Source organism: Rhizobium sp. BR 314, from assembly GCF_047445805.1.
GTDB classification, from domain to species: Bacteria; Pseudomonadota; Alphaproteobacteria; order Rhizobiales; family Rhizobiaceae; genus Rhizobium; species Rhizobium lusitanum_B.
Genome location: NZ_JARWLA010000003.1, coordinates 173,015 through 397,843, shown reverse-complemented (window position 1 = coordinate 397,843; position 224,829 = coordinate 173,015). Strand labels below are relative to the sequence as shown.

Below are 224,829 nucleotides of genomic sequence, written 5' to 3'. Positions count from 1 at the left end.
ATCCACTTCATGAACCCGGTCCCGGTGATGAAGCTGGTGGAACTGGTGCGGGGCATTGCGACCGATGAAACCACCTTCTCGGCTGCCAAGGAATATGTCAGCTCGCTGGAAAAGACGATCACCGTCGCGGAAGACTTCCCCGCCTTCATCGTCAACCGCATCCTGCTGCCTATGATCAACGAAGCGATCTACACGCTTTATGAAGGTGTCGGCACGGTCGACGCCATCGATACCGCCATGCGGCTCGGCGCCAACCATCCGATGGGACCGCTGCAGCTCGCAGACTTCATTGGCCTTGATACCTGCCTGTCGATCATGCAGGTGCTGCACGACGGCCTGGCCGATTCGAAGTATCGCCCCTGCCCGCTCCTGGTGAAATATGTCGAAGCCGGCTGGCTCGGCCGCAAATCTGGCCGCGGTTTCTACGACTATCGCGGCGAAGTGCCGGTTCCGACGCGGTAGGTTTTCGGCGCGAGAGGAGCCGACCCTCGTCCTTCGAGGCTCCGGACTTCCGCCCGCGCACGTCAGGATGAGGCCGGAGCAGGCCGTCCTCCAACCGAACCGAGCATGCCAAAAATCTCAACGAACACAAGAGATTAGCCCTCACCCTGAGGCGGGAGCGCAAGCGACCCTCAAAGGGCGAGGGCGGGTGGTCGGGCAAGAAACGTCAGATCCCCGCAGCCGCCTTCACCAGCTTCTTGGCGTCGTCGCTATCCCAGGCGGCCGGACCGTTCATTGCCGAAATCAAGCAGCCCTTGTCGTCGACGAGTAGCGTCACCGGAAGACCGAAAGCCAGCCCCTGCTTCTTCAGCACGTTGAACACGCCCATGGTGTTGTCACGGTAATGGCCGAGCTTGTCGATGGCATATTCCGTGCGGAACGCCTTGGTTTTTTCCTCGTCGCCGGTATCGATATTGACGGCGACCACTTCGAACTTGTCGCCTCCGACGCTCTTCTCCAGCGCGTTCAATGCCGGCATTTCTTCACGGCACGGCACACACCATGTCGCCCAGACATTCAAGAGTAGCGTCTTGCCGGCAAAGCTCGCGACCGTCAGCGGCTGCCCCTCCGGCCCCTTGAAGGCGATGTCGCGGAGCGAGACCGGCGCGGGCGGGGCGCTCATCGCGGCGACTTGCCCCTTGGTGAAAGGCGTCAGCGCCGCGCCGCGATCCTTGGCCGCCGCGCATTGATCGGCGGAGGCCGTTTCACCAATGCCATTGCCATACCCCGCCTCCTTCACGTATACCGCTGCCGCACCGGCAATGACCCCAGCGACGGCGGCAAACAGAACGAGTTTCATGGACGGCAGACCGAACGGCTTCTTTGCTGTCATTACATTCTCCAGGTGGGCATCTCATGACTGACGGCACGGACACCAAATCCTCCAACCAGATGTGGGGCGGGCGTTTCGCTTCCGGCCCCGCGGCGATCATGGAGGAGATAAATGCCTCGATCGGTTTCGACAAGAAGCTGTTTGCACAGGATATCCGCGGCTCAATCGCGCATGCAGGCATGCTCGCCCATCAAGGCATCATTTCGACCGAGGATAAAGACAAGATCGTTCACGGCCTGAACACGATCCTGTCAGAGATCGAAAGCGGCAATTTCGAGTTCTCGCGCCGCCTCGAAGACATCCACATGAACATCGAGGCACGGCTTGCGACCCTGATCGGCCCCGCCGCCGGCCGCCTACACACCGCCCGCTCGCGCAACGACCAAGTGGCGCTCGATTTTCGCCTCTGGGTGAAGGAAGAGCTGCAGAAGTGCGAGCAGGCATTAACCGAGCTGATCGCAGCCTTCCTCGACCGCGCCGAAGAACATGCTGAAACCGTCATGCCGGGCTTCACCCATCTGCAGACGGCACAGCCCGTCACCTTCGGCCATCATTGCATGGCCTATGTCGAGATGTTCGGCCGCGACCGTTCGCGCGTGCGCCACGCCATCGAGCACATGGATGAATCGCCGATCGGCGCTGCCGCCCTTGCCGGCACCGGCTTCCCGATCGACCGTCACATGACGGCCAAGGCTCTCGGCTTCCGTGAGCCGACCCGCAACTCGATCGACACCGTCTCCGACCGCGATTTTGCCATCGAATTCCTGTCGATCGCTGCGATTGCCGGCATGCATCTGTCGCGCCTCGCCGAAGAGATCGTCATCTGGTCGACGCCGCAATTCGGCTTCGTGCGCCTGTCTGACGCCTTCTCCACCGGCTCCTCCATCATGCCGCAGAAAAAGAACCCGGATGCCGCCGAGCTCGTGCGCGCCAAGACCGGCCGCATCAATGGCTCGCTGGTGGCGCTGCTGACCATCATGAAGGGCCTGCCGCTCGCCTATTCCAAGGACATGCAGGAAGACAAGGAACAGGTCTTCGACGCCGCAGAAAGCCTCGAACTGGCGATTGCCGCCATGACCGGTATGGTACGGGACCTGACGATCAATACCGCCCGGATGAAGGCTGCCGCCGGCTCCGGCTATTCGACCGCGACGGATCTTGCCGATTGGCTGGTACGCGAAGCGGGCCTGCCCTTCCGCGACGCCCACCATGTCACGGGACGCGCCGTGGCGCTCGCGGAAAGCAAATCCTGCGAGCTGGCGGAGCTTTCGCTTGCGGATCTGCAGGCGATCCATCCCGATATCACCGACAAGATCTTCGACGTGCTGACGGTCGAGGCGTCGGTCGCCAGCCGCAAGAGCTTCGGCGGCACTGCACCTTCCGAAGTGCGCAAGCAGATCGCTTTCTGGCGCGCTCGCAACTGAAAAGACTAGAGCGCCGTGCTTCTTTTCGGAAGCGCAAAGGACGCTCTATCTCTTTGAATCCACGCATCAGGCTTTCCGAGAATCGATGCCGATTTTCGGGCCGATGCTGTACCGAAACCGCACTCCAACAATCAGGGTGCACAAGACGCGGAAACTTCGCTAAGAAGAGTGACTTTCGCGTTTTGTCGCCCAAGAGGATTTCGATGCAGATCAACATGCCGCATATCATCCGCATGACCGTGGTGCTTTCGGTCATCGGCCTTGCCGTAGCCGGATGTGGCCGCAAAGGCGATCTCGACCCGCCGAGTGTTCATGCGACGAAGGGCGGCGATAGCAGCAAGGCGACCAAACAGCCAGGCACCGAAGACAAGAAGTTTTTCCTCGATCCGCTTCTCTAAATAGGCATCGGCCGTGAACCATTTTCAGTATCGCGACGGCATCCTCTACGCTGAGGATGTCCCGGTTCCAGAGATCGCCAAGGCGGTCGGCACCCCGTTCTATGTCTACTCGACCGCGACGCTGGAGCGGCACTATCGGGTCTTCTCGGAAGCCTTCGACGATGTCAACGCCATGGTGTGCTACGCCATGAAGGCCAATTCTAACCAGGCGGTGCTGAAGACGCTCGGCCGCCTCGGCGCCGGAGTCGACGTGGTGTCCGTGGGTGAGCTGCGCCGTGCATTGGCCGCCGGAATCCCGGCAAGCCGCATCATGTTTTCCGGCGTCGGCAAGACCGCACAGGAAATGGACGTGGCGCTCGAAGCCGGCATCTACTGCTTCAACGTCGAATCCGAGCCCGAGCTGGAAGTGCTGAACCAGCGCGCCGTCCGCGCCGGCAAGATCGCCTCCGTTTCCTTCCGCATCAACCCCGATGTCGATGCCCGCACCCATGCGAAGATTTCGACCGGCAAGAAGGAAAACAAGTTCGGCATTTCCTGGGAACGGGCGCGTGACGTGTATAATCGCGCCGCCAGCCTGCCGGGGATCAAGGTCACCGGCATCGATATGCATATCGGCAGCCAGATTACCGAACTTCAGCCTTTCGACGACGCCTTCAAGCTGCTGCGCGATCTCGTGGAAACGCTGCGCGGCGATGGCCATGACATTCATCACGTCGATATCGGCGGCGGCCTCGGTATTCCCTATCGCGACGACAACAATCCGCCGCCCCTGCCGGAAGCCTATGCGCATATCGTCAAGAATCAGCTGCGCGGCCTCAACTGCCGGATCGTCACAGAACCCGGCCGCCTGATCGTCGGCAATGCCGGAATTCTCGTGACCGAGGTCATCTACGTGAAGGATGCAGGCGACAAGAGCTTCGTCATCGTCGACGGCGCAATGAACGACCTGATCCGCCCGACACTCTACGAGGCCTATCACGAGATCCGCCCGGTTGCGCTCGGCGATGCCAATGCCCCGCGCATCAAGGCAGACGTCGTTGGCCCCGTGTGCGAAACCGGCGACTATCTGGCGCTCGACCGCGACATGGCCGCGCCGAAGCCCGGCGATCTCCTCGCCGTCAGCTCGGGCGGCGCTTACGGGGCCGTGCAGGCCGGCACCTACAACAGCCGGCTTCTCGTTCCGGAAGTGTTGGTCAGGGGCAATGAATTCCACGTTATCCGCCCGCGCGGCACCTACGAGGAGTTGATCGCGCTGGATTCCATTCCCGCCTGGCTCGAGGGGTAGTCGGTTTGTTCCACGGATTCGGGCGGGAACGAACTATCCCGTCCGGCCCTGCCGAAACGATCACGTTTCGGCGAAGTGCGATGAAAAAACAGCCTTTCATGGCGCTTGCCCTCGTCTTCGCCACAAAGAATGTTATCTTTGTTCAATTGGTCTCTAGCCGAGCGCTGCGAGCATGGACGTGTGGGACGCCCGGCCATAGTCAACAGGCAATTTGAGCATTTCGAGGAAGAGTGCGTAGCGGTTTTCCGTCCGGAATGCATAAACAAGCAGGACGCCAATATATCTTCGCAATTCGAGGAATTGTGAAAATATATTGGCCATCAACGTCAGATCGGGAGTAGACCGGACCGATGACCAGCCCTAGCAACCCTAAGAAGGGTGCTTTCGCTACCCGTCCGGCGCTGGCGCGCATGGTTGCGGTCAAGCGTCTGTTTGCTCAGATCGTGCTGGTCTCGGAGCAGCTTCTGCCGCGGCTATTGTTGCCGGCATCCATTCTTGCGCTGTTCCTCTCTGCCGCATGGTTCGGCATTTTCCGCATCGCACCGGATGTCCTGCGTTTCTCGCTGCTTGCCGTCTTCGTTGTCGGTTTCGTTTTCTCCCTCAACCCGCTGCGCCGCCTGCGGCGGCCGACGATCGCCGAAGCCGACCGACTTCTGGAGGAACGCAACGGCCTTGCGCATCAGCCCGTCACCGTGCAGGAGGACGAGCCGGCGCTCGACACCCCCTTCGCCCGGGCACTTTGGCGCGAACACCAGACCCGCATGGCGGAGCGCATTGCCGCACTGGATGCCGGCCTGCCCCGACCGGATATTGCGCGCTACGACCGTTTCGCCCTGCGCGCCATTCCGGCTTTGCTGCTGGTGACGGCCTTCAGCTTTTCGACGTCCAACAGCGGCGGCTCGCTGAGCGACGTCTTCACGCCGCCAGCATCCATGTCGAGCAATCCGGATGTCCGTGTCGATGCCTGGGTCACGCCGCCCTACTATACCGGCGAGGCACCGGTCTATCTCACCGGCAATGTCGCCAATGCCAGCGATAACCTCAACGTGCCGCAATTCTCCGAGCTGACGGTGCGTGTAACCGGCACCTCTGCGGATGAAAAGGTCCTGTTCCAGGCGGCAGGCACCGACAAGGGAGTCGAAGTTCCGGAACAGGCGGCCGATACGGACAAGCAGGCGTCGGCGACCGGCGGAGGCCCCGCCGCTGCCCAACCGGCAGCTCCTGGCAACGCCATTTCCCCCGCCGCCGACGGGATGATTTCCCATACCCATGTCCTGAAACTGGAAAAGGCCGGCTCGCTGACCGTCAACGGCCGATCATGGACCTTCAATGTGGTCGTCGACAAGCCGCCCGAGATCGCCTTTGACGGCGTTCCGCACGCATCCCCCAACGGCGCTCTGGAACTCGGCTTCCGGGTGAAGGACGATTACGGCGTCGAAGAAGCCCATGCCGAGATCGTGCCCGTGGAGTCCGATGCGGCAGCCACCCCGCTCTACGGCCTTCCCGAATACAAGCTTGACGTTCCACGTCGCGACCGCCGCAACGGCAAGGGCCTGGCAAGCCACGACCTGACGCAGGATCCCCTTGCCGGCAAGCGCGTTCGCCTCACGCTTGTCGCCAAGGACGGCGCAGGACAGACCGGCCGCAGCGCTCCCTATGAAATGGTACTTCCCTCGCGCAATTTCAGCCAGCCGCTGGCGGCCGCCGTTGCCGAAGAGCGCCAGGTCTTCGCCCTCGATACCCGCAAGATGCCGGAGGCGATCGAGCTCAACAAGTCGCTGACCATCCGCCCGGAGGAAGCCATTCCCGGCCTCGGCAATTTCCTTGCAATCAAATCCGCGCTGACGCGCATGAAGCTCGCAAGCGGTGAGGCTTCGCTGAAGGATACGGCTGACTATCTCTGGCAGATCGCACTCGGCATGGAAGACGCACAGCTGACCGATGCGGAAAAAGCGCTGCGCGACGCGCAGCAGAAGCTCTCCGATGCCCTGCAGCGCAATGCATCCGACGCAGAAATCAAGAAGCTCACCGACGAACTCCGCAAGGCGATGAACGCCTATATGAAAGAACTGGCCGAGCGCATGCGCAACATGCCGGCTCAACCTAACCAGCGCTCCGCCAACATCCTGCGCCAGCAGGACCTGCAGCGCATGATGGACCAGATCGAAAATCTTGCCCGCTCCGGGAATCGCCAGGCGGCGCAACAGATGCTCTCTGAGCTGCAGCAATTGATGAACAGCCTGCAGGCCGGCAAGCCGCAACCCGGACAGCAGCAGCAGGGCCAGGCGAATGACAAGATGCGTGAGCAGATGGACAAGCTCGGCCGCATCATGCGCGACCAACAAAAGCTGATGGACCAGACCTTCAAGCTCGATCAGGCCATGCGCGACCGCATGCAGCGCGGCGATTCCAATGAGGACGGCGACGGCTTGATGGACCAGCCGCTACCCAACCTCGGTGACCAGGCGCGGCCGGACATGGGGCAACGCAACCAGGCTCAGCAGGATCCGCAGCAAGACCAGAATCAGAACGGTCAGAAGGGCAACGACCCGACCGATGGTATGACAGCCGATCAGCTGCGCGACGCACTGAAACAATTGCGCCAGCAGCAGGACGATCTCGGAAAGCAGCTCGGCGAACTCCAGAAAAATCTCGGCTCGCTCGGCATGAAGCCGAACCAGAATTACGGCAAGGCTCAGCAGGAAATGAAGGGCGCTTCGGGCCAGCTGACCGAGGGCAACGGCGAAGGCGCCGTGCAGGGCCAGGGGCGTGCGCTGGACGCCCTGCGCAAGGGCACCCGCGACATGATGAACCAGCTGATGGCGCAGATGCAGCAACAGGGCCAAGGTCAGGGCCAGGGGCAGATGCCGGGGCAAAGCGGCCAGAACGGCCAGAGCGGCCGCGATCCACTCGGCCGGTTGCGGGATGGCCCGCTGGACAGTCCCGATAAGGACATGGTGCCGAAGATCATCGATGCCCAACGCGCCCGCGAGATTCTCGACGCCATTCGCGAACGGTTAAGCAACAATCCTACCTTGAGCGACGAACGGCGCTATCTGGAACGACTGCTGAATCTGGGTCAGTAGGACAAGCGGGAACGGCTTGGATCAATCTCAAGACAGACGCACGGAGCCATCCATCCGGACAAGCGTCAACGCGAAGCGCTGGAACAGTTCAGCGCTTCGAAGCTTGTCATCGAGAATATTTGCGGGAAAAGCGCGCCACCGTGTTTCGTCCGGCATGCGCAGAAATAATGGCTAGGGCGTTTTCGCGATGCGAAGAAACGTCGAAATGCCTTAGGCCGCCAATGCGCGTGCAACGGCCTTACGGATATCTGGCAGTGCAAACGGCTTGGCGACGACATCGACGATTTTTTCCATCAAGTCGTCGGCACGCTCGCGCTGCTCAGCATAGCCGGTCATCAGCAGGATCTTCATCCCTGGGCATGTCGAATGCGCCTGGTGCGCAAGCTCGATGCCGTCCATGACCGGCATGCGGATATCCGAAAGAAGCAAGTCGTAACCGCCCTCCCGCAGCTTTTCCAAACCTTCGGCGCCATCGGCGGCCTCTTCGGTCTCGTGGCCGTCCAGGCGCAGCGCGCGTGCGACGAAGGTGCGAAGCGAATCTTCGTCTTCCGTGATCAGAATTTTTGCCATGGCCCAATGCTCCTGGTCCGTCATGTTCCGCGACCGAAATCACCAGAATTCCGTTTGCGATAGGTAAACGACAGGGGGCGATTGGGCTCCGTGGTTAATGAGTCGTCATCACTGGAGCAGAATGGGACAGCCGTGACAGCTGTCTCCGTTAACGTCGATTCAGGAGATGGCGTCGCCCGTGACGACACCGACGAAGGGCAATTCGCGGAAGGCGTAAGCCACGTCCATGCCGTATCCGACAACGAAATAATCCGGGCATTCGAAGCCGACATAGTCCGCTTCCAATTCCTCTTGGCGCTTCACGCTCTTGTCGAGCAGCACGGCCAGGCTGACGTGACGGGCGCCGCGCTCATAGAGCAGTTCCTTGGCGAAACGCAGCGTGCGGCCCGATTCCAGAATATCGTCGATCAGCAGAACGTCGCGATCCTTAACGTCGCTGTCGATGTCCTTGACGATGCGCACGCCCTGCGAGGTCGTGCCGGCGCCATAGCTGGAAAGAGTGATGAATTCAACTTCCGGAGCAAGGCCAGTTTCATGCAGCGCGCGCAACAGATCGGCTGCGAAAATGAAGGAGCCCTTGAGGACTGCGATGACGAGGAGATCCTTCGTCGGCCCGCTGGCGATTTGCTTCGCCATGGTCTGATTGCGCTCGGCAATCTGCTCGGCAGTGAAAAGCGGCTCGATATTTTTCCCGCGTACGACAGGCATTGATTGGCATGCTCCATGGCTTTGCGGCCCTTGGCCGCCGATCAAGCTCTAGCCCGTAGCACAATCAGCAAGCCCGACACACCCCCAGAGTCGAATGATTCTAGGCCGATTCGACCTAAAATCCGATTCCACCCGGAATTCGAACGGCTAGCGAACAGTGTCGCTCGAAAACCGGCGACACTTTTCGGCATCATGCCTTAAGGCATAAAGGAGAGCCGAACATCCGGCGTTTTTCCGCCGGGATGCTGCAATCGCGTCGAAAATCCTCGGCTTTCATGTGGCCCGAGCCGGTCGATCGAGACGTTCACGACAACGCTTCTGACCAGATGATCACCGGCAAAAAGATTGGCGCGGACCTGCGGAACGGAAAGCGTCGCGCCGCTGGCATTCTCGATAATGCCGTTCAATGTCAGCACCCGCAGGCCGTTTTCATCACGCGGCATCAGCGTCACATGCGAAAACTGCAGCGGCTCCCCGTTCGGGTCGATCGGGGCGCTGGAGAGACCTGAAAATCCACCGGAGAGACCGAAGATCAACACGGCGAGCGAGACGATAAGCGCCACGAAACTCCGGCGCGAAGCCTGCTGCAGAATATTCTCGATAGATCGGAATGCAGCCAGGATGCGTGAAAGCCAGTTCGAGCGTGTCGGTCGCAGCCGCTGCCTTGTTCCGGCCGGCCGCTCATAGCGCATGTTGACGCCAGAGGTGCCTCGGTTACGGCCACCGGATACCGTGACGAACTCGGCATCGACGATGTCCGGTTTCGGCGCAAAGCGATGTACCTGGCCGGCCCCTTGTCCGCGTTCTGGCGGAATAAGGTCATAAACCAGCTCCGCCCGCTGCTGGCGGTGGCGAAAAGCGCCCATGATGACCTCCCATTTCGGTGATCCACATGGTTTCAACGCCCGTTCCTAATCTGGGCATTGAAACGAATCCTGCCCAGTCGTAAATTTTATTGGTTAATGCTTCGCAAAGATCGCCATGAATCGGGCGCCTTTCCAGAAAAATTTACCGGCTGTTAACGCCAGTGGTTAACAAGTCGCCTGATTGAACACCGCGGAAGACTGGACTGCCCGTTGATTCACTTTGAGAACGTCGGTTTGCGCTACGGCATGGGTCCGGAAATCCTCCGTGACCTGAGTTTCGACATTCCGAGAAAATCGTTCCAGTTCCTGACCGGCCCCTCCGGCGCCGGCAAGACCACGCTGTTGCGGCTGCTGTTCATGTCGCTGCAGCCGACTCGTGGGCTGATCCGCATGTTCGATCGTGAGATTTCGTCGATCCCGCGCAACGAACTGCCGCTGCTGCGCCGCCGCGTCGGCATTGTCTTTCAGGATTTCCGGCTGCTCGAGCATCTGACCACCTACGAAAACGTCGCCCTGCCCCTGCGCGTACGCGGCAAGGACGAAAGCTCTTATCGCACCGACGTGCTGGAGCTGCTCAAGTGGGTCGGCCTTGGCGAGCGCATCAATGTGCTGCCGCCGGTGCTGTCAGGCGGCGAGAAGCAGCGCGCCGCAATCGCCCGCGCCCTCATAGACCGTCCTGAAATCCTGCTTGCCGACGAGCCCACGGGCAACGTCGATCCGCCGATGGCACGCCGGCTGCTCAATCTGTTTCTGGAGCTCAATCGTCTCGGCACCGCTGTCGTCATCGCGACGCATGACCTCGCGCTGATGGACCAGATCGAAGCCAGGCGCATGATCTTGTCGGGAGGGCATCTCGATATCTATGACTGAGCAAGCGCCCCGCAGGAACAGCCCGAACGCAAGAGCTCCGCAGCCGCAGCAGGCGTCGACCGGCCAGCCGCCGGAGCGCAGGCGTCCGGAGATGCGCGTGCGCCCGACCGGACCTATCGTGCCCTCCTCGAATATCCAGGGCAACGCGCTGATCGTCGTCATCGCCATCATGGCCTTTCTCGCCTGCCTGACGCTCGGCGCGGTCAGCATGGTGCGGGCAACGGCCGCCAGCTGGGAAAGCCAGATTTCCCGCGAGATCACGATCCAGATCAAGCCGGACGACAATCTCGAAATGGACAAGGCGCTGGCGAGCGCCCGCGACATCGCGCTCAGCTTCGTCGGCACGAAGTCGGGCCAGATCGTCGATGAGGCGGCCACCGCCCGCCTTCTGGAGCCTTGGCTCGGCGCCGGCCTCGACATAAAGGAACTGCCGGTTCCACGCCTCGTCATCGTCACCATCGACGAGACGCATCCGCCGGATTTCGAGGCCATGCGCAGCCTGCTGAAGGCCCAGATCCCGCAGGCGACGCTGGATGACCATCGCACCTGGGTCGACCGGCTCGTCTCGATGGCTCATACGACGGTTCTCATCGGCACCGGCGTTCTGCTGCTGGTCTTCACGGCCATGGTGCTGACCGTGGTTTTCGCGACACGCGGAGCACTGTCGGGCAACAGGCATATCGTCGAAGTACTGCACTTCGTCGGCGCCGAAAGCACCTTCGTCGCAACGGAATTCCAGAAGCATTTCCTGAAAATCAGCCTCAAGGGATCGGCGGCGGGCAGCGCGCTCGCCGCCTTCTTCTTCGCCAGTGCCGGCTTCCTGCAGAGCCGCACGATCGCCACACCTCAAACCGACCAGGCGACCGCCCTTTTCGGCACGTTTTCGGTCGGTGCGCTCGGCTATCTCGGCATTCTCGCGACGATGATCGTCATTGCGCTGCTCACGACACTGACGGCGCGTTTCACCGTGATGCGCACGATTTACGAGATCGATTTGATCCGTTCCGACCCCGGAAGATCGGACAGTGTGCAGAATTGATAACGCAGTGATGATTTTTTGCCGATCGGCAGCCCGTTCCTTGCCGCAATTGTCGTATAATGACGAATCATGAGCATGGATCTGACGACTCGCAAGACCGTGAGTTCGCAGCCGTTGCGGGAGCGCTCCCGCAGCGACAGGCCCGTGCGGCGTAGTCTGATCCGCCGTCTTTTGCGCTGGGGGGGCTTCGCCTTCATTTTCTTCGTCGCCATTGTTTTCGGCGGCTTCCTACATTTTGTCGATTCGATCACCACGATGAAGCCGCCGCTCGATCCGAAGGCGGATGGCATCGTCGTGTTGACAGGCGGTTACCAGCGCATCGATCAGGCCGTGGAGCTGCTGCGCTCCGGCGCCGGCAATCGTTTGCTAATCTCAGGCGCGCATCCGACCACGACACCGTCCCAGATCCGCAAGTTGACCCAAAGCTCGGTCGATCTGTTCAGCTGCTGCGTCGACATCGGCTACGACGCGCTCGACACCATCGGCAATGCCCGCGAAGCGGCAAAGTGGATTCACGCCAAGGGCTATAAGAGCGTCCTCGTAGTCACAAACAACTACCATATGCCCCGAAGCCTGGCGGAACTGAAATATGTCGACCCGTCGACCGATTTCATTCCCTACCCGGTCGTCAACTCCGACTTGAAAGCCAAGAACTGGTTTACGGATCCGAATGCGCTGCGCACCATGATCTCGGAGTATGCCAAGGTCCTTCTCGCTGGGGCTCGCAACCTGACGGGCCTTGGACGTCCTACCGGCTTGCGATCACGCCAGCCGCTCGACGACGACGATTAGAGCTTGGACCCGCGAAAGCGAGCATGCGCCGACTTTTTATTGACGACGTAATCGTGTAGGCAAACCATCGGATACCGGCGTAGGCTGGTGTATTGGGAAAGCCTCGATGATTACATTGCGTTCGATCCTGTTCAACGTAGCCTTCTATGCCAATCTGATCATTCGCATGATCGTTTTGACGCCAATCTATTTCCTGATGCCGCGCAAGGCGGCCTACGCAATCCCCAAGGCATGGGCGAAGTCCAGCACCTGGCTGATGGAAAAGATCGTCGGCACGACTTTCGAGATCGAGGGCCTCGAGAACATCCCGAAAGGCAGCTACATCTTTGCACCGAAGCACCAGTCCTTCTGGGATACCTTCGCGTTACTCCCCTATCTCGACGACCCCGTCTATATCCTCAAGCGCGAGCTGATGTGGATCCCGCTGTTCGGCTGGTATGCCGGCAAGCAGCGAATGATCCCGGTGGATCGCAGCGCGCGCGGCAAGGTGATGTTCGACGTCCTGAAGCGCACGCGCGAAGAACTCGCCACCGGGCGCCAGCTGATCATCTATCCGGAAGGCACGCGCCGCCCGCCGGGTGCCGAGCCTGTCTACAAATACGGCATCGCCCGCATGTATCGCGACCTCGGAATTCCCGTCGTCATGGTTGCCATGCATCCCGGCCTGTTCTGGCCTCGCCGCACCTTCCGCAAATATCCCGGCCACCTCAAGGTGCGCATCCTGCCGCCGATCGAGCCCGGCCTGGACCCGGATGTCTTCTTCGCGCGGCTGATCGAGGAGACGGAAAGGGCGAGCGACGAATTGCTGGTCGAAACCATCGCCGATAACCCGCATCTTCCCATCCCGCCGACAGCCGCCCGGCGTCTGGCGGAAATCGGCAAGGCAAAGGTAGCAGCGGCGGCTGTTTAACACCCGCCGCGCAGAAGGGCGTAGCGGCGTTGCGCCGGATAGGCGTCAATCACGATGCTTCCCGCATCCGCTCCACTTCATCGACAACATGCTCGAGCCATTGATCGCGAATGCCCATCTGGCGCAGATGCGTCAGCGTATTGAACACATAAGCATCGTTCGGACCGGATTGGCCGCTGGCTGATTCGACGATATGCGCGGCCTCGATTGCATCGAGAGCTCCAGCATATTGCCTGTGGTTGCGGTCGACGACATAGGCGACAGCGGTGACCCGCCGCCCGTCGGCAAGCCTGATCGGCAGCGTCTTTTCCAGATAGACATTGGTGACAAGTTCGCGCTCTCGCAGATACGCTATCACCTCGTCCCAAGCGGAGGCTGGAATGCGAAAAGCCATGCCACGGCAGGACCCGCCGCGATCGAGCCCAAGCACCAGGCCGGGGCTCTCTTCGCTGCCGCGATGGACCCAGGAACGGACGCAGAGCGAACGACGATAACCGAAAATCAGAGCCTCGGCCCGCTCGTCATAATCAAAGCCCGGATTCCACATGAGGGATCCGTAGCCAAATACCCAAAATTCGTCCATATCCAACGCCAAATCACTATGAAGCTTCAGTACAACCATTGGAGAACAACATGGCAGCGTCAAGCCAGAGCGTAGCAACCGGCCGAGGCAAACGTCTTTGGCTCGTTCTGCTCGGTCTGTTGGTCGTCCTCGCCGCGCTCTATACCGGGGGATGGTATTACGCGACCGGCTTCGTAAGATCCAACGTTCTGAAGGCACTCGGCCAACAGAACAGCGCCGGCATTGCAGGCAAGTGCGAGAACATGGCTTTCAACGGCTTCCCCTTCTCCATCGGGCTGACCTGCGACACGGTGACGGTAGACAACCAGACCAGAGGCGTCTCGGCCAACTTCGACATGCTGAGCGCATCCGCACCGGTGTTCCAGCCCAACCACGTCAACTGGACCCTCAAGTCGCCGGCAGAATTGCGCACGAGCGAGGGCCTGACGGTATCGGCGGAATGGACGGATCTACAATCAAGCCTTGTTGCCAAAGGTCGCGGCGTCGCGCAGAGCCAGGCCGTCATAAACGGGCTGAAGGCAGCCATCGTCTCGTCCTTCACAGGCCAGAGCGCCAACCTGACCGCCGCCCGCACTGAAATGCATGCGAGCCAGAACGGCGACGATCTGGACTTCGCAATCGGCATCGAAAACGCCAATGCGGTGATCAAAGACTTCCCGCAGACACTACCCACCGCTTCGACCAGCGCCAACCTGACGCTATCGGGCAAGGCGGGATTGCTCGACGGCAGCGATCGCGAAGGCCTTCACGGTGCCGCGGGTGTCCTGCACCAAGCCGTCATCGACATCGGCGACGGCCGCGTCATGACGCTCTCCGGCCCCTTCAATTTCGACGAGGACGGCTTGTTGTCCGGCCAGTTCAAGCTTGAGATCAATCAAATCGGCCCTTGGGGCGATAGTCTGAGCACAACGCTTCCCACCGCCAAGAACATCATCAAGACGGCAACGAAGATGCTGAAGGCTCTGGCAAGCGGCGCCGACAAGGTCTCCGTCGATCTGACGGCGGATCGCGGCCGCCTTTCGCTCAGCGGCTTCATCCCGCTCGGGAAAATTCCGCCGATCTGAGGTTGGAAACACTTCCAGAAGAGCGCGCAGAGGTTCTCCCTCCGGAATGCTCAAGGAGGAAGAGGAAGGGCGCTGCTGCGATTCTAGGGAAAAGCGCGAACACCTTATGCCTCAGGCGTGCCCGAGATGTCCTTCAGGAAGAATATCTCCGGGCTCGACTGGAGAATGCGAAGATCGATGCTGCCTGCGGCCTTGAACCCATTGCGGCGATGCCAGGCCTGAGGCTCGGCTTCCGCCCATTCGCTTGAGGTCATCAGATGCTGCGCGCCTTCTTCCGCCATAGCCCTTTCCCAGGCCCGAAAGAGAGCCGTGCCCGCGCCGGAACGCTGTAGCGAAGGCGGCACGCGGATCATGTCCATATAGGGTATCTTGCCCCAGAAGCGGCTGAATCGCAGGAAGCCGGCGAGTTGACCATCATGCTCGACAACGAAATATTCTTCGAACTGGATGCAGCGCTTGATCCAATCCTCGCTCGCATCGTCGTGCTCGATGAGCCAAGGCAGGTCTTCGGAGCGCCCGCGTCTGACGATCATGAGCGCCCTTCCGTCGCGTAAGGCTGCCTATTCCTTCGTATCCAGGGCGTGGCGACCGAAATCCGGCGCGTCGACGTCCTGGCCGGCCTCGACGATCGAACGACGGATGGCGCGGGTACGGGTGAAGAGTTCGAAAATCTTGTCGCCCTCGCCCCAGCGGATCGCCCGCTGCAGCGATGCGAGATCTTCCGAAAAGCGCGACAGCATTTCGAGGATTGCATCGCGATTGTGCAGGCAGACGTCACGCCACATGGTCGGATCGGACGCGGCAAGGCGGGTAAAATCGCGGAAGCCGGAGGCCGAATATTTGATGACTTCCGACTCGGTCACTGTCTCCAGATCATCGGCGGTGCCGACGATGTTGTAGGCGATAAGATGCGGCAGATGCGAAACGATCGCCAGTACCTTGTCGTGATGTTCCGGATCCATTTCATCGACGCGGGAGCCTAGAGTTTCCCAGAAATCGCGAAGCCTCTTGATCGCGGCTTCGTCAGTGCCCGGAACCGGAGTGAAGATGCACCAGCGTCCCTTGAACAATCCGGGAAAACCGGCATCAGGACCTGATTTCTCCGTGCCAGCCAGCGGGTGGCCAGGAATGAAGTGCACGTTGGATGGCATATGCGGCTGCATCTGCGCAATGACCGACGCCTTGGTCGAACCGACGTCGGTAACGATGGCGCCCGGCTTCAAATGAGCCGCGATTTCCTTGGCGACGCTCTCCGAGGCACCGACCGGCACCGAAACGATGACGAGGTCGGCGTCCTTGACCGCTTCGGCCGAGGACGGCGTATAGCGATCGCCAAGCTTCAATTCTTCGGCGCGCTTCAGCGTCTCGGCGCTGCGGGTCGAGATCACCACTTCCTTGGCAAGGCCAAGCCGCTTGAGGTCATGAGCGATGGAAGAGCCGATCAGGCCGATGCCGATCAGCGTGATGCGATCGAACTTGATGCTGCTCATGCCTTGCGTCCCATAAACTCCGTCAGCGCATCGATGAAGCCGAGATTGGCTTCTTCGGTGCCGATGCTCATACGCAGCGAATTCGGGAAGCCATAGGCGCGCACTGCGCGCACGATGTAGCCGCGGCTGGTGAGGAAATCGTCAGCCTCGACGGCGCGCTTGCCATCGACATCGGGGAAATGGATGAGAACGAAGTTAGTAACCGACGGCGTGACCTTGAGACCAATGGCCTCAAGCGCAGCCGTGACCTTCTCGAGCCACTGCAAATTGAATGCGACTGTGTCAGCCGTGAAGGCCTGGTCGCGAACGGCAGCAGCACCGGCGGCAATCGCCGCACTGTTCATGTTGAACGGACCGCGCACGCGGTTGACGGCGTCGATGATATCGACCGGCGCATACATCCAGCCGACGCGCAATGCCGCAAGCCCATAGACCTTCGAGAAGGTACGGGTCATCACGACGTTCTGGTTGGCAGAAACGAGTTCGAGGCCGGCTTCGTAATCGTTGCGGCGGACATATTCCGCATAGGCGGCGTCGAGCACGAGGATGACATGCTTCGGCAGGCCTGCCTGCAACCGGCGAATTTCGCTGACCGGGACATAGGTGCCGGTCGGGTTGCCCGGATTGGCGATGAAGACCATCTTGGTCTTCTTGGTAACGGCGGCAAGGATCGCATCGACGTCGACGGTGCAATCCCTTTCCTTGACCGTGACCGGCGTCGCGCCGGCGGCCATGATCTGGATCTTGTAGACCAGGAATCCATGCTCGGTGATGATGCCTTCATCGCCCGTGCCGAGATAGGTGTGGCAAAGCAGACCCAGCAGCTCGTCGGAACCATTGCCGCAGATGATATTGGCGATGTTCAGCCCGTGTACGTCGGCGATCGCCTGACGCAGTTCCTTGGCCTGACCGTCAGGATAACGCTCCAGCTGGCCGGCAGCCGCACGGAAGGCTTCGATGGCCTTGGGGCTGGCGCCAAGCGGCGTCTCGTTGGAAGAGAGCTTGAAGACGCGCTCGACGCCCGGTGCATGCTCCTTGCCCGGCACATAGGCAGCGATATCGAGAATACCGGAACGCGGGACGGGCTTGCTCATTTCCATGCTCATGGGATCGACCTTGTAAAGGGGCGGAAAATTCCGTCTTGAAACACCCCGTCGCATTAAAGCGGAAACGCGGTTTTGTCGAGGGTCAGCGCCGCATCGATCGTATCAGGCGCCGTCGCGCGTCGTCGGTATGCCGCGTGGCGCAAGCACGGGCACGAAGACGCGGCGCGATGCGCGCACGGCGACAGGCAGGCCCTGATAGAGCCGCTTCTGAGCCTCGACGATGATGACCCCGGAAAAAGCCGGCCAGAGCGTACGGCCGACCCTTTCGAAGGCGCGGCGTAGGCTCAGAACAGTACGCAGCTTAGAAGGCGGGAAGAACAGCGCTTCGGCCGTCGCACCGGGCGTGAAATTGGTTTCCCTGAGCAGCGAGGTCAACTGGCCGCGCGAATATGGCCGGCCGGAACCGAAGGGCGTATGCTCCATCCGCGCCCAGACACCACGACGGTTCGGCACCGCGATGACAAGCCGCCCACCGGGCGCCAGCACGCGCCAAAGCTCCTTCAGCGTCTCGCGCGGGCTTTCGGCAAACTCCAGCGAATGCACCATCAGCACACGGTCGATCGAGCTGTCGGGCAGCGGCAGCTCTTCGTCGAATATCAGCGCCGTGGACGATGCCGATCCCAGCGGCCAGTTCACCGCACCCTGCCCTGCTGGCATGAAGGCGAAGGTGCGCTCGGTATCGGCGCGGAAGCGGTCGAGATAGGGAACGGCGTAGCCGAGACCGACAAGCCGTTCTTCCGGCATGCGCGCCCAGATGGAGGAAAGCGCCATGGCGATCGACTGCTCCGCCAAGCGGCCGAGCTCGGAATGATAAAACTGGCGGAGATCGACAATATCGGCGTGCATCGAACAAATGTTATCAGCCAAGCGTTGGACTTCAAGGCCGAACGACTTACATTCTCTACCAACGTAAAAGACGAGGACGATTTCAATCATGAAACCATTGGAATTAGAGATATTTATCTGCCGTTCCGACAATTACGGCGTCTTGGTCCATGATCCGGAAACCGGGCAGACGGCATCGATCGACGCTCCGGACGCAAATGCGATCCAGAAGGCGGCCGAGCGTCGCGGTTGGACGCTTAGCCACATCCTGACGACCCATCATCACACAGACCACGTCGAAGGCAATCTGGCATTGAAGGAGCAGTTCGGCTGCGAGATCATCGGCCCGATCAATGAAGCCGTCGCTATTCCGGGCCTCGATCGCGCCGTCGGTGACGCCGACACCTTCGAGTTCGCCGGTCATACGGTCAATGTCATCGAAACGCCCGGCCATACCGCCGGTCACATCTGCTATCACTTCGCCGACGACAAGCTGCTCTTTGCCGCCGACACGCTGTTTGCGCTCGGCTGCGGCCGCCTGTTCGAACGCACGCCAGCCGACATGTGGGCTTCGCTGCAAAAGCTGGCCATGCTGCCTGATGAGACGGCCGTCTATTTCGGCCATGAATATACGCTCTCCAATGCCCGCTTCGCACTGAGTATCGACCCCGACAACGAACGGCTGCTGGCGCGCGCGGCCGATATCGAGGCGCTGAGGGCCGCCGGCAAGTTCACCATTCCGACGACGCTGGCGCTGGAGAAGGAAACCAACCCGTTCCTGCGGGCCGCCGATCCCTCGATCCGTCGCAACCTGCTGATGGAAACTCGCGGCAACGACGAAGTCTTCGCCGAGATCCGTAAGCGCAAGGACAATTTCTGATGCAGGTGAAAGAGATCATCGAAACGCTTTCGATGCAGCGGCATCCGGAAGGCGGCTGGTACGTGGAAACGTTTCGCGACGAAAATGGCGGCGCACGCGGCCATTCCACCGCGATCTACTATCTGCTCGAAGCCGGCGAGCGCTCGCATTGGCACCGGGTGCGCGATGCAGCCGAGATCTGGCATTACTACGCCGGTGCACCGCTTGCACTGCATCGCTCCGCCGACGGCAAAGCCAGCGAGACGCTGGTGCTCGGCCTCGATCTCGCAAAGGGCGAACGGCCGCAGGCCATCATTCCGACCAACTGGTGGCAATCGGCAGAAAGCCTTGGCGAATTCACGCTTGTCGGCTGCACCGTCGCGCCCGGTTTCGAATTCTCAAGCTTCGAGATGGCACCGCCGGACTGGAACCCAGCCTCAAGCTGAACCCCTTACCTTTCGTTGATATCACGCGACAGGACGGCGCGGAGCGACAGCCTTGAAAAAGCGCGGCGCTGTCTCAGCTTTACACGGGGGGAGAGAGAGAAGAGTGGTTCATCCGGAGGAGGTTTTTTCGTGCGGTTGTTGTTATCCTTGCTCGTCGCTGCGGGCTGCGTCATGAGCGCCCCTGCATTTGCCCTTGATGCGCCGGCGTCGCCGCCGGGCGAAAAGCCTCTAAAGAACTTCGTGACCTCGGTTGAGACGGACGGTTCGATCACGTTCCGCCTTTTCGCCCCTTTAGCGAAGGCCGTCTCCGTCGGCCTCGGTGCGCGCGATCCCATCGCCATGCAAAAGAGCGACGACGGCACCTGGAGCGCGAAGACCGAGGTCCTGAAGCCCGATCTCTACGAGTATTACTTCAACATCGACGGCTTCCGCAGCATCGACACCGGCACCAACGCGCCGAAGCCGCAGCGGCACGTCAATACCAGCCTCATCCTCGTACCCGGCAGCATTCTCGATATCCGGAAGGTGCCGCATGGCGACCTGCGGCTGGTGACCCTGCATTCCAAGGCGCTGAACTCGGAACGGCAGATGTATGTCTACACGCCGCCCGACTATAGCGACGCCTCTAAGCCGCTGCCTGTACTCTATCTCTATCACGGCTTCGGCGACACGGTCGGCTCATGGGTTGCGCAAGGGCGCGCGCCGCAGATCCTCGATAATCTCCTCGCCGAGAAAAAGATCGAACCGATGATTGTCGTGATCCCCGACACGGAAACCGACGTGCCGGATGCGATCGCCGAGAACATGCCCGCTTCGGACATCCGCAAGGTGTTCTTTCCAGCCAATGCGGAAGCGGCCGATCGTGAGCTTGTCGAAGACCTGATTCCCTATATGAAGGAGCACTATCGGGTGCGGAACGATGCGGACGGCCGCGCCGTCGCCGGTCTTTCGCAGGGCGGCTACCAGGCCCTTGTCTCCGGCCTCTCGCATCTCGGCACCTTCGCCTGGGTCGCGACCTTCAGCGGCGTTAGCACCGTGAGCTCACCGAACAAGGCGGTCGATGCGGCGCTGAACGAGCAGGAGAAGATCAACAAGGCGCTGCGCAATTTCACGGTGACGGTCGGCAGCAGGGACGACGTCGTCGGCAAGGACGTGGCCGGCCTGAAGGCGGCGCTCGAAGAGAAGAAGATCAAGCACGAGTATCACGAATATCCAGACCTCCAGCATGAGATGGCTGTCTGGCGGCCGTCGCTCGTGGCCTTCCTGGAAAAGGTCTTCAGGAAATAGCGGGCAGCGATTGCGACGGAACTATTCCGCCGCTTCCGCCTGTGCCGATTGTGCGCTCTCCCGGCGCAGTATCATGCGATGAGCGGCAAGCACGGCGCCGCCGGTCACGAGCAGGCAGGCAAGCGCAATGCCCCAGCTCGGCTCCGCGAAACCAAACAGCGTCAGGATCAGCGTCGACAGCAGCGGTGCGGCATAGCTCGCCGCTCCGAGAATCTGGATATCGCCGTTCTTGACGCCATAGTCCCAGGCATAGAAGGCCGCTCCGACTGGAAAAAGGCCAAGCCCGAGCACGGCCACCCATTGCCCTGCGCTCTCCGGCCAGATCGTCTCCTCAAGGCCGAGATGGCAGAAGAAGGAGAGGATTGCCGTGACGAGGCAGAAGATGGTGACGACATCGGTTGAAACCGCCTCGAAGCGACGCGTGATCAGCGAATAGCCGGACCAGGTGAAGGCACACAGGAACGCCGCCCCGTAGCCGACCGCATAGGCGCCTTCGAAATGAAAACCGTTGCGCCCGACAATGAGGACCGTGCCCGCCAATCCCATGAGCGCGCCGACGATATGATACCAGCGCAGCCGCTCGCCGGGGAGCAATGCGGAGCCGACGACGATCAACAGCGGCCAGAGATAGGCGATGAGCCCTGCTTCCACCGCCGGCGCATGACGCAGCGCGGTAAAATACAGGAAATGATAGCCGAACAGGCCGGCGATGCCCGTGATCCAGACCTTCGCCGGCTGCCGGAGCAATTGCAAACGCTCCGGTTTCAGCAGCAGGACGACGATGCCTGGAACGCTGCCGATGGCAAAGCAGATGGCGAGCAGCTGAAATGGCTGCATCTTACCGGACGCCACCGTCAAAAGCGCCAGGAACGACCACATCAGGATGGCCGAAAAGCCCGTCAATGTCGCACGAAACTTCACCCCTGCCCCCAGCTCGTTACCGCGGACATCCTCCGGCCCGCTAGCTGCCGTATTTCACGGCCGTAATCGTCACCGTCCCGTATTGCGTCGGTATGCGGACGTAGACTGGAGCATATACATTCATGGCATCCGCCTTGGCAAACCAGATCTCCATATTGTCGCTCTTGGCGAGATAGAGATAATCCTTACGTGTGCTCTTGTAGCCGCTCTTCGGCATGAATCGCACGCCGCAAGCAACCGTCTTGCCCTTGAAGCCATCGGTCGAAAAAGGATGCGAGCCCTTCGGCGACAGTTTCAGATCCATCCGCATCTCGCCGTCGAAAACAGCCAGCGTCTGGTTGCAGAGATTGAGGCTTGGCGTGATCGGAAAGATCATGCCGGAAATCGGATCGAGCACGGATTTCAGGTCCGCGTCGGTGATGGGAACCCAGTTGTCCGGCCGCTTCGGCTCGGGCGTAATCGTGTTCGAGGTCACGCTGCCATTGGTATAGGCGACGTCGTAGGTGCGTTCCTTCTTCCCGCTCTTGTAGAAGAGCGTGTAGTGTGAAGCCTGCAGCTTGTTGTCGTCGACGACCCCGGTCACATCGGTCCTGGCATCGATCGATGTCACGAGATCTGCAAGCCCCGCAGAGGTGATATTGCCGCGGATGGTGAATTGCTTTCCGGTGACCTCGGTCTTGAAATCCGCCCGGGCGATCGGCAGGCCGGCCAGTGAAACGCGATAGCGCGTTTCATGCCGCAGCACGTCGGCCAATGCCATCGACGGCATCGACGCAACGATTGCTGAAATAAGAAGCCACTTCCGAATTTGAACCATGATCAGGGCCTTCAACGAGGATCAGGCAGGATATATAGATACGATGTCCGCCCGCTGCGAGCGCCAGACAACAGCAGCTTTTTGACGGAATTGCGGGAAAACACAAGGTTTGGCTTGACGCGGCCAGCCTCTCTGACTATAGAACCGCAACTTTCCAATTATGGCCCGTTGGATTGCGTGCCGGGTGTTGCCCGGGATGTTTATCCGATGGCCGAGAAAAACAAAAGTAGGTGTACCATGTCCCGCATGTGCGAATTGACCGGCAAGGCCGTCCTCGTGGGCAACAACGTTAGCCACGCCAACAACAAGACCAAGCGTCGGTTCCTGCCGAACCTTTGCCAGGTCACGCTGATCTCCGACGTTCTCGGCCAGCGCTATCGCCTGCGCGTTTCCGCTGCTGCGCTTCGCTCGGTTGAACATCGCGGTGGTCTCGACGCTTTCCTCATCAAGGCAAGCGAAAACGAACTCAGCATGCGCGCTCGGCTGCTGCGTCGTCAGATCGTCAAGAAGTCTGCTGAAGCTGCTGTTGCTGCCTAAGCACTAGCGTTTCGCGACATCATACCGGCTAAGAGGCTTGTACGGATAGGATCCGCTCAGGCCTTTTTCCATGTCCGGTTTACTTCAACTGGTGGCATCTCCCAGGATAAAAAAATGCTGACAGCACGTCATACCCTTGTCTACGTTATGCTGATGACGCTGGTCGTCGTCGCCTCGAATATCCTCGTGCAGTATCCGCTGCAGGCCACGCTAGCCGGCATCAATCTTGCGGATATCCTGACCTGGGGCGCCTTCACCTATCCTGTCGCCTTCCTCATCACTGACTTGACCAATCGCCAGTTCGGCCCGAAGGCTGCGCGCAAGGTGGTGTTTGCCGGCTTCGTCGTCGGCGTCGCCCTGTCGTTCTATACGGCACAGCCTCGCATCGCGATTGCCTCCGGCTCGGCCTATCTCGCCGGCCAACTGCTCGATATCTCGGTCTTCAACCGCCTCCGCCGCATGGCCTGGTGGCGCGCTCCCCTGTTCGGCTCGCTGATCGGCTCGATGCTGGATACGATGATCTTCTTCTCCTTTGCTTTTGCGCCCTTCTTCGTCTTCTTTGGTCCGAACGATCCTTTCGCGACCGATTGGGCGCCGATCCTTGGCGCGTTCGCCACCTCGGCACCGCGTTGGATTTCCTGGGCGATCGGCGATTTCTCGGTGAAGGTGACCGTCGGCCTCGTCATGCTGCTGCCCTATGGCGCACTGATGAACACCCTGAAGCCGATATCGCAGGCGCCAACTGCCTGAGCGGTTAATTGTTCGGCGCGGATCGCTCTCGGTTCGCGCCGAAACGTTCTCTGAGGGAGTTTACGCATTCCGGACGGAAAACCGTTGCGCACTTTTCCTGGAGTTGCTCTAGCGATAAGACAGGCAGGTCAGAACGGCGGCTGCGAATGCGGCCGGATTTTCCGCCATCATCAAATGGCCGGTGTCGGCGATATTGAGCCGCGCCGTGCAGAGATCATTCGCCCAATCGGAAACATCCCAACCTTCCGCGGAACGACGCCCGGCGATGAGATAGACGGGAATGTCGGACTGCAGGACACTGCGGACAGCATCGAGATAAGCGGCCTCTCCCGTCGTCGCCACAACCGCCTTGGCTTGTGCCTTGATCGTCGAGGCTGGCTGATTCGCAAGCCAAGCTCTCGCAAGTGACGACGTCCATTCGTTGATTTGCACGCCGGCACCGGCAATCCACGCGTCCGGATCGGCCTCATAACCGGCGACGATGCGAGCCACTTCGTCGTCCGGCTTCACGGCAATCTGCCCCGACCAGAACGCATCCTTCAAAGTGAAATTACCCTCAACACTCGTCAGCGATTCGACGAGCTCGGGAAAATGCCGGGCGACGAGCACCGAAACTGCACCACCGACCGAATGTCCAACTAGATGCACCTTGCACGCACCAATACCGGATATGAAATCTGCGATGTGGCGCGCTTGATCGAGAAGGGTCAGGCTACCGGTATTTGCCCTACGATTGCGGCCATAGCCAATAAGATCCGGAGCATGAATCTCGGCATTGCCGAAAGCAGCCAAGATCTTGGGATCATTCAGGCTGCCAAAAAGCCCATGCACCAGGACGATAGGTTTGTCGGGAATAGACATGTCGAAGAATCCCATTGTTGGAGCTAAGCGTCGCTTAGCTCGTCACAGAAATTTCCTAGATGCGGCAGTTCGATCCTAAGAATAAATCGGTCTTCGTCGCCTCTAGTTTTGGCTGACGAGATTTTCGTCACGCAAGCGAAATTCCAGCATCAGACTGCGCTGCAGGATCGAATGGTTATCATCCGAGATCAGAATGAGGTGAAGGGAGCCATCGGCGGCGCGAAAAACGTCTATGCCTTCCATATTATCGATCTGGTCTCGGGCGTTGGCCTCGAATATTACGTTGCCGTCCACCACGGCGTCCGGCTTGATATCCGCGGCGGCAATGCGGCGGATGCGCACGCCAAGACCATGTGCCAGCCCGAAGCGCCGCTCTAGCAACAAGAGGTCGCCATCGGGCAGGAAGACGCCGTCGCTGACGTCGAAACCATCATAGTGGCGGACGGCGAAGCGACCGTGCAGCGGGCCGTCGAGAATGGCTGCCACCATGTTGCCCTGCTCATCGAGGCTATCTTCCGTGATGATGACGGCCGCTCCCGCAAGCGGGCTCGATTGCGGCGCGATCATCAGCGCTTCGAGGCTGCGGTTGGAACGCAGCTGCAGCCTCGGAATGGGGATCGGCAAGCTATTGTCCGGCGGCGAAATCTCGAAACCCGGATCGGGATAGATATCGACGCGATGATATTGCTCATAACTCACGAGGACATGATCGTCGCGCAACGCCAGGCCCTCGGCGTCCATCGCCCCCGTTCCCGCGTCGATGCTGCCGCGGCGATCCATCATCGGCATGATGCGTGCGTCGGCAATGCCTTTCAGCCGCCCCTTCTCATCGCGCTTAATAACACCCGTCAGCCAGTGCCCGGTATCCAGCACCGAAACGAAATGCCGCTGATCGGGACGAACGCGGATAGCTGAGATGGCGCCTAAAAGCGCATTGTCCGAGCTAAGCTCAAGACCGCCGATAAACTCCAGAGCTCCGAACTGCGTTTGCTGCGAACCAGGCCTGAAGGTTGAGATGACGTTCGCACGGATATTGGCTGGACCGCCATCGTCGACCTTATCTGCGGCATCGCATCCAGCAAGCGGCAATGCTAGCATCGCTGTCACGATGATGATGGACACCTTGGCACGCCAGCCCTTGCGGCAGGTGTCGGCAAAGAATGGCATCGGCCCGGAGGCCGATGCGAAAGGAAGCCGGAGCGGGCTCAGCTTGCGCGGCGCATGCGCGAACGCGGCATGCTTGCCTGGTCCTCGAACAGCGAGGCAAGTTGCTCGGTCATGGCACCGGCAAGCTCGTCGGCGTCGACGATCGTGACGGCACGGCGATAGTAACGCGTCACGTCGTGACCGATACCGATCGCCAGCAACTCGACAGGCGATCGCGTCTCGATCTGGTCGATGACAGCGCGCAGATGCCGCTCCAGATAATTGCCCGGATTGACCGACAGCGTGGAATCATCGACCGGCGCGCCGTCCGAAATCATCATCAGGATACGACGCTGTTCGCGGCGACCGAGCAGGCGGTTATGCGCCCAGATCAGTGCTTCGCCGTCGATATTCTCCTTGAGCAGGCCCTCGCGCATCATCAGACCAAGATTGCTGCGCGACCGGCGATAGGGCTCGTCCGCAGACTTGTAGATGATGTGACGCAGGTCGTTCAGGCGGCCCGGTGTCTGCGGCTTGCCGCTGGCGAGCCACTTTTCACGCGCTTGTCCGCCCTTCCAGGCCTTGGTGGTGAAGCCGAGAATCTCGACCTTCACGCCACAGCGCTCGAGTGTCCGGGCAAGAATGTCCGCGCAGGAGGCCGCAACGGTGATCGGCCGCCCACGCATCGAGCCGGAATTGTCGATCAGCAGCGTCACGACCGTATCGCGGAACTGCGTATCGCGCTCCATCTTGAAGGACAGCGCCTGCATCGGGTCGATGATCAGGCGCGTCAGGCGCGCCGGATCGAGATAACCCTCTTCCAGATCGAAGTCCCACGAGCGGTTCTGCTGCGCCATGAGGCGACGCTGCAACCGGTTGGCAAGCCGGCCCACGGCGCCCTGCAGATGCGCAAGCTGCTTGTCGAGGAAGGCGCGCAGGCGCTCGAGTTCGGCCACGTCGCATAGTTCCTGTGCGGTCGTGGTCTCGTCGAACTCCTCGGTGTAGACGTGATAGTCGACCTTTTCGTTGAAGTCGGCGAAAGGCGTGTTCGGACGGCGGGTCTCGCCCGGCGTTTCCGAATCTTCCTCGCCCTCTTCGCTCATGTCGTCGTCGGAGATCTCGCCGCCGTCTTCAGTCGCGCCATCCTCCATCTGCTCGTCGGAGGCTTCGCTGTCTTCGGCCGGCGCGGCATCGGAGCCTTCGTCTTCCTTGACGTCGTCGTTATCCTGATCTTCGCCGTTCGGCTTGTCTTCTTCGCTCTGCTGGTCTTCGCTGTCAGGCTCGGACTGCTCGTCGCCATATTCCTCGGCCATTTCCATGGCCGACAGCATGTTGCGGACGACGCGGGCAAAGCTCTGCTGGTCGTTGATGGCAGACAGCAGATTGTCGAGTTCGCCGCCAGTCTTTTCCTCGATGAATGGGCGCCAAAGGTCGAGAACCTTGCCGGCGCTCTCCGGCGGCTTCTGACCGGTCAGCTTCTCGCGAACGATCATCGCCATGGCTTCGCCGATCGGCGCATCTTCCTGCCGCTCGATACCGGAGAAATTCGCCTTGGCGTATTTTTCCGCATTCATCGAACTGATGTTCGCGGCAACGCCGCTCATCCGCAGCGAGCCGATCGATTCCACGCGGGCCTGCTCGACGGCATCGAAGATGCTGCGGGCATCGGACCCCTGCGGCGCCATGACGGCATGGACGCGGGCGTCATGACAGGCAAGACGCAGCGCCATCGAATCGCCAAGCCCGCGGGTTACCGCGAGCTCATGTGCTGTCGGCCGCTTCGAAAGTTCCGGCAAGCGAATACGCTCACCGGTCATCCCCGGACGTTCATTGGCGAATGCAACTTCGACCTCGGCATCGCCGGCGATCGAGCGCACGCAGCCTGTGATCGCCCGGCGCAACGGCTCCATGTCCACCGGGGCACCCGGCTTCGCTTTGGAATTATCTCCGCGACCTGACATGATGTGTCGGCTTTTCCTTAGGCTTCGAGCACGATGTTGGCAGCACTTTCCTTCAGCTCGACGCCGAAGGCGCGCTGATAGTGCTCGGCGACCAGCGGCCGTTCCAGCTCATCGCACTTGTTGAGGAAGGTCACACGGAAGGCAAAGGCGACGTCGCCGAAGATCTCTGCATTCTCAGCCCAGGTGATGACGGTACGCGGGCTCATGACGGTCGACAGGTCGCCGTTCATGAAGGCCGCACGCGTCAGGTCGGCAACGCGGACCATCTTGGAAACGGTGTCGCGGCCCTTCTCTGTGCGGAAGGACTTCACCTTCGCCAGCACGATGTCAACTTCGTTGTTGTGCGGCAGGTAGTTCAACGTCGTCACGATAGACCAGCGGTCCATCTGCGCCTGGTTGATCTGCTGCGTGCCGTGATAGAGGCCCGTGGTGTCACCGAGGCCGATCGTGTTGGCGGTCGCAAACAGGCGGAAGGCCGGGTGAGGACGAATGACACGGCTCTGGTCTAGCAGGGTCAGGCGGCCTGAGGATTCCAGAACGCGCTGGATGACGAACATCACGTCCGGACGGCCGGCATCGTATTCGTCGAAGACGAGTGCGACATTGTGCTGGTAGGCCCAGGGCAGAATACCGTCCTTGAATTCGGTGACCTGCAGCCCGTCCTTGACGACGATCGCATCCTTGCCGACGAGATCGATACGGCTGACATGGCTATCGAGGTTGATACGCACGCACGGCCAGTTGAGGCGCGCGGCAACCTGCTCGATGTGGGAGGACTTGCCGGTGCCGTGATAGCCTGAGATCATCACGCGGCGGTTGTGGGCGAAGCCCGCGAGGATGGCGAGCGTGGTCTCGCGGTCGAAGAGATAGTCCGCGTCGAGATCGGGTACGTAGGCACCGCCCTTGCTATAGGCGGGAACGCGAATGTCGGAATCAATGCCGAAGACTTCACGGACCGAAACGGTGGTGTCGGGAATCTCGGAAATATCAAGGTCAATCTTGCTCATCATGTCTCCAGGGCGGGTGGCGTTCACCCTGCCATACCAATCTCAGCCATTTTTCCGAAACGCCGCAGCTTGTTGCCCGCATCCGTTCGGTCGGAACAGCGGCGATACTTCTCCGGGACTAAAGCAAAATCTCGGCGCGATGAAATGATCGCTTGCGAGCATCCTTGAACAGAGTCCCGGACAAGAAACGCCGCGTCCGGAAAGTCGGCCGAGGTGACGCCAGCCAAAAGCACACCCTGCCGCGGTCGCCCGCGGCTTCAGCCGATTTGGACCATACCTGATTGAAGGCGGAGAGCAAGGACAGGAATTAACAAAAACCGTTCTGTTTCAATAATTGATAGGCCTGTATGACCGCGCGGAAGCGCTCCTCCGAGCCGCGGTCGCCGCCATTAGCATCCGGATGGTGCATTTTCACCAATTCCTTGTAGCGGCGCTTGATTTCGGGCGCGGTGGCGGTGGCGCCAAGGCCCATCGTGTCGAATGCCTTCGCCTCGAGCGATTTCAGCTTGCGCTGCTCCGGGAAACGCGGGCCGCGCCCCTGCCCTTCTCCTTCCTTCACGAAGCCGAAAGGATCACGCACGCGGGAATAGGAGCCGGAGCGAATATCCGACTGCAGCGGGCTGTTCTTGGCGGCCTTGTTGACACCGACAGTCCAGGTCGGACGATGTCCGGTAATCGCTTCCTTCTGGTAGCGCGCAATCTCCCCGTCGGAGAGGCCGGAGAAATAATTATACCCCTTGTTATATTCTTTGACGTGCTCGAAGCAGAACAAAAAGAACTGCCCTTCTGCATTGCGCCCGACAGGGGCGCGATGCGTACCGTGCTTGTCGCAGCCGTCCCACTGGCACGTCGGCGGCCCCTGCTCAGGCTCCTGCGCGCGTTTGCGGCGGGTGCGGATACGATCGAAATATTTTGAATCAAGTCTCATGGCGTCCTAATTATGAGGCCTTGGATACCCCACAACAAGAATTGACAAACAGGAATGTTATAGGCTTTGTGGGAGCCTTTTTCGTGAGCGAGGTCGACGCGGGAATATGGAAACGACACTACAATCCCGCATTGAGGCGAAGCTCAAGGATGCGTTCGCGCCAGAGCGCCTTGCCGTCATCAATGAGAGCCACCTGCATGCCGGCCATCAGCCGGACATGACCGGAACCGGCGAGACCCATATAAGAGTTCGCATCGTTTCTGCCAAGTTCGCCGGCATGCCGCGGCTTGCCCGTCACAGGGCGATCAATGACTTGCTGAAGCCCGAGCTGGATGCCGGGCTGCACGCGCTAGCCGTGGAGCCGGCAGCACCCGGAGAAGCCGTTCGCTGGTAGCAGCAGACAATATTCCTACTGCGGCTTCACCTCTTCCGTCTCGGCGGGACGGATGCGCAGCTTGGTGATGCGGTTCTTTTCGCGTTTCATGACGATGAAGCGCTTGCCGTAGAAGGTGAAGGCCTGCCGCTCCTCGGGAATGGTCATTGATTCGTGGATGACGAGACCGGCAATCGTCGTTGCCTCCTCGTCGGGCAGGTTCCAGTCGAGCGCACGGTTGAGGTCGCGAATCGGCACGACGCCATCGACGACGATCGAACCGTCGGCCTCCTGCCGCACACCCTGAATGTCGAGATCGTGCTCGTCGGCGATGTCGCCAACGATTTCCTCGAGGATATCCTCCAACGTCACGATGCCCTGTACCTCGCCATATTCGTCGACGACGACGGCGAAATGCTGCTTGCGGCGCAGGAAGGCGTTGAGCTGGTCTTCGAGATTGGTGCTGTCGGGTACGAACCACGGCTTTTGCGCGATCTTGACGATGTCGAGATTTTCCGGCTCGACATTCGGCTCCGCCAGAGCCCGCAGCAGATCCTTGGCGTGAACGACTCCGATGATGTTGTCGATCGTGCCGCGCCAGAGCGGCATGCGCGTATAGGGACTGTCCAGAATGGCGCGCACGACCAATTCCGGCTGCTCGTCGGCATTGATGGCGCGCATCGCCGTGCGATGCACCATGATGTCGGAAAGTTCCAGCTCACCGAGGTCGAGCACGCCGCCGAGACGGTCGCGGTCCGCCTTGACCACCGAGCCTTCCTTGTGCAGCAGATCGACCGCGCCACGCAGTTCCTCATGCGCCGACAGCATCGACACCTCTTTCGAGAGGTTGATGCCGAAAATGCCGAGGATCCAGCGGACGATGGCGTTGACGAAGCTTGACACCGGACCGACGACGGCAACGAAGAGCCGTACCGTTCCGGCCACGTTCAAGGCAAAGCGATCGGGTGTGGAAATGGCCCAGCTCTTCGGCAGCACTTCGGCGAAGATGACGAGGATGACGGTCATGGCGATGGTCGCAAGCGCGACGCCCGAAGCGCCGAAAAGACCGAGAAACACGCTGGTCGCAAGCGAAGACGAGAGGATGTTGGCGAGGTTGTTGCCGATCAGCAGTGCGCCGATAAGACGGTCGCGGCGCTCGATGAGACGCCGTACAATACCCGCCTGCGCGTCACCATTGGCTTCCAGCGTATAAATGCGGCTGCGCGAAACGGCTGTCAGCGCCGTCTCCGAACCGGAAAAGAAGGCCGATAGCAGCACGAGCGCGACGATCGAAAGGATCTCGGGCCAATATTCCAACAAGACAGCCAGCGTGCCCTCTATCGTCATCAGGGATGCTTTTCCTTTAGGAAGCTCAGGACTTCGGACGACGGCACATTATCGGCAATGAAGGACTGACCGATGCCATGTGTAAGGATGAAGGTGAGCTGGCCGCTCTTGACCTTCTTGTCCTGCGCGATCGCGTCCATCAAAACTTCCGCGGGCGGTAATTCGCCGGGGATATCGCTCATCCGGGTCGGCAGGCCGACGGCCTTCAGATGCGCCTCGACACGCTTGGCGTCATCGGGGCTTGCCAGATTGAGGCGGGCGGAAAACTCATGCGCCAGCACCATGCCGATGGAGACGCCCTCGCCGTGCACCAGCCGGCTGCTGTCATAGGCGGTCGCCGCTTCCAGCGCATGGCCGAAAGTATGGCCTAGATTGAGCAGGGCACGTGGGCCGTTTTCCCGCTCGTCGGCAACGACGACATCGGATTTCGCCTGGCAGCTCGCGGCGATCGCCTCGATGCGGGCGGCACCGCCGGCAAAGACCTGCTTCCAGTTCGCCTCAAGCCAAGCGAAGAATTCCGGCTTGTCGATCAGGCCGTATTTGGCAACTTCGGCATAGCCGGCGCGAAACTCGCGATCGCTCAGCGTGTTCAGCACATCGATATCTGCCAGCACCAGATCGGGCTGGTGGAAGACGCCGACAAGGTTCTTGCCGTGATGGGTATTGATGCCGGTCTTGCCGCCCACGGAGGAATCCACCTGCGACAGGAGCGAGGTCGGGATCTGCACGAAGCGAACGCCGCGGCGCACAATGCCGGCAGCAAAGCCCGAGAGATCGCCGATGACACCGCCGCCAAGCGCGATCACGGCATCGTTGCGCTCAACGCGTGCGGTCAGCACGGCGTTGCAGACGGTAATCAGATGTTCGAAGCTCTTGGTTTTCTCGCCCGCCGGCAGCACCAGGCTGGATGCCAGGATACCCTCGGCCTCAAGGCTGGCAAGCAGTGCATTCAGATAATGTGGCGCAACGTTTTCGTCGGTAATGACGGCTGCCCTGCGACCTTTCAGCCGTGCAGCTATTTCGCGACCGGCTCTGGCGATCAGGCCCGGGCCGATCAGAATATCATAGGCGCGTTCGCCGAGAGGCACGCGCACGAGGCGCTCCGCGGGGGCCGGGCTAATCGCATTCATGGCATTTGGCTTTCTGCTTGCTTACCCTCGACGATGGCGGCAAGGACTTCTTTGGCCATGACTTCCTTGCTCACATCTCGTGACAGAACCGTAAGATCGGCTTCCGCATAGATCGGATAGCGCGCATTCATCAGGTTCTCGAGGGTCTGTTTCGGATTTTCAGTCTTCAGCAGCGGGCGCGTATCACGCTTGTTGACCCGCTCCCAGAGCACGTCGAGATCGGCGTTGAGCCAGACGGAAAGGCCGCCGCGCTTGATGTGCTGCCGCGTGTTGTCGTTGATGAAGGCGCCGCCGCCGGTCGAAACCACGCGCGGGCCACCCCGCAACAGCCGCTTGATGACGCGGGTCTCCAGTGCCCGGAACTCCTGCTCGCCATAAGTGGCGAAAAGCTCCGTGATCGTCATGCGCGACACGCGCTCGATCTCCGCATCCGTATCGACGAAGGGAATGCCAAGCTGCTGTGCGACGAGCCGTCCGACCGAGGACTTTCCCGCCCCCATCAATCCCACGAGAACAAGATTACGCCGGCCGAGCGCTACGCGCGCCTTGTCTCTGAGGCTCTCTGCAAGGGTCAGGACTTGTTCACTCATTGGCCCATTCACTATTTCTTTGGAAACGGTATCGTCAAATGCGCCGGTAGCGTCAAGACGCTGCCGCGTAAACATGTCTGCAATATCCTTTCGCTAACGCTTGATGGATATGATTTTTGCGTCGCCAGACCTTCGACTGGGACGAGGAGTGTGTACGAATGCCGACCCTGTTTCGCTTCCTTGTCATCTGCGCGGTGATCGGCGGGTCGATATATGGGGCGATGTGGGCGCTCGCTCTCTTCGTCAGCCCGCAGCCGCGCGAGATCACCATTCGCATTCCGTCGGAGCGCATCAATCCGCCAGCCACCGCCAATCCGGCCACTGGCAATCCACCCGTCACTGGCGCGTTGAAGCAATGAATGCGAGGGCTGGCGTGAGAGATCTTGGCCGGGCACATCTGGAAGCCTTTCTGGAAATGATGAGCGCCGAGCGCGGGGCTGCGGTCAACACCCTGCAATCCTACGAGCGCGATCTCGACGATCTCCACTCCTTCCTGTCCGAACGAAGCGTACGCCTGATCGATGCGGGCTCGAGCGAACTCGGTGCCTATCTCTCCTCGCTCTCGGCGCAGGGCTTCAAGCCCTCCTCCCAGGCGCGACGGCTCTCGGCCATGCGCCAGTTCTACAAGTTTCTCTATGCGGAAGGCTTGCGCACGGACGACCCCACCGGGATCCTCGATGCGCCGAAGAAGGGCCGCCCCCTTCCGAAAACCATGGGCGTCGACGAGGTCACGCGCCTTCTGAGCCGAGCCGAAACCGAGGCGGCAGCCGCTGGACCGGATCAACTGCAGCGCCAAAGGATGCTCGTGCTGCTCGAACTGCTCTATGCGACCGGCATGCGCGTCAGCGAGCTCGTTACCCTGCCGGCCAAGGTACTCGATCACGAAGGGCGCTTCCTGATCATCCGCGGCAAGGGAAACAAGGAACGGCTGGTGCCGCTGTCGCAATCGGCGATCGCCGCCCTGAAGGTCTACGGACAGTTGCAGGCGGAGCTTGCGGCAAACGCGAAACAACAGGCGCCCGAAAGTCCCTGGCTCTTTCCCGCCGCCTCGCGGGAGGGTCATCTGCCACGCCAGGTCTTCGCCCGCGACCTGAAGGATCTCGCCATCCGTGCCGGGTTGACGCCCTCCGTGATCTCGCCGCACGTCATGCGCCACGCCTTTGCCAGCCATCTTCTGGCGAACGGCGCTGATCTGCGTGTGGTGCAGGAATTGCTTGGCCATTCGGACATTTCGACGACGCAAATCTATACACATGTGCTGGAAGAACGCCTACATCAGCTCGTGCAAACGCATCACCCCCTTGCCAAACAGGCAAAAAAACAGGATTAGGACCGGCATACTGGCTAAAGCCGCCTTCTCTCGTCCCGCGCAAAAGGATCGGAAACGCACCTCATGCACAATTATCTCGACTTCGAAAAACCCATCTCGGATCTCGAAGGCAAGATTCACGAGCTCAAGAAACTGGCGAGCGAAGACGAAAGCATCGACACTTCCGACGAAGTGACGCGGCTGGAAGTTCGCGTTCGCGAGGCGACTGCCGACATTTATTCCAAGCTCAACGCCTGGCAGAAGACGCAGGTCGCCCGTCATCCGCAGCGGCCGCATTTCGTCGATTACGCCAATGCGCTGCTGACGGAATACACGCCGCTCGCCGGCGACCGTAAATTCTCCGAGGACGCCGCCATCCAGGCCGGCTTTGCTCGTTTCCGCGGCCAGCCCGTTGCGATCATCGGCCAGGAAAAGGGCCACGATACCAAGAGCCGCCTGAAGCATAATTTCGGCAGCGCACGCCCCGAAGGCTATCGCAAGGCCATCCGCATCATGGAAATGGCCGATCGTTTCCAGATTCCGGTGATCACGCTCGTCGATACCGCGGGCGCCTATCCGGGTGTTGGCGCTGAAGAACGGGGCCAGGCCGAAGCAATCGCCCGCTCGACCGAGATCAGCCTTGCCCTCAAGGTGCCGATCGTCTCGATCGTTATCGGCGAAGGCGGCTCCGGCGGTGCTATCGCCATCGCCGTCGGCAACCGCGTCTACATGCTCGAGCACTCGATCTACAGCGTGATTTCGCCCGAAGGCGCAGCGTCCATCCTGTGGCGCGATTCCACCCGCGCCAAGGAAGCTGCAACCGCCATGAAAATCACCGCCGACGACCTGAAGGGCCTCGGCGTGATCGATGGCATTATCCCGGAACCGCTTGGCGGCGCACATCGCGATCCGCAGAGCGTGATTGCCGCAACCGGCGACATCATCGCCAATGCGCTCAGCGAACTTTCCAGCCGGTCGGGCGAGCAACTGCGCAACGACCGCCGCCAGAAGTTCCTCAACATCGGCCGCAATCTCTAGAGCGCCTGCTTCCTTCGGAAGCACAAAGGTCACTCTACCTCTTTGAATCTACGCATCGACCCGAAAGTCGATTCCGATTTTCAGGTCGATGCGTTGGCTGCAGCCTGAAAATTTGATCGCAAAAGGGGAATGGGGCCAAATCTTGGCCACATTCCTGTAATCGAAGCGTTATGGCAAAGAAAAACTTGCCAGCGAGGCTCAGCCACGTCATAGGCTGGTAAGGATTTCTCAAGTATAAGCCTTTTATGATTCCGTTTCATGCTTCGAGGGGAGTGGCGAAACAGATCGAGCTGCCGCTCTTCGCATTTATGGGCCAAGTCAGAATGCGCATCCGTCACCTTGCTTATGTTTCCATGATGGCGCTGGCTCTCGCTGGCTGTAACGACGCACTCGATACAGCGTCGATCGACCTGTCGAAGGTAAAGAACAAGGTCGAACAGCCGCTGCCGAGCCACATCATTGCCGATATGGCAAAGAAGGGCATGGATCGCAATTCGCCGATCATGATCCGTATCTTCAAGGAAGAAGGTACGATGGAGATCCTGAAGGCGAACCAGAGCAACCGTTTCGAAGTCATTGCGAGCTACAGCATCTGCGCCTGGTCTGGCCGCCTCGGCCCCAAGGTCAAGGAAGGCGACCGGCAAGCGCCGGAAGGCTTCTATATGCTGACGCCGGCCAACCTGAACCCGAATTCGAAGTACTATCTTGCCATCAACACCGGCTTTCCGAACCGGTATGACGCAGCCAACGGCCGCAGCGGCAACAATCTGATGATCCACGGCGCCTGCTCGTCGTCAGGCTGCTATTCGATGACCGACCAGCAGGTGCTGGAAATCTATGCTTTCGCGCGCGATGCTTTCAAGGGCGGCCAAAAGGCGGTGCAGCTGGAAGCATTTCCCTTCCGTATGACAGCGGAAAACATGTGGAAGCACCGCCTGAGCCCAAATATCGAATTCTGGAAAATGCTGAAGGTCGGCTACGACAATTTCGAAGTGACCAAGCGGCCGCCCGAGGTCGAGGTCTGCGAGAAGAAGTATGTCTTCAACCAGCAGGCCAGCGGCCCGTTCAATGCCGGCGGCAAATGCCCTGTCATGACGACCCCACCGGCCCTGCAGGTGGCGCTTGCGACTTACGACAAGCAGTATCAGGCAGACTATGCGACGGCGACGAAGAAGTTTGACGGCATGGCCTGGTACGACCCAAGCGAAGCCGAGCGCAAGGCTGTCGTCGCCAAGCAGCGCAAGGGCCACGATATTGCCTATGCTCCCACAGGCACCGCACTTGCCGCAGGTAAGATGATGAAGGTCGCCGACCTCGAGTCGGCGATGTCCAATCAGTCGGCGCAACAGGTCGCGCGCGGCGGCACCGTCGCGAGCCCGACGACGACGGCAAGCATTCGCCTCGCGACGACAGCTCCGGGTACTGCTGCACCGCAAGCCGGCGGCCCGCTGCTCGCATCCAGCGTTCCGGCGAATGTCCCGATCCCGATGGCGAACCCGATGAACTCCGGTCCCGCCGTCAGCGCGCTCGCCTATGCGCAGAATCCAGCCGTCGAGACGGCGCAGACCGAGCCGCCGAAAAAACCGCCATTCTGGAAGTTCTGGGCCAAGAGTGAGTAATCCCGCCGCCGAGATCTACGATCTGCGCGGACTGAAGTGCCCCTATCCGGCAATCAAGACGGAAAAGCGTCTGCGCGGCATGCCGAGCGGCGCGACGTTGGCCGTCGAAACGACCGATCCTCTTGCCGTCATCGACATTCCGCATCTCTGCAACGAAAAAGGCCATACGCTTCTCGCCAGCGAGAAGACCGAAAGCGGCCACCGCTTCACTATCCGCAAGGGTTGATCAGAGCGGCTAAGGCGCGCCGTGGCCGCAAGACCGGGCACACTTTTGCGCGAGATGCATTAGAAGCGCATCCCTGGAACAGCGAGCGGATTGTCCTGCAGCGCCGCCCTGTCCGGCGTATCGACGCGCGGCTTGCTGAGGAAGGCGTCGAACAGCCCCTTCACGAAATCTTCGGGCAGGTCCTTGGTGATAACAACCATGCGCGTGCGCCGGTCTTCCGGATCAGGCCATGCCGGCAGCCGCACCGGCGGATGGAAGATATTCTGCACGCCATGCAGCACGACAGGCCGCTCCGGCCGATCCGAGACGGCAACGATCGCCTTCATGCGCAGCAGCTTTTCGCCATGCGCCGACCGCAGCAGATCGATGAACATCTCCAGCGCCATGGGGTCGATGGGCTGCGTCTCGACGATCGAGAACGACCGGATCGATTCGTCATGGCGCGTAACGTCATGGCCATGCTGGTGCCGATGACCATGGTGGTGTCCATGGTGGCGGTGATGATGAACATGGTCATCATGATGATGGCCGTGATCGTGGTCGTGATGATGATCGTGGTCACCATCATGGTGGTGATGCTCGTCCGCCTCCAGCTCGTTCTGCAGCCAACGGCCGACATCGGCGATCTTGGAGGCAGGATCGTAAAGGCCATTGACGAGAATGGCGGCGCGGCCGGCTTCATCGCTGTCGGCATTCATGATCTGCGCCCGCGGATTGAGCGCCCGCAGCCGGCTTTCGAGCTGAACCTCCGGCACGGCACCTGCAATCGCAGTCTTGGAGACGATCAGGCGATCGGCAACCGCAACCTGCTTGCGCGCCTCTTCGTGATTGTCGAGCGTCTGCAGCCCGTTGACCGCATCGACAACGGTGATGACGCCGTCCAGATCGAAATTGGTGGCGATGATCGGGTTGCCCATGATCGACTGCATGACGGGCGCCGGATCGGCAAGGCCGGTGGTTTCGATGACGACGCGCTTCAGCGGACGGATGCGGCCGGTCTGCATGGCATCCATAAGGTTCGCCAGCGTATCCACCAGCTCGCCGCGCACTGTGCAGCACAGGCAGCCGTCGGACAGCTCGATGATGGAATCGCCGGAGCTTTCCACCAGCAGATGGTCGATGCCGACATCGCCGAACTCGTTGATGATGACGGCCGCGTCGCGCATATCCTCGTCCTTGAGGATGCGATTGAGCAGCGTCGATTTGCCCGCACCGAGGAAACCCGTCAGGATGGCAACCGGCACTCTTTGCTGCAAAACGCTCATGATGACTATCCGATATTAAAGCAATTCCAGCAAAAGTGCGCAGCGGTTTTGCGTCTGGAATTGCGCAAGACAAAGAGATAGGGCATTTCCGCTGCTCCGCTTGAAGCGGAAATGCTCTAGAAAGTGGGGCGCGGCACGGGGATCGGCACATTGGCCGCCCGTCCGGAGATGGCAATCTTGTTGTCCTTGGTTGCCTTGTCGCCTTTGGCGGTGGCGTCGTCCGTGTCGCCCTTGACGGCAGTCGCGACGTCCTGCCCACCGATCAGGCCAGCATAGATGAAATTGGGCTCATGATCCATTTCATGGATATAGGGCGACTGGACCTTGGTGCGGCCGAACGGATCCTTGGTTTCGCTGCGGGCATGCGCGCCCTTGGCGCTGCAGATATCGGCGGTGACATCGGCGACCTCACTCGACAATGGCGCAGTCGGCCGCAGGGTCGCCAGCGTGTCGCTGCCGTTAAGCTGATTCTGGAAGCCCTTTTCCAGGAAATTGGCCGAATCGTCGGCGCGCGCCGCCAGACTGTCCGTGCCGAGAACGACGGAGATCAGCGTGCGGCCGTTGCGTGTCGCGGACGCGATCTGATTGAAGCCGGACGCGCAGATGAAGCCGGTCTTCATGCCGTCGGCGCCATTGAACCGGCCGATGAGCATGTTGATATTCGGCACCTGCTTGACGCCGTTGGTGAAGCCTTCCAGCGAGAAATAGCCGGCATATTGCGGGAACTCGCGGCGCAGCGCCACGCTCAGAATGGCAAGGTCACGCGCCGTCGTATACTGGCCCTTGCCGGGCAAGCCGTTCGGGTTGATGAAATGCGAGTCGCGCATGCCGAGGCGCGCAGCCTCCGCATTCATCCGCGCCACGAAGTTCGGCTGCGAGCCGCCAACGGTCTCGGCAACGGCCACCGCAAGGTCGTTTGCCGATTTGACCAGCATCATCTTCAAGGCATTGTCGAGCGTCATCTTCTGGCCCGGCTTGAAGTACATCTTGGCCGGCGGCTGCGAGGCCGAGAGCTTCGACATGACGACTGGCGTGTCGAGCTTGATCTGGCCGGACTGGAGGGCCCGGAAAGTGACGTAGCTCGTCATCAATTTCGTAAGCGAAGCAGGATACCAGCGGCGAAACGCCTCCTGCTGATCGAGAACGCGGCCAGTGCTGACATCAACGAGAATATGCGGATTGGCTCCGGCCGTCTGTGCGGTCGACACGAAAAGCATGGATGCTGCTGCGGCCACAGGGACAAGCCGCAGGGCGGCATACAAACGATTCTGCTTCGTCGGCACGATCTATCCTTCAGAAGTCCGGAATTTTCTCGAAAGCTTCGTCTATTTAACCTATATGGCTAGGAGAAGGCAAAGGCGATTGACGACTTATTTGCCGGTGGCATGCGGCACAGGCCGCGACAAACTGGCAGAGGCTGTCCGACGGGCCTGCAAGTTGAACCAGAATTGATATTGAGCAGCAGGAAAATCAGCATGCCGATCTTGAACAGAGCCGCAGAACTCCAGGGCGAAGTAACCGAGTGGCGCCGCTACATCCACACGCGGCCGGAGCTTCTTTATGCGGTTGAAAACACCGCCGCCTTCGTCGCTGAAAAGCTCCGCTCCTTCGGAGTCGACGAGGTGGTGACCGGCATTGGCCGCACCGGCGTCGTCGGCCTGATCCGCGGCAAGGGCGAAGGGCGCACGGTTGGCCTGCGCGCCGATATGGATGCTCTCCCGCTCACCGAGATATCAGGCAAGCCCTGGGCCTCCGAAACACCGGGCAAGATGCATGCCTGCGGCCATGACGGCCATACCGCCATGCTGCTAGGCGCTGCGAAATATCTCGCCGAGAACCGCAACTTCAACGGCAATATCGCCGTCATCTTCCAGCCTGCCGAAGAAGGCGGCGCCGGTGGCGACGCCATGGTCAAGGACGGCATGATGGAGCGCTTCGCAATCTCCGAAGTCTACGGCATGCACAACATGCCGGGCCTGCCGGTCGGCCATTTCGCCATCCGCAAGGGCGCGATCATGGCGGCGACGGACGAATTCACCGTTTCCATCAAGGGCGTGGGCGGTCACGCAGCCATGCCGCACCGGACGATCGATCCGATCGCCATCGGCACGCAGATCATCTCCAACCTGCAGCTCATCGCCTCACGCAGCGCCAATCCGCTGAAATCAGTGGTCGTCTCCGTGACGATGTTCAACGCCGGCCATGCGCAGAACGTCATTCCGAGCGAGGCGAGCTTTGCCGGGACCGTTCGCACGCTCGATCCGGAAATGCGCGATCTCGCCGAACAGCGCTTCAAGCAGATTGTTTCCGGCATCGCCGCAAGCCATGGCGCCGAAGTCGAGATCGAGTTCCAACGCAACTACCCGGTCACCTTCAACCATGCCGACGAGACCGATCATGCGATCACCGTCGCCGAGGAAATTGCCGGCACCGGGAATGTCATCGCCGATATCGACCCGATGATGGGCGGCGAGGATTTTTCCTACATGCTGCTCGCCCGCCCCGGCGCCTTCATCTTCGTCGGCAACGGCGACACGGCAGGCCTGCACAACCCGGCCTACGACTTCAACGACGAAGCCATCGCCCACGGCATTTCCTACTGGGTACGCCTCGCCGAACAGCGCCTCAACGCCTGAGGCGGCTTTGCCATTCGCCGCGCGCCCCATAAGGGTGCACGGCACCGCAAAAGCGAATTGTCCCGAGGACGTAAAAGGGCTTGGCTTCGGGCCTTTGCTTTTGTATGGATCATCCCGAGTGGTCTCGTAGCTCAGCAGGATAGAGCATCAGATTCCTAATCTGAGGGTCACGCGTTCGAATCGCGTCGAGATCACCATTTTTCAGCCTGAATGATGGTCGCGTGGTCGAGATTGAAAGAATATCGGACTTCAACGCACATACACGATTTGGCTCTTGTTGAACCAAGCCTGCTCAATTTGCAGGGTTTCGAACAGGCGCTCATGCGCGGATGGTCGCCCGATCCCCGGCGCCAGCATGACAGATCATTTATCGAAGCTGAACTGGTAACGCTTAGGAGAGACAGATCAGCTTTCCTCGCACGGACGACATCGGGTGAAGTCGTCGCCACAACGGTATTGAATCGAGAACCGCAATACTTTGTCACCCGCCCATTCTGGATCTGGGACAGGAGTTTCTGCGGCTACATCACATTGCGTTATTTGGCTGGAACGACCCAACTGCCCCTGCACGTGCCGGGCCATGTGGGCTATTCGGTCGTTCCTTGGAAGCAAGGCCGAGGCTATGCGACGCAAGCACTTCGGCTTCTGTTGCCGATCGCAATGGAGGTCGGCTTTACGAATATCAGCATCGTCTGCAATGAAGATAACCTCGCCTCGAAACGCGTTATCGAGAAAGCGGGAGGCGTGCTTTGCCGGATAGGCACCCACGCATCGGATTCTCCAGCCGTGTCGAAGCTATTTTTCGACCTGCCAACTCACTTGTAATCAAACGCATCCGGATGGTTCTCCAGGCTGCCGGTCAGCGCCGCATAGAGAATGGTCCTGCCGTCGATCGCTTCACTGCCCAGTCCGATGTTCAGCCATGTCAGCTTTTCGGACACGGTTTGCTGGTCGACGGAGGACAGGAGCCCATACATGATCTCCTTGCCGGGATCGTACATGACGGCGATGCGCTCCGAGCCGCAATCGTGCTGCTTGCAGGCACTCATCACGTAAAACTTCGCTCCGTCGAACATGATCTCGTGACCGGGAGATTCCACGGTCTTCCCGTGGATCCAGTCCGGCAACCGATGACCTTCCGCCATGGCCTTGAAGGCTGCGGCTGCCGCAGGGTTGCCGGTGATTTCGCGGAATGTAGTGGGATTATCCTGAGCAAATGCGCCCGTTGCAGCGGAAAGAATACTCGTCAATGCGACGGCAATCGTCAACATTCTCATGCGTTTGCCCCCAAACTACCTAGGTCAAGACTTGGTAGCGGCCTCAGGATGAATATGGCCTGAAAAGCCAACAGATCACCCGACGGCAATCCTGTTTCTCACCAGCCTGACCCCTGGGATCGACTCGGCCACTGCGGTTGCCCTCTTCACCTCCTGCGGGGTGGCGACCATGCCGTCGAGACGGATTTCCTGGCCTGTGGCCGTCACCCTGACATCGGAGGCATCGATACCGCCGGCAACCGCCAGCGCGTTGGCAACCGTGGATTCCAGTTCCGAACGCCTCGAATGCTCGCTTTCCAGATAAAGCTCCACGCCATGGAATGTCGCCGCCTTGAAAACCATACATTACCCTCCGCAGACAAGTAGACGGGAAACGCGACACCGGGCATTTGGTTCGGCAACAGGCGAAAAATATCATCAAATCAGTAGTTTCGCCTTAAGCGGGCATTGCCGGCGGCGCGAAGTTGCATTGCGGCATACTTGCCGCTACCCGCGTTCCCCTGTAGAGCCTTGGAAGATGACAGCAACACGCGGATACCCGAATGACCACCGATAGTAAGTCGAAGCGTCGCCTGACGATATTGGGTTCGACCGGCTCCATCGGCCAGAATACGCTTGATGTCGTTGCCCAACTGGGCGGCCGCGATGCCTTCGACATCGCCGCAATCACCGGGCATGACAATATCGAACTTCTGGCGCAACAGGCAAAGGCCTGTGGCGCCGCTTTCGCCGTCACCGCCAATGAGGACCGCTATCAGCAGCTGAAGGATGCGCTTGCCGGCAGCGGCATCGCCGTCGGCGCCGGCAAGAATGCGCTGATCGAAGCGGCGTCCATGCAGTCGGACTGGGTGATGGCAGCCATCATCGGCACGGCCGGCCTGGCACCGACACTGGCGGCTGCCCACCGCGGCGCCGATATTGCGCTCGCCAACAAGGAATGCCTCGTCTCCGCCGGCGATCTTTTCGTCCGCGCCGTGTCGGAAGGCGGCGGACGGCTTATCCCGGTCGACAGCGAACACAGCGCCATCTTCCAGGCACTGGAAGACGATCAACAGCACGCGGTCGAGCGCATCATCATCACCGCGTCGGGCGGTCCCTTCCGCACCTGGACGCGCGAGCAGATGGCCAATGTCACGCCAGCGGTCGCCCGCGCCCATCCCAATTGGTCGATGGGCTTCAAGATCTCAATCGGCAGCGCCTCGATGTTCAACAAGGCGCTGGAGATGATCGAGGCCAAGCACCTGTTCAACGTGCGGCCCGACCAGATCGAAGTCGTGGTGCATCCGCAATCGGTCATCCATTCCATGGTCGGCTATACGGATGGCTCGGTACTGGCACAGCTCGGCTGTCCCGACATGCGCACGGCCATCGGTTATGCGCTCACCTATCCTGCCCGCGCGAAGCTCAGCGTCGAGCGGCTGGATTTTGCGAAACTCGCGCGGCTGGATTTCGAAGCACCGGACGAAGTTCGCTTCCCCGCACTGCGCCTCGCCCGCACCGCGCTGGAGCGCGGCGGCCTGCAGGGCGCGATCATGAATGCGGCCGAGGAAATCGCCTTTCACGCCTTCGTCGACGGTCGCATCGGCTTCCTTGAGATGGCTGACATCGCCGAGGCCGTCATGGACGAGATGATCGCTACCGGCGGCGCCGAGACGATGGATGCGGTCTTTGCCGCAGACGAGGAAGCGCGCGGCCGCGCAGCCGCACTTGTCGCCCGGAGGGAAAAGGTGGCCTGAAGCACACCACGATCTTTCCGATTGCTCCGTCGGCTTCGGACCCTCGACCTTGCACGTCTCTCTATTGCCAACAGCGCCCACGGGGGCAGATCAGTCCATGGCACTTCACCTCGAAACTCCGCTCATCGAATCCTGCCCGCTCAGCCAGGCATCGGGCCGCTCCGTCTGGTTGAAGATGGACGCGCTCCAACCGCCCGGCTCCTTCAAGATCCGCGGCATAGGTGCCGCCTGCGAGCATCATGCCAGAAACGGCAAGCGACGCTTCGTCTCCTCTTCCGGCGGCAATGCCGGCATCGCCGTCGCCTATGCCGGTCGACGCCTTTCGATCCCGGTCTCGGTTTTCGTTCCCGAGACCACATCGGATCGAGCAAAGTCGCTGATCCGCCAGGAAGGCGCCGAGGTCTTTGTGCATGGCGCATCCTGGCAGGAAGCAAATGAGCGCGCGTTGCAGGCGCTCGATGCCGAAACGGCCTTCATCCATCCCTTCGATGACCCGCTCCTCTGGACGGGCCACGCAACGATGATCGACGAGATCGTCCGCTCCGGGGTGCAGTTCGATGCGGTCATTCTCTCGGTCGGCGGCGGCGGGCTGTTGGCCGGCGTTTCGGAAGGGCTTGATCGCAACGGCCTTCAGCATGTTTCGATCATCGCCGCAGAAACGGCGGGCGCCGCCTCGCTCGCGGCCGCAGTAAAGGCCAGCAAGCCGGTGGAACTGCCTGCCATTACCAGCATCGCCACATCGCTTGGCGCGCGAAAAGTCGCCGAACGCGCGTTTGAGATTACGCAAAGCAGGCCAGTCGATTGCGTGGTCGTCGATGACCGCGCAGCTGTCGATGCCTGCATGCGTTTCCTCGACGATCATCGCGTTCTGGTGGAGCCGGCTTGCGGCGCTGCATTGGCCGTTGGCTATACCCATGCAGATCGGCTGGCCCGCTTCGAGCGCGTACTGATGATCGCCTGCGGCGGTGCGACCGCCACCCTTGCCCAGCTAGAGGCCTGGCAAGCATCCTGATCATTATTACCTCTCGGATAATGGTGCCACTGGACGCGATCGTCGTCGCCCTTGGCGTGCGTCGATAGGTAAGTGAAAAATTACCAATTTACTTCCGGTGTTGCCAATCCCGAGGATGATGCTAGAGAGGAATTCCGGCCTCACTTTCAAGGGAATCAAGATGCCGGACTTCTCCACACTCGTTCTTTTCGCCGCCGCCGCGCTGGTTCTGACAGCCACGCCCGGTCCGGATATGCTTCTAATCGCCTCGCGCAGCGTCAGCCAGGGCCATTCCGCCGGCTTTCTCACCTATGCCGGTATTGCGCTCGGCACCTATTGTCACGCCATGGCCGCAGCGCTCGGCCTGTCGCGGCTGTTCCTGACAGTGCCCATTGCCTACGAGATTGTCCGATGGGCCGGCTGCGCCTATCTGCTTTATCTCGCGGTCAAGACACTGCGCTCGCAGGGCTCAGCCTTCGCACCCTCGGCCGAGCTGAAACGTCTTTCGGGCAGACGCATCTTCATCGAGGGCCTTGCGACCAATATTCTCAACCCGAAGATGGCCTTATTCGTGCTCGCGCTGTTTCCGCAATTCGTCGATCCGAACGGCGGGTCGATGATTGTCCAGATGGCGCTGCTCGCCACCATCTTGAACGGGATCGGTTTTCTAGTGAATGGTTCCGTCATCATGCTCGGCAGCCACATTCGAGGCCGGCTCTCGGCCATCAAACGCGTTCCGAAGCTGCCGCAATATCTGCTGGCTACGGTCTTTGCCGGCCTTGCCTGCCGCCTAGCCCTGGGAAGCCGCGTCTGATCGCTATGGCCCAAAAAATCATTGCGGAAATGGGCGCCAGCCGACATTTCCGCAATGAAATCATCTCATTTTTGTCAGAAGCCGCAACTGGCGATCCAGTCACAGCGCTGGGAAAGCCGTCGCTTACGCGACCGCCCTTGCCAACGCACAGCGCGACCAGAGCGCATGCAGCGCGCCGACCAACTGCTCGATATCGCCATCCGAATGCAGCGGCGTCGGCGTGATACGCAGACGTTCGGTCTTCTTCGGAACTGTGGGATAGTTGATCGGCTGGACATAGACGCCGGCGTCGAGCAGCAGATCCGAAATCCACTTGCACTTGGCCGCATCGCCAACCATCACAGGCACGACATGGCTCGGGTTGGGCATATGCGGAATGCCGGCAACATCGAGCTGAGCGCGCAGCTTGCGCACACGATCCTGATGACGCAGGCGTTCGAACTGGCTGACCTTCAGGTGCTGGATCGAGGCAACGGCGCCCGCGGCAAGCGCCGGAGGCAGCGATGTCGTGAAGATGAAGCCCGACGCAAACGAGCGGATGAAATCACAGAGCGCGGTGGACGCGGCGATATAGCCACCCATGACGCCGAATGCCTTGCCGAGCGTGCCTTCGATGACGGTCAGGCGATCCATCAGTCCCTCGCGCTCGGCAATGCCGCCGCCGCGCGGGCCGTACATGCCGACGGCATGCACTTCGTCGAGATAGGTCATCGCGCCATACTTGTCGGCAAGATCGCAGATTTCCTTGATGGGCGCGATATCGCCATCCATGGAATAGACGGATTCAAAAGCGATCAGCTTCGGCGCCTTCGGGTCGGCGGCCTTCAGCTTGGCTTCGAGATCGTGCAGGTCGTTATGCTTCCAGATGACCTTGTCGCACTTCGCATAGCGAATGCCTTCGATCATCGATGCGTGGTTCAGCGCATCCGAGAAGATGATCAGGCCGGGAATGCGCGAGCCAAGCGTGCCGAGCGTCGCCCAGTTGGAGATGTAGCCCGAGGTGAAGATCAGCGCGGATTCCTTGCCGTGCAGATCGGCGAGCTCCTGTTCGAGCAGAACATGGTAGTGGTTGGTGCCAGAAATATTCCGGGTGCCTCCCGCACCCGCGCCACAGTGATCGATCGCCTGCTTCATCGCCTCGATCACTTTTGGATGCTGGCCCATGCCAAGATAGTCGTTGGAGCACCAGACGGTCACTTCCTGCGGGCCATTTGGAGTATGCCTGATAGCACGAGGAAAATTGCCACTGCGGCGTTCGAGATCCGCGAAGATCCGGTAGCGGCCCTCATTGTGAAGACCTTCCAGCTCACCCTTAAAAAATGCTTCGAAATCCATCATCTGCTCCAGTACCGTGCGACCGTTTTCGATAATGCCGGTTCGCCCGTCAACCCCTCCGCATTGCTTTCGCGCCCGCTGCGGCAAATGGCCCCTGATTTTGAACAATTCCAGACAAGAATAGTGATTCACGTCAATTTGACAATCGAAACCATGCTGGAAACACTCTTTCCGGAGCGGAGGGTAAACCCACCGCTCCGGGTTTGTTCGTGGCGAATCTATGCCGCGGCCAGAGCGCGCTTCGCCATGACCTTGATCAAATTGGCGCGATACTCTGCCGTTGCATGCAAATCGGACAGCAACGTCGATGCATCCACCTTTATAGCGGCAACGGCATTCGGCGACCAATTGACCGCAAGCGCCTGCTCCATATCGCCCTGACGGAACACGCCGTCGGCGCCCGCGCCGGTCACGGCGACGCGCACGCCGCCAGCCCCCTTGGCGACGAAGACCCCCGTCATCGCATAGCGCGATGCCGGGTTGGGAAACTTGGCATAGCCCGCTTTCTCCGGTGCATCGAAGGCAATGGAGGTGATGAGTTCGGCGCCGTCCAATGCTGTTTCGAACAGGCCCCGGAAAAAGTCATCGGCCGCGATCTGGCGCCGGTCGGTGATGATGGTGGCGTTGAGCGCCAGCATCGCGGACGGATAATCTGCGGCCGGATCGTTGTTGGCGACGGAGCCACCGATGGTGCCCATATGCCGGACGTGCGGATCGCCGATCATGCCTGCAAGGTCGCACAGCGCCGGGCAAACCGCACGGATCGCCGCCGAGGAGGCGACTTCCGCATGGGTCGTCGCAGCCCCGATGGTGACCCTGCGCCCGTCGACGCGAATCCCCTTAAGCGAGGGAATGTGCCTGAGATCGACGAGATCGCCCGGCGAGGCCAGACGCTGCTTCATGGTGGCAATCAGTGTCATGCCACCAGAGACATATTTGCCCTCGTCTGCGTTCGAAAGAAGCTTCACGGCTTCGTCGACCGAGGAGGCGCGATGGTAGTTGGTTGCGTACATTGTCTTCTCCTCCTCTCTTCTCAGGCTGTGGCCTGCGCCGCTTCCCACACCTTGAGCGGCGTGGCAGGCATCGTCAGTGCATTGTTGCCGATGGCGTCGGTGATGGCGTTCATCAGCGCCGGCGGCGAGCCGATGGCACCGGCCTCGCCGCATCCCTTGATCCCGAGCGGATTGCTCGGGCAAGGCGTGTTCTGATGCGAGAGCTTGAAGGACGGCAGGTCGTCGGCGCGCGGCATGGTATAATCCATGAAGCTCGCGGTCAGAAGTTGGCCGCTCTCGTCGTAATGCACGCCTTCCAGGAGTGCCTGGCCGATGCCCTGCGCGATGCCGCCGTGCACCTGCCCTTCGACAATCATCGGGTTGATGATGTTGCCGAAGTCATCGGCTGCGACGAACTGGACGATCTCGGTCTTGCCCGTCTCCGGATCCACCTCGACCTCACAGATGTAGCAGCCGGCAGGGAAGGTGAAGTTCGCCGGATCGTAGAAGGCGGTTTCCTTCAGGCCCGGCTCCATGCCGGCGGGCAGGTTGTGCGCGGTGTAGGAGGCGAGCGCCACCTGGAACCATGGCAGCGCCTTGTCGGTGCCAGCCACCTTCACCTCGCCGTTCTCGATGACGATATCGCTTTCGTCGGCTTCCATCAGATGCGCCGCGATCTTCTTTGCCTTCGCCTCCACCTTGTCGAGCGCCTTGACCACGGCGGACATGCCAACAGCACCCGAACGGGAGCCATAGGTGCCCATGCCCATCTGCACCTTGTCGGTATCGCCGTGGACGATCGAAATGCTGTCGATCGGCACGCCGAGCCGGTCTGCGACCAGCTGCGCAAAGGTGGTTTCATGCCCCTGGCCATGGCTGTGCGAACCGGTGAGCACCTCCACCGTTCCGACGGCATTCACCCGCACCTCGGCCGATTCCCACAGGCCGACGCCGGCACCGAGCGAACCCACTGCCTGCGACGGCGCGATGCCGCATGCCTCGATATAGCAGCTCATGCCGATGCCGCGTTTCATACCGCGGGCGGCGGCCTCGGCTTTACGCGCGGGGAAGCCGTTCCAATCCGCCTGTTGCATGGCGGCGTTGAGCGAAGCTTCATAGTCACCCGCGTCGTAGTTCATGATCACGGGCGTCTGGTATGGGAAGGACCGAATGAAGTTGATCCGTCTCAACTCCGCCGGCGATACGCCGAGCTCGCGCGCCGCCGTTTCCACCGTGCGTTCGAGGAGATAGGTCGCCTCCGGACGCCCTGCCCCGCGATAGGCATCGACCGGCACGGTATTGGTATAGACCGTTCGGACATTGGCGTGGATCGCCGGAATGGCGTACTGGCCCGACAGCAGCGTCGCATAGAGATAGGTCGGCACCGCCGAGGAAAAGAGCGACATATAGGCGCCGAGATTGGCGATCGTATCCACCTTCAGCGCGGTCATGCGGTTTTGCGCATCGAACGCCATCTTGATCTTGGAGACATGGTCGCGGCCATGCGCATCGGTCAGGAAAGCTTCCGTGCGGTCGGCGGTCCATTTGACCGGCACGCCGGTCTTCTTCGACGCCCAGAGGCACACGATTTCTTCCGGGTAGATGTAGATCTTCGAACCGAAGCCGCCGCCGACATCCGGCGCGATGACACGCAGCTTGTTTTCCGGCGCGACATTGTAGAAGGCGCTCATGACAAGCCGAGCCACATGTGGGTTCTGGCTGGTCGTGTAGCAGGTATAGTGGTCTTCAGCCGCATCATAGATGCCGAGCGTCGCGCGCGGCTCCATGGCATTCGGCGAGAGACGGTTGTTGTGGATCTCGATCTCGGTGACATGCGCCGCCGCGGCAATCGCCTTGTCGGTCGCCGCCGCATCGCCAAGCTCCCAGTCGAAGATCAAATTGTCCGACGACTCCGGATGGATCTGCGGCGCACCGGCTTTCAGCGCATCCACCGCCTCGACGACGGCCGGCAGCTCCTCATAATCGACCGCAACGGCCTCTGCCGCATCACGCGCCTCGCCGAGACTATCAGCCACAACAATGGCAACGGCATCGCCGACATAGCGGACGGTGTCGACCGCCAGGGGGCGCCAGGCGCCCATCTTCATCGGCGAGCCGTCCTTGGAATGGATCATCCAGCCGCAGATCAGATTGCCGATGCCATCGGCGAGCAGTTGCTTGCCTTCAAGCACACCGATCACGCCTGGCATCGCCATAGCTGCAGAAATATCGATACCCTTTATCTTCGCATGCGCATGCGGGCTGCGGACGAAATAGGCATATTTCATGCCCGGCGTTACCATGTCGTCGGTATAGCGCCCCTTGCCCGTCAGAAATCGCTTGTCTTCCTTGCGCGCCACGCGCGCGCCAATGCCTTCAACGCCCATCACATCCTCCATTGGGGTTCCGGGCCCGGCAATTCGCCAAGATCACGGTCCAGGCGCTTCGCCAGACGGTCTCGGTGAAACTTTATTCCGCCGCTTGATTGGCGGCGTGCATTTCAGCATTGGCGGACAGGACCGCCTGGACGATATTGTGATAGCCGGTGCATCGACAGATATTGCCTTCCAGCTCGCTGCGCACGATCTTTTCGTCCAGCTTGCCGCCATGACGATTGATCATGTCGACCGCTGTCATCACCATGCCCGGCGTACAGAAGCCGCATTGCAGGCCATGATGCTCCTTGAAGGCAGCCTGAACCGGATGCAGCTCGCCATTGGCGGCCAGACCCTCGATGGTTGTGATCTTGGAGCCGGAAGCCTGTACGGCCAGGATGGAACAGCTCTTCACCGACTTGCCGTCCATGTGAATGACGCAGGCGCCGCACTGGCTCGTGTCGCAGCCGACATGCGTTCCGGTCAGGCCAAGCTTTTCCCTGATGAAATGGACAAGCAGCGTGCGATCCTCGCACTCACCGCTGACCGCACGGCCGTTCACCGTCAAAGTCACTTTTGCCATATTTTCCTCCTCGCCTCTCCTCCAGAGGCAGAAGGCATCATTTGACTTTTTTGTAGTCCAATCAACCTCTACTTTAGCGCAGCGGCCGATTTTCTATGCCGCATCGATTGTTTTATTGTTCGAATACGAGGCCAACTTTAACCAGAAGCAAAAAAACTATTCAGTCCCAATGGACAATCATATTTTGCACGATATTTTTTCGTAGTTGCAGGACTGAAAAGACAGCCCATCCTGGTGGAGCTGAAGAATGGGGACGACGTTGCCGGGTTCGGCGTAACTAACGTTGGAGAGAATAAATGAAGAAGATTCTAATGCTCGCATTGGTCGGCTTGTCTATCGCAAGCTGCACGCCGACCGAACAGGGCGCAGGTATCGGTGCGGCATCCGGTGCGATCATCGGCGGTGCAGTCACCGGCAACGTGCGCGGCGCAGCGGTTGGCGCAGCGATCGGCGGCGTCTCCGGCGCCCTCATCGGCAGCGTGCAGGAACAGCCTGGCCAGTGCTACTACCGCGACCGTTATGGCCGTCGCTACATCGACGATTGCCCGCGTGGCGGCTATCGCGGCGGATATGGTGGCGGATATGGTGGTGGCTACGGCGGCTACTGATCGATCCCCGATCCAGCAGGTATCGACGTCCCGGACCGCAAGTCCGGGACTTTTTATTTCTGCCGAGCCCCCCGGCCGTGACACGCCCTGCATGCAGCCTTTCCGGCGCTCCTAATAAGCGCAAACTGCATCGGGTACCGTGTGTTCCTGCCCTTTGAGGTCATCTTTTCGAGGTTTTTGACTCCAAAACGGTACACCTGAGGGACTTTTGCCTCTATGGTGGCCGCGCGTTAACCTGGGGGAAACGTCGAGCTGAGTAAGTTCTCATGTAACCGTAAAGCGGCGTATGCATAAAAGAACTGAACCGAAGAAGAGTATTGCGTATCGGCAGGCAGGAACCGTTGTGGCGGTTGCGGCAGCGCTTGCGCTCGGCCCGGTTTGGGCCGGCAATGCCTTCGCTTTCAAGCTCTTCGGCATCAAGCTCTGGGGTGAGGACGACAACACTGCAGATCAGGTGTCCGATCCCGTCCACTACACGGTCGACTTCAAGTCGGATAACCTCGACAAGGACCTGAAGAGCGCGCTCAGCGACACGTCGATGCTGATCGCGAACAAGGACAAAGCCGTATCCGGCGACCTCGGCGTCGTCGTGAAGGCACGCGACGATCGCGACCGGCTCATTGCCGCTCTCTATGAAAAAGCGCGCTATGGCGCGGTCGTTACGATCACCATCAACGGCACGCCGCTCGATGCATTGCCGCCGACGCCCACCTTCGGCCGGTCCAAACCCGTCGTCGTTGCCATAAGCGTCGATCCCGGCCCGCTGTTCAAGCTCGGCAATATCCATCTGCTGGGTGATGCCGGCAGATTGGATCCAGCAAATTATGGCCTCGTGCGCGGTGGCGACGCAGGCTCTCTGACCATTTTGAAGGCCGGCGACAAGATGGTTGCCGATTTCAAGAAGGAAGGGCATCCGCTCGCCAGACTCGATAAGCGCGATGTCATCGCCGACCACGCCAGCAACACCGTCGACGTCTCGCTGAAGGTGGAGAGCGGCCCTGTGGCTCCATTCGGCAATGTCGGCGTAACCGGCCAGAAATCGGTCGATCCGGATTTCATCAAGCGCTATGCCCGCATCAACGAGGGCAAGCCCTACTCACCGGATGAATTGAAGAAGGCTTCGGATCGCCTCCGCAAGCTCGGCGTCTTTTCCAGCGTCACCATCCGCGAAGCCGACAAGCTGGCGCCGGATGGCAGCATCCCAACGACCATCGAGGTATCCGAAGGCAAGCAGCGCTTCTTCGGTGTCGGAGCACAATATTCCACCATCGATGGCTTCGGTCTGCAGGGCTACTGGGGACATCGCAACCTGACCGGCCGCGCGGATTCCCTGCGCATCGAAGGGGCCGTTTCCCGCATCGGCGAGACCACGGACTTCGGCCAGCTCGATTACTCGGCCGGCCTTACCTATGTCCGACCGGCAACCTTCTATCCTTCGGCGACCTTTACTGCATCGCTTAAGATGCAGACGCTGCATCCGGACGCCTACGACGCCAATCTCGTGACCGGGAGCGGCAGTCTTGCCTATGATATCAACGACCAGGATACCGTCTCCGCCGGCGGTGAGGTCAGCTACGAAGCGGATACGACCAACGCGTTCGGCAAGCACAAGTATCTGACGGTCGCGATCCCGCTCGAATATGTCAGAGACACGCGCGACAACAAGCTGGACCCGACGGAGGGCTATCGCGCTTCGATCAGCGCCAAGCCGAGCTATGAAGCGATGGGCGGCTCGGTATTCAGCTCCTTCGAAGGCTCGATCACCGGCTACAAGGGCATCGGCGCCAACAACAATGTCGTCTTCGCCGGCAAGCTCGCCGCCGGCTCGCTAATCGGCGCAAACGGCATCGAGGATATCCCTGCAACGCGGCGCTTCTATGCGGGCGGAGGCGGCTCGGTGCGCGGCTACGGCTATCAGGAGATCACGCCCTACAACTCCAATGGCGATGCGCTCGGCGGCCGCTCCTATGTGACGGCATCCTTCGAAGCCCGCGTAAAGATCACCGATTCGATCGGCGTCGTGCCTTTCGTCGACGCGGGCAGCGTCACCGATACGGCATTTCCAGACTTTTCCGATCTGCGCATTGGCGCCGGCGTCGGCCTGCGCTACGCTACGCCATTCGGTCCGATCAGGCTTGATGTCGCCGTTCCGCTGAACAAGTACAACAACGGCACCGCCTATGGTATCTACGCCGGTATCGGCCAGGCCTTCTGACGAAACGTATAGTTGTCGCAGACGTTTCAGCACGCGGTTACAAAATTGGGACTATTGTTGCCTTCATGAGCATATTGATTCGAATCCTCGGGAGATTGGTACGCTGGATCGCCTATGCGGTCGGGGCGATCCTTTTGCTCGTGATCGCAGCGATGCTCGTCGTCGGCATGGTGCCTTCGGCCACGAATTATGCCGTCGACCAGGTGGCCAAGCTCGCCTCGACACCGGACCACACCATTACCATTGCGGCCCCATCAGGCCTGCTCAGCGGTAACCTGAAGGTCGGTTCGATCACGGTCGCCGACACGAAGGGCGTTTTTGCCAAAGTGCAGAATCTCGCAATCGACTGGTCGCCGCTATCGCTGTTGACCGGCACATTCCATGCCGATCGCGTCGCCGCCGATGTGATCGATTTCCAGCGCTTGCCAGTCGCGACGGTCGCTCCGGCACAGCAAACGCAGACGGCAAGCAGCGGCGGCTTCTCCCTGCCCATCGCCATCGATATCGGCAGGATCGCCCTACCCGATCTTCGCATCGGACAGGCCGTTGCCGGACAGGACTTCATTCTGGCCGCCGACGGCAGCGTGAAGGCAAACAGCGGCAGCATGGGTCTGACGCTCAATGCCTCCAGGCAGGACGTGCCCAATGCCAAGCTGAGCGCCGACATTGCTTTCGCCCCAGCCGAAAACCAGCTGAAGCTGAAGACACTGATTTCCGAACCGCGGGACGGCATGCTGGCGAACCTCCTGCATCTGCCGGGTGGCCCCGCCGTCAGCATCGACGTCTCGGGCGAAGGCCCGCTGTCCAATTGGGCCGGTAAGCTGCAGGCAGCCCTCGACGGCAAGCCGACGGTCGCCATCAACGGCCACCACAGCCTTTCCGCCGATGGCCTCCATCACATCGACGTCAAGGGCGGCGGCAATGTCGACACGCTTTTGCCTCCCACCATGCGCCCGCTTTTTGCCGGCCAGACGAATATCGATCTTTCAGCGACCTTTGACGGCAAGGGCAAGATCGATATCCAGACAGGCAACCTTGCGACTGGCAGCGTCGTTGTCGCCGCATCGGGTACGCTCGACCCTGCGGGCAACAACAGCCTCAACGCCAACCTCATCGGCACCTCCGGCCCCGTCGATTTTCGTTGGCCGATGGACGGCGGAGAGGTTCGCGCCCTGATTTCGCGCGTCGACGTCGCACTGACGGGCGCGGCGCAATCGGTGAAAATCGAGGCCAAGGCAGCTATCGAGAGCGCCAGCACGCCACAGGGCCAGGTTGGCCAGGTGAATCTGAGCGCTAGGAGCGACGCCTTCAATCTCACAACCATGTCGGGTCCGTTGCAGCTGAAACTCGTCGTCGGACAGACGGCCTTCGTCAGCGCCGATCTTAACCGGCTGATCCGCGCGCCGATCGCCCTGACCGCGCCTCTGCAGCTCTCGCCGGACACGATCGGCTTCAACAACACGACGCTGGAAAGCGCCAGCATCGGCGGCACGCTCAACGGCAAGTACACGCTGTCAACGAAGGCGCTGACGGGCAATTTCAAACTGTTCGCCCTGCCCGGCGTGCTGCCGGATGGCATATCGAACAAGTTCGAGGGAACGATTGCTCTGGAGGGCCAAGTCGGCGGCACCGTGCCGACCAAGTTCAGCGTCTCCAATCTGGCGATAAAATCCAATGTTGCCGAGATTCGCGGCAACGTAGCGCTCAACGAGCAATCGCTGACATCGGATCTATCGGGCAAGCTGCTCGATCTTTCCAAGCTCGTTCCGAATGCGCAGGGGCAAGCCGACATCGCCCTCAAGGCCAAGGGGCCGCTAAGCGCCCTCGGCATCGACGCCAAGCTCAAAGCCGTCAACGTCAAACTGGCGGGACGGCTGCTGGATACGCTCGACCTCGGAGTGACGGGAACGGCGGATCCCAAGGCTCCGCAGGCCAATATTCAGGCAAGCGGCGCAATCGACGGCAAGCCGATCCATATCACGGCAGACGCCATCTCCAAGGACGGCCGCACGAGCATACCGTCCCTGGCAGCCGAAATCGGTACGAACAAGCTGCAGGGCAAGCTGGACCTTTCGCCGAGCTTCGAACCATCGGGGACCATGACGTTCAACCTTCCCGATCTCGGCCTCCTCGCCGCCCTTGCCGGGCAAAAGGCTGAAGGTGACCTCAAGGGCTCGCTTGATATTTCGAGCGCGAATGGCAAGATTGGACTGAAGATCGATGCCAGCGGCAGCGGCATCCGCCGCGACGATCTAGTCATCAACAAGCCGGCAGTGGCGCTCACCGTCGATGATCTCAAGGCATTTTCGGCCAATGGCAGCATCCGCGCCGATGCCATCGCTTCCGGCGCCAACCGCATCGCAGACCTGGGATTGACCTTCACCCAGCAGGGCAGCCGCACCAACTTCGATCTGAAGTCGAACTATGACAATGCGCCGCTGATGACGCGCGGCAGCGTCGAGACGGCTGGCGGCCAGACGACTGTGAACCTCGACGCTTTCGCCGGCGCACCGCGCACGATCCCGGTCAAGCTCGCAGCTCCCACAAAGATCGTCATCAAGGATGGTATCGTCTCGCTGAACGGGCTGACGCTTCAGGCCGGCGGCGGCTCCGTCACTGTCGACGGCAAGGCCGGACAGATGCTGAACATCGACGCCAAGATCGCCAATCTGCCGGCAAGCCTTGCCAATGCCTTTGCGCCGACGCTTGCCGCCGAAGGTGTCATTTCGGGCACCGCATCGGTCACCGGCAAGGCGACGTCACCCATCGTAACGTTCCAGACCAACTGGTCCGGAGCGGCCACCAGCCAGACGAAATCGGCGGGCCTCGCGCCGCTGGGCATCAAGGCGGATGGCAAGTTCGCCGACAATGTCGTCACCATCAATACCAATCTGACCGGACAAAGCGGACTGGCGCTTAACGGCGGCGGCACGGTCGCCATCGCCGGCAGCAAAGCGATGGCGCTGAAGTTTTCCGGCAATCTGCCGTTCGATGCACTTGCCGGCCAGCTTGCCGCGCAGGGCTTGGTCATGACGGGTACCGCAAGGATCGACATGCAGATCGGCGGTACAACCGCATCGCCTGCCATCACCGGCTCTATTTCCACCGACGGCGCCAAGCTCGTCGACGTTCGCCGCAACCTCACCTTGAGTGGTCTCGCCATAGCCGTGACGCTGGACGGAAAGCAGGCCGTCATCTCCCGCCTGAGCGGGAACCTGGCCAGCGGCGGCAGCATTTCGGGCAGCGGCACGGTCGGCATTGCCCCGGACAGCGGCTTCCCGGCAGACATCCAGGTGAAGTTCAACGATGCCACTTATGTCGACGGGACGCTGGTCGCGGCAACCGTCAACGGCACGCTCGCCGTCAAGGGTCCGCTCATGACCGCGCCGGTACTGACGGGTAATCTGCGCATCAACAAGGCGTCGATCACCGTACCCGAGAAGCTGCCGGCATCGCTCTCCGAGATCAATATCAAGCACAAGAACGCCTCGGCCGCCGTTAAAGCCCAGTTCAAGGACCAGCAGCCGGAAGGGCCAAGAAGCAAGTCGACGACGCTCGGCATCGACCTGCAGCTCGACGCTCCCTCGCAGATTTTCGTGCGCGGCCGCGGCATCGACGCTGAACTCGGCGGCAGCCTCACAGTACGCGGCACGGCGGCGGAACCGGTCGTATCCGGCGGCTTCACCATGCGTCGCGGCCGCTTGAGTATCCTGAGCCGCCGGCTGAATTTCACCGATAGTAGCAAGATCACGTTCGGCGGCGACCTGACCCCCGCGCTTAATATGGAAGCGACGTCAACGGCTGGTTCCACGACCATTACGGTCAACGTAAGTGGCCTCGCTACCGATCCGCAGATCAGCTTTTCCTCCTCTCCAACCTTACCGCAGGACGAGGTTCTGGCACAGCTGATCTTCGGTCAGTCCATGTCGAAACTCTCAGCCATGCAGATTGCCCAGCTGGCCGATGCCGCAAGCCAGCTCGCAGGCGGGCGCTCCACCTCGCTGTTTGAGGGACTTCGCAGCCACCTGGGTGTCGACGATCTGGATATTTCGACCGATGCGAACGGTCAGGCACAGGTCGGCGCCGGCAAATACATCAACAAGCGTACCTATATCGAGATCCAGCAGGGCGCCTCCAACAACACCAAGGCGATCATCAATCTGGATGTCGGGCGCGGCGTAAAACTGCGCGGTGCGGCTGGATCGGACGGCGCAGGCGAAGCCGGTGTCGTCTACGAGCGCGAATATTGAGTTCGGAACCCTATTGCCTGACGTACGGCAAGAGGTCGGATTCGAACTTTGTGAAGCGATTGATCGGCGCTGGCTTTGGCAGCCTGGGTTCACGACGGCCTGAAAGGATTGCAGGGCGGCGGCCGTAGCCATAGTTGCGAAGCGCACTGGGCAAATTGCACTCACCTGGACTTCTGCGCCTACCATTCTGGCAAATGGCACTGAACAATCTGTCGAAAGCTCATCAATTTTCGACAATTTTCCATCTTTTTGCTGTCATGCAGAAAATCGATAATGGCCGGACAGATAGCATCTAACCCTCGGAGCAATGCCGATGAATACGCAATCCACCACCATCACATTGATCGGCGTTCCCCTTGAAGAAGGCTCGGGCCGCCGCGGCGCCGGCATGGGACCGACGGCGCTGCGCATCGCTGGCATCGAGAGCACGCTGATCGAGCTTGGCCACCGCGTTACCGACAGCGGTGACCTGCGCCCCGTGCCCGCAGCAGACCTGCCCGAGGATCCGAAGGCGCACAATCTAAAGATCGTTGGCGCCTTCACCCGCTCGCTCGAGGAGAAGGTCTATGATGTCGCGTCATCCGGCAGCTTTCCGCTGATCCTTGGGGGTGACCACAGCCTGTCCATGGGCAGCGTTTCCGGCATGGCGCGCCACGCAGCGGAAGTCGGCCGTCCGCTTTTTGTCCTTTGGCTGGATGCACATTCCGATTTCAATTCGCCGGCCACATCACCGTCCGGTAATATTCACGGCATGCCTGTTGCCTTCTTCTGCGGCGAAGCCGAGATCGCCAATGTGCTGCCGGCCGGCCGGCCCTTGGTCGATCCGACCAAGGTCTTCCAGGTCGGCATCCGCTCCGTCGATCCGCGCGAGCGCGAGGAAATCCGCGAACACGGCGTCAATGTCTTCGACATGCGTTCGCTTGACGAACAAGGCGTGGCCGCGATCATGCGCAAGGTGCTCGATACAGTCAGTGCCGCAAACGGCCTGCTGCATGTCAGCTTCGATGTCGATTTTCTCGATCCGGACATTGCGCCTGGCGTCGGAACGACTGTGCCGGGCGGCGCGACCTATCGCGAGGCCCATCTCATCATGGAGATGCTCTCCGACAGCAACCTCGTGTCGTCGCTCGACCTCGTCGAACTCAATCCTTTCCTCGATGATCGCGGCAAGAGCGCCCGCGTTCTCGTGGAGATGGCAGCAAGCCTCTTCGGCCGCCGCATCTTCGACCGGCCGACAAGAGCCGCCTGACACCAACGGCTTCGTGATCCTGACCTGCGGCTCAGGATCACGTTTTTCTCGTGCTCGAAAACCCCGGAAAGCGGATTTAGGTTTGAGCAACGTTCTTGTTCTATCGTGGCCTTAACGCGCCGGATTCGGCGCTACGGTTCAACGGGAAGAACGTTCATGGCCACGATCAATTCCACCAACTTCAACGGCGATACTCTGGAGATCATTGCTTTCCGGCTTCATGAGCAGGAATTCTGCGTCAAGACCACCACGATCCGCGAAATCCGCGGCTGGGCTCCGTCCACGCCGATCCCGCATGCCCCTGCCGACGTCATCGGCGTCATGAACCTGCGCGGCTCGGTCATCCCGATCATCGACCTCGCCTACAAGCTCGGCATGCAGAGCACGGTCGCCAACGAACGCAGCGCCATCGTCGTTGCTGAAGTCCACAACATGGTCATCGGCATGCTGGTCGACCGCGTCTCCGACATCTTGACGATCGCTTCCGATCAGGTTCAGCCGGTTCCGGAAGTAACGGCCTCCTTCGATCGCGCCTATTGCGAAGGTATCATCGCCACCGAAAACGGCATGATCTGCTTCCTGAACCTCGCCAAGATGTTCAAGGAAAACGAAGCAGAAGAACTGGCCGCCTAAACTCTCGTAATGTTGTTTGAAAAAGCCGCTACCTTTGGGTGGCGGCTTTTTTATTATCACCTAAGTTTAGTCAATCTTATTTTATTTAGCTTATAATTTATAATATTCTAAAATTTAATCGAAGTATTGGAGCTCTCGCATCATTAGCGTGCGAAGCGAGGAACGAGATACACTCTCAACATTCCGGCCATTCCGGTGCGGAGCGCCGAGCTTTTGGCGTGCCGACGAGCACAGCCACCCGCTTCGATGCCTGTCCGAGGGGGACCTGACGAAGACACTCGACCACTCCTTCGTACCCCCCGATGGAGCAGCTTCGCCACGACTTCAACGTAACCATCGAAAGGCTCTAGGAGACGCTGACCACGGTTGGCGAGATTGCCGGCGCTATTGCCGCCAGCTCGTGCGAACTCTGCGGAGTCCTCCTCAACACGCACCGAGCAACAAGCGGCCTCCGTGGAAGAAGCGGTAGCGGCGCTGGAAGAAACCGTCACCCAGGTCGGCGCGACATCGACTCCAACGTCGCGGCCATCGTGAAAGCCTCGAAGGAACAGACGGCCGCCTCAGGAAAGTCAACGCGGCGATCAACTCACTCGATCAGACGACGCAACAAAACACCGCCGCAAGCCTCCGATTGGCAAACGAGGCCGGTGTGCTTGACACGCTGCTCGCACAGTTCCGCCTGGCGGATGTGATCGTCAGGGAGATGATCATGCGCCACGCAGCATGATTGTTGCTGCATGGACTTCAATGTGCGAAGCCGCCTCGTCAGCCGGGGCGGCTTTCTCGTTTCATGAAGATCTTTCAGCCGGACCGGTTGGGATTTCGATCATCATTCAGCAGTTTCATCGGAGGCGGGGGCGAACTCCCGCGCCGCCTCCAATTACTAAGCCGGCTTAACTTCCGCCACCGGTGCCGGCTTGTGGATCAGCGCCGCGGCCTCAAGCACCAGAGGGTTGAGACCGCTATCGCCATGATCGATGATGGCAAAGAGCTGGCGCCGCATACGCGGCTCCCAGAATTTGTTGATGTGGGTGGCGACACCTTCCACTGCCTCATCTGCTGGTTGGGTCTTGAAGAAGGTGGCGATCTGGTTCGCCATGTAGATGAGCTTGGTTTCGGTCTTGCCGTGCGGCGTTTCGTCAGGCGACATCGGCGATGCTCCCCGTGATGATGCGATGCGGATGGGTGAAAATCTCGAAATCGTCGCCGCGCACCAGCGCCACCAGCGTCATGCCGGCCTCTTCGGCCGTGCGGATGGCAAGCGCCGTCGGCGCGGAAATGGCGACCAGCACGGAGCTGCCAAGGATCGCCGCCTTCTGAACCATCTCGACCGATAGTCGGCTGGTCACAGCCACGACGCCATCGGCGCCCTTGCGACCGGATCGAATGACCGCACCGCAGAGCTTGTCGAGCGCATTGTGCCGGCCGACGTCCTCGCGCACGGCAAGCAATCCCTCTGAAGGAATATAGAAGCCTGCGCCATGCACAGCGCGTGTCTCGCGATGCAGCGGCTGTGCGTCGTTGAGCAGCGCAATCGCCCTGACGACATCTTTCTGCGTGAGCTTCAAGGCGATCTTCGAAACGTCAGGCACCTTGCGCACGGCCTGCTCGATCGATTCGATGCCGCAGAGACCGCAGCCGACGGGACCTGCCATATGTCGGCGGCGCAGCCGCAACGCATCTGCCACATCATCGACTAGGGTAATCTGCACATCGATCCCCTGCTCGTCCTCGATCGGCTCGATCGCGGCGATCTGAGTAATATCTGTAATGATGCCTTCGGTCAGGCTGAAGCCGACAGCAAAATCTTCGATATCGGCCGGCGTTCCCATCATGACCGCATGCGACGTCCCGCCATAGGAAAAAGCGATCGGCACTTCCTCGGGGACGATGCGGGAGCCCGAGCGGACCAGACCATTGCGGCGGGCAGTTTCAGGAACAGTTGTGGTGGGGGTGAATTTGGTCATTGGCTTTTAGGGCTGAAAGTACCCCCCTCTGTCGCTATCGCGACATCTCCCCCACAAGGGGGGAGATCGTTGGGAGTTTGACGCTCTTTACCCGTTAAGCAATAAGCTGCAGCCTCGACAGATACAACATATGCTTGCGCCGAGAGCATCCCGCTAGCTGCCAATCTCCCCCCTTGTGGGGGAGATGTCACGAAGTGACAGAGGGGAGTATTCCTCCGCATCCTCAAATTCACTCCGCCGCCTCCATCTTCCCGACGATACGGCGCGACTGCTTGGCCTGCTCGTCGTAATCGACCTGCCACTGCGACGGACCATTCGATGGCGAGACCTGTACCGCCGTCACCTTGTATTCCGGGCAGTTCGTTGCCCAGTCGGAATAGTCAGTCGTGATCACATTCGCCTGCGTATCGGGGTGATGGAAGGTCGTGTAGACGACGCCCGGGGCAACGCGGTCGGTGATAAGTGCCCTCAGCGTCGTGTCGCCGGAGCGGCTTGTCAGCTTGACCCAGTCGCCATCGCGAATGCCACGCTGCTCCGCATCGTGCGGATGGACCTCCAACCGATCCTCCGCGTGCCAAACGACATTGTCCGTACGGCGCGTCTGAGCGCCGACATTGTACTGGCTGAGGATACGCCCGGTCGTCAGCAACAGCGGGAAGCGCGGACCGGTACGCTCGTCGGTCGGAACATATTCGGTGCGGATAAACTTACCCTTGCCGCGCACAAAGCCGTCGATATGCATGATCGGCGAGCCGAGCGGCGTCTTCTCGTTGCAGGGCCATTGCACCGAGCCCATCTTTTCCAGATAGTCGTAGGAGACCAAAGCGAAGCTCGGCGTCGTTGCGGCGATCTCGTCCATGATCTCGGACGGATGCGTGTAGTTCCAGCCGAGACCCATGGCCTGCGCCATCTTCTGTGTCACTTCCCAGTCTGCATAGCCGTTGCGCGGGGTCATGACCTTGCGCACGCGGTTGATGCGGCGCTCGGCATTGGTGAAGGTCCCGTCCTTTTCCAAAAAGGTCGAGCCGGGTAGGAAGACATGCGCGTAGTTCGCCGTCTCGTTCAGGAAGAGATCGTGGACGACGACGCATTCCATCGCGGCAAGGCCGGCGGCGACATGCTTGGTGTCCGGGTCGGACTGGAGGATGTCCTCGCCCTGGATATAGAGACCCTTGAACGTGCCGTCGACGGCGGCATCGAGCATGTTCGGGATGCGCAGGCCCGGCTCGTTGGCGAGCTTCACGCCCCAGAGCTTTTCGAAGATGTCGCGGGTCGCATCGTCGGAGATGTGGCGATAGCCCGGCAGCTCGTGCGGGAAGGAGCCCATGTCGCATGAGCCCTGCACGTTGTTCTGGCCGCGCAGCGGGTTAACGCCGACGCCGGGACGGCCGATATTGCCCGTCACCATGGCGAGATTGGCGATCGCCATGACCGTGGTCGAGCCCTGGCTGTGTTCGGTAACGCCGAGGCCGTAATAGATCGCGCCGTTGCCACCCTTGGCATAGAGGCGAGCCGCGCCGCGCACGAGATCGGCCGGAACGCCGGTGTATTTTTCCGTTTCTTCCGGGCTGTGCTGCGGCTCGGAAACGAAGGCTGCCCAATCTTCGAACTCCGACCAGTCGCAGCGTTCGCGGATGAATTTCTCGTCGAACAAGCCTTCGGTGACGATGACATGGGCAAGCGCCGTCATCATGGCGACATTGGTGCCCGGCTTCAGCGGCAGGTGATAGCTCGCCTCGACATGCGGCGTGCGCACCAAATCGATGCGCCGGGGATCGATGACGATGAGCTTGGCGCCCTGACGCAATCGCTTCTTCAGGCGCGAGCCGAAGACCGGATGGCCATCCGTCGGATTGGCGCCGATGACGATGACGACATCGGAATGCTCGACGCTGTCGAAATTCTGCGTACCGGCCGAGGTGCCGAAGGCCTGGCCGAGACCGTAGCCTGTCGGCGAATGGCAGACGCGGGCGCAAGTATCGACATTGTTGTTGCCGAAGCCGGCGCGCACCAGCTTCTGCACCAGATAGGTCTCTTCATTGGTGCAGCGCGACGAGGTGATGCCGCCGATCGAATCGCGGCCGTACTGGTATTGCAGCCGCTTGAACTCGGTGGCGATATGGGCAAAGGCCTCATCCCAGGTCACTTCGCGCCAGGGATCGGTCACCTTCTCGCGGATCATCGGGTTGAGGATGCGGTCCTTGTGGGTCGAATAGCCATAGGCGAAGCGGCCCTTGACGCAGGAATGGCCGCGATTGGCCTGTCCGTCCTTCCAGGGCACCATGCGCACCACTTCCTCGCCGCGCATCTCCGCCTTGAAGGAACAGCCGACGCCGCAATAGGCACAGGTGGTGACAACAGAATGTTCCGGCTGGCCGATCGAGATCACGGATTTTTCGATCAGCGTCGCGGTCGGGCAGGCCTGCACGCAGGCGCCACAGGAAACGCATTCGCTGTCGATGAAATTCTCGTGCATGCCGGGCGAGACGCGCGAGCCGAAGCCGCGGCCCTCAATGGTCAGCGCAAAGGTGCCCTGCACGTCCTCGCAGGCGCGCACACAGCGCGAGCAGACGATGCACTTCGAGGGATCAAACGTAAAATAGGGATTCGACTCGTCTTTCGGCGCCCATTTCAGATTGATGTCGCCATTGTTGCGAGCCTTGACGTGATTGTCGCCATCATAGCCATAGCGCACGTCACGCAGGCCGACCGCGCCGGCCATGTCCTGCAATTCGCAATCACCGTTGGCGGCACAGGTCAGACAGTCGAGCGGATGGTCGGAGATATAGAGCTCCATCACACCGCGGCGGATATCCTTCAGCCGGCCCGTCTGCGTGTGAACGACGAGACCGGAAGCGACCGGCGTCGTGCACGACGCCGGCGTGCCGTTGCGGCCTTCGATTTCGACGAGACAGAGCCGGCAGGAGCCGAAGGCATCGATCATGTCGGTGGCACAGAGCTTCGGCACCTCTATGCCGGCTTCCATCGAAGCGCGCATGATCGACGTGCCTTCAGGCACCGTGATCTGGCGCCCGTCGATGGTCAGCGTCACCATGGTTTCGGAGGTGGATGCCGGCGTGCCGTAATCGATTTCTGGAACGAGGGACATGGCTCTTACTCCGCCGCTTCAATCAAGGGAGCCGGAGAAAAATCCTCCGGGAAATGGGTCATCGCGCTCATGACAGGATAAGGCGTGAAGCCGCCGAGTGCGCAGAGCGAGCCGAACTTCATCGTATTGCAAAGATCGGCGAGCAGCTCCTTGTTCTTCTCCGGTTCGATGCCGCGCGCGATCTTGTCGGCCGTCTCGACGCCGCGGGTCGAGCCGATGCGGCAGGGCGTGCACTTGCCGCAGCTTTCGACCGCGCAGAATTCCATCGCGAAACGCGCCTGCTTCAGCATATCGGCGGTATCGTCGAAGACCACTAGGCCGGCATGGCCGATCAGTCCGTCCTTGGCCGCAAAGGCCTCATAGTCGAACGGCGTGTCGAATAAGGCACGCGGGAAATAGGCGCCAAGCGGCCCGCCCACCTGCACCGCCTTGACCGGCCGCCCGCTCGCCGTGCCGCCGCCGATCCGGTCGACGATATCGCCGAGCGAAAGACCGAAGGCCGTCTCGTAAAGGCCACCATGCTTGACGTTACCGGCGATCTGCAGTGGGATCGTGCCGCGCGAGCGGCCCATGCCGAAATCGCGGTAGAAGGCGGCGCCCTTGTCCATGATGACGGGCACGGAGGCGAGCGAAATCACGTTATTGATGACCGTCGGACAGTCGAACAGACCCTTGTGTGCCGGCAGCGGCGGCTTGGCGCGCACGACCCCGCGCTTGCCTTCTAGGCTGTTCAGCAGTGCCGTTTCCTCGCCGCAGACATAAGCGCCGGCGCCGGTCCGGATTTCCATATCAAACGCTTTGCCGGAACCAAGCACCGAAGCGCCGAGAATACCGGCCTTGCGCGCGATTTCGACCGCTTCGGTCATCGCAGCAATCGCATGCGGATATTCCGAACGCGTGTAGACGAAACCCTTCGTCGCTCCGGTCGCCAGGCCGGCTATCACCATGCCCTCAATCAGCACGAAGGGATCGCCTTCCATGATCATCCGGTCGGCAAAAGTGCCGCTATCGCCCTCATCGGCATTGCAAACGATGTATTTGCGGTCGCCTGCCGCATCGAGCACCGTCTTCCACTTGATGCCGGTCGGGAAGCCTGCCCCGCCGCGGCCGCGAAGGCCGGAATCGGTGACTTCCTTGACGATATCGACGGCCGCCATACCGATGGCACGACGCAGCCCCTTGAGGCCGCCATGGGCCTCATAATCCTGCAGCGAAAGCGGATCGATAATGCCGCAGCGAGCAAAGGTCAGGCGGGTCTGCTCTTTCAGGAACGGGAGGTTTTCGACCTCCCCAAGACAGAGCGGATGGTCGCCGCCTTCAGCGAGCTCGGCATCGAACAGACCGGAGACGTCCTTTGCCTTCACAGGCCCATAGCCGATGCGCTTGCCGCCGATCTCGACCTCGACCAAAGGCTCAAGCCAGAACATGCCGCGCGAGCCGTTGCGCACGATGCGCGCATCGAGGCCGCGTTTGGCAATTTCCTGCGCAACCGATTTCGCCACCTTCTCCGCACCCAGAGAAAGCGCAGCGGCATCGCGGGGAATATAAATGGTCAAGGTCATTGGCGCGCCTCCTTCACGAGGTCTTCGACGCTCTCAAGGTCGAGCCGGCCATGAAGCTCTCCATCCAGCATCGCAGTCGGCGAGCAAGCACAGAGGCCAAGACAGTAGACCGGCTCCAACGTAACGCTGCCATCGAGTGTCGTCTGATGGAAATCGATGCCCAGCAACTGCTTGATACGCTCTGCCAGCGCATCGCCGCCCATCGACTGACAGGCCTCGGCGCGACAGAGCTTGAGGACATGGCGGCCGGCAGGATGATCGCGATAGTCATGATAGAAGGTCATGACCCCATGCACTTCAGCGCGGGAGAGGTTCAGCGCCTTGGCAATCAACGGCAGTGCGTCCTGCAGCACATAGCCAAACTCTTCCTGGATCCCGTGCAGGATGGGTAGAAGCGGTCCCTCCATCGACTTCATGCTATCGATGATGGTTCCGGCGCGGCTTGCTACATCGCCCGCAGCCTGATTCAAACTCATTAACAGCCTCCCGCGCACAGGTTTCGAAAATCGAAGGCGAATTTTCGTAAAACGCTTATGCGGCATTTCCTCCGTGGCGCGCGATCGACACGCCCACCAGTAAGGTCGCAGGGAGAGGCCTGCGGATCAATAAGGCAGTCCCGTCAGTTGATAGGAAATTTCTATCAAGACTTACTGCTCTCTGCCAGCAATCTTGCCTCATGCAGCAGAGCGGAGACGAGTGGCGTAAATGGCTCGCGATGCGTGGCGACCAGCCCGACCAGATGCTCGGCATCCGGTTCGGTTATCGGGATCTTTCGAATATCGACGGGAAAACCGAAGGAATCGGCGATATTCTTTGGCATGATGCTCGCCCAGCGTCCGGTCTGGACATGGGAAAACAGCACGATCATCGAATTGGATTCGAGCGTCGGTGTTGCTTCGATGCCGGCTTCGGCCAGGTGCCGGTTGATAATTCGGCGATTCTGCATGTCGGCAGTCAATAGACAAAGCCGAAGATTGCCAACCTCCTTCCAGGTGACGCTCTCCCGGTCAGAAAACGGACTACCGGCTGCGGTAATCAGATGATAGCGCTCGGCATAAAGGGGCACGCTGGTGACACGGCCGAGGGGCTCGTTTTCCAGATAGGTGATGCCGGCATCGATCTCGAGATTTTCGAGCAGGCCCAGAACCTGCAGCGAATTGCGCGAGATGATGGAGAAGGTCACGTCCGGGTGCCTTTCCTGGAAAGGCGTGGTGATCCTCGATACCATGGCAAGCGCTGTCGGGATGGCCGCAATCCGGATATGGCCGGCGAGGCCCTTGCGCGCCGCCCGCATCTCCTCGCGCATCGTGCGGCTGTCACCGACAATGCGTCGCGCCCATTCGAGTACGCGCTGCCCCTCCGGCGTCAGCCCCTGAAAGCGCGAACCGCGGCTGACGAGCATGACGCCCAGCTGATCTTCCAATTGCCGGATCGCCGCAGACAAAGTTGGCTGCGTCACGCCGCATTCTTCGGCAGCGCGGCCAAAGTGCTTCTGATTCGCAAGCGCGATGAAGAATTCCAGCTTGTCGATCATCCCACTCTCCCGAAACGAAAGAGTTAGACCCGCAGGTCGGCAAGCGCAACATGCAGGGTCGCTTTAGATCTCGACAATCGAGCGGCTTGCGGCAGGTGCATACGCGCGCTTCAGCAGAACGCCTCCTGCAACGAATCGATCACGGCACAGATTTCCGAGCGCGACACGGCATAATGGATGAGCCGCCCCTCGCGGCGCGTGTCGACCAGCTTGTCGAGTCGCAGACGCGCCAAATGCTGCGAAACCACGGCCTGAGGTAGATCGAGGAGTGCTTCCAGTTCCATTACGGTCTTTTCCCGCTTGGCCAACATGAAAAGAATGGCCAGCCGGGTTTCATGCGAAAGAGCTTTGAGCAAGGCGCTGGCCTTGCGCGCCTTCTCTGTCATTTCCTCGACACTGTGCTCTGCGGCACGGCCCTGCAGTGGAGACGACGACATTTCACTGCCTCTAGTGAGAACGCACATAAAGGCATGCTTATAATATCATCAAACCGCAAGTTGATTTAAAAATGACACGAAAACCAAAAAAGGTCCGACTTTTCAGCAGATAAGCTGACCGCCATTGATCTCGAGCACCTGCCCAGTGATGTAGCCGGAAAGCGTCGACGCGGCGAGAAAGAGATAGGCAGGAGCGCAATCGCCCGGCGTTCCAAGCCGCTGAAGCGGAATAGATTTGCGCGTCTGTTCCAGCTTCTCCCGGGAAGAATAGCGCTCGTGAAAATCCGTCTCGATCGTGCCGGGCGAGACGCAATTTACCCGAATGCCATCCGGCGCCAGCTCCCGCGCCAAGGCTTTCGAATAGGTGGCGACAAAGGCTTTCGACGCCGAATAGATGGCGGAGCCCGGGCTGCCGCCGGTCAGCGCGGATATCGACACGGTGTTGACGATCGCCGCGTCTCCTGATGCCCGCAGCAGCGGCAACACGCCTCGAGTGACCTCCATGACGGAGGTCTGGTTGAGATGGACGATCTTTTCATATTGCTCGTCCGTCAGCTCGCCCGCCGGAAATCGGCCAACCATGGTGCCAGCATTGTTGACGAGCACATCGACGCGATCGAAGCGCTCGCCGGCAGCGGCGATGAAATCCCGCACGCCGTGGCCGGTAGCGAAATCACCGGCAATGAGGAAAGCACGACGGTCGGCTTCGGCCTCCATCAGAAAATCCGGTAGCTCGCGACCGGCATCACGGCCAACATGCACGAGAACATGGGCGCCGCAATCGAGAAACTGCCGTGCCACTTCCAACCCTATGCCGCGACCGGCGCCGGTGATGACGACATTGCGATTTTCGAAAAGCTTCGGATGAAACATGACGACCTCCCCAAACGCGCAATTCGCGTCTCGGTAATTGCGGAATTTTCACTTTACCATATGATGGCGAAAAAACGAAAGAAAGGGAGCAAGCCCCATGTTCCTGTCCGGGCGCCAGACTGAGATTCTCGAAATCGCCAAGGCCGAAGGGCGTGTACTGGTTGAAGAACTGGCATCGCGCTTCTCCGTGACGCCGCAGACCATCCGCAAGGATCTGAACGACCTCTGCGACGGCCGCGTGCTGTCGCGCGTGCATGGAGGCGCAATTTTTCCCGGCGGCACGGAGAATGTGAAATATGAGGCGCGCCGCTCGATCGCCGCCTCCGAAAAGCAGGCGATCGGCCGCGCGGCCGCCGGCCTGATCCCCAACAACAGCTCGCTCTTCATCAATATCGGCACGACGACCGAGGCTGTCGGGGAAGCGCTGCTCGGGCATCACGAATTGATGGTGATTACCAATAACATCAACGTTGCCAATAAGTTGCGCATATTTCCATCGATCGAGGTCGTCATTGCCGGTGGTGTCGTGCGCGGCTCGGACGGCGGCATCGTCGGCGAAGCGGCCGTCGATTTCATCCGCCAGTTCAAGGTCGACTATGCGGTGATCGGCGCTTCGGCGATCGATACCGACGGCGCACTTCTCGATTTCGATTTTCGCGAAGTGAAAGTGGCGCAAGCCATCATCGCCAATGCCCGGCATGTCATCCTCGTGGCCGACAGCACGAAGTTCGAACGGACTGCCCCGGTGCGGATCGGGCATCTGTCGCAGGTTCACACCTTTGTCACAGACGAATGCAGTATTGAATCCGTGCGCACCATCGCGGCCGAGCATAGCGTGCGCCTGGTGGAGACTGCCAAACGACTAGACTGACCGGCGCGCTTTCAGTCAACAAACCTTCGTTTGACATTCGTATCTATTTCATTTTAGATGGATTATCTTTCGGATTTCCATCTTCATGAGATTGCATGCCTTTGCGGAGTGGCGGGTGAGCGAACAGGTCTACGATATTTTCGTTATCGGCGGCGGCATCAACGGATGCGGCATTGCCCGTGACGCCACGGGGCGTGGCTACAAGGTCGCTCTCGCCGAAATGAACGATTTCGCCTCCGGCACATCGTCCGGCGCCACCAAGCTCATTCACGGCGGCCTGCGCTATCTCGAACATTATGAATTCCGGCTCGTGCGCGAATCCCTGATGGAACGCGAAGTGCTGTGGGCGATGGCGCCGCACATCATCTGGCCGATGCGTTTCGTGCTGCCCTACCACAAGGGCGGCATTCGACCGGCCTGGCTCATCCGCCTCGGCCTCTTCCTCTACGATCACCTCGGCGGGCGAAAGCTGCTGCCGCCGACAGCGACGCTCGACATGAAGACCGATCCGGCCGGCAAGCCGCTGAAGGAGCTCTTCACCAAAGCCTTCGAATATTCCGACGGCTGGGTCGACGACGCCCGCATGGTGGTGCTGAACGCCCGCGATGCCGCCGATCGCGGCGCGATGATCCTGCCGCGAACGAAGGTGATTTCCGCGCGACGCGAGGGCGCCGTCTGGGCGATCGAAACGGAAAACACGATCACCGGCGAGAAGCGCCTGTTCCGCTCCCGCATGCTGGTCAATGCCGCAGGCCCGTGGGTCGATCACGTCCTATCCGACACGTTTGGCAAGAACCAGGTACACAATGTCCGCCTCGTTCAGGGCAGCCACATCATCGTGCGCAAGAAGTTCGAGGGGCCTCGCGCCTACTTCTTTCAGAACCCGGACAACCGCATCATCTTCGCCATTCCCTATGAAAATGACTTCACACTGATCGGCACCACGGATCGCGACTTCAAGGACGATCCGAAGGATGTGAAGATCAGCGACGAGGAAACCGCCTATCTGTGCAACGCCGCGAGCGAATATTTCAAGGAGCCCGTACGACCCGAGGATATCGTGTGGACCTATTCTGCCGTGCGCCCGCTTTATGACGACGGCGCGTCGAAGGCGCAGGAAGCGACACGCGATTACGTGTTGAAGGTCGAGGGCGAGGAAGGCCAGGCGCCGCTTCTTAATGTCTTCGGCGGCAAGCTCACGACTTATCGCCGCCTGAGCGAACATGCGCTGGAGAAGATCGGTGAAGCCATCGGCCTGAAGGGCACGCCATGGACGGCGAAAAGCTCGCTGCCGGGCGGCGACTTTCCGGTTCGCGGCTACGACGCCGAAGTTTCAAAGCTGAAGTCGCGCTATCCCTTCCTGGCCGATCCGCATGCCCGCCGTCTCGTCCGCCGCTATGGAACGCGAGCTGCGATGATCCTTGGTGATGCCAAGACGATCGCCGATCTCGGCCGCTGTTTCGGGAGCGATCTCTACGAGGCCGAAGTGCGCTATCTGACGGAACACGAATGGGCCTATAACGCTGCCGACATTCTCTGGCGCCGCTCCAAAAAGGGCTTGTACCTTTCGAAAGAGGAAGCCGCCGCGCTCGAAGACTATATGGCGGACAACCGCGTCCGCGCATAGCGCCTCCACTTCAATCGTCGGGATCGAGCAGGCGCGGGCCTGCGCCTTCACCGGAAAGACGATCCCACGGATTTCTGAGCGGACAGCTATCCATCGAGAGACAACCGCACCCAATGCAGCCGTTGAGCTGATCGCGCAACCCCTGCAGACGCCTGATGCGAGCATCGAGATCGTCCTGCCAGCGCGCGGAAAGCACCTTCCAGTCAGCTGCCGTTAGTGGGCGCCCCTGCGGCAGCGATTGCAGCGCCTCCTGAACCTCGGCAAGCGGAATGCCGACCCGCTGCGCCACCTTGATGATCGCGACCCGACGCAGCACTTCGCGGGCATAGCGCCGCTGATTGCCCCGGCTGCGCTGGCTCTCGATCAATCCTCTCGCCTCGTAAAAATGCAGCGCCGACACCGCTACGCCGCTCCGCGCCGCCACCTCGCCGACCGTCAGCAGCTTGGAAAATTGACCAGGTTCGTTTTTTCCCGTTTGCACTATTGACCTCAACTTTACTTGAGGTTTTATAAGCTAAGCTCCAGAGCGCGTAAAGCAGGAGCAAGACATGACAGAACCAACCCGGCTGGCTATCGTTTACGGCAGCACCCGACCGGGCCGCTTATGTGACCGGGTGGTCAATTGGGTCGCTCGGGAATTGGTGCACTATCCCCTTCTCGAAATCGATGTGATCGATCCTCTTGAATTCGATTTGCCGTTCCAGCATGACCGCGCGCACGACGGCGTCGCCGCCCTATCCGCGCGGCTCGCCGCAGCGGATGCCTTCATCATCGTCACGCCGGAATATAATCACAGCTTTACGGCCTCGCTGAAGTTCGTGCTCGATCTCGTCTACGAACCCTGGCACGGCAAGCCCGTCGCCTTCGTTTGCTATGGCGGCATTTCCGGCGGCCTGCGCGCCGTGGAGCAATTGCGGTTGGTCTTCGCCGAGCTGCATACCGTGACCGTGCGCGATACCGTTAGCTTTGCCAATCCGTGGGGCCAGTTTGCCGAGGACGGCACGCTGGAGAATCCGCTCGAAGCCAGAAAATCCCTCGTTCTCATGATCGCGCGGCTGACCTGGTGGAGCAATGCCCTGAAGCCGGCTCGCGGAACGCGTCCCTACCGCTCCGTCGCCGCTTGACAGATGTCGACAACATGTGAATCCGGCCTCTCGTTTCTGGCAGGTGCGAGAGATCGGTTCGACGCCCGGGCCTTGCATGAGAGGCTCGGGCGTCATGCTTTCAAGGATCCATCTTGCCGAAATCGCCGTGATGCCCTAACCCAATGCAGAGGAGTTTCGGCGGATACGGAAATGGAGCATGACAGGCGTCTGGGAGGAGCGGATTTCATGCGCGCCGTCGCATGTCTGATGGTGCTTGTGCACCATCTCGTGCTGCGCATGAATTTCTACAAAGTACCGCCAGATCTGGACGTGACCTTCTTGATCGGACGTTTCGGCAATCACGGCGTTTCGGTCTTCTTCGTTCTGAGCGGCTTCCTCCTCGCCCGCCCCTTCTGGTTGGCGCTCGACGGTGGTCAACCCCTGCCGTCACTGAGAATCTACGCCATGCGCCGCGCAGCACGCGTCCTGCCGGGCTTCTGGTTCGCTCTAACCGTCGGCTTTGTGATCAGCTTCACGGTCTATGGTTTTCGGCTCGATATGGAGCTTGTGGGCAGATACATCGCCGGCTTCTTCCTGATGAGCCAATGGCATTGGCGCACCTTTTTCCCGGTGCAGGGAGACGGCCCTCTATGGTCGATCCCGTTCGAGACGACCTGCTATGTCCTGATGCCAATCGGCTTCCTGCTGCTGTTCCATCCGAAGCTGAGATCACGCTCCCCACTCGTCAGCCGCCTCCTTTGGATCGGGATCATCGCGGTATCACTGATCGGCCATTCGCTGGTCGTTACCTATTTCCCGACGGATAGCGTCGGGCGAGGATGGCAATACGGCTTCCAGGGCGGCGCCAAGGAATGGATGCCGCGCTACAACCCTATCGGCTTCTTCGCAATATTTGCGATCGGCGTGCTGGCCGCCGGAATCCAGACCATCCTCTCGGCTCACCGCTCGGTGATCTACGATATCATCGGAGCGATCGCGATCGCCCTGGGTGCATGGCAATTGCCGCAGTCCATTGGCGGTGCGGCGGAAGGCTATGCTTGGCTCGGCGTTCCCTATCAATTCCCAGCGCTTCCCCTGGCGGTCGCCATTGCGCTTACTGCGCTCCCGCTATCACGATTTCTGGCAAAATTGCTCGACAACCGCCTGAGCCGCTACATCGCCACAGTCTCTTTCGGCGTCTATATCTGGCAGGATATTGTGCTAACCTTGATGCCTCAGCTCTTCCCGTCTTCCTTCGGCACCGGCTCGGATGACGTGCTTGGCGGCTGGATCACATCGAGCCTCGTGGCGACCGCAATCATCTTCGCCATCGGCAGTCTAAGCTATGTGCTGCTCGAGCGCCCCGTCATGCGTTGGGCACGCACGCGGGAAATGACGATAATGCAGCCCGCCACCGCGTGACGAGCCGGTACGCGAAACTGTCGTAAGGACGGCTCGGCCTAAATGCGCGTCGCCTTCAGGCGCGCCTCGTCGAGAACGATGCCGAGACCGGGCGCAACGCCCAGATCCAGCCAGCCGGCATGATGCTTGAGCGGCGACGCCATCGGATAATCGCGACGGGCCTCGCTCCACTCCGGATTGTCATAGGGATATTCGAGCCAGGCGGCGTCGGCGACACCGGCGGTCAGATGCGCATTGGCGAGCACGCCTATGCCGTTCGTCCAGGAATGCGGCGTAAATTGCACGCCCGCCTCGCGCGCCTGATAGGCGAGGCGCCGGCAACCGGTGATGCCGCCGACGAGCGCGACATCGGGCTGGATGACGTCAAAGGCGCGCTCCTCGATGATGTCGCGGAACTCATAGAGTTCGCGAGTCATCTCGCCGCCGACGATGCGCACCGAGGTCGCCTGCTTCAATTCCTTCATGCCCTTGCGGTCGGAGCGATAAAGCGGCTCTTCCATCCAGTAGACGCCGAGCCGTTCCAATTCTCTCGCGACAGCAAGCGCATCCTTGAAGGTCCACGGCAACGTCGTATCCCATGGCATGCGCCAGCCCTGATTGCAGTCGACCATCAGCTCCAGCCGATCGCCGACGCGGGCGCGGATCGCTTCGAGCGCCTTGACGTCCTCACGCCAGCCGCCACGCCCGCCCGAGGACGAGGAGAAGCGTACCTTCATGGCCGGAAAGCCCTCGTCGATATAGCGCTCGGCCTGATCGGCCATACTGGAGGGTTCGCGCAGCACGCCAGAGGATGCATAGAGCCTTACACGGCTGGCGCGACCGCCAAGCATCCGCCAGACCGGCTCGCCGGTGATCTTGCCGGAGAGGTCCCACAGCGCCAGATCCATCGGCCAGCAGCGGCCGTAATGGAAATTGATATGCGAGAGGACTTCATAATGTCGTTCGACGTGCCGCGGATCCTGCCCAATGAACAGATCCTCGTGGCCTTCGAAACCCTTCATCAGGTCGCCGGAGCCGATGCCTTCCCGGCCCTCATCATCCCTGACGCGGACGATGGTCGCATCGAAATGCTTGCGCGCGCGCCCATCCCAGCTCGCCTTGAACGCCGGATCGAGCGGCAGGCGATGATGGGTGATTTCGATGGAAACGATCTTGCTCATTGTGGCTCCCCTTTATCCTCCGGGCGTGATCCCCAAAGCGTTACCGCCTTGAACAGGATCATGCCGATATCAATCTCTCAACCGAACTGCTGCCAGATCGTCTTGTAATCGCAGTATTTGTCGATCGCATGCACCGAACGGTCTCGACCGAAGCCCGACTGCTTGAAACCGCCGAACGGCGTGGCGAAGTTCGACATGTCATAGGTGTTGACCCACACCGTACCCGCATGGATCTCTTCGGAAAAGCGGTGGGCGCGATCCATGTCCTTGGTAAAGACCGCACCGGCCAGCCCATAGATCGTGTCGTTGGCGATCTTCAGCGCTTCCTCTTCGGTATCGAAGGGAATGGCGGCCAGAACCGGGCCGAAGATCTCTTGCCGCGCCAGGCTCATATCGTTGGTCATGTCGACGAAGACACCCGGCGAAACATAATAGCCGCCGGTTTCGCTCAGGACGCGCTCGGCGCCGAAGGCGCGCCGTGCACCTTCCTTCTCGCCCGCTGCAATCATCGCCAGCACCTTGTTCATATGCTCTTCCTCGATCAAGGCACCGATCTGCGCAGAGGGATCGAGGGGATGCTTGAGCGTGATATCGGAGCGGGTCACCGCCTCGATCTTCTCGATCAGTCTGTCCTGCACCGAACGCTGCACGATGAGGCGAGTCGAAGCATGGCAGGTCTCGCCGGAATTATAGAAGCAACCCCAGGCCGCGGCGACGGCAGCGGCATCGAGATCGGCGTCTTCGAAGACGACCAGCGGCGACTTGCCGCCGAGCTCCAGTGCCACGCGCTTGACGTTCGATTGTGCCGCATAACCCATGATCAGCTTGCCGACTTCGGTCGAGCCGGTAAAGGCGATCATGTCGACATCCATATGCAGCGCCAGCGGCTTGCCAGTCTCCTCGCCGTAGCCCGTGACGACGTTGAAGACACCGGCGGGAAGACCGGCTTCGATCGCGAGTTCGGCAAGACGAATGGCGGAAAGCGAGGACTGTTCGGCCGGCTTCAGCACGACGGAATTGCCGGCAGCGATTGCTGGCCCCAGCTTCCAGGCATCGATGATCATCGGATAGTTCCAGGGCGTGATCGCGCCGATGACACCGAGCGGCACCTTGCGCACCAGTGCCCGGGCGTTCGGGCCGGTCGGCGCAATCTCGTCATACATCTTGTCGATCATTTCGCCGTAGAACTGGATGCCGTCGGCGCAGAGGCGCACATCGACACCAAGCGACGCCATGACCGGCTTGCCGACATCGATCGTCTCCAGCATGGCCAACTCATCACCATGGGTACGAATGAGGTCGGCCCATTTCAGCATGATCTTCTTCTTTTCCAACGGCTCCTTCTTGCGCCAGGTGCCGCTTTCGAAGGCAGCGCGGGCGGAGGCGACCGCAGCATCGATATCAGCGGCATCGCCGCGCGCAAGCTCAGCACCGGGTTTGCCATCCATCGGCCGGATGCGGGTGAAGGTCTCGCCCGAGGCGGCGGCGCGATGAACACCGTTTATGAAGTGACGCCCTTCCGGCTTAAGGCCGGAGAGAACGCTTTCCCAATAGTCGCGCGTATAATTCTTGGTCATGTCAAATTCCTTTCGGCAGCGCCATGATACTGGCGGCAAAGCGGTCGATATCGGCATCCGTCACGTCGCGGATCGTCGAGCGCCTCATGGGCTGATTTTCGGGTGCGCGCATTTCGCGGGCAAGGTCAGTGTCATCGAAGGGTTTGAAAGCAACCGGAAGCGAGCGCGTGATACCGCAGCGATCCATCCAGCCGGAGACGAACGCAGGAAGTTCAGCGGCACTCCCGACACCACATGCCTTCGCAGCAGCATTCAGTTCCGGCGTATCGGCTTCGACCAGCCAGCCAAGCGTCGCTTCGAAACCGAGCGCGGTCGCGAGACCATGATGAATGGGACCAAGGCCAGCGAGAGCATGGCTGATATTATGCGCGATCGCCGTGCCGCAATTGTCGATAGCAATGCCGGCAAAGCAGGAGCCGAGCAGCACATCGCCGCGCGCCGCAATATCATCGGGGTGCTTTACGGCCGTCTCGAGAGCACCGGTGATCAAACGCAGCGCCTGATGCGCATAGAATTGCGCACCGCGATGCGTGTTGCGGTTCGTCGCCGCCTCGAAGGCATGGATAAAGGCATCGAGGCCGCACCATGCCGTCAGGTTGGCGGGCAAGGTCTTCGTCAGCGCCGGATCGAGAATGACGAGATCGGCCTTTGTTTCCGGTCCCCAGATCCAGAGCTTCTTGCCCTCGGGGCCGGCGAAGATATTCGTGGCCGAGGTCTCCGAACCGGTGCCGGCGGTCGTCGGGATCATGATCTTCTTCATTGGGTTCTTCGGCAGCGGGTTGGCGGCCAGCGCATAACGCATCGGATCCTCGCCCGACGCGATGCAGCAGGCGACAATCTTGCCGATATCCAGCGCCGAACCACCACCGACGCCGATCACCATATCGGCGCCCTGCCCCGCAACGATTGCAGCATGCAGATGCGCAAGCTTCGGCTCACCGGCAAAGTCGGAAAAGACCTGCGTTTTCACGCCCACTTCGGCAAGCTCGGCGCTGATCTTCGCGGCAAGGCCGGACTGCGCCAGGAAGGCGTCGATGACAAGCAGAGCGGCGCCGACGCCATCGAAGGATTTGGCCGCAGCGGGAAGGCCGGAGAGCGCATCCTCACCGAAGCGAATGTCAGGAATGGCGGAAATGGAAAAGGACACGCGGGATCACCTTAGAAAAGCACCTGAAAATGATGTCACAATCCTGCATCACAATTTCAGATCTTCAAATCCAAGCAATTATCGGGAATATTGATGATCTCAAGTTATGGAGGGCCGATGCTAGAGAAAATACCGCTGGAGGCCTTCCGCGTGTTCGATGCGGCTGCGCGGGCCATGAACTTTTCGCGCGCTGGTCGCGAACTGAACATCACCCAGGCCGCCGTCAGCCGCCGCATCAAGGGGCTTGAAGATCATCTCGGCGCGACACTCTTTACCCGGCGCGGCCGAAATCTGGCGCTGACACCGGATGGCGAGCGGCTGTTTCAGCGCGTACGGGCTACGCTGGAATATCTGGAGGAAAGCCTCGAGCCTTTTCGCACCGGGACGGGCGAGATCATTTCCATTGCGGCAAGCGGTTCCATCTCGCATCTCTGGCTCGGGCAGCGGCTGAGGGATTTCGGCAAGGAGAGCCCGGGTATCTCGGTGCGCCTGCTGACGACGGACGTGCATTCCGAACTCGCCTCGGAGAACAACGACCTCATCATCATCTATTCCACGGGTGAGCACCCGCGCTGGAGCCTGACGCCGCTGCTGAAAGAGGTGTTGGTGCCGATCGCATCCCCCGACTATCTGGCGGCTCGCGGCCTCGACCCGCAGGCGCTGACACCGATCGACATCGCCGGGCTTGATCTCATCGACTATGAGCGCGCCAACGCCCACTGGATCAGCTTCCGCCAATGGTTCGGCCGCGTCGGCGATCCCCTGAAGGGCAAGCTGCCGCGACCGCGGCTTTCCTTTTCGACCTATATCATGGCGGTGGAAGCAGCCCTTAGGGGTGAAGGCATAGCGCTCGGCAGTCTCGGCCTCATCGAGGAATATCTGCAATCCGGCGCGCTCGTCACCATCGGCAAGGACCGCGTGGAGAGCGGCTTCGGATACTATCTCGGCGCCCCACGCTTTCGCTCCCTCTCCCCCGAAGCAGTGCAATTGCATCGGTTTCTGCTTGAAGGGCAACAAGCCTGATACGATTTCACGACGGCTATTCTCGCTGTCCGGGCGCAGGAACCCGCTAATTTGCAGCGGTTGCGGTCTCTCCCCACCCGCCTTCGTGGTTGTTCGAGGGCGCTTGCGCGCCGCCTCACCATGAGGCTGATCTTCTCACGCTGCTGCCAAACTTCCGCGAAGCGTCAAAGCGTATCGATGACCGGGTCAGCCAACTCCGTCATCGCTCTGAGGTGCGACGCCTTCTGGGCCTGTCGAAGGGGCGTAGCCTCGAAGGGCCTGGATGGCCCGCCCCGGGCCTTCCAACAAAAAAGCGGCCCATAGGACCGCTTTCATCTCACTCATCATCGCCAGGCCGCATCAATCCTGCGGGATCGAGCCGCGCAGATGCGTAAGTTCCATGATGAAATGTTCCAGGCGCGACTTGTGCTCGTGATGCTCGGCATCCTCAAGCTCGGCCTTGGCCGCATTAATGCGGCGATCCAGCTCATCGCGGCTCATATCTTCCACCGGAACGGCAGATTCGGCGAGCAGTGTGCAGCCGGTCGGCAGGATATCGGCAAAACCGCCGAATACGACGTAGTCCTGCTTCTTGCCCGAAGCCGAATGCACCTTAACGACGCCCGGCTTGATCGTGGTCATGGTCGGCGCATGGTTCGCCATGACCGTCATCTCGCCTTCGCTGGCGGGGATGACGACATCGATAACCTGTTCCGACAGCAGCAGGCGCTCCGGAGAAACCAGTTCGAAATTGAAATTGTCAGCCATGGCCCGTCACTTCTCGATTGTCTTATTCGCAAGGCAAAGGCGCGCGGGCATTGCCGCGCGCCGATGGATTGGCCTGATTAGGCAGCCAGCTTCTTGGCCTTTTCGATCGCTTCGTCGATCGAGCCAACCATGTAGAAGGCAGCTTCCGGCAGGTGGTCGTATTCGCCGTTGACGAGGCCCTTGAAGCCCTTGATCGTGTCCTCGAGAGCGACGAGCTTGCCCGGCGAGCCGGTGAAGACTTCGGCGACGAAGAACGGCTGCGACAGGAAGCGCTCGATCTTGCGGGCGCGGGCAACGGCCAGCTTGTCGTCTTCGGAAAGTTCGTCCATGCCCAGGATGGCGATGATGTCCTGCAGGGCCTTGTAGCGCTGCAGCGTCGACTGAACCTTACGAGCAATTTCGTAGTGCTCTTCGCCGACGACCAGCGGGTCGAGCATGCGCGAGGTGGAGTCGAGCGGGTCAACGGCCGGGTAGATACCCTTTTCAGCGATCGAACGCGACAGAACCGTCGTTGCGTCCAAGTGGGCGAACGAGGTGGCCGGAGCCGGGTCTGTCAAGTCGTCGGCCGGAACGTAAATAGCCTGAACCGAGGTGATCGAGCCCGTCGTCGTCGTGGTGATGCGTTCCTGCATCTGACCCATGTCGGTAGCGAGCGTCGGCTGATAACCAACTGCCGAAGGAATACGGCCGAGCAGAGCCGACACTTCCGAACCAGCCTGCGTGAAGCGGAAGATGTTGTCGACGAAGAACAGAACGTCCTGGCCTTCATCGCGGAAATTTTCAGCAACCGTCAGACCGGTCAGAGCGACGCGAGCGCGGGCGCCCGGCGGTTCGTTCATCTGGCCGTAAACCAGCGCAGCCTTGGAACCTTCGCCGCCGCCATGCTTGTTGACGCCCGATTCGATCATTTCGTGGTAAAGGTCGTTGCCTTCGCGGGTACGTTCACCCACGCCTGCGAAGACCGAGTAACCACCGTGCGCCTTGGCGACGTTGTTGATCAGTTCCATGATGAGAACGGTCTTGCCAACGCCGGCGCCGCCGAACAGGCCGATCTTGCCGCCCTTTGCGTAGGGAGCGAGAAGGTCGACGACCTTGATGCCGGTGACGAGGATCTGCGCTTCCGTGGACTGCTCGACGTAGGACGGAGCATCCTGGTGGATGGCGCGCTTCTTGGCGGTGTTCAGCGGCCCGGCTTCGTCGACCGGTTCACCGATAACGTTCATGATACGGCCGAGCGTTTCATGACCGACCGGAACGGAGATCGGTGCGCCGGTGTCCTTGACCGGCTGGCCGCGAACCAGACCTTCGGTGGAGTCCATGGCGATCGTGCGAACGGAGTTTTCGCCGAGGTGCTGTGCGACTTCGAGAACCAGACGATTGCCGTTATTGTCGGTTTCAAGCGCATTCAGGATTGCCGGGAGTTCGCCGTCGAAAGCAACGTCCACAACGGCGCCGATAACCTGCGTAACCTTACCGACAGAACCTGCGGGGGTAGCTGCGTCAGCCATATTCTTACCCTCTTTTCCTAACCTCAGAGCGCTTCCGCGCCCGAAATGATTTCAATCAATTCCTTGGTGATCTGAGCCTGGCGCTGACGGTTGTAGCTCAGCGTCAGCTTGTTGATCATCTCACCAGCGTTGCGCGTAGCATTATCCATCGCGCTCATCTTGGCGCCCATCTCGCCGGCGACGTTTTCGAGCAACGCGCGGAAGATCTGGACGGAGATGTTGCGCGGGATAAGGTCCGCGAGGATCGAAGCCGCATCCGGCTCGTATTCGTAGACAGCGCCCTTGTGGGCTGCATCTTCTTCGACGACGGCGGGAGCCGAAGCCGGGATGAGCTGCTGTGCCGTCGGCACCTGGCTGATCACCGACTTGAATTCGGAGTAGAACAGCGTGCAAACGTCGAATTCGCCAGCTTCGAACATTTCAATAACGCGCTTGCCGATGACATCGGCATTGTCGAAACCGATACGCTTGACGTCGCGCAATTCCTTGCGCTCGACGATCAGCGATGCATACTCGCGGCGAAGAACGTCATAGCCCTTCTTGCCGACGGTGAAGATCTTCACCGTCTTGCCTTCGGCCAGAAGCTTGCGGGCATGGTCACGGGCGAAGCGCGAGATCTGCGAGTTGAAGCCGCCGCAAAGGCCGCGTTCGGCCGTGCAGACGACGAGCAGATGCACATCGCTCTTGCCGTTTCCGGTCATCAGCAGCGGCGCACCGTCAGCATCGCTGACGGCGGCCGAGATGTTAGCCAGAACAGCGGCCATGCGCTGCGAGTAAGGCCGGGCGGCCTCGGCCGCCTCCTGCGCACGCCGAAGCTTCGCCGCGGCGACCATTTTCATCGCCTTGGTGATCTTCTGCGTCGCCTTGACGGAGGCGATCCGGTTTTTCAGATCCTTGAGTGAAGGCATCCTTGGTCCGTCCTAGAGCTTGGGCCCGATTACGTGAAAGACTTTACGAAGCTGTCGAGAGCAGCGGTGAGCTTGCCCTTCGTCGCGTCGCTGATGGCCTTTTCGGTGCGGATGGTGTCGAGGATGTCTTTGCCTTCCGAGCGGAGGTACGACAGCAGACCCTGCTCGAACCTGCCGACCTGGTTGACAGGCAGCTTGTCGAGGTAGCCGTTGACGCCGGCGAAGATCACCGCAACCTGCTCTTCCGTCTTCAGCGGCGAGAACTGCGGCTGCTTCAGGAGTTCCGTCAGACGCGAACCGCGGTTCAGCAGGCGCTGCGTTGCGGCATCGAGGTCGGAACCGAACTGGGCGAAGGCGGCCATTTCGCGATACTGGGCGAGTTCGCCCTTGATCGAGCCGGCAACCTGCTTCATCGCCTTGATCTGAGCGGACGAACCAACGCGCGAAACCGAGAGACCGACGTTAACGGCCGGGCGGATACCCTGATAGAACAGGTCGGTTTCGAGGAAGATCTGGCCGTCGGTGATCGAGATCACGTTGGTCGGAATGAAGGCCGAAACGTCGTTACCCTGCGTTTCGATGACCGGGAGAGCGGTGAGCGAACCAGCACCCTTCTCGTCGTTCATCTTTGCAGCGCGCTCGAGGAGACGCGAGTGCAGGTAGAAAACGTCGCCCGGATAAGCTTCGCGGCCCGGTGGGCGGCGCAGCAGCAGCGACATCTGGCGGTAGGCAACGGCCTGCTTGGAAAGGTCATCGTAGCCGATCAGCGCGTGCTGGGCGTTGTCACGGAAGTATTCGCCCATGGCGCAACCGGCGAACGGAGCCAGGAACTGCATCGGAGCCGGATCGGAAGCGGTCGCAGCGACGATGATCGAGTACTTCAGTGCGCCGCGCTCTTCCAGCACCTTGACGAACTGGGCAACGGTCGAACGCTTCTGGCCGACGGCGACGTAGACGCAGTACAGCTTTTCGCTGTCCGGACCGGCATCGTGGATGGCCTTCTGGTTCAGGATCGTGTCGAGAATGATGGCGGTCTTGCCGGTCTGGCGGTCACCAATGACGAGCTCGCGCTGGCCGCGGCCAACCGGGATCAGAGCGTCGATGGCCTTGAGGCCGGTCGACATCGGCTCATGAACCGACTTGCGCGGAATGATGCCGGGAGCCTTGACGTCGACGCGCGAACGGCGGGTCGCGTTGATCGGGCCCTTGCCGTCGATCGGGTTGCCGAGAGCGTCGACGACGCGGCCGAGCAGTTCCGGACCAACCGGAACGTCCACGATGGCGCCCGTACGCTTGACGGTGTCGCCTTCCTTGATGTCGCGGTCGGAGCCGAAAATAACCACACCGACGTTGTCGGCTTCGAGGTTCAGCGCCATGCCGCGGATGCCGCCGGGGAACTCGACCATTTCGCCGGCCTGGACGTTATCCAGACCGTAGACACGGGCGATACCGTCACCGACGGAGAGAACCTGGCCGACTTCGGAGACTTCAGCTTCCTTGCCGAAGTTTTTGATCTGATCTTTCAGAATTGCGGAAATTTCCGCGGCGCGGATATCCATCAGCCGACCTCTTTCAATGCAAGCTTAAGGGTGGAGAGTTTGGTGCGAAGGGACGTATCGATCTGGCGGGAACCGACCTTGACGATCAGACCACCGAGGATCGAGGGATCGACCGTGACGGCTATTGCCACGTCCTTGCCGGTGACGCCCTTCAGCGCCGCCTTCAATTCATCTTCCTGCGCCTGAGTGAGCGCATGAGCCGAGGTAACCTCGGCGGAAATCTCGCCGCGATGCTGTGCGGCGATGATGCGGAAAGCCTTGATCATGCCCGGCAGCGCAAAAAGGCGCCGATTGCTGGCCACAAGCTTCAAGAAATTGGTGACGTAGGCGCCGAAGCCGGCCTTCGTTGCCAGCGCCTGGATCGCGCCGACCTGCTCGTCGGCCGAAAAGACCGGGCTGAGGACGAAACGCTTCAGATCGTCGCTCTCGTCGAGCATGGCTTGGAACCGATCGAGATCGGCGGTCACTGCCGGCACTGCACCCTCTTCAAGGGCCAACTCGAACAGCGACGAGGCATATCGTTCTGCAACGCCAGAAACATGCTGGGATGTGTCTGCCACGGGCACAAAATTCCCTGATTTCAACCCAAGAACCCGACTCCCGGAAAACGGAAGCCATATGCCCTTGAATTCGTTTTGATTTCCCCCAGAAATCAGCAGGAGTACGCTCCTGCCTCATCCGAAATTCGGGGTTCGTCTAACATAGGATATTGAGACTCGCAACACGCGTATTCGCCGAATACGCCATTCGGGCGAATTTATGATGGCAAAAATTCAAAAGCATGGGGATAGCGCGTGCAAATACGGCGGCGCAAAAGCCTTTTCGGCTCAAATATAGCCCAGCCCGTACAGGAAAGGTAGCGCGGAAAGAATCGCCTGCACAACCAGAAGGAGAAGACCAACGATTACACTGCCGCGGTCGGACATTAGCGCGAGAATGCGGCCGAACGCCGCGACGCCGAAGGACGCACCAAGCGCAAGATAAATCATCGGCTGCGCAAGCAGGATCGCCACAAGCCCGAAACCGAGCATGAAACCGCCGGCCGAGCGCGCCTCACCATAGGCTTCCGTTCGTCCGTCGCGCACCTGAAGCTTGAGAATGCGATAGGTGTAACCCGGCGCAAACATCATGAAGAAGCCGATCAGCGCCGTTGCTGCGGCCGAACAATAGGCGAGCCGCTCGCCGAATTCGGTCGGAAAATAAAGCTCCATCGGTCACCCTCAAAATCGCCAGCGCGCAAATCACCTAAGTGAGACGGCGACTTATGGCATGATCCGGTCAAACAGGGAAAGGCGCAGTCAATATATCTGCCGCGCCAATCACAGAAAGCTTTGCGGATCGATGTCGAGTTGCACCTGTATGGAGCCGCGCTCCTTCGGTGATTGAGCCAGCATCGCTCGAAGGAAGGCCTGCATATCGGAATTGCGCCGGCCATGCACCAGCAGGCGGAAACGGTGGCGGCCGCGCACGAGTGCGATCGGCGCTTCCGCCGGGCCGAGCACCGCAATGCCGGAGACCTGCGGCGCCGCATTGCGCATGCCGCGGGCATGGGTCTCCGCATCTTGCCTGTTATCGGCCGAAACGATGATCGAGGCCAGCCGACCGAAGGGCGGCAAGATGGCCCTTTCGCGCTCCAGGATCTCGCGCTCGTAGAAGGCACCGGCATCGCCGGAAACGATTGCCTGCATAACGGGATGCTGCGGCTGATAGGTCTGCAGCAATCCGTGGCTCTTGAGGCCCGTTCGCCCCGCACGCCCAGTCACCTGCGACAGGAGCTGGAATGTCCGTTCGGCCGCGCGTGGATCGCCATTGGCAAGGCCGAGATCCGCATCGACGATGCCGACCAACGTCATCAACGGAAAATTATGACCCTTGGCGACAAGCTGCGTGCCGATGACGATATCGGCCTCGCCCTTGGCGATCGCATCGAGCTCCAGTCTCAGTCGCTTGACGCCGCCCATAATATCGGACGAAAGCATGATGGTCCGCGCGTCTGGGAAGTGACGCTCCACCTCCTCGGCGATCCGCTCGACGCCTGGCCCGCAAGCAACGAGATGATCGAGCGTGCCGCACTCGGGGCAGGCTTCCGGCGTGCGCTCGGCATAACCGCATTGATGGCACTGGATCTGTTTGCGGAACCGGTGCTCCACCAGCCAGCTCGAACATTGTGGGCACTGAAAGCGATGGCCGCAGACGCGGCAGAGCGTCAGCGGCGCATAGCCGCGCCTGTTGAGGAACAGCAGCGCCTGCTCGCCCTTGGCAACCGTCTTGCTGATCGCGCGCAACAGCACCGGCGAGAGAAAGCCGCCGCGCTCCGGCGCGTGCCGACGCATGTCGACCAGGTGCAAATCAGGAAGTGCCGCGTCGCCATAGCGCGTCGGCAAATGGATTGTCGTATAACGCCCGCTCTGACCGTTGACCTGGCTTTCGACCGAAGGCGTGGCCGACACCAGCACGACGGGAAAATCACCGATGCGGCCGCGCACGACAGCCATATCGCGCGCATTATAATAGACACGATCCTCCTGCTTGTAGGCAGGATCATGTTCTTCGTCGACGATGATGAGGCCGAGATCCTCGAATGGCAGGAACAGCGCCGAGCGAGCTCCGGCCACGACCCTGACTTCGCCTGTGACGGCCTGACGCCAGACCTTCTCGCGCATTTTCGGCGCAAGATCGGAATGCCATTCGGCCGGCTTGGCGCCGAAGCGATCCTGAAAGCGCTCGAGAAAGCTTGCCGTCAGCGCGATCTCCGGCAACAGGATCAGCACCTGCCTGCCGCGCCTTAGTGTTTCGGCAATGGCCTCGAAATAGACCTCCGTCTTGCCGGACCCGGTGACGCCGTCGATCAGCGAAACTGCGAACTCACCCTTGCGCACATCGGCCAGGATCTCGTCGGCCGCATCCTTCTGCGGCCCCTGCAGCCGCGAGGCGGTGAATTCCGGATCTGGCTTGGCGACCACCGGCGGTGGCGGCAGGAAGATGGTCTCGAAAATGCCTTGCGAGATCAACCCGTCGACGACGCTGGTGGAAACACCGGCCGCATGTGCGAGGCCAAGCCGCGTCCAGGACAGCCCATCGGCGGCAATCTCCATTACCTTGGCGCGGGCCGGCGTTAGCCTCTCCGGCTGACCTCCGATGAAACGCAGGCCCTCGATCATCGGCTCAGGATCGAAGGCGGCAGGCGCCCGGAGTGCCATGCGCGCCACAAGCCCCGGCGGCGACAGCGTGTAAGTGGCAACCCAATCGATGAAATCGCGCATATGCTTGCCGAGCGGCGGGCAATCGAACACATGGCTAATCGGCCGCAGCTTCTTCGGGTCGACGCCACCATCATCATCGCCATCCCAAACGACGCCGATGACCTGCCGCGGCCCGAGCGGCACCTGCACGACGGAGCCCGGCTCCACCGCCATACCCTCAGGCACAGCATAAGAATAGGCCCTCGGCGCCGGCATCGGCACGAGAACGGGAACCGTACGGTTCGTCACAGGCTTTGCGGGCGCCGCCTCGAAAAGCGCACCGAACAAATCGGAAGAATCTTTGCTCATTGCGCCAGACCATGCCCCGGACGGTCGCAAAAGGAAACCCGGGAGTGATGCACGACGGTTCGCAAAATCCCAACAGCCTGCAACAGCAGCGAATATCCAATCTTATTCAGCGACGCCATCTGTCACCATCGTCGGCCCTTCTGTGGGAATTTCCTTCCTCTAATTTCGAGGCAAGTACGGAATCACAATTAAGAGCAGCAGCGCCCAGGGTAGCAAACCAATCCATCCTGCCATTTGTGCCTGGCAAAGAAAGCCGCCGCTTGTAATACGCTTGAAGCCGAGCCAGTTGAATCCCGTCTCACCTGCCGAGAGAGCCTGAACCTCCACCCAGCCAAGGGAGATCAAGGGCAGGATTATCCGAGAAGTTCCGTATCCTAAAGTCTCTAAAATGAAATCGACAACAAGCACGCCTACCCCATCCTGCCCACATCCAAGAGAGCATCCACTTGACCAGATACAAGTTTGGGTGGCATCGATCGGACTTCAAGTCCTGCTTTCTTGCATTTTGTGACTCACGATCTCGGCTTCTGGAGCAAAGTTGCCTCGAACACCTTCGTCCGGCAAGCAGCATCTGCCACCGCATTCCGTGAATAATCAAAGCTCTCGCGACACTTCAAACAGCCTGCCGCCCTCACTGATCCGAAGGGTCGGCCGATCAAAATCGTCATTGCTAATTATCGCATCGGCCGAAAAAGTAGGCGCAGCGAGGCTTTCATAGAGAGCAAACGCGGGCCGGTATCGATCGGCATAGAGCTGGCGGGTCGTCTCCGTTCCGCCCAGAAGTGCCGTATCGCGCGCAATGCCACGCTGTTCGGAGACATCTTCGGAGGTTTCGACGAAGATGGCGAGGTCCCAGCCTTCCAGCAGCTCCGGCCGCTGCAGAAAGGTGCCGTCGACGATGAGGATCGCATCATCCGGCGCGAACTGAGGATCCTGTTCGATCGGCACATCATTGTGCAGATCGAAGGAGGCGGTGCGATACCATTGATCGCCGCCCGGCCCCAGGGGCCTCAGAAGCAGCGCATTGATGGCGGGAAGATCGCGCGCATCGTGATAGTAACCTTCGGCGGAATGCCGGCCGCGCGCATAGCGCTCTACCTTTGGCCGATGGAAGCCATCGATGGAGGTGCGGATGATCTCTCGGCCGCTGAGCTTGAGGCACTCGGCCAGTTCGTTCGCCAGCGTGGTCTTGCCTGAGGCCGTCCTGCCGTCGATCGCGACGCGAAGCGGCCGCGCCATTTCCAGGCTCGCAATGATGGTAGCCAAGTTGTTCAAGAGAGCAGCTCTATCCGCTGAGGTCATGTCGGCAATCCCATTTCAATAAATCTAAGTGTTAAAAATCCCGGCGGAGATTTGCCCCTGCCGGCCGTCGCGCGACCTTGAGCAGGTCTAGCGAAAGCTCCAACGTCTATTATTCATCGTCGTCATCAATCAGGCCGGTCAGCCGCATGCCGTCGATCCAGGTGCAGCCGTCTTCGCGGATCACGCGGCGCGGCTTTGCCCCGCAGCGCTCGCGCACGGCCTCCGCTAAGCGCTCGGAATGGGTAACAATCCAGATCTGGCTGGTCTTGGCCGCCTGCGCGATCATATCGGCAAGCGGCGGCAGCATGTCGGGATGCAAGCTCGCCTCCGGCTCGTTGAGCGCGATCAGCGGAGGCAGGCGATAGGACATCAAGGCGGCAGCAAGACCGAGAAAACGAATCTGGCCGTCGGAAAGCTCGCGCGGCTGGAAGACGCGGTTGGGAAACTCGGGCAGCATCAACCCGAAATCCGCCGTTTCCTGCGGCTCGGGTACGACAAGCCGCGCGCCACCGAGCGCCGCGGCAAGAAACCGATCCAGTTCGACCGTATCTCCCCGTATATGCGCGAGCGTTGCGAATACAGCGGCAATATTGGCTCCGTCCTCATCCAGCATCGGTGACGTGACTGCGAGACAAGGCCCGCGCAGCGGCGAAGCGCGATCGGTGCGGAAGCCATGAAAGAAGCGCCAAGCGTCGACGGCGCGGCGGAAGGTGCCGATTTCCGGATAATGTCCGGCATCGCCAAGTAGCGCGATTGCAGTTTCCGACGGTAAAGCCTGCTCACGATAGGCTTCGATACGGCCAGTTTCGCCGCGCACCGAAATGCCGGCCCCTTCGCGCTTCATCATCGTCACCGGCCTACGCCCGGCTTCGAACGAAAGTTCCTCGGCCTTGATTTGCGGCTCTAGAGAAAACCCCGCAGCAGTCGGCGGCTTCATGCCGGCCTCGATCCAGTAGCGGAAGGTCGCGGCGCGCTCCATGTCCAGCAACTCGACATCGAAGCGGATGCGCGCGGATTCATGCGAACGACGCTTACCCGACCACATGGCCGAGAACATGCCGCCTTCGCTGGAGATTTCATGCGCCAGCCGGCCGCGAACCGCCGCCTGCACCAGCTGCAGCGAGCGATAGAGGTTGGATTTACCGACACCATTCTCGCCGATGAACAGGTTGACATCGGAGAGATCCATTCGGATCGAGCGCAAGGAGCGATAGTTCCGGGCAGACATGGAGCGTAGCAGCATGTCCTGCGGTCTAGCCGATTCCCGTTTCAAAGAAAATGCGATACCAGGGCTTCGTCCCGCCTGGGTAGCACAACCGGAGAGAAAGTTGCATTGCCATCGGCCGCAAGGTCGAAGACCGTATGCCTCTCCAGCGCTTTCGTTACCTCGTTGACGTCACCGTCCAGATCCTCGACCGGGATGAGGTTGCCCACGAGAAAATCGAACCGGTCCCCGCGCTTGTTGAGCAGCTCGTGGAAAACCGTCATGTCGCGCAGCTCGGTCGACCATTTGGCGAACCAGTAGAACAGGCCGGAATTACGCGCCGTCAGGTGCACGGGCAGGATCGGCAGATTGTATTTGCGCGCCAGCCCTACGGCTGACGTCTTCCAGGGCCGCTCGTTCAGCTTGCCGTTCGCCCAATAGGCGATGCGACCGGAGGGAAACAGCACCGTCACCTTGCCGTCGGCAACCGCCCGGTTCGTCAGTTGCAGCGTCTCGCGCGTCTTCGGCTTGCTCTTGTGTTCCTCGCGCCATTCGACCGGGATGATCATCTCTGCAAAGCGCGGATTGACGCGTACCGCATCTCGATTGGCAAACACCATCATATCGGGCCGGCGCGACTTCAGGAGATCGAAGACGGCGACGCCATCGGCGATGCCTGTGGGATGGTTGCTAACGAGAATGAACCCACCGGATGCGGGAATACGATCGGCATGGCTCACGCCGATGTCGAGCCGCAGCAGATCGCTCATATATTCGAAGCACTGGAAGCCAGAGAGCTTGGCGACATCATCAGCAAACTCGATCGCCTTGTTGTAGCGCAGCAGCGTGTAGAGGAACGGGCGCATCAGCGGCCAGAGCGGGTTGCGAACGATCTTCTGACCGCGCTCGGCAATCAAAGTATCGACGATATGCCCCGGCTGCCCCTGGGACACCAAGGCGATCACCTCTGCCAGCTGTCCCAGTGCAGTTATCGAACCCCGGCGCGCCATGAAGTGTCCTGAATTGTTGGGAAATATTCTATCGCAATCGAATATGATCGAAGCATGACAAGCGCCTCGCATGCAACCGCTGAACCGTCGGGGTCTGGGGAGCGGGTTACATGCCGCAATTTTGAGTATCGCTACTCCCGCCATGCACCAAAAATGCAAGCGAGCCGACAGGAAAGTTAACAATTCCATAACCTTCCCTCTTTCAAAGTGGCAGAAGAAATCCGAATTTCAAGGGGTTTTCCACTGAACGAATTGTTGATCATTGCCGACTCTCAGTTGATGGCGGAGCGCAGCCGCTGGCTCGAAACGCTCGGCCAGGAGCGGCGGCTCGCAGCCCACACGTTGAGCGCCTATGAGCGCGATAGCCGGCAGTTCCTGACTTTTCTCACCGGCCATCTCGGCGGCCCGGCAACGATCGCGGATATTCACGCATTGCGCCCCGCCGATTTTCGCGCCTTCCTTGCCTCACGCCGCAAGGACGGTGCCGGCGCACGTTCGCTCGGCCGCAACCTTGCCGGACTTCGTTCACTCTTGCGTTACCTCGAGAAGAAGGGCCTGGTGAATGCCGCCGGTGCCGCCGCCGTGCGCTCGCCGAAACAGCCGAAGTCGCTTCCCAAACCTCTCTCCGATACCCAGGCGATCACCGTCGTCAGCGACGAAGCGCAGTTGCACGAGGAGCCGTGGATCGCCGCACGCGACGCTGCGGTCCTAACCCTGCTTTACGGCTGCGGCCTGCGCATTTCCGAGGCGCTTGACCTGAAGCCGCAGGATTTTTCGCCAGGTGCCACCTCTTTGCGCATCACCGGCAAAGGCAACAAGACGCGGCTGGTGCCGCTGCTTCCCGTCGTTATCGAAGCGGTCGAGCACTATCGCAAGATCTGTCCTTACCATCTCGAAGCCGATGGACCGCTTTTCCGCGGCGCGCGCGGTGGCAAGCTGCAGCCGGGCATCATCCAGCACGGAATGCAAAAGCTGCGCGGCGCCTTCGGCCTGCCGGATACAGCTACGCCACATGCGCTTCGCCATTCCTTCGCCACGCATCTGCTCGCAGGCGGCGGCGATCTTCGCACTATCCAGGAACTGCTCGGCCATGCCAGCCTTTCGACAACGCAGGTCTATACCGGGATCGATTCCTCACGATTGCTCGAGGTCTATGATCGAGCCCACCCGCGGGCATAAGAAAGCATTAACCCCCTGCGTTAAGGAAAAATGCGTTTCCAAAGGGTAGAGCAGAGGCTTGTTCTGCACGTCTCTCGAAAGCCATTTTCGCGCTCTAGAAGCCGTAGCTTTTGCCAGCGGAAGGTTTAGATGATTTCTGCCCTCGGATCCAAGATGACGCGGCCTGCGAAACCGGCGCCTGCCGATATCCTGCTTTGGCTTGCAACGGCCTTTCCGCTGATGCTGGCCGTTATCTTGATCGCGACCCTGCTGACGCTGCAGCCTGTTCATGCCGACCAGGCTGTCTCGGACAAGTGCGGCGGCAAGGATCTGATGGCCGAGCTGCAGAAGACCGATCCGGCGAAGTATGCCTCCATCATCGCAGCCGGCGACAAGGTAGAAAACGGCAAGGGCATTTTCTGGAAGATCGAGAAGCCCGGCCTGAAGCCCTCCTGGATGCTCGGCACGATGCATGTTTCCGATACGCGTGTGCTCGCCATGCCGAAGGGCGCGGCCGAAGCCGCGGCTTCGGCCGACACGATCGTTGTCGAATCCGACGAGATTCTCGACGACAAGAAGGCAGCAGCCGCCCTCTTCGCCAATCCGTCGCTGACGATGATCACCGATGGCTCGACCATCAGCGAGCATCTTTCCACCGAAGACAATGCGCGCCTTGAGGCGGGATTGAAAGAACGCGGCATCGTTCTTGCCACCGTCTCCCGCATGCAGCCGTGGCTGATCGCAAGCTCGTTCGAAATGACGGGCTGCGAGGTTCGCCGCAAGACCGCCGGCGCCAAATTCCTCGATCAGAAGCTGGCGAGCGATGCCGCGGCCGAAGGCAAGCAGGTGAAGGGGCTCGAGACCCTGGCCGAACAGGCCAAGGCAATGAGCGATCTGCCGATCGCGCTGCATCTGAAATCGCTGATCCAGACGCTCGAACTCGGCGACAAGATCAACGACGTCAACGAAACGATGACCGATCTCTATCTCGCTGGTAATATCGGCGCGATGGTGCCGATGCTGAAGGTCATCGAGCCTAGCCAGAAGATCACTGACGACGATACTGCCGCCTTCGAGCAGCGCATCATTCTCGACCGCAACAAGGTTATGGCCGAGCGATCCGCGCCGATCCTCGACAAGGGGAACGCCTTCATCGCCATCGGTGCGCTGCATCTCGTCGGCGACAAGGGCCTCGTCGCGCTGCTGCGCAAACAGGGCTTCACGGTGACGCAGGCAAACTAGCGGAATTCATGCGCCTGCCGAAATCGGCCAGCATCCTCGCGACGATCAGCCGGTGAAACGGCGTAATCAGGGCAATATAGATCCGCCCAAGCAATATCTTGCGCTTCACCAGCGTCGTAGTGTCGACCAGCCGGCGCCCCTGACCATCGTCCCGCACGTCGATGACGACGCGAAAATCGAGATGGCGATCGTCAAAGCCTAGAACGACCCGATCGTCCGACTGGCTGACGATCGGAAAAAAGCCGATCGTTCCCTTGTCGCCCGCCAGATCACTGCCGGTGGATTTCAATCCGAATATGCTCGTCACCGAATTGCGCAGCGACATCAGCAACCGCACCCAGGGCGGAAAGCGGCCAAGCATCGCACGCGCCGCAGCTATTGCCGTAAGATCCGATTTCGACACCTGCAGCTCGAAACAATCCGCCCAATCCGCCCCCGGTAAAGCGGGATGCGGCATATGCGGTTTCACCATCAAGGGTTTTGCAGACATCATTTCACCTGTCATTGCGATGTCTGCAGACTATCATATCGGGCAAAACAACCGCAGCGATAAAGCCGGCTGCGGCAATTTACCCGAGGCAGGATCGGGTTTGAGCATCTGCATGAAAAGGACGCAGCAGCCTTTCGCCTGGAACACAAAAAAACAACAGGATAGAGTGCTTCCGCCAATCAATGAGAGGCGGAAGCACCGATCTAGCGAACAGCCGATCCGTCAGCCGGCAAAATCTTCAGACGCCAGGCCGTCTCGGGTTTCAGATATCGCGTGGCGATCGTGCGGATGTCCTGCGCCGTCAGCGACTGATAGTTGTCTATGCCGCGGCGGATACGATCAAGGCGGCGCGGATCCGTTTGCGCATCGTGAAGGCTCTCCAGCCAATAATTGTTGGTCTGCTGGGACCGCTTAATCTCCTCGACGATCGGCGATCTTGCTCGCGTCAACTCATCGGATGAGATCTCCTTGTCGCGCAAGTCGGCGGCGATCTTGCTTACGAGATCGAAGAAGTGGTCCACCTTCGCCGGCGTCGTCTCCACATAGACATAACCGAAACCATAGCCGGGCACCGACTTGGATAGATCGACACTGCCCTGTGGGCTGTAGGTCGCGCCCTCGGCGACACGGAATTGATCGATCAGCCGATTGCGGAAGATCGCACCCGTGACATTGGCGGCGGCGGCGCGCGGCAAGTCGGAAAGAAAATCGCCGATCGGCATGGCGACGAGCGCGCCGGCATTGTCGCTTCGCCCATTCTGAAGCCGTACGACCGGTTCAGCCGTCGGAGCCGGAAAACGCGCATCGTTGTCGGCAGCTTGTTCCCGCGCACCCGGGCGGGCCGGCAGTGCGCCTAGAGTCTCGGCCGTCAGGCGAATGGCGTCATCCACGGCGACATCGCCTGCGATGATGACCTCGATCTGCCCCCTGGCAAGATAGGGCCGCAGGAATGCTTCAAACTCCTCCGGCTTGGTGTCGAGCAATTGTGCGCGGTCAGGGAAGGCCCAGCGTGGATCGCCGGAATGCAGAAGGCCGGGAAGATCGCGGCCGACCACGCTGCCAGGCGTCGCCTGAAGTTGAGCAAGGCTATTCAGATAAGCCTGCTGCACCCGTTTGAAGGTATCCGGCCGATAGATTGGATCGGAAATGTAGGCTGTTATGAGCTGCAGCTGGGTTACAAGATCGCTTGGCCGCGTGGCGCCTTCGAACCTGAAAGCGCCGTCCTGGATGGAAAAGTCGCTGGCGGCCACCTTGCTGGCCAGCGTCTTCTGCATGTCCTCGTAGCCGATCGCCTTGAGACCGGAGAGCGAAACCGCAGGCGCCGCCCAGATCGGCAGCGGGCGATCATGCGGCAGATCAAGCAGGCCGCGGCCGATATTGGCGCGAACCAGTATCTCGTCTGCACGAAGCTTGGTCGGCTTGACGGTCAAGCGGACGCCGTTGGCAAACCGCACCATGGTAACGCCGAGATCATCGACCACTCGACGCTCGACGACCGCTCCGGCAGGTCCGAAATCGGTATATGGCCACGCGACCGCCTCCGCATGCGACGGTGCGCTGACGGCAACCGCACGCGAAGCGGCATAGGCTTTTTCGACGGCCGCCTCGCCGCCTTCGGGCATTTGCGGACTCTGCAGCACCAGCTGCGGGCCGTTGCCGGCAAAGGCAAGCTTGAGACTTTCGTTGACCTCGGCCGCCGTCAGTCCCTTCATCGCGGCATCGAACAACGAGAGGTCGTCCGCAGGCGAGGTAAAGACGACATCGGCACCGACGCTCCAGGCCAGAGCGCCGGCAATATCGGGGCTTGTGCGCGTCGTGGCACCACCGGCAGCCGCCTGCAGCATCGACCGATACTCGGCAAGTTCCCGGTCGATTTCGCTTTGCGCGACGCCGAACTGGGCAATCCGGCGCTGCTCCTGATCGATGGCGGCAAGTGCCGCCTGCCATTTGTCCGGATTGGTATCGGCGGCGATAAGCGTAGCGCGAGCGGATTTCAGCAGATTCTGAGAGCCTGCCTGCGCGCTGACGAACGGCGCGTCGGGCTGCTGCGCCAAAACCGATATGCGCCTGTTGAGAACGGCAAGGCCGATACCCTCGATCAACTGCTGACGGCGCTTGGCGACCGTATCCTGCGCGCTGTCATATGGCCGTGTCCAGGCAATCTGCACACGGGTGGCTCCGCCGGGCACAACAACGGTCGCGACGCGTTCTCCGTGCTTCTCAAGCCTGCCTAGGTCGATGGCAGCCGGTGCGGGCGTGTGGGAAGTCCAGTCGCCGAAACGGTTGCGGATATCCGCTTCGATAGCGGCAGCATCGACATCACCGACCACGATCAGCGTCGCGCGCTCCGGCCGGTAGTTGGTGCGATAGTAATCGCGAACCAGATCGACAGGCGCATTACTGATGATATCGGTCTTCCCGATGGGCGGCCGCTGCGTCACCCGCTGGCCGGTCAGTACCTGATTGAGGAAGCCCATGCTGCCTCGATATTGCGGCGTGTCACGCAACTTTTCTTCAGAAAGGATAACCCCGCGCTCGCGGTCGAACGCACCAGCGTCAAGCGTCAGCTCGCTTGCCGTCTCGCGCATCAGCATAAGGCCGGTGGAAACGCGCTCGGCATCGGCCTCGGGCAGATCGAGCGAATAAGTGGTCTCACCATAGCTCGTGGAGGCGTTGGTATCGGCACCGAAAGCCAGGCCGAGGCGCTGGAGAGTGCGAATCATCTCGCCTTCGGGAACATGGGTCGACCCCTTGAAGGCCATATGTTCAAGAAAATGCGCCAGTCCCTGCTGATCGTCGTTTTCCTGCAGCGAGCCACTGCCGATGCGGAAGCGGATCGCCACCTGTCCTGCCGGCGTCGCATTGTGCATGATGGCATAGCGCATTCCGTTGGGCAGCGTGCCGAAGCGAATGCCTTGCTCCACCGGAAGATCGCTGGCGGCCTGCGGCCAGCCAACAGCGGGGGCTTCGGCGCGCGCCGGCACCACACCAACCACAAGGCCCGTGAATGCGACGGCAATGGAGAGTTGCAGAGATATGAAAAGTGCTGGGATTTGACGTGACATGCCGACTTCGATGAATGGGAGAGCTTCGATGATGCGATGCACAAAGGTCGTACATCGCATCATCGAGCTTTCATTGCAACCCAGCACCCGGCTCGGCTGGGATGCCCGTTCTTACATGTGGATCGGCTTGAAGAAAGTCGCGAGCGCTGCTTCCTTCACGGCTTCCGACATTGTGGGATGCGCATGGCAGGTGCGGCCGAGATCTTCCGAGGAGCCGCCGAATTCCATCAGCACGGCAATCTCATGGATCATTTCGCCGGCGCCGAAACCGACGATATGGCCGCCGAGGACGCGATCGGTTTCCTTGTCTGCCAGGATCTTGACGAAACCATCGGTCGCCAGCATGGCGCGGGCGCGGCCATTGGCCGAGAACGGGAACTTGCCGACCTTATAGGCGATGCCCGCAGCTTTTAGCTCTTCTTCGGTCTTGCCAACGGAAGCGACTTCCGGCTGCGTGTAGACCACGCTCGGGATGACTTCGTAGTTCACGTGACCAGCCTGGCCTGCAAGGATTTCGGCAAGGGCGACCCCCTCGTCTTCCGCCTTATGCGCCAGCATCGGCCCCTTCACGACGTCGCCAATGGCATAGATGCCGGCGACATTGGTCTTGAAGTGACCGTCGATCTCGACGCGGCCGCGATTGTCGAGGGCAACACCAGCCTCTTCGAGGCCGAGACCTGCCGTATACGGCTTGCGGCCGGTGGCAACGAGAACGACATCGGCATCAAGCACGACCTTGTCTCCGCCCTTGACCGGTTCGAAGGTGACCTTCGCGCCGCTGCCGGACTTTTCGACGCCGACAACCTTGGCGCCGAGATGGAATTCGATGCCCTGCTTGGCCAGCATGCGCTGGAACTGCTTGGAGACTTCGCCGTCCATGCCGCCGAGGATGCTGTCGAGATATTCGACGACGGTGACCTTGGCGCCGAGACGCGACCAGACCGAACCAAGCTCAAGGCCGATGACGCCGCCGCCGACCACAATCATCTTGCCCGGCACCTTGTCGAGCGCGATGCCGCCGGTCGAAGAGATGATGATCTTCTCGTCGATCTCGAGCGGAACGCCCGGAATGCCGGCAACGTCGGAGCCAGTGGCGATGACGATGTTCTTGCCTTCGATCTCGGTCACCTTGCCGTCTTCAGCCGTGACGGAAACCTTGCCGGCGGCAACGATCTTGCCGGTGCCCTGGAAGGCATCGATCTTGTTCTTCTTGAACAGGAAGGCGACGCCGTCGACATTCGACTTCACGGTCGCGTCCTTGTGCGCCAGCATCTTGCCGAGGTTCAGCTTCGGTGCGGCCACTTCGACGCCGAGCGCATCCATGCCATGGCCGGCATGATGGAACACTTCGGAAGCGTGCAGCAGCGCCTTAGACGGAATGCAGCCGACGTTGAGGCAGGTGCCGCCATAGGTCGCACGCTTTTCGACGACCGCGACCTTCAGGCCGAGCTGCGCTGCCTTGACTGCGCAAACGTAGCCGCCAGGGCCGGTTCCGATAATGATCACATCGTAGGACATGTTTTAATTTCCTTGTTTGGTATCTTTTGTTAGTCGGTCGCCCGTGCCAAGGCGAGGCGGATGCCGAAGCCGACGAGCGCCGCTCCGGTGATGCGGTTGAACCACTTGCCTGATGCGATGAAACGATCGCGCACCGGCTTCACGGTGAAGAAGGTGGAAACGCCGGCAAACCAGGCGACGAGTGCCGCAGCCATGCCGATGCCGTAGCTGAACTGGATGAGCGCCGGGGTGTCGTGATGAACGAGCGTCGAGAACAGCGACAGAAAGAACAGCACCGGCTTCGGGTTTAGCGCGTTGGTAATGAAACCCGTCGCCAGGCAGCGCCAGACGGAGACCGACTTGCGGTCTTCCTCGGTGATCTCGATATCCTTCACCTTGAAGCCCGGCTCACGGAAAGACTTGATACCGAGATAGACGAGATAGAGGACGCCAGCCCATTTCACCACGCTGAACAGCATTAGCGACTGCGACACGATCAGACCGAGGCCGAGAATGGTGTAGCTGATGTGGAAGAGCAGCGAGAAGCCCATGCCGAGCCCGGTCATCACGGCCGCACGGCGGCCATGCACGATGCTCTGACGCAGGATGACGGCAAAGTCGGCGCCTGGAACGACGATGAAGATCGAGAACACCGCCATCAGGCCGAGGAATTCGAAGATATATTGCATGTCGCCTACCCCGTTCCGATCAGCGCCCGCCGCTCACGTCGAGCAGGGCACCCGTTATATAGGATGCATGGGGGCTCAATAGGTAGAGGACGGCATCCGCTACCTCGTCGGATGTTCCCGCACGCTTCATCGGCAGTTGCGGCGCAATATCCCGAGCCCGGTCCGGCGAGCCGGCGGCAGCGTGAATATCCGTGTCGATGATGCCAGGCCGCACGGCGTTGACGCGAATGCCCTCGGTCGCCACTTCACGCGCGAGCCCAACTGTGAACGTATCGATCGCACCCTTGGACGCCGCATAATCGACATATTGTCCGCCAGCGCCAAGCGTGGCGGCAATGGACGAAAGATTGACAATCACGCCGCCCTTGCCGCCATGCCGCGTGGACATGCGGCGCACGGCCTCCGCTGCAGCCAGCATCGTCCCGCTGATGTTGATGCGGAACATGCGGTCCAGCCGCTCCGGCGTCATCTCGTCCAGACGCTGGGCGATATCCACGACACCGGCATTGTTAACGAGACCGTCGATCCGGCCGAAATAGGCATCGACCTTGGCGAAGATAGATTTGATATCCTCTGGCTTACCGACATCGCCGGCAACGGCGATCGCCGCACCGCCGGCATCGAGAATCGTCCCGACCACAGCCTCCGCCGCTTCCTTGTTGGAAGCATAGTTGACCGCCACGGCCCAGCCATGCTGTGCGGCTGCCATGCAGATCGCAGCGCCAATGCCGCGGCTGCCGCCGGTTACGAGAAGAACAGGCGCATCATCATCGGTCATTGATTGCATCCTTTTAAGCTGAGGACGTCCCAAGGCGCCACGGTCGCCTTTCCTTCGCCCCAGAGCGAAGACTTCTGGATAGAGGGGCCGAGCGCCGGCAGGAAAAGCCTGTCAGCCGCACTCTCGCCTTCGGCCGGCAGCGTGCGAATATGGCCCTTCAGGTCGGAGGCGTAAACCATGCCTTGCCAGACCGTGCAAGCCTTGAGATCTGCCCCGGTGACATCTCCTTCCGGGCATTCGAACATGATCCGGCCGTCGGCGCGCAGATTGTCCTCCGTGCGCATTACGATCCCCTCAGCCACGATCGCGGTATTGCGCACCGTGAGCTTGAACCTGTTACTGACGGGTGAGTCCGACCCCATCGGTTCGAAGCGCAGCTCATAGGCATCGTCCATGTCGACATAGACGGCTTTTTCCTGCGCGCATTCAAGTGCGAGCGCGGGCAAGGGATTGATCACGCAGACCAATATCGCTCCGCACAGGGGGGTCCGTTTCGCGATCGAGGATGTTGCCAGCATGGTCATTTTTCTCCCGGCTCACGCCGGCCATCGGCATTTTCAGTAACACCGAAATCGGTGAACAGCACCAGCGGCCGACCGCTCGCATCGAGCCCCCAGAAAACCGGATAGAACCCGTCGCCCCAGCCGCTGGAGAAAACCGCAACGTTACCGCGCTTGCCCGAGATCGGACGATGCAGGGCGTAATCATTGTTGTTCGGTTCCAATTCGGACGCCAGGACATCATCATAGTAGTTGATGTCCGAAGATAACTTCTCCGTCTGGACCTGCTTTTCGCGCTCCTGGATCTGGGCGTAAGAATCGGCATCCATATAACAGCCGAGACCGGCATCGACCGGATAGCCGAAGAATTCATCGCCCTTCAGCGAATTGATGTCCTGGCCCGGGATCACCGCCAGCTCCCAACGCGTGGGCTTGCCCTCGGCAAAGCGCAGACTGGCTGCGGCGATGCGGCCAAAGGCTTGATAGAGCGTGACGGGATAATCGCCGGGGGAAACGGTGCGGACAAGTGGCGCGCGGTCAGGCCCGACCAGCGGATCGCTGGCGACAATGCGCCCGGATGTCAGTTCCACTTTGCCGATACGAAGGACCTTGATCGATCGGGCGGCAAGATCGGCGTCGCCAAGCGACGCCAGATCGAGATTGCTGCTGAGCTTGGAGATGTCGATCTCGGCCGCGTTGGCGGAAGATGGCACCCATGCGGCGACGGCGCACAACAATCCGCGCAGCGTCCGCATGGGCCATGTCGACATGATCCAACGCTCCCCTTAGAGATCGAGAACGAGACGTTCCGGATCTTCCAGGCTTTCCTTGACGCGCACGAGGAAGGTAACGGCTTCCTTGCCGTCGACGATGCGGTGATCGTAGGAGAGCGCCAGATACATCATCGGACGGATGACGACCTGACCGCCGATAGCGACCGGACGTTCCTGGATCTTGTGCATGCCGAGAATGCCCGACTGCGGCGCATTGAGGATCGGCGAGGACATCAGCGAACCGTAGACACCGCCATTGGTAATGGTGAACGTGCCACCCTGCATGTCAGCCATCGACAACGAGCCGTCGCGAGCAGCCTTCGCCAGACGGCCAAGTTCCTTCTCGACTTCCGCGATCGACATCTGATCTGCATCGCGGATCACGGGAACGACAAGACCTTTGTCGGTGCCGACAGCCATGCCGACGTGGCAGTAGTTCTTGTAGATGATGTCGGTGCCGTCGATCTCGGCGTTGACGGCGGGAAGTTCCTTCAGCGCGTGAGTGACGGCCTTGGTGAAGAAGCCCATGAAGCCGAGCTTCACGCCATGCTTCTTCTCGAAGATGTCCTTGTACTTGTTGCGCAGGTCCATGACGGCCTTCATGTCCACCTCGTTGTAGGTGGTGAGCATGGCAGCGGTGTTCTGCGCATCCTTGAGGCGCTTGGCGATCGTCTGACGCAGGCGAGTCATCTTCACGCGCTCTTCGCGGCTGACGTCCTCGACGGCAGTCGGGGCCCGGGCGGCAACGGGCGCAGCCGGTGCGGCGGCAGGGGCCGAAGCGGCCTTGGCGACGGCAGCGATGACATCGCCCTTCAGGACCTGGCCACGCTTGCCGCTGCCGTCAACCTGATCGGCAGAGAGATTGTTTTCAGCGAGCAGCTTTCCTGCAGCCGGAGCCGGCGGCATGGAGGAAGCCGGAGCRGAAACGGCGGGAGCTGCAACCGGTGCAGCGGCAGCCGGGGCTGCAGCGGCAGGTGCGGCAGCCTGTGCCGGAGCGGCGGCAGCGCCGTTGCCGGCGGAGATCTGGCCGAGCAGTGCGCCGAGACCTACGGTTTCACCGGCCTGGACAACGATTTCGGACAGGGTGCCTGCCGCAGGGGCAGGAACTTCGATCGTTACCTTGTCGGTTTCAAGCTCGAGCAGCGGCTCATCGGCCTTGATGGCATCGCCGACCTTCTTGAACCAGGTGCCGACGGTCGCCTCGCTGACGGACTCGCCGAGGGTAGGAACGCGGATTTCAGTGGCCATTGTTCAGATCCTGATTTTCGTCATTATGAGTTAGATGGAATTCCGGCGACAGATGGTCGGGGGACTGGGAACGCCAGCGCGGCAATAGCCCAACCGGAAAAAACCGATCGGGCCTCTGCCTTGTCATGGCGGTAGGCGGCACATTGCTGCATGGCGGCCATCCTCTTCCCCCGTCGCATCATGCGGAAGGCTGGAGCGCGACGACGCGATTTTCAAACGAAAACGCGTCGTCGCGCAACCCCTCAACCGCCGAGCGCGTCCTCGAGGAACGCCGCAAGCTGCGACAGATGCTTGGACATCAGGCCCGTCGCCGGAGAGGCGGCGGCCGGACGGCCGGTGTAACGAACGCGCTGGTACTTGGCATCGATATGGGCGAGCACCCATTCCAGATATGGATCGATGAACGACCATGCGCCCATGTTCTTCGGCTCTTCCTGGCACCAGACCATCTCCGCGTTGCGGAAACGGCTGAGCTCGTTGATGAGAGCCTTGGCCGGGAACGGGTAGAGCTGTTCGATGCGCAGCAGGTAGACATCGTCGATACCACGCTTCTCGCGCTCTTCCAGAAGATCGTAATAGACCTTGCCCGAGCAGATGACGACGCGACGGATCTTGTTGTCCTTCTGCAGCTTGATCGGGCCATCCTTGATCACTTCAGCATCGTCCCAGAGCAGACGGTGGAAGGAGCTTTCGCCCGCCATCTCCGCAAGGGTCGATACGGCGCGCTTGTGGCGCAGCAGCGACTTCGGCGTCATCAGGATCAGCGGCTTGCGGAAGTCGCGCTTCAGCTGACGGCGCAGGATATGGAAGTAGTTCGCCGGCGTCGTGACGTTGGCGACCTGCATGTTGTCTTCGGCGCAGAGCTGCAGATAGCGTTCCAGGCGAGCGGAGGAGTGCTCCGGACCCTGGCCTTCATAGCCGTGCGGCAGCAGGCAGACGAGACCGGACATGCGCAGCCACTTGCGTTCGCCCGACGAGATGAACTGGTCGAAGACGACCTGCGCACCGTTGGCGAAATCGCCGAACTGAGCTTCCCAGAGGGTCAGCGCATTCGGGCGAGCCAGCGAATAGCCGTATTCGAAGCCGAGAACCGCCTCTTCCGAAAGCATCGAGTTGATGACTTCGTAGCGCGCCTGGGTCGGCGAGAGATTGGCGAGCGGGATGTAGCGCTCTTCGGTTTCCTGATCGTAGAGAACCGAATGGCGCTGCGAGAAGGTGCCGCGTTCGCAATCCTGACCGGACAGGCGGATCTTGTGGCCTTCGATGACGAGAGCGCCGAAAGCGAGCGCTTCCGCCATGGCCCAATCGATGCCTTCGCCCGTCTGCACCATGTTGGCGCGGTTTTCCATGAAGCGCTGGATGGTACGGTGCGCATGGAAGCCGGCCGGAATTTCCGACAGCTTGCGTCCGATTTCCTTCAGTGTCTTCATCGGCACGCCGGTCTTGCCACGGCGCTGCTCGTCGGCATTGTCGGCCGTGTGCAGACCGGACCACTCGCCGTCAAGCCAGTCGGCCTTGTTCGGCTTGTAAGACTGGCCGGCCTCGAACTCCTGTTCGAGATGGGCACGCCAGTCGGCCTTCATCTTTTCGACTTCGCCTTCGGTCAGAACGCCTTCGCTGACAAGCCGCTGCGAGTAGAGCTGCAGCACCGTCTTGTGAGCGCGGATGACCTTGTACATGTTCGGCTGCGTGAAGGACGGTTCGTCGCCTTCATTGTGGCCGTAGCGGCGGTAGCAGAACAGGTCGACCACAACCGGCTTGTGGAACTTCATGCGGAATTCGGTCGCAATCTTCGCGGCATAGACGACCGCTTCCGGATCATCGCCGTTGACGTGGAAGATCGGCGCTTCGATCATCTTGGCGACGTCGGACGGATAGGGCGACGAACGCGAGAAGGCCGGATTAGTGGTGAAACCGATCTGGTTGTTGATGATGACATGCATCGTGCCGGCAACGCGGTGGCCGCGCAGGCCGGAGAGGCCGAGGATTTCGGCAACCACGCCCTGACCAGCGAAAGCCGCGTCACCATGGATCAACAGCGGCACCACCTTGGCGCGCTCGGAGAGCGGAATGATATCGCCATCCCACTGTGTGGCGCCCATGTCCTGCTTGGCGCGGGCCTTGCCCATGACGACCGGATTGACGATTTCCAGATGCGACGGGTTCGCGGTCAGCGAAACGTGCACCTTTGCGCCGTCGAAATCACGGTCGGAAGAAGCACCGAGATGGTACTTCACGTCGCCCGAACCTTCGACTTCGTCGGGTGCGTAGGAGCCGCCCTTGAACTCATGGAAGATGGCGCGGTGTGGCTTGCCCATGACCTGGGACAGCACGTTCAGGCGGCCGCGGTGGGCCATGCCGAATACGGCTTCCCGGAGGCCAAGCTGGCTGCCGCTCTTCAGGATCTGCTCAAGCGCCGGGATCAGCGATTCGCCGCCGTCGAGGCCGAAGCGCTTCGTGCCCTTGAACTTGACGTCGAGGAACTGCTCGTAACCTTCGGCTTCGATGACCTTCTGGAGGATGGCCTTCTTGCGCTCGGGATTGAAAGCGATGCCCTTGTCCGGACCTTCGATGCGCTCCTGAATCCATGCCTTTTCCTCCGGGTTGGAGATGTGCATGAACTCAACGCCGAGTGTGGAGCAATAGGTACGTTCAAGGATCTCAATCATCTCGCGAATGGTCGCGAATTCGAGGCCGAGAACGTTGTCGATGAAGATCTTGCGATCGAGGTCTGCCTCGGTGAAGCCATAAGCTTCCGGCGACAGTTCCTTATAGTCTTCGACCGGAACGGCGATGCCGAGCGGGTCGAGCTTGGCATGCAGGTGGCCGCGCATACGATAGGCACGGATCATCATGATGGCGCGAACGCTGTCGCGCGTCGCCCGCAGGACGTCGGTGGTGTCAGCCGGCGTTCCGGCGACTTCGGCCTTTGCCTTCAGCTTGGTCTCGATGACCTTTTCGACGACTCCCCAGTCGCCGTCGAGTGCGGAGACGAGATCGCCCTTGGCCGCGATCGGCCAATTCTTACGCTGCCAGGAAGCACCCCTGGCTGCCTTTTTCACGTCGTCGGGACTGTCCTCGAGCGCCTTGAAGAAAGACCGCCATTCGTCGGAGACCGACGACGGGTCATCCTCATAGCGCGCATAAAGCTGCTCGATATAAGCAGCGTTCGCGCCATCCAGGAACGATGTGATCTGAAATTGCTCGTTGGCTTCTTGCCTTGCCATGGTGATATGCGGACAGCCTCGTCCGCCTCCCGACTTGTTGCTTTGCCGGCTTGTGGTCATCCGGCGACCGAATTTCGTTCGACCGTTTCGGCCGTAAGTCTATGCTTGCGAATATCGAAACCGGACGGGGCATGGCAATCGCCGCCCCGTCCGGCCTTGCTATAGGTAGGGTCAGCCCTTCAGGACTTCCACCAGCGTCTTGCCGAGACGCGCCGGCGACGGCGACACGCGGATGCCTGCCGATTCCATCGCTGCGATCTTGTCTTCCGCGCCGCCCTTGCCGCCGGAAATCACGGCGCCGGCATGGCCCATGGTGCGGCCGGGAGGTGCCGTGCGGCCAGCGATGAAGCCGACCATCGGCTTCTTGCGACCCTTCTTGGCTTCATCCTTGAGGAACTGTGCAGCATCTTCCTCAGCCGAGCCGCCGATTTCGCCGATCATGATGATCGACTTGGTTTCGTCGTCGGCGAGGAACATTTCCAGGACGTCGATGAATTCGGTGCCCTTGACCGGGTCGCCGCCGATGCCGACAGCCGTCGTCTGGCCGAGACCTTCATTGGTGGTCTGGAACACAGCTTCGTAGGTCAGCGTGCCGGAACGCGAGAGAACGCCGACGGAGCCCTTCTTGAAGATGGAGCCCGGCATGATGCCGATCTTGCATTCGTTCGGGGTGAGAACGCCCGGGCAGTTCGGTCCGATCAGGCGCGACTTCGACTTGATCAGGCGATCCTTGACCTTGACCATGTCGGCAACCGGAATGCCTTCCGTGATGCAGACGATGAGCGGGATCTCGGCTTCGATCGCTTCGAGGATCGCAGCCGCAGCGCCTGCCGGCGGGACGTAGATGACCGAAGCGTTGGCGCCGGTGGCATCCTTGCCTTCGGCGACCGACTTGAAGATCGGCAGCTTTTCGCCCTTGGAGCCGGTCCAGGTTTCGCCACCCTTGGAGGGGTGGATACCGCCGACCATCTGCGTGCCGTGATAGGCAAGCGCCTGTTCAGTGTGGAAAGTGCCGGTCTTGCCGGTCAGGCCCTGAACCAGGACCTTGGTGTCTTTGTTGATGAGAATAGACATGCGAGGCCTTTGTTACGAGAGGTTGGAAGACGCGGAGGCAACGCGACGGTATAAGCCGCTGACGACCTCCTGCCATGTATCGCTGCCGGTGGGCGAGAAAGTGACGCCCATACGGTAGCAGTCTTCATTTTCGAACTGAAAGAGAATGCGCTGCGCACCGCGCGGCGAAACTTTGGTCAGGACAAGCCTGTCATCGATCCATTCGCCGGAAGCCGGCGCGGCGGGCACGAAGCCGACCGTATCGAACTGATAGAGCTTGTAGGCCTGTTCCGTTCCGTCGAAGCCAAAAATATTCCGGGCTTCGAAAGAGGTTTCGCCGCCCCGCGTCTGCACGTAGCGCTGCTCGACGAAAAATCCGCCGAACAGACATTCTGCCGTAAGGCGCGAGACCGCCGTGCCTTCCTTCGTCCAGGCCGAAGCTGCGACGTGCTCTTCCCCTTCCCAGGCGCCGGCAAAGGCACCGAGGCGAAGATGAGCAGCCGTTGGAGCGAAGGACGCAGCCATTCCCGTTAGCCCTTGACTGCCTTCACGATCTTCTGGGCGGCATCGTCCAGGTCATCTGCGGAGATGACGTTGAGACCGGATTCGTTGATGATCTTCTTGCCAAGTTCGACGTTGGTGCCTTCGAGGCGAACGACGAGCGGAACCTTCAGACCGACTTCCTTGACGGCTGCAAGCACGCCTTCGGCAATGACGTCGCACTTCATGATCCCGCCGAAGATGTTGACCAGAATGCCCTGGACAGCCGGATCGGCAGTGATGATCTTGAAGGCCGCCGTAACCTTTTCCTTGGTGGCGCCGCCGCCGACATCGAGGAAGTTCGCCGGCTCAGCGCCGTAGAGCTTGATGATGTCCATGGTTGCCATGGCAAGACCGGCACCGTTGACCATGCAGCCGATGTTGCCGTCGAGGGCGACATAGGCCAGATCGTATTCGTGCGCCTGGATTTCCTTCTCGTCTTCTTCCGACGTGTCGCGCAGCGCGCGGACGTCTTCATGACGGAAGAGAGCGTTGCCGTCGAAGGAAACCTTGGCGTCGAGAACGCGCAGACGGCCATTGGTCATGACGATCAGCGGGTTGACTTCGAGCAGTGCCATGTCCTTTTCGACGAAGGCCTTGTAGAGGATCGGGAAGAGCTTGGCTGCATCTTCGCGGGCAGCCCCTTCGAGCTTCAGCGCGTCGGAAAGAGCGGCCGTGTTGGCAGCCGTGACGCCCGTCGACGGATCGATGGCAACGGTGATGATCTTTTCCGGAGTGTCGTGCGCGACGGTCTCGATGTCCATGCCGCCCTCAGTCGAAACGACGAAGGCGACCTGACCGACGGAACGGTCGACGAGGATCGAGAGATACAGTTCGCGGTCGATGTCGGCGCCGTCTTCGATGTAGAGGCGGTTGACCTGTTTGCCGGCCGGGCCGGTCTGCTTGGTCACCAGCGTGTGGCCGAGCATTTCCTTGGCGTTGGCGACGACATCGTCAACCGACTTGGCAAGGCGAACGCCGCCCTTGGCGTCCGGGCTGAGTTCCTTGAACTTGCCCTTGCCGCGGCCACCGGCGTGGATCTGGCTCTTGACGACGTAAAGCGGGCCTGGAAGCTGCTTGGCAGCTGCGGCGGCTTCGTCGGCGGAGAAGATGGCAACACCGTCCGCGACGGGTGCGCCATAGCTCTTCAGCAGAGCCTTGGCCTGATATTCATGAATGTTCATGGACTTATCCCTGTTATAACGCGGAAATTACTTCAGCGACGGTGCGATCGTGGCGCAAGCGTCGCAGAGGCCGGCAACGGCAGCGACCGACTTGTCGAAAGCTTCCTTCTCGGCCTTGTTGAGGTCGATTTCGATGACGCGCTCGATACCGCCTGCACCGATGACGGTGGGAACGCCGACATACATGTCCTTGACGCCATACTGGCCGTCGAGGTGAGCGGCGCAAGGCAGAACGCGCTTCTTGTCCTTGAGGTAGGCTTCAGCCATCTCAATGGCCGAGGCAGCCGGAGCGTAATAGGCAGAGCCGGTCTTCAACAGGCCGACGATTTCGGCGCCGCCATCACGGGTGCGCTGGATGATCTCTTCGAGGCGTTCGGCGGTGAGCCAGCCCATCTTGACGAGATCGGTCAGCGGGATGCCGGCAACGGTCGAATAACGAGCGAGCGGAACCATCGAGTCGCCGTGGCCGCCGAGAACGAAAGCGGTGACGTCCTGGACGGAGACGTTGAATTCCTTGGCGAGGAAGAGGCGGAAGCGCGAGCTGTCGAGCACGCCTGCCATGCCGACAACCTTGTTGGCCGGCAGGCCCGAGAACTTCTGCAGTGCCCACACCATGGCGTCGAGCGGGTTGGTGATGCAGATCACGAAAGCATTCGGGGCATACTTCTTGATGCCGGCGCCGACCTGCTCCATGACCTTGAGGTTGATGCCGAGAAGATCGTCGCGGCTCATGCCTGGCTTGCGGGGAACGCCGGCGGTGACGATGCAGACGTCAGCGCCTTCGATCGCGGAATAGTCGCTGGCGCCGGTGAGGTTGGCGTCGAAGCCTTCGACCGGAGAGGACTGGGCGATGTCGAGACCCTTGCCCTGAGGAATGCCGTCCGCGATGTCGAACAGGACGATGTCGCCCAGTTCCTTCAAGCCGGCGAGATGCGCCAGCGTGCCACCAATCATGCCAGAACCAATAAGTGCGATCTTGTTGCGCGCCATTTCGGTGTATCCTTTGCGATCAAAATCCGTGGCGGGACGCCGAGCAAGGCATCCACAATAGCCGTCAATCGCATAGACCCAAAGGCAGAAATTGGCAATTGAATATTTTTGGATCAGCAATTTCAATCGGTTAGATCGAAAAATTCTTACGTAAACGTAAGATGTTATGTCGCCGAATTGTCACTCGGCGGCGCGCCTTGCCGGAGTCTGCGCCAAATATTCGGCGCTGCGCATCTCGAAAAGACGCGAGGCCGTGCGATCGAACTCGAAGCCTTCCGTCCCTCGCCGTTCCGTCAAAAGATCCTCAGGCATCGCCGCGGCGGAGACGTACAGGCGGATATTGTGGTCGTAGAGCGTATCAATGAGAATGATGAACCGCTTCGTTTGGTTCCGCTTGTCCGGCCCGAGTTTCGGCACGCGATCGAGGAAGATCGTATCGAAGCGCTCCGCTATGGCCAGGAAATCGGCAGGCCCGAGCGGAGTGTCGCAAAGATCGGCAAACGAGAATCGAGCCATGCGATCGACGGCAAACGGCACATGGATGGAGCGTCCCTTCATCGGGATCTCCATCGGCTGCGCCTTGCGCCCATGCAGCGCCTGCATCCAGGAAGCGTCCATCGCCATCTCGGCGCGCTGATCGAGCGGCGTCAGATAGACCGGCTGGCTGTTCAGCTTCTCCATGCGGTAATCGGTCGGCGAATCCAGCGTCACGACGTCGACATGCTTTTTCAGAAGATCGATGAAGGGCAGGAAGAGCCCGCGATTGAGCCCGTCGCGATAGAGATTGTCCGGCTCGACGTTCGACGTGGCAATCAGGACGCAGCCGAGCGAGAACAGTTCGGAAAACAGCCGCGACAGGATCATCGCATCGGCAATGTCGGTAACGGTGAACTCGTCGAAGCACAGCAGTTCGGCTTCGGCATAGAGATCGGCAGCAACGGGCGGAATGGGATCCGCCTGCTTTGTTTCGCCGTTCTTGAATTTCAGCCGCTGCGCCGCGATGCGATTGTGCACATCGGCCATGAATTCGAAAAAATGCGCCCGGCGCTTCCTCTGGCACGGGGCCATGGAGAAGAACATGTCCATCAACATGGTCTTGCCGCGCCCGACGCTGCCGTGAATATAGAGCCCCTTGATAGCGTCAACCGACTTCTTGCGCGCGGCAAACATCCAGCCGAGTGCGCTGGACTTTGCGGCAGGCCGCTTGCGCTTAAGATCGGCAAGCACGCGATCCAGCATCTTCGCCACATCCATCTGCGCCGAATCCACTTGTAGGGATCCGGAAGCCGTCAGCGCCTTCAGCTGTTCGCAGACGCTGAGCGAGTAGTCTGGCATGGGCTGCATGGGGAAGTATCCGCCTGTGCAAATGGGGCGCACCCAAGGGGCGCCGCCCCGTCAACTAGAGCAATTCCAGGAAAAGTGCGCAGCGGTTTTCCATCCGGAACTGCATCGAACAACATTCTAGAGCCGCCAAACGATCCCGTGAAACGCTTGGCGGTACCAAGCTTATCGGCTGAGGCTGAGCGGCTGGCCGGACGCCGTCGAGCCGTCGAAGCGCGAAGCGGCCGTCTTATAGAGCGTGCCGACCGTCGAGCCGTCGCGGTTCTTGAGGAGTACCTGCTTGCCGGAGACTTCCCAAGATCCCATCGACGTCAGTTCGCCGGAGCAGCCGCGCGTACCACCGCGGGAACCGCTACCGAGATTCGTGAGCGTCAGGAACATGTCGCAGCTCGACCCGCCGTTGCTGACCTTCCAGCTGCCGACCATCGATTCCTTCGTCACATCCATGGCGGAAGCCGCCATCGCCTGCTGCTGCTGTGGATTGCCCGCATTCGGCGCGCCTGTCGGAGCAGCCGGGAATTGCGAGCCGTTTGCACCACCTGCAGGCGGAAGCTGGCTGGATTGTACGGGATTGACAGGCTGAGCCTGCAGTGGGGCCGGAGATGAATAGGTGTCGTTATTGTATGCCGTGCGCTGGCAACCGGCAAGCGACAGGCCTATCGCCGCAGCCGTCACTGCATATTTGAACTGCATCATCACACTCCTAATTAATTGTCCACCGCTGACATTCGCAAAGTGATGCTCAATGACGTGGGAATTATCGTATTTCACTTTGGTTAATCAAGTCGATACCGCGATAAATTGCCGAGAGGCCATAGCTGGACAAGAATCGGGTAGTTTCAAGGCGTCACCCGGCAAACCTCGTCAAGATAAAAGCGGTCCGCAAATTCCTGCATCCTCCTGTCCCGCTCCTGATCTTCCCCGTACTTGCCGGAAAAGTTGGAATAGCGATCGAGAGAGTTCGCGAGAAATTCCGAGATCGGCAGTGGAGGCACACCCTCCCCCATTTCGCGCGTCTCTTTTTTAACCGCCACCAACTCTAGAATGCTTGTCCGAAATCCCTCGGCTATATCTATCGCCGCGAGACATTCAAGCATGTTCATTGGCGGCAATCTGGCAAAACCCGTTTGTCGCATCCATTCAAGCGCTATCGCCGGACGGATGGAATAAAGTAGCGTCTTCAGACGGATGCGTGCAGTCGCGTTCTCCGGCTGATGCTGCTTCATGAGACCGATATAATGCTTGGCAACCTTCTCCGGCACCATGATCACATCCAGCAACGCGCCTAAACGCCTGCGAAAACCAGGTTCCTCTTCGTAGACGATCGGTGATTTCAACCATTCGACGAGAACAGCGTTGCCCTTCAGCGCCAGAAGCAGAGCTTTCCGCAAGTCCCACCCACCGGTGTCGATGTCACCGACAATCGGAAACTCAATGACATCGCGATGGGGGAATAAAGTCAGATGATCCCGCCCTGGCCTGACATAAACGAAGCGACAGTCATAGTCGCTGTCCGGGGAAGGAAATCCCCACGCACGACTCCCACTTTCGATGGCGAAGCCAATACGAAGGCCGCTGTCCTTGACCGATGCGAGCCGGGAGCGAATTTCGTCAACGGCCGCTGGCGCGAAACCCTCCATCGTCATACGAACGTCATCCTCGCCGCCCGGTAATGGAAGTCGGCGGGTTAGACCCGCCGCTCGACCATCATCTTCTTGATTTCGGCAATTGCCTTGGCCGGGTTCAGACCCTTCGGGCAGGTCTGCGCGCAGTTCATGATCGTGTGGCAACGATAAAGGCGGAAGGGATCCTCGAGATTGTCGAGGCGCTCGCCCTTGGCTTCGTCTCTGGAGTCGATCAGCCAGCGATAGGCCTGCAACAGGACGGCTGGACCGAGATAGCGGTCGCCGTTCCACCAATAGCTCGGACAGGAAGTCGAGCAGCAGGCGCACAGGATGCACTCATAGAGGCCATCGAGCTTCAGGCGGTCTTCGTGGCTCTGCTTCCATTCCTTGGCCGGCGGCGGCGATACCGTCTTCAGCCAGGGCTCGATCGAGCGATGCTGTGCATAGAAGTTCGTCAGGTCAGGCACGAGGTCCTTGACGACGGGCATATGCGGCAGCGGATAGACCTTCACCGTGCCCTTAATCTCGTCCAGACCCTTGGTGCAGGCGAGCGTATTGGTGCCGTCGATGTTCATGGCGCAGGAGCCGCAAATGCCTTCGCGACAGGAGCGGCGCAACGTCAGCGTCGGGTCGATGTTGTTCTTGATGTAGAGCAGACCGTCGAGCACCATCGGGCCGCAATCGTCGACATCGATATAATAGGTATCGATGCTCGGGTTCTGGCCGTCATCCGGGCTCCAGCGATAGACGCGGAATTCGCGCGTGTTCTTGGCGCCGACCGGCTTCGGCCAGACCTTGCCTTCGCGCATCTGAGAGTTCTTGGGGAGAGCGAGTTCAACCATGGTCAGTTCCTCTCAGATCAGTACACGCGTGCCTTCGGCTCGATCTTGTGCGGATCGATGCCTTCGGCGATCAGGTCGGTGTGAACGGGACGATAGTCGAGCTTCACGTCGCCGGCCTCGTTGACCCAGGCAAGCGTATGCTTGCGCCAGTTGTCGTCGTCACGGCCGGCAAACTTGCCCTCGGTGTAGTCCTCGCGGGCATGCGAGCCACGGCTTTCCTTGCGAGCCTCTGCGCCGTAGATCGTCGTGATGGCATTGGCCATCAGATTGTGCAGCTCGAGCGTCTCGACGAGGTCGGAGTTCCAGATCAGCGAACGGTCAGTGACCTTGATATCGGGCAGCTCCTTCCAGATCTCCGAAAGGCGGCGGCAGCCGGACTCCAGCGATTCCTGCGTACGGAACACCGCGGCATCTTCCTGCATCGCGCGCTGCATCTTCTCGCGCAGCGCTGCCGTCGGCGTCGAGCCGCTGGCATGGCGCAGGCGATCGAAGCGATCCATGATCTTGTCGCAGGCCGCAACGTTGAGCGCCGGAACCGGACCGTCGCGGTCGATGACCTGACCGGCGCGGATGGCAGCGGCGCGGCCGAAGACGACAAGGTCGATCAGCGAGTTCGAGCCGAGGCGGTTGGCACCGTGCACTGAAGCGCAACCGGCTTCGCCGACGGCCATCAAGCCCGGCAGCACGCGCTCGGGATTGTTGCTGTCGGCGTTCAGCACTTCGCCCCAATAATTCGTCGGAATGCCGCCCATGTTGTAGTGAACGGTCGGCAGAACCGGGATCGGGTCGCGGGTCACGTCGACGCCGGCGAAGATACGGGCGCTCTCGGAAATACCCGGCAGGCGCTCGTGCAGCACGGCCGGATCGAGATGGTCGAGATGCAGGAAGATGTGGTCCTTGTTCTTGCCGACGCCGCGACCCTCGCGGATCTCCAGCGTCATGCAGCGCGAAACCACGTCGCGCGAAGCAAGGTCCTTCGCCGAAGGAGCGTAGCGCTCCATAAAGCGCTCGCCCTCGGAATTGACGAGATAGCCGCCTTCACCGCGGGCGCCTTCGGTGATCAGGCAGCCTGAACCGTAGATGCCGGTCGGGTGGAACTGGACGAATTCCATGTCCTGCAGCGGCAGGCCGGCGCGAGCTACCATGCCGCCACCGTCGCCGGTGCAGGTGTGGGCAGACGTTGCCGAGAAATAGGCGCGGCCGTAGCCGCCGGTCGCCAGCACCACCATCTTGGCGGCGAAGCGATGGATCGTGCCGTCATCAAGGCACCAGGCGACGACGCCGGTGCAGCGGCTGCCATCGTCGGACATGATGAGGTCGAGCGCGAAATACTCGATGAAGAATTCGGCGTTGTTGCGCAGCGACTGGCCATAGAGCGTGTGCAGGATAGCGTGGCCGGTACGGTCGGCGGCAGCACAGGTGCGCTGCACCGGCGGTCCCTCGCCGTAGTTCTGCATGTGGCCGCCGAACGGACGCTGATAGATCTTGCCTTCCTCGTTACGCGAGAAGGGCACGCCGTAATGCTCGAGCTCATAGACCGCCTTCGGCGCTTCCATGACCATGTACTGCATGGCGTCAACGTCGCCGAGCCAGTCGGAACCCTTGACGGTGTCATAGAGGTGCCACTGCCAACTGTCTGGCGTCATGTTGCGCAGCGAAGCGGCAATGCCGCCCTGGGCGGCAACGGTGTGCGAGCGGGTCGGGAAGACCTTGGTGATGCAGGCGGTGCGGAAGCCCTGCTCGGCCATACCGAGCGTGGCGCGCAGGCCGGCGCCGCCGGCGCCAACGACGATCACGTCATAGGAGTGATCGACATATTTGTAGGCTTTCCCGTTTTGAGCAGCCCCATTCTGAGCGGATGAGTTCGGTGCCATGATGCATTTATCCTACGAACGCGATCTTCAGAATGGCGAAAAGACAGAGCCCCGCCAGAATGACCGCGAAAAACGTGTTGAGCATGAGAAGGACGATCTTGCCGAATTCGCCATGCACATAATCCTCGATGATGACCTGCATGCCGAGCTTCATGTGAATGATGCCGGAGATCACCATCAGGCCGAAGATGACGGCGACGAGCGGGTTCGACAGCGCGTGCACGACTTCCGCATAGGGCGCGCCAGCGTAGATCATCAGGAAGATGACGAAGAAAATGAAGAGCGGAACGTTGGCGACGGCGGTCAGGCGCTGGCGCCAGAAATGATCGGTGCCTTCCTTGGCGGAACCGAGACCGCGGACTTTGCCCAAAGGGGTGCGCATATCCATGAGAAATATCCTCTAAAGCATGATCCCGAAAGGCATCCCTGCGCTTCCGGAAACGATCACGCCAGTTCAACCCAGCCGGATGGCGATGCCGATGACCCAGACCAGTACGGTCAGACAGATCGAGGCGATGATCGTGATCTTGGCCATCTTCGTCGAAACCGCAGGATCGAAACCATAGCCGAGATCCCATACGAAATGGCGCAGACCGCCGAGCATGTGATGCAGCAGCGCCCAGGTATAGCCGAACAGAATGATCCGACCGACGATCGAGCCCATGATCCAGTTGACCAGGTCGAAATAGCCCTGGCCGGTCGCAGCGGCGATCAGCCACCAGGCAACCAGCACCGTGCCGAAGTAGAGCGCGCCGCCGGTAATACGATGGACGATCGACATGACCATGGTGGGAATTGGTTTGTAGATTTGCAGATGCGGCGACAAGGGCCGGTTTTGTGTGACGTTCGCCATCAGAACCTCGCGGCGTTACGATACGCTTAGAACCCGGAACTCCGGGGCAACGCGCGCACAGGACGTGCAGTGTGCGTTGCATCATTGCGACCATTAATCGCGGAAATGCCTATCGACAAGCACAATTGATGCCCGCATCGAATTTAATCGATTGGGATCGCTCTGCACTTTAGCGAGTATGCAAAGACGGGCTCCTCATTCCGAGCCGTTTACCATTTCATCAACCCTGACGTGGACTTCGCACCGCTCTTGGGGCAATCTGCCGTTAAGATTTTATTAACGGATGGAAACGGAGCGAATGATGAGTTCGAATCTTTTCAAGGCAGCAGTGCTCGTTTTGACGGCAGTGGCCACCGTTTCCGCGACCTCGGCGCTTGCAGGCGATTATCGACATTGGCGCCATCACGATCGTTCAGGCCTCGTGCGCTTGCCGCAGTTAGCGCCGTCGCTTGGCTTCAAGCAAGAGCAACCGGCCAGAATCGTACTCATGGACAGTCATGAGGCGGCAAGCACCGGCACCTATGCTGGCACGGCGGATGTCTACCGGGCCAACGGCGGGACTTACGTCGTCGGTTATAACGACTATGACCCATATGCACGCCTGGCAGCGCCGCAGCCGAGACCGCGCGCCAAGGTCATCAACGTCCACCACGCTCCAGACCCATGCTCACATGAAGCTGGTGTCTGCGTGATTCGCCCCTGAGGACCTCAAGGCCAGATCAGGAAAAATGCGCCGATGTTTCCGTCGGGAACAGCGCAAGGCCTGGATGTCTGACCGCTCTTAATCGGCGAGAAATTGCCAGACCGTCGTTTTCTTGACTTCGCTGTCCTCCAGCGCCCGCGTGACAGGCACCTGATAGGTCTCCTGCGGCTCCAGGCGATCCTTCGGAAGATAGGCGCGGCCGGGATCGCCGACCAGAACTGTCCTGCCTTCGCTCGCCAGGCCGCGTAACCAGGGAACGAGGCTCGCGGCAAAATCGCGATCGTAGAAGACGTCGCCGGCGAGAATGACGTCCGCCCCGACCAGGCGGCCAATGATGTCTTCTCTGGAAAAATCCACGGCAACGTTGTTTTCGACAGCATTCAGCCGGATCGCCGTACCCGCCCAGGGATCGATATCGACCGCGAGCACTTGGCTCGCGCCTGCACGCTTGGCCGCTATCGCGACGAGCCCTGACCCGCTGGCGAAATCAAGCACGCTTCTGCCGGCAACACTTTCCGGATGATCGAGGATGTAGCGTGCCAGACCCTGGCCGCCCGCCCAGGCAAAGGCCCAGAAGGGCGGCGGCAGACCGATCTCTTCCAGCTCCTCCTCCGTCTTCAGCCAGAGCTCATGCGCTTCGCTCGCCAGATGCAGCCGGATTTCCGGCACATGCGGCGGCGCCATCAGACTGGTATTGGCGCGGATGAAACTTTCCGGATCGGTTTTCAAAGAATCCTCGAACCGGATCAGACCGGCGGATTGTCCAGACCGCCCATGCGGCAGACTTCGAGCCATTCCTCGTCCGTTACCGGCTGCACCGAAAGCCGCATGGAGGTGACAAGCGCCATCTGCGCGAGCTTCGGATTGGCCTTGACGTCCTTGAGGGACACCGGCTTCGGCATGTCGCGGACAGCGCGGATATCAACGCATTCCCAGCGAAGATCGTCCTTGGCGGTCGAATCCGGATGCGCCAGCGCGCAGACTTCGACGACGCCGACAATCTCCAGCCCGTCATTGGAATGATAGAAGAAGCCCTTGTCGCCGAGCTGCATGGCCCGCATGTTGTTGCGGGCGAGATAGTTGCGCACGCCGGTCCACTCGGTCCCCTTGTCGCCGGCGTCCTTCTGCTGCTGCCACGACCAGGAGGCCGGCTCGGATTTATAAAGCCAGTGCGCCATGTCTCATGCCTCCGGATTGTTGAAAACCCAGTTGAACGGCTTGATCTCGACGCTCTCGAACAATCCGGCCTTCGTGTAGGGGTCGGCATCCGCGATGGCGACTGCGGCTTCGACATTTTCGGCCTTGACGACCACCAAGCTGCCATTCGGCTTGCCTTCGGTGTCGAGGAAAGGACCAGCCATCTTCAGAGTGCCTTCGGCATTGAGCTTGTTCAGATACTCCAAATGCGCCGGGCGCGTCTCCATGCGGACGTTCAGGTAACCGGGCTTGTCCTTGCAGACAAAGGCGAACAGCATGATTGGTCTCCTTCAGATATCCAAAACTATTCCGTGGTTATCGGCCGTGTCATCAATTGCCCGATGGCAGCGGAAATGTCGAGCTTGCCGTCGATGATGGCGGAAACGGCATCGGTGATCGGCATATCGACGCCAAGTTCATGCGCAAGCCGAGCCGCGATCGAGGCGGCATAGGCGCCTTCGACCAGAGTGCCGTGTGCCGGATCGACCGTCTCCCCCTCGCCAAGCGCGATACCGAATCTGAGATTGCGGGATTGATGGCTGGTGGCCGTCAGCACGAGATCGCCCAGACCAGACAACCCACGCACCGTTTCCGCCTTGCCGCCCTTGGCCGCGACGAAGCGCGACATCTCGGCGAGACCGCGACTGATGAGCGCCGCACGCGCCGAATCGCCAATGCCGCGGCCTTCGACGATGCCGCAGGCAATGGCGAGGACATTCTTCAGCGCGCCGCCGAGCTGTACGCCGATACGGTCATCCGATGCGTAAAGGCGGAAGGTCGGACCGGAGATCGCCTGCGCAAGCCTTTCGGCAACAGCCATATCGGCAGCGGCGATCGCCATGGCCGTCGGCAGACCCTTGGCGATGTCGGCAGCAAAGCCGGGTCCAGAAAGCACGGCGATGGCGTGCTGCGGCAGTTCCCGCTCGAGCATATCGGTCAAAAGGTCGCCGGAGACCTTGTCGATGCCCTTGGCGCAGGTGACGATGATGGCATCCTTGCCGAGATAAGGGCCGTAATGCCGGGCTGCATCCGCCTGCGCCTGCGAGGGCATGGCGAAGAGGACGATATCGGCACCAGAAATAGAGTCCGCTTCAGCGGAGAATTGCAGCGAATCCGGAAGCTCAATGCCGGGAAGAACGGCATCATGCATGCGATCTGCGGCGAGATCCTTCATCAGTCCGGCATTGCGTCCGACGAGCGTGACGTCGCTGCGGCCGGTGAGCGCGATGACGGCGGCAAGCGCTGTGCCGAAAGCGCCGGCGCCGATGACTGCAATCCGTTCGTTGCCGCTCATGCCTTCGCTCCTCGTTTGCCGTGGCCCAGGAGGGTTTCAGCCTTCTGATCCAGCGGCCAGCGCGAACGCGGCTGCACTTCGAGATCGTCAGGCGCTGCACCCGTCGCCATGCGCTCCAGTCCCGCCCAGGCGATCATGACGGCATTATCGGTACACAATCTCAATGGCGGCGCGATGAAGCGGAAGCCGTTAGCATCGCAAAGCTCCTGCAGCGTGCGGCGCAGCTCGAGATTGGCGGCAACGCCACCTGCCACGACAAGCGACGGCTTTTCCTCGGTCTTCGGAAACTCCGTCTTGAAGCGCTGCAGGCCGCGGCCGATCCGGTCCTTCAATGTGCGCGAGATCGCCTTCTGGAAGGAGGCGCAGATGTCGGCGATATCCTGCTCGGTGACGGGCGCAATGGCCGTCGCCGCCTGACGCACTGCTGTCTTGAGCCCGGAGAAGGAAAAATCGAGGCGTGCTTCACCCACCAGCGGTCGCGGGAGATCGAAGCGATCCGGATTGCCGTTTTTCGCAGCAGCCTCCACGGCCGGGCCGCCGGGATAGGGCAGTCCTAGAAGTTTCGCCGTCTTATCGAAAGCTTCGCCCAGCGCATCGTCGATGGTCGTCCCCCAGCGCTCATAGTCTCCGACGCCGCGCACGAGGATAAGCTGCGTGTGGCCGCCGGAAACAAGCAGCATGAGATAAGGAAAAGCAAGTCCATCGGTCAGCCGTGCCGTAAGAGCATGGCCTTCCAGATGGTTGATGGCGTATAATGGTTTGCCTGTGGCGCGCGAAATCGCCTTGCCGGTCATCAACCCGACAAGCAACCCGCCGATGAGGCCGGGGCCGGAGGTGGCGGCAATGGCATCGACGTCTGAGAGCGACACATTGGCGCGTTTCAATGCCTCGTCGATCAGGGTATCGAGCGCCTCGACGTGTGCCCGCGCGGCAATTTCCGGCACGACGCCGCCATAGGCGCTATGTTCGTCCAACTGGCTGAGGACGACATCGGAACAAACCGTAGGTGTACCGTCATCCCGGCGCTCGACAATGGCCGCAGCGGTTTCGTCGCAGCTTGTTTCGATGCCGAGAATACGAAGAATGGACGCCATGGAGAAAGTTCGTTGCCTACAGGTCGATTGCGGTAAAGCGGAAATATGGTTACGGGAACTGTCGGTAACAACGGATCAAAGCGGATGCAAACAAAACCTTTCCGGATCGGCACGCGGGGCAGCCCGTTGGCCCTCGCCCAGGCCTATGAGGCGCGCGACCGTCTGATGGCGGCTCACGGCCTCCCGGAGGAGATGTTTGAAATCGTCGTTCTGACCACAAAGGGCGACCGCATCACCGATCGCGCATTGGCGGCGATCGGCGGCAAGGGCCTGTTCACGGAAGAGCTTGAAGACAGACTGACTTCGGGCGAGCTCGACTTCGCCGTCCACTCCGCCAAGGACATGGCAACCAAACTGCCCGAAGGCCTGGCCCTGAACGCCTACCTGCCGCGCGAGGACATTCGCGATTCCGTCATCGGTCGCACCGCACGGAAGTTGATCGATCTGCCGCATGGCGCTACCGTCGGTTCCGCCTCGCTGCGTCGTCAGGCGCTGATCCGTCGTATGCGACCCGATATCAACGTCATTACATTCCGCGGCTCGGTCCAGACGCGCCTTCGCAAGCTGGAAGAGGGGCAGGCGGATGCGACGCTGCTCGCCGTTGCCGGCCTGAAGCGGCTCGGCAATGTCGAAGTTATCACCGATATTCTCGACCCGGATGAGTTCCCGCCGGCTCCGGCGCAGGGCGCAATCGCCATCGAAAGCCGCATCGACGATGTCAAGATGAACGATCTGCTTGCTGCGATCAACGACGCACCGACCTTCGATGCCGTCTCCTGCGAGCGCGCCTTCTTGGCAGCTCTCGACGGCTCCTGCCGCACGCCGATTGCCGGCTATGCAATCTGCGAGGGCGATCATCTGCGCTTCTTCGGCATGATCCTTACTCCCGATGGCAAACAGGTGCACACGACGACCATCGAGGGCCATCGCCGTGATGCCGAGGCACTCGGGGTCAATGCAGGCCAGGCAATTCGCGCCAAAGCGGGCAGCACCTTCTTTGAAGATTGGGTCTAGGATCCCATGCGCGTCGTCGTCACCCGCCCTCGGCACTCGGGTGAGCGCACCATCGAGCGATTGACGCGGATGGGCCATGAGGCACATTTGCTGCCACTGGCCGAGCCCGTTCATCATGTCGAAGACGCGAGGCGCGCACTCCTTCAGACCCAAGGCGCCATCGCCGTCACCAGTGCTGAAGCGATCCGGGTTCTGGCGGCATTGGAGCCGGATCTTTCGCAACACCTTGGCCGCCCGATCTTCGCGGTAGGAAAGGCAACGGCAAAGGAAGCGGCCAAACTTGGCTTCACCGACATCACGGCGTCGGAAGGCGGCGGTAACGAACTGGCAGCCCTGATTTCGAGCCATGCCACAGACAACGACGGAGCTTTGCTTCTTTATCTGGCGGGCTTTCCCCGCGCCACCGGTTTCGAGGCGGGATTGACCGGCCTGCAACTACCCTTCCGCACGGTCGAATGCTATCGGATGCAGGATATTATTCCCGACGACGCCACCCTTAGCCAGCTTTTCGTGGACCGGCCGGCAGATGCGGTGCTGCTCTACTCCCAGCTTACGGCGCAGCGCTTTTTCGGCCTGTCCTTTGTACAAAGAAATCAAACCCTGCTCGACGGGATACGTTTCCTCTGCCTGAGTGAAGCCATCGCCGAAGCGATTCCCGTGGCTCTTCACCCACATGTCGCCATCGCCGGCACGCCGGACGAAGACAGACTTCTGGCGCTGCTTGTCGCAGAGTAAGGCCGCAATTTTGATCTAAGGTCTTTCCATAATCGCCTTGTCTGTCTAACTTCGTTGCAGCGCATGAAAAGAGGACCTCATGGTACCGGGAAAACCGCCTAACCATTCGAAGCCCAAAAACGAGCCGGTCACGATCGACCTGGAAGCCGAAAAAACTGCGCAGGACGCAGCGCCCGAGGAATTAACGGAGCGCGGCCACGTCGAACCCGGTTCTTCCTCCGCCAATGAAGTGGAGATGCCGCTCGAAGCGGATAAGGAGCCGTTACCGGGGAAAGATCGGGAGCACGTGTTCGGCCCGCTCCCCGAAGAACCGAAAGCCGCTGAAGAACAGAAGCCCGATCCGGTGCCCCGTTCTGAGCAACCGAGACGGGAGGGAGCGACCTCCGGCCTGATCGCCGCCGGGATCGTCGGCGGCCTCATCGCTCTCGTTTGCGCAGGCGCGATCCAATATGCCGGCCTGTTGCCGGGCCGAGGCGCGGCCAAGGACCATTCCGCCGATATCGTCGCGCTCAACGCCGAAATCGACGAGCTGAAGCAGAGCATCGCCAAGCTTGCCGCAGCCCCCGCCGCGAAACCGGACAACGCACTTGCTGCCCGTGTTGCAGCACTCGAAACATCGACCGCCAACGGTACGCGAGGCGGATCGACTGGCGCTACGAGTGCCGATGCCGATCAGAAAATCGCCTCGCTGACAGCCGAGGTCGGTCAATTGAAAGCTGATCTCGGCAAGGCGACCCAAAGTCAGGCGACATCGGAGGCCGAGGTCAGCAAACGCCTCGATGACGCCGAGAAGAAGCTGAGCGGTCCCAACCAGGAAAGCGCGGTTGCCCGCGCCATTGCGGCAGCGGCACTAAAGGCCGCCATTGATCGCGGCGGCCCCTTCCGACCCGAACTCGATACGTTCGCCAATGTTGCGTCGGACGACCCTGCCGTCGCCGCTCTCAAGAATTTCGCCCAGACAGGCGTTCCCTCGCGCGCCGACCTTATCCGTCAGGTGACCGATGTCGCCACCGCCATCGTCGCCACCACGCAAAACAACGACCCGAACCAGAGCTGGACCGATCGATTGATGTCGGGTGCAAAATCCCTGGTGCAGGTGCGCCCCGTCGGCAATGTTCCGGGCGACGGCGTCGATGCGATCGCCGCACGGTTCGAAGACAAGGTGAAAAATGGCGATCTGCCGGGCGCGGTCAACGAATGGAACAGCCTGCCCGAGACGGCCAAATCCGCCTCCGCCGCCTTCAAGCAGTCGCTGGAAGCCCGCATCCGTGTCGAGGATCTGGTGAGCGACGCGCTGTCGAAGGCAATCGCCAATACCGGGAAACAGAACTAAGGACGGAGCGCAGCAATGATCAGACTGCTTATCTTCGCCATTCTCGTCCTGGCTCTCGGCTATGGCTTCTCGTGGCTGGCGGATCGCCCGGGCGATCTTTCGCTGGTCTGGGAAGGCCAGCTCTATCAGACCAGGCTGATCGTGGCTGCGGCAATCCTCATCGCCTTGATCGCTGCCGTCATGATCGTGTGGTGGTTCGTCCGGCTGATCTGGACCTCGCCGCATTCCGTGACCCGCTACTTCCGCGCCCGCAAGCGTGACCGAGGCTATCAGGCTCTGTCGACCGGGTTGATAGCCGCCGGGGCCGGCAACGCCCTGCTTGCACGCAAGATGGCGGCACGTACGCGTGGCCTCATCCGCGCCGACCAGGAACCGCTCATCAATCTGCTTGAGGCCCAAGCCGCCCTCATCGAAGGCAAAAACGACGAGGCACGCCAGAAATTCGAGCTGATGGCCAACGATCCCGAAACGCGCGAGCTCGGCTTGCGCGGGCTCTATCTCGAAGCCAAGCGCCTCGGCGCGCACGAAGCCGCGCGGCAATATGCAGAGAAGGCTGCCGATCAGGCGCCATACCTGCCCTGGGCCGCGCAGGCAACGCTGGAGTACCGCAGCCAGGCCGGCCGCTGGGATGATGCCATCAAGCTTCTCGACCAGCAGAAGGTCGCCCACGTCGTTGACAAGACGACGGCCAACCGCCAGCGCGCCGTGCTGTTGACGGCCCGCGCCAATGACAGGCTGGAGAGCGACCCGACAGGCGCCCGCGACGATGCGCTGGCTGCATTGAAGCTGGCGGCCGATTTCGTGCCGGCCGCCTTGATCGCTGCCAAGGCCCTGTTCCGCGAGGACAAGGTGCGCAAGGCCGCATCTATGCTCGAGCAGGTCTGGAAGGCGCATCCGCACCCCGAAATTGGCAAGGCCTATGTGCGCGCCCGCAGCGGCGATTCCGTCACCGACCGCCTTAAGCGTGCCGAACGGCTGGAGGCTATCCGTCCCAATAATGCCGAAGCCCTGCTTTTGACGGCCAAAGCGGCGCTGGACGCCGGCGATTTCGGCAAGGCTCGTAGCAAGGCCGAAGCTGCCGCAAGGATCGATGCCCGTGAAGGTGCCTTTCTGCTTCTCGCAGATATCGAGGAGGCCGAAACCGGTGATCAAGGCCGTGTCCGGCATTGGATGGCGCAGGCGCTGCGTGCTCCGCGCGATCCCGCCTGGGTCGCCGACGGCTTCGTTTCAGAAAGATGGTTGCCGCTGTCACCCGTGACAGGCCGCCTCGACGCCTTCGAATGGAAAGCACCCTTCGGCCAGATCGAAGGGCCGGTGGAAGAGGGAACGGCCGTATCCGTCGAAGCGATTCTGAAATCGCTGCCGCCGGTACGCGCCCCCGTCTCCGCAACCCCGCCGGAGACGCCGGCTTCACCGAAAGTTGCAGCGACGCCATCCGATACCTATGTCATGGAACTGGAGCCGGCTGCGGCAAAGCCCAAGCCGAGCGCATCGGTCGCAGCGCCGCAACCGGCGCAAGGGGAGCCCGAACCACGGCCCTTCTTCGGTGGCGCCCCGGATGATCCGGGCGTGAAAGATCGCAAGCTTGAACCGGAACCCAAGACACGGCTCAAGTTGTTCTAGTCTACGTCCGGCAAGACCGCGCTGCGGTTTTGCCGGAAATGCGCATGTAAACGAAGAAATCGGGCATGGTGACCCAAGACCCCTGCTCTGCTCGCATTAAGAACGGATACGGATGTTTGAACGATTTCAGGAATTTCTTCATAACCTGACCCAGGACCACCCGAAATCCGGCTTTGCACCCGACGATCCGCGTGTTGCGGTAGCGGCGCTCTGTATCCAGGTCATGGAGGCCGACGGCAAGATCGAGAACAGCGAGAAGAAGAGGCTGCGCAAGCTTCTGAAGGACCAATACGGCCTTGCAGGCCGCCAGCTCGACGCGCTGATCGCCGCCGGCGAAGAGGCCGAGAGCGAAGCGGTCGACTACTATCGCTTCACCTCAGATCTGAGGCGTCATCTCGATAGCGCGCAACGGCTTGAGCTGCTCGGCATCCTCTGGGATATCGTCTATGCCGACGGCGAACGCAGCGAAATGGAAGACCACGCAATCTGGCGCATTGCCGACCTCATGGGCATTTCCGACCGCGAACGCATCATGAAGCGCCAGGAGGCGGCTGCTCGCGCACCCGGCGTCAGGGTGGAGACCGGCAATGATGATTGAAGCGTCGAAGCGCACCGGGCGCCCCATATTGATCGTGCTTCATCAGGAGCGCTCAAGCCCCGGTCGCGTCGGCCAGATGCTTCTCGAAAAGGGCTATGACCTCGATATCCGCCGCCCTGTGCTCGGCGACCGCCTGCCTTCGACGCTCTCGGCCCACGGCGGCGCTGTGATTTTCGGTGGTCCGATGAGCGCCAACGATCCCGATGATTTCGTCAAGGCCGAGATCGAATGGCTGAAGGTGCCGCTCAAGGAAAACCGCCCCTATCTCGGCATCTGCCTGGGAGCGCAGATGCTTGCCCGCCATCTCGGCGCCAAGGTGAAGGCGCGCGATGATGGCAAGACCGAGATCGGCTGGTATGCGCTGAATTCCACGGAAAAGGGACGGCTGTTGATGCGCTGGCCGCAAATGGTCTACCATTTCCATCGTGAAGGCTTCGATCTGCCCCATGGCGCCGAGTTGCTGGCGACGGCGGAGACCTATCCCAATCAGGCCTATCGCTATGGCGCGAATGCCTGGGGTCTGCAGTTCCATGCCGAACTCACCCGCGCCATGATGCAGCGCTGGGTCGTACATGGCGAACACCGCTTCTGCATGCCGAACGCCCAGCAAGGCCGCGAACATCTTGAGGGGCGCATGATCTTCGACGCCGCGCTCAAAGCATGGCTATCGGAGTTCCTCGATCTGGTTTTCGAGGGCAAACAGGCGATGGCAGCCTGAAATGCCAGCTTGATCGGTCGCAACCACTGCCTGATCTTGTCACAGATCAAAGCGGGGATGGGGACCGGTCTGCCTAAATCGCCATCCCCAGCACTCAGACGGACTGCGGCTCACCGTCGCGGTCCGGCGCGTTCAAACTGTCGATCTGGCGAAGCTGCGGGAAGCCGGTCGCCCAAAGAAACGCAACCATAAGCGTGCCGAGACCACCGACGACCACGGCAGGGATCGCGCCGAAATAATGCGCCATGATGCCGGCGCGGAATTCGCCGAGTTCGTTCGACGCTCCGACGAAGACCATGTTGACGGCGTTGACGCGGCCACGGACGTGATCCGGCGTCCAGAGCGTAATCAAAGTTTCGCGGACATAGACCGAGATCAGGTCGGATGCGCCCATGAGGGCAAGGGCTGCTATCGACAGCCATGGCGTATGCGAGATACCGAATACCAGCGTTCCCACGCCGAACATGGCAACACCCGCGAACATGCAGATGCCGGCACGATTGCGGATGGGATAAGTCGCCAGAAATATGCCCATCGCGATCGCGCCGAAGCTTGGAGCGGCACGCAGCATGCCGAGGCCCCAGGGTCCGAGCGTCAGGATATCGCGCGCATAGACGGGCATCAGCGCGACTGCCCCGCCGAGCAATACGGCGAAAAGATCGAGCGAGACCGCGCCGAGTACCACCTTTTCCGACCAGATGAAGCGAAAGCCGGCAAGCATTTCGCTCAGGCTGCGCTTCTCATGGGCAACACGTTGCTGCGGCTTCGGGATAAGGAAGGTCAATACCGAGCCGGACGCAAAGAAAAGCACGGCCACCGTATAAGCAACGCTGGGGCCAACGCCGTAAAGCAAGCCGCCCGCTACCGGGCCAAGGATGGCGGCCGCATCCCATGACATCGAATTCCAGGTGATGGCGTTCGTCAGGTCTTCGGACGGGATAAGATTGGGCGCCAGCGATTGCATCGCCGGCGTCATGAATGCGCGCTCGACACCGAAAACCACGAGAATCATGAACACGAGAAGCGGCGCAAAACTGCCCGAGACGGTAAGAAACAGCAGCGCCGCCGCGCAGAGAGTGCCGACAAAAATGCAGATCGCCGCAATCAGGCGCCTGTTGTAGCGATCCGCAACCGTGCCCGTCACCAGAATGAGCAGGAGCGACGGCAGGAACTGCACCAGACCGATCAGACCGAGATAGAGCGGCTGGCCCGTGTGCTCGTACATCTGCCAGCCGACCGAGACGCTGACGACCTGAGTGGCAAATGCGGTGAGGAAGCGCGCGAAAAAGAAATAGGCATAGGCGATATGCCTGAAGGCGGCAAACCGGTCTCCGCTGGCAGCGAACGACATGGAGTAAGACTTTCCAAGCGGACATCCAGCGCAAAAGCGGCTGCCCGCCATTTAACATGATTCAACACGCTTCGGAGCATGGGGCTTGCTCGTTTAGTCGCCAATGTCTACATGTCTGTCAACCGCGAAATGGAGACAGACATGCTCGCCTTATTTCAAACCATTGATCTGGCTTTGAATCTTTATACTTGGGTGCTGATCGCCAGCGCCATCTTTTCCTGGCTCTATGCTTTTAACGTCATCAATTCGAGCAATCAGTTCGTCAACTCCGTCGGCAGCTTCCTGTATGCGGTCACCGAGCCGGCACTACGCCCGATCCGCCGCGTCCTGCCCGATCTCGGCGGCATCGACATCTCGCCGGTCATCCTGCTGCTGCTGATCTTCTTCATCCGCTCGCTGATGTGGAACTCGCTGGTTCCGCTGTTCCTGCGGTGAGCAGGCCTTGGCAGGCTTCTTCGGATCACCTGCGGCTATCCGTGCGTCTCACGCCCAATGGCGGGCGTGACGCGATTGACGGCGTCGAAACGGGCAGCGACGGCGAAAGCTACCTGAAGGCGCGCGTCTCTGTCGCTCCGGAAAAGGGCAAGGCCAACAAGGCACTGATTGCGCTGCTTGCCAAGAGCCTCGGTATCCCCAAATCCTCGCTTACATTGCTCAGCGGTGAAACCGCGCGTAAAAAAATCCTCCGGATCGAAGGCGAACCGGAGGATCTAGTGGTGAAATTAACCGCTATCGCGAAGGGTTGAATATCAGGCCTTTGCCTTCTTGGCGCGCTCGATAGCTTCAAGGATGAGTTCGCCAGCTTCCTTGGAGCCGCCCCAGCCGAAGATCTTGACCCATTTGCCGGGCTCCAAATCCTTGTAGTGCTCGAAGAAGTGCTCGATCTGCTTCAGCGTAATTTCGGGAAGGTCGGTATGTTCCTTGACCTTCTCGTAACGCAGCGTCAGCTTCGGCGACGGGACAGCGATGATCTTCTCGTCCTTGCCGGAATTGTCTTCCATCTTCAGCACGCCGATCGGGCGAACGTTGATGACGCAGCCGGGAACGAGCGGACGCGTGCTGGCGATCAGCACGTCGATCGGGTCGCCGTCTTCGGAGAGCGTGTGAGGAACGAAGCCGTAATTGCCCGGGTAGGTCATCGGCGTGTAGAGGAAACGGTCGACGACCAGCGTGCCGGCCTCTTTGTCCATTTCATACTTGATCGGATGACCGCCGACCGGCACCTCAACGATGACGTTGATGTCTTCGGGCGGGTTCTTGCCAATGGAAATCGCGTCGATACGCATACATGTCCCCTAATAAGGATGGTTGCCGCCCGCCAAATAATAGGATTCATGCCGCAACGCAACAACGCATCGGAAAACCGGCTGATTTAGTTGGCGCTTAAGGCCAGACGAAGCCGATCTTCTTCAGCTGTCTGTGGTCGAAAGTTTCGATGCCTTCGCAGAAATCGACACCGCCCTGGCCGCGATAGAAGCGATCCGCGTTTTCGTTTTCCTCGAGGCACCAGACGACCAGTCCCTTGCAGCCGAGCGACTTCAGGAGCCGGCGAGCCTCACCAAAGAGCATGCGTCCAAGGCCGAGACCCTGATATTGCGGACGCAGGTACAGTTCGTAGATTTCGCCCTCCTGCGGGAGAGCACGAGCCCGGTTGAGCCCAAGCGTAGCATAGCCTGCGATCTCGCCGGCAACATCCAAAACCAGAAGCGTGGCCGGGCCGCTGGTCGCCTTGCGCCACCAGGATTCGCCGCGCCGCTCGATCATCTGCCCGAGAGCGCGATGCGGAATGATGCCGGCATAGGTGTACTGCCACGCCTGGCGGTGCACCTCCGATATGGCTCGGGCATCATTGGGTTCTGCCCGCCGAACATCAATCGACAACGTCTTCATAACGTCTACTCTGGTCTTGCGAATGCGAATTAACCATCCTCATTTATAAAGATGGCAAACTTGCCCACAGGCTTTATCCGTGGATCATCAACAAAAATTAACGACTTTTTAACCTTTAGGACAAGGGCTCAAAAACCGAACACACAAATAAAAACCCCGGCACGATGGCCGGGGTCTCATGATTCCAGGCTGTTTGGCTATCAGGCCAGACGGGCCTTCTCGAAGCGCTTGCGCTCGTTGGGATCCAGATACATCTTGCGAAGACGGATCGACTTCGGCGTGACTTCAACCAGTTCATCGTCCTGGATCCAGGACAGAGCGCGGTCGAGGGTCATACGGATCGGCGGCGTCAGCTTAACGGCTTCGTCCTTGCCGGCGGCGCGGATGTTGGTGAGCTTCTTGCCCTTCAGCACGTTGACTTCGAGGTCGTTGTCGCGCGAGTGGATGCCGATGATCATGCCGGCATAGACCTTCTCGCCGGCGTCGATGATCATCGGGCCGCGGTCTTCCAGGTTGAACAGGGCGTAAGCCACGGCTTCGCCGGCTTCGTTGGCAAGCAGCACGCCGTTCACACGGCCGCCGATCTCGCCCTTGTACGGCTGGTAGTCATGGAACAGACGGTTCATGACGGCGGTGCCGCGCGTATCGGTCAGAAGTTCCGACTGATAGCCGATAAGGCCGCGGGTCGGAGCCAGGAAGACGAGGCGAACACGATTGCCACCCGAAGGACGCAGTTCGGACATTTCAGCCTTACGCTCGGACATCTTCTGCACGACGATGCCGGAATGCTCTTCATCGACGTCGATGACGACTTCTTCGATCGGCTCGAGAACCTGGCCGCTCTCGTCCTTGTGCATGACGACGCGCGGGCGCGACACGGCAAGCTCGAAGCCTTCGCGGCGCATGGTTTCGATCAGAACTGCGAGCTGCAATTCGCCGCGGCCGGAAACGTAGAACGAATCCTTGCCTTCAGCCTCTTCGATCTTCAGTGCGACGTTGCCTTCGGCTTCCTTGAAGAGACGATCGCGGATGACGCGCGAAGTGACCTTATCGCCTTCGGTGCCCGCATAGGGGCTGTCGTTGACGATGAAGGACATGGTGACGGTCGGCGGGTCGATCGGCTGTGCGACCAGCGGCTCAGAGACCTGCGGATCGCAGAAGGTGTCGGCGACGGTGCCCTTGGAAAGGCCGGCGATAGCGACGATGTCACCTGCCTGCGCTTCTTCGATCGGCTGGCGCTCGATGCCGCGGAAGGCGAGGATCTTCGAGATACGGCCGGTTTCGATGAGGTTGCCATCAGCACCGAGAACCTTGACGGCCTGGTTCGGCTTGATCGAGCCGGAATGGATACGGCCGGTGATGATGCGGCCGAGGAAGGGGTTGGCTTCCAGGATCGTGCCGATCATGCGGAATGGGCCTTCGCCTACGGTCGGCTCCGGAACGTGCTTGACGACGAGATCGAGAAGCGGGCCGAGGCCTTCGTCCTTCGGGCCATCGGGCGAGTAGTTCATCCAGCCATTACGGCCGGAACCGTAAAGGATCGGGAAGTCGAGCTGCTCGTCGGTGGCGTCGAGGTTGGCAAAAAGGTCGAAGACTTCGTTGATGACTTCGTCTGCGCGGGCRTCCGGACGGTCGATCTTGTTGATCGCAACGATCGGACGCAGGCCGACCTTGAGCGCCTTGCCGACAACGAACTTGGTCTGCGGCATCGGGCCTTCGGCAGCGTCGACGAGAACGATCGCGCCATCCACCATCGAGAGAATACGCTCGACTTCGCCGCCGAAGTCGGCGTGACCGGGGGTGTCAACGATGTTGATGCGGGTATCTTTCCAAACGACCGAGGTCGCCTTGGCCAGAATGGTGATGCCGCGTTCCTTTTCGAGGTCGTTCGAGTCCATGACGCGTTCGGCAACGCGCTGGTTCTCGCGGAAGGAGCCGGACTGCTTCAGAAGCTCGTCGACAAGGGTGGTTTTCCCATGGTCAACGTGCGCGATGATCGCGATGTTGCGAAGTGCCATATGTCTTAATCTCTGAGGCTGGGGCGCAGTGTCTAGTAAACACGCCAATTGCATTTGGCGCGCTCATACCCTTTTTTTCGCGAATGCGAAAGGGGGGAGGCAAGAAAGCAGCCGAAAGCCAGCTTTTCGTGCCTCACGAGCACATCAACCTCGCAGTTATAGTGAGGGTCCTCCGTTCTCCCTGCCGCCAAAATCAAAGGCTGCGCCCGCCTTCTTTAGGACCACGCCATCCGTCAAGCGGCGCGCTTCAGCAGCCAAGCGTCATGATTGACCAGGAAAATCTTGAGACGATCCGCATAGTCGTGCGTCACCGCATCCCGCACGCTTTGCCGTAAAGCCAATTCCGCGCGCCATGCCGCGACACGCCGCAGCCCATCGAAAACGCCGGTCGGTGTGATCGTATCGAACACTTCAAAATAACGGAAGATCGGAGCGAAAACCGCATCGACCAGGCTGAACGCCTCGCCCGAGAAAAAGGGACCATCCTTCAACTCCGTCTCGACGCGAGCGAACTTATCGGTCAGCGCTTTCCGCTTGGCCTCATAGGTTTCCTCATCCTTGGCAGTCTCAAATCCCCACAGGTCCGAAAGGATGGAAGAACCGAACTCCATCCAGCCGCGATGTCGGGCCCGCGCCAGCGGATCGGCCGGATGGAGCCGAGGACCCGGCTGGGTTTCCTCAAGATACTCACAGATCGCGGCGCTCTCGAACAGAACCGATTCAACCCCGTCATTCTCCCGCACGATCAGAAGCGGCACTTTGCCGAGCGGCGAAATGGCCAGAAACCAATCCGGCTTCGCCGACAGATCGACATACCGGATCTCGAATAGCGCGCCCTTCTCAGCAAGCGTGATGGCGGCTCGCTGGACGTAGGGGCAGAGGTGATGGCTGACGAGAACCAGTTTAGTATTGGGCATGATCGTATCTCCGAGAGTCTTCGCTCAATATAGATGTAATTGCATCTATATGCGCACTTGCCAGTCCGGTCAATATAGATGTAATTGCATCCATGTCCGATCGTTCAGATGTCAAAACCCCACGACCTTCGCCCGCGATCACGCGAGCGTGGATAGGCCTGATGCGCACTCAGCAAATCGTCCTCGCCGCGATCGAGCAGGACTTCAAGGCGGCGGAGCTGCCACCACTTGGCTGGTATGACGTGCTGTGGGAATTGACGCAGGCCGCGGCCGGAAAGTTGCGACCCTATGAGATCGAGGAGCGCACGCTCCTCGCCCAGCATAACCTGTCTCGCCTTCTCGACCGGATGGAGAAGGCTGGCCTCGTTTACCGCGAAGTATTTTCCGACGACGGCCGAGGCCGCTGGGTCATCATCACCGAAGCGGGAAGCGCCATGCGCAGCCGCATGTGGGCAGTCTATGCCCAGGCACTTCAACGCCACTTGGGCGATAAGCTGGACGATACCGAGGCAGATCAACTGGCCGGGCTTTTAGCCATGCTGTCGCGCAAGCCCTGATCGAGCGGGCAAATCAATCCGCAACGAGCATTACTAAAAAGCTTCAGTCGCCAAACTTGACCTTTGGCGACTGACTTTTTCTGCATCGAAACGCTAAAATCAGGCCGCTAGGCCCTTCTTCTTCAGCATGGCATCCGGGCTCGGCAGCTTGCCGCGGAAGGCCTTGTAGGTCTCTTCCGGGTCGATCGAGCCGCCAACGGAATAGATGTTGGCCTTCAATTTTGCCGCCATGTCCGCATTGAAGGCATCGCCGGTTTCCTCGAAGGCGGCGAAGGCGTCAGCGTCGAGCACTTCCGACCACATGTAGGAATAGTAGCCAGCCGAGTAACCGTCGCCGGCAAACACGTGCTGGAAGTGCGGCGTCGCATGACGCATCACGATCGATTTTGGCATGCCGATCTCAGCAAGCACTTCACCCTGCACCGCCATCGGGTCCTCGACCGCGCCGCGAGTGTGAAAGGCCATGTCGACCAGCGCCGACGACGTAAACTCGACCGTGTTGAAGCCGGCATTGAAGGTGCGGGCCGCCAGAACCTTGTCGAGCAGCGCCTGCGGGATCGGGGCGCCGGTCTCGTAGTGAACGGCATATTCCTTGAGAATGGCGGGCACCGTCAGCCAGTGCTCATAGAGCTGAGAGGGCAGCTCGACGAAGTCGCGGGAAACGCCGGTGCCCGATACCGAGGGATAGGTGACGTTGGAAAGCATGCCGTGCAGGGCGTGGCCGAATTCGTGGAACAGCGTGCGCGCATCGTCGAGCGACAACAGCGCAGGCTTGCCCTCCGCCGGCTTGGCAAAGTTGCAGACATTGTAGATAATCGGCAGTTCGCCGACATGGCCGTTCTTGAGCGGCAGCCTGTGCTGCGACTGGAACGAACTCATCCAGGCACCGGAACGCTTCGAGCTGCGGGCGAAATAATCGCCGAGGAACAGGGCGACAAGCTTGTCGGAACGATCACGGATCTCGAAGACGCGCACGTCGGGATGATAGGCGGGAACGCCCTTCTGCTCGACCGCCTTGATACCGAAAAGGCGACCGGCGACATCGAAGCAGGCGGTGATGATCTTTTCGAGCTGCAGATAGGGCTTCAGCTCCGTTTCGGAGAAATCGAACTTCCGCGTCCGGATCTTCTCAGCATAGTGGCGCCAGTCCCAGGGCATGACCTCGTGATTGCGGCCCTCCTCAGTGATCAGCGCGGCGATGTCCTTTTCTTCCTCGCCGGCTCGAGCCGCCGCCTTCGACCATACGGCCATCAGCAGATCGTTTACGGCCGTCGGAGTCTTCGCCATGGTATTGTCGAGCTTCAGCTCGGCAAAGTTGGCATAGCCGAGCAGCTTGGCCTTCTCCGCCCGCAGCGCCAGCGTTTCGCGGATGATCTCGCGATTGTCGGTCTTGCCGCCATTGGCACCGCGCGCCACCCAGGCGCTGAAGGCCTGCTCGCGCAAATCGCGACGCTCGGACGAGGTCAGGAACGGCTCGATGATCGAGCGCGACAGGGTGACGGCATATTTGCCCTCCTCGCCGCGTTCGCGCGCTGCCGCCGTCATGGCGTCGCGCAGATAGTCGGGAAGTCCGGCGAGGTCCGCCTCTTCGGACAGCAGGAGCGCCCAGCTCTTTTCATCGGCAAGTACGTTCTGCCCGAATTGCGCACCGAGACCGGCTAGCTTCTCGTTGACTGCCGAGAGCCGATCCTGCTCCGCTTTCGGCAGCTTGGCACCCGCCTTGACGAAGCCCTTCCAGTGCCGCTCCAGCACGCGGGTCTCTTCCAGCGTCAGGCCAAGCGTGTCACGGCTGTCCCACAGCGTATCGATGCGCGCGAAGAGCGCGGCATTCGTGCCGATCTTTGAATAATGCCGCGCCATCTTCGGCGCGATCTCACGCTCCAGCGCCTGAATGGTCTCGTTGGTATGCGCGCCAGCCTTGTTCCAGAAGAGCGCCGAAATGCGCGACAGCTCATCGCCGGCGAGCTCAAGCGCAATCACCGTATTGGCGAAGGTCGGCGTTTGCGTGTCGGCAGCGATCGCATCGATCTCCGCCTCATGCGCGGCAAACGCCGCATCGAACGCAGCTGCAAAATCCGTATCCTTCACCGCGTCGAAACGCGGCAGCCCCTGGTGTCCGGTCCATTCGATGAGCGCAGGATTGACGGCGGCAAGAGAAGACATTCAGGGCATCCTTTCGACAGACATCTGATCGAAGCACGATATAAGGCTACCCCCGCCGAATTGGTATGGCGGGGCGAAACAAATTCATTGAGGAAGATCAGGCCTTGCGCCAGCCGAGCAGACCCGGCGTTGCGTGCAGAAGCGCCTGCGCGGCAAATCCCATGAAGAGTACACCGGAGCAGCGCACGATCAGGCGCTCATGCGCGCGATAGAAGCGCCGCACGGCGCCGGCTCCGATGATGCTGATGAGAATAATGTCGGCCGTTATGAAGCCGGCGAAGGAAACGGTCAGCAGCAGCGGCAGCGCGCTGAAGGTCAGTGCACCGGCGGAACCGGCGACAAGGGCCGTGAAGGTCGCGAGCGCCACGGGATACCCCTTCGGATTGGTGACGCCGAAGATTAGGCCGCGGCGAAAGGGGCGATCGACATTGATAAGCGCCTGGCCGTCGCCCTTCGGCTTGGCTGTTACGGCATTCCAGCCGATCCAGGCAAGATAGAAGCCGCACATCAGTCCAAGCAGATCGAAGACGAAGGTGCCGATGGTCTTGGCGCCGACGATGGCGATCAATGCAAGCGTCGACCAGATGAGGTCGCCCAGCAGGTGGCCGCTGACGAAGAATGCGCCAGCCTTGCGTCCCTGCCCCGCCCCGATGCCGAGCAGCGCCAGAAAGGCGGGACCGGGAATCAGCACATAGAACAGCGCCGCTAAAAAAGCGCCGACAACAAGCGATTGTGTCATGAGCGGGGATCCTTACTGCTGATCCCGCGAGAGTAGCAACATCCCAGATACGGTCAAGTTGCCGTTCTTTTGTGACGGAAGAAGACGTTGTGTTCATACGCTTAAACCAATAAGAACGTGGTTGGGGCCCCAAAATGAAAAGCGTAGGTAGGGAAACGCTTATGAACAGCAGGATTAATACGGATTCGCTCGCTTTTCTTGTGAGCGATTGCGCCCGTTTGATCAGGACAGCCTTCGAGCGACGCATTCTTGTCGCTGGGCTCGGTCTGACGGCGGGCGAAGCAAGAACCTTGATGCAGGTCGCCGCCATCAACGGCAGCCGGCAACTCGACATCGCCTCCCGGATGGGGCTGGAGCCGATGACAGTCAGCGCTTTTCTGGACAAATTACAGGCTCGAGGCCTGATCGAGCGTCAGCCCGATCCGCTCGACCGTCGCGCCAAGAGGATCGTGCTTTCGGAATCGGCCCAGGCCAAGCTGCAGCAGATCGACAAGGAAGTCTGCGAGGTCGAACGCAATGCGACGCAAGGCTTCGATCAAGGACTGCAACTGCAGTTGCATGATGCGCTCTGCGCATTCCGCAGCAATCTGCAGAAAGTCGAAGTGCCGGCAGAGATCGAGCGCGAACTGAGGCCGGTGGACTAAACGCCAGCAGCCTTTTCGTTTCGGMAAAWAAAAACCCGCCTCTGGTGACCAGAGGCGGGCTTCTTCATTTCAATGGCACTTACTTCGACAGGTTGCGCTTGCCGAGCGTGCGCAGGCGCAGCGCGTTGAGCTTGATGAAGCCGGCCGCATCCTTCTGGTCGTAGGCGCCCTGGTCGTCCTCGAACGTCACCAGCTTGTCCGAATAGAGCGACTTCGGGCTTTCGCGGCCGGTGACCATGACATTACCCTTGTAGAGCTTCAGCGTCACTTCGCCTTCGACATGCTCCTGGCTCTTGTCGATCAGGGCCTGCAGCATTTCGCGTTCCGGCGAGAACCAGAAGCCGTAATAGATCAGCTCGGCATAGCGCGGCATCAGCTCGTCCTTGAGGTGCGCGGCACCGCGATCGAGCGTGATGGATTCGATGGCGCGATGGGCTGCGAGCAGGATCGTGCCGCCGGGGGTCTCGTACACGCCGCGCGACTTCATGCCGACGAAGCGGTTCTCGACGAGGTCGAGGCGGCCGATGCCGTTGTCGCGACCATATTCGTTCAGCTTCGCAAGCAGGGTTGCCGGGCTCAGGCGCTGACCATTGATCGAAACGGCATCGCCCTTTTCGAAGCCGACCTTAATGATGGTGGCCTTGTCCGGAGCGGCTTCCGGAGAAATCGTGCGCATATGCACGTATTCCGGTGCTTCCTGCGCCGGATCTTCCAGAACCTTACCTTCGGAGGAGGAGTGCAGCAGGTTGGCGTCGACGGAGAACGGCGCCTCGCCCTTCTTGTCCTTGGCAACCGGGATCTGGTGCTTCTCGGCGAATTCGAGCAGGTCGGTACGGCTCTTGAACGACCAATCGCGCCACGGAGCGATGATCTTGATGTCCGGGTTCAGCGCGTAGGCCGAAAGCTCGAAGCGAACCTGGTCGTTACCCTTGCCGGTCGCGCCGTGCGCGATGGCGTCGGCGCCGGTCTTCTTGGCGATCTCGATCAGATGCTTGGAGATCAGCGGACGGGCAATCGAGGTGCCGAGCAGGTAGACGCCTTCGTAGACGGCATTGGCACGGAACATTGGGAAGACGAAATCGCGCACGAACTCCTCGCGCACGTCCTCGATGTAGATTTCCTTGATGCCGAGCAGTTCGGCCTTCTTGCGCGCCGGCTCCAGCTCTTCGCCCTGCCCAAGATCGGCGGTGAAGGTCACGACTTCGGCGCCCAGCTCCGTCTGCAGCCACTTCAGGATAATCGAGGTGTCGAGGCCGCCGGAATAGGCGAGAACGACTTTCTTCACGTCTTTATGTGATGCCATGATGAGTTCCGTTTGACGGCGAGCCAGGGAAGAGGCCCGCAAACCTGTATCGCGGAACTTTTAGCGAGATTATCGTGAGGCGCAAGGGGAAGCGCTGCTTGGGGGCCTCGGCGAGTTTGACACCTCCTCGCAAAGCGCCATATTCGGCACCGAGTAAGCATTGCCGGGAGGGCACGCCTTTGACCGATATTCAAGACATTTTCAGGGAATCCAATGTTGCCGTTGTCACCGGCGGCGCCTCGGGCATCGGCTTGGCCGCTGCGAAATACTTCGCCTCGCTCGGCATGAGCGTCGTCATCGCCGACCTCGGCGGTGATCGGCTAGCCCAGGCGGCAACCGCACTCAAGGCGATCGCAGGCGAAGAGCATATACTGGCCGTCGAGACCGATGTCGCGAGCAGGGAGGCGCTGGAAGCATTGGAGCGCACGGTCCTGCAGCGCTTCGGCCGCGTGCATGTGCTGATGAACAATGCCGGCATCGGCCCGGAAACCTCGATCTTCAGCGCCCAGGCCGGCTGGGATGCCATCCTCGGCGTCAATCTGCTCGGTGTCATCAACGGCACGCGCGTCTTCGGACCCAGCATGCTGGCCCATGGCGAACCGGGCCTGATCATCAACACCGGCTCGAAGCAGGGCATCACCACGCCTCCCGGCAACCCCGCCTATAATGTCTCGAAGGCCGGCGTGAAGGTCTTCACCGAAGCGCTGCAGCATGAGTTGCGCAACACGACGGGTGCAAAGATCTCAGCCCACCTCCTTATTCCCGGCTTCGTCTTCACGGGTCTGACCAAGGGCGAACGCACGGAGAAGCCCGCCGGCGCCTGGACGCCGGAACAGACGATCGATTTCATGGTGGAAAGCCTGAAGCGAGGCGATTTCTACATCCTCTGCCCGGACAATGACGTGGCGCGCCCCGTCGACGAACGCCGCATGCTCTGGGCGGCCGGCGACATCGTCGAGAACCGCCCGCCGCTGTCGCGCTGGCATGCGGACTATGCCGATCAATTCAAGGCATTCCTCGAAAAGAAGGATTGATTTGCAATCCACCGAAAGCCGGATAGAAAAAGCCAACCCCTGCCGGCTTTCGGAGCATTCTCGTGGACTTCATACCCAGCCTGCCGACCCTTCTTGCCTTTTCCGCAGCGAGCCTGCTGCTGGCGATGACGCCCGGCCCGGACATGACGCTGTCGATCAGCCGCGCGCTGATGCAAGGCAAGAAAGCAGCGCTTTTCGTGGTGCTCGGCACTACGCTCGGCGTTGTCGTCCACACCTGCCTGGTGGCCTTCGGCATCTCGGCACTGATTACGGCCTCGCCGATCGCCTTCACCATCCTGAAGACCGGCGGCGCTGCCTATCTGCTTTGGCTGGCGATCCAGGCAGTCCGCTTCGGCTCCAGCCTTTCGGTCAAAAAGGTCGATGCGGTCGCCGGAACGCCGCTCGCCAACATCTCCAACGGCTTCTGGGTCAATCTGCTGAACCCCAAGGTCATCATCTTCTTCATGACCTTCCTGCCGCAGTTCGTGACCGCCGGCGATCCCGCCGTCACCCACAAATTGCTCTTTCTCGGCTTTTTCTTCATCGTCATCGGCATGCCGGTGAACGCGCTCGTCGTTCTTGCTGCCGATGGCCTATCATCCTGGCTGCAGCGCAACCGCGGCGTGATGCGCGGCCTCGACTATACCTTTGCCGGCGTCTTCTCGATATTCGCGGTAAAGATCTTCTTCACTCAGTCTCGCTGAGAATTGGGTGGCGGCCGGCGATCAGCCAGTAGACGGTGGCGCAGGCCGCACCAAGGAAGGCAAAGCAGACCGCAATCGTGATCAGGTTGAGTGTCTGCGGCTTCTCCATCGCGCCGGAAATCAATATGGACGCCACAGCCGACAGCACCGCACCATAGATCGCATACCCGAGCCAGCGACGGACTCCACGCCATTCCATGATGGGAATGACGATAAGCGATGGCAGAATGCTGACGACCATTGCAGCCTTGGTCATCTCGATTGAGAGAGCGACAAGCTCCGGTACCCCGCTTCCCGGCAGAGTATAGGCAGCCACGCAGGCCAACACGAAACCCATCAGAGCGCAGGCGGCGAGATAGCCCCATAGGAGCCTGATCGGCCTGCGCAGTTTAAGGAGCATCGACCTCAGTCCTCGCCGTGATTGGCGATCATCATGGCTTCGAAGGCCAACCGCTCTGTCTTGCGCATGCGTTCCGATTCCGACTTCAGCTGACCGCAAGCCGCAAGAATGTCGCGCCCGCGTGGCGTGCGGATTGGAGAGGCATAACCGGCCGAATTGATGAAATCGGCGAACTTTTCGATCTGCTCCCAGTCGGAACACTGATAGTTCGTGCCGGGCCAGGGGTTGAAGGGGATCAGATTGATCTTGGCCGGAACGCCCTTCAGTAGCTGGATCAGCCCCTTCGCATCCTCGAGGCTGTCGTTGACGCCCTTCAGCATCACATATTCGAAGGTAATGCGCCGCGCATTCGAGAGACCGGGATAGGCGCGGCACGCATCCATCAACTCTTTCAGAGGATACTTCTTGTTGATCGGCACCAGCATGTCGCGCAGGTCGTCGCGCACGGCATGCAACGAAATCGCTAGCATGACGCCGATCTCATCGCCGGTGCGATAGATTTCCGGCACGACACCCGAAGTAGAAAGGGTGATGCGGCGCTTCGACAGCGACAGGCCGTCACCATCGGATGCGATCAGCAGCGCCGTCTTGACGCTGTCGAAATTATAGAGCGGCTCGCCCATGCCCATCATGACGATATTGCTGACCTTGCGTCCCTCGGCCGGCATAACGGTGCCCTGCGGCGCTTCGCGGTCCGGAAAATCGCCGAGCCGGTCGCGCGCCAGAAGCAGCTGCGACAGGATTTCTTCCGCCGTCAGGTTGCGCACAAGCCGCTGCGTGCCGGTGTGACAGAAGGAACAGGTGAGCGAACAGCCGACCTGACTGGAAATGCAAAGCGTGCCGCGGCCTTCTTCCGGAATGTAGACGGTCTCGACTTCGACGGGACGGCCGGCGCCGCGCGGCGGGTAGCGCAGCAGCCACTTGCGGGTGCCGTCGTTGGAAACCTGCTCCTCAACAATCTCGGGGCGTGCGATGGTGAAATGCGTCTTCAACATCTCGCGCATATCCTTCGAGACATTCGCCATCGCGTCGAAATCGGAGACGCCGCGCACGTAGATCCAGTTCCAGAGCTGGCTGACGCGCATCTTAATCTGCTTGTCGGCAACGCCCTTTTCCCTGAGGGCAGCCGCCATTTCCTCGCGCGTCAGGCCGATCAGCGACGGTTTTGGCGCCAGCTCGACCGGCTGAGATACCGGCATCGGCTTGAGCTTGGAGGGTGTTATGACATCGGTGGCGGACATACGATCATTCCAACGGTTCACATCGGCGATGCCGCAAAAGCTGACGAAAGCTGCGGATGCGGGCAAGGCACGGAAATCTGAAGATTCATGCGGCGGCCGGGCAAGCTTTCTTCAAGCTGTCTGCCAGACACCTGCTATTGGCGCGGCCTTTAGCATTAATTTCCGCTCGCGTCATCCCTTTCCCTCAAAAGCAAAGGTTGACCTCAAAAACGAAAGGCCGGTCGACATGACCGGCCTCAATCATTGCAGTCGCAGCACCGTGAGGATCACATTGCCGTGATCCCTCGATCCTCGATCTTATTTGCAGCCTTCGATCTTCTTCAGAGCAGCGCTGACACCCTTCAGAGAGTAGGTGTAGGAAGTCGCAGTTCCCTTCTTCGACGTCGCGGTCACCTTCAGAGAATGGCCGGATTTCAGTGCCGCCACCAGAGCCGGCTCCTGCGCAGCATTCTCGACCCAGGCGCCCTTGTCCTTCGTGAACATCACAAAGGTCTTGTTGTCGATGACGACGTTGACCTTGGAATTCTCTTTCAACGGATATCCCATCATAGCCTGCGGCTCGTAGGAGATATTCTGGCCGGGACGCTGCGAGACGATGAAGAAGTTATCGCCATGGTCGATGCCCGAAGGCGGCGACTTTACCGTTGGCACCGAGAGAACGTAGCAGACCTTGCCGCCGGCAGACTGGTAGGAGTAGGCGCCCCAGGCATCGAACTGCTGGATGGGTGTGGGAGCCGTGGGGGCTGCTGCCGCTGGTGCCTGCGTCTGCTTCGGCTTCTTGGTCTGCGCGGACGCGATGCCGGTGCCGGCCAGAACGAGCGAGAGGGCGATTGCGAAGCTTTTTACAAACATGTTTTCCTGCCGATTTTGTGCGGTCCAGAGCTCATGGCGATTCGATTGACGCACGCCGATGCTCGTGAGCTGCCCTATTTTGACTTTATTCAGGTTACCAAACCGTCAACGGAGCGCTGACCTCTCTCGGCTCCGTTCCATTTCAATCCAGGTGTCGAACGGAGCTTGAAACGCATCAGAAGGAATTGGAAAACCCGGATGGCGAAATACCACCCTACAGTTTAGATTTAAGACAGAAAGATTCGGGCAAGAATTTGACCTCGCTAAAATCAGGGAGGCCTCATAAAGGTCTGGAAACCCGAGAGGAATCAGATCGCCCCCATAAAGCGGCCACTAAACCGTCTTCATGGCCTCCGGTCCATTCTCCAAAGCCCGGTCGGCGGCGTCATAGTGCTCCTGGCGGATGTGACCGCGGATCATGCTGAAGGCGAGCGTCAGCACGGCCACATCGTCCGTATAGCCGATGACAGCGAAGAAATCGGGGATGATGTCGACGGGCATGACGAAATAGCCGAGCGCGGCCAGCAATATGCCGCGGACACGGGTCGGCGTCTGCGGATCGAGCGCGCAATAGAAGGCGGCAACGACGTCGCGGGAAAAGGGAATGTGGCGAGCCGCCTTCCGCAGGGTCGGCCAGAACTTTCTGCGCACCGACTTTTCCTGCTCTTTCTGGGTTTCGTCGTCACCAGGCATCAGGATTTCCCCGTACTTGATGTCATCCATTCCATTCACCTCTGTTCGTGCCCGTTGCCCGGACCGTGTAAACATATGGTGATCGCAGGGTGCGATTCAATCGATCCGACGCGCTGCGGCCTTCTCCATTGCCTTCGCCATCTTGATGTCGTGGTCGGTCAGGCCGCCGACATCATGCGTCGTCAGCTTCACTTCGACGCGGGAATAGACGTTGAACCATTCCGGATGATGGTTGAACTTTTCCGCCGCGAGCGCCGCTTCGGTCATGAAGCCGAAGGCCTCAACGAAGCTGCGGAACTTGAAGGTCTTCGAAATGGAAAGCCCATCAGCCGCGAGCGCCCAACCCAAAAGCTCCGCAAGATTTTCATCGATTGCCGCCCGGTCCAGCTTTTCGTATTTCATGGCAGATCACTCCTCTCCAGAGCGCCGTGCTTCCTTTCGGAAGCACAAAGGTCGCTCTATCTGTTTGAATCTACGCAACAGGCTTTCCGAAAATCGATTCCGATTTTCGGGCCGATGCTGGAAGGGTTGAACCATATCATGGATCGTCACAGGATACTTTTCGTCTGCGCCGGCAATATCTGCCGTTCGCCCCTTGCCGAAGGCATCTTCCGGCATCTGGTGGCGCAGGCCGGCCGCTCGTCGGAATTTGAAATCGCTTCGGCCGGCACCGGCGGCTGGCATCAGGGCGAACGCCCCGACCGCCGCTCGATCTCCGTTGCTGCCGGACATGGCGTGGATATTTCCAGCCAACGCGCCCGCCGCATCGAGACAGCGTATTTCGGCCAGTTCGATCTGATCCTCGCCATGGATCAAGACAATTTGAAGACCCTGCGCAAAGCCGCGCCTGCCGATGCACTCGGCAGGCTGCATCTCTTCAATGCCTTGGCGCTGGGCGGCAGCAAGGACATTCCCGACCCCTATTATGGAGGCCGGGAAGATTTCGAAGCCGTCTATACCATGCTCTTGGCTGGCTGCAGTGCACTGTTGCCCAAACTCGGGAAAGTGCTGCGAGACTCGTGAAGCGGAAAAATCTCTTCGGTGAGATAGGGACCGCCGCCAACTGATTCGCGCGAGGAAAGAAGCACGAACCGGCCGACCGTGAACGGCTGGGTATAGAAATTGCCGCGACCGGAGAGATAGTGCACGACATCGTCAACCCGCGAGGATTTCAGCCTGGCGAGCGTGACGTGCGGTGTGAACTTGCGAGGATCGGGCTGCAGGCCGATACGCTGGCAGATACGCTCGATCTCGCCTTGCAGCGCGAACATATCCGGTGACTGCGAGACCCCGGCCCAAACCGAATGCGGTTTTTTGGAACCGAAGGAACCGATGCCCTCCAGCCGCAGCTGGAACTCAGGGCGATCTATCCGGTCCAGCCGGTCGACGATCTCATCCGCCGTGCGGCCATCGACATCGCCGATGAAGCGCAAAGTGATGTGATAATTTTCAACGTCGATCCACCTGGCTCCCGGGAGACCACCGCGCAACAATGACAGGCTCATGGCCGCGTTGCGCGGAATTTCGAGGGCGGTAAAAAGTCTCGGCATGACGAGCACTCCCCGAATCTCTTGCAGGTATAAGCAGGGAATCACGCATTTGCAGTCGGTGCAAGCACCTATTTCGCACCTGCGTCAATCATCCCTACAAACTTGATAACGGCCGGTAAGATACGCTCGACCATGACGTCGACGCCCTTCGGGTTCGGATGCATGCCGTCGGTGAGCTGCAGGTCCGCTTGGGCAGCCACGCCGTCGAGGAAGAACGGATAGAGCGCAAGTTGATATTTGTCGGCCAGGCGCTTGTAGATCGGGTTGAATTTCTCGGCGTAGTCCGGTCCCATGTTGGGCGGCGCCAGCATACCGGCGAGGAAGATCGGGATCTTCCTTTCCTTCAGCCGTTCGATCATCGTCTCCAGATTCTTCTCCGTCTGCTCCGGCGGTATCCCGCGAAGCGCATCGTTGGCGCCAAGCTCCAGGATCACGCCATCCGTACCGTCAGGCACCGACCAGTCTATGCGCGAAAGCCCTCCGGATGTCGTGTCTCCGGATACGCCGGCATCGGCGACGGCGAGATCCAGCCCCTTCGCCTTCAGTGCAGCCTGCAACTTGGCGGGAAACCCGTCGCCGGGCGGCAGCTGATAGCCGGCCATCAAACTGTCGCCAAAGCCGACCAGTTGGATCGTTCGCGCTTGCGCTGCGCCCGTCGCGCCAAACAAAAGACCGAAAGTGATGACAGCGAAGTGAAACGCAGCAACTTTAAAACCCATGATCCATTCCCTAAATTCGCTGCTCGGGCCAGTCGCGCCCGCCATTGTCTCTGATGTTCTCTGATATATAGGGCGTTCGCATTGGCAAAAACCATCATCGAGCTGAAGAAGGCGGATTTGACGCTCGGCAGCGCCGCGGCATCGGTCCACGTGCTGAAGAATATCGACCTGACGATTCTGGAGGGCGAAGCGGTCGGTATCGTCGGCCCATCCGGCTCCGGCAAGTCGACGCTGCTGATGGTGTTGGCCGGACTCGAGAAGCTCGACAGCGGCGAACTCTTGATCCGCGACACGCCCCTGCATAGCCTGAGCGAGGATCGGATTGCCGATTTCCGCGGCCGCAATATCGGTATCGTCTTCCAGTCCTTCCATCTGATTGCCAATATGACGGCGCTTGAAAACGTTGCGGTACCGCTTGAGCTTGCCAATGTCCGCGATGCCTTTGACATCGCCCGACGCGAGTTGGAGGCGGTGGGGCTGGGCGAAAGGCTCAGCCACTATCCCGGCCAACTCTCAGGCGGCGAACAGCAGCGCGTGGCGATCGCCCGGGCACTCGCGCCTTCGCCGGCTGTGCTGATCGCCGATGAGCCGACAGGCAACCTCGACACCGATACCGGCCGGCAGATCGCCGACCTTCTCTTTGCCCAGCAGGCCGAGCGCGGCACGACCATGCTGCTGGTGACACACGATCCGGCACTTGCCGCGCGCTGCTCGCGCCAGATTCGCGTCCGCTCGGGTGAAATCGAAAACGACAGCGCTCAGCCACGCGTCAATCAGGCGGCAATCGCATGACGAGTGCGGCGCGAATGCGACTGTCACTCGCCTTCCGCCTTGCCTTGCGCGAACTGCGCGGTGGCCTTGGCGGCTTTTACATTTTCCTCGCCTGCATCGCGCTCGGCACCGGCGCCATCGCTGCCGTCAACTCCGTATCACGCTCAATCACCGATGCGATCTCGACGCAGGGACAATCGCTGCTGGCGGGCGATGCCCGTTTCGAGCTACGCAATCGCGAGGCGACGCCAGAGGAACTGGCCTATCTCCAGGGTCTCGGCAAGCTCTCCCGTTCCACCAATTTGCGTTCGATGTCCCGCCTGCCTGACGGCTCCGACCAGGCTCTGGTCGAGGTCAAGGCGGTCGATGAGGCATATCCGCTCTACGGCGCCTTCGAAGCCGATCCGAACCAACCCCTCTCGATCCTGCTTGCTGCCAAGGATGGCAGCTATGGTGCCGTCGTCGCCCCGTTACTGCTCGAACGCCTGAACCTCAAGGTCGGCGACAACCTGCTGTTGGGCAATGCGAAACTGCGCATATCAGGCACCATCAAGAACGAACCGGACGCCGTCTCGGAAGGTTTCGGCTTCGCTCCGCGGCTGCTGACCAGCCGGGACGCGCTGGCCGCTTCTGGCCTGATTACAACGGGCAGCCTCGTTGAGCAGGCATACAGGATCCGCATGGACGATCCCGCAACCGGGTTGCGCAAGATCGGCGATCGCGCCAATGCCGCCTTCCCGCAGGCCGGCTGGTCGATCCGCACCAGCGCGCGCGCCGCGCCGGAGCTTGCCGACAACGTCACGCGCTTCTCGCAATTCCTGACACTGGTCGGGCTGGCCGCCCTCATCGTCGGCGGGGTCGGCGTCGCCAATGCCGTGCGCGCCTTCCTCGATTCGAAGCGCACCACCATCGCCACCTTCAAGTGCCTCGGCGCACCGGCCTTCGTGGTCGTGCTGATCTATCTCATCCAGATTGCCATCATCGCGCTTGCCGGCATCGCCGTCGGCTTGGTTCTCGGCGCCATCGCCCCGATGATCGCCTCGCAGTTCATGGCGGAATTCCTGCCCATATCGACAGCGCCGCGACTCTATCCCGGCCCCCTGATGCTAGCAGCCGTCTTCGGGCTGCTGACGACGCTTGCCTTCGCCATTCCGCCTCTCGGTCACGCCCGAGAAGTTCCGGCAACCGCGCTCTTCCGCGAACAGGGTTTCGAGGCTCGCCGCCTGCCCGGCTGGCCCTATCTGCTTGCCGCCAGCTTACTGATGGCGGCGCTTGCCGCTTTGGCCATCGTCACCGCCTATGACCGCTTCATCGCCATCGTCTTCGTCGTCTCGATTGGCGGGGCATTTGTCGTGCTGCGTGTCGTTGCTGCGCTGCTCGCCTGGCTTGCCCGCCGCAGCCCGCGCGTGCGCTCGCCGGCGCTGCGTCTGGCGATCGGCAATATCCATCGGCCGGGCGCACTCACGTCTTCGGTCGTGCTGTCGCTGGGCCTCGGCCTGGCGCTGCTAGTGACCCTGACATTGATCGACGGCAACATGCGCAGCGAGCTCATGGGGCGCATGAGCGAGAAGGCGCCGAATTTCTTCTTCGTCGATATCCAGGGGCCGGAGCTTGAGGGCTTCCGCAAGATCGTGCTCGACATCGATCCGAAGGGCAAATTTGTCGAAGCGCCGATGCTGCGTGGCCGCATCGTCGCCTTCAATGGCGAAGACGTGACCAAGCTGAAGGTGCCGGCGGCAGGGCAATGGGTGTTGCGCGGCGACCGCGGCATCACCTATGCCGAAACTCTTCCGGAAAATGCCGCGATCACAGACGGCAAATGGTGGGACAAGGACTACGGCGGCGAACCGCAGGTCTCCTTTTCCGCTGAGGAAGGCAAGGCTCTTGGCCTGAAGCTCGGCGACAAGATCACCGTGAATGTGCTCGGCCGCAACATCACCGCCAAGATCGCCAGCTTCCGCAAGGTGCAATGGCAATCTCTGTCGATCAATTTCGTGATGATCTTCTCGCCGAATACCTTCAAGGGCGCACCGCATGCCTGGCTCGCGACCCTCACGGATAGTTCCGCCACTCCGGAGCAGGAAGCAGCGATCCTGAGGAAAGTCACCAACGCCTATCCGACGATAACAAGCGTTCGCGTCAAGGATGCGCTCGATGTCGTCAGCAGGCTTGTTGGGCAGCTTGCCACAGCCATTCGCTCCGCCGCATCGGTCGCGCTTATCGCCTCAGTGCTCGTGCTGGCGGGCGCGCTGGCGGCCGGCAACCGCGCCCGCACGCACGATGCCGTCATCCTCAAGACGCTCGGAGCGACGCGCGCGACGCTCATTCGCGCCTTCAGCTACGAATATCTGATCCTGGGGGCAGCCACCGCCGTCTTCGCGCTGGTCGCCGGCTCCGTCTCGGCTTGGTATATCGTCAGCCGTATCATGAAGCTGCCTTCCGCCTTCATGCCTGATGTCGCCTTCTCCACTCTCGTCGTTGCGCTGGTGCTGACGGTCGGGATCGGCCTCATCGGCACATGGCGTATTCTGGGTCAGAAAGCGGCACCCGTTCTGCGGGAGCTGTAAATCAGCTTCGCGGATTAACCGACACCGCGAAAACCGCGCGATATTACATCGATTTAACATCGGTCAGGCCGCTTGACCCTTGTCTACAAGGCTGGAAAGCCTCATATTCTGTGCAGGCATGCTGAAGCTTCGCAGCGGCGCCTGGGCCTGAAAGGCCCGACACCGTACCCAAATCGGAGCTTGAAAGAGGAAAACATGGCTGACTATCGCAATTACCAAAACCGGGCGCAGAGCGGTGCGCAGTCCGGTGCGATGATAGACGAGGGCCTTCGAGCCTACATGCTCAAGGTCTATAACCTGATGGCGCTGGGTCTGGCGATCACGGGTGTTGCGGCTTATCTCGCCTTCTCGCTCGCTTTCGCGAACGGACACATCACGGCCTTCGGTCAGGCGATCTATCTGAGCCCGCTGAAGTGGGTTGTCATTCTCGCCCCGCTCGCAATGGTCTTCTTCCTGAGCTTCAGGATCAACCGGATGAGCGTGGCCGCCGCGACGACGACCTTCTGGGTCTACGCCGCGCTGGTGGGTCTGTCGCTGTCGTCGATCTTCATCATCTACACCGGCCAGAGCGTCGTGCAGACCTTCTTCGTGACCGCCGCCTCCTTCGGCGCGCTGTCGCTCTACGGCTACACGGCCAAGCGTGATCTGTCCGCGATGGGCTCGTTCCTGATGATGGGTCTCTTCGGCCTGATCATCGCCTCGCTGGTCAACATCTTCCTGGCTTCGTCCGCCATGCAGTTCGCCATCTCGGTGATCGGCGTGCTGATCTTCGCAGGCCTCACGGCCTATGACACGCAGCGGATCAAGGAAATGTACTACGATGCCGACGATGCGACTGTAGCCGGCCGCAAGGCGATCATGGGCGCTCTGTCGCTGTACCTGGACTTCATCAACCTGTTCATGTTCTTGCTGCGCTTCATGGGCAACAGAAACTAATCGAACGGTTTGAATAGATATCGAAAAGGCGGCTTCGGCCGCCTTTTTGTTTGCCTGGAAAAGAGGCCTGCGATTTGATGGCAGCCATCGTCATCAGCAGATCAGGCAGTAAGAATCACATGTCCGTCCGCCTCCGCAGCGCAACCTTAGACGACCTGCCCCACATAACCGCCATCTACAGAGATTCCGTGCTGAACGGCACGGCAAGCTACGAGATTACGCCTCCAGGCGAAGACGAGATGGCAGGCCGCTTTCGCGCGATCCAGGAAAAAGCCTACCCCTATATCGTCGCCGAGGATGCAGACGGCACATTTCTCGGCTATGCCTATGCTTCGGCGTTCCGCACACGGCCGGCCTATCGGTGGATGGTGGAGGATTCGATCTACCTTGCTCCGGAGGCCCGCGGGCGCGGGATCGGCAGATTGCTACTGAATGCCCTGATTGATAGCTGCCAGACGCTGGGCTTTCGCCAAATGATCGCCGTCATCGGGGGAGCGCATCCTGCCTCCGTCGCCGTGCATCGGGCTGCGGGATTTACCGAAGCCGGATTGCTCAAGGGCACGGGCTACAAGCATGGTCGGTGGCTGGATACGATGCTGATGCAGAAGGCGCTTGGCGAGGGAAATACCACCGACCCGGACCAGTCGGTCTATCCGGGTATCCTGTTCCAGGAGTAGGGTCGATCTGTTGGTCTAGCCTTGAATGCTCTCTTCCCTCGGTTTCCGGGACGAGCGGGCTTTTACCATCAAGACGGTGGGGAAAGAACTACTTCTCCACCAGCTTCAGCTGCTTGTCGAAAACCTTCAGCACTTGGCTGAGGTCATGTCCACGCTTCAACGTCATCCCATTGGTATTGATGACGGAGAAGGCGCCCTGCTTCGCGGCGAGTTTCGGGTTCTTCTCGATGCAGAAAAGCGGCATCTCGCCGGAGCGCTTGAAGACGGAGAAGACTGCCTTGTCCTTGAGATGATCGATGGCGTAGTCGCGCCATTCGCCTTCGCCGACCATGCGGCCGTAGATCCAGAGTATGGCATCCAGCTCACGGCGATGGAACGTCACCGGCAGCGGATCCTTGCTCTGCTTGTATTCTCTGAAATCAACGATGACGGAGGAATTAGTCTCGGCGGAGCGGCTTTCGCCGTGTCGCAAATCCGGCTGATCAGTCATCAATCCCCCAAGGGCTATCTCATGACAGGAGAATGACAGTTTGCCTCAGCCGCATCAAATTGCAAGCCGTCTGACGGCTCACAATTTCTTTCCCGTGCCCAAAAGCATCTCTGCAGCGCCGCATTTCAGTCAAAACGACGCCTAATTTGCAGGAAGTATAGGCAGCCGCTTGGCGCCGCCGCGCCAAGCGGCCCGGCCGGGGCGCATCGATAAACCCCAGCCCCGAATGCGTCCCGCCGGGCACCCCCTTTTTCGGCGTCAGCCGAAATAGGCACCTTTTCCGCGCCAGCCGAAGCAAAAGACGTCCCCGATCAAATAGACAGGGCGCTTAGCCGTCCGAACCCACCGTCAGCACTGTCGCCCCGATAATGGCCGAGGGATCGCCGGAGGACGACGACGACTGCAGAAGGACGGCAAGCCCTCTTCGTCCGGCTTTGGTCAACACATTGGCGGGCAACACGACATTCATCGCCCTGCCATCCCACATGCCGACCGTCTCGACATCGGAAACCGCATGCATATAGGCAATTTGCTGGCCGTTGTTTTCGCCGCCCTTGGGAGCCACCATCTGCTCCTTGTCGAAATAGACGATGACGACATTGGCCTTGCCTTGGCCAGCACCGATCTTGATCGAAAGCTCATCATCCTTCGTGCTGGCGCTTACTGGCACGGTCAGGCCCTCACCGGCGCGCTGGAAAGTATCGAGCTTGATGTTGATCGCGTTGAGATCGGCACCATTCATATGGTCCCGGCCATTGATGATGGCCTGCGGCGTGTAGACGCCGCTGCGACCGAGCGTGCGGGCATAAGCATACTGGCGTGCGGTATTTTCCTTGTTCGCCATCGTGTCGTTCCAGCCCAGATAGTTCCAGTAGTCGACATGATAGGCGAGCGCCACGACGTCGCCCTGGCGAATCAGCTTTCGAAAGGCAGCGTCGGCCGGGGGACAGGAAGCACAGCCTTGTGCGGTGAAAAGCTCGACCACGCCCTTGATCTTCGCAGCCTCCTGCGCATGCAGCGAACTTGCGAGCGCGATGCCTGCCAGAAGTGGAACCGAAAATCGAAGGCGCATTTCTCTCTTACCTCTGCATCAAACTCGCCAGCCGCCTGCGCAGCCTCCAAATACCCACTAGTCTTGGGGCGATAAGGCCATATCAAGCCCGAAAAACCTGAAACAAGAGATAATAGCTTAGCGTGATGACGCAAAGTCACGATGGGGTGAGGCCAATGCCGCATGGCAGCTGCGCCGAACACATCCCCGTGAAAAAGAAGAGGCCGCCGGAAGAGTTTTCCGGCGGCCTCGTAAGAACGGAATGGATGCGTATTAGGCGGCGAGATCGCGCAGAACGGTCTGCAGGATGCCGCCATTGTTGACGTAGACGACCTCATCCAGCGTATCGATACGGCAGATGATCGGGATATCGCGAACTGTACCGTCGCCATAGGTGACCTTGGCGATCTTGCGCTCGCGCGGCTTGATATCAGCCAGGCCTTCTATGGTAACGAGTTCGTCGCCCTTCAGGCCGAGGCTGGCCCAAGTCGTGCCTTCCTCGAAGACGAAGGGGATGACGCCCATGCCGACGAGGTTCGAGCGGTGGATACGCTCGAAGGACTGGGCGATCACGGCGCGGACACCGAGCAGGTTCGTGCCCTTGGCAGCCCAGTCGCGCGACGAGCCGTTGCCGTATTCGACACCGGCGAAGATGACGAGCGGAACGCCCTCGGCCTTGTACTGCATGGCCGCATCGTAGATCGAAGTCTCTTCCTTGGACGGATAGTGGATGGTGTAGCCACCTTCCTTGCCGTTCGGGCCGAGCATGTGGTTGCGGATGCGGATGTTGGCGAAGGTGCCGCGCATCATGACCTCATGATTGCCGCGACGCGTGCCGTACTGGTTGAAGTCGGCAACGCCAACGCCGTGACCGATGAGGTAGGCGCCGGCCGGCGAGGCAGCCTTGATCGAACCGGCCGGCGAAATATGGTCGGTGGTGATCTTGTCGCCGAAGAGACCGAGAACGCGAGCGCCCTTGATGTCGGAAACGCCGGCACCCTTCTTGCCCATGCCCACGAAGTAAGGCGGATTCTGAACATAGGTCGAGTTGTCGTCCCAGGCATAGGTCTGGCCCGGAGGAACCTGCACGGCCTGCCAATTGGAGTCACCCTTGAAGACGTCGGCATACTTGCTCTCGTAGAGCTCGCGCGTGACGTACTTCTGGATGAACTCCTGAACCTCATGCGAGGTCGGCCAGATGTCCTTCAGGTAAACCGGCTTGCCGTTCTGGTCTTCGCCGATCGGCTCCTTCGTCAGGTCGAGCTGCACCGAGCCGGCGAGCGCGTAGGCGACAACGAGCGGCGGCGAAGCAAGGTAGTTTGCCTGAACGTCAGGCGAAATACGGCCTTCGAAGTTGCGGTTACCGGAGAGAACGCCCGATACGATCAGACCCTTGTCGTTGATCGTCTTGGAGATCGGCGCCGGCAGCGGGCCGGAGTTGCCGATGCAGGTGGTGCAGCCGAAGCCGACCAGGTTGAAGCCGAGCTTGTCGAGATCAGCCTGCAGGCCAGACTTGGCAAGATATTCGCCGACGACCTGCGATCCCGGTGCCAGAGAGGTCTTGACCCACGGCTTGGTCTTCAGGCCCTTGGCAACGGCGTTGCGGGCGAGAAGGCCGGCAGCGATCAGAACCGACGGGTTGGAGGTGTTGGTGCAGGAGGTGATGGCAGCGATGGCAACGTCACCATGGCCGATATCGAAATCCGTGCCTTCGACCGCGTAGCGGTTGGAAAGCTGGCCGGGCTTCTTGTATTCGGTTTCCAGCGAAGTGGCGAAGCCGGAAGCAATGTTTTCCAGCGCGATACGGCCTTCCGGACGCTTCGGGCCAGCCATAGACGGCACGACGTCGCCAAGGTCGAGTTCCAGCGTGTCGGTGAAGACGAGGTCGGAACCGTCATTGTCACGCCACATGCCCTGAGCCTTGGAATAGGCTTCGACGAGCGCGATACGGTCCTTGGCGCGGCCGGACATGTTGAGGTAGTTCAGTGTTTCCTTGTCGACCGGGAAGAAGCCGCAGGTCGCGCCGTATTCCGGACCCATGTTGCCGATGGTGGCACGATCTGCGAGCGGCATGTTGTCGAGGCCAGGGCCGAAGAATTCGACGAACTTGGAAACAACGCCCTTCTTGCGCAGCATCTGCACGACGGTCAGAACTAGGTCGGTCGCGGTGACGCCTTCCTTGAGCTTGCCGGTGAGCTTGAAGCCGATGACTTCCGGAAGCAGCATGGAGACCGGCTGGCCGAGCATGGCAGCTTCAGCTTCGATACCGCCAACGCCCCAGCCGAGAACGCCGAGACCGTTGATCATAGTCGTGTGCGAATCGGTACCGACGCAGGTGTCGGGATAAGCGATCGTTTCGCCGTCCTCTTCCTTCGTCCAGACGGTCTGGCCGAGATATTCGAGGTTCACCTGGTGACAGATGCCGGTGCCGGGAGGAACGACGCGGAAATTCTTGAATGCCTGCTGGCCCCACTTCAGGAAGCGGTAGCGTTCGCCGTTGCGTTGATATTCGAGCTCGACGTTCTTGGCAAAAGCCTGCGGCGTGCCGAATTCGTCGACGATGACGGAGTGGTCGATGACGAGATCGACGGGGACGAGCGGGTTGATCTTTTCCGGATCGCCGCCGAGGGAGACCATGGCGTCGCGCATGGCAGCAAGGTCGACAACGGCCGGAACACCGGTGAAGTCCTGCATCAGCACGCGTGCCGGGCGATAAGCGATTTCGTTCTCGACGGTGCCCTTGTTGGTCAGCCATTCGGCGACGGCAAGGATATGTTCCTTCGTGACCGACTGCCCGTCTTCAAAACGCAGCAGGTTTTCCAGAAGCACCTTCATGGAGTAAGGCAGCTTGGAAACACCGGGCAGACCATTGGCTTCAGCCTTGGGCAGGCTGAAATAGACATAGTCTTTCCCGCCCACGGTCAACGTGGAACGACACTTGAAACTGTCAAGAGATTTAGACACGAGATACCCCGTTTCTGATAGCCAACACAGTCGTGCGAACGCCTATGCACTTTATGCACATCAGGATGCGGGTACGGCCATTTCCGCTGTCCGCACGTAAGGAGAAAACCTTATGTTCGGCGCAAGGATGAAATTCACGCCGACCGCTGGCGTGGTTGCAGGTCTTATAGATAATTTCGTAAAGACTTGCCAGAGTGGCAAAGCGCAAATTTTGACAATTTTTTGCGCGTTGCAGCAACGAAAACGGGGAAAGCCTGAGCGAATGCATCTAAGCGCTGAAAATCTGGCGGCAAGGCGGGGCGAAGACCTGATTTTCTTGAATGTTTCCTTCAACTTGGCTGATGGAGATGCCCTCGTTCTGACAGGCCGCAACGGGTCGGGAAAATCGACACTTCTGCGCGTTGTGGCAGGCCTTCTCAGGCAGGATAAAGGCACCGTCACATTTACCGGAAAGGACGGCGAAACTGCCCGCCCGGCAGGCGAAGCCAGCCACTATCTCGGCCACCGTAATGCGATGAAATCCGAGCTGACCGTGGCTGAAAACCTGACGTTCTGGAAGACCTTCCTCGGCGATATGCCGGGCGGCAGCGGCCTGGATGTCGATGAGTCTGTCGATGCCGTCGGGCTCGCCAGCATCATGCAGCTGCCTTTCGGCTACCTCTCCGCAGGCCAGCAGCGGCGAATCGCTTTTGCCAAGCTTCTGGTCGCTTACCGTCCGATCTGGATCCTCGACGAACCGACGGCAGCACTGGACAGCTCGGCCGACCAGCTCTTCGCGAAACTGATTACAGCGCATCAGAAGAGTGGCGGCATTATTCTCGCTGCAACGCACCAACCGCTTGGCTTGGAGAATGTGCAGGAGATGCGGATGACGGGGTTTGCCGGTGTGAGCGAGGGCATGTGGGGGTGAGTCCTATGTTTTTGCCTACGCCACACCTTCGATACCCTCCTCTGTCCCTTCGGAGAAGCTCATCGCTGCGCGGTGAGTTACCCCCCTCTGTCACTGCCGAGACACCTCCCTCCCAAGGGGGGAGATTGTGGGCTGCAGCTGCGTGCCCAAAGCAACCTCGATATGATCTGCGAGTATCGAACGTCGGTGCTTGGCGCCGAGTGAGCAGCGAGCTACCGATTTCCCCCCTTGTGGGGGAGATGCCCCAAAGGGGCAGAGGGGGGTGGCGAGAAGCAAACGCTTCTCCCGCCTGGAGCCAGGCGAAAGGCAATTCCCCGATTCACTTTGAAAGCCGCACCCCATGATCGCCCTCTTCCTCCGCGACCTCAGACTTTCGGTTCGCGCCGGCGGCGGGGCGCTGATCGGCATCCTTTTCTTCCTCACCGTCGTCGCCGTTATCCCTTTTGGCGTCGGCCCGGACCTAAAACTTCTCTCGCGCATCGGCCCAGCCATCGTCTGGATCGGCGCGCTGCTCGCAAGCCTTCTCGGCCTCGACCGTCTGTTCCAGGCCGAGCGCGATGACGGCTCGCTCGATCTGCTCGTCATGCAGGAAACGCCGCTGGTCCTCACGGTTTTCACCAAATGCGCAGCGCATTGGGTGGCGACCGGCCTGCCGCTCGTCATCGCCTCCCCCCTGCTCGGTCTCTTTATGAATATGAACGAGGCGGCGATCGGCGCGACCGCAGCGACGTTGCTCGTCGGCTCTCCGGCGATCACCTTCATCGGCGCGGTGGGAGCTGCCGTGGCTGTGGCCCTGCCGCGCGGCGGGCTGCTGGTCTCCATCCTGGTGTTGCCGCTCACCATTCCCGTGCTGATCTTCGGCGTCAGCGCCACCTATGCCGCCGTCGAAGGACCGCAGCCCTTCCTGCCGCCATTCCTGATCCTGATCGCGCTCACACTGTTCTTCGCCGTCCTCGGCCCGGCCGCTGCCGCCTTGGCATTGCGGAACACGACTGATTGATCAGAGCAATTCCAGGAAAAGTGCGAAGCGGTTTTCCGTCCGGAATTACGTAAGAACAAAAGGATAGAGCGTTGTCGCGTTTCGAAGAAAAGCGGAAAGGCTCTAACGCAGATACTGTTTCGTCGATCTGAGGCTAAGCGGTCGATTGCCGGAAAAGCCATATCGGGTTAAACAAGCCGCATGAGCGATATCAGCCCTGCGATCAGCCGTTTTTCCGACCTCGCCAACCCCACACGGTTTCTGGCCTTTTCGGCGCGTCTCATACCCTGGTTGGCGGCCATCTCGGCCGTGCTTTTCGCAATCGGCCTCTATCTATCCTTTACGACCTCGGGCGACTACCAGCAGGGCGATACCGTCCGCATCATGTATATTCACGTTCCGGCCGCTTGGCTGTCGATGATGTGCTACACGATCATGAGCATGTCGGCGATCGGCACACTGGTCTGGCGCCATCCGCTCGCCGATGTCGCCGGCAAGACGGCAGCACCGCTCGGCGCCGCCTTCACGCTGATCGCGCTGGTCACGGGCTCGCTTTGGGGTAAGCCGATGTGGGGCACCTATTGGGTTTGGGATGCGCGCCTGACCTCGGTCTTCATCCTGTTCCTGATGTATCTCGGCCTGATCGCGCTCAATCGCGCCATGGACGATCCGTCCAAGGCTGCCCGCGTCGCATCCATCCTGACGCTGGTCGGCTTCATCAATATCCCGATCATCAAGTTTTCCGTGGACTGGTGGAATACGCTGCATCAATCGGAAAGCATCATGCGCGTGGATGGCCCGGCTATCGACGCTGAATTCCTCTGGCCGCTTTTCACTATGGCGCTAGCCTTCACGCTGCTGTTCTTCACCCTGCATCTGATGGCGATCCGCAACGAGATCTGGCGCCGCCGTATCACCGCGCAACGCCGCATCGCCGCGCGCATGGCGAACCGGGAGGAATAGCATGTCACATCCTTTCTACGTCTACGGCTCCTATGGCTTTGCCGCCTTCATGACCCTTGCCATCATTGGCTGGGTATGGATCGACGGGCGCCTGCGCCGCCGCGAACTCGCCGCGCTGGAAGCCTCCGGAATCCGCCGCCGCTCGCAACGCGCGCCCGAGAGCGAGACGAAATGACTACCGATGCCGGCAATAAGGATCAGCCGAAATCCAGCGGCACCGCCCGCTATCTTCTCGCGCTAATTCCGCTGATCGTCTTTGCCTGCATCGCTCTTGCCGTCGGCAAGGTCATGTATGATCAGGAAGTGCACGGCACCGATATTTCTGCCATCCCCTCGGCGCTTATCGGTACGAAAGCGCCGAAACTGGCTCTGCCCCCACTCGAAGGTTCCAACCTGCCGGCGCTGACCGATGATGCCATCAAGGGCAAGCTGACGCTCGTCAACGTTTTTGCTTCCTGGTGCATCCCCTGCCGCGACGAGCATCCGGTGCTGAAGGAACTTGCCAAGAGCGGCCAGCTCAACATCGTGGCGATCAATTACAAGGACACGAGCGAGAACGCGCTCCGTTTCCTTGGCGAACTCGGCAATCCCTACAACGCCATCGGCATCGACCCCAACGGCACCGCCGCCATCGACTGGGGCGTCTACGGCATTCCGGAATCCTACCTCGTCTCGCCCGATGGCACGATCCTCTACAAACAGGTCGGCCCCTTCACGCCCACCAGCCTGAAGGAAGGGCTCTATCCAGCCATAGCGAAGGCGCAGGGGAAGTCCGCTTCCTAGGGCAAGCTCCTTTCGGCGGTCTGTTCGGATGACGAACGCTTATTTGGTGTCGCACAAAAAATTCAATCCGGCGAATGTGCTCATGACTTCTTCCGCCGGAACGTCCTTAAGTGTCGAATTGCGATTGAGAAAATCACAGAGCATGTCGCTTATCTTTGCGGCATCGATCTGGGGTGGAATACACATGTTTACGCCAACAGAATCGCCGAAATATGCCCAGTTCGTCATCGCTCTGGCATTCGGAATCGACTCGGCAATCCCGCGACGAGCAACAAGTTCATCGCGGCTCCACTTGTCCAGCCAGCCAATGACGTAGCCGGAAACAAACTGCCGGGAGTCGCCGCAATCGGCAAGTAGCCGGCCAGCATCGGAAAAACCTGCCGGCGACTTGGATGCAATAACTGCCAATAAAGTTGCAACTGCGATGCTCGACATATGCCCTCGCAAGATCCCAGACGCCAGGGCAATTTCGCGCCAGCGCAATAGCGGGAAGTGTAGATGCAATTTTATGGCGATTTTTGGCAGCGACTTGAACCGATGCCACTGGATTCAAAGACTCGTTAAATCCCGCCCTGCCAGGTCTTGATTGCTTCGACCGGCCAGACCAGCATCAGCACATTGAGCGTGAGATTGTCGCGGATCAGCCAGCCGGTGAGCAGCTCGAAGAAGATGGCGATGACAACTGTCGCCATCACTGGCGCGCGCCATGCGAACAGGAAGCCGACCACCATGAACACGGCATCCATTGCCGAGTTGAGAATGCTGTCGCCGACATAGTCGAGCGAGATCGTTGTCGCGCGATAGCGGTCGATGATGATTGGGGAGTTTTCCAACAGCTCCCAGCCGGACTCGATCAGCATGGCAACGAAGAGCCGCATCGACAGCGGCTTGCCACGCATGATCAGATGCGTCAGCCCGAAGAAAAGGAAACCGTGAATGATGTGCGACGGGGTGTACCAGTCGGCGATATGCTGCGAGTTGCCGCTTGAGTTCACCATCGGCTCGAAGAGCTTTACATAGCCGCATGTGCAGATCGCCACACGGCCCATCATGTGTTCCGCGACGATCTGTAGGAGCAGGATGATTGTGCAGGCGAGGAACCAGAAGCTCAGCTGCTGGCGGCTTCGGTCATCGACCGCCCGACTCATTTCCCGTTGTCCGCCGGCTGCTCGATCGTGTGCTTCATGATCAGCGGCATCTGCGACAAGGTGAAGAGAATGGTGATCGGCATCGTTCCCCAGACCTTGAAGTTGACCCAGAGACTGTCCGCAGCCTTGACGTCGGGCAGGTAGTACCAGTTCGAACCGCGCCAGACGACTTCGTTGAGCACGGCGAGAACGAAGAAGAAGATGCCCCAGCGCAGCGTTAGCTTGCGCCAGCCTTCGGCATCGAGCTGAAAGGCGGCATTGAAGACATAACCGAGCAGCGACTTGCCGAAGGCGAGACCGCCGAGCAGCGCGACGCCGAACAGCGCGTTGACGATGGTCGGCTTCATCTTGATGAAGGTTTCGTTCTGTAGATAGATGCCGAGCGCGCCGAAGACGAGCACCACAATACCCGATACGAAGGGCATCAGCGGCAGATGGCCGAGCATGACCTTCGAAACGATGAGCGAAAGCACGGTTGCTGCCATGAACAGGCCAGTTGCGACGAAAAGCGGCCCGCCAAGCGCCGCCAGCTGCGGAAAATGCTGCACCAGCCACTCGCCGCGCAAATTGCCGAAGAAGAACACCAGCAAAGGCCCGAGTTCCAGCACCAGCTTCAACAGGGGATGATGTTTGTCGGCGGCGCTTGGGGCGAGATCGCGGTCACTGGTCGTCATTGCGGCACTTTCCCTGTCATCAAGCTTATTATTGTCGTTCATTGGCTGTTTCCAGCGCCCGTGCCGGCGATGGCATTGGCGAAATCCTCAGCCTCGAATGGCTCAAGATCGTCTACACCTTCACCGACGCCGATGAAATAGACCGGAAGTTTGTGCTTGGCCGAGATGGCAACGAGAATGCCGCCACGCGCCGTGCCGTCGAGCTTCGTCATGATCAGCCCGTTGACGCCGGCGATATTGCGGAAGATTTCCACCTGGTTCAGCGCGTTCTGGCCTGTGGTGGCATCGAGCGTCTGCAGCACGGTATGCGGCGCATCCGGATCGAGCTTGCCGAGCACACGCACGATCTTCTCAAGCTCGGCCATCAGCTCCGCCTTGTTTTGCAGACGGCCGGCCGTATCGATGATCAAAACGTCGCTCTTATTGGCCTTCGCCTGCTGGAAGGCATCGAAGGCAAGGCCGGCAGCATCCGCGCCAAGCTTGGTGCCGATGAATTCAGATTTCGTACGCTCGGCCCAGATCTTCAATTGCTCGATGGCGGCGGCACGGAAGGTGTCGCCTGCGGCGACCATGACCTTCAGTCCGGCGCCGGAGAGCTTTGCCGCCAGCTTGCCGATCGTCGTGGTCTTGCCGGTGCCATTGACGCCGACGACGAGGATGACATGCGGCTTGTGGCTGAGATCGAGCTGCAGGGGCTTTGCGACCGGCTTCAGCACCTTGGCGATTTCCTGAGCCATGATGCGGCCGACGTCTTCGCTGGTCACATCCTTGCCGTAACGCTCGGATGCCAGAGTATCGGTGACGCGCATCGCCGTTTCGACGCCAAGATCGGCCTGGATCAGCAGATCTTCCAGATCCTGCAGCGTCTGGTCGTCAAGCTTGCGCTTGGTGAAAAGCGCGGCGATCTGCCCGGTCAGCTGCGACGAAGTGCGCGCAAGCCCGGCGCGCAGGCGCTGGAACCAGGAGAGTTTCTGTTTTGGTGCTTCAGGAACCGGTGCTGGAACGGAAGCAGCGGTGGAAAAGCCCTTGGGGAGGATGGGGGCTTCTGCTGAGGTGTCGGTGTTTTCCGAGGAGAGTTCTGGGGTAGCTAGGGTTTCCTCGTTGTCCGACGAAGGTTCCGAGGGTGCCGAGACTTCGTCACCCCCCTCTGTTCTGTCGGACATCTCCCCCACAAGGGGGGAGGTCAGTTCAATGGGGCGCTCTTCCGAAACTACATTGACTTCAGCATCAACAGCATGTTCCGCTTCGGTTGCGCGAATTTCAGGAGACCGTTCCGACAACTCTGGTTCGCTTGAAGAGACTGTCTCTGCGTGTTCTTCAGCTTGCTGCTCTTGTTCAGCCGGCGCGTTGCTCTCCAGCCGATCTCCCCCCTCGCGGGGGAGATGTCCCGAAGGGACAGAGGGGGGTAACGCAGGCTCGACAAACTCGGAAGCCGGCGAAACATCTACCTCCTGCTCGACAACAGCCGCCTCAACCTTCTGCGAAACCTCCGCAGGCGCCTGCTCCTCGGCCGGCTTTTCGCGGCCGAAGGTGAAGACTTTTTTGATGAAACCGAGCGCCATGAAGTGTCCGTTGAAGCATTAGGCCGCGTCGGCGGCCAGAAGTTGCATGTCGAGGTGCTTGCCATTGTGGCCGGTGATTGCGACCTGCACAAGGTCGCGCGGCCGAAGGCCGGGGGTGGCGACAAGCGTGAAGTTTTCCGTATGCGCCAGCCCGCCATTCTCCACAAGCAGCCATTGCCGCGTGCCGACCATCTTGTCCAGATGGGCCTGATGCAATCTTTGTCCAGCCTCGCGTAGGCGGGCAGCGCGTTCCTTGATCAGGCTGCGATCGAGCTGCGGCATGCGGGCCGCCGGCGTGCCGGGCCGCGGGCTATAGGGGAAGACATGCAGATGCGCGATACCAGCCTCTTCAGCCAGACCGACGGCATTTGCGAACATCTCTTCCGTCTCTGTCGGAAAGCCGGCGATCATATCGGCGCCAAAACTCGTCTCGGGGCGCAAGCGGCGCACATCCCCTATGAAGCCGAGAGCGTCAGCGCGCGAATGTCGCCGCTTCATCCGCTTGAGGATCATGTCATCGCCATGCTGTAGCGAGAGATGCAGATGCGGCATGAAGCGCGGTTCATCAGCAATGAGATCCATCAGATGCTGATCGGCCTCGATGCTGTCGATCGACGACAGCCGCAGCCGGCGGATTTCCGGGATCTGCTTCAGCAGCGTCTTGGCAAGCAGCCCGAGCGTCGGCGTTCCCGGCAGGTCGGCACCATAGCTCGTGGCATCGACGCCGGTCAACACGATCTCGCGATAGCCGCTTTCGACCAGATTGCGTGCCTGATCGACGACAGCGCCCATCGGTACCGAGCGCGAATTACCACGGCCATAGGGAATGATGCAGAAGGTGCAGCGATGGTCGCAGCCATTCTGCACCTGGATGAACGCGCGCACATGGCCGTCGATATGGCGGATCATCTGCGGCGCGGTTGCCCGCACGCTCATGATGTCGTTGACGCGCAGCTTCTCTTCCGCCGAAACGCCAAAATCCGGCAGGGCGCGATATGAGGCGCTCTTCAGCTTCTCCTCGTTGCCGAGCACGGCATCCACCTCGGCCATTTCGGCGAAGGTCTGCTTCTCGGTCTGCGCGGCGCAGCCTGTCACGATGATGCGGGCATGCGGATTGTCGCGCCGCGCCCGGCGGATGGCCTGACGCGCCTGACGTACGGCCTCGCCCGTCACGGCACACGTATTGACCAGAATGGCATTGTTGAGCCCGGCTTTTTCCGCCTCGGCTCTCATCACTTCGGATTCGTAGGTATTGAGGCGACAGCCGAAGGTAATGACCTCGACCCCGCTCACCGCGCCTGAGCCCCCTGCTCTTCATCGCGCGAGAAGCTGCCGGTCACCGGGTCGACCATGCCGGACCATTCCCATTCGGCAGGCCCCGTCATGACAACATGATCGTTGCTTTCAACCCATTCGATGGTGAGCTTGCCTGGTGCCGGCGCGGAGGCGACGTCGATCGTCACCTTTCGGCCGGTGCGGCCGGTGCGGGCGGCACTAACGGCCGTGGCGCAAGCCGCCGAACCGCAGGCAAGCGTCAGGCCGGCGCCGCGCTCCCAGGTGCGGGTGCGCACAAGCGTCGGCGAAAGCACCTGCGCCAGCGTGATATTGGCGCGCTCGGGAAACATCGGATGGTTTTCGAGCAACGGGCCGAACCGATCGAGATCGAAGGACATCGGGTCCTTGTCCACCCAGAAGATCGCATGCGGATTACCCATCGAGGCGACCGAGGGCGAATGCAGCACGGGACTGTCGATCGGCCCGATCTGCAGTTCGATGCGGCTGGTGTCGGCGAATTCCTCGGCAAGCGGGATCTTGTCCCAGGCAAAGACGGGCGTGCCCATGTCGACCGAAATCGTGCCGTCTTCGTGCTCTCTCGCATTCAGGATGCCGGCGACAGTCTGGAAGGTGAAAACCTTCTTGCCGGTTTCGGCCGCCAGCGCCTGCACGACGCAACGCGTGCCGTTGCCGCAGGCCTGCGCCTTCGTGCCATCGCAGTTCAGAATGTCGATCCAGGCATCGGTGCCCTGCACCTTGGGGTCGTGGATCGCCATGATCTGGTCGAACTGGGTTGCTGGATCGGCATTGAGCGCAATCGCCGCCGCCGCCGTCACCACATCCTTGCGGCCGCGCATGTCGACGACCAGGATCTTGTTGCCAAGCCCGTTCATCCTTGCGAATTCGACCGTATTGCTCATGGGATCATTCCTATTGTCGAGCTGTATATGGCGGAAACGCGGGGGAATTACCAGTGGGGTGATGGTCTCTCGACGTCACACGGCGAGAGACAGGAAGCGACGGCATCGTCGCCAACGTGTTGGTGGAGGCGTGGCCGTTGCTGCGTTGGCGTCGTCGGGCACTTGGGCACGACAACGCCGGAATCTCGGTTGTTGGATCCAGTTATCGGGCAGTCGCTGCTAAGGCATGCTCATCTTGAGACGCTTCCTTGATCGGAAACGCCCAATCATAGGCGATGTTGAAGACGAAGGCGTAGACCAGATAGAAGGTGACCACTGCAATATCCATCAGAAGCGCCGCAAAGAGCGTGATCTGAAGATACCAGGCAATGAACGGGATCAGGATGACCACGAGGCCCGCTTCGAAAAGCACGGTGTGGATAATCCGGATACCGATGGTCTTCTGGACCTTGCCGCGCAAACGCATCAGCGCGCGGTCGAAGCCGAGATTGTAGATGAAGTTCCATAGTGTCGCCACGGTCGCCCCGACCACGCCGATAACACCCATATGGGCGATAGGCTGATTGAAGACGATTGCCGCGAGCGGCGTGAAGGTGGCCAGGCCGATAAGTTCAAACAGAACGGCGTGCCGAACACGATCTCCGAAACTGCGCATTTTTCAAGTTCCTATATTTGTTGTCGGCCGCCCTTCTATCAGATAGATTGGGGCTATAAAGTTAGAAACTATCTGGAATTCTGATAGATGGACGTTTCGCTGGAGCAACTGGAAGCTTTCGTCGCGGCTGCGGAAAACGGGTCCTTCTCGGCTGCAGCACGGCGATTGCGCAAGGCGCAGTCCGCCGTCAGCCTATTGATCTCTTCACTGGAAGACGATCTCGGCATCAAGCTCTTCAGCCGCGCGACACGAAACCCGACCCTGACCGAAGCAGGAACGAGACTGCTCCCCGAGGCCAAGCTGCTCCTGGATCGTCGCGAGCACCTGATCGGCGTTGCCAGGAGCTTTGACGAGCACATCGAGACGCGTCTGGTCGTCGCGATCGACGAATTCTATCCTGAGCCTGCGATCGGCAGTCTCTTTGCTGACTTCGCGGATCGATTTCCGCATGTCGAGCTGGAGCTTCTATCTCCCCATTCGCAGGCCATCACTGGAATGGTTCTCGAAGGCGAGGCAGATATCGGGGTGATGTGGCGGGAAGAGCAGCTCCCGCCCGAGCTCGATTTCGTCACCATCGGCTGGGTCCCGCTCATCATGGTCTGCGGGCGGGACCATCCGCTTGCGGAAAGTACCGTGAGCTGGGAGGACCTGAAGCGCCATCGCCAGATCATGGTCACCAAGCGCCGCGACGTCGTGAGAAGACACCAGGTTAGGGTTGCCGCCGAGGTCTGGTGGGTCGAGAGCCATTGGGTCATTCTTCAAATCTTGCGGCAGGGCATCGGCTGGGCACTCATTCCGGCGCATATTCTGGCAAACTCGCCGCTAGCGCCGGAACTGGCAACGCCCCGGCCGCTCTTCGACAGCGGCGCCCACCCGGTCGCCCTCGAGCTTGTCTGGCACAAACAACGGCCGGCCGGCCCGGCAGCAAAATGGTTGCGGGAACATTTCGTTGCAAACGGCAACAGGCACGGAATACTGGAGGCAAGCGCCAATCGGCATCAGGCGCAGGAGGGGTAACGGCGCCGATTGGAGATTGTTGTGCGTGGAGGCATGGCAACCGTCGGCTTCCGACATATGTCATTGCCATCGGTTTCATGCTGACCGAACATTTTTCGAAAAAAGCATCGACCCCGTGTCGGATTGCCCAATGCACACTCGTCCTAGGCTCGTCCACTCCGTCAATTCAGTCAGAAGGAACACAGCCATGCCGAATACTATACGCCTGCATCGCGTTCTGGCCACCAGTCCGCAGAAGGTCTATCGCGCATTCATCGAGGCGGACGCGCTCGCCAAGTGGCTCCCGCCGAACGGCTTCGCCTGCACCGTGCATCATCTGGAACCGAGCGTCGGCGGCACCTTCAAAATGTCCTTCCGCAATTTCACGACAAACGAAAGCCATTCCTTCGGCGGCGATTTCCGCGAGCTCATCCCGGGCGAGCTGGTGCGCTACACCGACAAGTTCGACGACCCGAACCTGCCGGGCGAAATGGAAGTGACCGTCACACTGAAGAAGGTCATGGTCGGGACCGAAGTGAACATCACCCAGGCCGGCGTGCCAGACGTCATTCCACCAGAAGCCTGCTATCTCGGCTGGCAGGAATCGCTGCAAAATCTGGCAAAGCTGGTCGAGCCCGAAATCAAGCAGTAAAGTCTGTCTGTCCTAAAGCTCTTTGCAAAAGCCGCCCTGTCCTTTGGGGCGGCTTTTTTACCCTCATGCATCCTCGGTCAAACGACGGGGACCTCGAAGACTTCGCCTGCCCTCAGTGGACGAAACCGGTCCGGCTCGACGCCTTCTGACTTCAACGCCGCATCCAACGCCTGAACCGGCGCATCGATGCCCTCATCCGTCAGCTGGAAGGTCGCGAAGTGATGCCCGGCGACATAGGCTGCATTGCAGAGCTTCATGCCCTTCACCGCCTCTTCCGGATTCTGGTGCTGCCCCTTCATGAACCAGCGCGGCTCGTAAGCGCCGAACGGCAGGATGGCGAGGCGGAAACCGCCATGCTTGCGGGCGGCGGCTTCATAGTTGATGCCATTGTGAAAGCCGGTGTCGCCGACATGATAAATTTTGCCCGATGGCGTGGTGAGCACGAATGCCGCCCAGAGCGCCATGCGCCGGTCGCCCATGCCCCGCGCCGACCAGTGATGGCAGGGCTCGACATCGATGGTGACGCCGGCCTTGACGCCGATGCGATCGCCCCAGTCGACCACAGTAATCTCGGCTTCGGGAGCGGCATGGCGGATTATCGTGTCGTTGCCGAGCGGCGTCACGATCCTTGGCTGATGCGCCTGGTGCAGCCGAGCTAACGTTTCCAGATCGAGATGATCGTAGTGATTATGCGTCACCAGCACGAGGTCGATATGCGGCAGGTCTTCGAAGCGGATGCCGGGCGGCACCACGCGCTTCGGCCCAACGGAACGGAAGGGGCTGACCCGTTCGGACCAGACCGGATCGGTCAAAATGTTCAGCCCTGCAATCTGCACCAGCATCGACGCATGCCCGACCATGGTCACCCGCATTTGCTCGCCGAAGACATTCCGGTCGGGCTTGGCCGGGGGAAAGGCGCTGATGACGGTATTTGGCCAGCGCACCCGGCCGCCGGCGAACTGCCATCTCAGCAGATCGAACGCGTTACCCGGCGCGATGCCGCCGGGATTGAAAAAGTGCCGGCCATCGAAATGGTCCGAAACCGGGCCTTGATAGTACGGGTTCTTCTTGCCGGAGCCCGTCATGGCGTATTGGCTTCCTGCGATCCGATCGGCACGCCGACTTTCGCGAGCCATTCCTCCACTTCTTGCGCCGTCAGCCTCTCCTCAAACACGACATTCGCCGGCATGGCGAAAAGCTGCGGGGTGAAGAAGCTCGTATCCCAAAGTGCTGCCCCTTCACGAGGAGCCGAAAGCAGGATGACTTGCCGGCCATCGATGCGGGCAATCGTCTCAACGGATGCCTCGCCGGAAATCTCGACGAGGCCCGACGCATCCGGTCGAACCGTCTCGTAGCGCCACCAGGGCTCGTCATTGCCCTCCTCAGCCACCGTCACGCAGCGCGCCATATCGATAATGAACCGGTTGGGCGCCCGGCCGCCGGGCAATGTCTCGCCGAAGGCCGCCTGGATGAGCGTGAACAGATGAAAGCCGTTGACGATATTATCGTATCGCAGACGAAAACCCTGCTTGCTCGGCAGATGCAGCACGAGCAGAGCATCGCTGCAGCTGAGGAGCACCTGGCGAACCCATGCCGCACCCGGCGTGTAGTCCTGCAGCTCGGCAAGCTGCGCCATCAGCGTCTTGTTGCCGGCGGCGAGCGCCCGCTCCTGCGGCATGGCGGAGAGGTGTGAAACCGCAGACTGGCTGAGCAGCTGGAAGGCATCCAGCAGCTGCCTTTGCCGCAGGCTCAGCTCCTTGCGGCCAGCAAAGCCGCGATGGATCTGCGGCAGCCACGTCGTATAGAGATCCCACACGGCCGCGCCGCTGCGCTCCACCGCCCCGCCCTTCTCGAGGATTGTGCCGAGCATATTGGCAAGGATCGCAGCGCCAGGCGGCGGCAGACGACCAAGCTCGCGCGCCGCACGCGCCACGATCTTGGGCTGAGCCTTGGCGCCCGCATAAAAGGCCTGCGCCGCCGCATTGAAGCGCGGGTCGACGCGACCGCCGACATAAGCGCGACAGGCGGCAAGAAGATCGGTCAGGGCTGCATCATTCATACGGAACTATCTCGGGGAATCGTCTGATGGCGGGGTTCGGTACAGGGTTTCGAGGCCGGCATTGTCGATAAAACAATGTTCATATAGCGATATCGGCCCGACATCCCAGGCATTTCCCGCTCTTGGGTTGACTTTGCCGGGCTTTTCCTGTTTATCGCCCGCAATCTGCGACGAGCACAAGCCTCCGAGCCACCGACCGGGACCCATAAAGGTATAAAGAGATCCCGGAGGTCAACACCCGACAGCGCGATGCGCCCTCGGGTGCTTTTTGGCTTTGCGTCTTGTTTTCGTCATGGAAAAGCACGACGTTTTCGGGCGAGGAGCCGCGCAGGTTGCGCCAGGTCCAAATCCCGAGCGATCGATAAGGAAGAACTGATGTTTGAAAACCTCCAGGACCGTCTTGGTTCCATTCTGAATGGACTGACAGGCCGCGGCGCGCTTTCGGAAGCCGATGTTTCCGCAGCACTTCGCGAGGTTCGCCGCGCGCTTTTGGAAGCCGACGTGGCGCTGGATGTCGTTCGTTCCTTTACCGACCGCGTCCGCGAAAAGGCCGTCGGCGCCGAGATCCTGAAGTCGATCAAGCCCGGCCAGATGGTCGTCAAGATCGTCCATGACGAGCTGATCGAAATGCTCGGCGGCGAAGGCGTTGGCATCGATCTCAATGCGCCGGCCCCGGTCGTCGTCATGATGGTCGGTCTGCAAGGCTCCGGTAAGACCACCACCACGGCAAAGATCGCCAATCGCCTGACGAGCCGCGACCGCAAGAAGGTCCTGATGGCCTCGCTCGACACGCGCCGTCCGGCAGCGCAGGAGCAGCTGCGCCAGCTCGGCGTCCAGACCGGCATCGACACGCTGCCCGTCATCGCTGGCCAGTCTCCGACCGATATTGCCGCACGCGCCGTGCAGGCCGCCAAACTTGGTGGCCATGACGTCGTCATCCTCGATACCGCCGGCCGTACGCATATCGACGAGCCGCTCATGGTCGAGATGGCGGATATCAAGAAGAAGTCTAACCCGCACGAAATCCTTCTGGTCGCCGATAGCTTGACCGGTCAGGACGCTGTCAATCTCGCCCGCAACTTCGACGAACGCGTCGGGATCACCGGTCTCGTGCTGACCCGTATGGACGGCGACGGCCGCGGCGGTGCGGCCCTTTCGATGCGCGCGGTGACGGGCAAGCCGATCAAGCTGATCGGTGTCGGCGAAAAGATGGGCGAGCTGGAAGAATTCCATCCCCGCCGTATCGCCGACCGCATCCTCGGCATGGGCGACATCGTCTCGCTAGTCGAAAAGGCCGCCGAGAATATCGACGCCGAAAAGGCAGCCGCCATGGCTGCCAAGATGGCCAAGGGCAAGTTCGATCTGAACGACCTGGCCGATCAGCTCGGCCAGATGCAGAAAATGGGCGGCATGGGCGGCATTATGGGCCTGATGCCCGGCATGTCGGGCATGAAGGACAAGATGGCCGCTGCCGGCCTCGACGACCGCCTGTTCAAGCGCCAGCTCGCCATCATCTCCTCGATGACTAAGGCGGAGCGCGCCAATCCGGACCTCTTGAAGCACTCCCGCAAGAAGCGCATCGCCAGCGGCTCCGGCACCGACGCCTCCGACATCAACAAGCTTCTGAAGATGCACCGCCAGATGGCGGACATGATGAAGATGATGGGCGGCAAGGGCAAAGGCGGCATGATGAAGCAGCTGATGGGCGGCCTTGCCGGCAAGATGGGCCTCGGCGGCGGCATGGGCGGCATGCCCGACCTGTCGAACATCGACCCCAAGCAGCTTGAAGCCCTGCAGAAGCAGGCCGAAGCCGCTGGCCTCGGCCGTCCCGGCGGCCTGCCGGGCCTCGGTGGCGGCGGTGGCCTGCCCGGTCTGGGCGGCGCCAAGCTCCCCGGCCTCGGCGGTGGTTTCCCGGGCCTTCCAGGTTTGCCTAAGAAGAAGTGAAAAGGATCGCTGACACCATGATTGATCCAGACGTCAAAGCCCAATTGGGCAACTATCGCCAGTCCATCGACAATATCGATGCTGCACTGGTGCACATGCTGGCCGAACGCTTCCGCTGCACCAAGGAAGTCGGCGTGCTGAAGGCCAAGTACGACCTGCCGCCGGCTGATCCGGCGCGCGAAGAATACCAGATCGAACGCCTGCGCCGTCTGGCAAAGGACGCCAATCTGGACCCGGATTTCGCCGAGAAGTTCCTGAACTTCGTCATCAAGGAAGTCATCCGGCATCACGAACAGATCGCTGCCGATCTGAAGGCGTGATCCCGAAATGCGTGCAGCGGCTTATCGAGAGAGCGCCTGCGACACGTACGATAGAAACGAACATGCCGCCCAAACGAAGCGGTCAAGAAAAGCCTAAGGAGAATTAACATGGCACTGAAAATTCGTCTCGCCCGCGGTGGTTCCAAGAAGCGCCCGTACTACCACGTTGTTGTTGCCGACGCTCGCTCGCCGCGCGACGGCCGTTTCCTGGAAACCCTCGGCTCCTGGAACCCGATGCTCGCCAAGGACGACGCTAAGCGCGTTGAACTGAAGGCCGAGCGCATCAAGCATTGGCTCGATCACGGCGCACAGCCGACCGACCGCGTTCTGCGCTTCCTCGCCGAAGCTGGCATCGCAACGCGCGACGCCAAGAACAATCCGGAGAAGGCAAAGCCGGGCAAGCGCGCTCAGGAGCGTGCTGCCGAAAAGGCACAGAAGGCAGCTGACGCCGCTGCTGCTGCTTCTGAATAATCGGTCCTTGTGACTGTCAAAAACGGGCGGCATGGCAACATGCCGCCCGTTTTTCATTTCCCATCGGCTGACGTTCAGCCTATGAGAGAACGCAACTACGGCCCAACGCGTTACATCTGACACGCAGGGATCGCTGTAGCACCTTAGATCTGCTGCATAATTCCGGTAATCGGCGAAGAGACCATGACGAAACTGCAAAACCCGGTATTGATGGCCACTATCGGCGCGGCTCAGGGCTTGAGAGGCGAAGTGCGCGCCCGCGCCTACACCTCGGATCCGACCGCGCTCGGCGATTACGGCCACCTGCACAGCATGGATGGCCGCAGTTTCGAAGTTTTGGAAATCCGCGAAGCCAAGAATGTCGTCGTGGTGCGCTTCCGCGGCATCAACGACCGCAATGCCGCTGAAGCGCTGAACGGGCTGGAACTCTATATCGAGCGCGACAATCTGCCGGATGACGAGCTCGACGACGACGAATTCTTCTATACCGATCTCGAAGGCCTGGAAGCCGTAGACGATGAGGGCACCGGCTACGGTACGGTCAGCGGCGTCTATGATTTCGGCGCCGGCGACCTTTTGGAACTGAAGGGACCGGGCAAGCGCCCCGTGCTGATCCCCTTCTCCGAAGCTGCCGTACTCGAAATCGATCTGGAGGGCGGCAAGATTTTAATCGACCCTCTGGCCGCGGGGCTTATCGACAACCCCGACGACCTCATCGGCAAACCGGAAAAGCCGGAAAAACCCGAGAAGCCGCAGGGCAAGCCGAAGAAGTGATCCTCGTTGGGAAGTGACCGCGCCATGAGTTTCCGGGCGACCGTTCTGACGCTTTACCCCGAGATGTTTCCCGGCCATCTCGGCACGTCGCTTGCCGGCAAAGCGATGGAGCGCGGGCAATGGTCGCTGGATACCGTGCAGATCCGCAATTTCGCCACCGACAAACACCGCACCGTCGACGATACGCCGGCCGGTGGCGGCGCCGGCATGGTGCTGAAACCCGACGTGCTTGCCCGCGCGATCGACCATGTCAGCGAAAACGACAGCCGCCCGCGCCTGCTCATGAGCCCGCGCGGCAAGCCGCTGACGCAGAAGCGCGTGCGCGAACTTGCCGATGGCGACGGCATCATCATCGTCTGCGGCCGCTTCGAAGGCGTAGACCAACGCGTCATCGACGGCCGCGACCTCGAGGAAGTCTCGATCGGCGACTATATTCTCTCGGGCGGCGAGCCGGCCGCCCTCATCCTGCTCGATGCCATCGTGCGCATCCTACCCGGCGTCATGGGCAATGACCTGTCCGGCCTGCATGAAAGCTTCGAAGGCGGTATGTTGGAACATCCGCACTATACCCGTCCGCAAATTTGGGAAGACCGCGAGATTCCGGCCATCCTCACCTCGGGCAACCACGCGGCGATCGCCAAATGGCAGAGGGAGCAGGCCGAGCAGCTGACACGCGAGCGCCGGCCGGATCTGCTCGACAAAGAGGCTGACAAATAGCCGCGCTCGACCAGCGCGGCGGACGCAAACGAGCGAGGAGGCTCCGGAGGATGGCAAAGGACGACGCAACGGGAGCCGCACAGGTTGGCTCCGCTTCTGAGCTGATCGAAGACAAGATCCGGGAACTGGGCGACTGGCGTGGTACAACGCTCGCCAAGGTCCGCGCACTCATCAAGCAGGCCGAACCTGACGTGATCGAGGAGCTGAAATGGCGCGGAGTGCCGGTGTGGTCGCATGCGGGCATCATTTGCACCGGCGAGACCTACAAGAGCGTCGTGAAGCTGACTTTTGCCAAGGGCGCCTCGATCGAGGATCCTTCCCACCTCTTTAACTCCAGCCTCGAAGGCAATACGCGGCGGGCCATCGATATCCATGAGAACGAGGATATCGACGAAGAAGCGTTGAAGGTGCTCATTCGCGCGGCGGCAGCACTGAATGCATCGACGCGGAAAAAGCCGAAGAAGGCCTAAGCGGTATTCAGGCAACCGGATGCGTGATAAAATGCCGTTCCGAGCCGGAAACAGGGCAATAGAGCCCACTTAATTCCGCGACAAGGGGTGACAAGGGCGCGACAATAGGGTATGTGCGCGCCCGGCATGGGAAATTTCCCATCAACCACCAAAGAAAAGCAGACGTATTCGCCCCTGCCGTAACTGGCATATATTCGAGGCGAGACCTTCGGGTCCGACCAAGAATGGATCGTTCGGGCGCTCTGGCTGTTGAAGCAACAACGAGGTTGATACTATGAACATCATTCAGCAGTTGGAAGCCGAACAGGCTGCCAAGATCGAAGCCAAGCGCACCCTTCCCGAATTTTCGGCTGGCGACACCCTTCGCGTCAACGTGAAGGTCACGGAAGGCAACCGTACCCGCGTTCAGGCTTATGAAGGCGTTTGCATCGCTCGCTCCGGCGGCGGTCTGCAGGAGAACTTCACGGTTCGCAAGATCTCCTACGGCGAAGGCGTCGAGCGCGTATTCCCGGTTTACTCGCCGCTGATCGAAAGCGTCGAAGTCGTTCGCCGCGGTAAGGTCCGTCGCGCCAAGCTCTACTACCTGCGCGACCTGCGCGGTAAGGCTGCCCGTATCGTTGAAAACACCGGTACCCGCGCCCGCAAGCTCAACGACGCCGAGCGTCAGGCTCTGGCCGAAGAAAAGGCACGCATCGAAGCCGAGAAGGTTGCAGCTGCTCAGGCTCTCGCAGCCGAAAAGGCAGCAGCCGAAGCCGCAGAAGCAAAGGCAGCTGCAGAAGCTGCTGCAGCCGCAGCAGCCGAGCCGGCAGCAGAATAATTTTCGATCCATACGGATCGCAAAGCTTGAAGGCGGCCCTCGGGTCGCCTTTTTGCTGTCTGCCGCTCCCACAGGGCGGTTATGCATCGGGCGAAAAGAATATTCCTCAATTCGCTGTCCACTTTAGAGTTGCTTTTCCATTTTTATGATCGCGGCCGTGGCAATGGCCTTGCCATCCCCTTCACAAATATGACACTTTTCCGCCACCCTGGCACGGGATGATTTCACGTCAAATCGACCTGAAATCGGAGTCCGCACCAGAATCAAATTGGGGGAGCATGATGTCGTCCGAAAACCGCTGACACTTTTCGGCATCATGCTCTAATCGGGGAGATTTCCATGGCATTCCGCCGTTCGTTCCTTCTGGGCCTCAGCGCCCTCGTGCTTGCACCGTTTGCTGCCTTCGCGGCCGATCTGCCAAACCTCAATGGCAAGACCGTCGTCGTCGTCACCGAGAATGCCTATCCGCCACTCCAGTTCATCGACCCGAAGACGAGCAAGGCGATCGGCTGGGAATATGACGCGATGAACGAGATCGCCAAGCGCCTGAATTTCAAGGTTGAGTACCAGAACACCAGCTGGGATGCGATGATCCAGGCCGTCTCGGAAGGCCAGTACAACATCGGCATGACCGGCATCACCATCAAGGACGAGCGCAAGCAGAAGGTCGACTTCTCCGATCCTTACATGCGCTCAGAACAGTTCATGCTCGTGCGCGGCGACGAGAAGCGCTTCACCGACGCCAAGAGCTTCGCAACCGTCAAGGACGCCCTGATCGGCGCACAGCCCGGCACGACCCCCTTCTACACCGCCGTCTATTCGGTCCTCGACGGCAACGAGCAGAACCCGCGCATCAAGACCTTCGAAACCTTCGGCGCCACCGTTCAGGCCCTGAAGACCGGCGACGTCGATACGGTGCTGACCGACGGCACGGCCGGCAAGGGCTATGTCGACGCCTCCAACGGCGGTCTGAAGCTGATCGGCGGCCCGCTCGGCTCCGAGGATTTCGGCTTCATCTTCCAGAAGGGCTCCGATCTCGTCGCCCCCGTCAATGCAGCGATTGCCAGCCTCAAGGCTGACGGCACCTTCGACGCGCTGAACAAGAAGTGGTTCCTCGACTACAAGATGGGCCAATGAACTCTGACGATCGACATACTGGAAGCCCGCTCTGATGGCACCTTTGGCAGGCCCGGGCGGGCACCGTGGCAAGGATGACTTTCCCTGGTGGCTGGTTGCCCTTGCTATTCTCGGCGTTGTTGCCTCGCTCGCGATCGCGGCAAATGGTCTCTACGCCCAGATCTTTTCCCTTTTGCTCAACGGCATCGGCGTCACGATCTTCGTGACGCTGGTGGCATTTACGCTTGCCATGCTGCTGGGCCTCGGGCTTGCGCTGCTCGGCCTGTCGGATTTCATCGTGCTGCGGCAGGTTGCACGTTTCTATATCGAGATCGTGCGCGGCATCCCGATGCTCGTGCTGTTGTCCTACGTCGCCTTCGTCGGCACGCCGGCCTTTGTGGCGGTCTATAACTTCCTCACCTCTCCGCTCGCCTCAATTGGCTGGACGGGCCCGCTCGTCACCCGCGACGTCCCGTTCGTCTGGCGCACCATCATTGCGCTGACGATCGGCTATTCGTCCTTCATCGCCGAGATCTTCCGCGCCGGTATCCAGGCGGTCGATCAGGGGCAGATCGAAGCGGCAAAGGCGCTCGGCCTCACCCGCTTCCAGCGCTTCCGCCTTGTGGTCTTTCCGCAGGCGATCCGCGTCATCCTGCCACCGCTCTCCAACGATTTCATCGCCATGGTCAAGGATAGCTCGCTGGTATCAGTGCTCGGCGTTGCCGATATCAGTCAGCTCGCCAAGCTCTATTATTCGGCCAACTTCCGCTACTTCGAAACGCTGTCGATCCTCGCCTTCATCTACCTGTTGCTGACGGTCGGCCTGTCTCTGTTGCTGCGGCAGCTCGAAGCCTGGATGCGCCGGCGTGCGGGGAGCGACCGCTCGGCCTTCCCCCGCATGGCGGCGGGCCAGCCGCCCGGCGCGCAGGTGTGATCGAGACGAGTGTGATCGGTGCGGCCAAATGCCGACCGTACCGACACAGCCCATAGTCGCCATTGCCGAAGGTTTTGAAAATTGATATGAGCATGCGCATGAGTAAGATCATGAGCAAAGACGGACAATACGTCACGGCTTTCGTGCTGCAGGACCACAAGCGCCTGCCGGCACGTTTCTTTGCGATGATTTCGGGCGCGCTCAACAGCCGACTTCGCTGATCACACCCGAGGCCGGCGGTCCTGATCCGTCAATCCCTTTTTTCGACAATGCCAATATGGATCTGTAGCCATGAGCGCTCCACGCACACTTTACGATAAAATCTGGGATGACCATCTGGTCGACGCGCAGGACGACGGCACCTGTCTTCTCTATATCGACCGCCATCTCGTTCACGAGGTGACGTCGCCGCAGGCATTCGAAGGCCTGCGCATGACCGGTCGAAAGGTTCACGCGCCGCAGAAGACGCTGGCTGTCGTCGACCATAATGTTCCGACCTCGCCCGACCGCCACCTCGGCATCAAGAACGAGGAAAGCCGCATCCAGGTCGAGCAGCTCGCCAAGAACGCCGCCGAATTCGGCGTGGAATACTACTCCGAGAATGACAAGCGCCAGGGCATCGTCCACATCATCGGACCTGAGCAGGGCTTCACCCTGCCCGGCATGACCATCGTCTGCGGCGACAGCCACACCTCGACGCACGGCGCCTTCGGCTCGCTCGCCCATGGTATCGGCACCTCCGAGGTCGAGCATGTGCTCGCCACCCAGACGCTGATCCAGAAGAAGGCTAAGAACATGCTGGTGCAGGTCGACGGCCAGTTGCCGCCCGGCGTCACCGCCAAGGACATCATCCTTGCCATCATCGGCGAAATCGGCACCGCGGGCGGCACCGGCTACGTCATCGAATATGCCGGCGAAGCCATTCGCGCGCTGTCGATGGAAGGCCGCATGACCATCTGCAACATGTCGATCGAAGGCGGCGCCCGCGCCGGCCTGATCGCTCCGGATGAGATCACCTTCGAATATATCAAGGGCAAGCCGCGCGCGCCGAAGGGCGAAGCGCTGGAACAGGCGATCGCCTACTGGAAGACGCTGCAAACAGACGAAGGCGCGCACTATGACCGCATCGTCAAGCTCGATGCCGCAAGCCTGCCGCCGATCGTTTCCTGGGGTTCCTCGCCGGAAGACGTCATCTCCGTTCAGGGCGTCGTTCCCAATCCCGACGAAATCCAGGACGAGACCAAGCGCACCTCCAAGTGGCGCGCCCTCGACTATATGGGCCTGAAGCCGGGCACGCCGATGACCGAGATCAACATTGATCGTGTCTTCATCGGCTCCTGCACCAACGGCCGTATCGAAGACTTGCGCGCCGTCGCCAAGGTCGTCGAAGGCAAGACAGTGGCCTCCACCGTCGACGCCATGATCGTTCCGGGCTCCGGCCTCGTGAAGGAACAGGCTGAGGCCGAAGGCCTCGACAAGATCTTCAAGGCTGCCGGTTTCGACTGGCGCGAGCCTGGCTGTTCCATGTGCCTCGCCATGAACGACGACCGCCTGAAGCCGGGCGAGCGCTGCGCTTCGACCTCGAACCGCAACTTCGAAGGCCGCCAGGGCTTCAAGGGCCGCACCCATCTGGTCTCGCCTGCCATGGCCGCCGCGGCTGCGATCGCCGGTCATTTTGTCGATATCCGCGAGTGGAACTGATCCTCTCGAAGACATGAATGACAATGGGCGGTCAATTGCAGCCCGTGTGGAAACGTTTGGAGGCTCCGGTTTGACCGGAGCCTCTTTTGGTTTCTGGGTCTATGCGGGCTTTGATGTCATGTTTATGGTGGGCATGATGTTGTATGCGAGCACGGAGAGGGCGATTTCGGTTCTGGTGCCCTTGAGGTTTCTGGTCAGGAAGCGTCCGCCTGCCATCATCCGTTTGATGGTGCCGAACGGATAACAAGGTGCCATCGCCGGTATTGTTGACTGCGCGGTTTGACGGCGCGCAGGCCATGATGCCGTCGTCCTCACAGGCGCTGGCCTGAGCGCCATTGGAATAACCTGCAACGTAATCCTCGATCCGGGCTGGCAATAGCGACGTCTGACCCCGATCAGTCCCTGAAATATATCCCATGAAAATGGCCGCATCGTTTCCAATGCGGCCATTTTAATTGATTAGCCGGACTTCTCACACAGGCTGTTGTAGCCGCCCTTTTTCTTTGCACATGGGGAGCGCTCGCGCTCTATCACTTCGATACGGCGGGCTGGCTTGCAGGCGAGGTATGTCCTGCCCGGGGAACCTGCTGGGCCTTCTGGCTAAGCCAGACGCTACCGAGCACAACGACAATGCCTGATATCTGCATCGGGCTCAGCTGCTGACCAAGCACCACCCAACCCAGAATGACAGCAGTCGCCGGGCTGAGGAAACCGAGCGACGACACCACCGAAGGCTCAAGCCGCGACAGGCCTCGGAACCAGAGAATGTAAGTCAGCGCCGCGCCGATCAGCCCGAGATAGCTGAAGCCGAGAATATTCGCACCGGTCAGCTGTGGCAAAGGCGGCTCGAGCAGCAACACGACCGGCAGCAGCAGGAGGCCTCCTGCCGTGAGCTGCCACGCCGTAAAGGTCAACGGTGAGACGTCTGGTCGCCAGCGGCGGCTCAGCACCACGCCGGTTGCCATGGAGAAGGCGCCGAGAATGCCTGCGATGACACCGATCGGATCGAGCGCCGCATTCGGGGTCAGGATCAGCAGCGCGACACCGCCGATGCCGGCAGTGGCGGCGACGATGGAAAGACTGCGGATCGGCGATCCCAACAGCAATCGCGCCAGCAGGATGACGATCAGCGGCTGGATCGAGCCGACCGTCGCTGCCACGCCACCCGGCAAACGATAGGCCGAGATGAAAAGCAGCCACCAGAAAATGGAGAAGTTCAGCGCCCCGAGCACGAGCGACTTCAGCCACCAGACCCCGTGCGGCAATTGCCGCACGAAGGCAAGCAGCAGCAGCCCAGCAGGCAAAGCGCGCAGCATGGCAACCGTCAGCGGATAGCCGGCGGGCAGCAGCTGCGTCGTCACTATGTAGGTGCTGCCCCAGATTGCCGGTGCAATGGCTGTCAGTAACAGATCGAAATTGCGGTTCATGGCCTCAGCCTCGAATTTATCTTGACCTCAAGATAAGCCAAAATACCTTGACGTCAAGATAAATTCATGGCGTGGTCTCTGCATGGATCGCATCGACAAAATTCTTGCCCAATGGCGGCGCGAACGGCCGGATCTCGACACCACGGCGATGGGCCTCTTTGGGCGCATACGCAACCTCACGCTCCATCTCTCCCGTGAGATGGAGAAGACCTTCGCGCGCTTCGACCTGAATTCGGCCAATTTCGATATGCTGGCGACCCTGCGCCGCTCGGGCGAGCCCTACACCCTTTCCCCGAGCGATCTGATGGAGACGATGATGGTGACGTCGGGCACGATGACCAACCGCATCGATCAGCTGGAAAAAGCCGGCCTCGTCGCTCGTAGTCAGAACCCGAACGACGGCCGCAGCTTCTTGATATCGCTGACACCAAAGGGCTTCGAACTGATCGACTCGGCGGTCACGGCGCATGTCGAAACGCAGATGCGCCTGGTCTCAACTCTTTCGCCAGAAGAGCGAACAGCGCTTGATGGCCTTCTGCGCAATTACTTAGCCGACTTCGAGCCCCACTCCTGAACTTGCGCGCTGCTCTGCGCAGACATCCCGAACGCAGCCGCGCAGCCAGCGATGCGCCGGATCTGCATCCATTCGAGGATGCCAGATCAGTGAGATCGTCACATCCGACGTCGGCACCGGCAGCACGAAGCTATGCATGTCGGTCCGTAGGTTGCCCGTGTAGCGCTCGGGAACGCTGACGATCAAGTCAGAGGCGCGCGCCAAGGCCAGCGCCGCCGAAAAGCTGCCGACGATCGTCGCGATCTGCCGCTCCAGATCCGCCCTTGCGAGCGCCTCATCGATCTCACCTTTCCGCAGACCGCGGCGCGAGACGAGAATATGCCGGCCGGCAGCATAGCGCTCCAGCGTGATCGCCCCCTCTCCCAACACGTGCCCGCGGCGCACCACGCCGATGAACCGGTCGTGAAACAATGCCTGCGCCCGCAACTCCGGACCTGTATCGTCTCCCAAGACGCCTGTCTCGAGATCGATCGTGCCGTCGCGCAACGGCGCGCTGTCCTTGTCGAGCTTCTGGGTGAAGTAGAGCCGCACCCCGGGCGCTTGGTCGGCAATGCGCGCGATCAGCTCGGCGCCGAAATTCTCCACGAAACCCTCTCGGGTGCGAATCGTGAAGGTCCGGGCAAGCTGCTTGAGGTCCAACACCTCGGAGGGCCGCAAGGCCGCCTCCGCTTCCTGAACAAGCAGCCCGACCCGCTCGCGCAATTCCAGCGCCCTAGGCGTCGGTACAAGCCCGCGCCCCGCCCTGACCAGCAGCGGATCGCCGGTCGTCTCGCGCAAGCGGGCCAGCGCCCGGCTCATGGCTGACGGGCTCAGCTGCAAGCGCCTAGCCGCGCGGGCAACGCTGCCCTCAGCAAGCAGGACATTGAGAGTGACGAGAAGATTGAGATCAGGCGTGGACATGAGGCGACCATAGCATGATTTCGTCGATATATAGCGTCAGGCGCACGAATGAAGTGCAATTGCTGCGCATTCCGCCACATCACGTGAATGACTACGATCCGCGAGACCTTTGGACCTCGTCAGAATCGGAGCACATGTTGAAACCAGTCGCCGAAACATCGGAGAAAACGACACCCGGGCGCACGAAAGCCGCGGCCTCGATCCGCTGGGCACTCGCCAGCCTTTCGCTTTCCATGCTGATGCCCTCGCTCGGCACCAGCATCGCCAATATCGCTCTGCCGACCCTTGCCCAGGCATTCGGCGCATCCTTCCAGCAAGTGCAATGGGTCGTGCTTGCCTATCTGCTCGCCATCACGACGCTGATCGTTAGTGTCGGACGGCTTGGAGACATGGTCGGCCGCCGCAGACTAATGTTGGGCGGAATAGCGCTCTTCACTGTCGCTTCACTTTTCGCCGGCATCGCGCCGACGCTGTGGCTGCTGATTGGAGCTCGCGCCGTACAAGGCCTCGGCGCCGCCATGATGATGGCGCTGACCGTTGCAATGGTCGGCGAAACCGTGCCGAAGGAACGGACGGGCAGTGCCATGGGCCTGCTCGGCACCATGTCCGCCATCGGCACGACCCTTGGCCCTTCCCTCGGCGGCATCCTGATCGCCGGCTTCGGTTGGAAAGCCATCTTCCTCGTCAATATACCCCTCGGCATCGCGAACTTTCTTCTCGCCATGCGCTTTCTGCCGGCGGATAGCCGGAACCATAGGGCAAGTCAGGGGCGACTGGATACGATCGGCACCCTGTTCCTGGTCCTTACCCTGGCTGCTTACGCGCTCGCAATGACCATTGGACATGGCAGCTTCGGCACGGTGAATATCGGCCTGCTGCTTGCGGCAACTTGCGGCTTCGCTCTCTTTGTAGTCGCCGAAACGAACGTGAAATCGCCGTTACTGCGCCTTTCGATGTTCCGCGATACGGCGTTGAGTGCCGGCCTTGCCATGAGCACCCTCGTTTCGACCGTCATTATGGTGACACTGGTGGTCGGGCCTTTCTATCTCGCCCGTGCACTCGGCTTCGACGCGGCTCATGTCGGCGCCATCATGTCTGCCGGACCGCTGGTCTCGGCACTGACGGGCTTGCCGGCCGGCCGTATCGTTGATCGTCTCGGCGCTCACCGCATGACCGTAACAGGTCTCGTCGGCATGATGATCGGCCTGTCCTTGCTCGCAGCGCTGGAAGGCAAGTTCGGAATTGCTGGCTATGTCGGCCCGCTGGCCATTGTCAGCGTGAACTATGCGCTGTTTCAAGCGGCCAATAATACCACGATCATGAGCAACATTACGCAGGAGCAGCGCGGCGTCATTTCCGGGATGCTGAGCCTGTCGCGCAACCTCGGCCTGATAACCGGTGCATCCGTCATGGGGGCGATCTTCACATTTGCCTCCGGAGCCGCCGACATTACGGCGGCACGTGCGGAGGCCGTCGCCGCCGGAATGCAGGTGACATTCATTGCCGCCGCTCTGTTGAGCGCTGCAACGCTCGGTGTGGCATTGACAAGCTTTGCCTTTGCCCGGCGCTCCAATCTTCTCGAAGACGCCGCATGAGAGGAAAAGCCTGAAGCATCGACTTCAGGCTTTCCGAAAATCAGCCGTTCGGCCCGACGCGCTTCAACGCATCGTCGACGCTGATATTGCCGAGATAGCCGCCGGCCGACTGCGCCGGCTTGTTGTCCTCGATCGCGCGGGCGAATTTGACAGCCGGATCCTCCTCCAGCTGCCGGTATAGCCGCTCGATATTGGGATAGTCGCCTCGCTCCACCACGCCGTGGTAGTCGGTCCAGCGGGCGATGCCGAAGAAATAAGCGTCAGCCAGTGTCTTTCGATTTCCCAGCAGCCATTGCTTGTCGCCTAGCATCCTGTCGAGATCCGCATGCGCCTTGCGCACCTTGAAGCCTCCATAATCCCGCAGGGCCACCTTTGCCGCTTCGTCTCCGCCATGCTCATACACATACCAAAGCGGCGCGAACGAGCTGAAGAAGCTGGTATTGAGGAAAGCGAGCATCCGGTTGAGCTGGTCGAACTCTTCGGTTCCCTGCGCAAACGCCACGCCCGTATCGATGCTGCCCGTGCCAAGATGGTTGAGAATGGCGATGCTTTCCGTCAGCACGGCGCCGCTGCCCGTGATCAGCGCGGGCGTCTCGCCGACCGGATTGATGAAGCGGTAGCCGCCGCTCATGAAATCCTCTTTGACCATCTCGACACGGGACAGTCTGTAGGGCTTTCCCAGCCATTCGAGTGCGACGATCGATCCGAAGGAGCATCCCGAAGGGACGCCGTAGAAGAGTACCGGTTCCATATTGTTCTCCTGATGTAACGAGGCGAAACCTCGATGCCAGCAATATGGATTTGTGGACCTTGATCCGGTAGACCGGTAAATTCGAACCAAAAGTCTCTCTATGTGGACATTTCGCGATGGCATTGAATCTCAATGATCTGCAGATCTTCGTCCAGGCGGTCGACAACGGTGGCTTTGCCGCCGCCGCGCGCAGACTGGGTATGCCGAAATCGACGATCAGCAAACGCATTGCCGCTCTGGAAGCGGATCTCGACACACGGTTGCTTCACCGCACCTCGCGCAGCTTCCTGCTGACCGATTCCGGACGAGACTTCTATGAGCACGCGACAGCCGCGCTGATCGAGGCGGAAGCAGCCGAAAACGCCGTGCGGCGGCGTCACGTCGAGCCGAGCGGCATCGTTCGTATCACCGCCTCCGTGCCATCAGCCCAATTCGTGCTCGCGGATCACCTTCCCTCACTCGCCATTGCCTATCCCAAGCTGACGCTGCAGATCCATGCCACCGATCGGTTCGTCGATCTGGTACAGGAAGGCTTCGATATCGCCGTGCGCAGCCACTTTTCGCCGCTGCCGGATTCCGAACTGGTTCAAAGGCAGGTTTCGGCTGACGACATGATGCTGGTCGCCTCTCCCGCCTATCTCGAAAGGCACGGTTTACCGGCCGATCCGCAGGCGCTGCAGCATCATGACGGCCTGCTCGTTTCGCAGATAGCAAAGACATGGCAGCTTCAGAATGCCGAAGGCGGATCACTCACCGTTTCCCCTCTCTGCCGCTTCGTCGCCGACGAGACGCTTGTCTTGCTGCGGGCGGCAATCTCGGGCCTCGGTATCACCTGCCTGCCGGAAGCGGCATGCAAGGCGGCACTCAAGAGCGGCGAGATCGTTCGAATTCTGCCCGACTGGACGGCCGGCAGCGTCACCACCACGATCCTGACCACCCACCGCCGCGGCCAGTTGCCGGGCGTGCGCACCGTCGTCGAGTTTCTCGCTAGGCGTTTGGCGGCTCGCCATGGAGATGCGGATAACCCAACGCGCCAGGAGATGCGCTGAAAAGAAGAAGGCCCGATGCGATTGCAACGGGCCTTCCCTTGAAACTGCAGTTTATTTGCGTGAGCCTGACATCAGAACGTCGCGGTCATCGGATCCGGGCCGATGCGGCCGCTGGCCGAATCGAGCTTGGCGATCTCAGCCAGATCGTCGCGGTCGAGCTTGAAGTCGAAAACCTTGAGATTTTCTTCGATACGGCTCGGCGTTACTGATTTCGGGATGACGATCAGGCCATTGTCGATGTGCCAGCGGATGATGACCTGGGCCGGCGTGCGGCCGTGCTTGGCGGCAACCTTGCCGATCGTGGCATTCTCCAGAAGCTTGCCCTGGCCGAGCGGGCTCCAAGACTGCGTCTTGATGCCGAGCTTGTCGTGAACTTCGCGCAGCGCCTTCTGCTGAAAGGTCGGATGTAGCTCGATCTGATTGAGCACGGGCGTCACGCCGGTTTCGCCGATGATGCGGTCGAGATGCTCCTTGGCGAAGTTGGAAACGCCGATCGAATGGGCGCGGCCCTCTTCCTTCAGGCGCACGAAGGCCTTCCAGGTGTCGAGGTAACGATCGCGATGCGGCGACGGCCAATGGATGAGGTAAAGGTCGACATAATCGGTACCGAGCCGCTTCAGGCTCTCGTCGAAAGCCTTGAGAGTGGAATCGAAGCCCTGCGCCTCGTTCCAGAGCTTGGTCGTCAGGAAGATATCCTTGCGGGCGACGCCCGACTGGCGCATGCCTTCGCCGACACCATCCTCGTTGGCATAGATGGCCGCGGTATCGACATGGCGATAGCCGGCTTTCAAAGCGGTGCTGACGGCCATCGGCGCAACGTTTTCCGGCGTCTGCCAGACACCGAGGCCGACCTGCGGAATGGAGTTGCCGTCATTGAAAGTGATCTTCGTTTGCGTGGTCACGATAAGTCTCCAAAGGATGAGATGGGGGTGGAGTGAAGGCGTGATTTAAATTTTGAAAGAAACGATTTGGGCCAAGCCCGCATGGGCGTGCCGGTAGGAGAGCTATATAGTAGAGAATATTGGGATTTTAACCCCACACGGCGTTTCAGACAACGCAAACCGTCAAGCTTTTCGAAGGCGGAGGAAAGGGCTGCCGTGGTGGCGCAGGAGCCGCTCTTCGATATCGCGATATCAAGGCAGAATCGATTAGGAATACGGAGCTCTGCGGACGGCGATTTTTACCCGGCGCAGTACCCGTGACAAATATGGCGGCAATCCGTCGGGTGGAGTGCTTGCCTTTTCAATTTCGCTCACATGTTTTTGCTTTGCGCGTGATTTCGTTTGAAATCATAGCAGTTTCAAGCAAACCACCAAGCCTGGGCTGCGTCTCGACTTGCTAAAAATGCAATTTGGCGTAGGACTTAGGAGGGATTAGAACGAGGATCCGAACGGCATGACCGCACGCACCATTCTTCTGGTGGACGATGACAACGACCTGCGCGAGATGCTGGTCGAGCAATTATCTCTCTACGAGGAATTCAACGTCCTGCAGGAAGTGACGGCTGGAAAGGGCGTGCAGACGGCGCGCACCGTGCCTGTCGACCTCCTCATCATGGATGTCGGGTTGCCTGACATGGATGGCCGCGAAGCCGTGAAGCTGCTGCGCAAGAACGGCTTCAAGCCGCCGATCATCATGCTGACGGGTCACGATACGGATTCCGACACCATTCTCGGCTTGGAAGCCGGTGCGAACGACTATGTGACGAAACCCTTCCGCTTCGCAGTGCTGCTTGCCCGTATCCGTGCGCAGTTGCGCCAGCACGAGCAGAGCGAAGATGCGACCTTCACCGTCGGACGCTATCTCTTCAAGCCGAGCCAAAAGCTTTTAACCACCGAAGACGGGCAGAAGATCCGTCTTACGGAAAAGGAAGCGGCGATCATCCGTTATCTCTATCGTGCCGACCAGAAGGTCGTCACCCGCGATATCCTGCTCGAAGAAGTCTGGGGTTATAATTCCGGCGTGACCACGCACACGCTTGAAACCCATGTCTATCGCCTTCGCCAGAAGATCGAGCGCGACCCATCCAGTGCCGAAATTCTGGTGACAGAAAACGGCGGCTACAAGATCATTCCGTAGGCAGCAGACATGGCGCTGAACGACGATATCCGCCTGCTGTCGCAACTGCCGCTCTTCCACGGCATGGGCGATGAGCCGTTGCGGCTGATCGCCTTCGGCGCCGATCGCCGCCGCGTGTCAGAGGGCCAGACCCTGTTCCGGGAAAAGTCCCCTGCCGAATGCGCCTACGTGGTGACGCGCGGCAGCTTCGAGCTCAGCACCATCGACACGGCCGGACAGAAGCAGTTGGAAGCCGTGGTGCAGGCCGGCACCATGCTGTCCGAACTCGCCCTGGTGACGTTGGTGGAGCGGAAATACACGGCCGTCGCCGCCGAAGAGTCCGACGTGATCCGCATTACCCGCGCCCTCTTCCACCGGCTAATCGAGGAATACCCCGACGCCGGTCTGCTGATCCAGAATCGCATCCGCGAAAACTTCGCGGCCCTTGCCAGGCAAACGGCAGCGCTTCTCGGCCGTTTTTCCTGAGAGCCTGAGATCACAGGTCTTCGGCTACATTGTCCTAGAGATCGAAATGCGCCATGACGGGGACGTGGTCGGACGGGCGATCCCAGCCGCGTGCCGCCTTCAGGATCTCAATTCGCTGCAGATGCGGCCCAAGATCGGATGACGACCAGATGTGGTCGAGACGACGACCACGATCGGCCGCTTCCCAATCCTTGGCGCGATAGCTCCACCACGTATAAAGCTTCTCGCTGGCAGGCACCTGCTGACGCATCAGGTCGAGCCAGGCGCCGCGCTTCATCACTTCAATCAGCCCATCGGTCTCGACCGGCGTGTGGCTGACGATCTTCAAAAGCTGCTTGTGCGACCACACATCGTGCTCAAGCGGCGCAATATTGAGATCGCCGACAAGGATCGCCGATGTATTCGGCTCGGCATTGGCATGCAGCTTCTTCATCTCCTCGATGAAGTCGAGCTTATGGCCGAATTTCGGGTTGATATTGCGATCCGGCTCGTCGCCGCCCGCCGGAACGTAGAAATTGTGCAGGCGGATGCGCCGCCCGCCGCGCTCGAAGATCGCCGAGATATGCCTGGAATCGCCGACATTGCAGTAATCCTGCCGGTGATCTTCGGTCAGAGGGAAACGCGAGGCGATCGCCACGCCATGATAGCCTTTCTGGCCATGGATGATGATGTGCTCGTAGCCGAGCGCCTTCAGCGGCGCATAGGGGAAAAGCTCGTTCGGAACCTTGGTTTCCTGCAGGCAAAGAATGTCGGGCCGGGCGTGCATCACGAACTGTTCGACGATGGGCATGCGCAGCCGCACCGAGTTGATGTTCCACGTCGCAATCGAAAATCCCATGCCCAAGCCTTTCCCGTCGTGAGGGTAAGGCTTTAGACCGGCGGCAACGGAAAGGAAAGGTCATTCCGCCACATCTGCAACCGCAGAGCAACTCCCGGAAAAGTGCCAGGTGGCTTTCCGTCCGGAATTGCATAACAACAAAAAGAGAGAGCCTTTCCGCGGTTCGAAGAAAAGCGGAAAGGCTCTGAGGCCGGAGATGCAGGTCGGCGCCTTTATCAGCGCGTGTAGTCGATGCGGAAAACGCTGTCGTCGAAGGCGACGTTGGTCTTGACGTTGTTGATGATGACGTCGGTTGTCTTGCCCTGCGGATCGATCACGGTCCACTGGCGCAGGTCGTAGGTTTTCGAATCGAAGATCATCGTGATGGTGGAATCGCCGAAGACGGTGCGATTGCCGAGCGTGATCTTGGTGAGATCCGGCTTGGAGTCTACATCGCGCACCATGTCGGCGGAGAGATCGATCTTGTTGGCGAGCAGCAGGCTCAGCGGCGTCTTCGACAGCTGATACATGTTGCGCGTCTGGGTCTGGTCGTTGAGGACCTGAACGTTGTTGCCGTCGCAGATGACACGCATGCGGGACGGCGGCTCGTAGTTGAAGCGCATCTTGCCCGGCCGCTGGATGAAAAATGAACCGCTCATCTGGTCGCCGCGCGGCCCGATCTGCAGGAAGCCGCCCTTCATCGTCTTGATCGAAGAGAAGTGGTCGGCAATGGCCTGGGCGATGCCGGGATTAAGGGCGGCTCCAGCTGCCTGTGTCGGTGCTGGGGCCTGGGCGAGCGCCGAAATCGGCAAAGCGCCCGCCATGCCAACCGCGACCACCGCGCCGAGAAAATACCGGCGGCTCAGGGAAAGTCGGTTGGACGGCTGCGCATCAATCTTTGTCATCGAATTCTCCTTCATGCTTCGTCCATGGCGCGCAAAATCGGCGTCTTCATGGCGCAGCGACCCAGGGCCGCTAGGGGGTCGCGATCAAATTTGCCTGATCATGGGCGGGATGCCGAACATAGGCGGGATATGTGACACGGAAAGGCGGATCGCCTCAGCGATCCAGAATATCCGCTTCGGTGGGAACGAGAATCTCGCGCTTGCCGGCGTGGTTGGCCGGGCCGATCACGCCTTCCTGCTCCATTCGCTCGATCAGCGAGGCGGCACGGTTGTAGCCGATGCCGAGACGCCTCTGGATGTAGGAGGTCGAGGCCTTGCCGTCTCGCAGCACGATCGCGACCGCTTGATCGTAGGGATCGTCCGATTCGGAGAGATTGGAGGTGCCTGCCGGGCCGTGACCGTCTTCGTCCTCATCCTCATCGATGGTGATGGCATCGAGATATTGCGGAGCACCCTGCGTCTTCAGGTAGGCGACGATATCCTCGACTTCGCCATCGGCAACGAAAGGACCGTGCACGCGCTGGATGCGCCCGCCGCCAGCCATATAGAGCATGTCGCCCATGCCGAGCAACTGCTCCGCGCCCTGCTCGCCGAGGATGGTGCGGCTGTCGATCTTCGACGTTACCTGGAAGGAGATGCGGGTCGGGAAGTTCGCCTTGATCGTGCCGGTAATGACGTCGACCGAAGGACGCTGGGTCGCCATAATGACATGGATACCGGCGGCACGCGCCATTTGCGCCAGGCGCTGCACGGCCCCTTCGATATCCTTGCCGGCGACCATCATCAGATCGGCCATTTCGTCGATGATGACGACGATATAGGGCATCGGCTTCAGGTCGAATTCTTCCGTCTCGTAGATCGCCTCGCCGGTGTGGCGATCGAAGCCAGTCTGAACTGTGCGGCTGATAGCCTCGCCCTTGGCAACGGCCTGCTCGACACGAGTATTGAAGCCATCGATGTTGCGCACACCGATCTTCGACATCTTCTTGTAGCGCTCTTCCATCTCGCGGACGGTCCATTTGAGCGCGACGACGGCCTTCTTCGGGTCGGTGACGACAGGCGACAGAAGATGCGGAATGCCGTCATAGACGGAGAGTTCGAGCATCTTCGGGTCGATCATGATCAGGCGGCATTGCTCCGGCGTCATGCGATAGAGTAACGACAGGATCATGGTGTTGATGGCGACGGATTTACCCGAACCGGTGGTGCCGGCCACGAGCAGATGCGGCATCTTGGCAAGGTCGGCGATGACGGGCTCGCCTCCAATCGTCTTGCCGAGCGCCATGGCAAGCTTCGCCTTGGAGCCCTCGAAATCGCGGCTGGCAATCAGCTCACGCAGATAGACCGTCTCGCGCATGGAGTTCGGCAGCTCGATACCGATGGCGTTGCGGCCGGGAACGACGGCAACGCGGGCGGCGATCGCGCTCATCGAGCGGGCGATATCGTCGGCAAGACCGATCACGCGAGAAGATTTGATGCCAGGCGCCGGCTCCAGCTCGTAAAGTGTGACGACCGGGCCGGGACGGACATGGATGATCTCGCCCTTGACGCCGAAGTCTTCCAGCACGCCTTCGAGCATGCGGGCATTCTGTTCGAGCGCATCGGCCGAAAGCGTCGCATCGCGGGCAACGGCCTTGGGCTCGGCCAGCAGATGCACGGCCGGCAGCTGGAAGCCGTAGGGGCGGATGAAGGAGGTCTGCGCCTCTCGCTCTGCCCGTGCGCCAGGCTTCGGACGCGACGCCGCCGGAACGACACGCTGTCCAGGGACCGCCTTCGGCGAGGCAGCACGCAGCGGCCATTCGTCTTCATCCTCGTCGTCGGGCAGAATACCGGCAGGCCGCGGCGGATCGCGATCATAGCTCGAATCATCGTCCTCATCGTCACCCATGCTGATGGAGGGTGCGGACACGACCCGACGCGCTGCCGAGCCTTCGAGCGACGGCTCGACGCGAGCCATCGGCGCCTTCGCACGCGCAGGCTCGTTCAGTGTACCGAATTCGTCATCATTGAAATCATAGGGCGCATCGAAAGCATGGTCGCGGCGTTTGCGCGGCCCCATGCCGAACAGGCGGCGGAGGCGGGCCTGGGTATTGTACCAGGCATGCATGACCGCGCCAAAGGCCATGAAGTTGCTGAGGAAGCTGCCGCGGTCGTCATCCTCGTCCTCGTCGCCGACACGGCGCGCACGGCTGCGCGTTTCCTCGTACTCTTCTTCATCCTCTTCGTCTTCGACGGGGCTTTCCCCGATCACACCGGCGCCGAAGAGCATGAGCCAAATCGCAGGAACGGCAAGCAGTGAGCCGATCACGATGGCGAAGACACCGCTCGGATAGGTGCCTATGAAGAGTGCTGGAAACCGCAGCAGGATATCGCCGATAACCCCGCCGATGCCGTTCGGGATCGGCCAGGTCGGTGGTGCCGGGAAGCAAGCCATGGAACCGGCCGCGACGACGCAGCCACCCAGCCATGCGCCGAGACGCGACGGTACGCGGTTGAGCTTCCGATTGGAAATGAAGGCGAAGGCCCAGGCGGCAACGGGCAACATAGCAACCAGGGAAGTCAGGCCAAGGGCCTGCATCATGATATCGGCGAATGCGGCGCCGGGAAAACCGAGCAGATTGGTCGGAGCATTGCCTGTAGCGTAGGAATAGCTGGGGTCCATGACGTTCCAGGTCGCCAGCGCAGCAACGGCGAGCGCTAACAGGAACAGCAATGCGAAGCCGGCCAGACCCTTGACCTGACGCCAAACCACACTCGATAGCGATAAACGGTCGGGGCGACCGCTCAACGCCGCCGAATTGCTTCTGCCCATGATATCCAGCCCCGTTCCTTGTCGATAGCGCAAGCGAATCGGTCGATGCCCACTCGCCGGCAGGTTAGCCCTACCTAATCAGAGGAGGGTTAATGGCATGTTAACCATGCACGCCAACCTCCGGAATCGCAGCCCCACATGGGAGAAGGGCGGTGGCCAAACAAAAAGGGCCCGAACCGAGGTTCGGGCCAAAAGCAGCCGGTTACGAAGAAACCGGTTGCGACGGGATGTTCAGCGACGCCGGTTGTTGGCCCCGGCATCGCAAGCTGCGATTAGGAATTGTGGTAGGCGGCTTCGCCGTGCGAGGCGAGGTCGAGGCCTTCGCGCTCGGCTTCCGGAGCCACACGCAGGCCGATGACGACGTCGACGATCTTGTAGAGGATCGCCGAGCCGATGCCGCACCAAAGGATGGTGGTGACGACGGCGGTCAACTGCACCATGACCTGACTGCTCATGGTGACGCCATCGGCATAGCCGACGCCGCCGAGCGAAGCGCTGGCAAAGATACCGGTGGCGATGGCACCGAAGATGCCGCCGATGCAGTGAACGCCGAACACGTCAGCAGTATCGTCGTAGCCGAACTTGTTCTTCACGACGGAGACGAAGAAGTAGCAGAGCGGCGAGACGATAAGGCCCATGATGATCGCACCCATCGGGCCGGCGATACCGGCAGCGGGCGTGATGGCGACGAGACCGGCAACCATGCCCGAAGCGCCGCCGAGCATGGAAGCCTTGCCGCGGGTGAAGGTTTCGACCAGCGACCAGGAGATAATGGCGGCTGCAGTCGCAATGAAGGTGTTGACGGTGGCAAGCATCGCACCACCGGAAGCTTCGAGGTTCGAGCCGGCGTTGAAACCGAACCAGCCGACCCAGAGCATGGAGGCACCGACCATGGTCAGCGTCATGGAATGCGGAGCCATCATGTCCTTGCCGAAACCGACGCGCTTGCCGACGAGGAGGGCGCCAACGATGCCAGCGATACCAGCATTGATGTGGACGACGGTGCCGCCAGCGAAGTCGAGGGCGCCCATCTTGAACAGCATGCCGTTGGAATCCCAGACCATGTGGGCGATCGGGAAGTAGACGAAGGTCGCCCACAGCGCGCAGAAGAGCACAGCCGCGCCGAACTTGATGCGTTCGGCGAAGGCGCCGATGATCAGAGCCGGCGTGATGGCGGCAAAGGTCATCTGGAACAGCATGAAGATGAATTCAGGAATGACGACGCCCTTCGAGAAGGTCGGAGCCGTGGTTGCGGTCGAAACGCCCGAAAGGAACATTTTCGCCGTGCCACCCCAATAGGGGCTGGTGCCGCCGCCAAAGGCGAAGGAATAGCCGTAGAGAACCCAGAGGATCATCACGACAGCACCGATCATGGTGCACTGCATCAGGACCGAGAGCATGTTCTTCGCGCGGACGAGACCGCCATAGAACAGGGCAAGGCCCGGTACGAGCATGAACAGCACGAGAATGGTGGAGATGAACATGAAGGCGGTATCGCCCTTGTCCGGCACCGGCGTTGCGGCAGTCGCAGCAGCGGCAGCGGCTGGAGCCGCTTCCTGCGCGAAAGCGATCGCCGGCGCGAGCACGGCCGCAGAAAGCATGCCCACCCGTGTCAGGGCGGAGGAAAGCTTAGAAATTGACATGCAAATAACTCCCTGATCAGCCGTGTCTTACAGAGCTTCTGAATCGGTTTCGCCCGTACGGATGCGCACGGCATGGTCGATCGAATAGACAAAGATCTTGCCGTCGCCGATCTGGCCGGTCTTGGCGGCAGCCGCGATGGCCTCGACGGCCTTGTCGACGATCTCGGACGCGACAGCGACTTCAATCTTCAGCTTCGGCAGGAAGCTGACGGCATATTCCGTGCCGCGATAGATCTCGGTGTGCCCCTTCTGGCGCCCGTAGCCTTTTACTTCGGTAACAGTCAGGCCCTGAATGCCGACAGCGGTGAGGGCCTCGCGGACCTCATCGAGCTTGAACGGCTTGATAATGGCCATCACAATTTTCATCTGGTTTCCCATCCTTTGTTTAGCCTCGGCACGGAGCCGACTCTCCTTGCCGCCGACGAATGTTTGAGCAGCGACTGGAGATACACATTCAAAGGACGTGCCAGATTCGCGGCACATTCATAAACTATTGAAATAAAACAGATTTATTATAAGCGCCCAATAAGGCGGCGATTGCCTCGCCGTCAACAGCCTAAATAAAGTGCATATTTATAGGTTTGCGCTTTATTTAATCATTTGCCTTTTTGCGAATCAGGCCTTCCTGCGCCACCGACGCAATCAGGATACCGGATCGCGTAAATAGACTGCCGCGGGCAAAGCCGCGCGCACCGGATGCGCTGGAGCTTTCCTGGCTGTAGAGCAGCCAGTCGTCGAACCTGAAAGGACGATGAAACCACATGGCGTGATCGAGGCTCGCCACCTGAACGCTCGGGTCCAGAACCGATGTACCATGCGCATTAAGGGCGACATCGAGCAGGGTCATATCGGAGAGGTAGGCAAGCACGGCATTCCGATAGAGCCGGTCGTCAGGCACGGGGCCGGTCAGCCGCACCCAGATATTCTGCCGCCTGCTCGGTTGCGAGCGCGAAAAATAGCTCTCGATCGAGACGGGCCTGATCTCGATTGCACGCTTGCCTGCCCAATAGCGGCGCACATTCTCGGGCGCGTGCACGATATAGCGCGCCTTGATCTGCTCCTCGTCCATCAACTCCTCGGGCATCGGCACCTCGGGCATCTCCTCCTGATGATCAAAGCCGGGCTCATCGACCTGGAACGAGGCCGTCAGTGCGAAGATCGCCTTGCCGTGCTGGATGGCCAGCACGCGCCGGGTATTGAAGCTGGAGCCGTCGCGCAGGCGATCCACCTGATACAGAATCGGAACCGAGGGATCGCCCGGCAGCATGAAATAAGCGTGCAGGGAATGCACGAACCGATCCCCCTCGACCGTGCGCTGCGCCGCCATCAGCGCCTGGCCGATAACCTGCCCGCCGAATACGCGCTGCCAGCCCACCTGCGGGCTGTTGCCGCGAAACAGATTCATCTCGATCGTCTCCAGATCGAGCGTCGTGAGCACGGTTTCCATGGGGGTGGGCTTTTCCGTCTCTCGCGACATTTTGCTTGAACTCCGATGGTAGGAACCGTGAACAGGATGTTCTATATAGAGTAGGAAGTGACAGTAAGACACAGGGAAGCGCTATGTTGGACATGCTGGTAGTGGGTGGCGGATATGTGGGTCTTGCCGCAGCGGTCGCAGTCAAGCAGGCAGCCCCGCATCTCGAAGTCATGGTCATAGAGGCCGCCCCGGAGAGCGTTTGGAAGAAAGATATGCGGGCTTCCGCGATCATCGCCGCCGCCTCAAAGATGCTGGAGGTTCTTGGCGTCTGGGATGAAATCGCGCCGGAAGCAGAACCGATCACCCGCATGATCGTCACCGATTCGCGCACCAGCGACCCCGTGCGCCCCGTCTTCCTGACCTTCGACGGCGAAGTCGCCGAAGGTCAGCCCTTTGCCCATATGGTGCCGAACGTCACCATGGTCGGTGCCTTGCGCGATGCCTGCAAGCGGCTGGGTGTCCAGATCCGTCACGGCCTCAGCGCCACCAGCTTCGTGACCGACGACAGCAAGACGACCCTGACCCTTTCGGATGGCAGCACGCTGGAGACGAAGCTGCTGGTCGCCTGCGACGGTGTGCGCTCCAAGCTGCGCGACATGGCCGGCATTAAGACGGTGAACTGGGATTACGGCCAATCCGGCATCGTCGTGACAGTCGAGCATGAGCGGCCGCATGGCGGCTGCGCCGAGGAGCATTTCCTTCCCTCCGGCCCCTTCGCCATCCTGCCACTGAAGAACAACCGCTCCTCGCTGGTGTGGACGGAGCGCACCTCCGATGCCGAGCGGCTGGTCGCCGCTGACGACCTTGTCTTCGAAGAGGAACTGGAGCGCCGCTTCGGCCACAAGCTCGGCGCACTGCGCGCCATCGGCGATCGTCGCGCCTTCCCGCTTGGCCTCACGCTTGCCCGCGCCTTCGTTGCGCCGCGCTTTGCACTGGCGGGAGACGCTGCCCACGGCATCCATCCGATCTCCGGCCAAGGCCTCAACCTCGGCTTCAAGGATGTTGCAGCACTTGCTGAAACCATCGTCGAAGCAGATCGCCTAGGCCTCGATATCGGCTCGATCAATATCCTCGAGCGCTACCAGACCTGGCGGCGCTTCGACACCTTCCGCATGGGGGTGACGACCGACGTGCTGAACCGGCTGTTCTCCAACGACAATACGCCTCTCCGCATCGCCCGAGATTTCGGCCTCGGCATCGTCGACCGCCTCCCCAGCCTCAAATCCTTCTTCATCGGCCAAGCCGCCGGCACGACCGCCAAGGATAATCCGCGGCTGCTTGCTGGCGAGGCGATCTGAACACCTCCGGGGCGAGTGCACTTGATCTCGGGCAGAGGCTCAGTCAGGCCAAATGCTTGAAATAAAGTGCCGGTGTCGTGCCGAAATGCGCGCGAAACAGTTCGATAAAGGCGCTGACCGTTTCGTAGCCGAGGTCGAAGGCGACCGTGGTCACAGAATTTCCGACGGCCAGCATTTCCAAAGATCGCAACAATAGTGCGCGACGGCGCCAGGAGCTGAATGAAAGGCCCGTTTCCAGCTTGAACCGCCGGCTCAGGGTGCGCGGCGCGATGCCGGCCCAGGCAGCCCAATCCTCCATGCGCCGCCGTTCGGCCGGTGCATCCGCAATGGCACGCGCAATTCGTTGCAGCCGGGGGGCAGCCGGCATGGGCAGATCAAGGGATTCTCCCGGTATCGCAGCGATTTCATCCAGAATGACTCCCGCGATCCGCGATTGCGCCTCGGAAAATGGCCCGTGCTTCCAACTCGCAGCTCGCAGCACCGCCTCATTCAACAGACCCGACAGGCGGATCACCCGAGGGGTACTCGGCAAGGTGGAGCAAGCAGTCTCTGCCACATAGACGCTCCAGCCATGAAAAGCACCGTGCGACGTAAAATCATGCTCGATATAGGGAGGAAGCCACACCGCATTGATAGGCGGGATGAGCCAGCGGCCATGATCCGTACCGATCGTAACCAGGCCCCGCATGGTGCCGAGCAATTGACCATGCGCATGACTGTGTCGTTCCGTGCGCCGCATTTCAGCCTGTCGGCGGAGACTGACCAGGATTACCGGTTCTGCCGTCGAATCGAGGCGAAGGGGATCAACGAGAAAATCTTGCATGGCCTCAAAGCCGTATTGAATGGCATGGATACGTTAGCAAGGTAGAAGCGGGCAAGCTAGGTGAAAGGCACACCCAACCTGAAAACACGACGGAGATAACGATGTCGACCGAAGCTGCCATGACACAGGGCGAAGTTCATGAACTACTCCACCGCATGTTTGCCGCCTTCACCGATCCGACAACCAAACCGGAGAAATTCGCCGAGCTGCTGACACCCGACTACATCCAGCGGGTCGACGGAAAGCAGCTCGACTATGAGGGCTTTCTCCAACACAGCCGAGCGCTTCAGGCCGAGCTTGCTTCAAGTAGCATCAGCTTTGAGCAGGTGGTAACCGACGGCGTTTCCGCAGCCACTGTTCATGTCGCGGAGGGGGTGAAAATCGACGGCGAGCGCATTCGGCTCAAGGTGATCGCCTACTATCAGTTTCGAGGAAATCGCATCAGCCTGGTTGACGAACTAACCTACCTCATCGAGGGCGCGGCCCATGACCAGGATTTGGGCTCGCGAATGCCAGATTGAAGGCTAGTCGGTGGGAGATTGTGGGGATCCGCAACGGACGCACGCGCTGGCATTCAAGGCCCTGATCCAGAAAGCCTCAATCCTCGATGCGGCGGGCTTCCGAAATCAGCATGATCGGAATGCCGTCGCGGATCGGATAGGCAAGGCGCGCCTTTTCCGAGATCAGCTCGTTCTTTTCCCGATCGTAGCTCAGCCGCCCCTTGGTAAGCGGGCAGACGAGCAGGTCGAGCAGTTTCGGATCCACCTTGCTGACAGTGACATCCATAGGCAAACTCCCAGGGCAATTCCAGGAAAAGTGCTGAGCGATTTTCCGTCCGGAATTGCGTGAAAACAAAGAGATAGAGCATCTCCGCATTTCGAAGAAAAGCGGAGATGCTCTATTGCAGGACCGAGCCGGTATCGCCGGAGCCGGCGAGCACAATCTTGATGATGGCGATGAAGGTTTCCGCGCGGGTTTTCAGATCGTGAGCCTCCAGAAGCGCCTGCTTCTCGGCGGGATCGAAGGGCGCCATCATCGATAGCGAGTTTACCAGCATCATATTGTCGGCGCGCTCGACGCTTTCCCAGTCCGCCTCGAGTTTGTTGGCATCGAGATAACTCCGGAAAGCCGAGAGCAGCGCCGGACGGTCGACAGTGCCTTCCTCATGATGCGACTTGAGGTCGGAGATGAACGGTGTAATGCGAAACGTACGATAGGGCTGCTGGGTGGTAACCTCGTCCATCAGCCGGAAGCGGCAGATACCCGTCAGGGCGACGATATAGCGTCCGTCGCCGGTCTCCGAGATGGAGGTGATACGGCCGAGGCAACCGACATGCGCGAGATTGGGCGAATCAGCCGGTTCGCCGAGCGCCGGCTGCACCATGCCGATCAACCGGTTGCCGGATATGGCGGCATCGAACATGGCGAGATAGCGCGGCTCGAATATATTGAGCGGCAATTGCGCTCCCGGCAGCAGCAACGCACCGGAAAGAGGGAAAATGGCCACGGCGTCGGGCAGATCGCTTGGTTTCAGGTATCTGGCATTACCAACTTGCATGTTTCCATCCCGCTAGATCACTGCGCCGCGCGCCGCAATGGGCGCGCAGGAACGACACACAACCGCGCGGCCGTTGCCATTTTCTGCCGCGCATCCCACCAATGTGGGCTCGTCTGCCGAAAACACAAGGATATTTTGCGCCAAAACGCCCTTTGCTTCCACTCCGACCTGTTCCTGACGATCGAGAGCGGAAGGCCCAGTGCCGCACCAGCCCGCTTAGGAGAACAGGATCGACGAAAGTTTGCGGCGGGCAGCGATCGTTGCCGGATCCTTCGGACCCCAGACGTCGAAGAATTCGAGCAGCTGGCGGCGGGCGCCGTCATCGTCGAAGCTGCGATCCTTGCGCATAATGAGAAGCAGATGCTCAGCCGCTTCGTCGCGCTTGCCTTCGACATTGCGGATCTTGGCAAGCTTCACGCGCTGCTCGTGGTTGTCCGGGTTGGTAGCCAGTTCGTGCTCGATGGCAACGGGGTCGCCAAGCTTGCGGGCTTCCTCGATCTGGTCGAGCTTCTTGACCACCGCCTGGATGCCGGCATCGTTGGCAAGCGTTTCGGGCAGATCCGTCAGGGCTTCGCGGGCTCGCTGGCTCTGGCCGGCTGCAATCATGCATTCCGCCATGCCGGCAAGTGCCTTGGCATTTTCCGGATCCGCCTGCAGCACTGCACCGAACAGCTCGGCAGCACCGTTGACGTCGCCGGCTGCAAGCAGGCCGCTTGCTTCCTCGAGAACGGCGGCAATTTCGGCAGCCTGATCATCGGTACCGCCAGCGGGACCGCCGAGGCGATCGATGAACTGGCGAACCTGGCTTTCCGGAACGGCACCCATGAAGCCATCGGCAGGACGGCCATTGACGAAGGCGATGACGGCCGGGATCGACTGGATGCCTAACTGTCCGGCGATAGACGGATGATCGTCGATGTTCATCTTCACCAGCTTGACCCGGCCCTGGGCTTCGGTGACGACCTTTTCCAAAACAGGCGTCAACTGCTTGCACGGACCGCACCAGGGCGCCCAGAAATCGACGAGCACCGGCTGATTGCGCGATTCCTCGATGACATCCTTGGCGAAGTTGGCGGTGGTCGTATCCTTGATCGGCGAGGCGCCGGATGTCTCAGGTGCTGCGCCAAACGATGCCGAGGCCGACATCTGGCCGCCGAAGGAAGCGTTATAGGGATTGTTCGGACCGCTCATAAGTGTCTCCCGCCTGCCGGCATCCGTGATCTTTGGAAGGCATACCTCCCAAACGAACCGATTAGGTCCGCATGGCTGCACGCCCATTGAAATCGTCAAAACGATGGGACGATCCGCAGACGCCCCGCTCGCAATAATCTTAGCGCTAAAATCGTACCTTAGGCCGTTACTTTCAAGACTAGCGGCGCATGACCCGTCGCCTCCATGAAGCGCAGCAGGTCGGCACTGGCAATAGACGTTGTCGCATCGTTCGACAGCGGGTGACAGTTGACGATACCATGCGCCATCAGATCGGCATCGAGGATGAAGGTCACGTTGTTACTCGTATCATTGATCGCGCCGAATGCGGTGACCGAGCCCGGGATGACGCCGAGATATTCCATCAGCTTCTCCGGCTTGCCAAAGGAAACCTTGCTCGCCGCGCCGATCAGCGTGTGTACGGTCTTCAGATCGACGGTCGCGTTCTCTTCGACGGTCAGTAGGAAGAAGTTATCCTTCTTGTCCTTCACGAACAAATTCTTCGTGTGGCCGCCTGGAATCTCGTCGCGCAGCGAAACCGATTCGGCAACGGTGAAGACCGGCGCGTGATCCTTGGTGCTGTGGCCAATGCCAAGCCCGTCAAGGAATCGGAAAAGATCGTCGCGTGTTTTCGGATTGGTCTCGGTCATGGCTTCTCACGATGCAAAATAGTCTGCCCCTGATACGTCGCCCACATTTTCATTGCAATCTTTCAGACGCGAAAGGCCGACGTTTCCGGGCTTTTCGAAGGGGCAAACAAAAAACTCGAAATTTTTCTTGGCGAACTCGTCATTTCCCTGTTGCATTTGAAAATCGGTTAGGCCATATACCGCCCGTCGCCGCAAGACGACGCCCAGCGGTCCAACAAACTACCCCGGATCGCGACGGGAATGAGCGGGTGTAGCTCAGGGGTAGAGCACAACCTTGCCAAGGTTGGGGTCGAGGGTTCGAATCCCTTCGCCCGCTCCAATTTTCTCAATGAGAGTATTTACGACTAGGCCGGCAGCGGCCTTTCGTCGTTTTCGGCTTGGTATGGCGGAGTTGCCGCATGCCGCGGCGTCCGGCATTCTGTGAATCGAAACGATCGATGGCCGCGGGAGTTCTTCGGGTCTCAAATCAGTCTCAATTGACGTTCAGGTCTGCGGGCCAGACTGACAAACGGAACGCGGTATTGCTCGCATGAAAAGAAAGATGCCCCTGCTGATTGCGATGTTGTCGCTTCTGCCCGGGCCTGTGCTTGCCCATCCGCATATTTTCATCGACGCAAAATTCGAGGTCGTGGCGGCACCGGACGGCTCCATCAGCGAGCTTCGCAACGCCTGGACCTTCGACCAGGTGTTTTCCTCGTCGGTGGTCGTGGATTTCGATAAGGCCGGCAATCCGACGCTCACGCCGAGCGAGCTCAAGGCGGTCGGCAAGACGGTCAAGGATTCGCTTGCGCAGTACGGCTACTATACGAACGTCACCAGCAACGGCAAAGCGGTGCCGATGGCCAAGCCCGACGCCATCCAGGCCGATTACAAGGACGGCTCGCTGATCCTCACCTTTTCGCTGAAACCCGAGCAGAAGACCTTCCTCAAGGGAAATACGATCTTCGGGATCTATGACAAGACGCTCTACACGGCCGTCGATTTCGCCACCGACAACGATATGACGGTTTCGGGAGTGAATATGGCTCGCTGCAAGCGCAAGGTCATCAGACCCAACCCCAAGGAAGTCATGGCGGAGAATCAGGCGGCGCTGACCAGCATGTTCTTCAGCGATCCGAAGGGCACGGACTACTCGCTGCTTGTGGCAACGCGGCTGGAAGTCCAGTGCTAATGCCACGCTATGGCCCGGCAACGCTCTGACGGCTCTCTTACTCCTTTGGCGGCAGATCTCGCGCCGCGCCATCCGCGCGCCGTGAGGGCGATATGAAGCGGCGGGCGACCATCCAGCAGGCAAGCGCCCACGTCGCCCCGGCACACCAGCCACCGAGCACATCAGTTGGATAGTGTACGCCGAGATAGAGGCGACTCATGCCGATCAGCAGGGTCAGCAGGATACCGACCGCGACGATGAAGATGCGCGTTGACCGATAGCTGCGCGTGCCGGAAATGAGGGCCGCCAAGGTCAGATAGGTCACGGCCGAGACCATTGCGTGGCCGCTCGGAAAACTCAGATCGTTCACCTCGACAAGATGCGGCACGATATCCGGCCTCGCTCGCGCGACGCTCAGCTTCAACACTGCGCTGAGCGCCCATCCGCCAAGCACTGAGACCAGAACGAAGATGGCGATCGCACGATGTCGGTCCAGCAGCAGATAGATCGTCACCAGCGCCGTCATCATTGCGAGGACGGTCGTTCCACCGAGGCTCGTAACGTCCTTGACGGCATGTGTGAGCCATCCCGGCCCAATCGGGACAGACAGATCGGCAGGCTGGCGAAGGGCCAGCAATATCGCTTCATCAAACCCCTTCGTGCTGCCCTCCAGAACCTCGCCGGTCAGATAGACGAAAAGCAGCACGCCACCCGAAAGCGCGGCGAACATCAGGAGCAGCAATGGCTCGTAGCGCCCGAGCCGTCCGATTATACCCGCGTTGCGAGATCTCTGATCATTCATACCCTGTCGACTGCCAGCCTGTATTCCTGTTGCCGTTTCCATATTCGGAGCGATCTGTCGTCTCCCGGAGTTCTGTCCGAAATGAGGACAATCGCTATCTAGTGATGGAATAAATGCAATCCAACCGCAATAAGCCGATAATCGGGCTGCGTTTTGCGCGAGGTTTCAGGTTCATGAAATATTCCGCCTTTATTCTTACACAGAGCCTTTGCGATCACCGTCGGCAGCAGGGCGCCATTGCCCATGGGGAAAGCATCGCGCATGCCACCAAACCAACATGACAGCGCCATCAGGTCCCATCGCCTCCAAGGCCCGCAGGGAGCCTTTCAAATGCAGATCACTGAGCGCGTGCCGAACCTCGCTGATGGAGCCTGCAAGCACCTGTATGCGGGAATGGGAACGGCAAAGCCGCTTCGCGGAACGCAAGCTAAGTCTCTGAGCAGCCGACCATGAAGTTTGGTAGACGCTGCTCCCGGCTTGGCTCAGGTGAAACAAGACGTTCGATTAATGAGTCAAACTTACCGTATGCGTCTCAAATTTTCTCTATTTTGAGAACCTTGAGCTGTGATACTAGTGCGTTAAGGGCGATCAGGGACCGGGTATTGTCAGAGTGTTAAGTGTTGGAACATCTTTCGCCGCCCGGTTGCTCGCGACAGCCGGATTGAGCCTGCTGACGGCATCGGCTGCCGTTGCGCTTCCCGCCTCATCCGTTACCCCAGCCTCCGAAAAGGCCACCTCCGACACATGGGTGGTAACGCTGGGCGCCACAGTCGAGTATGGCCCGACCTACGAAGGGTCGAAGCACTATAGCTTCGGCGCCCTGCCTTCCTTCGATCTCCACCGCCTTGGCGACACCCCGGAATACAGCGCGCCGGACGACAATTTCGACTATGGCCTCTTCGATTTCCACGGCCTCGAAATCGGGCCGGTGGTGGGTCTGAGAGACGATCGTCTCAATCTTGACAATCTGCAGCTGGAGAGCCAGCGCAGGGTGCACTGGGACTTCGATGCCGGCGGTTTCGCGCAATATTGGCTAAGGGATAATCAGCTCCGGTTCCGCACGGAAATACGCCAGTCTCTTTGGGGAGGCGATGGTCTTGTCAGCGATCTGGCGCTCGACTGGTTCCAGCCGGTCGGCGACAAATGGCTGCTATCGGCAGGTCCCCGCCTGTCGCTGGCAAATTCCACCTACATGCGCAGCAACTTCGGCGTCTCGCCGGCCCTGGCGGCAAGAAACGGTCGCGTCAGCGCCTTCAACGCCAGCGGCGGCTTGAAATCCGTCGGTGTTACCGTCGCTGCGACCTATGCGATCACACCCGAATGGAGCGTACAGGTTTACGGCAAGTATAACCGCCTGGTGGGCGACGCCGCCGACAGTCCGATCACCGCGCGCTTCGGCTCACCCAACCAGAACATTATCGGCTTTACGCTCAACCGAACCTTCAACATCAATTTTTGAGCCGTTGCGCGCCTCGTGATCGGCGATGTAGTTCCGCGTCAGCGGAATGATGTCGTTGCGCTTGGAGATCTGGATCTGGAAGACGACGAGATCCTCGTAGCGAAACGCCGCTTCCGCCGTCGACAGATAATATTCCCACATGCGGCAGAAGCGCTCGTCATAAAGCTCGGCAACCTCGCCCCAGCGCGCTATGAAACGCTCGCGCCAGTGTTCGAGCGTCATCGCATAATGCAGCCGCAATATCTCGACATCGGTGATTGCGAGCCCTGCCGCCTCAATTTCGGGAACGATTTCAGAAAGCGCCGGAATATAACCGCCCGGGAAGATGTACTTGTCGAGCCACGGCGTCGTAAAGCCCGGAGTCGCGGAGCAGCCGATGGTATGCAACACCATCACGCCGTCATCCTCGAGCAGTTCCGCACATTTGCGGAAGAAGGTGCGATACGATGCAAGACCGACATGCTCGAACATGCCGACCGAGACGATCCTGTCGAAACGACCCGTCAGGCTGCGATAATCCCTAAGCGCGAACTCGACCTTCGCCGGCGTTCCGCCCGCCTTTTCGGTGACGCGCTTGGTGGCATATTCATGCTGTTCCTCGGAGAGGGTAACGCCGAGAACGTGGCCGCCGGGCGCGTGCTCGGCCATATGCAGGGCCAAACCGCCCCATCCGCAGCCGATGTCGAGAATGCGATGCTTGGGCTCGATCAGAAGCTTGGCGGCAAGATGCCTTTTCTTGGCGATCTGCGCATCGTCCAGAGACTGGCCGGCATGTTCGAAATAGGCGCAGGAATATTGGCGGTCCGGATCCAGGAAGAGTTCGTAGAGCTGGCCGTTGAGATCGTAGTGATGGGCGACATTGGCCTTCGACCGACCCGGCATGTTGCGGTGGCGAAAGATCCGCAACCTGGTTCTGATATCGTCGATGATGCGGGCAATAAGAGGATGCGTGGCGTTCTGCGCCTCGCGCAGCATCATGGCCACGAAATCATAGAGCGTGCCCTGCTCCACGATGAACCGGCCATCCATATAGAGTTCGCCGAGCCGCCCATCGGCGTCGATCAGGAACACCCATTCGGCCCGGTCGTCAGTGAAACGGACGCGAACAGGTTGCCCGGTACCGTCACCGAAAGTCATGACGCGGCCACTCGCCGTCGTCACTGTCAGCGCGCCGCGCGTGACGATGGACGAGAGCGCGCGTTTCACGCACCAGTCGACAAGGCTGGAGAAAACACCCTTCGAGCTGTTGTCAGCTTGCTGCACGTTGGTCATTACCTATCCTTGCCAGTCCCCGTGCGCAGTTCATCGCGCTTGGCGTCCCATTCACTATGGTTTCTCTTCGTCTCACCATGACCCTCCTCCGCGTCGCCATGGTCCCCCTTCGGCTCGACATTGGCGCCTGCAATCAGCCAGACACCCGCCAGGATCAAGCCGCTGCCGATCAATTGCAGCGCCACTACCTTCTCATCGAAAATGAACCAGCCTGTCGCGATGATCAGCACATAGCTGATGCCGGAAAGCGGAAAGGCACGGCTGAGATCGAGCTCAGCGAGCACGTTCATCCAGATGAAGAAGGTCACGACCTCGACGACGATGGCCGCCAATATCCAGTAGGATGACAGCGCATGCCACAGCCAGCTTTCCGCACTTCCAGTGTTCATCTGCTCGGCTCCGAGCTTGATGAAAAACTGGAACAGGGTGTTGAGCACCGGCACAGCCAACCAGGAAAAACGCATTGCCATCACGCATCCGCCTCGTCTGTCGAGAACAGAGGCGACACCAGCCGCAGCAAACCCTGAAGCACTGGGTTGCGATGGCGGAAGAACATCGCATTCGCCGTCAGCTTGCTGCCGAGACGCACCTTGTTTTCGTAGTATGCCTGCCCGCTCTGGTACCGCCTTATGCCATGATCCAGGCAATAGCGCAGATTGGTGAACCAGCTGAGGAAATACAGGTTATAGGGCCGTCCCTTTTCGCCATCCATGCAGAAGAACTTGTCGATGGCAATGCGGTCGTCATGCACGATGAGATTGGCGGCCAGCAACGTGTCTTCAGCAAAGTAGAATGCGCAGTAGGAGCGCCCGCCCATTCGGTCGAGAATTCCCTGGAAATAATCCGCGGTAAGCTCCTCGAACTGCCAATCGCTTCGGTTGCGCGTGTCGTGATAGAGCGCCATCACCTGCGGCAGGAACTCGCCGAATTCGGTTCTGATCTCCACACGCACCTGCTCGAAGGACTTCATCTTGCGGCGCATGTCCTTGCGGGTACCGGAGGACAGCCGGGCGAGATACTCGTCGATCGTCTTGAAGTCGACGTCGAGCCAGGCCGTCGGCAGGCCCCCGATCGAGGCATAGCCGCGGGTGGAAAGCGCAGTTCCGAATTCTGCGGAGGTCGGTTCGGGAATGTCCTTCAGCCCGACCAGCGAGCAGCGTTCCGTCGCGGCAAAGCGTTCGAAGAATGATACGAGTTCCGTAAACAGGGCGCTGCGGCGCTCCTGCGGAACGTCGGGGTGGAAGCCGACCGCTCCCGTCTCGGTGCAGGGCGACCCGAGGCAGGCAAGCCGCAGCTTTAGAAACTTCGGGAAAATGCCCTGCACGCGGCGCACGGCCCGGCGCAAGCCTCCCTCTTCGAGCGTCGTGTCGAGTGCATAAAGGCAAAGGAAGGCCGGCATGGCGGCGCTGACGCGGCCATCTTCGACGACCGTGATGTAACGCCATTCGAAACCGGCAATACCCGCCTCCTCGATAGTGAGCAGGTAATCATAATCCTCGACCTGGTCATGGAAGCAGGCATTCCACGCATCGCGACCGATCGAGCGAATGCTGGAATGCGCCTCAACCACCGGATTGCCCACGGGGTTGGGCACGAGCTTAAGCAGCGGCTGCGACATGACGCGCCTCGAAGAAATCCGCGGTAAAATCGGCCACCTGACGGTGCTGCCGGTCGACATGGATCATGTGATAGCTGTCCTTGATCCATTTCAGCTCATGCGGGCTGGCGATATGATCTGAAATGTAGCGTGCGTGTTTCGGGCTGGCGAGATCGTCGTCCTCGGCGTGCAGGATCAGCGTCGGCGTCTGCATCTTCGGCAGGATGCCCTTCAGCGTCTTGCCCAGCCGATGCATCTCGACGAGGCCCTTGCCGGGGAATCTCTCCAGAACGCCTTCGCTCGCCATGCCCTCGATCAGGCGACGCATCCGCTCGTCCTTGATCCCGAGCGAGTTCGTCTCGCTGAAACTCAGGAGATCGAGGAAGGGAATGCGCGACAGCCAGCCGATCTGCGAGGAAAGCAGCGGATAATAGAAGGGAACGTCCCAGCCGTCATATCTGAAGCAAGGCGAGTAGATGGCCGCAGCGCCGATCGTGCCGGGCTGCTGCTCGGCGGCCAGCATCGCCAGCTTCCCGCCAACGCAAATGCCGGCAGCGAAGACCTCTTGGGTCCTCGTCGCCAGCAGAGCCGATGCCTCAACGACGCTCTCGAGCCAATCCTGCCAGCGGGTACGGCGCAACGTCTTCACGTCGACGCCATGACCAGCCAGCAGCGGAGCATAAATGCTATATCCCCTGCGATTGAGATGACGGGCAACCAGCTTCATTTCCGCCGGTGCGCCCGTCAGCCCATGCACGAGAAGTATGCCTTTTCCATTTGAGCCCTCCATGAAGAAGCTCAAGTCATCAGCTTTCATGAGAGAGCTCCGCCTGCCGGTTCTCCTTGGCCATGAAGCCAAGGGCATGGCAGGTGCTGATGACATGCGTTCCGGCCTTTTCCTGCTCTTCCTTGATCTGATCGTGAAGGGCAGGCAGCTTCGTCCAGTGCGTCCGCGGACGATAGTGATGCTCCGCATGATAGCCGTTGCCGAACCACAGCCAGTTGTAGAAGGACTTGTGGCTGGAAACACCCCAGGCGATCGGCTCGTCCGGATCGCCGTTGAGATGCTCGTAGTAGCCGTTCAGCGACGACAGACAATTGCCGAGATAGTAGAACGGGATGAAGAACAGCACGGCCTTCCAATCATAAAGAAGAGCTGCAGCTGCAAGGGCCAGGAAGAAGAACAGTTCGAACCGGCCCCAGGCCGCATCGAATGGACGGTTCCGGGCAATCGCCTTGTGGATATCGCCGAGGCTATCGCGGAAGAAGCTCAGGAACGTATAGGACCAGACGTTCTCCGGCTTGCCGTCGTGACCATGACGATAGATCGACAGAAGGTCGATGGTATCGCCCTTTTCATCCGGCCGGTCGCTGTTGCCAGAGTGATGGCGCATGTGCACCCAGTGGTAATAGGTCTGCGAAAAGCCGATCGCAACCGACTCCAACAAGCTGAAGCCGTAGTTCATCCAGCGCGGTTTGAAATAGGGCGTATGGATGAAATTATGCGATATGCTGTTGATGTTCCAGGAAATCGATATGGCATAAAGGCTGCCGAGAACGACCGAAACCCACAGCGGGCGGCTTTCGAAGCCGACGATCAGATAGACATCAAAAGCGAGATGCGCGACGGCAGCCAGAACCGGCGCCACATCCCATCTGGTGTGCGCAAAGATTTTCATAGTCCGGTAACTCCCACACAGGCCACGCCGGCTGTCACGAGGAACACGCCGGTCGCGTGGCGCAGGTTGATGTTTTCTTTAAAGATCAAAGCGCCGGCGAATACAATGATAACGTAGCTCAACGCCATGAGGGGAAAGGCGATAGTGAGCGGAACACGCTCCAGAACGGCGGTCCATGCAAACAGCTCTACAGCCCAGAAGACGATGCCGAGCCAGGTGATCGGCTTGGACATCGCCGAAACCAGCGTATGCTCGTTTGCGGACTGTTTGAAGCAGACCTCGCGGGCCGTCTCCGCCAGAATGCAGAAGAGGATCAGCCCAAGCATGGGAAGGGTCAGTGCGCCGGTCATTCCATGTACTCCGCCAGCACCTCGAGCAGCGCGTGATTAGCCGCACTGTTGATGTTTCTGGTCGTTTCAGCCCCCTGTCGGACGCGAGGCTGGTCGATGAAGATCTCAGCTCGCTTCATGAACTGGGTCCGCAGGCCGCCAGCATAGCTCGGAACAGAATAATCCCCTATGACATCCGCGCCGATGATTCGATGACGGCTGCCGATTTCACTGATCAGGGCCAGCAGATAGGGCAGCCGCATGCGGCCCTGATCCCAGTTCGTCACGGCGTCGTCCGCGGCCAGCACATCTTTGTCGATAGTCACATAGACCGCTTCGGTACGAATGCGGCTGAGCATGCGGTCGATGAAATTCTCTTCGCCGATCTCCGAGATCGACTTCCAGTGCAGCGCACCTTTTTCCTGCCGGTAGCTGGCGCCGTTGCCGTAATCGGCAAGAACGCGGCTCGGCGCATGCTCATACGGGTAAAGCTCCAGCTTGCCTTCGCCGAGCCAGTGCAGATTCGCACCCTTGCGCTCAGGGCTACGAAGATCGTGGCTGCAGACACCGATCGTAATGACCTTCTGGATGTTCGAGTTGGCAAGGGCGCTGTTGACCCACGAGCCGCAGTGCATGCCGCCGTCGAAAGTGACCCAATCCGGATGATTGTCGAAATGGATGAGCGTCGCCGGACCGGGATTCCGTTCCAGCGCGCCTTCGAGAAGCAATGCGGTGATGTGATGGAAGTCGCCGGAACCCATGAAGCAGAGCTGGGGATCCTTGCCGGTTGCGGGCGTATTCTTAACGATCTCGCGGCCAAGTTCGGCAAGGGCGTTCTGCTTGCCCCAGAGCCGAACTTCGCGGCCCGCGTTCTTGTCGAAATACTGGTGCGCGCCTGCAAACTTGCAGGCGCGCACGAAATCCGGCTGCAACTCCAATGCGTCATCGAGATGAAGAAGCAGGAGTTGCACCGCCTTATCTCCGGGCAGCGCGCGTCAGAAGCTGATCGAGCAGCGCAAGCGCCAGATCGATCTCTTCGCGGGTGATGAGCAGGTTCGGCGCGAAGGTGATGACGTTCTTGTGGTAGCCGCCGACGTCGAGCACGAGACCGTAGGTCTTGCCGCCCACCTGAAGGTCGCCCTTCATGCCTTCGTCGCACATCCAGTCCATTGTCGCCTTGCTGGGCGTGTAGCTGTCTTCCTCACAGATTTCCATGCGCAGTGCGAGGCCGAGACCATCGACTTCGCCGACGATGGCGTGGCGCTTCTGCAGCTGCTTCAGCCCGTCGAGGAAGTGCGCGCCCTTTTCCATGACCGCAGCGCCGAAATCTGCTTCTTCCAGCATCTTCATCGTTTCGAGCGCGACGGCAGTGCCCATCGGGTTGCTTGCGAAGGTCGAATGCGTGGAGCCGGGCGGGAAGATGGTCGGGTTGATCATCTCTTCGCGGGCCCAGACGCCGGAAAGCGGGTTGAGACCGTTGGTAATTGCCTTGCCGAAGATCAGCGCATCAGGCGAAACACCGAAGTGCTCGATCGACCAGAGCTTGCCGGTACGATAGACGCCCATCTGGATTTCGTCGACGACGAGCAGGATGCCGTGATCGTCGAGCACCTTCTTCAGTTCGACGAAGAAGTTCATCGGCGGGATGACATAGCCGCCCGTGCCCTGGATCGGCTCGATGTAGAAAGCGGCATATTCGGACTTGCCGGCCTTCGGATCCCAGACGCCGTTATATTCGCTTTCGAACAGGCGGGCGAACTTCTGGACGCAATAGTGGCCGTATTCTTCCTTCGACATGCCCTTCGGGCCGCGGAAGTAGTAGGGAAACTCGACGAATTGAGCGCGGTCGCCGAAATGGCCGTAGCGGCGGCGATAGCGGTAGCTCGAAGTGATGGCAGACGCGCCGAGCGTACGGCCGTGATAGCCGCCCTCGAAGGCAAACATCAGGCTCTTGCCGCCGGTATAGTTGCGCACCAGCTTCAGCGAATCTTCAACGGCCTGCGAGCCGCCGACGTTAAAGTGAACGCGGCCCTTGCGGCCAAACTTGCGCTCGGCATCCTGGGCGATCATCGCAGCAAGTTCGACCTTCTCGCGATGCAGGTACTGCGAGGCGACCTGCGGCAATACGTCGAGCTGGCGATGAGCGGCAGCGTTCAGACGCTCGTTGCGGTAGCCGAAATTGACTGCGGAGTACCACATCTGCAGATCGAGGAACGGCGTTCCGGTGCGATCGTAGACGAAGGAGCCTTCGCATCCTTCGAAGAATTTTGGCTTGTCCGTGTAGTGAACCGTATCGCCGTGAGAGCAATAGGCTTCTTCAAGCGCGCGCAATTCCTCTTCGGAGCGGAGAGACTCGGTCTCGCCGCTGAAGGCTTCAGCTGTATTCGTTTTCATTCAATGCCTCTCGGTCAAATTCACGCTGTCTTGAAGTGCGGCAGCGTACGGGAGCGTCGCTCGACGCTCGGGAGAACGGCTTCCATCTTTGGAAGCAGATCGGAAAAGTCCTCGAAACCGACATATGGAATGTCGTTTTCTTCACAGTAGTCGACAAGCTTGGCCTTCGCGAACACGAGGTCCACCTTGTCGGAAACACAGAAATCGCTCCGCCCGTCACCGATATAGACCTGAAGGTCGTTGCTATCGACAACGCGGCACTTGCAGACGCCGGCGCCGGATACGCAGCCCGTCGCCTGGAACGGCGGGAACAGCGAATAGGCCTCGCGGCCCTGGGTGACGCTGCAGGTCAGCACATTGGCAACGATCGGCAGGCCGTTGATGCCGTGGCGCGCCAAAATCCGGCGAATGAAATAGTCCACACCGTCGCTGACGACGGTCACGGGCAATTCGCCATTGCGGCAATAGGACAGAAAGCCTTCGAAACCCGGATCGATCGACACCGTGTCGAGAAACTGGTCGAGCTCCGACCGGCTTGCCTGAATGAGAGCGATCTGGCGGCGCATACATTCGCCCGAACCGATCTGCCCCTGCTTCCAGAGCTGCTCGATATCTTCCCACTCGGAACCGGCGAAACGCGTCAACACCATATCCGTCGCGTCTTCGATGGATATGGTTCCATCAAAATCGCAAAACACCTGCATGAATTACCCTTTCGCCTTATCCCAAGTTGCGTCTAACAACCTCGGATGAGCCGTGCATGAGTGGAAAATGAAGCGAAAATGAAAAGCGATGGTAAGTTGATTGTTAACCCGCGAGCAATCTCAGGTCTACCTGCAGGCCTTTGCTCCAACGTGGCGTAGAGAGCTCGACCGTCGCTGAAAGCCGGTCCGCGGTATCGGCGACGATCGCAAGACCGAGCCCGGCGCCTTCGGTTTGAAGCGTGTTGAGCCGGTAGAACCTCTGGAACACCGCCTCGCGCTCCTGAATAGGGATGCCCGGCCCGCTGTCGCTGATGGAGATCTGACCGACACCGTCATCCTCAGAAATAACAACCCTGATCTTCCCGCCGACGGGGGTATATTTGATCGCATTGTCCAGCAGGTTGGTGACCATCATGCGCATCAGGGATTCGTCCGTCTTGACCTCGACCGTCTCATCGCCTTCGAGCACAACGTCGAGTTCACGGCTCGTGATGATCTTGCCGAATTCGGCAAGCACCGACGCCACCAGATGATGAAGTGTCACAGAGGTCGGATTAAGCGGATGATGGCTCACTCTTGCCAGCCGCAGGAGCTGCTCGATGAGATGCGTGGCATTGTTGTTGCTCGCGACGAGGTCGGCAATGATCGCCTGTCGCTCGTGCTCGTTCTCGCTGTTGCCGAGCATCTGCAAGAGCAGCTTCACACTGGCCTGCGGCGTGCGCAACTGATGGGCGGCAAGGTCTGAAAAGCGACGCTCCAGCGTCAGCGAGCGGCCGAGCTTTTCCAGCAGCTGGTTGATCGAGCGGCCGAGCGGCAGCAGGTCGCGCGGCAGGCTTTCCACTGGAATGGCGGAGAGATCGTCGGGCGAGCGGGTGCGGATCTGCCGCACCAGCCCGTGAATGGTGCGCAGGCCGCTGTTGATGCCGAGCCAGATGAGAAAACCGATGACCGGCACGAGGATCAGCAGCGGGAAGAAAAGATTGAGGAGAATGTTGGAAACAAGTGTCTCGCGCAGATCGATCTTTTCTCCGAGCTCGATCACGATGGTCGTGTTCGGAATGGGCAGCGAGTAGATGCGCCAATCCTCGCCGCCATAGGTCAGCGTCGTGAACCCTACCTTCTGCTGCGGCACATCGGACAGAAACGCAGTGCTGCTGTAGAAGCGGATCTTGCCGTCGACCCAAGCGCGAAACATATGCGCATCGGCATAGTCATCGGCGTCCTCGTTGAAGGCCAGCTGATTGTCCATGTTGAAGTCGATGTCGTCGATCTGCTTCGCGGCATGCCCCGGCGTCTTTTCCAGCGGGTGGCGCAGTAGACTCCAGATGACATTGGCATCGTCGATGAGCTGGGCGTCGTAGATATTGTTGATCTCGCGCGTCGCACTGTTGAAGGCGAAGGCGCCGATCACGACGATCGTCACCACGACGACAGGTGCGATGCGCAGAAACAGCTTGCGGGTAAGCGTGGAGTTGTTCATCGCTCGATCATGTAGCCTACGCCGCGGATCGACTTGATGAAATCGGTACCGAGCTTCTTTCTGAGATTGTAGATCGTCACTTCGATCGTGTTGCTTTCGACGGTGTTTTCGGCGTCATAAAGCGCGTATTCGATATCGTTCTTTGTCACATAGCGGCCGCTGCGTTCCATCAGGAGCTTCAACAGATGAAACTCCTTGGCCGTCGTATGCACCGGGGTGCTGCCTTTGCGCGCGACCATGGCGGAAGGATCGACCTCCACGTCACCGCAGCGGATGACGCTTTCGGTGCGGCCGTCGCGCCGGCGGATGAGCGCGCGCAGACGGGCCAGCAATTCGTCGAGATCGAACGGCTTCACCAGATAATCGTCGGCGCCCTCGTCGAGACCCTCCACCTTCTGCCGCACGGAATCGAGCGCAGTCAGCAAAAGAACCGGAACCGAATTGCCGCGCTGGCGGATATGCCGCAAAACCTCCATGCCGCTGAGCTTGGGAAGATTGATGTCGAGGACGATTGCCGCAAAATGCGAATGCTCGGCAGCCTCCAGGCCGGATTCGCCATCGCGCATCCAGTCGACGCCATAGGCGTGCTTTTCCAGAGCCTTCTTCAACGAGGACCCCAGGATATTGTCGTCTTCAACAAGCAAAACGCGCACGTTCGACCCCATTTAGCCGAAAATTCTGTAGCAGATGCCGCCGCCATTGGCGTGGCCTTGTGGCAAAGCTATGACGGATAATTTCCTGATGGCAAGAGCATCCACCCCTGCGGCCTCGAAACACTGCGAGACCCGATCCGCCTTCAACCTCCCCGCGGCGGCTGGCGCAACCTCCGCATCGATGATTCAAGCACGGCGAATATCCGGGCGTCCGTCGATTGCGCGACGTTGAAGCGCATGAAGCTGCCGGCATTCTCCGCCATGCTGAAGACATTGCCCGGCGCAAGGACAATGCCTTCGGCAAGGCAGGCGCGCGCGACGTCGGCCGCGTTCACTCCACGGGGCAGAACGCACCAAAGAAACATGCCGGCCTGCGGTTTCAGCCAGGGCACGATTCCGATAGCTTCCAGCCGCGTCGCCACTTCGCTCATGGTCTTGGCAAGCCTGACGCGCAACCCCTCCACGTGCTTGCGATAGCTGCCATCTTTCAGCGCGAGATAGACCAGTTCGGCCGACAGCTGCCCGCAGCTGAAGCTGCTTGCCACCTTGAGATCGACGAGACCGTCGATCCAATCCCGCCGCGCCGCGATGAAGCCACAGCGCGCCGAGGCCGAGAGCGTCTTCGAAAAGCTGCCGATGTGGATCACCCGGTCGAGCCCGTCATAGGCGGCAAGACGGGGGGCCGCAACATCTTCGAGGTCGGCGAAGATATCGTCCTCGATGATGATGAGATCGGAAGCATCCGCCAGTTTCAGCAGGCGATGCGCTGTCACGGGCGAGAGCACGGCACCGGTCGGATTGTGAATGGCCGAGTTGGTGATGTAGAGCCGCGGCTTGCGCCGCTCCAGCACCTGACTGAACAGCGCGACATCCGGCCCCGTCGGCGTGAACGGCACGGTGACGACATTGGCGCGATGGGCGCGCAGCAGTGCATGGAAATTGAAATAGCACGGGTCGTCGACCAGCACGGTATCGCCCGGCTCAAGCAGGAAGCGGCACAGCAGATCGATCGCCTGCGTACCGGACTCCGTCAACAGGATCTGGTCCGGCGGCACGGTAATGCCGTGATCGCCGAGGCGTCTGGCCAGAAGCTGCCGCAGCGGAGGCAAGCCAAGCGGCGTCCCGTAATTGGCGAGCGCCCCAACATCCCCGCGCGCCAGCGTCCGCAGCGCCCGACGCAATGCCGCCTGCGGCAGCCAGGAGGGCGGAAGCCAGCCGCAGCCGGGCTTCAGCACATCATCGCCCACCTCGAGCGATTGTCGCGAAATCCACAACGGATCGACATTGCGGTCCGAACTTGCGTCGGCCTCCGACAGCAGAAGCGGCGGCAGCGGGCCGCATACGTAGAAGCCCGAGCCCGGCCGGGAACGGATCACGCCCTCGGCTGCAAGCCGTTCATAGGCCTCTACCACGGTGGAAACCGATACCTGCATGGTCTTGGCGAAGCTTCTCACCGACGGAAGTCGCGCGCCCGGCATCAGGCTGCGAGCCGCGATCCGATCGGAGATCGCTGCCATCACCCCCTCGATACGGGTGCCGCCAAGGGCCGTTGCTCCCGACAGATTATCCATCCGTACTGCATCCATTCCCATAACAGTTCTCGCAAATTGTACTGCACTGTCTCTGGCTTGGCTAGACGAACTCTCCGATACCGCTGCGAGCAAGAAGGAGCGTGAAACATGGACAAGGCGACGGCAGGGTGGATCTATGGATTGATCGGAGTGGTGATCTTCAGCGGGTCACTACCGGCCACGCGCGTGGCCGTCATGGACTTCGATCCGCTCTTCCTGACCGTTGTCCGCGCAGTCATCGCCGGGCTACTCGGTCTGGGCCTGCTACTCCTCTTTCGCGAAAAACGGCCCGTGCGTAGCGATATCGTGCCATTGGCGATCGTGTCGCTCGGCTGCGTCATCGGCTTTCCGTTGTTGACGGCACTGGCGCTCAAGCATGTAACCTCGGCGCACTCCATCGTCTTCATCGGACTACTGCCCCTGGCGACCGCGATCTTCGGCGTCTTGCGTGGCGGTGAAAGGCCACGCCCTGCCTTCTGGATATTTTCCGCCATCGGCAGCGCGCTCGTCAGCGGCTATGCGCTCAGCCAAGGCGTATCGGCCTCGCCGGTCGGCGATCTTTTGATGCTGGCAGCCGTCCTCATCTGCGGCCTCGGCTATGCTGAAGGAGCTGTGCTGTCGCGCCGGCTCGGCGGCTGGCAGGTCATCTGCTGGGCACTCGTCCTATCCCTGCCGGTTACGATCGCGCTATGCCTCATCACCATGCCACACACGGTCATCGGCATCGGTGGCCCGGCCTGGATCGGCCTTGCCTATGTTTCGCTCTTCAGCATGCTGATCGGCTTCGTGTTCTGGTATCGCGGCCTCGCCCAGGGTGGCATCGCAGCTGTCGGTCAGCTGCAGTTCCTGCAGCCCTTCTTCGGCTTTGCGCTTGCGGCCGCGCTACTCAAGGAAAGCGTCAGCTGGTCCATGCTCGCCGTAACGATCGCCGTCGTCGGCTGCGTCGCGGGCGCCAGGAAGTTCGCACGCTGAGCCGGCACACCAGCTCCAATCGCGCCGCTTGACCTTCTAAACCGATCAGTCTACTAAAGACCAATTGGTTTAGAAAGAGCACATCATGCAGACCCCTCTCGTCCCGCCATTCACTCTTGAAACCGCAATCGCCAAAGTCCGCATGGCCGAAGACGGCTGGAACAGCCGCGACCCGGAGCGCGTCTCCAAGGTCTACACGGAAGACAGCCAATGGCGGAACCGCGCCGAATTCCCCCGCGGCCGCAAGGAAATCGTCGAATTCCTGACACGCAAATGGGCAAGGGAACTCGACTACCGCCTTATCAAGGAACTCTGGGCCTTTGACGGCAATCGCATCGCCGTCCGTTTTGCCTATGAATGGCGCGACGATAGCGGCCACTGGTTCCGCTCCTACGGCAACGAAAACTGGGCATTCGATGCGGACGGACTGATGCAGCGTCGCTTCGCCTCCATCAACGACATGCCGATCAAAGAAGAAGACCGGAAGTTCCATTGGCCGCTCGGCCGTAGACCTGACGATCATCCCGGCCTTTCGGAACTCGGCCTCTGAGATGGCGCGCACCGTCTTCGAAAAATCTGATGCCGTTGCCCTCGTTGCCGAAGTTTTTCGCAAACTCGGCTATGAGGGGGCGTCGATGAGCGAGATCACCGCTCGCACAAAGCTCTCAAAGGGCAGCCTTTATCACTTCTTTCCCGAGGGCAAGGAGCAGATGGCGGCGGAGATCATGGCCGATATCGACGCCTGGTTCGTCACCGAAATGTTCAGACCGCTCGAGGAGCAGGAGCCACGCGCGGCCATCGCCCGCATGTGGGAGACGACGGACAGCTATTTCCGCTCCGGCCGCCGTGTATGCCTAATCGGCGCTTTCGCCCTCGACGAAACCCGCGATCGATTCACAAGCATGATCCATGGCTATTTCCAGCGCTGGATCGAAGCGCTTGCCGGGTCTCTGATCAAGGCAGGGCTGGGCGACAACGAGGCGAAAGCAATTGCCGAAGAGACCGTCGTCGGCATCCAGGGCGCACTGACACTCGCCAGAGCCCTTGGCGACGACACGATTTTCGGCAGAACCCTCGCAAGGCTGAGGCAAAGAATGGAAGCTGCGCTCAGCTAGTTCTGCCGGAAGCCATATCGAATCACCGCCCGTCATGTGATCGCATCCCGTCTGAAAACGGGCGAATCGGGCGGCCTCGAAACGGCCAAGCGCCTGCCGAAGTCACGGGATCGATGGCGAGACCCGACGATGTACGCTGCATAAGACCCTGATCTTAAACAATTCTCCATAAATGTATGGCAATGTTAACCATGTTTGATTTGCAACTATCCAAGCTCCTATGTTCAGCAGGGAATGGGAGCGCCGAGGAGACGGATAGACGATGCTGCAGCAGGTAGACGAAACTGACGACGCACTGATCGATCGCTTGCAACGGTCCGCGTTCGAATATTTCATGCTTCATACCAATCCTGAAAATGGACTGGTGGCCGATACATCAATCAAGACGAGCCATTGCAGCATCGCCGCAGTCGGCTTTGCGCTATCGAGCTATCCGGTTGCCGTCGAACGCGGCTGGATCAGCCGGGCCGATGCCGCCAAGCGCGTGCTGACAACGCTTGATTTCTTCGCTGATAGCCAGCAGGGCACCGAACGTGGCGCCACCGGCCATCGCGGCTTCTACTACCACTTCCTCTACATGGAGACCGGAAAGCGCGCCTGGAACAGCGAGCTTTCGACCATCGATAGCGGCCTGTTTCTGATCGGCGTGTTGACGGCCGCAGCCTATTTCACCGGCAATAGCCAGGCCGAGCGGGATATCCGCAAACAGGCGAAATTCCTTTACGAACGCTGCGACTGGCACTGGGCGCTGAACAAGGGGCCGACGATCAGCATGGGCTGGAAACCGGGAAGCGGTTTCCTGCGCTGGCGTTATCAGGGCTATGACGAAGCGATCTTCCTCTATGTCCTGGCGCTCGGCTCGCCGACCCACCCGATCCCACCGTCCAGCTACGACGCATTCGCCTCGACCTATACCTGGATGACCTTCCAGGAAACACCTTACCTTTACGCCGGTCCGCTGTTCATTCACCTCTTCTCCCACGCCTGGATCGATTTCCGCGATATCCGCGACAAACACGTTGCCGACAAGGGCATCGACTACTTCCGCAACACGCAGACGGCAATATCAGTCCAGCGCGACTATACGGATCGCAATCCCAACCACTTCGTCGATTACGGGAAGGACATCTGGGGCCTTTCGGCCTGCGATGGCCCCAATCAGACAGGCACGAAACATAGCCTGCGATACGCTCCGAAACTCCTGGGCTATGCCGCACGTGGCGCGCCGCTCGGACCGGATGACGGCACGATCGCGCCCTGGGGCCCGCTGTCCTGTCTGCCCTTCGACCGCCAGGCCGCGCTGGACGGAACGAAGGCGCTGCTTTCGACCTATCCTAACCTGCTGCTCGACGGCCGCTTCCCCGGCGGTTTCAATCCGAGCGTCAATGGCCCAGGCCCCGAAGGCTGGGTGGACGACCGCTCGGTCGCGCTCGACCAGGGCCTGCTGGTCATGATGATCGAAAATGCCCGCACCGGCATGATCTGGAACCTGATGCGCCAGTCGTCAATCCTCCGCACCGGCCTTGAACGCGCGGGCTTCACCGGTGGTTGGCTGGACGAGAAGCCTGCTGTCGCGTGACTTGAAGATCGTCGGCCAGTCTCAGTGCTCGGACTTAGCCCTTCACCCTAACCCTCTCCCCGCACGCGGGGAGAGGGAACGATCGAGCCAGGCAATTGACCGGTTTGCGGTGCCTTGTTTTGCGCGGTGACTCCCGCTCCCCGCATGCGGGGAGCGGGCTCAGGTGAGGGGCCATATTTAACCACCGGCAAAACACATTCATCCGATCATGGTCTTCAGCCGCTCAAAGCCGCGTGATTGCCTCAATCACCTCGTCCTCGACGGTGATGCCTTCGGCCAGAGCAAGGCGCCGTGAACTCTGCCCGCGCCGGCCGGGTAAGCGAACATCCGGATCCCGGGTAATCTCGCTTGCAAGCAGGGTCAGGCGCTGCGCCGTGTCGACTGCGCTCATAGCAGCTGGATTGATGGCTATGATCGTATGGCCAAGTGCCGGCGGAGCACCCTTATCGTCGAAGAGCGACGACGCCTCGAAGGCATAGTTGGCACCGGTGAGGCCGGCCGCTAGAATCTCGACCATGAGAGCAAGCGCTGCGCCCTTGGCATCCCCCGAGGGCGCCATCGTGCCTTCGAGCGCCTCTTCGGCGCTGGTGGTCGGCCTTCCCTTTCGGTCGAAGGCCCAGCCTGCGGGAATGGGCGCACCCTGCTGCCGCGCCGCCATCACCTTGCCGCGCGCCACTTTCGAAAGCGCGAGATCGATGACGATCGGATCGTCGCCGGGAAGCGGCGCGGCAAAGGCGATGGGATTGGTGCCGAAGACCGGTGCCTTGCCGCCCCAGGGCGCCATGGCCGCCGGCGCATTGGCAACCATCAGCGCCACCAGCCCCAGATCGGCAAAGCGCTCCACCGTCAGACCCATGACACCGGCATGGTGCGAACGGCTGATGGCGGCAAGCGCAATCCCCTGCTCGCAGGCAATATGCGGAAGCTCGGCAACGGCCAAATCGAGTGCGGGATAAGCATAGCCATTGCCTGCATCAATGCGCAGCACGGCGGGGAATGGTCTGCTCATTTTCGGCACGGCGAGGCCATCGGTCTTGCCGGCCTTGGCCTGTCCGGCATAAGCGGGCACGCGGCGCAGGCCGTGGCCTCCCTGCCCGGCAGCTTCCGCCGCTGCCAATGCCACCGCGACGGAGCGGGCATTCTCCGCACTCACCCCGTTACGCTGCAGCGCCTCCACGACCAGCGTTTCGGCTTCGGTGAGCGACAGGTGCATGATGTGAAACCTTAAGACAGAGGGGGATGAAGACTCTCTACGACGTCATCGCCCTCATCGCAATGTAGCAAACAGCCGGCCATTCCGTTGGGTCCCATCGTTATCGGCAGCTTGCTCTTCGCGTGGCGGTGGCTCGTTCTTTTAAACCCTGGCGCCAACGAAATGCGCCGCCTGGGCGCCGGCTTCATACCACATTTCCTTCACCGTCCTGAAGCTCGGCTCGATGACATCGGTCACCGGCAAGGGCAGATCGGCTTCAGGGATATGGCCGAGGATATGGCCGGCAAGCACCTTGCCGAAGACGGTGCCCGGCGCGATGCCGCGACCATTGTAGCCGGAGAAACCGACGACATTGGGCGCGAACTTGTGGAAGCGCGGCAGCGCGTTGTCGGTCATGCCGATCTTGCCATACCACTCGCATTCGAAGGGAATCTCGCCGAGCTGCGGGAAGAGTTTCCTGATCGATCGCCGCGCCCAGTTCTTGTGCACGGATAGGCCGGTATTGCGCAGCGCCCCGACGCTGCCGAACACCAGCCGGCCAGCCTGATCCATGCGGAAGGACGACAGGATTTCCTTGGTATCCCATGCACCTTCGCGCCCAGGCAGTACCGATTTCGCAAGATTGTCGCCAAGGGGCACGGTGGCAAAATTGAAGTAGGGGAGGTGCACCTGTTCGTTTCGTACCTGTTCCCAGGGGCCGGTGCTGTATGCATCTGTCGCGACGACGATCCAATTGGCGCTGACCTTGCCGGCGTCGGTCGATACCACCCATTTCGTACCGCTCTTTTCCGTCGAAGCGACCCGGCTGCCGGTGTAGATGGCAACGCCGGCCTTGATCACGGCATGAGCGAGGCCACGCGCATAGGCAAGCGGCTGCAGCGTGCCGGCACGCATGTCGAGCAGAGCGCCGGCATAGGCGGCGCTGCCGATACGGCGCTCCGTCTCCTTGGCATCGAGCACCGTCACCGGCTCGCCGCGCTTGCCCCACTGACGCGCCCGTTCCTCGATTTCCTTCAAGCCTGCCGGGCCGACGGCGCAATGCAGCGTGCCGTTGCGCTCGAGTTCGCAGGCGAAGCCATGCTTGTCGATCAGCTCCATCACCAGTCGCGGCGCATTGCCGAGAAGGTCGAGAAGCCGCTCGCCATGAATGGCGCCGAGCTCTCCGGGAAGGTCGTCGGGCATCACCCACATGCCGGCGTTGATGAGGCCGACATTGCGCCCTGCCCCGCCGAAGCCGATCTCGTTGGCCTCCAGCAACACGACGCTGCTGCCCGCCTCCGCGAGATGGAGCGCCGAGGATAATCCGGTATAACCGCCGCCGACCACGACGACATCGGCGGAAACATGACCGGCAAGCGGCTCTGTCGCCGGCGGCTGCGGCGCAGTCTTTTCCCAAAGGCCATGGGAACGGGGATCATTCAGCATGAAATCGGTCCAATCGACAGAGGCAATCGCGGCAATCTAGCGTTACACTTGCCATTGCGAAAGCGGCAAGGACGACATCCGGTAGACGGAACATGATGCCGAAATCGTGATCGGTTTTCGAACGCGATCATGCTCCACTTCTTTGGTTCCAGAGCGGATTCAGATTTTAGGTCGAACGGATCAAAAATCATCCGGCTCCGGAGAAAAACTTGCGTGGCCGCGGCGCTTTCGAGCATTATAGGGAAACGCTGGCCGCCGTTTCGGCCGCCGAAAGAACCAGGACAATCTCATGAAGCCTATTTTCGTTCAGCTCCAATGCGCACCGGGTAAAACCTATGAGGTCGCTGATGCAATCTACCAGACGGAGCTGGTGTCGGAACTCTATTCCACTAGCGGCGAATACGACCTGCTGATGAAGGTCTACATCGTTGAGGAACAGGATATCGGCAAGTTCATCAACGACCATATCGCCAATATCCCCGGCATCATCCGCTCGCTGACGACCCTGACCTTCCGAGCGTTCTAAAGAGGGCTAGGGTGAGGGGCGATGCCAATCACCCTGTCCCCTCACCTCGCCAGCTCAATGCGCTTCAGCACCCGCTGCGCCATTAACCCTCTTGCCCGAAACAGCGCGGCCTTCGCCCGCGATTAAGCCCTTTTTAACCGCTCGGGTGATCTGCTTTGCCGGCTGATCAACAAGCGGCGCGCTGCAGCGCCGGATTGCCGGCACGTTGCCTGGCATAGGGGTCGAGGGTGAGTAGATGACATCGGCTGTTGCGGATATTCAGGCAAACAAGCAAACCGCGCCGCTGATCGTACACGTCGTGCGCCAGTTCCTGCCGAACAAGGGCGGCCTGGAAGACGTGGTTGCCAATCTCTGTCGGCAGCTGATCGCCCGCGGCTATCGCGTGCGCGTCGTCACCTGCAACAGCCTATTCTCCGATCCCACACGCAAACTCCCGGCAAACGAGACGATCGACGGCATCGAGATCGTGCGTATTGCCTGGTCCGGTTCCAGCCGCTACCCGCTGGCACCGCAGGTGTTCCGCCATATCTCCGACGCCGACCTCGTGCACGTCCATGCCGTCGATTTCTTTTTCGACGCGCTCACCTGGGGCAAGCTGATGCATGGCCGGCCCATGGTCGCCACCACCCATGGCGGCTTCTTCCACACGCCGAAATACGCCGCCATCAAGAAGATCTGGTTCAATACGGCAACGCGGCTTTCGGCGCTCGGCTATAACTCCGTGATCTGCTGCAGCCAGTCCGATGCCGCGCTCTTTTCCAAGATCGCCAAAAGCCGCGTGCGCCTCATCGAAAACGGCGCCGATGTTGGCAAATTCGCCAACTGCGCCGCGCTGGAGGCACGCCGCCGCATCGTCACCATCGGCCGTTTCTCGGTCAACAAGCGGCTCGATCGCATGCTCGACGCCATGAAGGTTCTGGCCGCCCGCCACGCCGACTGGCACCTCGATATCATCGGCGCAGTCTCCGATCTCGACAAGCCGACGCTTGAGAAAGAGATTGCTGCCCGCGGCCTCGAACAGAACGTTTCGCTGCATGTATCGATCGACGACTGCTCGATCCGCAACATTATCGCTCGCGCTTCGCTCTTTGCCTCGGCCTCCGAATATGAAGGCTTCGGCCTCGTGGCAATCGAGGCCATGAGCGCCGGTCTCTTGCCGGTGCTGAACACCAATGAAGCCTATAAGGCGATGGCCGAAACCCATCCGGCACTGATGCTCTCGGATTTCTCCGATCCGGAAGCCGCCGCCGATAGCCTGACCGCCGCGTTCGAACGACTTCAGGCTGATGACCTAACATTGCGGCAGGAACTGCTGCGCGATGCCCGCGCCTATGCGTGGGACGAGGTGGCGCAGCGCTATATGGATGTCTACTCCCAAACCCTGGCTCCGAAGGGCAAGTCGCCTCAGCTGCTGCGCCAACGCGGCCAGGCCGCATAGCCCTCCAGAATCCCCAGAAGCCACGCACGCTTGTAGCGCGCCGCATCGCGCTTAAGACTGACCAAGGCCAAAAGCCAACCTGTGATGGGCCTGAGCAGGCGGTACGCCACGTAGGGAAACGGAAACGCCTGTTTGCGAATAAGCGCACCGAAGCCACGCCCATATTTGCGCGCCCGCTCTACCTGCCGCGGACCATAGTCGGTAGTAACGCGATCATGATGGACGATCAGGTTCGGAAAGAATCTTACCCGATTGCCGACGGCAAGCGCCCGCAACAGAAAATCGGCCTCTTCACCGCTCTGAAAGGGCGATTCCGAGCCGACACCGAGATTTTCGTCGAAGCCGCCTATTTCTGCAAGCGCGGCACGGCGCACGAAGATGCCGTTCGAGTTGCCGCATCTGAGGTAGTTCCAACGCGTCAATTCAAGCTGGACGTCGCCGGTCGGGCTGACGGAGGTTATGCCCTCGGCATCCAGCGTGCGGCCGGTAACGATTGCAATCTCGGGATGCGCAATCAACAGTGCCTCGGCCGTGGTGAGCGTATCGGGCTCATACCAGCAATCATCGTCCGGAAAGCAAACATAGTCGCCTTCGGCGATGACCATGCCATTGTTGCGTGCCCGAGAAAGCCCTTTCGCAGATTGGGTATGACGGATGACGAACTGGGAAGAGTAGCGCTCGATGAGTTCGTTCAGGCGACCGTCGACATTCTGGTCTACGAGAATGACCTCGAATTTCCGGTATCGCTGCTCGCCCAGTGATCGAAACAGGCGTTCGAGCTGGTCGAAGCGATCGACCGTGCAGACGACAAGGCTGAACAACGGAAGCCTCCGGGCAAGTTCCACTCGACCAACATCAAAGGAGCGAATATTAGCCGAAGTAAAAAATGAACTTGGTTCAGCATTAAACCCTAAATATTAAGGCATATGAAATAAAGCTGACGCTATCTCCGCGAAGAGCCGGATGCCTATTGAGTTTCGGCGAATTGAGGGACGGTCATCTTCATGACGAAGAGCATCATGGCAAATTCGGTATTGAACGCTGTAGCCGGTTTGAGCCTGCTCGCGACCGGCTTTGCATGTTCGATCATTGCCGCGCGTCTGCTCGGCCCGGAAGCCAACGGTATCATCGCCTTCTCGCTGTGGCTGACGACGACGGGGGCGCTCGTTGCCGAACTCGGAGCGGGCGTTACCCTGCTGCGCCTGCTGCCGCAATTGAAGGGACGAGGCTACTCGACGGAGGAGCGGCTTGGCTTTGCTGCCTATCTCCTGCAGCCGACGATCCTTGCCACGGTTGTCCTGCTCGTCGGCTACGTCGCCTACTATTGGGATACGGAGCGGCTGCATTGGGCCGGCGATGCATCCGCCGTCGTCGCCATCACCGGCGTATTCTTCGTTCTTCAGTCGCTCGGCGCCTACAGCAAGAATTATCTGATCGGCGAGCAGCA

At 60.4% G+C, this 224,829-nt stretch carries 226 protein-coding genes, 2 tRNA genes and 2 pseudogenes (2 of these 230 only partly in view); 95 read left to right on the top strand and 135 right to left on the bottom strand.

The annotated features are described in order from the left end of the window. On the top strand, window positions 1-462 hold the 3' portion of the coding sequence (locus QD461_RS06835) for a 3-hydroxybutyryl-CoA dehydrogenase (RefSeq protein ID WP_184709952.1). It extends 417 nt beyond the left edge of the window; only the last 462 of its 879 coding nucleotides appear in the window; its start codon lies off the left edge, out of view; the stop codon is at window positions 460-462. 205 nt (window positions 463-667) lie between these two features. Here the strand turns inward: QD461_RS06835 and tlpA are convergent, their stop codons facing one another. Beyond that, window positions 668-1,333 carry a thiol:disulfide interchange protein TlpA gene (gene tlpA, locus QD461_RS06830; RefSeq protein WP_414087027.1) on the bottom strand — a complete coding sequence of 222 codons (666 nt, stop codon included), beginning with the start codon at window positions 1,331-1,333 and terminating at the stop codon, window positions 668-670. 23 nt (window positions 1,334-1,356) lie between these two features. On the opposite strand from tlpA, the gene argH reads away from it, so the two are divergent. The 4 genes from argH to QD461_RS06810 all read left to right on the top strand — a co-directional run bounded on the left by argH (window position 1,357) and on the right by QD461_RS06810 (window position 7,526). Further along, on the top strand, window positions 1,357-2,757 hold the full coding sequence (argH, locus tag QD461_RS06825; RefSeq protein ID WP_414087026.1) for an argininosuccinate lyase: 1,401 nt from the start codon (window positions 1,357-1,359) through the stop codon (window positions 2,755-2,757). A 203-nt stretch (window positions 2,758-2,960) separates the two neighbouring features. Beyond that, window positions 2,961-3,155, top strand: coding sequence for an LPS translocon maturation chaperone LptM (gene lptM, locus QD461_RS06820; RefSeq protein ID WP_414087024.1), 195 nt, complete (start codon window positions 2,961-2,963; stop codon window positions 3,153-3,155). Window positions 3,156-3,168: 13 nt separating this feature from the next. After that, window positions 3,169-4,440, top strand: a complete 1,272-nt coding sequence (gene lysA / locus QD461_RS06815) for a diaminopimelate decarboxylase (protein WP_414087023.1) — start codon at window positions 3,169-3,171, stop codon at window positions 4,438-4,440. 350 nt (window positions 4,441-4,790) lie between these two features. Then, on the top strand, window positions 4,791-7,526 hold the full coding sequence (locus QD461_RS06810) for a TIGR02302 family protein (RefSeq protein WP_414087022.1): 2,736 nt from the start codon (window positions 4,791-4,793) through the stop codon (window positions 7,524-7,526). A gap of 210 nt (window positions 7,527-7,736) precedes the next feature. Here QD461_RS06810 and QD461_RS06805 read toward each other — a convergent pair whose 3' ends face one another. The 3 genes from QD461_RS06805 to QD461_RS06795 form a co-directional block, all read right to left on the bottom strand. Further along, complete coding sequence (locus tag QD461_RS06805) at window positions 7,737-8,096, bottom strand: response regulator (RefSeq protein WP_184709966.1); 360 nt, start codon at window positions 8,094-8,096, stop codon at window positions 7,737-7,739. A 159-nt stretch (window positions 8,097-8,255) separates the two neighbouring features. After that, window positions 8,256-8,804 (bottom strand): hypoxanthine phosphoribosyltransferase, encoded by a 549-nt coding sequence (hpt, locus tag QD461_RS06800; protein ID WP_414087021.1) that lies wholly within the window; start codon window positions 8,802-8,804, stop codon window positions 8,256-8,258. Window positions 8,805-9,001: 197 nt separating this feature from the next. Further along, on the bottom strand, window positions 9,002-9,670 hold the full coding sequence (locus QD461_RS06795) for an FxLYD domain-containing protein (RefSeq protein ID WP_414087020.1): 669 nt from the start codon (window positions 9,668-9,670) through the stop codon (window positions 9,002-9,004). Window positions 9,671-9,880: 210 nt separating this feature from the next. On the opposite strand from QD461_RS06795, the gene ftsE reads away from it, so the two are divergent. From ftsE to QD461_RS06775, 4 genes are all read left to right on the top strand, one after another. Continuing rightward, a complete protein-coding gene (gene ftsE / locus QD461_RS06790; RefSeq protein ID WP_015341323.1) occupies window positions 9,881-10,540 on the top strand; it encodes a cell division ATP-binding protein FtsE in 660 nt (219 codons plus the stop codon). Then, window positions 10,533-11,579: a cell division protein FtsX gene (locus tag QD461_RS06785; protein WP_414087019.1), complete on the top strand. Its 1,047-nt coding sequence runs from the start codon at window positions 10,533-10,535 to the stop codon at window positions 11,577-11,579. The genes ftsE and QD461_RS06785 overlap by 8 nt, the downstream gene beginning before the upstream one ends. Before the next feature lie 75 nt (window positions 11,580-11,654). Continuing rightward, window positions 11,655-12,371 carry a YdcF family protein gene (locus tag QD461_RS06780; protein ID WP_409527718.1) on the top strand — a complete coding sequence of 239 codons (717 nt, stop codon included), beginning with the start codon at window positions 11,655-11,657 and terminating at the stop codon, window positions 12,369-12,371. A gap of 106 nt (window positions 12,372-12,477) precedes the next feature. After that, window positions 12,478-13,281: a lysophospholipid acyltransferase family protein gene (locus tag QD461_RS06775; protein WP_184709974.1), complete on the top strand. Its 804-nt coding sequence runs from the start codon at window positions 12,478-12,480 to the stop codon at window positions 13,279-13,281. A 49-nt stretch (window positions 13,282-13,330) separates the two neighbouring features. Here the strand turns inward: QD461_RS06775 and QD461_RS06770 are convergent, their stop codons facing one another. Next, entirely contained in the window at window positions 13,331-13,864 is a 534-nt protein-coding gene (locus QD461_RS06770; RefSeq protein ID WP_414087018.1) for a gamma-glutamylcyclotransferase, read from the bottom strand. Between the two features lie 50 nt (window positions 13,865-13,914). Between QD461_RS06770 and QD461_RS06765 the strand changes: the two genes are divergently transcribed. Next, complete coding sequence (locus QD461_RS06765) at window positions 13,915-14,928, top strand: DUF2125 domain-containing protein (protein WP_414087017.1); 1,014 nt, start codon at window positions 13,915-13,917, stop codon at window positions 14,926-14,928. Between the two features lie 104 nt (window positions 14,929-15,032). On the opposite strand, the gene QD461_RS06760 is transcribed toward QD461_RS06765, so the two are convergent. From QD461_RS06760 to QD461_RS06745, 4 genes are all read right to left on the bottom strand, one after another. Then, a complete protein-coding gene (locus tag QD461_RS06760; protein ID WP_414087016.1) occupies window positions 15,033-15,461 on the bottom strand; it encodes a GNAT family N-acetyltransferase in 429 nt (142 codons plus the stop codon). A gap of 27 nt (window positions 15,462-15,488) precedes the next feature. Then, entirely contained in the window at window positions 15,489-16,418 is a 930-nt protein-coding gene (locus QD461_RS06755; protein ID WP_414087015.1) for a prephenate/arogenate dehydrogenase family protein, read from the bottom strand. Continuing rightward, on the bottom strand, window positions 16,415-17,524 hold the full coding sequence (gene hisC / locus QD461_RS06750; RefSeq protein ID WP_414087014.1) for a histidinol-phosphate transaminase: 1,110 nt from the start codon (window positions 17,522-17,524) through the stop codon (window positions 16,415-16,417). The genes QD461_RS06755 and hisC overlap by 4 nt, the downstream gene beginning before the upstream one ends. A 102-nt stretch (window positions 17,525-17,626) precedes the next feature. Continuing rightward, window positions 17,627-18,370 carry a class I SAM-dependent methyltransferase gene (locus tag QD461_RS06745; RefSeq protein WP_414087084.1) on the bottom strand — a complete coding sequence of 248 codons (744 nt, stop codon included), beginning with the start codon at window positions 18,368-18,370 and terminating at the stop codon, window positions 17,627-17,629. Window positions 18,371-18,458: 88 nt separating this feature from the next. Between QD461_RS06745 and gloB the strand changes: the two genes are divergently transcribed. From gloB to QD461_RS06730, 3 genes are all read left to right on the top strand, one after another. Continuing rightward, on the top strand, window positions 18,459-19,229 hold the full coding sequence (gene gloB / locus QD461_RS06740) for a hydroxyacylglutathione hydrolase (protein WP_414087013.1): 771 nt from the start codon (window positions 18,459-18,461) through the stop codon (window positions 19,227-19,229). Then, the gene (locus QD461_RS06735; RefSeq protein WP_414087012.1) at window positions 19,229-19,654 is read left to right on the top strand and encodes a cupin domain-containing protein; all 426 of its coding nucleotides are present in this window, start codon (window positions 19,229-19,231) and stop codon (window positions 19,652-19,654) included. Before gloB ends, QD461_RS06735 begins: the two co-directional genes overlap by 1 nt. A gap of 129 nt (window positions 19,655-19,783) precedes the next feature. After that, entirely contained in the window at window positions 19,784-20,941 is a 1,158-nt protein-coding gene (locus tag QD461_RS06730; RefSeq protein ID WP_414087011.1) for an esterase, read from the top strand. Window positions 20,942-20,962: 21 nt separating this feature from the next. On the opposite strand, the gene QD461_RS06725 is transcribed toward QD461_RS06730, so the two are convergent. Both QD461_RS06725 and QD461_RS06720 read right to left on the bottom strand, forming a co-directional pair. After that, window positions 20,963-21,862 (bottom strand): DMT family transporter, encoded by a 900-nt coding sequence (locus QD461_RS06725; RefSeq protein WP_414087010.1) that lies wholly within the window; start codon window positions 21,860-21,862, stop codon window positions 20,963-20,965. A 40-nt stretch (window positions 21,863-21,902) separates the two neighbouring features. Beyond that, the gene (locus QD461_RS06720) at window positions 21,903-22,679 is read right to left on the bottom strand and encodes a DUF3108 domain-containing protein (protein WP_414087009.1); all 777 of its coding nucleotides are present in this window, start codon (window positions 22,677-22,679) and stop codon (window positions 21,903-21,905) included. A gap of 237 nt (window positions 22,680-22,916) precedes the next feature. Between QD461_RS06720 and rpmB the strand changes: the two genes are divergently transcribed. Next, the gene (gene rpmB, locus QD461_RS06715) at window positions 22,917-23,216 is read left to right on the top strand and encodes a 50S ribosomal protein L28 (protein ID WP_004107717.1); all 300 of its coding nucleotides are present in this window, start codon (window positions 22,917-22,919) and stop codon (window positions 23,214-23,216) included. A 114-nt stretch (window positions 23,217-23,330) separates the two neighbouring features. Then, window positions 23,331-23,966 carry a queuosine precursor transporter gene (locus tag QD461_RS06710; protein ID WP_414087008.1) on the top strand — a complete coding sequence of 212 codons (636 nt, stop codon included), beginning with the start codon at window positions 23,331-23,333 and terminating at the stop codon, window positions 23,964-23,966. A 108-nt stretch (window positions 23,967-24,074) separates the two neighbouring features. Here the strand turns inward: QD461_RS06710 and QD461_RS06705 are convergent, their stop codons facing one another. The 5 genes from QD461_RS06705 to QD461_RS06685 all read right to left on the bottom strand — a co-directional run bounded on the left by QD461_RS06705 (window position 24,075) and on the right by QD461_RS06685 (window position 29,869). Further along, window positions 24,075-24,827 (bottom strand): alpha/beta fold hydrolase, encoded by a 753-nt coding sequence (locus tag QD461_RS06705; RefSeq protein ID WP_414087007.1) that lies wholly within the window; start codon window positions 24,825-24,827, stop codon window positions 24,075-24,077. Between the two features lie 102 nt (window positions 24,828-24,929). Further along, a complete protein-coding gene (locus tag QD461_RS06700; protein WP_414087082.1) occupies window positions 24,930-25,925 on the bottom strand; it encodes an esterase-like activity of phytase family protein in 996 nt (331 codons plus the stop codon). 107 nt (window positions 25,926-26,032) lie between these two features. Next, the gene (gene cobT, locus QD461_RS06695) at window positions 26,033-27,934 is read right to left on the bottom strand and encodes a cobaltochelatase subunit CobT (protein WP_414087006.1); all 1,902 of its coding nucleotides are present in this window, start codon (window positions 27,932-27,934) and stop codon (window positions 26,033-26,035) included. A 17-nt stretch (window positions 27,935-27,951) separates the two neighbouring features. Next, window positions 27,952-28,941, bottom strand: a complete 990-nt coding sequence (cobS, locus tag QD461_RS06690; protein WP_184710006.1) for a cobaltochelatase subunit CobS — start codon at window positions 28,939-28,941, stop codon at window positions 27,952-27,954. A 307-nt stretch (window positions 28,942-29,248) separates the two neighbouring features. Further along, on the bottom strand, window positions 29,249-29,869 hold the full coding sequence (locus QD461_RS06685; RefSeq protein ID WP_184710008.1) for a J domain-containing protein: 621 nt from the start codon (window positions 29,867-29,869) through the stop codon (window positions 29,249-29,251). A gap of 106 nt (window positions 29,870-29,975) precedes the next feature. On the opposite strand from QD461_RS06685, the gene QD461_RS06680 reads away from it, so the two are divergent. Continuing rightward, entirely contained in the window at window positions 29,976-30,263 is a 288-nt protein-coding gene (locus QD461_RS06680; protein ID WP_184710010.1) for a BolA family protein, read from the top strand. A gap of 15 nt (window positions 30,264-30,278) precedes the next feature. Here the strand turns inward: QD461_RS06680 and QD461_RS06675 are convergent, their stop codons facing one another. Genes QD461_RS06675 through QD461_RS06665 form a run of 3 tightly spaced genes read right to left on the bottom strand, consistent with a single transcriptional unit; the run spans window position 30,279 to window position 33,309 of the window. Then, the gene (locus tag QD461_RS06675) at window positions 30,279-31,589 is read right to left on the bottom strand and encodes an HlyC/CorC family transporter (protein ID WP_414087005.1); all 1,311 of its coding nucleotides are present in this window, start codon (window positions 31,587-31,589) and stop codon (window positions 30,279-30,281) included. Then, window positions 31,589-32,719 carry a 3-dehydroquinate synthase gene (aroB, locus tag QD461_RS06670; protein WP_414087004.1) on the bottom strand — a complete coding sequence of 377 codons (1,131 nt, stop codon included), beginning with the start codon at window positions 32,717-32,719 and terminating at the stop codon, window positions 31,589-31,591. The genes QD461_RS06675 and aroB overlap by 1 nt, the downstream gene beginning before the upstream one ends. Then, on the bottom strand, window positions 32,716-33,309 hold the full coding sequence (locus tag QD461_RS06665) for a shikimate kinase (RefSeq protein WP_414087003.1): 594 nt from the start codon (window positions 33,307-33,309) through the stop codon (window positions 32,716-32,718). Before QD461_RS06665 ends, aroB begins: the two co-directional genes overlap by 4 nt. Before the next feature lie 158 nt (window positions 33,310-33,467). Between QD461_RS06665 and QD461_RS06660 the strand changes: the two genes are divergently transcribed. The 5 genes from QD461_RS06660 to QD461_RS06640 all read left to right on the top strand — a co-directional run bounded on the left by QD461_RS06660 (window position 33,468) and on the right by QD461_RS06640 (window position 37,501). Continuing rightward, window positions 33,468-33,668 carry a hypothetical protein gene (locus tag QD461_RS06660; RefSeq protein WP_414087002.1) on the top strand — a complete coding sequence of 67 codons (201 nt, stop codon included), beginning with the start codon at window positions 33,468-33,470 and terminating at the stop codon, window positions 33,666-33,668. Window positions 33,669-33,682: 14 nt separating this feature from the next. Next, a complete protein-coding gene (xerD, locus tag QD461_RS06655) occupies window positions 33,683-34,639 on the top strand; it encodes a site-specific tyrosine recombinase XerD (RefSeq protein ID WP_414087001.1) in 957 nt (318 codons plus the stop codon). 63 nt (window positions 34,640-34,702) lie between these two features. Then, the gene (locus QD461_RS06650; RefSeq protein ID WP_414087000.1) at window positions 34,703-35,656 is read left to right on the top strand and encodes an acetyl-CoA carboxylase carboxyltransferase subunit alpha; all 954 of its coding nucleotides are present in this window, start codon (window positions 34,703-34,705) and stop codon (window positions 35,654-35,656) included. Between the two features lie 323 nt (window positions 35,657-35,979). Then, window positions 35,980-37,275: a L,D-transpeptidase family protein gene (locus QD461_RS06645; RefSeq protein ID WP_414087081.1), complete on the top strand. Its 1,296-nt coding sequence runs from the start codon at window positions 35,980-35,982 to the stop codon at window positions 37,273-37,275. Continuing rightward, a complete protein-coding gene (locus QD461_RS06640; RefSeq protein WP_414086999.1) occupies window positions 37,268-37,501 on the top strand; it encodes a sulfurtransferase TusA family protein in 234 nt (77 codons plus the stop codon). The genes QD461_RS06645 and QD461_RS06640 overlap by 8 nt, the downstream gene beginning before the upstream one ends. Window positions 37,502-37,560: 59 nt before the next feature. On the opposite strand, the gene QD461_RS06635 is transcribed toward QD461_RS06640, so the two are convergent. Next, on the bottom strand, window positions 37,561-38,766 hold the full coding sequence (locus QD461_RS06635) for a CobW family GTP-binding protein (RefSeq protein WP_414086998.1): 1,206 nt from the start codon (window positions 38,764-38,766) through the stop codon (window positions 37,561-37,563). 116 nt (window positions 38,767-38,882) lie between these two features. Next, complete coding sequence (locus tag QD461_RS06630; RefSeq protein WP_414086997.1) at window positions 38,883-40,049, bottom strand: D-alanyl-D-alanine carboxypeptidase family protein; 1,167 nt, start codon at window positions 40,047-40,049, stop codon at window positions 38,883-38,885. Between the two features lie 192 nt (window positions 40,050-40,241). Between QD461_RS06630 and QD461_RS06625 the strand changes: the two genes are divergently transcribed. The 3 genes from QD461_RS06625 (at window position 40,242) to QD461_RS06615 (ending at window position 42,227) form a co-directional block, all read left to right on the top strand. Further along, a complete protein-coding gene (locus tag QD461_RS06625; protein ID WP_414086996.1) occupies window positions 40,242-41,402 on the top strand; it encodes a M20 aminoacylase family protein in 1,161 nt (386 codons plus the stop codon). Between the two features lie 120 nt (window positions 41,403-41,522). Continuing rightward, a tRNA-Arg gene (locus QD461_RS06620) sits at window positions 41,523-41,599 on the top strand. Between the two features lie 16 nt (window positions 41,600-41,615). Continuing rightward, the gene (locus QD461_RS06615) at window positions 41,616-42,227 is read left to right on the top strand and encodes a GNAT family N-acetyltransferase (RefSeq protein ID WP_414087080.1); all 612 of its coding nucleotides are present in this window, start codon (window positions 41,616-41,618) and stop codon (window positions 42,225-42,227) included. Here QD461_RS06615 and QD461_RS06610 read toward each other — a convergent pair. Beyond that, window positions 42,218-42,679, bottom strand: a complete 462-nt coding sequence (locus QD461_RS06610; RefSeq protein WP_414086995.1) for an Ivy family c-type lysozyme inhibitor — start codon at window positions 42,677-42,679, stop codon at window positions 42,218-42,220. The two genes, QD461_RS06615 and QD461_RS06610, sit on opposite strands and share 10 nt — an antisense overlap. Before the next feature lie 75 nt (window positions 42,680-42,754). Further along, complete coding sequence (locus QD461_RS06605; protein ID WP_414086994.1) at window positions 42,755-43,021, bottom strand: BON domain-containing protein; 267 nt, start codon at window positions 43,019-43,021, stop codon at window positions 42,755-42,757. 200 nt (window positions 43,022-43,221) lie between these two features. Here QD461_RS06605 and dxr point away from each other — a divergent pair, with 200 nt between their 5' ends. The 3 genes from dxr to QD461_RS06590 all read left to right on the top strand — a co-directional run bounded on the left by dxr (window position 43,222) and on the right by QD461_RS06590 (window position 46,220). Next, window positions 43,222-44,415, top strand: coding sequence for a 1-deoxy-D-xylulose-5-phosphate reductoisomerase (dxr, locus tag QD461_RS06600; RefSeq protein ID WP_414086993.1), 1,194 nt, complete (start codon window positions 43,222-43,224; stop codon window positions 44,413-44,415). A 97-nt stretch (window positions 44,416-44,512) separates the two neighbouring features. After that, window positions 44,513-45,427: a pyridoxal-phosphate dependent enzyme gene (locus QD461_RS06595; protein ID WP_414086992.1), complete on the top strand. Its 915-nt coding sequence runs from the start codon at window positions 44,513-44,515 to the stop codon at window positions 45,425-45,427. A gap of 160 nt (window positions 45,428-45,587) precedes the next feature. Further along, a complete protein-coding gene (locus QD461_RS06590; protein ID WP_414086991.1) occupies window positions 45,588-46,220 on the top strand; it encodes a LysE family translocator in 633 nt (210 codons plus the stop codon). A gap of 123 nt (window positions 46,221-46,343) precedes the next feature. Here QD461_RS06590 and hemA read toward each other — a convergent pair whose 3' ends face one another. The 4 genes from hemA to QD461_RS06570 form a co-directional block, all read right to left on the bottom strand. After that, entirely contained in the window at window positions 46,344-47,555 is a 1,212-nt protein-coding gene (hemA, locus tag QD461_RS06585) for a 5-aminolevulinate synthase (RefSeq protein WP_414087079.1), read from the bottom strand. 218 nt (window positions 47,556-47,773) lie between these two features. Further along, on the bottom strand, window positions 47,774-48,568 hold the full coding sequence (locus QD461_RS06580; RefSeq protein ID WP_414086990.1) for an FAD binding domain-containing protein: 795 nt from the start codon (window positions 48,566-48,568) through the stop codon (window positions 47,774-47,776). Between the two features lie 20 nt (window positions 48,569-48,588). Next, window positions 48,589-50,934, bottom strand: coding sequence for a xanthine dehydrogenase family protein molybdopterin-binding subunit (locus tag QD461_RS06575; RefSeq protein WP_414086989.1), 2,346 nt, complete (start codon window positions 50,932-50,934; stop codon window positions 48,589-48,591). 82 nt (window positions 50,935-51,016) lie between these two features. After that, window positions 51,017-51,505 (bottom strand): (2Fe-2S)-binding protein, encoded by a 489-nt coding sequence (locus QD461_RS06570; RefSeq protein WP_414086988.1) that lies wholly within the window; start codon window positions 51,503-51,505, stop codon window positions 51,017-51,019. A 296-nt stretch (window positions 51,506-51,801) separates the two neighbouring features. Between QD461_RS06570 and QD461_RS06565 the strand changes: the two genes are divergently transcribed. The 6 genes and pseudogenes from QD461_RS06565 to QD461_RS06540 all read left to right on the top strand — a co-directional run. After that, window positions 51,802-52,113, top strand: a complete 312-nt coding sequence (locus tag QD461_RS06565; protein WP_414086987.1) for a glycine zipper domain-containing protein — start codon at window positions 51,802-51,804, stop codon at window positions 52,111-52,113. A gap of 286 nt (window positions 52,114-52,399) precedes the next feature. Then, window positions 52,400-54,328 (top strand): autotransporter assembly complex protein TamA, encoded by a 1,929-nt coding sequence (locus QD461_RS06560; protein WP_414086986.1) that lies wholly within the window; start codon window positions 52,400-52,402, stop codon window positions 54,326-54,328. A gap of 65 nt (window positions 54,329-54,393) precedes the next feature. Further along, window positions 54,394-58,578 (top strand): translocation/assembly module TamB domain-containing protein, encoded by a 4,185-nt coding sequence (locus tag QD461_RS06555; RefSeq protein ID WP_414086985.1) that lies wholly within the window; start codon window positions 54,394-54,396, stop codon window positions 58,576-58,578. A gap of 313 nt (window positions 58,579-58,891) precedes the next feature. Then, window positions 58,892-59,827, top strand: coding sequence for an arginase (gene rocF / locus QD461_RS06550; RefSeq protein WP_414086984.1), 936 nt, complete (start codon window positions 58,892-58,894; stop codon window positions 59,825-59,827). Between the two features lie 156 nt (window positions 59,828-59,983). Next, window positions 59,984-60,460 (top strand): chemotaxis protein CheW, encoded by a 477-nt coding sequence (locus QD461_RS06545; protein ID WP_184709837.1) that lies wholly within the window; start codon window positions 59,984-59,986, stop codon window positions 60,458-60,460. 241 nt (window positions 60,461-60,701) lie between these two features. After that, window positions 60,702-60,970 (top strand): annotated as a pseudogene (locus tag QD461_RS06540) (chemotaxis protein); the annotation flags it as partial. A 373-nt stretch (window positions 60,971-61,343) separates the two neighbouring features. Here QD461_RS06540 and QD461_RS06535 read toward each other — a convergent pair. From QD461_RS06535 to QD461_RS06500, 8 genes are all read right to left on the bottom strand, one after another. Continuing rightward, a complete protein-coding gene (locus tag QD461_RS06535) occupies window positions 61,344-61,610 on the bottom strand; it encodes a formate dehydrogenase subunit delta (protein ID WP_414086983.1) in 267 nt (88 codons plus the stop codon). Continuing rightward, complete coding sequence (gene fdhD / locus QD461_RS06530) at window positions 61,600-62,427, bottom strand: formate dehydrogenase accessory sulfurtransferase FdhD (protein WP_414086982.1); 828 nt, start codon at window positions 62,425-62,427, stop codon at window positions 61,600-61,602. Before fdhD ends, QD461_RS06535 begins: the two co-directional genes overlap by 11 nt. A 229-nt stretch (window positions 62,428-62,656) precedes the next feature. After that, on the bottom strand, window positions 62,657-65,536 hold the full coding sequence (fdhF, locus tag QD461_RS06525) for a formate dehydrogenase subunit alpha (RefSeq protein WP_414086981.1): 2,880 nt from the start codon (window positions 65,534-65,536) through the stop codon (window positions 62,657-62,659). A 5-nt stretch (window positions 65,537-65,541) separates the two neighbouring features. Then, on the bottom strand, window positions 65,542-67,098 hold the full coding sequence (locus tag QD461_RS06520) for a formate dehydrogenase beta subunit (protein ID WP_414086980.1): 1,557 nt from the start codon (window positions 67,096-67,098) through the stop codon (window positions 65,542-65,544). Further along, on the bottom strand, window positions 67,095-67,574 hold the full coding sequence (locus QD461_RS06515; RefSeq protein ID WP_414086978.1) for a formate dehydrogenase subunit gamma: 480 nt from the start codon (window positions 67,572-67,574) through the stop codon (window positions 67,095-67,097). Before QD461_RS06515 ends, QD461_RS06520 begins: the two co-directional genes overlap by 4 nt. Before the next feature lie 164 nt (window positions 67,575-67,738). After that, a complete protein-coding gene (locus QD461_RS06510; RefSeq protein ID WP_414086977.1) occupies window positions 67,739-68,632 on the bottom strand; it encodes a LysR family transcriptional regulator in 894 nt (297 codons plus the stop codon). A 110-nt stretch (window positions 68,633-68,742) separates the two neighbouring features. After that, on the bottom strand, window positions 68,743-69,069 hold the full coding sequence (locus QD461_RS06505; protein WP_414086976.1) for an ArsR/SmtB family transcription factor: 327 nt from the start codon (window positions 69,067-69,069) through the stop codon (window positions 68,743-68,745). A gap of 102 nt (window positions 69,070-69,171) precedes the next feature. Next, window positions 69,172-69,942 (bottom strand): SDR family NAD(P)-dependent oxidoreductase, encoded by a 771-nt coding sequence (locus QD461_RS06500; protein ID WP_414086975.1) that lies wholly within the window; start codon window positions 69,940-69,942, stop codon window positions 69,172-69,174. Window positions 69,943-70,039: 97 nt separating this feature from the next. Here QD461_RS06500 and QD461_RS06495 point away from each other — a divergent pair, with 97 nt between their 5' ends. After that, a complete protein-coding gene (locus tag QD461_RS06495) occupies window positions 70,040-70,813 on the top strand; it encodes a DeoR/GlpR family DNA-binding transcription regulator (protein ID WP_414086974.1) in 774 nt (257 codons plus the stop codon). Between the two features lie 85 nt (window positions 70,814-70,898). Next, on the top strand, window positions 70,899-72,440 hold the full coding sequence (gene glpD, locus QD461_RS06490; protein WP_414086973.1) for a glycerol-3-phosphate dehydrogenase: 1,542 nt from the start codon (window positions 70,899-70,901) through the stop codon (window positions 72,438-72,440). 10 nt (window positions 72,441-72,450) lie between these two features. On the opposite strand, the gene soxR is transcribed toward glpD, so the two are convergent. Further along, the gene (soxR, locus tag QD461_RS06485) at window positions 72,451-72,921 is read right to left on the bottom strand and encodes a redox-sensitive transcriptional activator SoxR (RefSeq protein WP_414086972.1); all 471 of its coding nucleotides are present in this window, start codon (window positions 72,919-72,921) and stop codon (window positions 72,451-72,453) included. A gap of 67 nt (window positions 72,922-72,988) precedes the next feature. On the opposite strand from soxR, the gene QD461_RS06480 reads away from it, so the two are divergent. Further along, window positions 72,989-73,564 (top strand): NADPH-dependent FMN reductase, encoded by a 576-nt coding sequence (locus QD461_RS06480; RefSeq protein ID WP_414086971.1) that lies wholly within the window; start codon window positions 72,989-72,991, stop codon window positions 73,562-73,564. Window positions 73,565-73,735: 171 nt separating this feature from the next. Continuing rightward, a complete protein-coding gene (locus QD461_RS06475) occupies window positions 73,736-74,947 on the top strand; it encodes an acyltransferase family protein (protein ID WP_414086970.1) in 1,212 nt (403 codons plus the stop codon). A 38-nt stretch (window positions 74,948-74,985) separates the two neighbouring features. On the opposite strand, the gene QD461_RS06470 is transcribed toward QD461_RS06475, so the two are convergent. From QD461_RS06470 to QD461_RS06460, 3 genes are all read right to left on the bottom strand, one after another. Next, complete coding sequence (locus QD461_RS06470) at window positions 74,986-76,107, bottom strand: mandelate racemase/muconate lactonizing enzyme family protein (RefSeq protein WP_414086969.1); 1,122 nt, start codon at window positions 76,105-76,107, stop codon at window positions 74,986-74,988. Between the two features lie 77 nt (window positions 76,108-76,184). Continuing rightward, window positions 76,185-77,684: an aldehyde dehydrogenase family protein gene (locus QD461_RS06465; RefSeq protein WP_414086968.1), complete on the bottom strand. Its 1,500-nt coding sequence runs from the start codon at window positions 77,682-77,684 to the stop codon at window positions 76,185-76,187. Between the two features lies 1 nt (window position 77,685). Beyond that, window positions 77,686-78,831, bottom strand: coding sequence for an iron-containing alcohol dehydrogenase (locus QD461_RS06460; protein ID WP_414086967.1), 1,146 nt, complete (start codon window positions 78,829-78,831; stop codon window positions 77,686-77,688). Between the two features lie 117 nt (window positions 78,832-78,948). Here QD461_RS06460 and QD461_RS06455 point away from each other — a divergent pair, with 117 nt between their 5' ends. After that, window positions 78,949-79,854, top strand: a complete 906-nt coding sequence (locus QD461_RS06455) for a LysR substrate-binding domain-containing protein (RefSeq protein ID WP_414086966.1) — start codon at window positions 78,949-78,951, stop codon at window positions 79,852-79,854. Window positions 79,855-80,193: 339 nt separating this feature from the next. Here QD461_RS06455 and QD461_RS06450 read toward each other — a convergent pair whose 3' ends face one another. The 11 genes from QD461_RS06450 to QD461_RS06400 form a co-directional block, all read right to left on the bottom strand. Continuing rightward, window positions 80,194-80,601, bottom strand: coding sequence for a F0F1 ATP synthase subunit epsilon (locus QD461_RS06450; protein ID WP_113215361.1), 408 nt, complete (start codon window positions 80,599-80,601; stop codon window positions 80,194-80,196). A 77-nt stretch (window positions 80,602-80,678) separates the two neighbouring features. Beyond that, window positions 80,679-82,109 carry a F0F1 ATP synthase subunit beta gene (gene atpD, locus QD461_RS06445; RefSeq protein ID WP_112504441.1) on the bottom strand — a complete coding sequence of 477 codons (1,431 nt, stop codon included), beginning with the start codon at window positions 82,107-82,109 and terminating at the stop codon, window positions 80,679-80,681. Window positions 82,110-82,132: 23 nt separating this feature from the next. Continuing rightward, window positions 82,133-83,017, bottom strand: coding sequence for a F0F1 ATP synthase subunit gamma (locus tag QD461_RS06440; RefSeq protein WP_184709803.1), 885 nt, complete (start codon window positions 83,015-83,017; stop codon window positions 82,133-82,135). Window positions 83,018-83,046: 29 nt separating this feature from the next. Next, window positions 83,047-84,576 (bottom strand): F0F1 ATP synthase subunit alpha, encoded by a 1,530-nt coding sequence (gene atpA / locus QD461_RS06435; RefSeq protein ID WP_414086965.1) that lies wholly within the window; start codon window positions 84,574-84,576, stop codon window positions 83,047-83,049. Beyond that, window positions 84,576-85,142: a F0F1 ATP synthase subunit delta gene (locus QD461_RS06430; RefSeq protein WP_414086964.1), complete on the bottom strand. Its 567-nt coding sequence runs from the start codon at window positions 85,140-85,142 to the stop codon at window positions 84,576-84,578. The genes atpA and QD461_RS06430 overlap by 1 nt, the downstream gene beginning before the upstream one ends. A gap of 261 nt (window positions 85,143-85,403) precedes the next feature. Further along, window positions 85,404-85,787, bottom strand: coding sequence for a DUF4345 domain-containing protein (locus QD461_RS06425; protein WP_414086963.1), 384 nt, complete (start codon window positions 85,785-85,787; stop codon window positions 85,404-85,406). Window positions 85,788-85,895: 108 nt separating this feature from the next. Further along, window positions 85,896-88,127 (bottom strand): primosomal protein N', encoded by a 2,232-nt coding sequence (locus tag QD461_RS06420; RefSeq protein ID WP_414086962.1) that lies wholly within the window; start codon window positions 88,125-88,127, stop codon window positions 85,896-85,898. Between the two features lie 159 nt (window positions 88,128-88,286). Then, complete coding sequence (locus QD461_RS06415; protein WP_414086961.1) at window positions 88,287-88,535, bottom strand: hypothetical protein; 249 nt, start codon at window positions 88,533-88,535, stop codon at window positions 88,287-88,289. A 186-nt stretch (window positions 88,536-88,721) separates the two neighbouring features. Beyond that, on the bottom strand, window positions 88,722-89,429 hold the full coding sequence (locus tag QD461_RS06410) for a uridylate kinase (protein ID WP_414086960.1): 708 nt from the start codon (window positions 89,427-89,429) through the stop codon (window positions 88,722-88,724). A gap of 109 nt (window positions 89,430-89,538) precedes the next feature. Next, window positions 89,539-90,672 carry an AAA family ATPase gene (locus QD461_RS06405; RefSeq protein WP_414086959.1) on the bottom strand — a complete coding sequence of 378 codons (1,134 nt, stop codon included), beginning with the start codon at window positions 90,670-90,672 and terminating at the stop codon, window positions 89,539-89,541. A 26-nt stretch (window positions 90,673-90,698) separates the two neighbouring features. After that, window positions 90,699-91,643 (bottom strand): GNAT family N-acetyltransferase, encoded by a 945-nt coding sequence (locus QD461_RS06400; RefSeq protein ID WP_414086958.1) that lies wholly within the window; start codon window positions 91,641-91,643, stop codon window positions 90,699-90,701. 243 nt (window positions 91,644-91,886) lie between these two features. Between QD461_RS06400 and QD461_RS06395 the strand changes: the two genes are divergently transcribed. Both QD461_RS06395 and QD461_RS06390 read left to right on the top strand, forming a co-directional pair. Next, window positions 91,887-92,822 (top strand): tyrosine recombinase XerC, encoded by a 936-nt coding sequence (locus tag QD461_RS06395; RefSeq protein ID WP_414087078.1) that lies wholly within the window; start codon window positions 91,887-91,889, stop codon window positions 92,820-92,822. 129 nt (window positions 92,823-92,951) lie between these two features. Next, window positions 92,952-94,043, top strand: coding sequence for a TraB/GumN family protein (locus tag QD461_RS06390; protein WP_414086957.1), 1,092 nt, complete (start codon window positions 92,952-92,954; stop codon window positions 94,041-94,043). Here QD461_RS06390 and QD461_RS06385 read toward each other — a convergent pair. The 20 genes from QD461_RS06385 to sdhC form a co-directional block, all read right to left on the bottom strand. Next, the gene (locus QD461_RS06385; RefSeq protein WP_414086956.1) at window positions 94,021-94,536 is read right to left on the bottom strand and encodes a DUF2867 domain-containing protein; all 516 of its coding nucleotides are present in this window, start codon (window positions 94,534-94,536) and stop codon (window positions 94,021-94,023) included. The genes QD461_RS06390 and QD461_RS06385 overlap by 23 nt on opposite strands. A 200-nt stretch (window positions 94,537-94,736) precedes the next feature. Continuing rightward, window positions 94,737-97,598 (bottom strand): M16 family metallopeptidase, encoded by a 2,862-nt coding sequence (locus tag QD461_RS06380; RefSeq protein WP_414086955.1) that lies wholly within the window; start codon window positions 97,596-97,598, stop codon window positions 94,737-94,739. A 111-nt stretch (window positions 97,599-97,709) separates the two neighbouring features. Next, complete coding sequence (lpdA, locus tag QD461_RS06375; protein WP_414086954.1) at window positions 97,710-99,116, bottom strand: dihydrolipoyl dehydrogenase; 1,407 nt, start codon at window positions 99,114-99,116, stop codon at window positions 97,710-97,712. A gap of 29 nt (window positions 99,117-99,145) precedes the next feature. Then, window positions 99,146-99,784, bottom strand: a complete 639-nt coding sequence (locus tag QD461_RS06370; protein ID WP_414086953.1) for a LysE family translocator — start codon at window positions 99,782-99,784, stop codon at window positions 99,146-99,148. A 19-nt stretch (window positions 99,785-99,803) separates the two neighbouring features. Then, a complete protein-coding gene (locus QD461_RS06365) occupies window positions 99,804-100,562 on the bottom strand; it encodes an SDR family oxidoreductase (protein ID WP_414086952.1) in 759 nt (252 codons plus the stop codon). Continuing rightward, window positions 100,559-101,080, bottom strand: a complete 522-nt coding sequence (locus QD461_RS06360) for a hypothetical protein (RefSeq protein WP_414086951.1) — start codon at window positions 101,078-101,080, stop codon at window positions 100,559-100,561. Before QD461_RS06360 ends, QD461_RS06365 begins: the two co-directional genes overlap by 4 nt. A 2-nt stretch (window positions 101,081-101,082) precedes the next feature. Further along, the gene (locus tag QD461_RS06355) at window positions 101,083-101,832 is read right to left on the bottom strand and encodes a DUF4241 domain-containing protein (RefSeq protein WP_414086950.1); all 750 of its coding nucleotides are present in this window, start codon (window positions 101,830-101,832) and stop codon (window positions 101,083-101,085) included. 15 nt (window positions 101,833-101,847) lie between these two features. Then, the gene (odhB, locus tag QD461_RS06350; RefSeq protein WP_414086949.1) at window positions 101,848-103,083 is read right to left on the bottom strand and encodes a 2-oxoglutarate dehydrogenase complex dihydrolipoyllysine-residue succinyltransferase; all 1,236 of its coding nucleotides are present in this window, start codon (window positions 103,081-103,083) and stop codon (window positions 101,848-101,850) included. A 242-nt stretch (window positions 103,084-103,325) separates the two neighbouring features. After that, window positions 103,326-106,310: a 2-oxoglutarate dehydrogenase E1 component gene (locus QD461_RS06345; protein ID WP_414086948.1), complete on the bottom strand. Its 2,985-nt coding sequence runs from the start codon at window positions 106,308-106,310 to the stop codon at window positions 103,326-103,328. 171 nt (window positions 106,311-106,481) lie between these two features. Continuing rightward, window positions 106,482-107,384, bottom strand: a complete 903-nt coding sequence (gene sucD / locus QD461_RS06340) for a succinate--CoA ligase subunit alpha (protein ID WP_184709765.1) — start codon at window positions 107,382-107,384, stop codon at window positions 106,482-106,484. A gap of 12 nt (window positions 107,385-107,396) precedes the next feature. After that, window positions 107,397-107,888, bottom strand: a complete 492-nt coding sequence (locus QD461_RS06335; RefSeq protein ID WP_414086947.1) for a DUF1579 family protein — start codon at window positions 107,886-107,888, stop codon at window positions 107,397-107,399. Window positions 107,889-107,893: 5 nt separating this feature from the next. Then, window positions 107,894-109,087 (bottom strand): ADP-forming succinate--CoA ligase subunit beta, encoded by a 1,194-nt coding sequence (gene sucC / locus QD461_RS06330; protein ID WP_414086946.1) that lies wholly within the window; start codon window positions 109,085-109,087, stop codon window positions 107,894-107,896. Between the two features lie 27 nt (window positions 109,088-109,114). Next, window positions 109,115-110,077 (bottom strand): malate dehydrogenase, encoded by a 963-nt coding sequence (gene mdh / locus QD461_RS06325; protein ID WP_037148983.1) that lies wholly within the window; start codon window positions 110,075-110,077, stop codon window positions 109,115-109,117. 180 nt (window positions 110,078-110,257) lie between these two features. Continuing rightward, on the bottom strand, window positions 110,258-111,421 hold the full coding sequence (gene zapE, locus QD461_RS06320; protein ID WP_414086945.1) for a cell division protein ZapE: 1,164 nt from the start codon (window positions 111,419-111,421) through the stop codon (window positions 110,258-110,260). A 162-nt stretch (window positions 111,422-111,583) separates the two neighbouring features. After that, window positions 111,584-112,111: a protease inhibitor Inh/omp19 family protein gene (locus QD461_RS06315; protein WP_184709866.1), complete on the bottom strand. Its 528-nt coding sequence runs from the start codon at window positions 112,109-112,111 to the stop codon at window positions 111,584-111,586. A 146-nt stretch (window positions 112,112-112,257) separates the two neighbouring features. After that, window positions 112,258-113,064, bottom strand: coding sequence for a DNA polymerase beta superfamily protein (locus QD461_RS06310; RefSeq protein ID WP_414086944.1), 807 nt, complete (start codon window positions 113,062-113,064; stop codon window positions 112,258-112,260). A gap of 41 nt (window positions 113,065-113,105) precedes the next feature. Beyond that, the gene (locus QD461_RS06305; RefSeq protein ID WP_112607823.1) at window positions 113,106-113,885 is read right to left on the bottom strand and encodes a succinate dehydrogenase iron-sulfur subunit; all 780 of its coding nucleotides are present in this window, start codon (window positions 113,883-113,885) and stop codon (window positions 113,106-113,108) included. A gap of 17 nt (window positions 113,886-113,902) precedes the next feature. Continuing rightward, the gene (sdhA, locus tag QD461_RS06300; protein ID WP_184709754.1) at window positions 113,903-115,759 is read right to left on the bottom strand and encodes a succinate dehydrogenase flavoprotein subunit; all 1,857 of its coding nucleotides are present in this window, start codon (window positions 115,757-115,759) and stop codon (window positions 113,903-113,905) included. A gap of 7 nt (window positions 115,760-115,766) precedes the next feature. Then, window positions 115,767-116,147 carry a succinate dehydrogenase, hydrophobic membrane anchor protein gene (gene sdhD / locus QD461_RS06295; RefSeq protein WP_184709753.1) on the bottom strand — a complete coding sequence of 127 codons (381 nt, stop codon included), beginning with the start codon at window positions 116,145-116,147 and terminating at the stop codon, window positions 115,767-115,769. Between the two features lie 66 nt (window positions 116,148-116,213). Then, window positions 116,214-116,612: a succinate dehydrogenase, cytochrome b556 subunit gene (gene sdhC / locus QD461_RS06290; RefSeq protein ID WP_414086943.1), complete on the bottom strand. Its 399-nt coding sequence runs from the start codon at window positions 116,610-116,612 to the stop codon at window positions 116,214-116,216. A 298-nt stretch (window positions 116,613-116,910) separates the two neighbouring features. Here sdhC and QD461_RS06285 point away from each other — a divergent pair, with 298 nt between their 5' ends. Then, complete coding sequence (locus QD461_RS06285) at window positions 116,911-117,315, top strand: hypothetical protein (RefSeq protein ID WP_414086942.1); 405 nt, start codon at window positions 116,911-116,913, stop codon at window positions 117,313-117,315. A gap of 78 nt (window positions 117,316-117,393) precedes the next feature. Here the strand turns inward: QD461_RS06285 and QD461_RS06280 are convergent, their stop codons facing one another. From QD461_RS06280 to tsaD, 5 genes are read right to left on the bottom strand one after another with little or no spacing between them, the layout of a single operon-like run. Further along, a complete protein-coding gene (locus tag QD461_RS06280) occupies window positions 117,394-118,110 on the bottom strand; it encodes a class I SAM-dependent methyltransferase (RefSeq protein WP_414086941.1) in 717 nt (238 codons plus the stop codon). Next, window positions 118,062-118,493 carry an EVE domain-containing protein gene (locus tag QD461_RS06275; RefSeq protein ID WP_414086940.1) on the bottom strand — a complete coding sequence of 144 codons (432 nt, stop codon included), beginning with the start codon at window positions 118,491-118,493 and terminating at the stop codon, window positions 118,062-118,064. The genes QD461_RS06280 and QD461_RS06275 overlap by 49 nt, the downstream gene beginning before the upstream one ends. A 3-nt stretch (window positions 118,494-118,496) precedes the next feature. After that, window positions 118,497-118,790, bottom strand: a complete 294-nt coding sequence (locus tag QD461_RS06270) for a YciI-like protein (protein ID WP_414086939.1) — start codon at window positions 118,788-118,790, stop codon at window positions 118,497-118,499. A 26-nt stretch (window positions 118,791-118,816) separates the two neighbouring features. Then, complete coding sequence (locus QD461_RS06265; protein ID WP_414086938.1) at window positions 118,817-119,806, bottom strand: NAD(P)H-dependent glycerol-3-phosphate dehydrogenase; 990 nt, start codon at window positions 119,804-119,806, stop codon at window positions 118,817-118,819. Beyond that, window positions 119,803-120,900 (bottom strand): tRNA (adenosine(37)-N6)-threonylcarbamoyltransferase complex transferase subunit TsaD, encoded by a 1,098-nt coding sequence (gene tsaD / locus QD461_RS06260; protein WP_414086937.1) that lies wholly within the window; start codon window positions 120,898-120,900, stop codon window positions 119,803-119,805. Before tsaD ends, QD461_RS06265 begins: the two co-directional genes overlap by 4 nt. 84 nt (window positions 120,901-120,984) lie before the next feature. On the opposite strand from tsaD, the gene hemC reads away from it, so the two are divergent. The 6 genes from hemC to QD461_RS06230 all read left to right on the top strand — a co-directional run bounded on the left by hemC (window position 120,985) and on the right by QD461_RS06230 (window position 126,921). Beyond that, complete coding sequence (gene hemC / locus QD461_RS06255) at window positions 120,985-121,914, top strand: hydroxymethylbilane synthase (protein ID WP_414086936.1); 930 nt, start codon at window positions 120,985-120,987, stop codon at window positions 121,912-121,914. Between the two features lie 6 nt (window positions 121,915-121,920). Beyond that, window positions 121,921-122,649, top strand: a complete 729-nt coding sequence (locus QD461_RS06250) for a uroporphyrinogen-III synthase (protein ID WP_414086935.1) — start codon at window positions 121,921-121,923, stop codon at window positions 122,647-122,649. A gap of 79 nt (window positions 122,650-122,728) precedes the next feature. Further along, complete coding sequence (locus tag QD461_RS06245) at window positions 122,729-123,982, top strand: COG4223 family protein (protein ID WP_414086934.1); 1,254 nt, start codon at window positions 122,729-122,731, stop codon at window positions 123,980-123,982. 15 nt (window positions 123,983-123,997) lie between these two features. Then, entirely contained in the window at window positions 123,998-125,605 is a 1,608-nt protein-coding gene (locus QD461_RS06240; RefSeq protein WP_414086933.1) for a heme biosynthesis HemY N-terminal domain-containing protein, read from the top strand. A gap of 112 nt (window positions 125,606-125,717) precedes the next feature. Continuing rightward, window positions 125,718-126,203, top strand: a complete 486-nt coding sequence (locus QD461_RS06235) for a TerB family tellurite resistance protein (protein WP_414086932.1) — start codon at window positions 125,718-125,720, stop codon at window positions 126,201-126,203. Further along, window positions 126,196-126,921 (top strand): glutamine amidotransferase, encoded by a 726-nt coding sequence (locus QD461_RS06230; RefSeq protein WP_414087077.1) that lies wholly within the window; start codon window positions 126,196-126,198, stop codon window positions 126,919-126,921. The genes QD461_RS06235 and QD461_RS06230 overlap by 8 nt, the downstream gene beginning before the upstream one ends. A 94-nt stretch (window positions 126,922-127,015) precedes the next feature. On the opposite strand, the gene QD461_RS06225 is transcribed toward QD461_RS06230, so the two are convergent. Then, on the bottom strand, window positions 127,016-128,272 hold the full coding sequence (locus QD461_RS06225; protein WP_414086931.1) for an MFS transporter: 1,257 nt from the start codon (window positions 128,270-128,272) through the stop codon (window positions 127,016-127,018). A 111-nt stretch (window positions 128,273-128,383) separates the two neighbouring features. Between QD461_RS06225 and QD461_RS06220 the strand changes: the two genes are divergently transcribed. Then, window positions 128,384-128,707, top strand: coding sequence for a YggT family protein (locus tag QD461_RS06220; protein WP_414086930.1), 324 nt, complete (start codon window positions 128,384-128,386; stop codon window positions 128,705-128,707). After that, window positions 128,704-129,018 (top strand): DUF167 domain-containing protein, encoded by a 315-nt coding sequence (locus QD461_RS06215; protein ID WP_414086929.1) that lies wholly within the window; start codon window positions 128,704-128,706, stop codon window positions 129,016-129,018. Before QD461_RS06220 ends, QD461_RS06215 begins: the two co-directional genes overlap by 4 nt. A gap of 3 nt (window positions 129,019-129,021) precedes the next feature. Here QD461_RS06215 and ppa read toward each other — a convergent pair whose 3' ends face one another. The 4 genes from ppa to QD461_RS06195 form a co-directional block, all read right to left on the bottom strand. Then, window positions 129,022-129,558: an inorganic diphosphatase gene (gene ppa / locus QD461_RS06210; protein WP_184709720.1), complete on the bottom strand. Its 537-nt coding sequence runs from the start codon at window positions 129,556-129,558 to the stop codon at window positions 129,022-129,024. Between the two features lie 97 nt (window positions 129,559-129,655). Further along, window positions 129,656-130,162: an N-acetyltransferase family protein gene (locus tag QD461_RS06205; protein ID WP_414086928.1), complete on the bottom strand. Its 507-nt coding sequence runs from the start codon at window positions 130,160-130,162 to the stop codon at window positions 129,656-129,658. A gap of 200 nt (window positions 130,163-130,362) precedes the next feature. After that, window positions 130,363-132,180 (bottom strand): translational GTPase TypA, encoded by a 1,818-nt coding sequence (typA, locus tag QD461_RS06200; RefSeq protein ID WP_184709716.1) that lies wholly within the window; start codon window positions 132,178-132,180, stop codon window positions 130,363-130,365. 233 nt (window positions 132,181-132,413) lie between these two features. Continuing rightward, entirely contained in the window at window positions 132,414-133,097 is a 684-nt protein-coding gene (locus tag QD461_RS06195) for a glutathione S-transferase family protein (RefSeq protein WP_414086927.1), read from the bottom strand. Between the two features lie 92 nt (window positions 133,098-133,189). Here QD461_RS06195 and QD461_RS06190 point away from each other — a divergent pair, with 92 nt between their 5' ends. After that, window positions 133,190-133,654: a MarR family winged helix-turn-helix transcriptional regulator gene (locus tag QD461_RS06190; protein ID WP_414086926.1), complete on the top strand. Its 465-nt coding sequence runs from the start codon at window positions 133,190-133,192 to the stop codon at window positions 133,652-133,654. Between the two features lie 99 nt (window positions 133,655-133,753). On the opposite strand, the gene QD461_RS06185 is transcribed toward QD461_RS06190, so the two are convergent. Both QD461_RS06185 and QD461_RS06180 read right to left on the bottom strand, forming a co-directional pair. Further along, window positions 133,754-135,817, bottom strand: a complete 2,064-nt coding sequence (locus QD461_RS06185) for a M3 family metallopeptidase (RefSeq protein WP_414086925.1) — start codon at window positions 135,815-135,817, stop codon at window positions 133,754-133,756. Between the two features lie 97 nt (window positions 135,818-135,914). Continuing rightward, window positions 135,915-136,556 (bottom strand): LysE family translocator, encoded by a 642-nt coding sequence (locus tag QD461_RS06180; protein WP_184704291.1) that lies wholly within the window; start codon window positions 136,554-136,556, stop codon window positions 135,915-135,917. A gap of 161 nt (window positions 136,557-136,717) precedes the next feature. On the opposite strand from QD461_RS06180, the gene QD461_RS06175 reads away from it, so the two are divergent. Beyond that, entirely contained in the window at window positions 136,718-137,200 is a 483-nt protein-coding gene (locus QD461_RS06175; protein WP_414086924.1) for a MarR family winged helix-turn-helix transcriptional regulator, read from the top strand. A 79-nt stretch (window positions 137,201-137,279) separates the two neighbouring features. Here the strand turns inward: QD461_RS06175 and QD461_RS06170 are convergent, their stop codons facing one another. Then, window positions 137,280-138,503 carry an argininosuccinate synthase gene (locus QD461_RS06170; RefSeq protein ID WP_414086923.1) on the bottom strand — a complete coding sequence of 408 codons (1,224 nt, stop codon included), beginning with the start codon at window positions 138,501-138,503 and terminating at the stop codon, window positions 137,280-137,282. A gap of 179 nt (window positions 138,504-138,682) precedes the next feature. Between QD461_RS06170 and QD461_RS06165 the strand changes: the two genes are divergently transcribed. Both QD461_RS06165 and QD461_RS06160 read left to right on the top strand, forming a co-directional pair. Further along, window positions 138,683-139,537 carry an SDR family NAD(P)-dependent oxidoreductase gene (locus QD461_RS06165; RefSeq protein ID WP_414086922.1) on the top strand — a complete coding sequence of 285 codons (855 nt, stop codon included), beginning with the start codon at window positions 138,683-138,685 and terminating at the stop codon, window positions 139,535-139,537. Between the two features lie 62 nt (window positions 139,538-139,599). Next, on the top strand, window positions 139,600-140,241 hold the full coding sequence (locus QD461_RS06160; protein ID WP_414086921.1) for a LysE family translocator: 642 nt from the start codon (window positions 139,600-139,602) through the stop codon (window positions 140,239-140,241). Here the strand turns inward: QD461_RS06160 and QD461_RS06155 are convergent. Together QD461_RS06155 and rlmN are read right to left on the bottom strand one after the other, a co-directional pair. Continuing rightward, a complete protein-coding gene (locus QD461_RS06155; protein ID WP_414086920.1) occupies window positions 140,225-140,641 on the bottom strand; it encodes a hypothetical protein in 417 nt (138 codons plus the stop codon). The genes QD461_RS06160 and QD461_RS06155 overlap by 17 nt on opposite strands. Before the next feature lie 5 nt (window positions 140,642-140,646). Next, a complete protein-coding gene (rlmN, locus tag QD461_RS06150) occupies window positions 140,647-141,882 on the bottom strand; it encodes a 23S rRNA (adenine(2503)-C(2))-methyltransferase RlmN (RefSeq protein ID WP_414086919.1) in 1,236 nt (411 codons plus the stop codon). Between rlmN and QD461_RS06145 the strand changes: the two genes are divergently transcribed. After that, on the top strand, window positions 141,863-142,162 hold the full coding sequence (locus QD461_RS06145) for a hypothetical protein (protein ID WP_414086918.1): 300 nt from the start codon (window positions 141,863-141,865) through the stop codon (window positions 142,160-142,162). The genes rlmN and QD461_RS06145 overlap by 20 nt on opposite strands. Before the next feature lie 17 nt (window positions 142,163-142,179). Here QD461_RS06145 and QD461_RS06140 read toward each other — a convergent pair whose 3' ends face one another. The 3 genes from QD461_RS06140 to QD461_RS06130 all read right to left on the bottom strand — a co-directional run bounded on the left by QD461_RS06140 (window position 142,180) and on the right by QD461_RS06130 (window position 143,829). Next, window positions 142,180-142,734 carry an invasion associated locus B family protein gene (locus QD461_RS06140; RefSeq protein WP_414086917.1) on the bottom strand — a complete coding sequence of 185 codons (555 nt, stop codon included), beginning with the start codon at window positions 142,732-142,734 and terminating at the stop codon, window positions 142,180-142,182. Window positions 142,735-143,067: 333 nt separating this feature from the next. After that, on the bottom strand, window positions 143,068-143,457 hold the full coding sequence (locus QD461_RS06135; RefSeq protein ID WP_414086916.1) for a YkvA family protein: 390 nt from the start codon (window positions 143,455-143,457) through the stop codon (window positions 143,068-143,070). A gap of 66 nt (window positions 143,458-143,523) precedes the next feature. Beyond that, the gene (locus QD461_RS06130; RefSeq protein WP_414086915.1) at window positions 143,524-143,829 is read right to left on the bottom strand and encodes a 4a-hydroxytetrahydrobiopterin dehydratase; all 306 of its coding nucleotides are present in this window, start codon (window positions 143,827-143,829) and stop codon (window positions 143,524-143,526) included. A gap of 138 nt (window positions 143,830-143,967) precedes the next feature. On the opposite strand from QD461_RS06130, the gene QD461_RS06125 reads away from it, so the two are divergent. Then, on the top strand, window positions 143,968-144,450 hold the full coding sequence (locus QD461_RS06125; protein ID WP_414086914.1) for a low molecular weight protein-tyrosine-phosphatase: 483 nt from the start codon (window positions 143,968-143,970) through the stop codon (window positions 144,448-144,450). Here the strand turns inward: QD461_RS06125 and thpR are convergent. Together thpR and QD461_RS06115 are read right to left on the bottom strand one after the other, a co-directional pair. After that, window positions 144,381-144,977 carry an RNA 2',3'-cyclic phosphodiesterase gene (thpR, locus tag QD461_RS06120; protein WP_414086913.1) on the bottom strand — a complete coding sequence of 199 codons (597 nt, stop codon included), beginning with the start codon at window positions 144,975-144,977 and terminating at the stop codon, window positions 144,381-144,383. The genes QD461_RS06125 and thpR overlap by 70 nt on opposite strands. A gap of 68 nt (window positions 144,978-145,045) precedes the next feature. Beyond that, window positions 145,046-145,696 carry an arylesterase gene (locus tag QD461_RS06115; protein ID WP_414086912.1) on the bottom strand — a complete coding sequence of 217 codons (651 nt, stop codon included), beginning with the start codon at window positions 145,694-145,696 and terminating at the stop codon, window positions 145,046-145,048. A gap of 81 nt (window positions 145,697-145,777) precedes the next feature. Here QD461_RS06115 and QD461_RS06110 point away from each other — a divergent pair, with 81 nt between their 5' ends. The 4 genes from QD461_RS06110 to QD461_RS06095 all read left to right on the top strand — a co-directional run bounded on the left by QD461_RS06110 (window position 145,778) and on the right by QD461_RS06095 (window position 150,647). Continuing rightward, entirely contained in the window at window positions 145,778-146,488 is a 711-nt protein-coding gene (locus QD461_RS06110) for an ABC transporter ATP-binding protein (RefSeq protein WP_414086911.1), read from the top strand. A 14-nt stretch (window positions 146,489-146,502) separates the two neighbouring features. Next, entirely contained in the window at window positions 146,503-149,034 is a 2,532-nt protein-coding gene (locus QD461_RS06105) for an ABC transporter permease (RefSeq protein WP_414086910.1), read from the top strand. A gap of 195 nt (window positions 149,035-149,229) precedes the next feature. Next, entirely contained in the window at window positions 149,230-149,970 is a 741-nt protein-coding gene (locus QD461_RS06100; RefSeq protein ID WP_414086909.1) for a Bax inhibitor-1/YccA family protein, read from the top strand. Window positions 149,971-150,089: 119 nt separating this feature from the next. Further along, window positions 150,090-150,647 (top strand): N-acetyltransferase family protein, encoded by a 558-nt coding sequence (locus QD461_RS06095; RefSeq protein WP_414086908.1) that lies wholly within the window; start codon window positions 150,090-150,092, stop codon window positions 150,645-150,647. Between the two features lie 88 nt (window positions 150,648-150,735). Here QD461_RS06095 and QD461_RS06090 read toward each other — a convergent pair whose 3' ends face one another. The 3 genes from QD461_RS06090 to acnA form a co-directional block, all read right to left on the bottom strand. Next, a complete protein-coding gene (locus tag QD461_RS06090; protein ID WP_414086907.1) occupies window positions 150,736-151,137 on the bottom strand; it encodes a DUF2794 domain-containing protein in 402 nt (133 codons plus the stop codon). Between the two features lie 328 nt (window positions 151,138-151,465). Continuing rightward, on the bottom strand, window positions 151,466-152,209 hold the full coding sequence (locus QD461_RS06085; protein ID WP_414086906.1) for a DUF1223 domain-containing protein: 744 nt from the start codon (window positions 152,207-152,209) through the stop codon (window positions 151,466-151,468). A 252-nt stretch (window positions 152,210-152,461) separates the two neighbouring features. Next, window positions 152,462-155,152: an aconitate hydratase AcnA gene (acnA, locus tag QD461_RS06080; RefSeq protein ID WP_414086905.1), complete on the bottom strand. Its 2,691-nt coding sequence runs from the start codon at window positions 155,150-155,152 to the stop codon at window positions 152,462-152,464. A 262-nt stretch (window positions 155,153-155,414) separates the two neighbouring features. Between acnA and ccmA the strand changes: the two genes are divergently transcribed. From ccmA to QD461_RS06055, 5 genes are all read left to right on the top strand, one after another. After that, window positions 155,415-156,062, top strand: coding sequence for a heme ABC exporter ATP-binding protein CcmA (ccmA, locus tag QD461_RS06075; RefSeq protein ID WP_414086904.1), 648 nt, complete (start codon window positions 155,415-155,417; stop codon window positions 156,060-156,062). Window positions 156,063-156,402: 340 nt separating this feature from the next. Continuing rightward, on the top strand, window positions 156,403-157,062 hold the full coding sequence (gene ccmB, locus QD461_RS06070) for a heme exporter protein CcmB (RefSeq protein ID WP_414086903.1): 660 nt from the start codon (window positions 156,403-156,405) through the stop codon (window positions 157,060-157,062). Window positions 157,063-157,242: 180 nt separating this feature from the next. After that, a complete protein-coding gene (locus tag QD461_RS06065) occupies window positions 157,243-158,004 on the top strand; it encodes a heme ABC transporter permease (RefSeq protein ID WP_414086902.1) in 762 nt (253 codons plus the stop codon). Between the two features lies 1 nt (window position 158,005). Continuing rightward, window positions 158,006-158,179: a heme exporter protein CcmD gene (gene ccmD / locus QD461_RS06060; protein ID WP_414086901.1), complete on the top strand. Its 174-nt coding sequence runs from the start codon at window positions 158,006-158,008 to the stop codon at window positions 158,177-158,179. Further along, window positions 158,176-158,787 carry a DsbE family thiol:disulfide interchange protein gene (locus QD461_RS06055; protein ID WP_414086900.1) on the top strand — a complete coding sequence of 204 codons (612 nt, stop codon included), beginning with the start codon at window positions 158,176-158,178 and terminating at the stop codon, window positions 158,785-158,787. The genes ccmD and QD461_RS06055 overlap by 4 nt, the downstream gene beginning before the upstream one ends. Window positions 158,788-158,826: 39 nt before the next feature. Here QD461_RS06055 and QD461_RS06050 read toward each other — a convergent pair whose 3' ends face one another. From QD461_RS06050 to QD461_RS06020, 7 genes are all read right to left on the bottom strand, one after another. After that, the gene (locus tag QD461_RS06050) at window positions 158,827-159,222 is read right to left on the bottom strand and encodes a hypothetical protein (RefSeq protein WP_414086899.1); all 396 of its coding nucleotides are present in this window, start codon (window positions 159,220-159,222) and stop codon (window positions 158,827-158,829) included. 125 nt (window positions 159,223-159,347) lie between these two features. Next, window positions 159,348-159,935: a DUF2585 domain-containing protein gene (locus QD461_RS06045; protein ID WP_414086898.1), complete on the bottom strand. Its 588-nt coding sequence runs from the start codon at window positions 159,933-159,935 to the stop codon at window positions 159,348-159,350. Then, window positions 159,932-160,651: a septation protein A gene (locus QD461_RS06040; protein ID WP_414086897.1), complete on the bottom strand. Its 720-nt coding sequence runs from the start codon at window positions 160,649-160,651 to the stop codon at window positions 159,932-159,934. The genes QD461_RS06045 and QD461_RS06040 overlap by 4 nt, the downstream gene beginning before the upstream one ends. Further along, window positions 160,648-162,171 carry a signal recognition particle-docking protein FtsY gene (gene ftsY / locus QD461_RS06035; protein WP_414086896.1) on the bottom strand — a complete coding sequence of 508 codons (1,524 nt, stop codon included), beginning with the start codon at window positions 162,169-162,171 and terminating at the stop codon, window positions 160,648-160,650. The genes QD461_RS06040 and ftsY overlap by 4 nt, the downstream gene beginning before the upstream one ends. Window positions 162,172-162,189: 18 nt before the next feature. Beyond that, window positions 162,190-163,464 carry a tRNA (N(6)-L-threonylcarbamoyladenosine(37)-C(2))-methylthiotransferase MtaB gene (mtaB, locus tag QD461_RS06030; RefSeq protein WP_414086895.1) on the bottom strand — a complete coding sequence of 425 codons (1,275 nt, stop codon included), beginning with the start codon at window positions 163,462-163,464 and terminating at the stop codon, window positions 162,190-162,192. After that, on the bottom strand, window positions 163,461-164,366 hold the full coding sequence (dapF, locus tag QD461_RS06025; RefSeq protein ID WP_414086894.1) for a diaminopimelate epimerase: 906 nt from the start codon (window positions 164,364-164,366) through the stop codon (window positions 163,461-163,463). Before dapF ends, mtaB begins: the two co-directional genes overlap by 4 nt. Before the next feature lie 202 nt (window positions 164,367-164,568). Next, complete coding sequence (locus QD461_RS06020; protein WP_414086893.1) at window positions 164,569-165,021, bottom strand: PACE efflux transporter; 453 nt, start codon at window positions 165,019-165,021, stop codon at window positions 164,569-164,571. 87 nt (window positions 165,022-165,108) lie between these two features. Here QD461_RS06020 and QD461_RS06015 point away from each other — a divergent pair, with 87 nt between their 5' ends. Beyond that, complete coding sequence (locus tag QD461_RS06015) at window positions 165,109-166,038, top strand: LysR family transcriptional regulator (protein WP_414086892.1); 930 nt, start codon at window positions 165,109-165,111, stop codon at window positions 166,036-166,038. 187 nt (window positions 166,039-166,225) lie between these two features. Then, window positions 166,226-166,669 carry an SRPBCC family protein gene (locus QD461_RS06010; RefSeq protein WP_414086891.1) on the top strand — a complete coding sequence of 148 codons (444 nt, stop codon included), beginning with the start codon at window positions 166,226-166,228 and terminating at the stop codon, window positions 166,667-166,669. 77 nt (window positions 166,670-166,746) lie between these two features. Here QD461_RS06010 and QD461_RS06005 read toward each other — a convergent pair whose 3' ends face one another. Beyond that, entirely contained in the window at window positions 166,747-167,754 is a 1,008-nt protein-coding gene (locus tag QD461_RS06005; RefSeq protein ID WP_414087076.1) for an MBL fold metallo-hydrolase, read from the bottom strand. Next, on the bottom strand, window positions 167,751-168,728 hold the full coding sequence (locus QD461_RS06000) for a hypothetical protein (protein ID WP_414086890.1): 978 nt from the start codon (window positions 168,726-168,728) through the stop codon (window positions 167,751-167,753). Before QD461_RS06000 ends, QD461_RS06005 begins: the two co-directional genes overlap by 4 nt. A gap of 375 nt (window positions 168,729-169,103) precedes the next feature. Here QD461_RS06000 and ffh point away from each other — a divergent pair, with 375 nt between their 5' ends. The 11 genes from ffh to leuC all read left to right on the top strand — a co-directional run bounded on the left by ffh (window position 169,104) and on the right by leuC (window position 177,992). Next, a complete protein-coding gene (gene ffh / locus QD461_RS05995; RefSeq protein ID WP_184704371.1) occupies window positions 169,104-170,672 on the top strand; it encodes a signal recognition particle protein in 1,569 nt (522 codons plus the stop codon). Window positions 170,673-170,689: 17 nt separating this feature from the next. Beyond that, window positions 170,690-170,992, top strand: coding sequence for a chorismate mutase (locus QD461_RS05990; RefSeq protein ID WP_004107967.1), 303 nt, complete (start codon window positions 170,690-170,692; stop codon window positions 170,990-170,992). A gap of 108 nt (window positions 170,993-171,100) precedes the next feature. Beyond that, entirely contained in the window at window positions 171,101-171,463 is a 363-nt protein-coding gene (gene rpsP / locus QD461_RS05985; protein ID WP_092717295.1) for a 30S ribosomal protein S16, read from the top strand. Window positions 171,464-171,646: 183 nt separating this feature from the next. After that, a complete protein-coding gene (rimM, locus tag QD461_RS05980; RefSeq protein ID WP_414086889.1) occupies window positions 171,647-172,237 on the top strand; it encodes a ribosome maturation factor RimM in 591 nt (196 codons plus the stop codon). A gap of 24 nt (window positions 172,238-172,261) precedes the next feature. Beyond that, window positions 172,262-172,954 carry a tRNA (guanosine(37)-N1)-methyltransferase TrmD gene (trmD, locus tag QD461_RS05975; protein WP_414086888.1) on the top strand — a complete coding sequence of 231 codons (693 nt, stop codon included), beginning with the start codon at window positions 172,262-172,264 and terminating at the stop codon, window positions 172,952-172,954. Between the two features lie 50 nt (window positions 172,955-173,004). Next, window positions 173,005-173,424 carry a DUF1801 domain-containing protein gene (locus tag QD461_RS05970; protein ID WP_414086887.1) on the top strand — a complete coding sequence of 140 codons (420 nt, stop codon included), beginning with the start codon at window positions 173,005-173,007 and terminating at the stop codon, window positions 173,422-173,424. A 274-nt stretch (window positions 173,425-173,698) separates the two neighbouring features. Next, complete coding sequence (gene rplS / locus QD461_RS05965; RefSeq protein WP_414086886.1) at window positions 173,699-174,241, top strand: 50S ribosomal protein L19; 543 nt, start codon at window positions 173,699-173,701, stop codon at window positions 174,239-174,241. A gap of 339 nt (window positions 174,242-174,580) precedes the next feature. Next, entirely contained in the window at window positions 174,581-175,378 is a 798-nt protein-coding gene (locus QD461_RS05960; protein WP_414086885.1) for a basic amino acid ABC transporter substrate-binding protein, read from the top strand. Between the two features lie 34 nt (window positions 175,379-175,412). Beyond that, window positions 175,413-176,291, top strand: a complete 879-nt coding sequence (locus QD461_RS05955) for an amino acid ABC transporter permease (RefSeq protein WP_414086884.1) — start codon at window positions 175,413-175,415, stop codon at window positions 176,289-176,291. A 98-nt stretch (window positions 176,292-176,389) separates the two neighbouring features. Next, on the top strand, window positions 176,390-176,512 hold the full coding sequence (locus tag QD461_RS05950; protein WP_280949825.1) for a hypothetical protein: 123 nt from the start codon (window positions 176,390-176,392) through the stop codon (window positions 176,510-176,512). 70 nt (window positions 176,513-176,582) lie between these two features. Beyond that, window positions 176,583-177,992 carry a 3-isopropylmalate dehydratase large subunit gene (gene leuC / locus QD461_RS05945; protein ID WP_414086883.1) on the top strand — a complete coding sequence of 470 codons (1,410 nt, stop codon included), beginning with the start codon at window positions 176,583-176,585 and terminating at the stop codon, window positions 177,990-177,992. 530 nt (window positions 177,993-178,522) lie between these two features. On the opposite strand, the gene QD461_RS05940 is transcribed toward leuC, so the two are convergent. After that, on the bottom strand, window positions 178,523-179,419 hold the full coding sequence (locus QD461_RS05940; protein WP_414086882.1) for an EamA family transporter: 897 nt from the start codon (window positions 179,417-179,419) through the stop codon (window positions 178,523-178,525). 82 nt (window positions 179,420-179,501) lie between these two features. Between QD461_RS05940 and QD461_RS05935 the strand changes: the two genes are divergently transcribed. Further along, entirely contained in the window at window positions 179,502-179,993 is a 492-nt protein-coding gene (locus QD461_RS05935; protein ID WP_414086881.1) for a MarR family winged helix-turn-helix transcriptional regulator, read from the top strand. Here QD461_RS05935 and QD461_RS05930 read toward each other — a convergent pair. After that, window positions 179,967-180,893 carry a LysR family transcriptional regulator gene (locus QD461_RS05930; protein ID WP_414086879.1) on the bottom strand — a complete coding sequence of 309 codons (927 nt, stop codon included), beginning with the start codon at window positions 180,891-180,893 and terminating at the stop codon, window positions 179,967-179,969. The genes QD461_RS05935 and QD461_RS05930 overlap by 27 nt on opposite strands. A gap of 134 nt (window positions 180,894-181,027) precedes the next feature. Between QD461_RS05930 and QD461_RS05925 the strand changes: the two genes are divergently transcribed. Beyond that, a complete protein-coding gene (locus QD461_RS05925) occupies window positions 181,028-182,488 on the top strand; it encodes an MFS transporter (protein WP_414086878.1) in 1,461 nt (486 codons plus the stop codon). A 40-nt stretch (window positions 182,489-182,528) separates the two neighbouring features. Here the strand turns inward: QD461_RS05925 and QD461_RS05920 are convergent, their stop codons facing one another. Next, a complete protein-coding gene (locus QD461_RS05920; RefSeq protein ID WP_414086876.1) occupies window positions 182,529-183,239 on the bottom strand; it encodes a glutathione S-transferase family protein in 711 nt (236 codons plus the stop codon). Between the two features lie 116 nt (window positions 183,240-183,355). Between QD461_RS05920 and QD461_RS05915 the strand changes: the two genes are divergently transcribed. Continuing rightward, window positions 183,356-184,288: a LysR substrate-binding domain-containing protein gene (locus tag QD461_RS05915; RefSeq protein WP_414086875.1), complete on the top strand. Its 933-nt coding sequence runs from the start codon at window positions 183,356-183,358 to the stop codon at window positions 184,286-184,288. Window positions 184,289-184,359: 71 nt separating this feature from the next. On the opposite strand, the gene QD461_RS05910 is transcribed toward QD461_RS05915, so the two are convergent. Beyond that, window positions 184,360-185,190, bottom strand: a complete 831-nt coding sequence (locus QD461_RS05910; RefSeq protein WP_414086874.1) for an aldo/keto reductase — start codon at window positions 185,188-185,190, stop codon at window positions 184,360-184,362. A gap of 493 nt (window positions 185,191-185,683) precedes the next feature. Here QD461_RS05910 and QD461_RS05905 point away from each other — a divergent pair, with 493 nt between their 5' ends. After that, entirely contained in the window at window positions 185,684-186,367 is a 684-nt protein-coding gene (locus QD461_RS05905) for a response regulator transcription factor (protein WP_184704399.1), read from the top strand. 9 nt (window positions 186,368-186,376) lie between these two features. After that, window positions 186,377-186,832 (top strand): cyclic nucleotide-binding domain-containing protein, encoded by a 456-nt coding sequence (locus QD461_RS05900; protein ID WP_414086873.1) that lies wholly within the window; start codon window positions 186,377-186,379, stop codon window positions 186,830-186,832. A 34-nt stretch (window positions 186,833-186,866) separates the two neighbouring features. Here QD461_RS05900 and QD461_RS05895 read toward each other — a convergent pair whose 3' ends face one another. The 6 genes from QD461_RS05895 to tesB all read right to left on the bottom strand — a co-directional run bounded on the left by QD461_RS05895 (window position 186,867) and on the right by tesB (window position 194,486). After that, complete coding sequence (locus QD461_RS05895; protein WP_414086872.1) at window positions 186,867-187,670, bottom strand: exodeoxyribonuclease III; 804 nt, start codon at window positions 187,668-187,670, stop codon at window positions 186,867-186,869. Between the two features lie 215 nt (window positions 187,671-187,885). Next, window positions 187,886-188,554, bottom strand: a complete 669-nt coding sequence (locus QD461_RS05890; RefSeq protein WP_414086871.1) for an outer-membrane lipoprotein carrier protein LolA — start codon at window positions 188,552-188,554, stop codon at window positions 187,886-187,888. Window positions 188,555-188,708: 154 nt separating this feature from the next. After that, window positions 188,709-191,366, bottom strand: coding sequence for a DNA translocase FtsK 4TM domain-containing protein (locus QD461_RS05885; protein ID WP_414086869.1), 2,658 nt, complete (start codon window positions 191,364-191,366; stop codon window positions 188,709-188,711). Window positions 191,367-191,638: 272 nt separating this feature from the next. Beyond that, entirely contained in the window at window positions 191,639-193,009 is a 1,371-nt protein-coding gene (locus tag QD461_RS05880; RefSeq protein WP_414086868.1) for an ammonium transporter, read from the bottom strand. A gap of 27 nt (window positions 193,010-193,036) precedes the next feature. Further along, window positions 193,037-193,387, bottom strand: a complete 351-nt coding sequence (locus QD461_RS05875; protein ID WP_184704411.1) for a P-II family nitrogen regulator — start codon at window positions 193,385-193,387, stop codon at window positions 193,037-193,039. Between the two features lie 214 nt (window positions 193,388-193,601). After that, a complete protein-coding gene (tesB, locus tag QD461_RS05870; protein ID WP_414086867.1) occupies window positions 193,602-194,486 on the bottom strand; it encodes an acyl-CoA thioesterase II in 885 nt (294 codons plus the stop codon). An 83-nt stretch (window positions 194,487-194,569) separates the two neighbouring features. On the opposite strand from tesB, the gene QD461_RS05865 reads away from it, so the two are divergent. Beyond that, complete coding sequence (locus QD461_RS05865) at window positions 194,570-195,784, top strand: ubiquinone biosynthesis hydroxylase (RefSeq protein WP_414086866.1); 1,215 nt, start codon at window positions 194,570-194,572, stop codon at window positions 195,782-195,784. 43 nt (window positions 195,785-195,827) lie between these two features. On the opposite strand, the gene QD461_RS05860 is transcribed toward QD461_RS05865, so the two are convergent. Then, on the bottom strand, window positions 195,828-196,340 hold the full coding sequence (locus QD461_RS05860; protein ID WP_414087075.1) for a helix-turn-helix domain-containing protein: 513 nt from the start codon (window positions 196,338-196,340) through the stop codon (window positions 195,828-195,830). A 57-nt stretch (window positions 196,341-196,397) separates the two neighbouring features. Then, window positions 196,398-196,472, bottom strand: a pseudogene (locus tag QD461_RS05855) (hypothetical protein); the annotation flags it as partial. On the opposite strand from QD461_RS05855, the gene QD461_RS05850 reads away from it, so the two are divergent. Together QD461_RS05850 and QD461_RS05845 are read left to right on the top strand one after the other, a co-directional pair. Then, window positions 196,440-196,652, top strand: coding sequence for a hypothetical protein (locus QD461_RS05850; RefSeq protein WP_414087088.1), 213 nt, complete (start codon window positions 196,440-196,442; stop codon window positions 196,650-196,652). The pseudogene QD461_RS05855 and the gene QD461_RS05850 sit on opposite strands and share 33 nt — an antisense overlap. Window positions 196,653-196,708: 56 nt before the next feature. Further along, window positions 196,709-197,128, top strand: coding sequence for a nuclear transport factor 2 family protein (locus tag QD461_RS05845; protein ID WP_414086865.1), 420 nt, complete (start codon window positions 196,709-196,711; stop codon window positions 197,126-197,128). 76 nt (window positions 197,129-197,204) lie between these two features. Here QD461_RS05845 and QD461_RS05840 read toward each other — a convergent pair whose 3' ends face one another. The 4 genes from QD461_RS05840 to QD461_RS05825 all read right to left on the bottom strand — a co-directional run bounded on the left by QD461_RS05840 (window position 197,205) and on the right by QD461_RS05825 (window position 200,024). Further along, on the bottom strand, window positions 197,205-197,393 hold the full coding sequence (locus QD461_RS05840) for a Trm112 family protein (protein WP_037154712.1): 189 nt from the start codon (window positions 197,391-197,393) through the stop codon (window positions 197,205-197,207). Between the two features lie 112 nt (window positions 197,394-197,505). Next, window positions 197,506-198,165, bottom strand: coding sequence for an LON peptidase substrate-binding domain-containing protein (locus tag QD461_RS05835; protein WP_414086864.1), 660 nt, complete (start codon window positions 198,163-198,165; stop codon window positions 197,506-197,508). A 216-nt stretch (window positions 198,166-198,381) separates the two neighbouring features. Then, complete coding sequence (gene trxA, locus QD461_RS05830; RefSeq protein ID WP_414086863.1) at window positions 198,382-199,356, bottom strand: thioredoxin; 975 nt, start codon at window positions 199,354-199,356, stop codon at window positions 198,382-198,384. A 158-nt stretch (window positions 199,357-199,514) separates the two neighbouring features. Continuing rightward, window positions 199,515-200,024, bottom strand: a complete 510-nt coding sequence (locus QD461_RS05825) for a prolyl-tRNA synthetase associated domain-containing protein (protein ID WP_414086862.1) — start codon at window positions 200,022-200,024, stop codon at window positions 199,515-199,517. Between the two features lie 244 nt (window positions 200,025-200,268). Between QD461_RS05825 and QD461_RS05820 the strand changes: the two genes are divergently transcribed. Beyond that, window positions 200,269-200,343 (top strand) — tRNA-Gly (locus tag QD461_RS05820). Between the two features lie 210 nt (window positions 200,344-200,553). Then, on the top strand, window positions 200,554-201,195 hold the full coding sequence (locus QD461_RS05815; protein ID WP_414086861.1) for a DUF1007 family protein: 642 nt from the start codon (window positions 200,554-200,556) through the stop codon (window positions 201,193-201,195). A 37-nt stretch (window positions 201,196-201,232) separates the two neighbouring features. Here QD461_RS05815 and QD461_RS05810 read toward each other — a convergent pair whose 3' ends face one another. Together QD461_RS05810 and QD461_RS05805 are read right to left on the bottom strand one after the other, a co-directional pair. Next, window positions 201,233-201,976: a phosphatase PAP2 family protein gene (locus QD461_RS05810; RefSeq protein ID WP_414086860.1), complete on the bottom strand. Its 744-nt coding sequence runs from the start codon at window positions 201,974-201,976 to the stop codon at window positions 201,233-201,235. 98 nt (window positions 201,977-202,074) lie between these two features. After that, on the bottom strand, window positions 202,075-202,266 hold the full coding sequence (locus tag QD461_RS05805; protein WP_414086859.1) for a hypothetical protein: 192 nt from the start codon (window positions 202,264-202,266) through the stop codon (window positions 202,075-202,077). Between the two features lie 380 nt (window positions 202,267-202,646). On the opposite strand from QD461_RS05805, the gene QD461_RS05800 reads away from it, so the two are divergent. Further along, window positions 202,647-203,435 (top strand): MipA/OmpV family protein, encoded by a 789-nt coding sequence (locus tag QD461_RS05800; RefSeq protein WP_414087074.1) that lies wholly within the window; start codon window positions 202,647-202,649, stop codon window positions 203,433-203,435. On the opposite strand, the gene QD461_RS05795 is transcribed toward QD461_RS05800, so the two are convergent. From QD461_RS05795 to QD461_RS05740, 12 genes are all read right to left on the bottom strand, one after another. Then, window positions 203,376-204,707: a class I SAM-dependent methyltransferase gene (locus QD461_RS05795; protein WP_414086858.1), complete on the bottom strand. Its 1,332-nt coding sequence runs from the start codon at window positions 204,705-204,707 to the stop codon at window positions 203,376-203,378. The genes QD461_RS05800 and QD461_RS05795 overlap by 60 nt on opposite strands. Next, window positions 204,707-205,177 carry an EamA family transporter gene (locus QD461_RS05790; protein ID WP_414086857.1) on the bottom strand — a complete coding sequence of 157 codons (471 nt, stop codon included), beginning with the start codon at window positions 205,175-205,177 and terminating at the stop codon, window positions 204,707-204,709. Before QD461_RS05790 ends, QD461_RS05795 begins: the two co-directional genes overlap by 1 nt. Next, entirely contained in the window at window positions 205,177-206,325 is a 1,149-nt protein-coding gene (locus tag QD461_RS05785; RefSeq protein WP_414086856.1) for a GNAT family N-acetyltransferase, read from the bottom strand. Before QD461_RS05785 ends, QD461_RS05790 begins: the two co-directional genes overlap by 1 nt. Next, window positions 206,306-207,121: an alpha/beta hydrolase gene (locus tag QD461_RS05780; protein ID WP_414086855.1), complete on the bottom strand. Its 816-nt coding sequence runs from the start codon at window positions 207,119-207,121 to the stop codon at window positions 206,306-206,308. Before QD461_RS05780 ends, QD461_RS05785 begins: the two co-directional genes overlap by 20 nt. Then, window positions 207,111-207,983, bottom strand: a complete 873-nt coding sequence (locus QD461_RS05775; protein ID WP_414086853.1) for a fatty acid desaturase family protein — start codon at window positions 207,981-207,983, stop codon at window positions 207,111-207,113. Before QD461_RS05775 ends, QD461_RS05780 begins: the two co-directional genes overlap by 11 nt. Beyond that, a complete protein-coding gene (locus tag QD461_RS05770) occupies window positions 207,980-208,333 on the bottom strand; it encodes an EamA family transporter (protein WP_184704445.1) in 354 nt (117 codons plus the stop codon). Before QD461_RS05770 ends, QD461_RS05775 begins: the two co-directional genes overlap by 4 nt. Beyond that, window positions 208,330-209,283, bottom strand: a complete 954-nt coding sequence (locus QD461_RS05765) for an arginase family protein (protein WP_184704447.1) — start codon at window positions 209,281-209,283, stop codon at window positions 208,330-208,332. Before QD461_RS05765 ends, QD461_RS05770 begins: the two co-directional genes overlap by 4 nt. A 4-nt stretch (window positions 209,284-209,287) precedes the next feature. Beyond that, window positions 209,288-210,706, bottom strand: a complete 1,419-nt coding sequence (locus QD461_RS05760) for an aspartate aminotransferase family protein (RefSeq protein ID WP_414086852.1) — start codon at window positions 210,704-210,706, stop codon at window positions 209,288-209,290. Window positions 210,707-210,726: 20 nt separating this feature from the next. Beyond that, window positions 210,727-211,410: an MtnX-like HAD-IB family phosphatase gene (locus tag QD461_RS05755; RefSeq protein ID WP_414086851.1), complete on the bottom strand. Its 684-nt coding sequence runs from the start codon at window positions 211,408-211,410 to the stop codon at window positions 210,727-210,729. A gap of 103 nt (window positions 211,411-211,513) precedes the next feature. Next, window positions 211,514-212,890, bottom strand: a complete 1,377-nt coding sequence (locus tag QD461_RS05750; RefSeq protein WP_184704453.1) for a sensor histidine kinase — start codon at window positions 212,888-212,890, stop codon at window positions 211,514-211,516. Then, complete coding sequence (locus QD461_RS05745; RefSeq protein WP_184704455.1) at window positions 212,887-213,543, bottom strand: response regulator transcription factor; 657 nt, start codon at window positions 213,541-213,543, stop codon at window positions 212,887-212,889. The genes QD461_RS05750 and QD461_RS05745 overlap by 4 nt, the downstream gene beginning before the upstream one ends. Before the next feature lie 143 nt (window positions 213,544-213,686). Continuing rightward, window positions 213,687-215,114, bottom strand: coding sequence for a PLP-dependent aminotransferase family protein (locus QD461_RS05740; RefSeq protein ID WP_414086850.1), 1,428 nt, complete (start codon window positions 215,112-215,114; stop codon window positions 213,687-213,689). A gap of 108 nt (window positions 215,115-215,222) precedes the next feature. Here QD461_RS05740 and QD461_RS05735 point away from each other — a divergent pair, with 108 nt between their 5' ends. From QD461_RS05735 to QD461_RS05720, 4 genes are all read left to right on the top strand, one after another. Continuing rightward, the gene (locus QD461_RS05735; RefSeq protein ID WP_414086849.1) at window positions 215,223-216,086 is read left to right on the top strand and encodes a DMT family transporter; all 864 of its coding nucleotides are present in this window, start codon (window positions 215,223-215,225) and stop codon (window positions 216,084-216,086) included. A gap of 85 nt (window positions 216,087-216,171) precedes the next feature. Continuing rightward, entirely contained in the window at window positions 216,172-216,636 is a 465-nt protein-coding gene (locus QD461_RS05730; RefSeq protein ID WP_414086848.1) for a DUF1348 family protein, read from the top strand. A 1-nt stretch (window position 216,637) separates the two neighbouring features. Further along, on the top strand, window positions 216,638-217,201 hold the full coding sequence (locus QD461_RS05725) for a TetR/AcrR family transcriptional regulator (protein ID WP_414086847.1): 564 nt from the start codon (window positions 216,638-216,640) through the stop codon (window positions 217,199-217,201). A gap of 262 nt (window positions 217,202-217,463) precedes the next feature. Beyond that, window positions 217,464-218,780 (top strand): glucoamylase family protein, encoded by a 1,317-nt coding sequence (locus QD461_RS05720; RefSeq protein ID WP_414086846.1) that lies wholly within the window; start codon window positions 217,464-217,466, stop codon window positions 218,778-218,780. A 223-nt stretch (window positions 218,781-219,003) separates the two neighbouring features. Here the strand turns inward: QD461_RS05720 and QD461_RS05715 are convergent, their stop codons facing one another. Continuing rightward, a complete protein-coding gene (locus tag QD461_RS05715; protein WP_414086845.1) occupies window positions 219,004-219,993 on the bottom strand; it encodes an Ldh family oxidoreductase in 990 nt (329 codons plus the stop codon). Window positions 219,994-220,134: 141 nt separating this feature from the next. Continuing rightward, window positions 220,135-221,418 carry an NAD(P)/FAD-dependent oxidoreductase gene (locus QD461_RS05710; protein ID WP_414086844.1) on the bottom strand — a complete coding sequence of 428 codons (1,284 nt, stop codon included), beginning with the start codon at window positions 221,416-221,418 and terminating at the stop codon, window positions 220,135-220,137. Between the two features lie 289 nt (window positions 221,419-221,707). Between QD461_RS05710 and QD461_RS05705 the strand changes: the two genes are divergently transcribed. Next, entirely contained in the window at window positions 221,708-221,944 is a 237-nt protein-coding gene (locus QD461_RS05705) for an Lrp/AsnC ligand binding domain-containing protein (protein WP_414086843.1), read from the top strand. 235 nt (window positions 221,945-222,179) lie between these two features. After that, complete coding sequence (locus tag QD461_RS05700; RefSeq protein ID WP_414086842.1) at window positions 222,180-223,382, top strand: glycosyltransferase family 4 protein; 1,203 nt, start codon at window positions 222,180-222,182, stop codon at window positions 223,380-223,382. On the opposite strand, the gene QD461_RS05695 is transcribed toward QD461_RS05700, so the two are convergent. After that, complete coding sequence (locus tag QD461_RS05695; protein ID WP_414086841.1) at window positions 223,349-224,203, bottom strand: glycosyltransferase family 2 protein; 855 nt, start codon at window positions 224,201-224,203, stop codon at window positions 223,349-223,351. The genes QD461_RS05700 and QD461_RS05695 overlap by 34 nt on opposite strands. 183 nt (window positions 224,204-224,386) lie before the next feature. Here QD461_RS05695 and QD461_RS05690 point away from each other — a divergent pair, with 183 nt between their 5' ends. Continuing rightward, window positions 224,387-224,829, top strand: the 5' end (the start) of a protein-coding gene (locus tag QD461_RS05690) for a lipopolysaccharide biosynthesis protein (RefSeq protein WP_414086840.1). Its footprint extends 1,072 nt past the window's final position; the window shows 443 of its 1,515 coding nt (coding positions 1-443); the start codon lies at window positions 224,387-224,389; its stop codon lies beyond the right edge, outside the window.

What these genes read in the sequence shown, in the direction of transcription:
- QD461_RS06125 (WP_414086914.1), top strand. Translation starts at nt 143,968, where the DNA reads ATGGATCGTCACAGGATACTTTTCGTCTGCGCCGGCAATATCTGCCGT.
- QD461_RS06105 (WP_414086910.1), top strand. Translation starts at nt 146,503, where the DNA reads ATGCGACTGTCACTCGCCTTCCGCCTTGCCTTGCGCGAACTGCGCGGT.
- QD461_RS06380 (WP_414086955.1), bottom strand. Translation starts at nt 97,598, where the DNA reads ATGTCACGTCAAATCCCAGCACTTTTCATATCTCTGCAACTCTCCATT.
- QD461_RS06475 (WP_414086970.1), top strand. Translation starts at nt 73,736, where the DNA reads ATGGAGCATGACAGGCGTCTGGGAGGAGCGGATTTCATGCGCGCCGTC.
- QD461_RS06580 (WP_414086990.1), bottom strand. Translation starts at nt 48,568, where the DNA reads ATGTACGCAACCAACTACCATCGCGCCTCCTCGGTCGACGAAGCCGTG.
- QD461_RS06605 (WP_414086994.1), bottom strand. Translation starts at nt 43,021, where the DNA reads ATGGTTTTCAAGGCGGCGACATTCCATGGCGTGGAGCTTTATCTGGAA.
- QD461_RS06085 (WP_414086906.1), bottom strand. Translation starts at nt 152,209, where the DNA reads ATGCGCCTTCGATTTTCGGTTCCACTTCTGGCAGGCATCGCGCTCGCA.
- QD461_RS06190 (WP_414086926.1), top strand. Translation starts at nt 133,190, where the DNA reads ATGTCCGATCGTTCAGATGTCAAAACCCCACGACCTTCGCCCGCGATC.
- QD461_RS06450 (WP_113215361.1), bottom strand. Translation starts at nt 80,601, where the DNA reads ATGGCTGACAATTTCAATTTCGAACTGGTTTCTCCGGAGCGCCTGCTG.
- QD461_RS06775 (WP_184709974.1), top strand. Translation starts at nt 12,478, where the DNA reads ATGATTACATTGCGTTCGATCCTGTTCAACGTAGCCTTCTATGCCAAT.
- QD461_RS06760 (WP_414087016.1), bottom strand. Translation starts at nt 15,461, where the DNA reads ATGATCGTCAGACGCGGGCGCTCCGAAGACCTGCCTTGGCTCATCGAG.
- QD461_RS06230 (WP_414087077.1), top strand. Translation starts at nt 126,196, where the DNA reads ATGATTGAAGCGTCGAAGCGCACCGGGCGCCCCATATTGATCGTGCTT.
- QD461_RS05835 (WP_414086864.1), bottom strand. Translation starts at nt 198,165, where the DNA reads ATGCAAGTTGGTAATGCCAGATACCTGAAACCAAGCGATCTGCCCGAC.
- rpsP (WP_092717295.1), top strand. Translation starts at nt 171,101, where the DNA reads ATGGCACTGAAAATTCGTCTCGCCCGCGGTGGTTCCAAGAAGCGCCCG.
- tesB (WP_414086867.1), bottom strand. Translation starts at nt 194,486, where the DNA reads ATGTCGCGAGAGACGGAAAAGCCCACCCCCATGGAAACCGTGCTCACG.
- QD461_RS05710 (WP_414086844.1), bottom strand. Translation starts at nt 221,418, where the DNA reads ATGCTGAATGATCCCCGTTCCCATGGCCTTTGGGAAAAGACTGCGCCG.
- ppa (WP_184709720.1), bottom strand. Translation starts at nt 129,558, where the DNA reads ATGCGTATCGACGCGATTTCCATTGGCAAGAACCCGCCCGAAGACATC.
- QD461_RS06565 (WP_414086987.1), top strand. Translation starts at nt 51,802, where the DNA reads ATGAAGAAGATTCTAATGCTCGCATTGGTCGGCTTGTCTATCGCAAGC.
- QD461_RS06225 (WP_414086931.1), bottom strand. Translation starts at nt 128,272, where the DNA reads ATGTCGTTCGCTGCCAGCGGAGACCGGTTTGCCGCCTTCAGGCATATC.
- QD461_RS06660 (WP_414087002.1), top strand. Translation starts at nt 33,468, where the DNA reads ATGCCGACCCTGTTTCGCTTCCTTGTCATCTGCGCGGTGATCGGCGGG.
- QD461_RS05775 (WP_414086853.1), bottom strand. Translation starts at nt 207,983, where the DNA reads ATGAAAATCTTTGCGCACACCAGATGGGATGTGGCGCCGGTTCTGGCT.
- QD461_RS06065 (WP_414086902.1), top strand. Translation starts at nt 157,243, where the DNA reads ATGAGCGATATCAGCCCTGCGATCAGCCGTTTTTCCGACCTCGCCAAC.
- QD461_RS06425 (WP_414086963.1), bottom strand. Translation starts at nt 85,787, where the DNA reads ATGGAGCTTTATTTTCCGACCGAATTCGGCGAGCGGCTCGCCTATTGT.
- fdhF (WP_414086981.1), bottom strand. Translation starts at nt 65,536, where the DNA reads ATGTCCCTCGTTCCAGAAATCGATTACGGCACGCCGGCATCCACCTCC.
- QD461_RS06155 (WP_414086920.1), bottom strand. Translation starts at nt 140,641, where the DNA reads ATGCTCCTTAAACTGCGCAGGCCGATCAGGCTCCTATGGGGCTATCTC.
- QD461_RS05740 (WP_414086850.1), bottom strand. Translation starts at nt 215,114, where the DNA reads ATGGATAATCTGTCGGGAGCAACGGCCCTTGGCGGCACCCGTATCGAG.
- aroB (WP_414087004.1), bottom strand. Translation starts at nt 32,719, where the DNA reads ATGAATGCGATTAGCCCGGCCCCCGCGGAGCGCCTCGTGCGCGTGCCT.
- fdhD (WP_414086982.1), bottom strand. Translation starts at nt 62,427, where the DNA reads ATGACCAAATTCACCCCCACCACAACTGTTCCTGAAACTGCCCGCCGC.
- rpmB (WP_004107717.1), top strand. Translation starts at nt 22,917, where the DNA reads ATGTCCCGCATGTGCGAATTGACCGGCAAGGCCGTCCTCGTGGGCAAC.
- QD461_RS06235 (WP_414086932.1), top strand. Translation starts at nt 125,718, where the DNA reads ATGTTTGAACGATTTCAGGAATTTCTTCATAACCTGACCCAGGACCAC.
- QD461_RS05955 (WP_414086884.1), top strand. Translation starts at nt 175,413, where the DNA reads ATGGCACCTTTGGCAGGCCCGGGCGGGCACCGTGGCAAGGATGACTTT.
- QD461_RS06250 (WP_414086935.1), top strand. Translation starts at nt 121,921, where the DNA reads ATGCGCGTCGTCGTCACCCGCCCTCGGCACTCGGGTGAGCGCACCATC.
- QD461_RS05850 (WP_414087088.1), top strand. Translation starts at nt 196,440, where the DNA reads ATGATCCGTACCGATCGTAACCAGGCCCCGCATGGTGCCGAGCAATTG.
- QD461_RS06390 (WP_414086957.1), top strand. Translation starts at nt 92,952, where the DNA reads ATGATTTCTGCCCTCGGATCCAAGATGACGCGGCCTGCGAAACCGGCG.
- trmD (WP_414086888.1), top strand. Translation starts at nt 172,262, where the DNA reads ATGAGTTTCCGGGCGACCGTTCTGACGCTTTACCCCGAGATGTTTCCC.
- QD461_RS06145 (WP_414086918.1), top strand. Translation starts at nt 141,863, where the DNA reads ATGACATCGGTGGCGGACATACGATCATTCCAACGGTTCACATCGGCG.
- QD461_RS06650 (WP_414087000.1), top strand. Translation starts at nt 34,703, where the DNA reads ATGCACAATTATCTCGACTTCGAAAAACCCATCTCGGATCTCGAAGGC.
- QD461_RS06315 (WP_184709866.1), bottom strand. Translation starts at nt 112,111, where the DNA reads ATGCAGTTCAAATATGCAGTGACGGCTGCGGCGATAGGCCTGTCGCTT.
- QD461_RS05875 (WP_184704411.1), bottom strand. Translation starts at nt 193,387, where the DNA reads ATGGGAAACCAGATGAAAATTGTGATGGCCATTATCAAGCCGTTCAAG.
- QD461_RS06420 (WP_414086962.1), bottom strand. Translation starts at nt 88,127, where the DNA reads ATGAGCAAAGATTCTTCCGATTTGTTCGGTGCGCTTTTCGAGGCGGCG.
- QD461_RS06335 (WP_414086947.1), bottom strand. Translation starts at nt 107,888, where the DNA reads ATGGCTGCGTCCTTCGCTCCAACGGCTGCTCATCTTCGCCTCGGTGCC.
- QD461_RS06795 (WP_414087020.1), bottom strand. Translation starts at nt 9,670, where the DNA reads ATGGGCGCTTTTCGCCACCGCCAGCAGCGGGCGGAGCTGGTTTATGAC.
- QD461_RS06360 (WP_414086951.1), bottom strand. Translation starts at nt 101,080, where the DNA reads ATGCTGGCAACATCCTCGATCGCGAAACGGACCCCCCTGTGCGGAGCG.
- QD461_RS06560 (WP_414086986.1), top strand. Translation starts at nt 52,400, where the DNA reads ATGCATAAAAGAACTGAACCGAAGAAGAGTATTGCGTATCGGCAGGCA.
- QD461_RS06405 (WP_414086959.1), bottom strand. Translation starts at nt 90,672, where the DNA reads ATGCTGCTACGCTCCATGTCTGCCCGGAACTATCGCTCCTTGCGCTCG.
- rlmN (WP_414086919.1), bottom strand. Translation starts at nt 141,882, where the DNA reads ATGTCCGCCACCGATGTCATAACACCCTCCAAGCTCAAGCCGATGCCG.
- QD461_RS06000 (WP_414086890.1), bottom strand. Translation starts at nt 168,728, where the DNA reads ATGAATGATGCAGCCCTGACCGATCTTCTTGCCGCCTGTCGCGCTTAT.
- sdhA (WP_184709754.1), bottom strand. Translation starts at nt 115,759, where the DNA reads ATGGCACCGAACTCATCCGCTCAGAATGGGGCTGCTCAAAACGGGAAA.
- tsaD (WP_414086937.1), bottom strand. Translation starts at nt 120,900, where the DNA reads ATGGCGTCCATTCTTCGTATTCTCGGCATCGAAACAAGCTGCGACGAA.
- rplS (WP_414086886.1), top strand. Translation starts at nt 173,699, where the DNA reads ATGAACATCATTCAGCAGTTGGAAGCCGAACAGGCTGCCAAGATCGAA.
- mdh (WP_037148983.1), bottom strand. Translation starts at nt 110,077, where the DNA reads ATGGCGCGCAACAAGATCGCACTTATTGGTTCTGGCATGATTGGTGGC.
- QD461_RS06780 (WP_409527718.1), top strand. Translation starts at nt 11,655, where the DNA reads ATGGATCTGACGACTCGCAAGACCGTGAGTTCGCAGCCGTTGCGGGAG.
- QD461_RS05880 (WP_414086868.1), bottom strand. Translation starts at nt 193,009, where the DNA reads ATGTCAATTTCTAAGCTTTCCTCCGCCCTGACACGGGTGGGCATGCTT.
- QD461_RS05810 (WP_414086860.1), bottom strand. Translation starts at nt 201,976, where the DNA reads ATGAATGATCAGAGATCTCGCAACGCGGGTATAATCGGACGGCTCGGG.
- QD461_RS06510 (WP_414086977.1), bottom strand. Translation starts at nt 68,632, where the DNA reads ATGATCGACAAGCTGGAATTCTTCATCGCGCTTGCGAATCAGAAGCAC.
- QD461_RS06305 (WP_112607823.1), bottom strand. Translation starts at nt 113,885, where the DNA reads ATGGTTGAACTCGCTCTCCCCAAGAACTCTCAGATGCGCGAAGGCAAG.
- QD461_RS06440 (WP_184709803.1), bottom strand. Translation starts at nt 83,017, where the DNA reads ATGCCTTCACTCAAGGATCTGAAAAACCGGATCGCCTCCGTCAAGGCG.
- QD461_RS06345 (WP_414086948.1), bottom strand. Translation starts at nt 106,310, where the DNA reads ATGGCAAGGCAAGAAGCCAACGAGCAATTTCAGATCACATCGTTCCTG.
- QD461_RS05885 (WP_414086869.1), bottom strand. Translation starts at nt 191,366, where the DNA reads ATGGGCAGAAGCAATTCGGCGGCGTTGAGCGGTCGCCCCGACCGTTTA.
- QD461_RS06310 (WP_414086944.1), bottom strand. Translation starts at nt 113,064, where the DNA reads ATGACGATGGAGGGTTTCGCGCCAGCGGCCGTTGACGAAATTCGCTCC.
- QD461_RS05940 (WP_414086882.1), bottom strand. Translation starts at nt 179,419, where the DNA reads ATGAACCGCAATTTCGATCTGTTACTGACAGCCATTGCACCGGCAATC.
- QD461_RS06470 (WP_414086969.1), bottom strand. Translation starts at nt 76,107, where the DNA reads ATGAGCAAGATCGTTTCCATCGAAATCACCCATCATCGCCTGCCGCTC.
- hemC (WP_414086936.1), top strand. Translation starts at nt 120,985, where the DNA reads ATGCAAACAAAACCTTTCCGGATCGGCACGCGGGGCAGCCCGTTGGCC.
- QD461_RS05990 (WP_004107967.1), top strand. Translation starts at nt 170,690, where the DNA reads ATGATTGATCCAGACGTCAAAGCCCAATTGGGCAACTATCGCCAGTCC.
- hpt (WP_414087021.1), bottom strand. Translation starts at nt 8,804, where the DNA reads ATGCCTGTCGTACGCGGGAAAAATATCGAGCCGCTTTTCACTGCCGAG.
- rocF (WP_414086984.1), top strand. Translation starts at nt 58,892, where the DNA reads ATGAATACGCAATCCACCACCATCACATTGATCGGCGTTCCCCTTGAA.
- lptM (WP_414087024.1), top strand. Translation starts at nt 2,961, where the DNA reads ATGCAGATCAACATGCCGCATATCATCCGCATGACCGTGGTGCTTTCG.
- ffh (WP_184704371.1), top strand. Translation starts at nt 169,104, where the DNA reads ATGTTTGAAAACCTCCAGGACCGTCTTGGTTCCATTCTGAATGGACTG.
- QD461_RS06665 (WP_414087003.1), bottom strand. Translation starts at nt 33,309, where the DNA reads ATGAGTGAACAAGTCCTGACCCTTGCAGAGAGCCTCAGAGACAAGGCG.
- QD461_RS05780 (WP_414086855.1), bottom strand. Translation starts at nt 207,121, where the DNA reads ATGAAAGCTGATGACTTGAGCTTCTTCATGGAGGGCTCAAATGGAAAA.
- QD461_RS06495 (WP_414086974.1), top strand. Translation starts at nt 70,040, where the DNA reads ATGTTCCTGTCCGGGCGCCAGACTGAGATTCTCGAAATCGCCAAGGCC.
- QD461_RS06575 (WP_414086989.1), bottom strand. Translation starts at nt 50,934, where the DNA reads ATGGGCGTTGAAGGCATTGGCGCGCGCGTGGCGCGCAAGGAAGACAAG.
- cobT (WP_414087006.1), bottom strand. Translation starts at nt 27,934, where the DNA reads ATGTCAGGTCGCGGAGATAATTCCAAAGCGAAGCCGGGTGCCCCGGTG.
- QD461_RS06100 (WP_414086909.1), top strand. Translation starts at nt 149,230, where the DNA reads ATGGCTGACTATCGCAATTACCAAAACCGGGCGCAGAGCGGTGCGCAG.
- thpR (WP_414086913.1), bottom strand. Translation starts at nt 144,977, where the DNA reads ATGCCGAGACTTTTTACCGCCCTCGAAATTCCGCGCAACGCGGCCATG.
- QD461_RS06480 (WP_414086971.1), top strand. Translation starts at nt 72,989, where the DNA reads ATGACAGAACCAACCCGGCTGGCTATCGTTTACGGCAGCACCCGACCG.
- tlpA (WP_414087027.1), bottom strand. Translation starts at nt 1,333, where the DNA reads ATGACAGCAAAGAAGCCGTTCGGTCTGCCGTCCATGAAACTCGTTCTG.
- QD461_RS06635 (WP_414086998.1), bottom strand. Translation starts at nt 38,766, where the DNA reads ATGAGCGTTTTGCAGCAAAGAGTGCCGGTTGCCATCCTGACGGGTTTC.
- sdhC (WP_414086943.1), bottom strand. Translation starts at nt 116,612, where the DNA reads ATGGCGAACGTCACACAAAACCGGCCCTTGTCGCCGCATCTGCAAATC.
- QD461_RS06240 (WP_414086933.1), top strand. Translation starts at nt 123,998, where the DNA reads ATGATCAGACTGCTTATCTTCGCCATTCTCGTCCTGGCTCTCGGCTAT.
- QD461_RS06245 (WP_414086934.1), top strand. Translation starts at nt 122,729, where the DNA reads ATGGTACCGGGAAAACCGCCTAACCATTCGAAGCCCAAAAACGAGCCG.
- dapF (WP_414086894.1), bottom strand. Translation starts at nt 164,366, where the DNA reads ATGAGCAATACGGTCGAATTCGCAAGGATGAACGGGCTTGGCAACAAG.
- QD461_RS06520 (WP_414086980.1), bottom strand. Translation starts at nt 67,098, where the DNA reads ATGACCTTGACCATTTATATTCCCCGCGATGCCGCTGCGCTTTCTCTG.
- QD461_RS06275 (WP_414086940.1), bottom strand. Translation starts at nt 118,493, where the DNA reads ATGGCGCACTGGCTTTATAAATCCGAGCCGGCCTCCTGGTCGTGGCAG.
- QD461_RS06220 (WP_414086930.1), top strand. Translation starts at nt 128,384, where the DNA reads ATGTCTGTCAACCGCGAAATGGAGACAGACATGCTCGCCTTATTTCAA.
- argH (WP_414087026.1), top strand. Translation starts at nt 1,357, where the DNA reads ATGACTGACGGCACGGACACCAAATCCTCCAACCAGATGTGGGGCGGG.
- QD461_RS06355 (WP_414086950.1), bottom strand. Translation starts at nt 101,832, where the DNA reads ATGTCGACATGGCCCATGCGGACGCTGCGCGGATTGTTGTGCGCCGTC.
- QD461_RS06675 (WP_414087005.1), bottom strand. Translation starts at nt 31,589, where the DNA reads ATGACGATAGAGGGCACGCTGGCTGTCTTGTTGGAATATTGGCCCGAG.
- QD461_RS05700 (WP_414086842.1), top strand. Translation starts at nt 222,180, where the DNA reads ATGACATCGGCTGTTGCGGATATTCAGGCAAACAAGCAAACCGCGCCG.
- QD461_RS06590 (WP_414086991.1), top strand. Translation starts at nt 45,588, where the DNA reads ATGCCGGACTTCTCCACACTCGTTCTTTTCGCCGCCGCCGCGCTGGTT.
- QD461_RS06555 (WP_414086985.1), top strand. Translation starts at nt 54,394, where the DNA reads ATGAGCATATTGATTCGAATCCTCGGGAGATTGGTACGCTGGATCGCC.
- ccmA (WP_414086904.1), top strand. Translation starts at nt 155,415, where the DNA reads ATGCATCTAAGCGCTGAAAATCTGGCGGCAAGGCGGGGCGAAGACCTG.
- QD461_RS06705 (WP_414087007.1), bottom strand. Translation starts at nt 24,827, where the DNA reads ATGTCTATTCCCGACAAACCTATCGTCCTGGTGCATGGGCTTTTTGGC.
- QD461_RS05815 (WP_414086861.1), top strand. Translation starts at nt 200,554, where the DNA reads ATGAAAAGAAAGATGCCCCTGCTGATTGCGATGTTGTCGCTTCTGCCC.
- QD461_RS05825 (WP_414086862.1), bottom strand. Translation starts at nt 200,024, where the DNA reads ATGACCGAGACCAATCCGAAAACACGCGACGATCTTTTCCGATTCCTT.
- sucC (WP_414086946.1), bottom strand. Translation starts at nt 109,087, where the DNA reads ATGAACATTCATGAATATCAGGCCAAGGCTCTGCTGAAGAGCTATGGC.
- QD461_RS06785 (WP_414087019.1), top strand. Translation starts at nt 10,533, where the DNA reads ATGACTGAGCAAGCGCCCCGCAGGAACAGCCCGAACGCAAGAGCTCCG.
- QD461_RS05840 (WP_037154712.1), bottom strand. Translation starts at nt 197,393, where the DNA reads ATGGATGTCACTGTCAGCAAGGTGGATCCGAAACTGCTCGACCTGCTC.
- QD461_RS06625 (WP_414086996.1), top strand. Translation starts at nt 40,242, where the DNA reads ATGCCGATCTTGAACAGAGCCGCAGAACTCCAGGGCGAAGTAACCGAG.
- glpD (WP_414086973.1), top strand. Translation starts at nt 70,899, where the DNA reads ATGAGATTGCATGCCTTTGCGGAGTGGCGGGTGAGCGAACAGGTCTAC.
- QD461_RS05930 (WP_414086879.1), bottom strand. Translation starts at nt 180,893, where the DNA reads ATGTCCACGCCTGATCTCAATCTTCTCGTCACTCTCAATGTCCTGCTT.
- QD461_RS06045 (WP_414086898.1), bottom strand. Translation starts at nt 159,935, where the DNA reads ATGAGTCGGGCGGTCGATGACCGAAGCCGCCAGCAGCTGAGCTTCTGG.
- QD461_RS05925 (WP_414086878.1), top strand. Translation starts at nt 181,028, where the DNA reads ATGTTGAAACCAGTCGCCGAAACATCGGAGAAAACGACACCCGGGCGC.
- QD461_RS05805 (WP_414086859.1), bottom strand. Translation starts at nt 202,266, where the DNA reads ATGGCGCTGTCATGTTGGTTTGGTGGCATGCGCGATGCTTTCCCCATG.
- QD461_RS06140 (WP_414086917.1), bottom strand. Translation starts at nt 142,734, where the DNA reads ATGTTTGTAAAAAGCTTCGCAATCGCCCTCTCGCTCGTTCTGGCCGGC.
- QD461_RS06020 (WP_414086893.1), bottom strand. Translation starts at nt 165,021, where the DNA reads ATGCGCAGTTTCGGAGATCGTGTTCGGCACGCCGTTCTGTTTGAACTT.
- QD461_RS05715 (WP_414086845.1), bottom strand. Translation starts at nt 219,993, where the DNA reads ATGCACCTGTCGCTCACCGAAGCCGAAACGCTGGTCGTGGAGGCGCTG.
- QD461_RS06170 (WP_414086923.1), bottom strand. Translation starts at nt 138,503, where the DNA reads ATGGCATCACATAAAGACGTGAAGAAAGTCGTTCTCGCCTATTCCGGC.
- QD461_RS05770 (WP_184704445.1), bottom strand. Translation starts at nt 208,333, where the DNA reads ATGACCGGCGCACTGACCCTTCCCATGCTTGGGCTGATCCTCTTCTGC.
- ccmB (WP_414086903.1), top strand. Translation starts at nt 156,403, where the DNA reads ATGATCGCCCTCTTCCTCCGCGACCTCAGACTTTCGGTTCGCGCCGGC.
- QD461_RS06370 (WP_414086953.1), bottom strand. Translation starts at nt 99,784, where the DNA reads ATGCAATATATCTTCGAATTCCTCGGCCTGATGGCGGTGTTCTCGATC.
- QD461_RS06385 (WP_414086956.1), bottom strand. Translation starts at nt 94,536, where the DNA reads ATGATGTCTGCAAAACCCTTGATGGTGAAACCGCATATGCCGCATCCC.
- lpdA (WP_414086954.1), bottom strand. Translation starts at nt 99,116, where the DNA reads ATGTCCTACGATGTGATCATTATCGGAACCGGCCCTGGCGGCTACGTT.
- QD461_RS06280 (WP_414086941.1), bottom strand. Translation starts at nt 118,110, where the DNA reads ATGGCTCGAAGTCTGCCGCATGGGCGGTCTGGACAATCCGCCGGTCTG.
- ccmD (WP_414086901.1), top strand. Translation starts at nt 158,006, where the DNA reads ATGTCACATCCTTTCTACGTCTACGGCTCCTATGGCTTTGCCGCCTTC.
- QD461_RS06040 (WP_414086897.1), bottom strand. Translation starts at nt 160,651, where the DNA reads ATGAACGACAATAATAAGCTTGATGACAGGGAAAGTGCCGCAATGACG.
- QD461_RS06455 (WP_414086966.1), top strand. Translation starts at nt 78,949, where the DNA reads ATGCTAGAGAAAATACCGCTGGAGGCCTTCCGCGTGTTCGATGCGGCT.
- QD461_RS06595 (WP_414086992.1), top strand. Translation starts at nt 44,513, where the DNA reads ATGGCACTTCACCTCGAAACTCCGCTCATCGAATCCTGCCCGCTCAGC.
- QD461_RS06205 (WP_414086928.1), bottom strand. Translation starts at nt 130,162, where the DNA reads ATGAAGACGTTGTCGATTGATGTTCGGCGGGCAGAACCCAATGATGCC.
- hisC (WP_414087014.1), bottom strand. Translation starts at nt 17,524, where the DNA reads ATGAGCATGGAAATGAGCAAGCCCGTCCCGCGTTCCGGTATTCTCGAT.
- trxA (WP_414086863.1), bottom strand. Translation starts at nt 199,356, where the DNA reads ATGAGCGGTCCGAACAATCCCTATAACGCTTCCTTCGGCGGCCAGATG.
- QD461_RS06135 (WP_414086916.1), bottom strand. Translation starts at nt 143,457, where the DNA reads ATGGATGACATCAAGTACGGGGAAATCCTGATGCCTGGTGACGACGAA.
- QD461_RS06805 (WP_184709966.1), bottom strand. Translation starts at nt 8,096, where the DNA reads ATGGCAAAAATTCTGATCACGGAAGACGAAGATTCGCTTCGCACCTTC.
- QD461_RS05845 (WP_414086865.1), top strand. Translation starts at nt 196,709, where the DNA reads ATGTCGACCGAAGCTGCCATGACACAGGGCGAAGTTCATGAACTACTC.
- QD461_RS06095 (WP_414086908.1), top strand. Translation starts at nt 150,090, where the DNA reads ATGTCCGTCCGCCTCCGCAGCGCAACCTTAGACGACCTGCCCCACATA.
- QD461_RS05755 (WP_414086851.1), bottom strand. Translation starts at nt 211,410, where the DNA reads ATGCAGGTGTTTTGCGATTTTGATGGAACCATATCCATCGAAGACGCG.
- QD461_RS05760 (WP_414086852.1), bottom strand. Translation starts at nt 210,706, where the DNA reads ATGAAAACGAATACAGCTGAAGCCTTCAGCGGCGAGACCGAGTCTCTC.
- QD461_RS05935 (WP_414086881.1), top strand. Translation starts at nt 179,502, where the DNA reads ATGGATCGCATCGACAAAATTCTTGCCCAATGGCGGCGCGAACGGCCG.
- dxr (WP_414086993.1), top strand. Translation starts at nt 43,222, where the DNA reads ATGACCACCGATAGTAAGTCGAAGCGTCGCCTGACGATATTGGGTTCG.
- QD461_RS06570 (WP_414086988.1), bottom strand. Translation starts at nt 51,505, where the DNA reads ATGGCAAAAGTGACTTTGACGGTGAACGGCCGTGCGGTCAGCGGTGAG.
- sucD (WP_184709765.1), bottom strand. Translation starts at nt 107,384, where the DNA reads ATGTCTATTCTCATCAACAAAGACACCAAGGTCCTGGTTCAGGGCCTG.
- QD461_RS06770 (WP_414087018.1), bottom strand. Translation starts at nt 13,864, where the DNA reads ATGGACGAATTTTGGGTATTTGGCTACGGATCCCTCATGTGGAATCCG.
- QD461_RS06680 (WP_184710010.1), top strand. Translation starts at nt 29,976, where the DNA reads ATGGAAACGACACTACAATCCCGCATTGAGGCGAAGCTCAAGGATGCG.
- QD461_RS06185 (WP_414086925.1), bottom strand. Translation starts at nt 135,817, where the DNA reads ATGTCTTCTCTTGCCGCCGTCAATCCTGCGCTCATCGAATGGACCGGA.
- QD461_RS06130 (WP_414086915.1), bottom strand. Translation starts at nt 143,829, where the DNA reads ATGAAATACGAAAAGCTGGACCGGGCGGCAATCGATGAAAATCTTGCG.
- QD461_RS05705 (WP_414086843.1), top strand. Translation starts at nt 221,708, where the DNA reads ATGAAGCCTATTTTCGTTCAGCTCCAATGCGCACCGGGTAAAACCTAT.
- QD461_RS06810 (WP_414087022.1), top strand. Translation starts at nt 4,791, where the DNA reads ATGACCAGCCCTAGCAACCCTAAGAAGGGTGCTTTCGCTACCCGTCCG.
- QD461_RS06505 (WP_414086976.1), bottom strand. Translation starts at nt 69,069, where the DNA reads ATGTCGTCGTCTCCACTGCAGGGCCGTGCCGCAGAGCACAGTGTCGAG.
- QD461_RS05905 (WP_184704399.1), top strand. Translation starts at nt 185,684, where the DNA reads ATGACCGCACGCACCATTCTTCTGGTGGACGATGACAACGACCTGCGC.
- QD461_RS05790 (WP_414086857.1), bottom strand. Translation starts at nt 205,177, where the DNA reads ATGGCAATGCGTTTTTCCTGGTTGGCTGTGCCGGTGCTCAACACCCTG.
- QD461_RS05750 (WP_184704453.1), bottom strand. Translation starts at nt 212,890, where the DNA reads ATGAACAACTCCACGCTTACCCGCAAGCTGTTTCTGCGCATCGCACCT.
- QD461_RS06710 (WP_414087008.1), top strand. Translation starts at nt 23,331, where the DNA reads ATGCTGACAGCACGTCATACCCTTGTCTACGTTATGCTGATGACGCTG.
- QD461_RS05920 (WP_414086876.1), bottom strand. Translation starts at nt 183,239, where the DNA reads ATGGAACCGGTACTCTTCTACGGCGTCCCTTCGGGATGCTCCTTCGGA.
- hemA (WP_414087079.1), bottom strand. Translation starts at nt 47,555, where the DNA reads ATGGATTTCGAAGCATTTTTTAAGGGTGAGCTGGAAGGTCTTCACAAT.
- QD461_RS05915 (WP_414086875.1), top strand. Translation starts at nt 183,356, where the DNA reads ATGGCATTGAATCTCAATGATCTGCAGATCTTCGTCCAGGCGGTCGAC.
- QD461_RS06765 (WP_414087017.1), top strand. Translation starts at nt 13,915, where the DNA reads ATGGCAGCGTCAAGCCAGAGCGTAGCAACCGGCCGAGGCAAACGTCTT.
- QD461_RS06610 (WP_414086995.1), bottom strand. Translation starts at nt 42,679, where the DNA reads ATGAGAATGTTGACGATTGCCGTCGCATTGACGAGTATTCTTTCCGCT.
- rimM (WP_414086889.1), top strand. Translation starts at nt 171,647, where the DNA reads ATGACGAAACTGCAAAACCCGGTATTGATGGCCACTATCGGCGCGGCT.
- cobS (WP_184710006.1), bottom strand. Translation starts at nt 28,941, where the DNA reads ATGAGCAAGATTGACCTTGATATTTCCGAGATTCCCGACACCACCGTT.
- QD461_RS06050 (WP_414086899.1), bottom strand. Translation starts at nt 159,222, where the DNA reads ATGTCGAGCATCGCAGTTGCAACTTTATTGGCAGTTATTGCATCCAAG.
- QD461_RS06615 (WP_414087080.1), top strand. Translation starts at nt 41,616, where the DNA reads ATGGTCGCGTGGTCGAGATTGAAAGAATATCGGACTTCAACGCACATA.
- QD461_RS06700 (WP_414087082.1), bottom strand. Translation starts at nt 25,925, where the DNA reads ATGCTAGCATTGCCGCTTGCTGGATGCGATGCCGCAGATAAGGTCGAC.
- QD461_RS05785 (WP_414086856.1), bottom strand. Translation starts at nt 206,325, where the DNA reads ATGTCGCAGCCGCTGCTTAAGCTCGTGCCCAACCCCGTGGGCAATCCG.
- QD461_RS06755 (WP_414087015.1), bottom strand. Translation starts at nt 16,418, where the DNA reads ATGAGCAGCATCAAGTTCGATCGCATCACGCTGATCGGCATCGGCCTG.
- QD461_RS06265 (WP_414086938.1), bottom strand. Translation starts at nt 119,806, where the DNA reads ATGAGCGGCAACGAACGGATTGCAGTCATCGGCGCCGGCGCTTTCGGC.
- QD461_RS06270 (WP_414086939.1), bottom strand. Translation starts at nt 118,790, where the DNA reads ATGCTGTTCGCCTTTGTCTGCAAGGACAAGCCCGGTTACCTGAACGTC.
- QD461_RS05890 (WP_414086871.1), bottom strand. Translation starts at nt 188,554, where the DNA reads ATGACAAAGATTGATGCGCAGCCGTCCAACCGACTTTCCCTGAGCCGC.
- QD461_RS05725 (WP_414086847.1), top strand. Translation starts at nt 216,638, where the DNA reads ATGGCGCGCACCGTCTTCGAAAAATCTGATGCCGTTGCCCTCGTTGCC.
- QD461_RS06745 (WP_414087084.1), bottom strand. Translation starts at nt 18,370, where the DNA reads ATGCACGCCGATATTGTCGATCTCCGCCAGTTTTATCATTCCGAGCTC.
- ftsY (WP_414086896.1), bottom strand. Translation starts at nt 162,171, where the DNA reads ATGGCGCTCGGTTTCATCAAAAAAGTCTTCACCTTCGGCCGCGAAAAG.
- QD461_RS06645 (WP_414087081.1), top strand. Translation starts at nt 35,980, where the DNA reads ATGCGCATCCGTCACCTTGCTTATGTTTCCATGATGGCGCTGGCTCTC.
- QD461_RS05720 (WP_414086846.1), top strand. Translation starts at nt 217,464, where the DNA reads ATGCTGCAGCAGGTAGACGAAACTGACGACGCACTGATCGATCGCTTG.
- QD461_RS06545 (WP_184709837.1), top strand. Translation starts at nt 59,984, where the DNA reads ATGGCCACGATCAATTCCACCAACTTCAACGGCGATACTCTGGAGATC.
- QD461_RS05960 (WP_414086885.1), top strand. Translation starts at nt 174,581, where the DNA reads ATGGCATTCCGCCGTTCGTTCCTTCTGGGCCTCAGCGCCCTCGTGCTT.
- QD461_RS05950 (WP_280949825.1), top strand. Translation starts at nt 176,390, where the DNA reads ATGAGTAAGATCATGAGCAAAGACGGACAATACGTCACGGCTTTCGTG.
- QD461_RS06535 (WP_414086983.1), bottom strand. Translation starts at nt 61,610, where the DNA reads ATGTCGCCTGACGAAACGCCGCACGGCAAGACCGAAACCAAGCTCATC.
- QD461_RS05970 (WP_414086887.1), top strand. Translation starts at nt 173,005, where the DNA reads ATGGCAAAGGACGACGCAACGGGAGCCGCACAGGTTGGCTCCGCTTCT.
- QD461_RS06180 (WP_184704291.1), bottom strand. Translation starts at nt 136,556, where the DNA reads ATGACACAATCGCTTGTTGTCGGCGCTTTTTTAGCGGCGCTGTTCTAT.
- QD461_RS06090 (WP_414086907.1), bottom strand. Translation starts at nt 151,137, where the DNA reads ATGACTGATCAGCCGGATTTGCGACACGGCGAAAGCCGCTCCGCCGAG.
- QD461_RS06055 (WP_414086900.1), top strand. Translation starts at nt 158,176, where the DNA reads ATGACTACCGATGCCGGCAATAAGGATCAGCCGAAATCCAGCGGCACC.
- QD461_RS06195 (WP_414086927.1), bottom strand. Translation starts at nt 133,097, where the DNA reads ATGCCCAATACTAAACTGGTTCTCGTCAGCCATCACCTCTGCCCCTAC.
- QD461_RS06365 (WP_414086952.1), bottom strand. Translation starts at nt 100,562, where the DNA reads ATGACCGATGATGATGCGCCTGTTCTTCTCGTAACCGGCGGCAGCCGC.
- QD461_RS06175 (WP_414086924.1), top strand. Translation starts at nt 136,718, where the DNA reads ATGAACAGCAGGATTAATACGGATTCGCTCGCTTTTCTTGTGAGCGAT.
- QD461_RS05795 (WP_414086858.1), bottom strand. Translation starts at nt 204,707, where the DNA reads ATGACCAACGTGCAGCAAGCTGACAACAGCTCGAAGGGTGTTTTCTCC.
- QD461_RS06285 (WP_414086942.1), top strand. Translation starts at nt 116,911, where the DNA reads ATGATGAGTTCGAATCTTTTCAAGGCAGCAGTGCTCGTTTTGACGGCA.
- QD461_RS06010 (WP_414086891.1), top strand. Translation starts at nt 166,226, where the DNA reads ATGCCGAATACTATACGCCTGCATCGCGTTCTGGCCACCAGTCCGCAG.
- QD461_RS06735 (WP_414087012.1), top strand. Translation starts at nt 19,229, where the DNA reads ATGCAGGTGAAAGAGATCATCGAAACGCTTTCGATGCAGCGGCATCCG.
- QD461_RS06720 (WP_414087009.1), bottom strand. Translation starts at nt 22,679, where the DNA reads ATGGTTCAAATTCGGAAGTGGCTTCTTATTTCAGCAATCGTTGCGTCG.
- zapE (WP_414086945.1), bottom strand. Translation starts at nt 111,421, where the DNA reads ATGCAGCCCATGCCAGACTACTCGCTCAGCGTCTGCGAACAGCTGAAG.
- leuC (WP_414086883.1), top strand. Translation starts at nt 176,583, where the DNA reads ATGAGCGCTCCACGCACACTTTACGATAAAATCTGGGATGACCATCTG.
- sdhD (WP_184709753.1), bottom strand. Translation starts at nt 116,147, where the DNA reads ATGGATATGCGCACCCCTTTGGGCAAAGTCCGCGGTCTCGGTTCCGCC.
- QD461_RS06015 (WP_414086892.1), top strand. Translation starts at nt 165,109, where the DNA reads ATGGACGTTTCGCTGGAGCAACTGGAAGCTTTCGTCGCGGCTGCGGAA.
- QD461_RS06500 (WP_414086975.1), bottom strand. Translation starts at nt 69,942, where the DNA reads ATGTTTCATCCGAAGCTTTTCGAAAATCGCAATGTCGTCATCACCGGC.
- QD461_RS05900 (WP_414086873.1), top strand. Translation starts at nt 186,377, where the DNA reads ATGGCGCTGAACGACGATATCCGCCTGCTGTCGCAACTGCCGCTCTTC.
- QD461_RS05735 (WP_414086849.1), top strand. Translation starts at nt 215,223, where the DNA reads ATGGACAAGGCGACGGCAGGGTGGATCTATGGATTGATCGGAGTGGTG.
- QD461_RS06115 (WP_414086912.1), bottom strand. Translation starts at nt 145,696, where the DNA reads ATGGGTTTTAAAGTTGCTGCGTTTCACTTCGCTGTCATCACTTTCGGT.
- QD461_RS06465 (WP_414086968.1), bottom strand. Translation starts at nt 77,684, where the DNA reads ATGACCAAGAATTATACGCGCGACTATTGGGAAAGCGTTCTCTCCGGC.
- QD461_RS06515 (WP_414086978.1), bottom strand. Translation starts at nt 67,574, where the DNA reads ATGAGTTTGAATCAGGCTGCGGGCGATGTAGCAAGCCGCGCCGGAACC.
- QD461_RS06400 (WP_414086958.1), bottom strand. Translation starts at nt 91,643, where the DNA reads ATGGCGCGCCGGGGTTCGATAACTGCACTGGGACAGCTGGCAGAGGTG.
- gloB (WP_414087013.1), top strand. Translation starts at nt 18,459, where the DNA reads ATGAAACCATTGGAATTAGAGATATTTATCTGCCGTTCCGACAATTAC.
- atpA (WP_414086965.1), bottom strand. Translation starts at nt 84,576, where the DNA reads ATGGATATCCGCGCCGCGGAAATTTCCGCAATTCTGAAAGATCAGATC.
- QD461_RS05730 (WP_414086848.1), top strand. Translation starts at nt 216,172, where the DNA reads ATGCAGACCCCTCTCGTCCCGCCATTCACTCTTGAAACCGCAATCGCC.
- QD461_RS05865 (WP_414086866.1), top strand. Translation starts at nt 194,570, where the DNA reads ATGTTGGACATGCTGGTAGTGGGTGGCGGATATGTGGGTCTTGCCGCA.
- QD461_RS06685 (WP_184710008.1), bottom strand. Translation starts at nt 29,869, where the DNA reads ATGAGACTTGATTCAAAATATTTCGATCGTATCCGCACCCGCCGCAAA.
- QD461_RS05895 (WP_414086872.1), bottom strand. Translation starts at nt 187,670, where the DNA reads ATGGGATTTTCGATTGCGACGTGGAACATCAACTCGGTGCGGCTGCGC.
- QD461_RS06410 (WP_414086960.1), bottom strand. Translation starts at nt 89,429, where the DNA reads ATGACCTCAGCGGATAGAGCTGCTCTCTTGAACAACTTGGCTACCATC.
- QD461_RS06005 (WP_414087076.1), bottom strand. Translation starts at nt 167,754, where the DNA reads ATGACGGGCTCCGGCAAGAAGAACCCGTACTATCAAGGCCCGGTTTCG.
- atpD (WP_112504441.1), bottom strand. Translation starts at nt 82,109, where the DNA reads ATGGCTGACGCAGCTACCCCCGCAGGTTCTGTCGGTAAGGTTACGCAG.